Annotated in this window: 198 protein-coding genes, 1 tRNA gene, 2 pseudogenes and 1 riboswitch (2 of these 202 running past the window's edge); of the genes and pseudogenes, 67 read left to right on the top strand and 134 right to left on the bottom strand. The window is 70.3% G+C overall.

All coding sequences use genetic code 11. The features are described 5' to 3' along the window. The 5 genes from OHA21_RS48890 to pulA all read right to left on the bottom strand — a co-directional run. Positions 1-238: the start of a response regulator transcription factor gene (locus OHA21_RS48890; protein WP_328467395.1), read on the bottom strand. It extends 422 nt beyond the left edge of the window; only the first 238 of its 660 coding nucleotides appear in the window; the start codon lies at positions 236-238; the stop codon falls past the left edge of the window. Next, positions 235-1332, bottom strand: a complete 1098-nt coding sequence (locus OHA21_RS48885) for a sensor histidine kinase (protein ID WP_328467393.1) — start codon at positions 1330-1332, stop codon at positions 235-237. The genes OHA21_RS48890 and OHA21_RS48885 overlap by 4 nt, the downstream gene beginning before the upstream one ends. Before the next feature lie 5 nt (positions 1333-1337). Beyond that, positions 1338-3482 carry an MMPL family transporter gene (locus OHA21_RS48880; RefSeq protein ID WP_328467391.1) on the bottom strand — a complete coding sequence of 715 codons (2145 nt, stop codon included), beginning with the start codon at positions 3480-3482 and terminating at the stop codon, positions 1338-1340. Between the two features lie 81 nt (positions 3483-3563). Further along, positions 3564-4064 carry a hypothetical protein gene (locus OHA21_RS48875; RefSeq protein WP_328467389.1) on the bottom strand — a complete coding sequence of 167 codons (501 nt, stop codon included), beginning with the start codon at positions 4062-4064 and terminating at the stop codon, positions 3564-3566. A 74-nt stretch (positions 4065-4138) separates the two neighbouring features. Continuing rightward, the gene (gene pulA, locus OHA21_RS48870; protein WP_442875043.1) at positions 4139-7414 is read right to left on the bottom strand and encodes a pullulanase-type alpha-1,6-glucosidase; all 3276 of its coding nucleotides are present in this window, start codon (positions 7412-7414) and stop codon (positions 4139-4141) included. Between the two features lie 111 nt (positions 7415-7525). Here pulA and OHA21_RS48865 point away from each other — a divergent pair, with 111 nt between their 5' ends. Next, positions 7526-9364 carry a glycosyltransferase gene (locus OHA21_RS48865; RefSeq protein WP_328467387.1) on the top strand — a complete coding sequence of 613 codons (1839 nt, stop codon included), beginning with the start codon at positions 7526-7528 and terminating at the stop codon, positions 9362-9364. Here the strand turns inward: OHA21_RS48865 and OHA21_RS48860 are convergent. Further along, a complete protein-coding gene (locus OHA21_RS48860) occupies positions 9354-9743 on the bottom strand; it encodes a hypothetical protein (RefSeq protein ID WP_328479015.1) in 390 nt (129 codons plus the stop codon). The two genes, OHA21_RS48865 and OHA21_RS48860, sit on opposite strands and share 11 nt — an antisense overlap. A 186-nt stretch (positions 9744-9929) precedes the next feature. Between OHA21_RS48860 and acnA the strand changes: the two genes are divergently transcribed. Further along, entirely contained in the window at positions 9930-12707 is a 2778-nt protein-coding gene (gene acnA / locus OHA21_RS48855; protein WP_442875218.1) for an aconitate hydratase AcnA, read from the top strand. Positions 12708-12868: 161 nt separating this feature from the next. Here the strand turns inward: acnA and OHA21_RS48850 are convergent, their stop codons facing one another. Next, on the bottom strand, positions 12869-13459 hold the full coding sequence (locus OHA21_RS48850) for a sugar O-acetyltransferase (protein WP_328467383.1): 591 nt from the start codon (positions 13457-13459) through the stop codon (positions 12869-12871). A 51-nt stretch (positions 13460-13510) separates the two neighbouring features. Between OHA21_RS48850 and OHA21_RS48845 the strand changes: the two genes are divergently transcribed. Both OHA21_RS48845 and OHA21_RS48840 read left to right on the top strand, forming a co-directional pair. Beyond that, positions 13511-14221 carry a hypothetical protein gene (locus OHA21_RS48845; RefSeq protein WP_328467381.1) on the top strand — a complete coding sequence of 237 codons (711 nt, stop codon included), beginning with the start codon at positions 13511-13513 and terminating at the stop codon, positions 14219-14221. A 13-nt stretch (positions 14222-14234) separates the two neighbouring features. Beyond that, positions 14235-14480: a DUF2630 family protein gene (locus tag OHA21_RS48840; RefSeq protein WP_328467379.1), complete on the top strand. Its 246-nt coding sequence runs from the start codon at positions 14235-14237 to the stop codon at positions 14478-14480. Positions 14481-14535: 55 nt separating this feature from the next. On the opposite strand, the gene OHA21_RS48835 is transcribed toward OHA21_RS48840, so the two are convergent. Together OHA21_RS48835 and OHA21_RS48830 are read right to left on the bottom strand one after the other, a co-directional pair. Next, positions 14536-15441, bottom strand: coding sequence for a serine protein kinase RIO (locus OHA21_RS48835; RefSeq protein ID WP_442875042.1), 906 nt, complete (start codon positions 15439-15441; stop codon positions 14536-14538). A gap of 241 nt (positions 15442-15682) precedes the next feature. Further along, entirely contained in the window at positions 15683-16330 is a 648-nt protein-coding gene (locus tag OHA21_RS48830) for an HAD family hydrolase (RefSeq protein ID WP_328467377.1), read from the bottom strand. 163 nt (positions 16331-16493) lie between these two features. Here OHA21_RS48830 and OHA21_RS48825 point away from each other — a divergent pair, with 163 nt between their 5' ends. Further along, positions 16494-17072 (top strand): TetR/AcrR family transcriptional regulator, encoded by a 579-nt coding sequence (locus OHA21_RS48825; protein WP_328467375.1) that lies wholly within the window; start codon positions 16494-16496, stop codon positions 17070-17072. Between the two features lie 117 nt (positions 17073-17189). After that, entirely contained in the window at positions 17190-17927 is a 738-nt protein-coding gene (locus OHA21_RS48820) for an SDR family oxidoreductase (RefSeq protein ID WP_328467373.1), read from the top strand. Here the strand turns inward: OHA21_RS48820 and OHA21_RS48815 are convergent, their stop codons facing one another. After that, positions 17928-18284, bottom strand: coding sequence for a nuclear transport factor 2 family protein (locus OHA21_RS48815; RefSeq protein ID WP_328467371.1), 357 nt, complete (start codon positions 18282-18284; stop codon positions 17928-17930). It abuts the gene before it with no gap. Positions 18285-18370: 86 nt separating this feature from the next. On the opposite strand from OHA21_RS48815, the gene OHA21_RS48810 reads away from it, so the two are divergent. The 4 genes from OHA21_RS48810 to OHA21_RS48795 all read left to right on the top strand — a co-directional run bounded on the left by OHA21_RS48810 (position 18371) and on the right by OHA21_RS48795 (position 21885). Further along, complete coding sequence (locus OHA21_RS48810) at positions 18371-19150, top strand: helix-turn-helix domain-containing protein (RefSeq protein WP_328467369.1); 780 nt, start codon at positions 18371-18373, stop codon at positions 19148-19150. Then, complete coding sequence (locus OHA21_RS48805; RefSeq protein ID WP_328467367.1) at positions 19131-19892, top strand: SDR family oxidoreductase; 762 nt, start codon at positions 19131-19133, stop codon at positions 19890-19892. The genes OHA21_RS48810 and OHA21_RS48805 overlap by 20 nt, the downstream gene beginning before the upstream one ends. Further along, complete coding sequence (gene mug, locus OHA21_RS48800; RefSeq protein WP_328467365.1) at positions 19889-20491, top strand: G/U mismatch-specific DNA glycosylase; 603 nt, start codon at positions 19889-19891, stop codon at positions 20489-20491. Before OHA21_RS48805 ends, mug begins: the two co-directional genes overlap by 4 nt. Before the next feature lie 179 nt (positions 20492-20670). Further along, a complete protein-coding gene (locus OHA21_RS48795; RefSeq protein WP_328467363.1) occupies positions 20671-21885 on the top strand; it encodes a cation:proton antiporter in 1215 nt (404 codons plus the stop codon). On the opposite strand, the gene OHA21_RS48790 is transcribed toward OHA21_RS48795, so the two are convergent. The 5 genes from OHA21_RS48790 to OHA21_RS48770 form a co-directional block, all read right to left on the bottom strand. Next, entirely contained in the window at positions 21882-22106 is a 225-nt protein-coding gene (locus tag OHA21_RS48790; protein ID WP_328467362.1) for a hypothetical protein, read from the bottom strand. The genes OHA21_RS48795 and OHA21_RS48790 overlap by 4 nt on opposite strands. Next, positions 22103-24022 (bottom strand): ABC transporter ATP-binding protein, encoded by a 1920-nt coding sequence (locus tag OHA21_RS48785; RefSeq protein WP_328479011.1) that lies wholly within the window; start codon positions 24020-24022, stop codon positions 22103-22105. Before OHA21_RS48785 ends, OHA21_RS48790 begins: the two co-directional genes overlap by 4 nt. An 86-nt stretch (positions 24023-24108) precedes the next feature. Continuing rightward, complete coding sequence (locus tag OHA21_RS48780; RefSeq protein WP_328467360.1) at positions 24109-24900, bottom strand: enoyl-CoA hydratase/isomerase family protein; 792 nt, start codon at positions 24898-24900, stop codon at positions 24109-24111. Further along, complete coding sequence (locus OHA21_RS48775) at positions 24897-25124, bottom strand: helix-turn-helix domain-containing protein (protein WP_014441759.1); 228 nt, start codon at positions 25122-25124, stop codon at positions 24897-24899. Before OHA21_RS48775 ends, OHA21_RS48780 begins: the two co-directional genes overlap by 4 nt. 427 nt (positions 25125-25551) lie before the next feature. Next, positions 25552-27156, bottom strand: coding sequence for an ABC-F family ATP-binding cassette domain-containing protein (locus tag OHA21_RS48770; protein ID WP_328467358.1), 1605 nt, complete (start codon positions 27154-27156; stop codon positions 25552-25554). Positions 27157-27358: 202 nt separating this feature from the next. On the opposite strand from OHA21_RS48770, the gene ypfJ reads away from it, so the two are divergent. Further along, positions 27359-28258: a KPN_02809 family neutral zinc metallopeptidase gene (gene ypfJ / locus OHA21_RS48765; protein WP_328467356.1), complete on the top strand. Its 900-nt coding sequence runs from the start codon at positions 27359-27361 to the stop codon at positions 28256-28258. Here ypfJ and OHA21_RS48760 read toward each other — a convergent pair. Continuing rightward, complete coding sequence (locus OHA21_RS48760; protein ID WP_328467354.1) at positions 28255-28887, bottom strand: acVLRF1 family peptidyl-tRNA hydrolase; 633 nt, start codon at positions 28885-28887, stop codon at positions 28255-28257. The genes ypfJ and OHA21_RS48760 overlap by 4 nt on opposite strands. A 32-nt stretch (positions 28888-28919) precedes the next feature. On the opposite strand from OHA21_RS48760, the gene OHA21_RS48755 reads away from it, so the two are divergent. Next, entirely contained in the window at positions 28920-29600 is a 681-nt protein-coding gene (locus OHA21_RS48755; RefSeq protein WP_328467352.1) for a DNA alkylation repair protein, read from the top strand. On the opposite strand, the gene OHA21_RS48750 is transcribed toward OHA21_RS48755, so the two are convergent. Continuing rightward, positions 29595-30191 carry a LysE family transporter gene (locus tag OHA21_RS48750; protein WP_328467350.1) on the bottom strand — a complete coding sequence of 199 codons (597 nt, stop codon included), beginning with the start codon at positions 30189-30191 and terminating at the stop codon, positions 29595-29597. The two genes, OHA21_RS48755 and OHA21_RS48750, sit on opposite strands and share 6 nt — an antisense overlap. A 231-nt stretch (positions 30192-30422) precedes the next feature. Here OHA21_RS48750 and OHA21_RS48745 point away from each other — a divergent pair, with 231 nt between their 5' ends. Together OHA21_RS48745 and OHA21_RS48740 are read left to right on the top strand one after the other, a co-directional pair. Then, positions 30423-31112, top strand: coding sequence for a histidine phosphatase family protein (locus tag OHA21_RS48745; protein WP_328467348.1), 690 nt, complete (start codon positions 30423-30425; stop codon positions 31110-31112). A 6-nt stretch (positions 31113-31118) separates the two neighbouring features. Further along, positions 31119-32375, top strand: coding sequence for an MFS transporter (locus tag OHA21_RS48740; protein ID WP_328467346.1), 1257 nt, complete (start codon positions 31119-31121; stop codon positions 32373-32375). Between the two features lie 207 nt (positions 32376-32582). Here the strand turns inward: OHA21_RS48740 and OHA21_RS48735 are convergent, their stop codons facing one another. Continuing rightward, on the bottom strand, positions 32583-33293 hold the full coding sequence (locus OHA21_RS48735) for a VOC family protein (RefSeq protein WP_442875041.1): 711 nt from the start codon (positions 33291-33293) through the stop codon (positions 32583-32585). Positions 33294-33621: 328 nt separating this feature from the next. On the opposite strand from OHA21_RS48735, the gene OHA21_RS48730 reads away from it, so the two are divergent. Beyond that, complete coding sequence (locus OHA21_RS48730; protein ID WP_328467342.1) at positions 33622-34701, top strand: alpha/beta fold hydrolase; 1080 nt, start codon at positions 33622-33624, stop codon at positions 34699-34701. A 252-nt stretch (positions 34702-34953) separates the two neighbouring features. Here OHA21_RS48730 and OHA21_RS48725 read toward each other — a convergent pair whose 3' ends face one another. The 9 genes from OHA21_RS48725 to OHA21_RS48685 all read right to left on the bottom strand — a co-directional run bounded on the left by OHA21_RS48725 (position 34954) and on the right by OHA21_RS48685 (position 42545). After that, positions 34954-35709 carry a maleylpyruvate isomerase family mycothiol-dependent enzyme gene (locus OHA21_RS48725; RefSeq protein ID WP_328467340.1) on the bottom strand — a complete coding sequence of 252 codons (756 nt, stop codon included), beginning with the start codon at positions 35707-35709 and terminating at the stop codon, positions 34954-34956. Between the two features lie 71 nt (positions 35710-35780). Continuing rightward, positions 35781-36185, bottom strand: a complete 405-nt coding sequence (locus tag OHA21_RS48720; RefSeq protein WP_442875217.1) for a metal-sulfur cluster assembly factor — start codon at positions 36183-36185, stop codon at positions 35781-35783. A gap of 265 nt (positions 36186-36450) precedes the next feature. Beyond that, positions 36451-36906: a Fe-S cluster assembly sulfur transfer protein SufU gene (gene sufU / locus OHA21_RS48715; protein ID WP_328467338.1), complete on the bottom strand. Its 456-nt coding sequence runs from the start codon at positions 36904-36906 to the stop codon at positions 36451-36453. Beyond that, positions 36906-38135 (bottom strand): cysteine desulfurase, encoded by a 1230-nt coding sequence (locus tag OHA21_RS48710; RefSeq protein ID WP_328467336.1) that lies wholly within the window; start codon positions 38133-38135, stop codon positions 36906-36908. The genes sufU and OHA21_RS48710 overlap by 1 nt, the downstream gene beginning before the upstream one ends. A gap of 10 nt (positions 38136-38145) precedes the next feature. Further along, on the bottom strand, positions 38146-38904 hold the full coding sequence (gene sufC, locus OHA21_RS48705; protein ID WP_328467334.1) for a Fe-S cluster assembly ATPase SufC: 759 nt from the start codon (positions 38902-38904) through the stop codon (positions 38146-38148). Beyond that, the gene (locus tag OHA21_RS48700; protein WP_328467332.1) at positions 38901-39236 is read right to left on the bottom strand and encodes a Rieske (2Fe-2S) protein; all 336 of its coding nucleotides are present in this window, start codon (positions 39234-39236) and stop codon (positions 38901-38903) included. Before OHA21_RS48700 ends, sufC begins: the two co-directional genes overlap by 4 nt. Continuing rightward, positions 39233-40360: a Fe-S cluster assembly protein SufD gene (gene sufD / locus OHA21_RS48695; protein ID WP_328467330.1), complete on the bottom strand. Its 1128-nt coding sequence runs from the start codon at positions 40358-40360 to the stop codon at positions 39233-39235. Before sufD ends, OHA21_RS48700 begins: the two co-directional genes overlap by 4 nt. Before the next feature lie 41 nt (positions 40361-40401). After that, entirely contained in the window at positions 40402-41823 is a 1422-nt protein-coding gene (gene sufB / locus OHA21_RS48690; RefSeq protein WP_328467328.1) for a Fe-S cluster assembly protein SufB, read from the bottom strand. Next, complete coding sequence (locus tag OHA21_RS48685; RefSeq protein ID WP_328467326.1) at positions 41820-42545, bottom strand: helix-turn-helix transcriptional regulator; 726 nt, start codon at positions 42543-42545, stop codon at positions 41820-41822. Before OHA21_RS48685 ends, sufB begins: the two co-directional genes overlap by 4 nt. 151 nt (positions 42546-42696) lie before the next feature. Here OHA21_RS48685 and OHA21_RS48680 point away from each other — a divergent pair, with 151 nt between their 5' ends. Continuing rightward, on the top strand, positions 42697-43611 hold the full coding sequence (locus OHA21_RS48680; protein ID WP_328479007.1) for a COX15/CtaA family protein: 915 nt from the start codon (positions 42697-42699) through the stop codon (positions 43609-43611). A gap of 686 nt (positions 43612-44297) precedes the next feature. Here the strand turns inward: OHA21_RS48680 and OHA21_RS48675 are convergent. The 3 genes from OHA21_RS48675 to OHA21_RS48665 form a co-directional block, all read right to left on the bottom strand. Next, positions 44298-45176, bottom strand: a complete 879-nt coding sequence (locus tag OHA21_RS48675; protein WP_328467324.1) for an ATP-grasp domain-containing protein — start codon at positions 45174-45176, stop codon at positions 44298-44300. Beyond that, positions 45176-45469, bottom strand: coding sequence for a hypothetical protein (locus OHA21_RS48670; protein WP_328467322.1), 294 nt, complete (start codon positions 45467-45469; stop codon positions 45176-45178). The genes OHA21_RS48675 and OHA21_RS48670 overlap by 1 nt, the downstream gene beginning before the upstream one ends. A gap of 200 nt (positions 45470-45669) precedes the next feature. Then, positions 45670-46620 carry a heme o synthase gene (locus OHA21_RS48665; RefSeq protein WP_328467320.1) on the bottom strand — a complete coding sequence of 317 codons (951 nt, stop codon included), beginning with the start codon at positions 46618-46620 and terminating at the stop codon, positions 45670-45672. Positions 46621-46953: 333 nt separating this feature from the next. Between OHA21_RS48665 and tkt the strand changes: the two genes are divergently transcribed. From tkt to OHA21_RS48635, 6 genes are all read left to right on the top strand, one after another. Then, entirely contained in the window at positions 46954-48993 is a 2040-nt protein-coding gene (gene tkt, locus OHA21_RS48660; RefSeq protein WP_442875216.1) for a transketolase, read from the top strand. A gap of 11 nt (positions 48994-49004) precedes the next feature. Next, entirely contained in the window at positions 49005-50117 is a 1113-nt protein-coding gene (gene tal / locus OHA21_RS48655) for a transaldolase (RefSeq protein ID WP_328467316.1), read from the top strand. A gap of 77 nt (positions 50118-50194) precedes the next feature. Continuing rightward, a complete protein-coding gene (zwf, locus tag OHA21_RS48650) occupies positions 50195-51712 on the top strand; it encodes a glucose-6-phosphate dehydrogenase (RefSeq protein ID WP_328467314.1) in 1518 nt (505 codons plus the stop codon). Then, positions 51709-52695, top strand: a complete 987-nt coding sequence (locus OHA21_RS48645; RefSeq protein ID WP_328467312.1) for a glucose-6-phosphate dehydrogenase assembly protein OpcA — start codon at positions 51709-51711, stop codon at positions 52693-52695. Before zwf ends, OHA21_RS48645 begins: the two co-directional genes overlap by 4 nt. A gap of 69 nt (positions 52696-52764) precedes the next feature. After that, positions 52765-53493, top strand: coding sequence for a 6-phosphogluconolactonase (pgl, locus tag OHA21_RS48640; protein ID WP_328467310.1), 729 nt, complete (start codon positions 52765-52767; stop codon positions 53491-53493). 9 nt (positions 53494-53502) lie between these two features. Beyond that, entirely contained in the window at positions 53503-54105 is a 603-nt protein-coding gene (locus tag OHA21_RS48635; RefSeq protein WP_328467308.1) for a GNAT family N-acetyltransferase, read from the top strand. A 3-nt stretch (positions 54106-54108) separates the two neighbouring features. Here OHA21_RS48635 and OHA21_RS48630 read toward each other — a convergent pair whose 3' ends face one another. From OHA21_RS48630 to rsgA, 13 genes are all read right to left on the bottom strand, one after another. Beyond that, complete coding sequence (locus tag OHA21_RS48630; RefSeq protein ID WP_328467306.1) at positions 54109-54450, bottom strand: RNA polymerase-binding protein RbpA; 342 nt, start codon at positions 54448-54450, stop codon at positions 54109-54111. A 118-nt stretch (positions 54451-54568) separates the two neighbouring features. Beyond that, positions 54569-54823 (bottom strand): preprotein translocase subunit SecG, encoded by a 255-nt coding sequence (secG, locus tag OHA21_RS48625; RefSeq protein ID WP_328467304.1) that lies wholly within the window; start codon positions 54821-54823, stop codon positions 54569-54571. Positions 54824-54924: 101 nt separating this feature from the next. Continuing rightward, positions 54925-55710 carry a triose-phosphate isomerase gene (gene tpiA / locus OHA21_RS48620; protein WP_328467302.1) on the bottom strand — a complete coding sequence of 262 codons (786 nt, stop codon included), beginning with the start codon at positions 55708-55710 and terminating at the stop codon, positions 54925-54927. After that, the gene (locus OHA21_RS48615; protein ID WP_328467300.1) at positions 55710-56906 is read right to left on the bottom strand and encodes a phosphoglycerate kinase; all 1197 of its coding nucleotides are present in this window, start codon (positions 56904-56906) and stop codon (positions 55710-55712) included. The genes tpiA and OHA21_RS48615 overlap by 1 nt, the downstream gene beginning before the upstream one ends. Before the next feature lie 8 nt (positions 56907-56914). Further along, positions 56915-57916: a type I glyceraldehyde-3-phosphate dehydrogenase gene (gene gap / locus OHA21_RS48610; protein ID WP_328467298.1), complete on the bottom strand. Its 1002-nt coding sequence runs from the start codon at positions 57914-57916 to the stop codon at positions 56915-56917. Positions 57917-58275: 359 nt separating this feature from the next. Next, positions 58276-59256: a DNA-binding protein WhiA gene (whiA, locus tag OHA21_RS48605; RefSeq protein ID WP_328467296.1), complete on the bottom strand. Its 981-nt coding sequence runs from the start codon at positions 59254-59256 to the stop codon at positions 58276-58278. A gap of 52 nt (positions 59257-59308) precedes the next feature. Continuing rightward, positions 59309-60505, bottom strand: a complete 1197-nt coding sequence (locus tag OHA21_RS48600) for a gluconeogenesis factor YvcK family protein (protein WP_328467293.1) — start codon at positions 60503-60505, stop codon at positions 59309-59311. Then, positions 60502-61404: an RNase adapter RapZ gene (gene rapZ / locus OHA21_RS48595; RefSeq protein ID WP_328479005.1), complete on the bottom strand. Its 903-nt coding sequence runs from the start codon at positions 61402-61404 to the stop codon at positions 60502-60504. The genes OHA21_RS48600 and rapZ overlap by 4 nt, the downstream gene beginning before the upstream one ends. A 112-nt stretch (positions 61405-61516) precedes the next feature. Beyond that, entirely contained in the window at positions 61517-63634 is a 2118-nt protein-coding gene (gene uvrC / locus OHA21_RS48590) for an excinuclease ABC subunit UvrC (protein WP_328467291.1), read from the bottom strand. A 101-nt stretch (positions 63635-63735) separates the two neighbouring features. Further along, the gene (locus OHA21_RS48585) at positions 63736-64248 is read right to left on the bottom strand and encodes a Rieske (2Fe-2S) protein (protein ID WP_328467289.1); all 513 of its coding nucleotides are present in this window, start codon (positions 64246-64248) and stop codon (positions 63736-63738) included. A 243-nt stretch (positions 64249-64491) separates the two neighbouring features. Continuing rightward, positions 64492-67443 carry an excinuclease ABC subunit UvrA gene (gene uvrA, locus OHA21_RS48580; protein ID WP_328467287.1) on the bottom strand — a complete coding sequence of 984 codons (2952 nt, stop codon included), beginning with the start codon at positions 67441-67443 and terminating at the stop codon, positions 64492-64494. Positions 67444-67579: 136 nt separating this feature from the next. Further along, positions 67580-69370 (bottom strand): hypothetical protein, encoded by a 1791-nt coding sequence (locus OHA21_RS48575; protein WP_328467285.1) that lies wholly within the window; start codon positions 69368-69370, stop codon positions 67580-67582. Positions 69371-69546: 176 nt separating this feature from the next. Beyond that, complete coding sequence (rsgA, locus tag OHA21_RS48570) at positions 69547-70572, bottom strand: ribosome small subunit-dependent GTPase A (protein ID WP_328467283.1); 1026 nt, start codon at positions 70570-70572, stop codon at positions 69547-69549. A gap of 179 nt (positions 70573-70751) precedes the next feature. Here rsgA and OHA21_RS48565 point away from each other — a divergent pair, with 179 nt between their 5' ends. From OHA21_RS48565 to OHA21_RS48540, 6 genes are all read left to right on the top strand, one after another. Continuing rightward, entirely contained in the window at positions 70752-71453 is a 702-nt protein-coding gene (locus tag OHA21_RS48565; RefSeq protein ID WP_328467281.1) for a maleylpyruvate isomerase family mycothiol-dependent enzyme, read from the top strand. Further along, positions 71450-72103 carry an MBL fold metallo-hydrolase gene (locus OHA21_RS48560; protein ID WP_328467279.1) on the top strand — a complete coding sequence of 218 codons (654 nt, stop codon included), beginning with the start codon at positions 71450-71452 and terminating at the stop codon, positions 72101-72103. The genes OHA21_RS48565 and OHA21_RS48560 overlap by 4 nt, the downstream gene beginning before the upstream one ends. A gap of 41 nt (positions 72104-72144) precedes the next feature. After that, the gene (locus OHA21_RS48555; RefSeq protein ID WP_328467277.1) at positions 72145-72417 is read left to right on the top strand and encodes a hypothetical protein; all 273 of its coding nucleotides are present in this window, start codon (positions 72145-72147) and stop codon (positions 72415-72417) included. Next, positions 72417-73151, top strand: a complete 735-nt coding sequence (locus OHA21_RS48550; RefSeq protein ID WP_328467275.1) for a DUF2637 domain-containing protein — start codon at positions 72417-72419, stop codon at positions 73149-73151. Before OHA21_RS48555 ends, OHA21_RS48550 begins: the two co-directional genes overlap by 1 nt. Positions 73152-73532: 381 nt before the next feature. After that, entirely contained in the window at positions 73533-74681 is a 1149-nt protein-coding gene (locus OHA21_RS48545; RefSeq protein ID WP_328467273.1) for a DUF4238 domain-containing protein, read from the top strand. A 190-nt stretch (positions 74682-74871) separates the two neighbouring features. Beyond that, a complete protein-coding gene (locus tag OHA21_RS48540; protein WP_328467271.1) occupies positions 74872-76095 on the top strand; it encodes a hypothetical protein in 1224 nt (407 codons plus the stop codon). Positions 76096-76228: 133 nt separating this feature from the next. Here the strand turns inward: OHA21_RS48540 and OHA21_RS48535 are convergent, their stop codons facing one another. From OHA21_RS48535 to OHA21_RS48525, 3 genes are all read right to left on the bottom strand, one after another. Beyond that, the gene (locus tag OHA21_RS48535; protein ID WP_328467269.1) at positions 76229-77719 is read right to left on the bottom strand and encodes a hypothetical protein; all 1491 of its coding nucleotides are present in this window, start codon (positions 77717-77719) and stop codon (positions 76229-76231) included. A gap of 154 nt (positions 77720-77873) precedes the next feature. Beyond that, complete coding sequence (locus OHA21_RS48530) at positions 77874-78749, bottom strand: phosphotransferase (RefSeq protein WP_328467267.1); 876 nt, start codon at positions 78747-78749, stop codon at positions 77874-77876. Between the two features lie 8 nt (positions 78750-78757). Beyond that, complete coding sequence (locus OHA21_RS48525) at positions 78758-80062, bottom strand: hypothetical protein (RefSeq protein WP_328467265.1); 1305 nt, start codon at positions 80060-80062, stop codon at positions 78758-78760. A 575-nt stretch (positions 80063-80637) separates the two neighbouring features. Here OHA21_RS48525 and OHA21_RS48520 point away from each other — a divergent pair. The 3 genes from OHA21_RS48520 (at position 80638) to OHA21_RS48510 (ending at position 83148) form a co-directional block, all read left to right on the top strand. Further along, positions 80638-80817 (top strand): hypothetical protein, encoded by a 180-nt coding sequence (locus tag OHA21_RS48520; protein ID WP_328467263.1) that lies wholly within the window; start codon positions 80638-80640, stop codon positions 80815-80817. A gap of 481 nt (positions 80818-81298) precedes the next feature. Continuing rightward, a complete protein-coding gene (locus OHA21_RS48515; RefSeq protein ID WP_328467261.1) occupies positions 81299-82063 on the top strand; it encodes a hypothetical protein in 765 nt (254 codons plus the stop codon). A gap of 212 nt (positions 82064-82275) precedes the next feature. Then, positions 82276-83148 (top strand): replication-relaxation family protein, encoded by an 873-nt coding sequence (locus OHA21_RS48510; protein ID WP_328467259.1) that lies wholly within the window; start codon positions 82276-82278, stop codon positions 83146-83148. 335 nt (positions 83149-83483) lie between these two features. Here OHA21_RS48510 and OHA21_RS48505 read toward each other — a convergent pair whose 3' ends face one another. Further along, the gene (locus OHA21_RS48505) at positions 83484-85004 is read right to left on the bottom strand and encodes a recombinase family protein (protein ID WP_328467257.1); all 1521 of its coding nucleotides are present in this window, start codon (positions 85002-85004) and stop codon (positions 83484-83486) included. A 29-nt stretch (positions 85005-85033) separates the two neighbouring features. Here OHA21_RS48505 and OHA21_RS48500 point away from each other — a divergent pair. Then, a pseudogene (locus tag OHA21_RS48500) lies at positions 85034-85222 on the top strand (MBL fold metallo-hydrolase); the annotation flags it as partial. A gap of 52 nt (positions 85223-85274) precedes the next feature. On the opposite strand, the gene OHA21_RS48495 reads toward OHA21_RS48500, so the two are convergent. After that, on the bottom strand, positions 85275-85967 hold the full coding sequence (locus OHA21_RS48495) for a hypothetical protein (RefSeq protein ID WP_328467255.1): 693 nt from the start codon (positions 85965-85967) through the stop codon (positions 85275-85277). A 15-nt stretch (positions 85968-85982) separates the two neighbouring features. Further along, positions 85983-86492 carry a SigE family RNA polymerase sigma factor gene (locus OHA21_RS48490; RefSeq protein ID WP_328467253.1) on the bottom strand — a complete coding sequence of 170 codons (510 nt, stop codon included), beginning with the start codon at positions 86490-86492 and terminating at the stop codon, positions 85983-85985. Positions 86493-86612: 120 nt separating this feature from the next. Here OHA21_RS48490 and OHA21_RS48485 point away from each other — a divergent pair, with 120 nt between their 5' ends. Continuing rightward, entirely contained in the window at positions 86613-87251 is a 639-nt protein-coding gene (locus OHA21_RS48485; RefSeq protein WP_328467251.1) for an ATP-dependent Clp protease proteolytic subunit, read from the top strand. Positions 87252-87281: 30 nt separating this feature from the next. Here OHA21_RS48485 and OHA21_RS48480 read toward each other — a convergent pair whose 3' ends face one another. Together OHA21_RS48480 and OHA21_RS48475 are read right to left on the bottom strand one after the other, a co-directional pair. Then, a complete protein-coding gene (locus OHA21_RS48480) occupies positions 87282-87707 on the bottom strand; it encodes an uL11 family ribosomal protein (RefSeq protein ID WP_328467249.1) in 426 nt (141 codons plus the stop codon). 186 nt (positions 87708-87893) lie between these two features. Continuing rightward, a complete protein-coding gene (locus OHA21_RS48475) occupies positions 87894-88682 on the bottom strand; it encodes a lytic transglycosylase domain-containing protein (RefSeq protein ID WP_328467247.1) in 789 nt (262 codons plus the stop codon). A 130-nt stretch (positions 88683-88812) separates the two neighbouring features. Here OHA21_RS48475 and typA point away from each other — a divergent pair, with 130 nt between their 5' ends. Then, complete coding sequence (gene typA, locus OHA21_RS48470; protein ID WP_328467245.1) at positions 88813-90678, top strand: translational GTPase TypA; 1866 nt, start codon at positions 88813-88815, stop codon at positions 90676-90678. A 185-nt stretch (positions 90679-90863) separates the two neighbouring features. Here typA and OHA21_RS48465 read toward each other — a convergent pair whose 3' ends face one another. Beyond that, entirely contained in the window at positions 90864-91865 is a 1002-nt protein-coding gene (locus OHA21_RS48465) for a TerC family protein (RefSeq protein ID WP_328467243.1), read from the bottom strand. Positions 91866-92852: 987 nt separating this feature from the next. On the opposite strand from OHA21_RS48465, the gene OHA21_RS48460 reads away from it, so the two are divergent. Then, positions 92853-93179, top strand: coding sequence for an antibiotic biosynthesis monooxygenase family protein (locus tag OHA21_RS48460; protein ID WP_328467241.1), 327 nt, complete (start codon positions 92853-92855; stop codon positions 93177-93179). Between the two features lie 424 nt (positions 93180-93603). Here OHA21_RS48460 and OHA21_RS48455 read toward each other — a convergent pair whose 3' ends face one another. The 4 genes from OHA21_RS48455 to rpsA all read right to left on the bottom strand — a co-directional run bounded on the left by OHA21_RS48455 (position 93604) and on the right by rpsA (position 99729). Then, positions 93604-94320: a VOC family protein gene (locus OHA21_RS48455; protein ID WP_328467239.1), complete on the bottom strand. Its 717-nt coding sequence runs from the start codon at positions 94318-94320 to the stop codon at positions 93604-93606. A gap of 82 nt (positions 94321-94402) precedes the next feature. Beyond that, entirely contained in the window at positions 94403-96520 is a 2118-nt protein-coding gene (gene uvrB / locus OHA21_RS48450; RefSeq protein ID WP_328467237.1) for an excinuclease ABC subunit UvrB, read from the bottom strand. A gap of 268 nt (positions 96521-96788) precedes the next feature. After that, the gene (gene coaE / locus OHA21_RS48445; protein ID WP_328467235.1) at positions 96789-97970 is read right to left on the bottom strand and encodes a dephospho-CoA kinase; all 1182 of its coding nucleotides are present in this window, start codon (positions 97968-97970) and stop codon (positions 96789-96791) included. Positions 97971-98097: 127 nt separating this feature from the next. After that, positions 98098-99729 carry a 30S ribosomal protein S1 gene (gene rpsA / locus OHA21_RS48440; protein ID WP_442875215.1) on the bottom strand — a complete coding sequence of 544 codons (1632 nt, stop codon included), beginning with the start codon at positions 99727-99729 and terminating at the stop codon, positions 98098-98100. A 196-nt stretch (positions 99730-99925) separates the two neighbouring features. Between rpsA and OHA21_RS48435 the strand changes: the two genes are divergently transcribed. Genes OHA21_RS48435 through OHA21_RS48425 form a run of 3 tightly spaced genes read left to right on the top strand, consistent with a single transcriptional unit; the run spans position 99926 to position 101311 of the window. Further along, positions 99926-100780: a class I SAM-dependent methyltransferase gene (locus tag OHA21_RS48435; RefSeq protein ID WP_328467231.1), complete on the top strand. Its 855-nt coding sequence runs from the start codon at positions 99926-99928 to the stop codon at positions 100778-100780. Next, positions 100777-100995 (top strand): DUF2945 domain-containing protein, encoded by a 219-nt coding sequence (locus OHA21_RS48430; RefSeq protein ID WP_328467229.1) that lies wholly within the window; start codon positions 100777-100779, stop codon positions 100993-100995. The genes OHA21_RS48435 and OHA21_RS48430 overlap by 4 nt, the downstream gene beginning before the upstream one ends. Further along, positions 100988-101311: a DUF3140 domain-containing protein gene (locus OHA21_RS48425; protein ID WP_328467226.1), complete on the top strand. Its 324-nt coding sequence runs from the start codon at positions 100988-100990 to the stop codon at positions 101309-101311. The genes OHA21_RS48430 and OHA21_RS48425 overlap by 8 nt, the downstream gene beginning before the upstream one ends. 315 nt (positions 101312-101626) lie before the next feature. Here the strand turns inward: OHA21_RS48425 and OHA21_RS48420 are convergent, their stop codons facing one another. The 11 genes from OHA21_RS48420 to OHA21_RS48370 all read right to left on the bottom strand — a co-directional run bounded on the left by OHA21_RS48420 (position 101627) and on the right by OHA21_RS48370 (position 113796). Continuing rightward, positions 101627-101944, bottom strand: a complete 318-nt coding sequence (locus tag OHA21_RS48420) for an ArsR/SmtB family transcription factor (protein ID WP_328479003.1) — start codon at positions 101942-101944, stop codon at positions 101627-101629. A gap of 683 nt (positions 101945-102627) precedes the next feature. Beyond that, positions 102628-105321, bottom strand: a complete 2694-nt coding sequence (gene polA, locus OHA21_RS48415; protein ID WP_328467224.1) for a DNA polymerase I — start codon at positions 105319-105321, stop codon at positions 102628-102630. Between the two features lie 53 nt (positions 105322-105374). Further along, positions 105375-106145, bottom strand: a complete 771-nt coding sequence (locus tag OHA21_RS48410) for an amino acid ABC transporter ATP-binding protein (RefSeq protein ID WP_328467222.1) — start codon at positions 106143-106145, stop codon at positions 105375-105377. Continuing rightward, entirely contained in the window at positions 106142-107140 is a 999-nt protein-coding gene (locus tag OHA21_RS48405; protein WP_328467220.1) for an amino acid ABC transporter permease, read from the bottom strand. The genes OHA21_RS48410 and OHA21_RS48405 overlap by 4 nt, the downstream gene beginning before the upstream one ends. A gap of 10 nt (positions 107141-107150) precedes the next feature. Further along, positions 107151-108050: an ABC transporter substrate-binding protein gene (locus OHA21_RS48400; RefSeq protein ID WP_328467218.1), complete on the bottom strand. Its 900-nt coding sequence runs from the start codon at positions 108048-108050 to the stop codon at positions 107151-107153. A gap of 25 nt (positions 108051-108075) precedes the next feature. Continuing rightward, on the bottom strand, positions 108076-108786 hold the full coding sequence (locus OHA21_RS48395) for an ABC transporter ATP-binding protein (RefSeq protein WP_328467216.1): 711 nt from the start codon (positions 108784-108786) through the stop codon (positions 108076-108078). Beyond that, positions 108776-109672, bottom strand: coding sequence for an ABC transporter ATP-binding protein (locus OHA21_RS48390; protein WP_328467214.1), 897 nt, complete (start codon positions 109670-109672; stop codon positions 108776-108778). Before OHA21_RS48390 ends, OHA21_RS48395 begins: the two co-directional genes overlap by 11 nt. Then, a complete protein-coding gene (locus OHA21_RS48385) occupies positions 109669-110772 on the bottom strand; it encodes a branched-chain amino acid ABC transporter permease (RefSeq protein WP_328467212.1) in 1104 nt (367 codons plus the stop codon). The genes OHA21_RS48390 and OHA21_RS48385 overlap by 4 nt, the downstream gene beginning before the upstream one ends. Further along, positions 110769-111719, bottom strand: coding sequence for a branched-chain amino acid ABC transporter permease (locus OHA21_RS48380; RefSeq protein ID WP_328467210.1), 951 nt, complete (start codon positions 111717-111719; stop codon positions 110769-110771). Before OHA21_RS48380 ends, OHA21_RS48385 begins: the two co-directional genes overlap by 4 nt. An 82-nt stretch (positions 111720-111801) precedes the next feature. Continuing rightward, the gene (locus OHA21_RS48375) at positions 111802-112965 is read right to left on the bottom strand and encodes a branched-chain amino acid ABC transporter substrate-binding protein (protein WP_328467208.1); all 1164 of its coding nucleotides are present in this window, start codon (positions 112963-112965) and stop codon (positions 111802-111804) included. 216 nt (positions 112966-113181) lie between these two features. Next, entirely contained in the window at positions 113182-113796 is a 615-nt protein-coding gene (locus OHA21_RS48370; protein ID WP_328467206.1) for an ANTAR domain-containing response regulator, read from the bottom strand. 181 nt (positions 113797-113977) lie between these two features. Between OHA21_RS48370 and OHA21_RS48365 the strand changes: the two genes are divergently transcribed. Both OHA21_RS48365 and OHA21_RS48360 read left to right on the top strand, forming a co-directional pair. Beyond that, positions 113978-114054: transfer RNA gene (locus OHA21_RS48365), tRNA-Leu, on the top strand. Positions 114055-114403: 349 nt separating this feature from the next. Then, the gene (locus OHA21_RS48360) at positions 114404-115309 is read left to right on the top strand and encodes a DUF308 domain-containing protein (protein WP_328467204.1); all 906 of its coding nucleotides are present in this window, start codon (positions 114404-114406) and stop codon (positions 115307-115309) included. 87 nt (positions 115310-115396) lie between these two features. On the opposite strand, the gene OHA21_RS48355 is transcribed toward OHA21_RS48360, so the two are convergent. The 4 genes from OHA21_RS48355 to gltB all read right to left on the bottom strand — a co-directional run bounded on the left by OHA21_RS48355 (position 115397) and on the right by gltB (position 123958). Then, on the bottom strand, positions 115397-116275 hold the full coding sequence (locus tag OHA21_RS48355; RefSeq protein WP_328467202.1) for an acyl-CoA thioesterase: 879 nt from the start codon (positions 116273-116275) through the stop codon (positions 115397-115399). After that, on the bottom strand, positions 116272-117708 hold the full coding sequence (pyk, locus tag OHA21_RS48350; protein WP_328467200.1) for a pyruvate kinase: 1437 nt from the start codon (positions 117706-117708) through the stop codon (positions 116272-116274). Before pyk ends, OHA21_RS48355 begins: the two co-directional genes overlap by 4 nt. A gap of 258 nt (positions 117709-117966) precedes the next feature. Continuing rightward, a complete protein-coding gene (locus tag OHA21_RS48345) occupies positions 117967-119436 on the bottom strand; it encodes a glutamate synthase subunit beta (RefSeq protein WP_328467198.1) in 1470 nt (489 codons plus the stop codon). Beyond that, complete coding sequence (gene gltB, locus OHA21_RS48340; protein ID WP_328479001.1) at positions 119429-123958, bottom strand: glutamate synthase large subunit; 4530 nt, start codon at positions 123956-123958, stop codon at positions 119429-119431. The genes OHA21_RS48345 and gltB overlap by 8 nt, the downstream gene beginning before the upstream one ends. A gap of 204 nt (positions 123959-124162) precedes the next feature. Between gltB and OHA21_RS48335 the strand changes: the two genes are divergently transcribed. Continuing rightward, complete coding sequence (locus tag OHA21_RS48335) at positions 124163-125035, top strand: GNAT family N-acetyltransferase (protein WP_328467196.1); 873 nt, start codon at positions 124163-124165, stop codon at positions 125033-125035. A 1054-nt stretch (positions 125036-126089) separates the two neighbouring features. On the opposite strand, the gene OHA21_RS48330 is transcribed toward OHA21_RS48335, so the two are convergent. The 5 genes from OHA21_RS48330 to trpC form a co-directional block, all read right to left on the bottom strand. After that, positions 126090-127280 carry an FAD-dependent oxidoreductase gene (locus OHA21_RS48330; RefSeq protein ID WP_328467194.1) on the bottom strand — a complete coding sequence of 397 codons (1191 nt, stop codon included), beginning with the start codon at positions 127278-127280 and terminating at the stop codon, positions 126090-126092. A gap of 14 nt (positions 127281-127294) precedes the next feature. After that, entirely contained in the window at positions 127295-128380 is a 1086-nt protein-coding gene (lgt, locus tag OHA21_RS48325) for a prolipoprotein diacylglyceryl transferase (RefSeq protein ID WP_328467192.1), read from the bottom strand. Between the two features lie 84 nt (positions 128381-128464). Continuing rightward, on the bottom strand, positions 128465-129265 hold the full coding sequence (gene trpA / locus OHA21_RS48320; RefSeq protein ID WP_328467190.1) for a tryptophan synthase subunit alpha: 801 nt from the start codon (positions 129263-129265) through the stop codon (positions 128465-128467). Continuing rightward, entirely contained in the window at positions 129262-130503 is a 1242-nt protein-coding gene (trpB, locus tag OHA21_RS48315; RefSeq protein ID WP_328467188.1) for a tryptophan synthase subunit beta, read from the bottom strand. The genes trpA and trpB overlap by 4 nt, the downstream gene beginning before the upstream one ends. Beyond that, positions 130500-131357, bottom strand: coding sequence for an indole-3-glycerol phosphate synthase TrpC (gene trpC, locus OHA21_RS48310; RefSeq protein ID WP_328467186.1), 858 nt, complete (start codon positions 131355-131357; stop codon positions 130500-130502). The genes trpB and trpC overlap by 4 nt, the downstream gene beginning before the upstream one ends. Before the next feature lie 320 nt (positions 131358-131677). On the opposite strand from trpC, the gene OHA21_RS48305 reads away from it, so the two are divergent. After that, complete coding sequence (locus OHA21_RS48305; RefSeq protein WP_328467184.1) at positions 131678-131953, top strand: hypothetical protein; 276 nt, start codon at positions 131678-131680, stop codon at positions 131951-131953. 25 nt (positions 131954-131978) lie between these two features. Here OHA21_RS48305 and OHA21_RS48300 read toward each other — a convergent pair whose 3' ends face one another. The 3 genes from OHA21_RS48300 to hisI are packed head-to-tail and all read right to left on the bottom strand — an operon-like array spanning position 131979 to position 134451. After that, the gene (locus OHA21_RS48300; RefSeq protein ID WP_328467182.1) at positions 131979-132587 is read right to left on the bottom strand and encodes a Trp biosynthesis-associated membrane protein; all 609 of its coding nucleotides are present in this window, start codon (positions 132585-132587) and stop codon (positions 131979-131981) included. After that, positions 132584-134089: an anthranilate synthase component I gene (locus OHA21_RS48295; RefSeq protein WP_328467181.1), complete on the bottom strand. Its 1506-nt coding sequence runs from the start codon at positions 134087-134089 to the stop codon at positions 132584-132586. Before OHA21_RS48295 ends, OHA21_RS48300 begins: the two co-directional genes overlap by 4 nt. Next, a complete protein-coding gene (gene hisI, locus OHA21_RS48290) occupies positions 134086-134451 on the bottom strand; it encodes a phosphoribosyl-AMP cyclohydrolase (protein ID WP_328467179.1) in 366 nt (121 codons plus the stop codon). Before hisI ends, OHA21_RS48295 begins: the two co-directional genes overlap by 4 nt. Positions 134452-134675: 224 nt before the next feature. Here hisI and OHA21_RS48285 point away from each other — a divergent pair, with 224 nt between their 5' ends. Continuing rightward, positions 134676-136601 carry a hypothetical protein gene (locus OHA21_RS48285; RefSeq protein ID WP_328467177.1) on the top strand — a complete coding sequence of 642 codons (1926 nt, stop codon included), beginning with the start codon at positions 134676-134678 and terminating at the stop codon, positions 136599-136601. A gap of 114 nt (positions 136602-136715) precedes the next feature. Here OHA21_RS48285 and OHA21_RS48280 read toward each other — a convergent pair whose 3' ends face one another. Then, positions 136716-137459 (bottom strand): DUF2470 domain-containing protein, encoded by a 744-nt coding sequence (locus tag OHA21_RS48280; RefSeq protein ID WP_328467175.1) that lies wholly within the window; start codon positions 137457-137459, stop codon positions 136716-136718. Between the two features lie 70 nt (positions 137460-137529). Here OHA21_RS48280 and rpsD point away from each other — a divergent pair, with 70 nt between their 5' ends. After that, positions 137530-138138: a 30S ribosomal protein S4 gene (rpsD, locus tag OHA21_RS48275; RefSeq protein ID WP_328467173.1), complete on the top strand. Its 609-nt coding sequence runs from the start codon at positions 137530-137532 to the stop codon at positions 138136-138138. A gap of 103 nt (positions 138139-138241) precedes the next feature. Here the strand turns inward: rpsD and OHA21_RS48270 are convergent, their stop codons facing one another. Both OHA21_RS48270 and OHA21_RS48265 read right to left on the bottom strand, forming a co-directional pair. Further along, the gene (locus tag OHA21_RS48270) at positions 138242-140002 is read right to left on the bottom strand and encodes an ABC transporter ATP-binding protein (RefSeq protein ID WP_328467171.1); all 1761 of its coding nucleotides are present in this window, start codon (positions 140000-140002) and stop codon (positions 138242-138244) included. Further along, entirely contained in the window at positions 139999-141762 is a 1764-nt protein-coding gene (locus OHA21_RS48265) for an ABC transporter ATP-binding protein (RefSeq protein ID WP_442875037.1), read from the bottom strand. The genes OHA21_RS48270 and OHA21_RS48265 overlap by 4 nt, the downstream gene beginning before the upstream one ends. Before the next feature lie 123 nt (positions 141763-141885). Between OHA21_RS48265 and OHA21_RS48260 the strand changes: the two genes are divergently transcribed. Further along, entirely contained in the window at positions 141886-142512 is a 627-nt protein-coding gene (locus OHA21_RS48260) for a TIGR03085 family metal-binding protein (RefSeq protein WP_328467169.1), read from the top strand. Positions 142513-142697: 185 nt separating this feature from the next. Further along, positions 142698-143723 (top strand): annotated as a pseudogene (locus tag OHA21_RS48255) (APC family permease); the annotation flags it as partial. Positions 143724-143884: 161 nt separating this feature from the next. On the opposite strand, the gene pdxR reads toward OHA21_RS48255, so the two are convergent. Continuing rightward, the gene (gene pdxR, locus OHA21_RS48250) at positions 143885-145435 is read right to left on the bottom strand and encodes a MocR-like pyridoxine biosynthesis transcription factor PdxR (protein ID WP_328467167.1); all 1551 of its coding nucleotides are present in this window, start codon (positions 145433-145435) and stop codon (positions 143885-143887) included. 167 nt (positions 145436-145602) lie between these two features. On the opposite strand from pdxR, the gene OHA21_RS48245 reads away from it, so the two are divergent. Beyond that, positions 145603-147426 carry an AMP-dependent synthetase/ligase gene (locus OHA21_RS48245; RefSeq protein ID WP_328467165.1) on the top strand — a complete coding sequence of 608 codons (1824 nt, stop codon included), beginning with the start codon at positions 145603-145605 and terminating at the stop codon, positions 147424-147426. A gap of 1026 nt (positions 147427-148452) precedes the next feature. Here the strand turns inward: OHA21_RS48245 and yczR are convergent. Next, positions 148453-149907: a MocR-like transcription factor YczR gene (gene yczR, locus OHA21_RS48240; protein WP_328467163.1), complete on the bottom strand. Its 1455-nt coding sequence runs from the start codon at positions 149905-149907 to the stop codon at positions 148453-148455. Positions 149908-149965: 58 nt separating this feature from the next. Here yczR and yczE point away from each other — a divergent pair, with 58 nt between their 5' ends. Together yczE and OHA21_RS48230 are read left to right on the top strand one after the other, a co-directional pair. Next, positions 149966-150577: a membrane protein YczE gene (gene yczE, locus OHA21_RS48235; RefSeq protein ID WP_442875036.1), complete on the top strand. Its 612-nt coding sequence runs from the start codon at positions 149966-149968 to the stop codon at positions 150575-150577. Between the two features lie 53 nt (positions 150578-150630). Next, entirely contained in the window at positions 150631-151059 is a 429-nt protein-coding gene (locus OHA21_RS48230; protein WP_328467159.1) for a hypothetical protein, read from the top strand. Here the strand turns inward: OHA21_RS48230 and trpD are convergent. From trpD to OHA21_RS48215, 3 genes are all read right to left on the bottom strand, one after another. Continuing rightward, entirely contained in the window at positions 151042-152040 is a 999-nt protein-coding gene (trpD, locus tag OHA21_RS48225) for an anthranilate phosphoribosyltransferase (protein ID WP_328467157.1), read from the bottom strand. The two genes, OHA21_RS48230 and trpD, sit on opposite strands and share 18 nt — an antisense overlap. Before the next feature lie 121 nt (positions 152041-152161). Then, positions 152162-152923, bottom strand: a complete 762-nt coding sequence (gene hisF, locus OHA21_RS48220; protein ID WP_328467155.1) for an imidazole glycerol phosphate synthase subunit HisF — start codon at positions 152921-152923, stop codon at positions 152162-152164. Beyond that, positions 152920-153804 (bottom strand): EamA family transporter, encoded by an 885-nt coding sequence (locus OHA21_RS48215; protein WP_328467153.1) that lies wholly within the window; start codon positions 153802-153804, stop codon positions 152920-152922. The genes hisF and OHA21_RS48215 overlap by 4 nt, the downstream gene beginning before the upstream one ends. A gap of 72 nt (positions 153805-153876) precedes the next feature. Here OHA21_RS48215 and OHA21_RS48210 point away from each other — a divergent pair, with 72 nt between their 5' ends. Beyond that, entirely contained in the window at positions 153877-154800 is a 924-nt protein-coding gene (locus OHA21_RS48210; RefSeq protein WP_328467151.1) for a LysR family transcriptional regulator, read from the top strand. On the opposite strand, the gene priA is transcribed toward OHA21_RS48210, so the two are convergent. Genes priA through hisD form a run of 7 tightly spaced genes read right to left on the bottom strand, consistent with a single transcriptional unit; the run spans position 154749 to position 159576 of the window. Continuing rightward, positions 154749-155471, bottom strand: coding sequence for a bifunctional 1-(5-phosphoribosyl)-5-((5-phosphoribosylamino)methylideneamino)imidazole-4-carboxamide isomerase/phosphoribosylanthranilate isomerase PriA (gene priA / locus OHA21_RS48205; protein ID WP_328467149.1), 723 nt, complete (start codon positions 155469-155471; stop codon positions 154749-154751). The two genes, OHA21_RS48210 and priA, sit on opposite strands and share 52 nt — an antisense overlap. Before the next feature lie 21 nt (positions 155472-155492). Next, a complete protein-coding gene (locus OHA21_RS48200; protein WP_328467147.1) occupies positions 155493-155810 on the bottom strand; it encodes a hypothetical protein in 318 nt (105 codons plus the stop codon). Further along, positions 155807-156430, bottom strand: coding sequence for an imidazole glycerol phosphate synthase subunit HisH (gene hisH / locus OHA21_RS48195; protein WP_328478997.1), 624 nt, complete (start codon positions 156428-156430; stop codon positions 155807-155809). Before hisH ends, OHA21_RS48200 begins: the two co-directional genes overlap by 4 nt. Next, a complete protein-coding gene (locus tag OHA21_RS48190; protein WP_328467145.1) occupies positions 156427-156588 on the bottom strand; it encodes a hypothetical protein in 162 nt (53 codons plus the stop codon). Before OHA21_RS48190 ends, hisH begins: the two co-directional genes overlap by 4 nt. Beyond that, the gene (hisB, locus tag OHA21_RS48185; protein ID WP_328467143.1) at positions 156585-157196 is read right to left on the bottom strand and encodes an imidazoleglycerol-phosphate dehydratase HisB; all 612 of its coding nucleotides are present in this window, start codon (positions 157194-157196) and stop codon (positions 156585-156587) included. Before hisB ends, OHA21_RS48190 begins: the two co-directional genes overlap by 4 nt. Further along, positions 157193-158269 (bottom strand): histidinol-phosphate transaminase, encoded by a 1077-nt coding sequence (locus OHA21_RS48180; protein ID WP_328467141.1) that lies wholly within the window; start codon positions 158267-158269, stop codon positions 157193-157195. Before OHA21_RS48180 ends, hisB begins: the two co-directional genes overlap by 4 nt. Next, positions 158266-159576: a histidinol dehydrogenase gene (hisD, locus tag OHA21_RS48175; protein ID WP_328467139.1), complete on the bottom strand. Its 1311-nt coding sequence runs from the start codon at positions 159574-159576 to the stop codon at positions 158266-158268. The genes OHA21_RS48180 and hisD overlap by 4 nt, the downstream gene beginning before the upstream one ends. A 119-nt stretch (positions 159577-159695) precedes the next feature. Here hisD and OHA21_RS48170 point away from each other — a divergent pair, with 119 nt between their 5' ends. Next, entirely contained in the window at positions 159696-160403 is a 708-nt protein-coding gene (locus tag OHA21_RS48170) for an LON peptidase substrate-binding domain-containing protein (RefSeq protein WP_328467137.1), read from the top strand. A 97-nt stretch (positions 160404-160500) separates the two neighbouring features. Here the strand turns inward: OHA21_RS48170 and OHA21_RS48165 are convergent, their stop codons facing one another. The 26 genes from OHA21_RS48165 to OHA21_RS48040 all read right to left on the bottom strand — a co-directional run bounded on the left by OHA21_RS48165 (position 160501) and on the right by OHA21_RS48040 (position 192175). Further along, entirely contained in the window at positions 160501-161310 is an 810-nt protein-coding gene (locus tag OHA21_RS48165; RefSeq protein ID WP_328467135.1) for a hypothetical protein, read from the bottom strand. 30 nt (positions 161311-161340) lie between these two features. Then, positions 161341-164874, bottom strand: coding sequence for a DNA polymerase III subunit alpha (gene dnaE, locus OHA21_RS48160; protein ID WP_328467133.1), 3534 nt, complete (start codon positions 164872-164874; stop codon positions 161341-161343). Positions 164875-164932: 58 nt separating this feature from the next. After that, entirely contained in the window at positions 164933-166402 is a 1470-nt protein-coding gene (locus OHA21_RS48155; RefSeq protein ID WP_328467131.1) for a MinD/ParA family ATP-binding protein, read from the bottom strand. A 181-nt stretch (positions 166403-166583) separates the two neighbouring features. After that, entirely contained in the window at positions 166584-167552 is a 969-nt protein-coding gene (locus tag OHA21_RS48150; RefSeq protein WP_328467129.1) for a hypothetical protein, read from the bottom strand. A gap of 88 nt (positions 167553-167640) precedes the next feature. Next, positions 167641-168525, bottom strand: coding sequence for an RluA family pseudouridine synthase (locus tag OHA21_RS48145; protein WP_328478995.1), 885 nt, complete (start codon positions 168523-168525; stop codon positions 167641-167643). A gap of 41 nt (positions 168526-168566) precedes the next feature. Continuing rightward, positions 168567-169163, bottom strand: a complete 597-nt coding sequence (lspA, locus tag OHA21_RS48140; protein WP_328478993.1) for a signal peptidase II — start codon at positions 169161-169163, stop codon at positions 168567-168569. Next, complete coding sequence (locus OHA21_RS48135) at positions 169160-169582, bottom strand: TraR/DksA family transcriptional regulator (RefSeq protein WP_328467127.1); 423 nt, start codon at positions 169580-169582, stop codon at positions 169160-169162. Before OHA21_RS48135 ends, lspA begins: the two co-directional genes overlap by 4 nt. Before the next feature lie 316 nt (positions 169583-169898). Next, positions 169899-170210, bottom strand: a complete 312-nt coding sequence (locus tag OHA21_RS48130; RefSeq protein WP_328467125.1) for a DUF167 domain-containing protein — start codon at positions 170208-170210, stop codon at positions 169899-169901. Between the two features lie 2 nt (positions 170211-170212). Then, a complete protein-coding gene (locus tag OHA21_RS52885; RefSeq protein WP_442875232.1) occupies positions 170213-171142 on the bottom strand; it encodes a hypothetical protein in 930 nt (309 codons plus the stop codon). A 33-nt stretch (positions 171143-171175) separates the two neighbouring features. Next, on the bottom strand, positions 171176-171991 hold the full coding sequence (locus OHA21_RS48120) for a DivIVA domain-containing protein (RefSeq protein WP_328467123.1): 816 nt from the start codon (positions 171989-171991) through the stop codon (positions 171176-171178). 69 nt (positions 171992-172060) lie between these two features. Continuing rightward, positions 172061-172366 carry a YggT family protein gene (locus OHA21_RS48115; RefSeq protein WP_328467121.1) on the bottom strand — a complete coding sequence of 102 codons (306 nt, stop codon included), beginning with the start codon at positions 172364-172366 and terminating at the stop codon, positions 172061-172063. A gap of 67 nt (positions 172367-172433) precedes the next feature. Further along, positions 172434-173159: a cell division protein SepF gene (locus tag OHA21_RS48110; RefSeq protein ID WP_328467119.1), complete on the bottom strand. Its 726-nt coding sequence runs from the start codon at positions 173157-173159 to the stop codon at positions 172434-172436. A 230-nt stretch (positions 173160-173389) separates the two neighbouring features. Further along, on the bottom strand, positions 173390-174100 hold the full coding sequence (locus OHA21_RS48105) for a YggS family pyridoxal phosphate-dependent enzyme (RefSeq protein WP_328467117.1): 711 nt from the start codon (positions 174098-174100) through the stop codon (positions 173390-173392). A 9-nt stretch (positions 174101-174109) separates the two neighbouring features. Continuing rightward, positions 174110-175237, bottom strand: coding sequence for a cell division protein FtsZ (gene ftsZ, locus OHA21_RS48100; protein WP_328467115.1), 1128 nt, complete (start codon positions 175235-175237; stop codon positions 174110-174112). A 297-nt stretch (positions 175238-175534) separates the two neighbouring features. Further along, entirely contained in the window at positions 175535-176302 is a 768-nt protein-coding gene (locus OHA21_RS48095) for a cell division protein FtsQ/DivIB (protein WP_328467113.1), read from the bottom strand. A gap of 5 nt (positions 176303-176307) precedes the next feature. After that, a complete protein-coding gene (murC, locus tag OHA21_RS48090) occupies positions 176308-177744 on the bottom strand; it encodes a UDP-N-acetylmuramate--L-alanine ligase (protein ID WP_328467111.1) in 1437 nt (478 codons plus the stop codon). 41 nt (positions 177745-177785) lie between these two features. After that, positions 177786-178889, bottom strand: a complete 1104-nt coding sequence (murG, locus tag OHA21_RS48085) for an undecaprenyldiphospho-muramoylpentapeptide beta-N-acetylglucosaminyltransferase (protein ID WP_328467109.1) — start codon at positions 178887-178889, stop codon at positions 177786-177788. Next, positions 178889-180289, bottom strand: a complete 1401-nt coding sequence (locus OHA21_RS48080; RefSeq protein WP_328467107.1) for an FtsW/RodA/SpoVE family cell cycle protein — start codon at positions 180287-180289, stop codon at positions 178889-178891. The genes murG and OHA21_RS48080 overlap by 1 nt, the downstream gene beginning before the upstream one ends. 63 nt (positions 180290-180352) lie before the next feature. After that, positions 180353-181471, bottom strand: a complete 1119-nt coding sequence (gene mraY / locus OHA21_RS48075; RefSeq protein WP_328467105.1) for a phospho-N-acetylmuramoyl-pentapeptide-transferase — start codon at positions 181469-181471, stop codon at positions 180353-180355. After that, positions 181468-182856: a UDP-N-acetylmuramoyl-tripeptide--D-alanyl-D-alanine ligase gene (locus OHA21_RS48070; protein WP_328467103.1), complete on the bottom strand. Its 1389-nt coding sequence runs from the start codon at positions 182854-182856 to the stop codon at positions 181468-181470. Before OHA21_RS48070 ends, mraY begins: the two co-directional genes overlap by 4 nt. Beyond that, the gene (locus tag OHA21_RS48065) at positions 182853-184358 is read right to left on the bottom strand and encodes a UDP-N-acetylmuramoyl-L-alanyl-D-glutamate--2,6-diaminopimelate ligase (RefSeq protein ID WP_442875035.1); all 1506 of its coding nucleotides are present in this window, start codon (positions 184356-184358) and stop codon (positions 182853-182855) included. The genes OHA21_RS48070 and OHA21_RS48065 overlap by 4 nt, the downstream gene beginning before the upstream one ends. A gap of 57 nt (positions 184359-184415) precedes the next feature. Beyond that, entirely contained in the window at positions 184416-186653 is a 2238-nt protein-coding gene (locus tag OHA21_RS48060; protein ID WP_442875214.1) for a penicillin-binding transpeptidase domain-containing protein, read from the bottom strand. A gap of 129 nt (positions 186654-186782) precedes the next feature. Continuing rightward, positions 186783-187367 (bottom strand): hypothetical protein, encoded by a 585-nt coding sequence (locus tag OHA21_RS48055; RefSeq protein WP_328467099.1) that lies wholly within the window; start codon positions 187365-187367, stop codon positions 186783-186785. 554 nt (positions 187368-187921) lie between these two features. Beyond that, positions 187922-189040, bottom strand: coding sequence for a 16S rRNA (cytosine(1402)-N(4))-methyltransferase RsmH (gene rsmH, locus OHA21_RS48050; protein WP_328467097.1), 1119 nt, complete (start codon positions 189038-189040; stop codon positions 187922-187924). 254 nt (positions 189041-189294) lie between these two features. Beyond that, positions 189295-189726: a division/cell wall cluster transcriptional repressor MraZ gene (gene mraZ / locus OHA21_RS48045; protein ID WP_328467095.1), complete on the bottom strand. Its 432-nt coding sequence runs from the start codon at positions 189724-189726 to the stop codon at positions 189295-189297. Between the two features lie 1732 nt (positions 189727-191458). Then, positions 191459-192175 (bottom strand): C40 family peptidase, encoded by a 717-nt coding sequence (locus tag OHA21_RS48040; RefSeq protein ID WP_328467093.1) that lies wholly within the window; start codon positions 192173-192175, stop codon positions 191459-191461. A 102-nt stretch (positions 192176-192277) separates the two neighbouring features. Continuing rightward, positions 192278-192405: riboswitch (cyclic di-AMP (ydaO/yuaA leader) on the bottom strand. Positions 192406-192847: 442 nt separating this feature from the next. On the opposite strand from OHA21_RS48040, the gene OHA21_RS48035 reads away from it, so the two are divergent. Genes OHA21_RS48035 through OHA21_RS48025 form a run of 3 tightly spaced genes read left to right on the top strand, consistent with a single transcriptional unit; the run spans position 192848 to position 195539 of the window. Continuing rightward, entirely contained in the window at positions 192848-194068 is a 1221-nt protein-coding gene (locus OHA21_RS48035; protein WP_328478990.1) for a Mur ligase family protein, read from the top strand. Further along, the gene (locus tag OHA21_RS48030; protein ID WP_328467092.1) at positions 194058-194771 is read left to right on the top strand and encodes a type 1 glutamine amidotransferase; all 714 of its coding nucleotides are present in this window, start codon (positions 194058-194060) and stop codon (positions 194769-194771) included. Before OHA21_RS48035 ends, OHA21_RS48030 begins: the two co-directional genes overlap by 11 nt. Before the next feature lie 45 nt (positions 194772-194816). Then, entirely contained in the window at positions 194817-195539 is a 723-nt protein-coding gene (locus tag OHA21_RS48025) for a TVP38/TMEM64 family protein (RefSeq protein ID WP_328467090.1), read from the top strand. A 362-nt stretch (positions 195540-195901) separates the two neighbouring features. Here OHA21_RS48025 and OHA21_RS48020 read toward each other — a convergent pair whose 3' ends face one another. Genes OHA21_RS48020 through leuS form a run of 3 tightly spaced genes read right to left on the bottom strand, consistent with a single transcriptional unit; the run spans position 195902 to position 200611 of the window. Next, positions 195902-197011 carry a winged helix DNA-binding domain-containing protein gene (locus OHA21_RS48020; RefSeq protein WP_328467088.1) on the bottom strand — a complete coding sequence of 370 codons (1110 nt, stop codon included), beginning with the start codon at positions 197009-197011 and terminating at the stop codon, positions 195902-195904. Then, positions 197008-197766 (bottom strand): nucleotidyltransferase domain-containing protein, encoded by a 759-nt coding sequence (locus tag OHA21_RS48015; protein WP_328467086.1) that lies wholly within the window; start codon positions 197764-197766, stop codon positions 197008-197010. Before OHA21_RS48015 ends, OHA21_RS48020 begins: the two co-directional genes overlap by 4 nt. A 40-nt stretch (positions 197767-197806) precedes the next feature. Beyond that, entirely contained in the window at positions 197807-200611 is a 2805-nt protein-coding gene (leuS, locus tag OHA21_RS48010) for a leucine--tRNA ligase (RefSeq protein ID WP_328467084.1), read from the bottom strand. A gap of 350 nt (positions 200612-200961) precedes the next feature. Between leuS and OHA21_RS48005 the strand changes: the two genes are divergently transcribed. Genes OHA21_RS48005 through OHA21_RS47995 form a run of 3 tightly spaced genes read left to right on the top strand, consistent with a single transcriptional unit; the run spans position 200962 to position 205750 of the window. Further along, positions 200962-202002: an AAA family ATPase gene (locus OHA21_RS48005; protein WP_442875033.1), complete on the top strand. Its 1041-nt coding sequence runs from the start codon at positions 200962-200964 to the stop codon at positions 202000-202002. A 2-nt stretch (positions 202003-202004) separates the two neighbouring features. Beyond that, the gene (locus OHA21_RS48000; RefSeq protein WP_328478986.1) at positions 202005-203303 is read left to right on the top strand and encodes a DUF58 domain-containing protein; all 1299 of its coding nucleotides are present in this window, start codon (positions 202005-202007) and stop codon (positions 203301-203303) included. Continuing rightward, positions 203300-205750 (top strand): transglutaminase TgpA family protein, encoded by a 2451-nt coding sequence (locus OHA21_RS47995; RefSeq protein WP_328467082.1) that lies wholly within the window; start codon positions 203300-203302, stop codon positions 205748-205750. The genes OHA21_RS48000 and OHA21_RS47995 overlap by 4 nt, the downstream gene beginning before the upstream one ends. A gap of 979 nt (positions 205751-206729) precedes the next feature. Here the strand turns inward: OHA21_RS47995 and OHA21_RS47990 are convergent. The 8 genes from OHA21_RS47990 to OHA21_RS47955 all read right to left on the bottom strand — a co-directional run bounded on the left by OHA21_RS47990 (position 206730) and on the right by OHA21_RS47955 (position 218145). Then, the gene (locus tag OHA21_RS47990; protein ID WP_328467080.1) at positions 206730-207122 is read right to left on the bottom strand and encodes a DUF3040 domain-containing protein; all 393 of its coding nucleotides are present in this window, start codon (positions 207120-207122) and stop codon (positions 206730-206732) included. A gap of 243 nt (positions 207123-207365) precedes the next feature. Next, a complete protein-coding gene (locus tag OHA21_RS47985; protein WP_328467078.1) occupies positions 207366-208544 on the bottom strand; it encodes an alkaline phosphatase family protein in 1179 nt (392 codons plus the stop codon). Then, positions 208541-209281 carry a methyltransferase domain-containing protein gene (locus OHA21_RS47980; protein ID WP_328467076.1) on the bottom strand — a complete coding sequence of 247 codons (741 nt, stop codon included), beginning with the start codon at positions 209279-209281 and terminating at the stop codon, positions 208541-208543. The genes OHA21_RS47985 and OHA21_RS47980 overlap by 4 nt, the downstream gene beginning before the upstream one ends. Before the next feature lie 20 nt (positions 209282-209301). After that, entirely contained in the window at positions 209302-209649 is a 348-nt protein-coding gene (locus tag OHA21_RS47975) for an SSI family serine proteinase inhibitor (RefSeq protein WP_328467074.1), read from the bottom strand. 64 nt (positions 209650-209713) lie between these two features. Beyond that, positions 209714-213070 (bottom strand): error-prone DNA polymerase, encoded by a 3357-nt coding sequence (locus OHA21_RS47970; RefSeq protein WP_328467072.1) that lies wholly within the window; start codon positions 213068-213070, stop codon positions 209714-209716. Next, positions 213070-215127: a DNA polymerase Y family protein gene (locus OHA21_RS47965; RefSeq protein WP_328467070.1), complete on the bottom strand. Its 2058-nt coding sequence runs from the start codon at positions 215125-215127 to the stop codon at positions 213070-213072. The genes OHA21_RS47970 and OHA21_RS47965 overlap by 1 nt, the downstream gene beginning before the upstream one ends. Before the next feature lie 538 nt (positions 215128-215665). Next, the gene (locus tag OHA21_RS47960; RefSeq protein WP_328478984.1) at positions 215666-216067 is read right to left on the bottom strand and encodes an SAV_6107 family HEPN domain-containing protein; all 402 of its coding nucleotides are present in this window, start codon (positions 216065-216067) and stop codon (positions 215666-215668) included. A gap of 1109 nt (positions 216068-217176) precedes the next feature. Further along, the gene (locus tag OHA21_RS47955; RefSeq protein ID WP_328467068.1) at positions 217177-218145 is read right to left on the bottom strand and encodes an ArsR/SmtB family transcription factor; all 969 of its coding nucleotides are present in this window, start codon (positions 218143-218145) and stop codon (positions 217177-217179) included. Positions 218146-218365: 220 nt separating this feature from the next. On the opposite strand from OHA21_RS47955, the gene OHA21_RS47950 reads away from it, so the two are divergent. The 8 genes from OHA21_RS47950 to OHA21_RS47915 are packed head-to-tail and all read left to right on the top strand — an operon-like array spanning position 218366 to position 225345. Next, positions 218366-219646: an MFS transporter gene (locus OHA21_RS47950; protein ID WP_328467066.1), complete on the top strand. Its 1281-nt coding sequence runs from the start codon at positions 218366-218368 to the stop codon at positions 219644-219646. Beyond that, the gene (locus OHA21_RS47945; protein ID WP_328467064.1) at positions 219567-220373 is read left to right on the top strand and encodes an SDR family NAD(P)-dependent oxidoreductase; all 807 of its coding nucleotides are present in this window, start codon (positions 219567-219569) and stop codon (positions 220371-220373) included. Before OHA21_RS47950 ends, OHA21_RS47945 begins: the two co-directional genes overlap by 80 nt. Before the next feature lie 4 nt (positions 220374-220377). Continuing rightward, positions 220378-220848 carry a YbaK/EbsC family protein gene (locus OHA21_RS47940; protein ID WP_328467062.1) on the top strand — a complete coding sequence of 157 codons (471 nt, stop codon included), beginning with the start codon at positions 220378-220380 and terminating at the stop codon, positions 220846-220848. After that, positions 220845-221516 carry a monooxygenase gene (locus OHA21_RS47935; protein WP_328467060.1) on the top strand — a complete coding sequence of 224 codons (672 nt, stop codon included), beginning with the start codon at positions 220845-220847 and terminating at the stop codon, positions 221514-221516. Before OHA21_RS47940 ends, OHA21_RS47935 begins: the two co-directional genes overlap by 4 nt. After that, positions 221513-222091 carry a GNAT family N-acetyltransferase gene (locus OHA21_RS47930; RefSeq protein WP_328467058.1) on the top strand — a complete coding sequence of 193 codons (579 nt, stop codon included), beginning with the start codon at positions 221513-221515 and terminating at the stop codon, positions 222089-222091. Before OHA21_RS47935 ends, OHA21_RS47930 begins: the two co-directional genes overlap by 4 nt. 1 nt (position 222092) lies before the next feature. Then, entirely contained in the window at positions 222093-222833 is a 741-nt protein-coding gene (locus tag OHA21_RS47925; protein ID WP_328467056.1) for a carotenoid biosynthesis protein, read from the top strand. Then, on the top strand, positions 222833-223900 hold the full coding sequence (locus tag OHA21_RS47920) for a glycosyltransferase (RefSeq protein WP_328478982.1): 1068 nt from the start codon (positions 222833-222835) through the stop codon (positions 223898-223900). Before OHA21_RS47925 ends, OHA21_RS47920 begins: the two co-directional genes overlap by 1 nt. Then, positions 223897-225345, top strand: coding sequence for a phytoene desaturase family protein (locus OHA21_RS47915; RefSeq protein WP_328467054.1), 1449 nt, complete (start codon positions 223897-223899; stop codon positions 225343-225345). The genes OHA21_RS47920 and OHA21_RS47915 overlap by 4 nt, the downstream gene beginning before the upstream one ends. 85 nt (positions 225346-225430) lie before the next feature. Here the strand turns inward: OHA21_RS47915 and OHA21_RS47910 are convergent, their stop codons facing one another. The 3 genes from OHA21_RS47910 to OHA21_RS47900 form a co-directional block, all read right to left on the bottom strand. Then, complete coding sequence (locus OHA21_RS47910) at positions 225431-227149, bottom strand: substrate-binding domain-containing protein (protein WP_328467051.1); 1719 nt, start codon at positions 227147-227149, stop codon at positions 225431-225433. Between the two features lie 71 nt (positions 227150-227220). Beyond that, positions 227221-227976 carry a class I SAM-dependent methyltransferase gene (locus OHA21_RS47905; protein ID WP_328467049.1) on the bottom strand — a complete coding sequence of 252 codons (756 nt, stop codon included), beginning with the start codon at positions 227974-227976 and terminating at the stop codon, positions 227221-227223. 55 nt (positions 227977-228031) lie between these two features. Then, positions 228032-228955 (bottom strand): LysR family transcriptional regulator, encoded by a 924-nt coding sequence (locus tag OHA21_RS47900; RefSeq protein WP_328478980.1) that lies wholly within the window; start codon positions 228953-228955, stop codon positions 228032-228034. A 71-nt stretch (positions 228956-229026) separates the two neighbouring features. Here OHA21_RS47900 and OHA21_RS47895 point away from each other — a divergent pair, with 71 nt between their 5' ends. Together OHA21_RS47895 and OHA21_RS47890 are read left to right on the top strand one after the other, a co-directional pair. Then, positions 229027-229767, top strand: coding sequence for a succinate dehydrogenase cytochrome b subunit (locus OHA21_RS47895; RefSeq protein WP_442875032.1), 741 nt, complete (start codon positions 229027-229029; stop codon positions 229765-229767). A gap of 2 nt (positions 229768-229769) precedes the next feature. Further along, positions 229770-230686: the beginning of a fumarate reductase/succinate dehydrogenase flavoprotein subunit gene (locus OHA21_RS47890; protein WP_328467047.1), read on the top strand. It continues 1024 nt past the right edge of the window; only the first 917 of its 1941 coding nucleotides appear in the window; it begins with the start codon at positions 229770-229772; the stop codon falls past the right edge of the window.

Below are 230686 nucleotides of genomic sequence, written 5' to 3'. Positions count from 1 at the left end.
TACGCCCACCAGCGGCCACGATCTCAGCGGTGGCCTCCACCCCGTCCAGCACCGGCATGCGCAGGTCGAGCAGGGCGACGTCCGGAGCGAGCCGGTCGACCAGTTCGACGGCCTGCCGCCCGTTGCCGGCCTCGCCGATGATGTCGATCCCGGACTCGGGGGTCAGCAGGGCGACGACTCCCGCCCGCATCACGGTGTGATCGTCGGCCAGGATGATCCGGACCCGTTCCCCGCTCATGTCACCGCTCCGCTCGCCGGCAAGGTCGCCAGAATCCGGGTGCCGTCGCCGATCGAGCTGGTGACGGAGAGTTCGCCGCCGAGCTCGGCCATCCGCCGGCGCATGCCGTCCAGGCCGAAGCCCGGCGAATCCCCGACGGCGAAGCCCCGGCCGTCGTCGGTGATCTCCAGTTCGACCGTGTCCCCGTGGTCGGCCAGGACCACTCCGACGGTGGAGGCGGCGGCGTGTTTGCGTACGTTCGCCAGCGACTCCTGCAGGCACCGCAGCAGCGCGATCCGGGTTTGCTGGTCGCCGGTGAGGTCGGCGAGGTCCGCCTCGACGGCCACGCCGGTGTCCTCGGCGAACCGGTCGAGGACCCGGCGCAGCGCCTGCGTGATCGTGCCGGTGGCGTGCGGCGCGGAACCGACCAGAATCCGCGCCTCGGCGAGGTTCTCCCGGGCCGTCTGCTCGATCGACCGGAGCTGGCGTGCCGTCCGGTCCGGCGCGGTCGCCATCCCGGCCCGCGCCGCCTCGGCCAGGACCACGATCGACGCGAAGCCCTGAGCGAGGGTGTCGTGGATCTCCCGGGCCATGCGTTCCCGCTCCTCGGCCGCGCCCTGGCGCTGCAGCGCCAGGTCCAGCTCGGAGCGCAGCCGGGCGGTGTCCACGGCGTGCTCGCGGACCAGCCGCTGGAACAGCAGCCCCAGCAGAGTGCCCGCGACGTAGCCGATGACCGTGGCCAGGAAGTTGCCGGTGCGCATCCCGGCGGCCAGGCCGCCGCCGGCCAGGGTGGCCAGCGCGGCGAGCCCGCTGAACGTGACCGCCTGGCGCGGCCCGCGGGTGAACAGCCAGAACTGGGGCAGCGACACGACGAAGAACGCCGCGCCGCCGCCGAGCAGATAGGCGCTCCCGCCCAGCCCGGCGATCAGCAGACCGACGAACAGCGCCGGGGCGGTGCGGGCCGCCGCATAGCCGCCCGCGAGCACAGCCGCGATCACCAGCGATCCCAGTCGTGTCGCGGTGGGCTCGTCCGAGGTCGCGACCAGTGGCGGGCACAGGCCGAAGACGACCCACGTGGCCGCGTACCCCTGGTGAAGCAGCCTCTGACGATCCATCGCGGTCAGCGTACTTCCAGGAGGGGACGGTCGGTGTTCGCGTCCGGCCGGTCCCGGGGCCCGGGGCGGACCGGCCACCAGCTGCGCTCGCCGAGCAGCAGCATGAGCGCCGGCAGGATCATGATGCGGATGACCACCGCGTCCAAAACGACCGCCACGGCCAGGACGAAGCCCATCTGCTTCATCTCGATGATGTGCAGCCCGACGAAGCTGGCGAAGACGGTCACCATCACGAACGCGGCGCCGGTCACCACCCGCGCGGAGCTGCCGATGCCGTCGAGGACCGCCTGACGGGTCGGCACACCGCGCTGCACCGCCTCCCGGATCCGGCTGATCACGAACATCTGGTAGTCGGTGGACAGACCGAACAGGATCACCAGCAGGAACAACGGCACCCGCGAGCCGATCGAGCCGGTGGAGACGAAGTCGAGCAGGTTCTGCGCCCAGGTGTTCTGGAAGACCAGCACCAGTACGCCGAGCGAGGCGCCCACCGACAGCAGGTTCAGGAACACTCCCGCCACCGCGAGAGTCACCGACCGGAACGCCCACAAGGTGATCCCGAACGTCACGAGCAGCAGCGCCACGATGATCAGAGGAAGCCGCTGCTTCTGATGCTCCGGGTAGTCGGCATATCGGGCGACGTCACCGGTGACCGCCACCTCGACGCCGGACAGCACGCCGACGGTCGCCGGCACGTAGTCGCGGCGCAGGGTCTGCAGCGACGATTTCGCCTCGTCGGTGCTCACGTAGTGCGGCACGGCCAGTTCCAGCACGCTGATCCGGCCGTCCGCGGAGGTCCGCAACTCGGCCGTGCCGGCCAGCCGGTCGTCGGCCCCGGCACGCTGAGCCAGCTTCCGCAGCGCTGCGCCGACCTGGCCGGCCCGGTCGCCCCCGGCCCGGACGACCACCTGGTGCATGGCCTTGAGCTCGGGGAACGCCTGGTTCAGCCGGTCGTACGTCTGCATCGCGGGAACCTCGCGGGGGTGGGTCTCCCGGCCCATGTCGGTGAGGTTGAGGCCGAGCAGCGGGGCGGTCAGGGCCAGCATGGCCAGGACCGCGACGCTCAGGACGGCGGCGGGCCGGCGGCCGGTGAGACGCAGCAGGGCGCTGGTGATCCGGCCGGCACCCTTCTCCCGCCGGGTGCTCCGGGCGCCGAGCTTGGCCAGCAGCGCGGGCAGGACGGTCATCGAGCTGAGCACCGCGACCAGGGTGACGGTGATGGCGCCGGTCGCGGTCGAGGAGAAGATCACGTCGTCGGCCAGGAACATCGTGGCGCTGGAGACGATCACGGCGATGCCGGAGAGCAGCACGGTCCGTCCCGACGTGGCCGCGGCGATGTGCACGATCGCCTCCGAGCTGAGCCGGCCGCCGGCACGGGCCCGTTCCTCGCGTTCCCGCTTGAGGTAGAAGAGCGTGTAGTCGACGCCGACCGCCATCCCGATCAGCAGGATCACGTTGGTGCCGACCCCGGCGTCCGGGAACACGTGCGAGGCCAGCATGGACAGGCCGATCGCCGCGGCGATCGAGGACAGGGCGATCACCAGCGGCACGACGGCCAGCGCGAGCGATCCGAACACGACGAACAACGTGAGCAGGGTGACCGGCACCGCGATCATCTCGGTCCGGGCCAGGTCGTCGCTGCGCAGTTCGCCGATGCCCTTGCTGATCGACGGGCTGCCGGTCTCCTCGATCCGCAGGCCGGGGTGGGCGGCCTGCGCCTGGGCGGTCTGCTCACGCAGCGGGCCGACGTGCTTCTTGCCGTCGAGCTCCGGGCCGCGCAGGGTCACGTCGACGCGTACCGCCGTGCCGTCGGCCGACCAGACCGGCTCGCCGACCGACTCGACCTCGGCCAGCTTCCCCATCCGGCCGGCGACGTCGCGTGCCGCGCTCTCCGCCTCGGCCCGGTCGAAGCCGCCCGCGCCGGCGGTGATCAGGACCCGTTCGAGGGGCTTCTGCCCGAGCCCGCCCTCGGCCGCCATCGCCTCGGCCCGGCCGGCCTCGCCGATCCGGAAGTCCTCAGTGGTGGCCGCGTTACCGCCCGCCGCGATCCCGGCGCCGAGGCACAAAACGACGAACAGCAGCCAGCCGGCGATCGCTTGCCACGGGTGCCGGGCGCTCCAGCCGGCCATCCGCACAGGAAGGTTTCTCATGCCGTAAATGCTGGTCGCGGCGGGTCTCCGCGGACAGCATCGACAGATCCAACCTGTTGTCCACCGGTCGGTGGACGGGCCTTACGGCCGGTAGTCGGAGATGCTCCAGCACTGGGCGCCGTCCGGCGAGTCGGTCACGTTGATGGTGACCTTGACCGGGTGGCCGTCGGCCGTGTCGAACGTGGTCGCCACCTCGGCGCCGTCCTCGGTGGCGGTCCGCGCCATCTCGACCAGCTGGCCGAGCGTCGGCACGTCGATCTCCTCGCCCTCCTGCCCGGTCACCGGCCCGAGATCCACCTCACCGGAGGCCGACGGCACAGCTGCCGGGCCACCGACCCGCTCGGCCTTCGACACCGCGCCGTCCGCGACGGTCACCTGGTAACGGCCGAAGGGCGCGCCCTCCTCGCATCCGAACGCCAGCGCGTACGAGTAGGCGGCCGGCTCGCTCCACGCCGGCGGCGACGCGCTCGCGGCAGTGGTGGGCGCCGGATCCGTGACGGCCGGCTCGTCCTTGTCGCCCGACGTGCACCCGCCGGCCAGACCGACCAGAACCAACGCGCACAGGGCACGCTCGATCCGCACCACGACCTCCGCTCCGCGACCCCCGCCCGTCGACGGCCACCCGGCGAAATCTAGCGCAGCCCCGCACGCGCCGATCAGGTCAGGTCGCTGACGAAGACCGCGACCGAGCGCCCCGGAACAGTCAGCACCACCGCGTCCCCCTCGATCTCCGCGCTCGCCGTCCGCAGCACCGGGTCGGCCGACTCGGTCAGCTCCGGGTGCAGCCGCAACTCGGTCGCCGGGAGCCGCTGGGTGGTCGGCTCCTCGGTGGCGTTGAAGACGACCGTGAGGGACCGCCACCGCGAGTCGAGGCCGGTGCCGTCCAGGCACATCACGATCACACCGGGGGTCTCGTCCGGGCCGCCCAGCGGGAACGTCACCCGGCGCTGCACCTCCTCCGCGGTGGGCAGGCCGAAGACCGGCGAGGACCGGCGGATCCGGAGCAGCTCCCGGTACCGCTCGGCGGTCATCGTGATCGCGTCCGGCGGCGGGACCAGGGACGGATCGGCGAGCAGCGGCCGTGCGTACTCCCACTTGTCGCCGTTGTCGTCGTACGGCGGCAGGCCGACCCCGAAACCGTTGCCGAGCGCCGGGTCCCAGCGGATCTGGTTGAACCAGTCGCCGGAGTTGAACGAGTTGCGGTCCAGCGACTTGGACCGCAGCCGCTCGCTGCCGAGCGCCACGAAGCCGGCGCCCTGACTCAGCACCACCAGCGCGAGGGCGAGCACCTGCATCCGGGCCCGGTCCAGCGGCGCGGTGCCGACCGGCAGTTTGAACGCCATCGCGTCGAAGAGGATCTCGTTGTCGTGGGCGTCCACGTAGTTCACCGTCTCGCCGGGGGCGTGCGCGTACCCGCTCGGGGAGCCGTTGTAGTCGATCTGCCCGCCACTGCGCTCGGCGCCGGTGTGGGTGACGAACCGGTACGCCGCGAGCCCGCCCGCCAATCCCACCTTGATCTGGTCGTGCAGCCACAGCGGGGTCCGCGCCCCGAGCCCGGTGGCGAATCCCTGCACACCCGGATCGTCGCCGAACGACCCGCCGCCGCGAGCCGCGTCCCGCAGCCGGTCGTTGAACGTGCCGATCCCGGTACCGGCCATGTTGACCTGGGTGGCCTGGGTGAACCGGGCGTCGTACGCCACCTCGCCGAAATTCCACCCCTCGCCGTAGAGGCAGATGTCCGGCCCGTGGCCGCCGAGATGATCCAGCGCGATCCGGGCCTCCAGGATGTTGGCCCGCGGGTGGTGACCCATCAGGTCGAACCGGAAACCGTCGATCCGGTACTCCCGGGCCCAGGTGACCAGCGAGTCGATCACCAGCTTGCTCATCATCATGTGCTCGGTCGCCGTGTTCGGGCAGCAGGTCGACTCGGCGGTGCTGCCGTCGGCGAGCAGCCGGTGGTAATAGCCCGGCACGATCCGGTCCAGGACGCTGAAGCGGTCGAGCCCGTCGCCCATCGTGTGGTTGTAGACCACGTCGAGGACCACTCGCAGGCCGGCGCCGTTGAGCGCGGCGACCAGCGAGCGCATCTCGAGGATCCGGGCGGTGCCGGCCGGGTCGGTGGCGTAGCCGCCCTCCGGCGTCGTCCAGTGCCAGGGGTCGTAACCCCAGTTGTAGCCGTCCTCGTCGGCGACGGCCATCACCGCTTTCTGCTGCTCGGGCGAGTCGGGCGGGAACGACGCCAGGTCGCAGGCGGGCTGCGCCTGGTCGGCCCGGCGGTCCGGGACGGTGGCGAAGTCGTTGACCGGCAGCAGGTGCACGTGGGTCAGCCCGGACTCGGCGAGCGAGCGCAGGTGCCGCATCCCGTCCGAGCCGGGGTGGGTGAACGCCAGGTAGGTGCCGCGTTCGGCGGCCGGAACGGAACCGTCGAAAATCGAGAAGTCGCGGACCGAAACCTCGGCGATCTGCATCCGGGCGGGCGGCACGGCGGGTGGTTTGCCCAGCTCGTCCCACCCCGGTGGGCGCAGCGCCGGGTCGGCGAGGTCGACCAGCTGGCTGTGCGTGGAGTCGGTGGCCAGCGACACCGAATACGGATCGGTGACGCTGGTGGTGACCACCCGCTGGGCGGCCGGATGCCACACCTGAACCCGATACCGGTAGTAGCGGCCGAGCCACTTGCGCTTGGCGGCGACCGACCAGACACCGGTCACCGCGTCCCGCTCCATCGGCACCAGGCGCGGCTCGTCGCCGGGCGCCCGGAACAGCTCCAGCTGCACGTCGCGGGCGGTGGGCGCCCAGACCGCGAGCTGCGCGCGCTCGGCGTCGGCCAGCAGCGGGCCGAGCTCGGCGTCGGCGGCATCCGCAAACAGATCGTCGAGGACGCCGGCGGGCTGCACGCCGGTGAGCGCGACCACCCGGCCGTCGGCGTCCCGCCCGGCCACCAGGAGCTGGCCGCGCAGCAGCTCGCCCAGGACCGCGTCGCCCAGCTCGCGCACGGCGAACGCGCGGTAGGCCCGCAGGTGCGGAAAGCGCCGGCTCTGCGCCTGGAACAGCCCGCCGGGGCGGGGCACCAGGGCCAGCTCGTCGTCCTCACCGGTCAGGTCGGTGCCGTCGCGGCGCAGCCGGCCCTCGGCGGACGCGGCCAGCGTGAACGTCTCCGCCCGGGCGGCGAACCACTCGGGCAGCGCGATGGTGCCCCGGTCGAGGAAGACCGCCAGGGACCGGGCCGGGTCCAGCTCGGGGCCGAGGGTGCCCAGGTCGGGGCGGACCGGGGCGGCGACGCCCGCGAGCAGCCACACCTCGCGGCTGGCGGTCAGGTCGAGCCGCTGGTCGTCGGGCAGGTCCTTCTCCTCGCCGCGGTGCAGGACGTAGCGCAGGCCGATGGCGTCGGCGCGCACCGGCACCTCGAAAACCGCGCCGTACTCGTCGAAGCGGGCGGGTGCCTTAGGCGTACCCCACCGGGTCTTGTCCTGGCGCTCGACACCCTCCCAGCAGTGCAGGCCCCACCCGGAGTAATCACCGTCCGGCCGGCGGTAATGGATCACGGCGAAGCCGGGATCCGGCGCCGGGGCCGGCGCCGGCGGCTCGTGCACGACCCGCCGGTCGTTGGCCTTGAGCCAGATCTCGGTGGTCCGGCCGAGATCGACCCAGCGGTCCAGGTCGACGTCCTTGGCGCCGTAGCGGTGCACCACCAGGAAACCGACCTCACGCGCCTCCGGAGCGAGCCGCACCCAGGCGAACCGGCCGTAGGAGTCCTCACCGGCGAACGGGGTGCCCTCGGGATAGACCGTCTCCGATCCGGCCGCGACGTCGCCCCAGGCGTGCAGCGACCAGTCGGTGTAATCGCCGTCGGCGCGGTGATAGTGCACGATGAGCCATTGCGGACGGGGCCGGTGGTGCGGCGGGGCGGTCGCAGTGATCTCGATCGTCGTCACCGCACCATCGTCGCACCGGCCTGTGACGTTTTCAGGCCGGCCGGAAGTTTGTGGATACGTTCTAGCGTGTCGGATCTGTGCCCGCTCCCGTACCCCTCCGGTGGTTCGCCTGTGAAGATCCTTTTTCTGATCAACAACGCGTTCGGCGTCGGCGGCACCATCCAGACCACCTTCAACCTCGGTGGCGCGCTCGCCGAGCGGGGGCACGACGTGACGGTGCTGAGCACGGTCCGGGGCCGGGACCTGCCACAACTGCCGGCCGACCCGCGGATCGAGCTGATCTCGCTGGTGGAGGCGCGCAAGGCCCACCCGGACTACGTCAAGGACGCGCCGGGGCGCGGCGAACCGGCCCGGGTGTACCCGCGGGCCGATTTCCGGGCAGCCACCTACGACCGTTTCGTGGAGGACCGCTACCGCGGGTTCCTGCGCGGCAGCGACGCCGATGTGGTGATCGCCACCCGGCCCGGCCTGATCGCGTACGCCGCCCGGTTCGCCCCACGCCACATGATCCGGATCGGTCAGGAGCACCTGACCCGCGGCCGCCACCGCAAGGGCCTGCACCGGGTGATGCCCGCGCATCTGCGCCGGCTGGACGCCTTCGTCACGGTGAGCTCCCGCGACGCCGAGGACTACCGCGAGCATCTACGGCTCGGGCGCACCCGGCTGCTGCACATCCCGAACAGCGTGCCGGCGCCGCGGGTGCCGCCCTCCGACGGCCGGGCCAAGCTGGTGCTCGCGGCCGGCCGGCTGGTCCGCAGCAAGCGGTACGACGTGCTGCTCCAAGCCTTCGCCAGGGTGGTGGCCGAGCGCCCGGACTGGACGCTGCGGCTCTACGGCGACGGCGAGGAGTCGGGTGACCTGCGCGCCCTGGTGCTCGAGCTCGGCCTGCACAACCACGTGCGGATGATGGGCCGCTACGCGCCGATCGAGACGGAGTGGGCCAAGGGCTCGATCGCCGCGGTGTCGGCCGACAAGGAGCCGTTCGGGATGACCCTGGTCGAGGCGATGCGGGCCGGGCTCCCGGTGGTCAGCACCGACGCCCCGCACGGCCCCGGCGAGATCCTCGCCGACGGGGTCGACGGCCTGCTCACCCCGGTCGGCGATCCGGAGGCGCTGGCCGCCGCCCTGCTGCGGGTGATCAACGACGACGAGGGCCGGCGCGCGATGGCGGCTCGTGCGCTGGCCAATTCGCAGCGGTACGACCCGGGACCGATCGCCGGGCAGTACGAGCGCCTGTTCGAGGAGCTGGCGGCCGGCAAGTGGTGGCCGTGGCGGCGGCGCGGCAAACCGGTGCCGGTGCTGGGCCCGGCGCCGTCGCTGACCATGCCGGTCGCCGACTGCACGGTGACCGCCGACGGCACGCTGGTGCTGCACGGACCGGACGTCGCCGGGATGCGCTGGCGCCGGATCGGCACCGGCGAACCGGCCGAGATCCCGGCCGGCGACCCGGTGCCCGCGGGCTCCTGGCGGTTGCACCTGGCCGACGGCACCGCGGTGCTGGCCGGGTGGCGCGACACCCGGGCGCTGCTGGCACGGCCGGAGGCGACCCGCACCGAACTGCCGTACCGGCTTCCCGACGGCGGACTGGCTCTGCGGGTCGTGGACGCTCCGGTCCGGGCCGAGGTGGACGAGATCCAGGCCGACGAGCAGGGCGTACACCTGGCCGGGCGGCTGATCGGCGCCGGGCTCCGGGATGCGGTCCTGGTCGCCGGCGACCGCGAGTTTCCGGTGAGCGCCACCGGCCCCGGGTTCCGGGCGACCGTGTCTGATCTGCCGACGGGCGTACACCGCCTCTGGCTACGCCCGTCCCGCGGAGAGCAACCGGTGCCGCTCGGGAAGGTCGGTGACGACATCGTCGACAAGCGGACCGCCTACGTGTTGCCGGCGGCCGGTGGAATGCAACCGGAGTTCTCCGGAGCGAACGAGTTAGGGATCCGGATCAGCGGGTAGTGATGACTGCAGTGATACGCGGCCCGTCCGCATCGGTCCGGATCAGGTAGCGGTAGTGCTCGCCGGGCACCGCCTCGCCGGCCTCGTCGAGGTACTCCCACTCGACCGAGACCAGGGACAACGACGCGGACAAGCGCATCACGTCGAGCAGGTTCGCGTGTGCCGCCACGATCCGGGCCTCCCGGTACGCGGGCGCCGCGCCCAGGAACGACAGCGCCACCGCGGCCGGTGAGCTGAACGTGAAGCTGTACGAGTCGGACACGACGAGGCCCGGCAGCGTGTGGCTGCCGGCGATGGCGGCGACGTCGCCCGTGGTGAGGGCGGAGCCGTAACGCCCGAAGAAGTCGGCGAGCTGGTCGAGTTCGGCCGGGGCGGACATGGCGGGCTGTTTGCCCACCGATCGACTCACGCAAACCTACGATCGCAGGTGACCCCGCCTTGCGATGGCTAGCAAGACGGACGTACGGTTTACCAAGAGATGTGAACCGAGAGTTAGGCATACCTAACCCGAAGGTCGCCCTTTCGGTGCGAAAGACTTGACTTCCAGTCGCTGGGTGTGAAGGAGATGACGGTGGCCAGCCTCGACACCTTTGGTGCGAAGAGCGAGCTGCGCGTCGGAGACGCGAGCTACGAGATTTTCACGATCGACAAGGTGAAGGGGCACGAGCGTCTGCCCTACTCCTTGAAGATCCTCCTGGAGAACCTGCTGCGCACGGAGGACGGCGCGAACATCACCGCCGACCACATCAACGCGCTCGGCAGCTGGGACCAGAACGCCGACCCGAGTGTCGAGATTCAGTTCACCCCGGCACGGGTGCTGATGCAGGACTTCACCGGTGTCCCCTGCGTGGTCGACCTGGCCACCATGCGTGAGGCCGTCAAGGACCTGGGCGGCGACCCCACCAAGGTCAACCCCCTCGCCCCGGCCGAGCTGGTCATCGACCACTCGGTCATCGCCGACCTGTTCGGCCGCGAGGACGCCTTCCAGCGCAACGTGGAACTGGAGTACCAGCGCAACCGCGAGCGCTACCAGTTCCTGCGCTGGGGTCAGACCGCGTTCAACGAGTTCAAGGTCGTCCCGCCGGGCACCGGCATCGTGCACCAGGTGAACATCGAATACCTGGCCCGCACGATCATGGAGCGTAACGGCCAGGCGTACCCGGACACCGTCGTCGGCACCGACTCGCACACCACGATGGTCAACGGCCTGGGCGTGCTGGGCTGGGGCGTCGGCGGCATCGAGGCCGAGGCCGCCATGCTCGGCCAGCCGGTCAGCATGCTGATCCCGCGGGTCGTCGGCTTCAAGCTCTCCGGCGAGGCGCCGGCCGGCACCACCGCCACCGACCTGGTGCTCACCATCACCGAGATGCTGCGCAAGCACGGTGTGGTCAGCAAGTTCGTCGAGTTCTACGGCCCCGGCGTAAGCGCGGTGCCGCTGGCGAACCGGGCCACGATCGGCAACATGTCGCCGGAGTACGGCTCGACCGTCGCGATCTTCCCGATCGACGAGCAGACCATCGAGTACCTCAAGCTGACCGGCCGCACCGAGCAGCAGGTCGCCCTCGTCGAGGCGTACGCGAAGCGGCAGGGCCTCTGGCTCGACCCGAACGCCGAGCCGGACTACTCGGAGAAGCTCGAGCTGGACCTGTCGACGATCGTCCCGTCGCTGGCCGGCCCGAAGCGCCCGCAGGACCGCGTCCCGCTGAACGCCGCGAAGTCGATGTTCCGCGACGCCCTGCCGAACTACGCCGCCCCGCACGGCCACGCCGACGAGGCCAGCGAGGAGTCCTTCCCGGCCTCCGACTCGCCCGCCAACGGCGTCGACGACGAGGCGGACAAGCCGTTCGTCTACAGCGCCGCCCAGGGCGCCAACGGCCGCACCTCGAAGCCCACCCGGGTCAAGGGCGAGGACGGCGTCGAGTACGAGCTGGACCACGGCGCGGTCGTCATCGCCGCCATCACGTCCTGCACGAACACCTCGAACCCGCAGGTCATGATCGGTGCCGCCCTGCTCGCCAAGAAGGCGGTGGAGAAGGGCCTGACCCGCAAGCCGTGGGTCAAGACCACCCTGGCGCCGGGTTCGAAGGTCGTCTCCGACTACTACGACCGGGCCGGCCTCACGCCGTACCTGGACAAGATCGGCTTCAACCTGGTCGGCTACGGCTGCACCACCTGCATCGGCAACTCGGGCCCGCTGCCCGAGGAGGTCTCGGCCGCGATCAACGAGAACGACCTGACCGCGGTGAGCGTGCTCTCCGGCAACCGGAACTTCGAGGGCCGGATCAACCCGGACGTCAAGATGAACTACCTGGCGTCCCCGCCGCTCGTCGTGGCGTACGCCCTGGCCGGCTCGATGGACATCGACATCACCACCGAGCCGCTCGGCACCGGTTCGGACGGCAAGCCGGTCTTCCTGAACGACATCTGGCCGTCCGCCAAGGAGATCGACGACACCATCGCGCAGGCGATCGGCGCCGAGGGCTTCTCCACGGCGTACCAGGACGTCTTCGCCGGCGACGAGCAGTGGCAGTCGCTGCCCACCCCGACCGGTGACACGTTCGCCTGGGCCGAGGACTCCACCTACGTCCGGAAGCCCCCGTACTTCGAGGGCATGGCCGCCGACCCGTCGCCAGTCACCGACATCGACGGCGCCCGCGTCCTGGCCAAGCTCGGCGACTCGGTCACCACCGACCACATCTCGCCGGCCAGCTCGATCAAGCCGGACTCGCCCGCCGGCAAGTACCTCGCGGAGCACGGCGTCCCGCGCGCCGAGTTCAACAGCTACGGCTCGCGCCGCGGCAACCACGAGGTCATGATCCGGGGCACGTTCGCCAACATCCGGCTGCGCAACCAGCTGCTCAACGACGTCGAGGGTGGCTTCACGCTCAACCACCTGACCGGCGAGCAGACCACGATCTTCGACGCCAGCGTCGCCTACCAGGAGGCCGGCATCCCGCTGGTCATCCTCGCCGGCAAGGAGTACGGCTCGGGTTCGTCGCGTGACTGGGCCGCCAAGGGCACCATGCTGCTGGGCGTCCGCGCGGTCATCGCCGAGAGCTACGAGCGCATCCACCGCTCCAACCTGATCGGCATGGGCGTGCTTCCCCTGCAGTTCCCGCAGGGCCAGAACGCCGAATCGCTCGGCCTGACCGGCACCGAGACCTTCTCGTTCGCCGGCGTCACCGAGCTCAACAACGGCACCACGCCGCGCACGGTCAAGGTCACCACGGACACCGGCATCGAGTTCGACGCCGTCGTCCGCATCGACACGCCCGGCGAGGCGGACTACTACCGCAACGGCGGCATCCTGCAGTACGTCCTCCGCAAGATGCTGCGCGGCTGATCTTTCAGATCAACAGACGCCCTGCTTTCCGGTCACGGAAGGCAGGGCGTCTGCCTTTTTCGGGGTACGCCCGACGAAAAGTTCCCGGAGTGCAACGCGACCCGGGTGCCATTCCAGGCCTTCATGGCGACCGCCGGGCTTGAGCACGTGGTCGACGTACATCAGGGCCGCCATCCCGTCCGGTCCGCGTCGGTGATCTCGCGCAGCACCCGGGCCGGGTTGCCGACCGCGATCACCCCGGCCGGGATCGGCCTGGTCACGACGCTGCCGGACCCGATGATCGTGTCGTCGCCGATGCTCACGCCCTGGTTGATGGTGACGCCGCCACCGACCCACACCCGGTCGCCGATCGTGACCGGCTTGGCGTAGCACCCGCCGGCCACCCGCTCGCCCGCGTCGATGGCGTGGTTGGAGGTGTAGATGCCCACCTTCGGCCCGAACAGCACGTGGTCCCCGATGGTGATGCCGCCGCCGTCGAGCATCACGCAGTCGAAGTTGGCGTAGAAGTGGTCGCCGACCCGGATGTTGAACCCGAACTCGCACCGGAACGTCGGCTCGAAGTAGCACTCCTCCCCCACCGCGCCGAGCAGCCGCCGCAGGATCGCCTCCCGCGTCGCCGGCGACTGCCCGAAACTGTCGTTGTACTCCGTGGTCAGCAGGACAGTCCGTTGCCGCGCCTGCACCAGCTCCTCGGTGAGGTCGTTGTACATCCGGCCGGAGAGAATGTGCTCGCGCTGAGCTTCAAGCGTCACCGCGTGATCGTCACACACCGGACTGCGGCGCCGGCGGGTTAGGGTCGGCCGATGCCCACACCGGATCAGATGATCGTCGCCGCGGCCCAGGCGGAGCTGCGCCCCCTCGGACTGCGCCGCCACAAACGCACCCGGCTCTGGGTGGAGGACCGCGGCTGGTGGCTGCTCTTCGTCGACTTCGAGCGGGCCCGGTCGGACACCCGCCTGGGCGTCGGCGCCAAGTTTCTCTGGGGCCCCATGCCGGAGTTCTCCTACGACTACGGCGGCCACCTGTTCTGGCGCGAGGAGACCGGCGACTTCGCCACTGAACGCCCCGGCGACGGCCACGTGTGGGTCGAAAGCATCCGGCACATCCGCGACGACCAGTTCACCGCCGACCTGACCCAGATCACCGGCATCGCCCGGCAGCGGGTCCTCCAGCTGCGGCAGGAGGCCGGCACCCCGGCGGACGTCGCCCGGCTGCTCTCCGCGCCGCAGACCCGGGTCGGCGCGACGTCGTGGTGGCACGCGTACCACGCCGGGGCGGCCGCGGGCCTGAGCGGGGACGCCGAGCTGGCGCGCAAACACTTCGACCGGATCCGGCCGGACCGGCTGGCCGTCGGCTGGGAGCTCGAACTCGGCCGGCGCGCGGCAGCGCTGAGCACCCTGGCAGAGGATCCGCCGGCCCTGTTCCGGCGGCTGCGGGCGGACATCGGGGCGACCCGTACGAAGCTCGGACTGTCGGACACGCCACCTGATGCCCCGCCGGAACCCGTGTGGTGAATAGGCTTCGGGAATGGATGACAAGACTGTGCTGAGCCGCATCAGCGGCTTGGTCGATGAGGAGCACAAGCTGCGCCAGCAGCTGAGCCAGGGCCAGATCTCCTCGGACGAGGAGCACGCCCGGCTCCGGGAGCTCGAAGAGTCCCTGGACCAGTGCTGGGACCTGCTGCGCCGGCGCCGGGCGGCCCGCTCGGCCGGGCACGACCCGGACGCGGAGCAGGCCCACGGCGTCGGTGAGGTCGAGGGCTACCTCCAGTGAACCGGTCGCGGCCGCCGTGGACGCGGCGGCCGCGGGCCGGGCCGGGGTCGCGCCGTCAGCGCAGCCCCGCTTCGTAGTGCAGGCGTTCGATCAGCCCCTCCGCGTCCACGGCCAGACCGCGTGACCGGAACCAGTTCGCCACGTTGTTGACGTCGCGGGCGATGAACTCGCCACCGCGCGGGTTGGCGATCACGTCGATGATCTGCGGCAGGTCGATCAGGACGAGCCGGCCCTCGTGGACCATCGTGTTGTACGGCGACAGGTCACCGTGCGCCACCTGCGCCCGGGCCAGCACCGACAGCGCGTCAGTCATCTGCTGCCACAGATCGGCGAGCCCGTCCTCGTCGGCCCGCACCTGAGCGAGCCGGGGCGCGGCCTCACCGGTCTCCCAGTCGCCGATGAACTCCATCATCAACTCGGTGCCGATCAGCTGCACCGGGTAGGGCACCCGGACCAGCCCGCTCTCCGCACCGATCTCCCACAGCCGGCCCAGCGCGCCGAACTCGGCGGCCGCCCACTGCCCCGCGATCAGCTCCTTGCCGAACGAGGTGCGGTTGGTCATGGCCCGCATCTCGCGGGACCGGCGGACCCGGCGGCCCTCGAGGTAACCGGCGTCACGGTGGAACATCCGGTGCTCACCGTCGCGATACCGCTTCGCGGCCAGCATGCTGACCTGCCCTGTACCGGGCAATTCCCGCCGGACAAGGAAAACGTCGGCTTCCTTGCCGGTCTTGAGCATCCCCAACTCGCTGTCGACGGCACCGTGTTCGGTGCGCACCCAGTCGGGACGCGGATCGGGACCGTGCAGCGCACCATCCCAGGTGGACCAGCGGTCGCCCTCCTCGGGCAGGTCCGGGTCCTCCTGCAGAGCCGGCTCGAGCCGGCTGATCTTCAGAAAATCTGCCTCGTCGTCGTCGAACTTACGACGGCCGCGGCGCATGGTGGTCTCGTGCTCTCGCACTGGAGGGTCTCCTCAGAGAAAGAAGTAAACAGGGAAGGCCGGACAGCAGGCATCACAAAGACGGCCATGAGGTCCACCCCCTTCTCTCTCGTCGGGTCCTACGTGCGCGGTCGACTCTTTCGGATCTGCCGGATCCGCGCAACCGAATTAATCCAGCGGATCTGCTCAGCCCTGCTCAGCACATCAGCTCAGCGCGTCACACCTGCTCAGCGCGTGCACCTGCTCAGCGCGTCACACCTGCTCAGCGCGTCGCCATGATCGCGGACAGGCCCTGGATCACGTTGCCCACCACCCGCGTCGGGGCGAACCGGTTGTCCACCCAGTCCCGCCCACGATGCAGCCACACGCTGGGCAGGCCCATCGCGGCCGCGCCGCCGATGTCCGCCTCCGGGCTGTCACCGACCACCCAGGCGCCGGCCAGGCGCATCCGCACGCGCTGCGCGGCGAGCGCGAAGATCCGCGGATTGGGCTTGCTCACCCCGCACTGCTCCGAGATCACCCAGTCGGCGACATAGCGATCCAGCCCGGTACGCCGGATCCGCGCCTCCTGCTGCTCGGCCGGCCCGTTGGTGACCACCACCGGAACCAGGCCCGCGTCGGCGGCGATCTCCAGCGCGCAGCCGACCATCGGGTCCAGCCGCTCGAACGCCTGCGGCCCCTCCTTCAGCTCGTCGACCACGTCGATCGCCGGGATCCGCAGCTGGTAGCGGTCGCGGATCAGGTCCGCGAGATCCCAGCGCGAGGTCAGCCCGTCGGCGTCGACCGAGACCAGCCACTCCAGGTCCTCGTGCGGCGCGGCGATCTCGTCGAGGAAACCTTTCGCCCACAGCCGGAACGCACCGCTGCGATCGAGCAGGGTGTCGTCCAGAGCGAGGAAGACGAGAGGCACCCGGGCACTTTACGTGAGCGGTGACGGAAGCGAACAGTCCAGGAGTGTTAACAAAACCCTGACACGATGACGAAATTCGCATCATCCGATCGTGGGACGTCGGGTCTTAAAAAGCCGTACGTACGGATTGCAAGAGCGCGGCGGGCCGTGACACGATCAGCACGTGCCCCGGGTTAGTCAGGACCAGCTGGACGCGCGCCGCCACGAGATCCTCAGCGCGGCCCGCGCCTGTTTCGCACGGTTCGGCTACGAGGGCGCCACGGTCCGCCGCCTGGAGGAGGCCACGGGCATGTCCCGTGGTGCGATTTTCCACCATTTTCGCGACAAGGAATCGCTGTTCCTCGCGGTCGCCGAGGATGATGCCGCCACGATGGTCGAGACCGTCACCCGCAACGGCCTCGTTCAGGTGATGCGCGACCTGCTCGCCCGCGCCGGCAACAGCGAGGGCGACACCGCCGGCTGGCTCGGCACCCAGCTGGAGGTCTCGCACCGGCTGCGGACCGACCCGGCCTTCGCCAAACGCTGGGCGCAGCGCTCAGCCGCGATCGCCGACGCCACCCGCGAGCGCCTGCAGCGCCAGCACGACGCCGGCGTCCTGCGCAAGGACGTGCCGGTCGAGGTCCTCACCCAGTTCCTCGAGCTGGCCTACGACGGCCTGGTCCTGCACCTGGCCACCGGCCGCCCACCCGGCGAACTGATCCGGGTCCTCGACGTGGTCGAGGAAGCAGTCCGCCACCGCTGACCCCCACGGCCGCCGGCAGGCAGCCGGCACCGAGGGTGAGCCCGGCGGTCCCCCGGGGTGCGGGACCGCCTGCCTGATCGGCTCGTCACGGCGGGCGTCCTGTCAAACTCGTACCCCATGGGTGTTGCTTTGGTGACCGGAGCCTCGCGCGGGCTGGGTGCCCAGATCGCGCGCCGCCTCGCTGCCGACGGCTGGGCCGTCGCCGTCAACTATCTGCCGGATCGCGCGGATGCTGAGCGGGTGGTCGCCGGGATCGCGGAGGCCGGTGGCAGGGCGGAAGCGTTCCGCGCGGATGTCACCGATGAGGCGGCCGTGGCCGCGCTGGTCGCCCAGGTGGAGGGCCGGCTGGGCCCGATCGGCGTGCTGGTGCCGAACGCCACCGGGCCGCAGCCGGCGAAACCGGCGCTGGAAGTGGGCTGGCAGGACCACCTGGACCAGCTGCTGTTCTTCGTGAAGAGCCCGACGCTGCTGATGCGCGCGGTCGTGCCGGGGATGCGCCGCCTGGGCGGTGGGCGCATCGTCCAGATCGGATCGGAGATGCCGGAGCGGGCCGCGCCGGGCATGTCGGCGTACGCGGCGGCGAAAGCCGCCCAGATGTCGCTGACCCGCACCTGGGCCCGCGAGCTCGGCCCGCTCGGGGTGACGGTGAACCTGGTGGCGCCGGGCTGGATCCCGGTCGAACGGCACGCCGACGTGGCCGTGGAGCACATCGAGGCCTACCGGCGGGACGTGCCGCTCGGCCGGATGGGCACGCCCGCCGAGATCGCTGACGTGGTCGCCTTCCTGGCCTCGGCGGACAGCCGTTTCGTCACCGGCGAGCGGATCACCGTCAACGGCGGGTACACGATGGACTGATCACGCCTTGTCGAAGAAGCCGAGCACCAGCCGGATCCGGCCGGTTGCGTCTCGTTCGGCCACGTCGAAGCCGATGACCAGCGGCTCCTCGCCGGGGCGGCCGAGATGCCAGGTGAACCGGGCCTGGTCGTGGTGTGCGTCGAGCAGCCCGCCCGGGGTGAAGATCAGGCCGGCGAAGCGCTGGTGCACCTCGCCGATCAGCGCGTGCAGCGCGTCCCGGCCCTCGACCGTGGCGATCGGGTCGGAGTAGCGCACGTCCTCGGCGAAGACGTCGTCGATGCCGGCGCGGCGGGCCTGCGGGTCGGTCTCGTTCCAGATCGCCAGGTAGCGCTGGATCGTCGTGTCGAAATCACTCATGCCTCCACCCTGCGGGGCGCCGGTAAGCGCGTCGATTACCTCGGAGGTCATGGCGGGTGCGGGCGGGCGCTGCCTACAGTCCGGGCATGAGTGATGTGGGACGACTGCTGCGGACCTGGCGTGACGAGCGGCGGATGAGCCAGCTCGACCTGTCGGCGCGGTCCGGCGTCTCCACCCGGCACCTGTCTTTCGTCGAGACCGGGCGGTCCCGGCCGACCAGCGAGATGATCCTGCGACTCGCCGAGGAACTCGACGTGCCGCTGCGGGCGCGCAACGAGTTGCTGCTCGCCGGCGGGTACGCCCCCGCCTACTCGCAGTCCGAACTGGACGGCACCCCGCTGTCGACGGTCCTCACCGCGCTGCGCAACGTGCTCACCGGCCACGAACCCTGCCCCGCGGTGCTGGTGGACCGCCACTGGACCATGGTCGACGCGAACGCCGCGGTGGCCCGGTTCACCGCGGGGTGCGCGCCCCACCTGCTCGAACCGCCGGTCAACGTGCTGCGGCTCGCCCTGCACCCGGACGGCATGGCGCCGCGGATCGGCAATCTGGCGGAGTGGCGTACGCACATCCTGCACCGCCTCGACCGGCAGGCCGTCGCCACCGGCGATCCGGTGCTGCGGGAGCTGCGCGCCGAACTCGCCGCCTACCCCGGCGGCCTGGTCGCGGAACGCCCGGACGGCCTGGTCGTGCCGTTGCGCTTCGACGAGCTCAGCTTCTTCAGCATCACCTCGGTGCTCGGCACCCCGCGCGACGTCACCCTCTCCGAACTGGCGATCGAGGCGTTCCTCCCGGCCGACCCGGCCACCGCGGACGCCCTGCGGCTCGAGGTGGCAGGATCAATGCATGGATCTCGGGCTGGCTGATCGCGTCTACATCCTCACCGGGGCCTCACGCGGGCTCGGTTTCGCCACCGCACAGGCCCTGGTCGCCGACGGCGCCCGGGTGATCATCTCGTCCCGGTCCGCCGACCGGGTCGCCGAGGCGGTCGAGGACCTGGGCGGGGCGGACCACGCGGTGGGCGTGGCGGCCGACCTGAGCGATCCGCAGACGCCGCGCGAGCTGGTGGACACCGCTGTCGAACGGTTCGGCCGCCTCGACGGCGCCCTGGTCTCGGTCGGCGGTCCGACGCCCGGCACCGCCGCGAGCATGACCGACGACCAGTGGCGTGCCGCGTTCGACACGGTCTTCCTCGGCTCGGTCCGGGCCGCCCGGACCTTCGCGTCGGCGCTGCCCGAAGGCGGCGCGGTCGGGCTGGTGCTCTCCACCTCGGTGAAGACACCCCTGGCCGGGCTCGGCCTCTCCAACGGCCTGCGGCCAGGCCTGGCGATGGCCGCCAAAGACATGGCAGACGAGTACGCGCCGCGCGGCGTCCGCATCCTCAGCATCCTGCCCGGCCGGTTCATGACCGACCGGAACCGCGAGCTGTTCGCCTCGGCGGACGACCCGGCCACCGCAGCAGCCGAGGTGGCCGCGGCGATTCCGCTGCGCCGCATCGGCGAGCCGCCGGAGTTCGGCCGGGTGGCCGCGTTCCTGCTGTCCCCCGCGGCAAGCTACGTGACCGGCGTCGCGGTGGCGGTCGACGGCGGCGCCCTGCGAGCCCTGTGATTCCCGGGCCGCCCACCCACAACCCTGCCGGGCAGGCAGCCGGCGGCATCATCAAGCCGACCGCCGCCGATCTGCTCGCGGCGGCCGGCCGGACCATTCCCGATCTGATCGGCCCCGGCCTGCGGGTGCTGTTCTCCGGAATCAACCCGAGCCTCTACTCGGCCGCCACCGGGCACCATTTCGCCCGCCCCGGCAACCGCTTCTGGCCGGCGTTGCACGGCGGCGGCTTCACCGACCGCCTCCTGCACCCGTCCGAGCAGCACCTCCTGCCCGGCCTCGGCCTCGGCATCACCAACGTCGTGGCGCGGGCCACGGCCCGCGCCGACGAACTCAGCACGGACGAACTGGTCGCAGGCGGAGACCTTCTGACCGATCTGGTACGCCGAATCGCGCCCCGCCACATAGCAGTGCTGGGCGTGACCGCGTACCGAACCGCGTTCGCCCGCCCCAAGGCCCGGCTCGGCCCGCAGCCGGACACCATCGCCGGCGTACCGGTCTGGGTCCTCCCCAACCCGAGCGGCCTGAACGCCCACTTCCAGCTGCCCCAACTGGCCGAGGAGTTCGCCCGCCTGCGCACCGCGGTCTCCCCGCCCAGCTGACGCGGCGCCTCCCCGCGGCCCCGCGTGTTCCTCACCCACACGCCCACCCCGCATCGGCATGAGCGGAATATCGGCCTCGCGGACGCCATTCCCAACCCGCATGCCGTTCATCCGGCCGGGATGAACCGTGCAACCCGCCTGCCGCGGTCTCATTTCCCTCATCCGTCGATGAGGTGCACATGGAAGAGGCCGCGGTAGCCCTGGTCCTGCTGGCAGTCTTCGCCTGGGGCCTGTGGTCGTCCCGGCTCGGCCGGGCCGACCTCAGCGCACCCATCCTCTTCGTCACCACCGGACTGCTGCTCTCCACCTTTCTGCACGAGCCCGACATCTCGCCGGAGGGCGTCCGCCTGCTCGCCGAGATCACCCTGGTCTGGGTGCTCTTCGCCGACGCGTCCCGGGTGGGGCTGCCGGAGTTCCGCGCCGACCTCGGCCTCTACGCCCGCCTCCTCGGCCTCGGACTGCCCCTCACGATGGCGGCCGGGACGCTGCTGGCGGCGTGGATGTTCGACGGTATGGGCTGGTGGATCGCCCTGTTCGTCGGCGCGGCCCTGGCCCCGACCGATGCCGCCCTGGGCGCCGCGGTGATGACCGACCCGGCGGTGCCGGAGCGGGTCCGCCGGGTGCTCAATGTGGAGAGTGGCCTGAACGACGGCATCGCCACCCCGGTGGTGACGCTCGCGATCGCGGGTGCCGCAACCGCGCACGGCCTGGGAGAGGCCGCCACCCCGGGAGCGGCCCTGATCGACCTGGCGATCGGTATCGCGGTCGGCATCGCTGCCGGGCTGGCCGGCGGCCGGGCGATGCGAACCGCCCGGCATCGCGGCTGGGCGTCCGAGGATTTCGCCGGCCCCGGCGTGCTGGCACTGGCCCTCGCCGTGTACGCCGGAACCCTGTCCCTCGGCGGCAACGGTTTCGTGGCCGCGTTCGTCGCCGGCATCGCGTTCGGCCGGGCCGCCGGTCGGGGCGGTGTCCGGGAGGTCTTCTACGTCGAGCAGACCGCCGGACTGGTGTCGCTGCTGACCTGGCTGGTGTTCGGCGCAGTAGCGGTACCGGTCGTCTTCGGGCACATCAGCTGGCAGGTCGTCGTCTACGCAGTCCTCAGCCTCACCCTGGTACGGATGCTCCCGGTAGCACTGGTCCTGCTCGGCAGCGGCCTGCCCGCATCAACCGTGGGCTTCATCGGCTGGTTCGGTCCCCGCGGCCTGGCCTCGATCATCTTCGCCCTGCTCGCCGCCGAGTCCCTGGAGGAGCCCGCCGACCAGGCCGTCGCAGTGATCGGCATGACCGTCCTGATCAGCGTCTTCGCCCACGGCCTGAGCGCGAAGCCACTGGCCGGCCGATACGGCACAGCAGCAGACAGCGCCACCCCACTACCGGTCCGCGACCTCGGCTAGCTCATTTCGCGGTACCGGTCGTCGCCGGGACGGGGTGGCAGCACGCGCTGCTCATGCACGGCGGTCTCCCGGCGGAACCGGTCGGCCGACGGATGCCAGGCCTCGTCGATCGGCCCCATGATGCCCCCGCCGATGCCTTTGCGCCGGGCCCAGACCGCGAACCGCATCAACGCGGTCAGCAGCAGCGCCACCACCACGATCAGGACCAGGAACTCCATCACGGCTCCACGGTAGCCGGGGGCAGGGTGACGATCTCGACCTCGTCCTCGTACCGCGGGGGGCTCGCCGCGAACTGCGTCCGGTACAGCTCGCTGTAGAGACCGCCGGCCTCCACCAGGTCCTCGTGCCGGCCGCGCTCGACGATCCGGCCCTCGTCCAGCACCAGGATCAGGTCGGCGTCGCGGATCGTGGAGAGCCGGTGCGCGATCACCAGAGCGGTCCGGCCGCGCAGCGCCTCGGCCAGAGCCCGCTGCACCGCCGCCTCGGACTCGCTGTCCAGGTGGGCGGTGGCCTCGTCCAGGACCACGATCGACGGCTGTTTGAGCAGTAGCCGGGCGATCGCGATGCGCTGCTTCTCACCGCCGGAGAACCGGTAGCCACGCTCTCCCACCACCGTGTCCAGCCCGTCGGGCAGCGCCCGGACCAGCCCGGCGATACGCGCTTTGGCGAGGGCGTCCCACATCTGTTCCTCGGTGGCGCCTGGTCGTGCATACCGAAGGTTCTCGGCGATGCTCTCGTGGAACAGGTGGGAGTCCTGGGTAACGACGCCGACCGTGTCCCGTAGCGAGTCGAGAGTCGCGTCCCGCACGTCGACGCCGCCGATCAGCACCGCGCCGTCGGTCACGTCGTACACCCGGGAGACCAGCATCGAGGTGGTGGACTTGCCCGCGCCGGACGGGCCGACCAGGGCCACCATCTGACCGGGCTCGACGGCGAAGTCGAGCCCGTCGAGGACCGGTGGGTTCTCCCGCCGGTCCAGCGCGACGACGTCCTCCAGGGTGGCGAGCGAGACCTCGTCGGCGCTCGGATAGCGGAACCGGACGTCGCGGAACTCGACGCGGCCGGAGCCTGCCGGGATGGCGGTGGCGTCCGGTTTCTCGACGATCCCGGGTTTCAGGTCGAGCACCTCGAAGACCCGGTCGAAGGAGACCAGCGCACTCATCACGTCGACCCGCACGTTGCTCAGCGCGGTGAGCGGACCATACAGCCGGGTGAGCAGCAGGGCGAGGGTGACGACGGTGCCGGCCGAGACCTCGCCGCGGACGGCCAGCCAGCCGCCCAGACCGTAGGTCAGCGCCTGTGCGAGAGAGGCGACCAGCAGCATCGCCACGAAGAAGGTCCGCGAGTACATCGCCTGCTGGACGCCGATGTCGCGGACCCGGGCGGCGCGGTCACCGAACCGGCCGGCCTCCACGTCGGGTCGGCCGAAGAGCTTGACCAGCAGCGCGCCGGAGACGTTGAACCGCTCGGTCATGGTCGCGTTCATCTTCGCGTCCAAGTTGTACGACTCGCGGGTGATCTCCGCGAGCCGCTTGCCGACCCGGCGGGCCGGGATGATGAAGACCGGCAATAGCACCAGCGACAGCACGGTGATCGGCCAGGACAGGGTGAACATCACCACCGCGGTGAGCACCAGCTGGATGACGTTGCTCAGCACGCCGGACAGCGTCGAGGTGAAGGCCCGCTGTGCGCCGACCACGTCGTTGTTGAGCCGGCTCACCAGGGCGCCGGTCTGTGTCCGCGTGAAGAACTGCAACGGCATGCGCTGCACGTGGTCGTAGACCCGGGTGCGCAGGTCGAGGATGATCCCCTCGCCGATCCGCGCCGAATACCACCGCTGGGCGAGTGACAGCAGCGCGTCGGCGACGGCGAGACCGGCGATCAGCAGGGCGAGGCGCACCACCGTGCCACCCGCGTCCGGCCCACCGCCGGTGATCGCGTTGATCACCTGCCCGGCGAGCAACGGGGTGGCGACCCCGATGCCGGCCGCGATGACCACGGTCACCAGGAAGACCGCGATGTCACGCCGATAGGGCCGGGCGAACCTCGTGATCCGCCGGGCCGTGCCGCGCCGGACCTGGTGCTCCCGCACCCGATCAGCGTTCTGGATCGAGCGCAGCACGCTCCAGCTCGGCATGGACATGCGCCACCTCCCGGGACGTCGCCGACGGACAGCACAAAGTCTGCCTCGTGGGTACGACAACAACCCGGGAGGTCGGGACGCTACTCCCCGCTGCCCAGCAGATCGCTGAGCCGACGGGTCTGGGCCTCACGCTCGGCCCGGTCCTGCTCCGCGTACGACCGGGCGGGCGCACCGGTGAGCAGGGCCTTGATCTCGGCGACCGCGCCGGGGTCACCGGCGAGCACCGCCGCGGTCAGATCGGCGACCGCCGCGTCCAACTCGGCCCGCGGGACCACCGCGGTGGCGAGACCGATCCGGTCCGCCTCGTCCGCGGAGATCCGCCGGCCGGTCACGCAGATCTCCAGCGCCCGGGACGGGCCGACCAGCTCGGTGAGCCGTTTCGTCCCGCCCAGATCGGGCACCAGGCCGAGGGTCACCTCAGCCATCGAGAATCGCGCATCGTCGGCGAGAACACGCATGTCGCAGTTCAGCGCGAGTTGGAAGCCGGCGCCGATCGCGTGTCCTTGCACCGCGGCGATCGTCACAATGGACGGACTCCGCAACCAGGTGAACGCGGTCTGGAACACAGCAATCTGATCCGCACACTCAGCGGCAGACAACTGTGCCAGCCGGGACAGCGAAGAATCGCCGTCGCCACGCGCCACCGACAGATCCAGGCCGGCGGAAAACGCGCGCCCCTCGGCCCGGACAATGACGACGCGGACGTCACCCGCTAATTTCCGTGAAATGTTGCCGAGCTCCGTCCACATGGCCGGAGTCTGGGCATTGAGAACGTCGGGCCGGCACAACGTCACCGTCGCAACCGGCCCGTCCTGTTCGTAGCGAACGCCTACCTCGTCGGTGCTTACCGGTCCGGCGTCGGCGGCCGTCACGCCTTCTTGCGGCGGCGGGCGCCGCCACGCTGGCGCAACTGAACGCCCGATTCGGTGAGCACCCGGTGGACGAATCCGTAGGACCGTCCGGTGGAAGCGGCCAGCGCGCGGATGCTCTCGCCGGAGGTGTATCGCTTCACCAGGTCCTTGGCGAGCGACTGCCGCTCGCTACCGACGATTCGACGACCCTTCTCAGTACTGGTAGCTGTGCCAGTGGCTGCCATCTTGAATCCTCACGTCGCAGACAGTGCGGTCAGATACGGTCCCACCTATTACACCGTCTCGAACGATCATGCGCCAGGCATCCGGCACGCGTGAACGTGCCCATTTATTACTGTCAGGAACTTGACGGTTACCACGGGCATCAATGTCAGACAGTTTGTCGACAGCACACTGTGCGGCAATTCCCGCCCACCCGGTGTCGGGCACCCGCTCCGCCAAGACCATCGATCACCTGCGGAAACACTCGATCGAGGCAACCCGCAGGTGAAGACGATGACCGCTTCGGAGAGTGACGAGATCGCTCCGAGGGGTTAGCGGCCCGCTAGGGCAATCGCGCCCGACCTGCCCGCAAACGCCCGAACATCGCACTGTCTGTGTGGGCACCAGTTGACAACTGCCGATCCCGATGATCGGGCGTGTTGCGCAGGTTCAAGCGAGCTCGACAAGCTCCAGGAGGTCGTCGCTCCACGCGTCCTCGTCGCCGTCCGGCAGCAGGATCGCGCGGTCCGGCTTGAGCGCCTGCACGCAGCCGGCGTCGTGCGTGACCAGCACAATCGCGCCCGGGTAGTTGGCGATGGCGTCGAGCACCTGCTCGCGGCTCACCGGGTCCAGGTTGTTGGTCGGCTCGTCCAGCAGCAGCACGTTGGCACCCGAGCAGACCAGGGTGGCCAGGGCCAGCCGGGTCTTCTCGCCACCGGAGAGCACACCGGCCGGCTTGTCCACGTCGTCACCCGAGAAGAGGAACGCGCCCAGGATCTTCCGCAGCTCGGTGTCGGTCTGCTCCGACCCGGCGCTGCGCATGTGCTCCAGGATCGTGCGGTCCACGTCCAGCGTCTCGTGCTCCTGCGCGTAGTAGCCGATCCGCAGCCCGTGCCCCGGCCGCACCTCACCGGTGTCCGGCTCGAGCAGGCCGCCGAGCATGCGCAGCAGAGTCGTCTTGCCGGCGCCGTTCAGGCCGAGGATGGCCACCCGGGAACCGCGGTCCACCGCCACATCGACGTCGGTGAAGATCTCCAACGACCCGTACGACTTCGACAGGCCGCTCGCGGTCAGCGGGGTCTTGCCGCAGGGCGCCGGGCTGGGGAACCGGACCTTCGCCACCTTGTCCGAGGCGCGGGTCTCCTCCAGCCCACCGAGCAGCTTCTCGGCACGACGCGCCATGTTCTGCGCGGCGACCGTCTTGGTGGCCTTGGCGCGCATCTTGTCCGCCTGGGCCATCAGGGCGCCGGCCTTCTTCTCCGCGTTGGCGCGCTCGCGGCGGCGGCGGCGCTCGTCGGTCTCGCGCGCTTCGAGGTACGTCTTCCAGCCCATGTTGTACATGTCGACGACCGCGCGGTTCGCGTCCAGATACCAGACCTTGTTGACCGCGGCGTCGAGCAGCTCGACGTCGTGGCTGATCACGATGAGGCCGCCCTTGTGCTGCGCCATGTACCCGCGCAGCCAGGCGATCGAGTCCTGGTCCAGGTGGTTCGTCGGCTCGTCGAGCAGCAGGATGCCCTTGCCGTTCTGCCCGGAGTTGGCGAACAGGATGCGGGCCAGCTCGATCCGGCGGCGCTGACCGCCGGACAGGGTGCCGATGGTCTGGGCCAGGGCCCGGTCGGGCAGACCCAGGTTCGCGCAGATCCGGGCGGCCTCGGCCTCGGCGCCGTATCCGCCCAACGCGGAGAACTGGTCCTCCAGCTGGCCGTAGCGCCGGACCAGCTTCTCGTCGCTGCTCTCCTCGAGCTGCACCTCGAGTTTCTGCATCTCGGCGAGGATCGCGTCCAGCCCGCGGGCGGACAGCACCCGGTCGCGGCCGGTCACGTTCAAATCGCCGGTGCGCGGGTCCTGCGGGAGGTAGCCGATCTCGCTGGTCCGTTCGACAGTTCCCGCGTACGGAATCCCCTCGCCGGCCAGCACCTTCAACGTGGTGGTCTTGCCGGCGCCGTTGCGGCCGACCAGGCCGATCCGGTCGCCGGGCTGCACCCGCAGGGTGGTCGGGGAGATCAGGATGCGCGCGCCGGCGCGAAGTTCCAGTCCGGTGGCGGTGATCATGACGTTCTCGCTCTCGGTGATCGGGCTGACTCAGGGCGCAGTAAAGCGCCGGCCATCAGGCGGGATGGTCGGCGCCGGGGCAGGTCAGCCTTCGCAGAGCAGCACCCGGCCATCCTACCGGGCGGCCCCACCGAGCTCCCACTCGATTAATTCACAAGATCAACGGGTACACGGCGGGCAACCGTGGCGAAGGCAGGACGACATGGAACTGAACGAACGCGCCGACATCGACACCAGTCAGGTCAACGATCGCGGCCGCGGTGGCGGCGGCATCGGTGGCCTCCCGATTGGCGGCGGTGGCCTGGCCGGCCTCGTCGTCACCCTGGTGATCGCGCTGGTCGGCGGCTATTTCGGGATCAACACCATGGGCGGCGGCGGGGAGAGCAGCGCACCGAGCTCCCAGCTGGCCGAGTGTGAGCAGCCCAACGCTCTGCAGAACCTGAAATGCCGCAACGTTCTCTACGTCAACTCGATCCAGGCCTACTGGCGGGACCAGCTGCCGAAGTCCTTCGGTGAGCAGTACCAGCCGGCCGACACGAACCTCTTCGAGGGCGGCGTGAACACCGCCTGCGGCGCCGCCGACTCCGGTGTCGGACCGTTCTACTGCCCCGCCGACGACGCGGTGTACATCGACCTCTCCTTCTACGAGGTGCTCTCCAAGCAACTCGGCGCGCCGGGCGAGTTCGCCCAGCCCTACGTGCTCGCCCACGAGTACGGCCACCACGTGCAGGACGTCCTCGGCACCGAGGCGGAGATGCGCCGCCGCCAGCAGCGCGACCCGGACTCGGCGAACCAGGAGTCGGTCAAGCTCGAGCTGCAGGCCGACTGCTATGCCGGCGCGTGGGCCAACGCCGCGGCGAACACCACCGACCAGGACGGCGACAAGATCTTCAAGAGCCTCACCGACCAGGACATCCAGGAGGGCATCCAGGCCGCCGGCCAGATCGGCGACGACACCCTCCAGCAGCGCGGCGGCGGCAAGGTCGACCCCGAGCAGTTCACCCACGGCACGGCCGCCCAGCGGCAGCAGTGGTTCCGGGTCGGCTACGAGTCCGGCGACCCGAAGCAGTGCGACACCTTCAGGGCGGGCGCGGTTACCTAGGGCTCGCGGATCAGGATCGGGACCGCACGAGCCGCGGCCACCGCGGTGACCAGCACCGCATGCCGCGGCTCGGGCACGTCCAGCAGCCGCCCGGTACGCAACGCGGCCACCGCCGCCAGCTGAGGAGCCGCGAGGATGGCGTCGACGGCCGTACGATCACCGCCGGTGACAAGCGCGGCCATCGTGCGTACCTCGGGAAGCAACAGACGTCCCACGATGCCGGCGCCGTCCGCAGCGGCCGCTTTGGCCTGATTGTCCCGGCGGCGCGCGAAGCGCTGCTGCGACCAGCCACCCGCCGCCGTCCGTCCCTGCACGTAATGCGTGTCCACCTTGGACGAGATCAGTTTCTCGCCGTCGGCGACGCCGACCGCGACCGCGCCCTTGCGGGCCAGCAACAACCCCAGCCGGCGCGGCTTCCGGGCCTCGCTGATCAGCTCGGCCACCGTCGCGGCCGGACCGGCGCCGGGTGGCGCATGCAGCGTCGCCGACGCACCGTCCGCGGCGGTCAAGGTCAACCCCTCTTCGGTGTACGCCCCGTGCCGCGTCGCGAAGTTCTCCAGCCATCGGGGCAGCCGCTCAGGAGCGACATCCACCCACTTCCCGCCGCCGGCGGCCGCTCGTTCGCCCATTCTTGTCACACTACGGTGGCAGGATCCGTGCCATGAGCGACCTCACCGGGATCCTGATGGAGCGGCTCACCGCGGCCTTCGAGGGCGGGCGGGATCCGGTGCGTGCCGCGGGCGCGGCGGCGTACATGAGGGGTCAGTTCCCGTTTCTCGGCCTTGCCGCGCCGGCCCGGCGCTCGCTGGCCCGCACCGCGCTGGCCGGCCTGCCCAAGCCGGCCGAGGCCGACCTGCGCGAGGTCGCGGTCGCCTGCTGGGCCCGTGACGAGCGGGAGTTCCAGCACTTCGCGTGCGACTACCTGATCGCCCACGGCCGCATCGCCGGGCCCGGTTTCCTGTCCACCGTCGCCGAGCTGATCACCACGAAGTCCTGGTGGGACACTGTGGACCCGCTCGCCACCCGGGTGACCGGCGCCCTGGTGACCCGGCATCCCACCCTGCGGAGCCGGATGGACGAGTGGTCCCGCGAAGAAGATATGTGGCTGGTGCGGACGGCGATCCTGCACCAGCTGCACTACGGGAAGGACACCGACACCGACCGCCTGTTCGGATACTGCACCGCTCAGGCCGGCCACCCCGACTTCTTCGTCCGCAAGGCGATCGGCTGGGCTCTGCGGCACTATGCCCGGACCGATCCGGAGGCGGTCCGGGCATATCTCGCCGAGCAGGGTGGGCGGCTGTCACCGCTTTCCGTCCGGGAGGCCGCCAAGCACCTATAGGAGCATGACGACCGCGAGGACAGCGATCACGGCGCTGGAAACCAGTGCGGTGATCAGGCGACCGCGCTCGCCGGTGAGCAGGCGGCCGATCAGCGAGCCACCGCCGGCGATCAGCAGCTGCCAGCTCGCCGACGCGAGGAACGCGCCGACCACGAACCACACGCCACCACCGGCGCCCCCGTTGCCGAGGACCAGCGCGGCGAAATAGATCACGGTCGCCGGGTTGAGCAGCGTGAGGCCGAGGATCCCGGCGTAGGCGCGCAGCGGCGTGGTCGGCCGCTCGGACCGCTCGGTCACCGTGCGGTGGCGCAGCGCACCCCAGGTGGTCCAGCCGGCCAGGCCGAGCAGGACCACGGCGCCGACCCAGCGCAGCGGCTCGGCGATCGGTGCGATGGCGCCGGCGACGGCTGCCCCGCCGGCCACCGCGACCAGCGCGTAGAGCCCGTCTGCGGTGGCGGCGCCCAGCCCTGCGGCAGCGCCGACTCGCAGCGAGATGCGGGCGCTGAGCCCTGCGATCAGCACGGCGATGGCGCCGACGGGCACAGCGATGCCGTAGCCGGCGACCACGCCGGCCAGAAACGCCGCGTTCATGACCGCTGCTGTGGAACCGCCGTCCGGCAGGCGGCCGTCTGCTGTCGCGCGGCGGCCCGATCGGCCACAGCGACAGAGACAGCGGGGTACGGCTTCAGCTTGGTCACGCCGCCATCATGGTGTTCCGGTCGTTCTCCGGCTACTCAATATTCTGCCGGATATTGATCACATCGTGCTCCTTGTCGAACTCGAAGCGTGACCGACGGCGTCCCCTCTCGATAGGGTCCGATCATGGTCGCGGAACTGATTCTGGTCCGGCACGGGCAGAGCCTGGCCAACGTCGCCTTCCCTGCCGCGGACGCGGAGAACCTGCTGGAGGTGGAGGTCAGCGGCCGGGACGCGGAGGTGCCACTGACCGAGACCGGGGAGGAGCAGGCCAAGGCGCTCGGTACGTGGCTGGCTGCGCTGCCCGAGGAGCACCGCCCAGAAGTGGTGATCACCTCGCCGTACCTGCGGGCGCGCGAGACCTGGCGGATAGCGGCCGAGTCGTCGGGGTTGAGATGGCCGGAACCGCACACCGACGACCGGCTCGTGGACCGGCTGATGGGCGAGCTGGAACTGCTGACCCGGGCGGCGGTCCAGGCCAGGTTCCCGGACGAGGCGGGGCGGCGGGCCGATGCGGGCGAGTACAACTACGCGCCACCGGGCGGTGAGTCCTTCGCCGACATCGCGGTACGCCTGAAGTCCTTTCTGGACGACCTGCACCGCGACCACGCCGACCGTCGGGTGATCGTGGTGGCGCACGACGCGGTGGTGCTGATGATGCGGGCCGTCATCGAGCAGCTGGCCTGGGACGACGTGCTGGCGGTGGAGGCCGAGGCGGGCAGCGTGCGCAACGCGTCGATCAGCCGCTTCGACGGCTCGTCCGGCACCCTCGTGCTGGACCGGTACAACGTCATCGACCATCTACCCCCGGCCTGATCAGGGATGGTTCCCCCGAACCGCCAACTGGCCGCTCTGCTCACGGCCGAGGCCATCTCCATGCTCGGCAGCCGGATCACCTTCGTGGCACTCCCCTGGCTGGTGCTCACCACCACCGACTCCGCCCTGCACGCCGGGCTGGCCGGGTTCGCCGAGATGCTGCCGTACGTTCTGGCCGGTCTGCTCGGCGGGCCGATCGTCGACCGGGTCGGCCCGCGGCCCACCGCGATCGCCGCCGACACGGCGTCGGTGTTCGCCGTCGCCGGCATCCCCGTCCTCGCCTTCTGCCAGAACGTCTCGCTCGGGCTTCTACTGGCCCTGATCGCCCTGGTCGGCGCACTGCGCGGAATCGGCGACGCGGCGAAACGCGCGCTGCTGCCGCGCACCATCGCGGCCGCCGGCCTCTCCACCGAACGCGGCACCACGCTCTACGACGGCATGTCGCGCGCGTCGACGCTGATCGGCCTGCCGCTGGCCGGCGTCCTGATCGCGACCTTCGGCCCGGCGACCGTGCTGCTCTTCGACGCCGCGTCCTTCGGACTCTGCGCACTGCTGCTGGCCGGCCTGGTCCGGGCCGGTTCGGCCGGTGCGGCGGCCGGTCCGGAAGAAGAGCCGGGGTACGCGGCCGCGCTGCGAAACGGTTTCCGTTACGTCCGCGGGGACCGGTTGATCCTCGGCATCATGTCGATGCTGTTCATGACGAACATGTTCGACCAGGCGTTCGCCACGGTGTTCGTACCGGTCTGGGTCCGCGACGGCTCGCACGGGGCAGCCGCCTTGGGGGTGGTCGGAACGGCTTTCGGGCTGGGCGCGGTCGCCGGGAACATTCTTTACGCCATCCTGTCGCCACGCCTGCCCCGGCGCCGTACCTTCAGCATCTGCTTCTTCCTCGGCGGCCCGGCGCAACTGATCGCGCTGGCCCTGACCGACCAGGTCTGGATTGTGCTCGCCACCGCAGCACTCGCCGGCGCGCTGATGTCCACGGTCAACCCGATCCTGCTGGCCGCGGTCTACCGGCGCATCCCCGTGCACATGCAGGGCCGGGTGATGAGCGTCCTGATCGCCGTCTCCTGGGCCGGCATCCCGTTCGGCAGCGTCCTGGGCGGCTGGGCCACCGAGCGGCTCGGCCTGCACACGGCCGCCCTGCTGGCCGCGATCGGCTATCTGCTGGTCACCGTGGCGCCGTTCCTCTTCCCCGCGTGGCAGGCCTTGGACCGGCACAAGGCCGAGGTCACCCCGAGCAAGGCGGTCGTGCCTGTCTGACCGCCTTCAACGTCGGCTCCCTGCCAGTCCGGCGAATTCGCCGGCCTCCTGCTGGTCCGGCCCCAGTCGCCGGGCCCCTACCGGTCCGGCCCACTCGCCGGGCCCTACCGGTCCGGCCCACTCGCCGGGCTCCTGCCGGTCCGGCCCGCTTGCCGGGCCCCTACCGGTCCGGCCCACTCGCCGGGCTCCTGCCGGTCCGGCCCGCTGTCAGCGCAGGCCCGCCGCGAGTTCTTCGGCCTGGGCCAGCGCTTCGGCGGCTCGTTCCCGCTGGTCCGGGTCCAGCTCGACCTCGCCTGCCCGCTTCAGCACCGCCCGGGCCGTGTCCGGGTCGTCCAGGGTCACCGCGAGCTCAGCCCGGTAAGCCATCACCTCGACCAGCACCACCGGATCCTCGTCCGGCCCGGCCTTGCGCAGCGAGGCGTCCAGGATGCGAGCCGCCTGCTGGTGATCGCCCTTCGAATCGGCCAGCACCACCGCGTTCTCCATCGCGGAGGCCAACCGCCCACCCTGCTCCGGCGCCGCCACCGGCCGCAGCGCGCTGATCCGGATCCAGTTCCCACCCGGATCCACCACGCTGAACCCGGTCACACCCCCGTTGTTCTTCCTGGCCCGCGGCCGCGTCATCCGCGGAATCCCCGCCAACGGCACCCGCCCGAACCGCTCGCGCAATCCCTCCGCGAACGCCCGATGCAGACCCTCGATGTCTTTGACCAGCACCACACAGGTGCTGTAGGAATTCTCCGGCTCGAACTCCGGCATGCCGAAGAAGCCCAGATGCAGGTCTTCCCTCTGCATCGCGATATAGGGATTCGGCCGGGTCTGCCGGTAGGTGGTCCGAAAACCGAGCGCCGTGTAGAACTCGGCCATCACATCGATAGAAGCGCAGGGCAACTGCGGTACAGCAATCTCGTCGGCCATGCCCTCCATCTATCCAGGCTTCGCCAATCAGCGCCCATGGGTTGGCACATTGATGCACTGAGCTGCGCAAACTGTCCGCGAATAACGCAGCGGATGAACCGTCCACAGCGAGTCGGGCCGGATCGGGCTGGGTTTGGGCACCGAAGGCACGCCGGGCTCGGCCGGCTCGAGCTGCACTTCGGGCACGGATGCAATGCCGGGCTCGGCTGGCCGGGCCGGGTTCAGCTGGTCGGGCCGGGCTCGGCTGGTCGGGCCGGGCTCGGCTGGTCGGTCCGGGCCCGGCGAAAACTTGGTGCAGAGTCGCAGGCGGCTGGCTACGGTCGCCTCGATGACTCTTGCTTATGACGTATCCGGCCACGGGCCGGCCGTGCTTCTCCTGCACTCGACCGTTTGCGACCGGCACATGTGGGATCCGCAGATGCCCGCCCTGACCGGCGCCGGCTACCAGGTGGTCCGCTGCGACCTGAGCGGGTACGGCGATTCGCCGGTTCCCGACGGCCCCTTCGACAACGTGCAGGACGTCGCCGACCTGCTCGACTCGCTCGGCATCGAACGCCTGGCGGTGGTCGGCGCCTCCGGCGGCGGCCGGGTGGCGCTCGAGTTCGCCGCGCGGTGGCCGGCCCGAGTCAGCGCGCTGGCGTTGCTCTGCTCCGCGATGCGTGGGCACGAGCCGAGCGTCGAGCTGCGAAAGTTCGGTGCCCAGGAGGACGCCCTGCTGGAGGCCGGCGACGTTGCCGGTGCCACCGAACTCAACGTCAACCTCTGGCTCGGCCCGGAAGCAGACGAAGCAACCCGGTCCAAGGTCCGCATGATGCAGCGCCACGCCTTCGAGGTCCAGCTCGCCGTAGACGCAACGGCCGCACAGTCGGAGGTCGCGCAAGCCCAAGCAGAGGCAGAGTCTGCACAGGCGCAGGCACAGGCACAGGCAAAGGCACCGGCACCGGCACCGGCTCAGGGCGCGCAAGCACAAGCTGCAGAGGCAGAGGCAGCACAGGCACAGGCCGCGCATGCACAGGCCGTGCATGAACAGGCCGCGCATGCACAGGCCGCCACCACCGCTGAGCCGGCCGAGAAAGCTGAGCTGGCTCCGGCCCAATCCGCCACCGACCGGCAGCTCGCCGCGAATGCCGAGCTCGCCACTTCGCAGCCCACCGCGGAGGCGGAGGCCGACGCGCAGCAAGGCGCCACGGAGGACGGCGGGGTGGATCTCAGCTCGATCGTCGCGCCGGCGCTGGTCGTATCCGGGGCGCATGACCTGCCGGACTTCGAGGAGATCGCGGTTCATCTGGCCGGGGTGCTGCCACACGCCCGCCACCTGCATCTGGACTGGGCCGGCCACCTGCCCAGCCTGGAGCGTCCCGACCTCACCAACGCCTTGCTCGTCTCCTTCCTCGCAAACCCGAGCTGACAAGGGACAGCGCCACGAACCGAAGCTGACAACGGACAGCGCCACGAACCGGCGCTGACGAGCGCGCCGCCACCAACCCAAGCTGACCGGGCGCCACCAACCCAAGCTGACCGGGCGCCACTAACCCAAGATGACGAGGGCGCCGTGGCCAACGCTGACTCGGCAATGGGCAGCCCCCACCGACCGCGAGCTGGCAAAGGGCAGCGCCACCAACCGAGCTGGCAAGAGAGGCTCAGAAGCCCTGACGGGGGATCAATCCATCTTGCTCCACTCTCGGAGCTGCTCGGCGACGGCGCGGTCGCCGTCGATTCGCACCTCGTCCAGGGCAATGCGGCGGTACAGCACGAGCACCAGCTCGCTCGCTGTGCCCTGGATGCGGGTGACCGGTGCGCCGCTTGCGGCTGGGTCGGCGAGGGCGCCCGTGGGGGACAGGTCGACCGTCCATGACGGGCCCTCGATCGCCTGGAGCTGCACCCGGGCTGGGCGGTGTGGCCAGGCCCCGAGCGAGCCGAGACCGACGGACAGGAACTCGGCCACGCCGTCGACCGCGACGGCGGCCGGCAGCGGCTCCGGCTTGCCCAGCGCCTCCTGGGCGTCGAACGCGTGCACGGCCGCCTCCTGCACCTGGTGCCGGGCGACGGCCCCGGCGGTCAGCGGCGCGCCGGAGGCGCCCCACCAGGCCCAGCTCGGCGCGTCAGGGCCGGCCGCCCGCAGAGCGGTCACCAACAGCCGGGTGGACTCCTCGAACCACTCCAGCAGGTCACCGTGCGGGCTCTGGTCTGGCCGCTGCTCCACCGTGGGCGGTGCGGAGTCGTCGGCCAGGGAGACTGTCACGGCCCAGAAGCGCTGGACCGCGCCGAGGTGGGCGACCAGGTCGTGCAGCGACCAGTCTGGACAGCCGGGGACGCGCACGCTCCGGTCGGGGGCTGCGGCGGCGGCGTCGCGCAGGGCGGCCGAGCGGCCGACGATCAGCGACAACAACTCCGGGAAGGGCGGGATCGGGCTCATTCCCGGTTTCTACCACCGGGGTACGACAAAGGGCGGCGCGCTGAACCCGCACCGCCCTCTAGACGTACCGATCAGACGTTGAAACCCAGCGCGCGCAACTGCTCGCGCCCGTCGTCGGTGATCTTGTCCGGGCCCCACGGCGGCAGCCAGACCCAGTTGATCCGGAAGTCCTGGACCAGTCCGCCGCCGGGGCCGGTGGTCAGCGCCTGCCGGGTCTGGTCCTCGATCACGTCGGTCAGCGGGCAGGCCGCCGAGGTCAGCGTCATGTCCAGGGTGGCCACGTTGTCGTCGTCGATGTGGGTGCCGTAGACCAGGCCCAAATCGACCACGTTGATGCCGAGCTCGGGGTCGACGACGTCCTTCATCGCCTCTTCGACGTCGGCGACGGAGGCCTTCTTGGTGACCGCGGGCTTGTCGGCGGCCTCCGAGGAGGCGGCCGCCGAGATGGCGGCCTCCGAGACGGCAGCCGCCGACACGGCAGACTCCGAGACGGCAGCCTCTGAGACTGCGGCCGACGGAACCTCGACCGGCTCGCCACCCTCGGCGGCCTCGGCACGCTCGGCGGCGAGCCAGGCCGGAACCTCGTCGACGGAGGGGTCGGTGGCCGAGCCCGGGGCGGTCGCCACGGTCTGAGCGGTATCGGTCTTGTCAGTCATGCTGTGCCTCCTCGGGCATGCCGTCGCACTCGGTGCAGCTGCCTCAGCGCCGGCCGAGCATTGCCGGCCGTCGCTGACGCAGCGATCATGCCTTCACTTCCGGGCTCACGCCCACGTCCACGCCCGCACGCGCCGCCGCGTCCTTGAACGCCATCCACGGCAGCAGCGCGCACTTGACCCGGGCCGGGAATTTCGCGACCCCGGCGAACGCGATGCCGTCGCCGAGCACCGCCTCGTCCGGCTCGATCTGGCCGCGGCTCTGCATCAGCTCCACGAACGCGTGGTGGATCTCCGCGGCGGAAGCCGGGTCGCGCCCCTGCAACAGCTCGTGCAGGACCGACGCCGAGGCCTGGCTGATGGAACAACCCAGCCCATCGTACGAAATATCAGACAAGTCGGTGGAGACACGTACGGTGATCTCGTCCCCGCAAGTCGGGTTGACGTGGTGCGCCTCCCCGTCGAACGGGTCCCGCAGTCCCCGCCCGTGCGGATTCTTGTAGTGGTCGAGGATGATCTCCTGGTAGAGACCGTCGAGCATCATCAGCCGAACACCTTCCGCACCTGGTCGAGACCGCGCGCCAGGGCGTCGATCTCGTCCGTGGTCGTGTAGAGGTAGAACGAGGCCCGCGTCATCGCCGGCACGCTGAAGCGGGAGCAGACCGGCCGCGCGCAGTGGTGGCCGACCCGCACCTCGACTCCGAGCGCGTCGAGAATCTGGCCCACGTCGTGCGGATGTACCCCGTCGACGCCGAACGACACCGTGCCGCCGCGCCCTTCAACCGAGGAGGGCCCGAAGATCCGTACGCCGGGGACAGCGGTAAGGGTGCTCAGCGCGTACCGTGTGATGTCCTGTTCGTGCTGGTGGATCGCCTCCATGCCCAGCCCGCTGAGGTAATCGACGGCCGCGCCGAGGCCGATGGCCTCGGTGATCGGCGGAGTGCCGGCCTCGAACCGCGCCGGCGGCGCGGCGTAGGTGGTCCCGGTCATCGTGACCGTCTCGATCATCGAGCCGCCGGCCAGGAACGGCGGCAGCTGCGACAGCAGCTCGAAGCGGCCCCAGAGCACGCCGATCCCGGTCGGGCCGAGCATCTTGTGCCCGGTGAACGCGATCAGGTCGGCGCCGAGCGACGAAACATCGATCGGCAGGTGCGGCACGGATTGCGAGCAGTCGAGCATCACCAGCGCACCGACCTCGTGCGCGCGCTCCGAGATCCGGGACACGTCGTTGACCGTGCCGAGCACGTTGGACATGTGCACGACCGAAACGATCTTGGTCCGCGGCGTGATCAGCGAGTCCAGTGAAGACTCGTCGAGGCGGCCCTCGTCGGTGATGCCGAACCAGCGCAGCGTGGCGCCGGTCCGCTCACAGAGGAGCTGCCAGGGGACGATGTTCGAGTGATGCTCCATCTCGGAGATCACGATCTCGTCCCCCGGCCCGAGCCGGAGCAGCTGCCCGGCCGAGTGGGCGACCAGGTTGATCGCCTCGGTGGAGTTCTTGGTGAACACCACCTCGTCCGGGCTCGCCGCGCCGATGAAGGACGCGATCTTCGATCGGGCGCCTTCGTACGCCTCGGTCGACTCGGTCCCGAGTGTGTGCACCGAGCGGGACACGTTGCCGTTGTACCGCTCCTGGTGCGCGCGCATGACGTCGAGCACCTGCACCGGTTTCTGCGAGGTGTTGGCGCTGTCCAGGTAGACCAGCGGGTGGCCGTTGACCTCACGCTGGAAGATCGGGAAGTCCTTGCGGACCCGCTCGACGTCAAAGCTCATCGGAAACCCCTCAGGCCTTGGTCAGGAACTTCTCGTAACCCTCGGCCTCGAGCTGCTCGGCGAGCTCCGGGCCACCCTCCTGGACGATCTTGCCGCCCACGAAGACGTGCACGAAGTCCGGCTTGATGTAGCGCAGGATCCGGGTGTAGTGGGTGATCAGGAGGAAGCCGGTCGTCCCGGTCGCGCGAACCCGGTTCACACCCTCGCTGACCACGCGCAGGGCGTCGATGTCGAGGCCGGAGTCGGTCTCGTCGAGGATCGCGACCTTCGGCTTGAGCAGCTCGAGCTGCATGATCTCGTGCCGCTTCTTCTCACCGCCGGAGAAGCCCTCGTTCACGTTGCGCTGGGCGAACGCGGGGTCCATCTGCAGCTTCTCCATGGCGCCCCGCAGCTCGCCGGCCCAGGTACGCAGCTTGGGCGCCTCGCCGTCGATCGCGGTCTTCGCGGTCCGCAGGAAGTTCGCCACCGAGACGCCGGGGACCTCGACCGGGTACTGCATGGCGAGGAAGAGACCGGCCCGGGCGCGCTCGTCCACGCTCAGCTCGAGCACGTCCACCCCGTCGAGGTGCACCGTTCCGCCGGTGATCTCGTACTTCGGGTGGCCCGCGATCGAGTAGGCCAGGGTCGACTTGCCGGAGCCGTTCGGGCCCATGATGGCGTGGGTCTCGCCGGCCTTCACGGTCAGGTCGACACCGGACAGGATCGGCTTCAGCTCGCCCTCGGGCAGCTTCACCGAAACCTGCAGGTCGCGGATCTCCAGGGTGCTCACGGCTCTACTCCATTACTCGGTGTCGTCGAAACGTAGATGTCACCGTCGCGGATCTCGACGGCGAAGGTCGCCACCGGCGAGAAGGCCGGCGGTCCGGAAGGCTCACCGGTGCGCAGGTCGAAGCGGGAGCCGTGCAGCCAGCACTCCAGCGTGCACCCGTCCACCTCCCCCTCGGAGAGCGCCACGGAAGCGTGACTGCACTCGTCACGGACCGCGTAGAAGTTGTCGTCGTCGGCGTGCACGACCGCGACCTCGATGCCGCTGTCGAGCTCCACCTGGAGAGCGGTGCCCTTGGCCACGTCCGTCACCGGACCGACGTACTCGAAGGTCATGAGCCTGACGAGGCCAGCCGGGCCTCGACCGCGTCGCCCAGGCGCTCGCGGAGCTCCTCGACCGGGATCTTGTTGATCAGCTCGGCGAAGAAGCCGCGAACCACCAGCTTGCGGGCCTCCTCCTCGGGGATGCCGCGGGCCATCAGGTAGAACAGCTGCTCGTCGTCGAAACGGCCGGTCGCGCTCGCGTGGCCGGCGCCGGCGACCTCGCCGGTCTCGATCTCCAGGTTCGGCACCGAGTCGGCGCGCGCCCCGTCGGTCAGGACCAGGTTCCGGTTGATCTCGTACGTGTCGGTGCCGGTCGCCGCCGCCCGGATCAGCACGTCGCCGACCCAGACGGTGTGCGCCGACGCCCCCTGCAGCGCCCCGCGGTAACCCACGTAGCTGCGGCAGTCCGGAACGCTGTGGTCGACCAGCTGGCGGTGCTCGTGGTGCTGACCGGAGTCGGCGAAGTACAGACCCCAGAGCTCGGCGTCGCCGCCGCGTCCCGCGTACTCCACGCTGGTGAACTGCCGGACCAGGTCGCCGCCGAGAGTGACCTGCACGTGCTGGACCCGGGCATCCTTGCCGACCCGGAACTTGACGTGCTGCGCTTGGACGGCGTCGCGGTCCCACTCGGCGAGCGTCACGAAGGTCAGCTGGGCGCTGTCGCCGAGCACGACCTCGATGTTGTCCGCGAGGGTGACCGAGCCGGTCTGCTCCAGAACGATCGTCGCCTTGGCGAAGTTGCCCAGCTTCACGTAGGTGCGCGCGGCCGCCGCGTCGCCGCCCTTGCCGACCAGCCGGATGACAGCGGGCTCGGCGAGCTCGGCCTCGGCCGCCACCTCGATGAGGGTGACACCGGCGGCCGAGCCGTAGGCCAGGGCGCTGATCCGGTCGAACGGCGTGAGCACGTCCTGCACCGAAGCAGCGGAGGTCACCGTCACGCCGGCCGGCAGGTCGCCGTACTCGACGGACGGCGCGGCGCCGGTCAACGACGTGGCCTTGACCAGGTCACGCAGCCGCTTCAGCGGGGTGAAGCGCCACTCCTCCTCCAGCCCGTTCAGGGCCGGGAAGTCGGTGACGTCGAAGGAGCGCAGCACCTGCGACTTGGTGCTCGGCGGGGCGATGGCCTCGGTAGTCATTTCTTCCTTATGTCCGCTTTACCAACAGATGGCCGGGGTGATTAACCCACAGCCCCTTCCATCTGGAGCTCGATCAGGCGGTTCAGCTCGAGCGCGTACTCCATCGGGAGCTCCTTGGCGATCGGCTCGATGAAGCCACGCACGATCATCGCCATCGCCTCGTCCTCGGTCAGGCCGCGGCTCATCAGGTAGAAGAGCTGGTCCTCGCTGACCTTGGAGACGGTCGCCTCGTGACCCATGTTCACGTCGTCCTCGCGGATGTCGACGTACGGGTACGTGTCCGACCGGGAGATCGTGTCGACCAGGAGCGCGTCGCACTTGACCGTGCTCTTCGAGTTCGACGAGCCCTCGAGCACCTGCACCAGACCCCGGTACGACGTCCGGCCGCCACCCCGCGCGATCGACTTCGAGATGATCGTCGAGGAGGTGTGCGGCGCGGCATGCACCATCTTGGCGCCGGAGTCCTGGTGCTGGCCCTCGCCGGCCATGGCGATCGACAGAACCTCGCCCTTGGCGTGCGCGCCGGTCATGTAGACGGCCGGGTACTTCATCGTCACCTTGGAGCCGATGTTGCCGTCGACCCACTCCATGGTCGCGCCCTCTTCGCAGGTGGCGCGCTTGGTGACCAGGTTGTAGACGTTGTTCGACCAGTTCTGGATGGTCGTGTAACGCACCCGGGCGTTCTTCTTCACGACGATCTCGACGACCGCGGAGTGCAGCGAGTCGGACGAGTAGATCGGCGCGGTGCAGCCCTCGACGTAGTGCACGTACGAGCCCTCGTCGGCGATGATCAGGGTCCGCTCGAACTGGCCCATGTTCTCCGTGTTGATCCGGAAGTAGGCCTGCAGCGGGATGTCCACGTGCACGCCCTTCGGCACGTAGATGAACGACCCGCCGGACCACACGCTGGTGTTCAGCGCGGCGAACTTGTTGTCGCCGACCGGGATGACGGTGCCGAAGTACTCCTTGAAGAGCTCTTCGTGCTCCTTCAGCGCGGTGTCGGTGTCCAGGAACAGGACGCCCTGCGCCTCGAGGTCCTCACGGATCGCGTGGTAGACGACCTCCGACTCGTACTGCGCGGCGACACCGGCGACGAGGCGCTGCTTCTCCGCCTCGGGGATGCCGAGCTTGTCGTACGTCGCCTTGATGTCCTCGGGCAGGTCCTCCCAGGAAGCGGCCTGCTTCTCGGTGGAACGCACGAAGTACTTGATGTTCTGGAAGTCGATGCCGGTGAGGTCGGCGCCCCAGTTCGGCATGGGCTTGCGGTCGAACAGCCGCAGGCCCTTCAGGCGCAGGTCGAGCATCCACTGCGGCTCGCTCTTGAGCGCCGAGATGTTGCGCACCACCGCTTCGGACAGCCCGCGCTGGGCGGTCGCGCCCGCGTGGTCGGCGTCGGCCCAGCCGTATTCATACCGACCAAGAGCGGCGAGGTGCTCTTCCTGAGTGACGATCTGGTCAGTCATGTATCTGTCCTAACCGTGATTGCGGTGGGTGCGCCCGACGAGGCCGGGATGTGCGTGGTGCACACCCCGTCGCCGTGCGCGATGGTGGCGAGACGCTGCACGTGGGTGCCGATGAGCCGCGAGATGACTTCGGTCTCGGCGTCGCACAGCTGAGGAAACTCGGCAGCCACGTGAGCCACCGGACAGTGATGCTGGCACAGCTGCCCGCCGGACGCGATCGTGGTCGCACTGGCAGCGTAGCCTTCCGCGGTCAGCGCCTCAGCGAGCGCCTCCGCGCGGGCGATCGGATCGTGACCGGCCGACCGCAGCGCCGCCGCCAGCCGATCCCCGAGCGCCTGGACCTGGGCGGAGGCGAACGCGCTCACCGCCTCCGGACCGTGGTTGTCGGCGATCCAGCGCAGCGCGGCAGTGGCGATGCCGTCGTAGTGGTGCGGGTTCAGATCCTCGCGGCCGGCGGCGGTGAGCACGAACGCCTTCGCCGGGCGGCCGCGGCCGCGGGGCTTGTCGCTGCGCAGCTCGCGCGTCTCCACGAGGTCCTCGGCGAGCATGGCGTCGAGGTGCTTGCGGATGGCGGCCGGGCTCAGCCCCAGCTCGGCCCCGAGCTCGGCGGCGGTCGTGGCGCCACGCGTCAGGAGCAGCTGTGCGACCCGGTCACGGGTGCGCCCGTCCGACACGGTGGCGGACGCCACCGAGCCGATCTGGATCAGCACCTCGTTTTTCACTACGCCAACGTTACGTATTTCGCCAGGGCCCTGCAAACCGATCCCCGGTGATCCACCACACCGGTTACCGGAGCTCCGGAAATCGCCGGTCCGGGGCGCGCGTACGATTCGCCGCGTGAAGTCCTCCGCGTTGAGCCGTCTGGCCTCCGCCATGCGCCCGCTCGCCCTGGCGTCCCTGATCGCCAACGTCGGCCTGATCGTCACCGGCGCGGCCGTCCGGCTGACCAAATCCGGCCTCGGCTGTCCCACCTGGCCGCGATGCACCGAGGACTCGTACACGACCACACCCGAGATGGGCATCCACGGTGTGATCGAGTTCGGCAACCGCTTGCTGACGTTCGTGCTGGTCGCGCTCGCCTTCGCCTGCTTCGCGGCCGCGCTGGCGACCCGCCGCCGGGCGCTGATCGTGCTGTCGGTCGCGGTCGCGCTCGGCATCCCCGGCCAGGGCGTGGTGGGCGGGATCACGGTGCTCACCGACCTCAACCCGTGGGTGGTCGGCCTGCACTTCATCCTCTCCGTCGCGCTGATCGCCGGCTGCTACGCCCTGTGGCGCCGCGCCGGCGAGGGCGACGGCGAGCCGGTCCGGCTGGTGCCCGCCCCGATCCGCCACCTGGCGTGGATCACCACCACGGTCAGCTTCGCGGTCATCGCGGCCGGCGTCGTGGTCACCGGCAGCGGCCCGCACGCCGGCGACGCGAACGCCAAGCGCAACGGCCTCGACCCGGCAACCGTCTCGCAGATCCACGCCGACCTGGTGTTCCTGCTGATCGGCCTCAGCGTCGCGCTCTGGTTCGCCCTGCGCGCGGTCAACGCTCCCCCGACCGCGATCCGCGCCGCCGTCGTACTGATCGCCGTCGAGCTCGGCCAGGGCGTGATCGGCTTCGTCCAGTACTTCACCAACCTGCCGGTCCTCCTGGTCGCCGCACACATGCTCGGCTCCGGCCTGGTCTGGACCTCCACCCTCGCGGTCCTCTGGTCCCTGCGCGAACGCCCCGTCTTGCTGGCCACGCCGCCTACGGCGCCGCTCGACGATCTTCACCCGGCCGAGCCGGTCAGCGCGGCCTGAGCACAGCGAGACCTTCCTCAAGCGCTTTTCCGGTACGCGCGACGCCGCTCCGCCGAACTACACCGTCCCGCCGCACGACGCGATCACTTGCCCGCTCCAGGCCGCCCGGCGGCCGCCGGGCTGATGCAGGCGCCCACTCTCACAACCCCGGACCGCTCCTTGGCGACGCAAAGCAGCACTCGGCGTCAGCCGAGCAAACCAGCTGACCGCCAGCGTCGCCTCCGCCGGCGCGAAGCAGCACTCGGCGTCAGCCGAGCAAACCAGCTGACCGCCAATGTCGCCTCCCGCCGCGCGAAGCAGCACTCGGCGTCAGCCGAGCAAACCAGCTGACCGCCAATGTCGCCTCCGCCGGCGCGAAGCAGCACTCGGCGTCAGCCGAGCAAACCAGCTGACCGCCAGCGTCGCCTCCGGCGGCGCGAAGCAGCGCTCGGCGTCAGCCCTGCGTGGCGGCTGACGGCGAGCGCTGCCGAGAGAGCAGAAGCACTGCGCGACGGCCGGCCAAGGGCGGCCCGGCCGGCCACCTGCATGAGCCCGGCGGGCGCCGGGCGGCCTGGAGCGGGCTGGTGATCGCGTCGTGCGGCGGGACGGTGTAGGTCGGCGGAGCGGCGTCGCGCGTACCGGGGAGGGGGTGGAATTCAGGCCGACGCGCGACCGCGACGGCCGACGAGTTGTCTCGGGGTGGGGCGTCAGAGGCGGGTGAGGATGGCGTCGGCCAGGCGGGCGGCGGCGCCGGGCGCGGTGCGCAGGAAGAGCGAGGGCTCGGTGAGCTCGAGTTCGATGAGCAGCGGCGAGCCGTCCGGGCCCGGAATCATGTCGACGCGGGCGTAGAGGAGGCGCTTGGCACCGCCGGGGACCGCGGCCAGGACGCGTGCGGCGAGGTCCAGCTCGGCGGGTGACGGGGTGCGCGGGCTGATGTTCTCGTCGCCGGCGTCCTTGGCGCCCTCGCCGGGGGCGTTGAGCATGGCGCCCTTGCGGATGCCGTGGCTGAAGGTCAGCTCGCCGGCCGCGTCAGGGGTGCAGAGGACGGCGGTCTCGCCGGCCGTGTCGACCGCGGCAAGGTACGGCTGGATCATCGCGGTGCGGCCGGCGGTGGTGAGGCGCGCGACGTGGGCCTCGGCGAGAGCGCTCTGGGCCGGCAGCGTGTAGCGGCCGGTGTCCTGGCTGCCGGCGCTGATCGTCGGCTTGACCACCCACTCGCCCTCGGCCGGCGCCGTCCACGTCTCACCGGGGCCGATGAACTCGGTCGGGATGGCCGGGATGCCGGCCGCGGCGAGGTCGCTCAGATAACGCTTGTCGGTGTTCCACGCGATGATGTCGGCCGGGTTGGCCAGGCGTGGCACGCGGCGGGCCCAGTCGACGAAGGCGTCGCGGCGGGCCACATAGTCCCACGGGGAGCGGATGACCGTCAGGTCGTACCGGGACCAGTCCGCGTCGGCGTCGTCCCAGCGGACCGCCTCGACGATCACCCCGCGCTCGCGCAGCGCGTCACGCAAGGGGTGATCGTCGTCCCAGAGGTCGGGAAAGGTGGCGCAGGTAACCAGGGCCACCCGAAATTCGGAACTCACTAGCGGGCCATGCTCCGGCGAGCCATGGAACGCCACAGGTCGTTGCTGGGTCGCATCTGCTCGAGAAGCTCGCGCTCCCACTCGTTCTCCACCTCGACACCGGCGTGCTGGCAGGCCGTGCGGGCCTGGTTGGTGTCCTGGGCGAACTGGTCGGACCACTCGCCGTCCTCACCGACGAGGACGATGCGGGCGCCGCGCTTACCGACGTACTCCACCACCGCCTTCGCACCGCCGTGCTCGGCGGCGAAAGACTTGATGTCGGAGGTCAGTGTCGTAACGGAACCTTCTGCCATGGATCGAAGCCTAAGCAGTCAGCCCTGTGCTAGGGGGCCCTCCGTCGCCTTTTTGTGACTCCAATTACCTGCGCGTTTCAACGGATGACGCATTGTTATGCGCCGATAACGTCCGAATTGCGCTGCGCCCGACAATCAACCCTTCGAGTGACGGACAGTGACTGACACTGACCACAATCCGGGCATCCTGTGCGACGCCGTCAGACCAGAGCGTCAACCGCGACAGCCATGAAGACCACGGTGAGGTACGTGATCGACAGGTGGAACAGCCGCATCGGCATGATCGGGCGGCCCACCTTGGCCCGGTAGACCAGCCGGATCGCCTCGCCCAGGAAGACGCCGCCCATCACGAGTGCGGTGACGCCGTAGATCGGTCCGAGCCCGAGCGGCCAGGCCACCAGGGACACCGCCACGGTGAGCACCGTGTAGATCAGGATCTCGAAGTTCACCCGCTCCATGGAGCGCACGACGGGCAGCATCGGAATGCCGGCCCGCGCATAGTCGTCCTTGTACTTCACCGCGAGCGCATAGAAGTGCGGCATCTGCCAAAAGAAGACAACCGCAAAAAGCGCCCATCCCATCGGGGCGATGGTGCCGGTCACCGCGGCCCAGCCGATGATCACCGGCGCCGCGCCGCAGACGCCACCCCAGAAGGTGTTCGCCGGGGTTCGCCGCTTCAACCACATCGTGTAGACGACGTCGTAGTAGAAGATCGACGCCGCGGTGAGCGCGGTCGCCAGCCAGTTGGTGAACGCCGCCATCAACACGATCGAGATCACGGCGAGCGTGAGACCGAAGACGAGCACCGCCCGCGGGGTCATCTCGTGGGCCGGCAGCGGGCGCCGTTTCGTCCGCCGCATCAGCTGATCGATGTCGCGGTCGATGTAGCAGTTCAGCGCGCTCGCCGCGCCGCCCGCCAGGGCGCCACCCACCAGGACCACGAAGAACGTCAGCGGGTCCGGCCAGCCGCCGGCCGCGAGCATCATCGTCGGCACGGTGGTGACCAGCAGGAGCTCGACGATCGCCGGCTTCGTCAGAGCCAGATAGGCGCGGAACACCGCAGCCCGATTGCGTCGAGTTTCGACACGTGGCGCACGCTCCGCCACGCCGGGCGGCCGTCCGGGGACGGGACGCTCGGTGATCATGCTCACGGACAGCCACCTTCCGGCATCGGCTTCGACTCGCGGCCGTAACCAGGGATCCACCCGGCGGCCCGCCCGGACAGCGTACGCGCAGCCGTCTCCGCTGCTCGGCGCACCCAGCACGGGTGCAGACGGTCACACCGTCTGAACCGGCCTGTCCGCTCACAGCGTATGTGCCTAAGGCGTTCACTGCGCACGTGTTTAGCCCGACTGGATAGGGTCAAGCCGAAAAGGGTTCCATAATTTTGCCCGAGGAGCACAACCGACGTGGCTGCCACAGATCCCGCTCTCAACTGGTCCGACCTCGACCGCAAGGCGGTGGACACGACCCGGGTGCTGGCCATGGACGCCGTGGAGAAGGCCGGCAACGGCCACCCCGGTACGGCCATGAGCCTGGCCCCGGCCGCCTACCTGCTGTTCAACCGCGTGATGCGGCACGACCCGACGGATCCGGAGTGGGCGGGACGCGACCGCTTCGTGTTGTCCTGTGGTCACTCCAGCCTCACCCTCTACATTCAGTTGTTCCTCAATGGTTACAGCCTGTCGCTCGATGACCTCAAGTCACTGCGTCAGTGGGACTCCCTGACCCCGGGTCACCCGGAGTACGGGCACACCCCCGGCGTCGAGATCACCACCGGGCCGCTCGGCCAGGGCATCGGCAACGCGGTCGGCATGGCCATGTCGGCGCGTCGCCAGCGCGGCCTGTTCGACCCGGAGGCGGCGGCCGGTCAGTCGCCGTTCGACCACTACGTCTACTCGATCGCCTCGGACGGCGACATCGAGGAGGGCGTGAGCCACGAGTCGAGCGCGATCGCCGCGGTGCAGAAGCTCGGCAACCTCGTCGTGATCTACGACGACAACGAGATCTCCATCGAGGACGACACCCGGATCGCCAAGAACGAGGACGTCGGCGCGCGCTACGCGGCGTACGGCTGGCATGTCCAGACGGTGGCCTGGCGCGGCGAGGGTGAGTACGCGGAGGACGTCGAGGCGCTCTGGAACGCGATCCAGGCCGCCAAGGCGGTGACCGACAAGCCGTCGTTCATCGTCCTCAAGACGATCATCGGCTGGCCGGCGCCGAAGAAGCAGAACACCGGCAAGATCCACGGTTCTGCGCTGGGCGCCGACGAGATCACCGCCACCAAGAAGCTGCTCGGCTTCGCCGACGAGCCGTTCGCCATCGAGGACGAGGTCGTCAAGCACGCGCAGCAGGTCGTCGAGCGGGGCAAGGCGGCCCGCGCAGAGTGGCAGAAGGGCTTCGACGCCTGGGCCACCGGCAACACCGAGGCCAAGGCGCTCTTCGACCGGCTCTCCAGCAAGACCCTGCCGGACGGCTGGCACCAGGCGCTGCCCGAGTTCCCGGCCGACGAGAAGGGCCTGGCCACCCGGGCCGCGTCCGGCAAGATCCTGGAGGCGCTGGCCCCGGTCCTGCCCGAGCTGTGGGGTGGCTCCGCCGACCTGGCGGAGAGCAACAACACCACCATGAAGGGTGAGCCGTCGTTCATCCCGGCGGAGTACGCGACCAAGGAGTTCCCCGGCCACGAGTACGGCCGGACCCTGCACTTCGGTATCCGCGAGCACGGCATGGGCTCGATCCTCAACGGCATCGCGGCGGACGGGCGCACCCGTCCGTACGGTGGCACGTTCCTGGTCTTCAGCGACTACATGCGCGGCGCGGTACGCCTCTCCGCGCTGATGAAGCTGCCGGTCATCTTCGTGTGGACGCACGACTCGATCGGTCTCGGCGAGGACGGCCCGACGCACCAGCCGATCGAGACGCTGACCGCCCTGCGCGCCATCGTCGGCCTCGACGTCGTCCGCCCGGCCGACGCCAACGAGACCGCGTGGGCCTGGCGCGGCGCCCTCGAGCACACCGACCGGCCGACCGCGCTGGCGCTGTCCCGGCAGAACCTGCCGACGATCGACCGCTCGAAGTACGCGTCGGCCGAGGGCACCCTCCGGGGCGGTTACATCCTGTCCGAGGCGTCCAGCGGCACCCCGCAGGTCATCCTGATCGCCAGCGGCTCCGAGGTGTCGATCGCGCTGACCGCGCAGGAGCGCCTGGAGGCCCAGGGCACCCCGACCCGCGTCGTCTCGATGCCCTGCCAGGAGTGGTTCTTCCAGCAGGACACCGCGTACCAGCAGCAGGTCCTGCCGCACGGGGTGAAGGCCCGGGTCTCCGTCGAGGCCGGCATCCGGATGAGCTGGGACCGCATCCTCGGTGACGCCGGCGAGGCGGTCAGCATCGAGCACTACGGCGCCAGCGCCCCGGCGAAGATCCTGTTCGAGCAGTTCGGCTTCACCGCCGACAACGTCGTTGCGAAGGCCAATGCCAGCCTGGCCAAGGTTGGCGAGATCACCGGTCACAAGACCGGAAACTGAGGAGACAAACCATGACCGACAGGCTGGCCGAGCTCTCCGCCGCGGGCGTCGCGGTGTGGCTCGACGATCTCTCCCGGGTGCGCCTCACCAGCGGTTCGCTGGACAAGATGCGCACCGAGCAGCACGTGGTCGGGGTGACCACGAACCCGAGCATCTTCCAGAAGGCGCTGTCCGACGCGGACGCGTACGACGAGCAGGTCCGTGACCTGGCGGCGCAGAAGGTGACGGTCGAGGAGGCCGTCCGCCTGATGACCGCCAAGGACGTCCGCTGGGCGTGCGACGTCCAGCGGCCGGAGTACGACCGGTCCGGTGGCGTCGACGGCCGGGTCTCGATCGAGGTCGACCCGCGCAAGGCGCACGAGGCCGAGGCCACCGTCGCCGAGGCGAAGACGCTCTGGTGGCTGGTCGATCGGGAGAACCTGTACATCAAGATCCCGGCGACGATGGGCGGGCTGCCCGCCATCACCGCCACGCTCGCCGCGGGCATCAGCGTCAACGTCACGCTGATCTTCTCGCTCGAGCGCTACCGCGCGGTCATGGACGCGTTCCTGTCCGGTCTGGAGCAGGCGAAGGCGAACGGCCACGACCTGTCCAAGATCGGCTCGGTGGCGTCCTTCTTCGTCTCCCGCGTGGACACCGAGGTGGACAAGCGGCTCGACAAGATCGGTACGGACGAGGCGAAGGCGCTCAAGGGCAAGGCCGCGATCGCCAACGCCCGGCTGGCGTACGAGGCGTACGAGGAGGTCTTCGGCGGCGACCGCTGGAAGGCCCTGGCCTCGGCCGGCGCCCAGCCGCAGCGCCCGCTCTGGGCGTCCACGTCGACCAAGAGCCCGGAGTTCCGCGACACCATCTACGTCGAGGAGCTGATCGCGCCCGGCACGGTCAACACCATGCCGGAGTCGGTCATCGTGGCGTACGCGGACCACGGCGAGACCAAGGGCGACACCATCACCGGCAACTACGAGCACGCCCGCAAGGTCTTCGCGGACCTGGCCGCGGTCGGCGTCGACTTCGACGACGCGGTCAAGGTCCTCGAGGAGGAGGGCGTCGAGAAGTTCGAGGCCAGCTGGAAGGAGCTCCTCGACGGCGTAGGGAAGTCCCTGAAGGCCGGAACCGGCGTCTGACAAGAACCTGGTGCGGCCTGTCGCGGAACACTTCGCGACAGGCCGCTCGGTTCCGGAAAAACTGGCAGGATGACAACGTGGGTAATCCGCTGCGTACCGCACAGGACCGACGGCTACCGCGGATCCCGGAGCCCTGCGCTCTGGTGATCTTCGGGGTCACCGGTGACCTGTCCCGTAAGAAGCTCATCCCGGCCGTGTACGACCTGGCCAACCGTGGTCTGCTGCCGCCCGGTTTCGTGGTTGTCGGCTTCGCCCGTCAGGACTGGGGCGAGGGCGACTTCGAATCGCTCGCGTACGCCGCCGCCAAGAAGGGCGCCCGCACCCCGTGGCGCGAGGACGTCTGGCAGCGGCTGAACAGCCAGTTCCACTTCATTCCCGGCTCGTTCGACGACGACGCCGCCTTCGACAATCTCGCGGCCACGCTGGACGAGCTGAAAGAGCGCAACGGCATCTCCGGCCACGCTGCCTTCTACTTCTCCATCCCGCCCGCCGCGTTCCCGCTGGTGCTCAACCAGCTCAACCGCACCGGGATGGCCGACAGCACGAAGTCCGGCGGCTGGCGCCGGGTCGTGGTGGAGAAGCCGTTCGGCCACGACTACCAGAGCGCCGTGCAGCTCAACCAGCTGGTCGACGACGTCTTCACCCCGCAGGACGTCTTCCGGATCGACCACTACCTGGGCAAGGAGACGGTCCAGAACATTCTGGCCCTGCGCTTCGCGAACAGCCTGTTCGAGCCGGTGTGGAACTCGAAGTACGTGGACAGTGTCCAGATCACCATGGCCGAGGACGTCGGCATCGGCACCCGGGCCGCCTTCTACGACGCCTCCGGCGCCGCCCGCGACGTGCTGCAGAACCACCTGTTGCAGCTGCTCGCCCTGGTCGGGATGGAAGAGCCGACGAGCTTCGACCCGCAGGAGGTCCGCGCGGAGAAGCTCAAGGTGCTCAAGGCGATCAGCCTGCCGGCCGACATCTCTACCGGTTCCGTCCGCGGGCAGTATCTGCCTGGCTGGGTGGCCGGTGAGCGCGCTCCCGGCTATCTGGAGGAGGCCAACATCCCGGCCGACTCCACCACCGAGACGTACGCAGCGGTCCGCCTCGGCATCCAGAACCGGCGCTGGGCCGGCGTCCCGTTCTACGTGCGGGTCGGCAAGCGGATGCCGCGCCGGGTCACCGAGATCGCGATCCTCTTCAAGCAGGCACCGCACCTGCCGTTCGACCCGGCCGACGTGGAGATGCTCGGCCACAACCAGCTGGTCATCCGGGTGCAGCCGGACGAGGGCGTGGTGCTCAAGTTCGGCTCGAAGGTGCCGGGCACCTCGATGGAGGTCCGCGACATCGCGATGGACTTCCAGTACGGCGAGGCGTTCACCGAGTCCAGCCCGGAGGCGTACGAGCGGCTCGTGCTGGACGTCCTGATCGGCGACCGGACGCTGTTCCCGGACGCCGCCGAGGTGGAGCAGTCCTGGCGGGTCATCGACCCGCTGGAGGCCGCCTGGGCGGGCACCACCCCGGAGCCGTACCGGGCCGGTGAGTGGGGGCCGCGGGCCTCCGACGAGATGCTGGCGCGCGAGGGCCGTGCCTGGAGGCGAGCATGATCGGACTGTGGGACACCACCGGTAACGAGGTAGTGAAGGCGCTCGCCGCGGAACGGCGCAGTGCCGGTGGCGTGGCCTCCGGCCTGGCGCTCACGCTGGTCTCGGTGGTCGAGGAGAAGAAGGTCCGCGAGGCCGAGGCGGCGGCCACCATCGCCGCCGCCGCGCACCCCTGCCGGCTGCTCATCGTGGTCCGCTCCGATCTGGACGGCCGCAGCCGGCTGGACGCCGAGATCGTGGTGGGCGGGCGGCTCGGCCCGGCCGAGGCGGTCGTCATGCGGATGTACGGGCGGCTCGCCCTGCACGCCGAGTCGGTGGTGATGCCGCTGCTCGCGCCGGACGTCCCGGTCGTCACGTGGTGGCACGAGGAGCCGCCGAACATGATCGCCAACGACTTCCTGGGCGTCGTGGCGGACCGGCGGATCACCGACTCCGCGCAGGCCCCCGACCCGGTCGCGGCGCTGAAGCAGCGGGCGGTCGACTACGCCCCCGGCGACACCGACCTGACCTGGACCCGGATCACGCTGTGGCGGACCCTGGTCGCCGGCGCCTTCGACAGCGCCGAGGCGCAGGTCATCGGCGCCCGGATCGTCGCGCCGGAGAAGGACCCGACGGCCTGGCTGATGCTCGGCTGGCTCAAGTCCCGCCTCGGCATCGAGCCGGTGCTGGAGCACACCGACCGGGCGCCCCGGATGCACTCGGTGGAGCTGCAGTGCGCGAACGGCGACTGCGTCCGGGTCACCCGTGAGGAGGGCACGGCGCTGTTCAGCCGGACCGGCCAGGAGGACCGGTACATGCCGCTGCCGAAGCGGCCGGTCGGCGACGAGCTCGCCGAGGAGCTGCGCCGGCTGGACGCCGACCAGATCTACGCGGAGGCGCTCGGCGCCATGGCCGGGGTGCCCGATCTGGAGCACCGCGCGCCGATGCGCGTACACGTCTGGAAGGACCCGGCGCTGGCCGCCCGGGCCGCCAGTTCGGTCGCCTGATCCCCTGAGATGACGAAAGGGCCGCCCGCCGCACTGCGGCGGGCGGCCCTGCACTAAGGAGAGAACGCTGTGAGTGAGACCGTGGTCGTGGTGGTACCGGACGCCGACATCCTGGCGTCCACGGTGGCGGCTCGGCTGTCCATCAAGATCCTGGACGCCCAGGCGGTGCACGGTTCGGCGAGCGTGGTCCTGACCGGCGGCCGGGTCGCCGCGAAGGTGTTGCGCGCCGTCCGCGAACTGCCGGCCTCCGCCGCGATCGACTGGTCGCGAGTGGACCTGTGGTGGGGCGACGAGCGTTTCCTGCCGTCCGGCGACCCGGACCGCAACGAGACCCAGGCCCGCGAGGCCCTGCTGGACAAGCTGCCGCTGGACCCGGCTCGGGTGCACGCGATGCCGGCCTCCGACGGGCCGGACGGCGAGGACGCGGTGGCGGCCGCCGCCCGGTACGCGGACGAGCTGGGCACTCCGCTCCCCCGCTTCGATGTGCTGATGCTCGGCGTCGGCGAGGACGGTCATGTGGCGTCGCTCTTCCCGGAGCACCCGGTGCTGCAGGAGTCCGGTGCGACGGCCGCGGTGCACGACAGCCCGAAGCCGCCGCCGACCCGGGTCACGCTGACCCTGTCGACGATCCAGAGCGCCGAGGAGGTGTGGCTGATCGCGGCCGGGCCGGACAAGGCCGCCCCGATCGGCACCGTGCTGGCCGGTGGGTCGCTGCCGGCGAGGAACGCGACGGGCGTACGCAAAACGCTCTGGCTGCTGGACCGCGCGGCCGCGGCCGAGGTGCCCACCCAGCCCTAGAATCGCGCCGTGCAACCCATCATTCGCGCCTACCGGCCGGCCGATCTCGACGCCATCTACGACATCTGCGTGCGCACCGGCGCCGCGGGCGGTGACGCTCGCGGCGCGCACAGCTCGGACCGCCTGCTCGGCGACATCTGGGCGGTGCCCTACGTGACTCATGAGCCGCAGCACGCGCACGTTCTCGACGACGGCGCGGGCAACGCGGTCGGCTACATCCTCGGCACCGCGGACACGGCCGCGTTCGTGAAGTGGTACCGCGCCGAGTGGCTCCCGGCGACCGAGGGCCGCTACCCGGACGGCGATCCGCGTGACGAGGGGATGCTCGGCCTGCACCGGGACCCGGAGCGGATGCTGCTGCCCGAACTGGCCGACTACCCGGCGCACCTGCACATCGACCTGCTGCCGGAGTGGCAGGGCAGGGGGCAGGGCCGCGGCCTGATGGCCGCGTTCCTGGACGGTCTGCGCGCGGCCGGCGTACCCCGGGTGCATCTCGGGATGGCGCCGGACAACCACGGCGCCTACGCCTTCTACCAACGGCTCGGCTTCCGGGACCTGGCGGTCCCGGATGCCGGCGCGCTCTATCTGGGCCGGGACACCGGCCCGCTCTGAGGTCTACTCGCCGCGGCGCCGCCGCACTTTGGCCAGCGCCTCGGCCAGGATAGCCGCCGCGTCCGCCTCGGAGCGACGTTCTTTCACGTACGCGAGATGCGACTTGTACGGTTCGGTACGCAACCGCCCGGGCGGGTTGGACCGGTCGAGCCCGGCCGGCTGACCGCACCGGGGGCAATCCCAGTGATCCGGTGCCGCGGCCTCGGCCGCGAACCAGATCTGGCTGTCATGACCGGCCGCGCAGAAATACGTGATCTGCCGGCGCGGTGCGGGTTCGCTGCGCTCGTCGGGGCGCATCGGGCTGGACCCGACGCGACTGCCGCGGATAGCGCTGCCACTGGACACGGACGTCACTCCTGTCTCGAGGGGCCTCTCAGGAGCCGTCGAATCGGACGGCGGGAACAAAAAACCGCGCGGCCGGAAAAACCGGCCGCGCGGCAGATTGTACGACTACCGGTGGCTGTCAGGAACCCACCGCAAGTTTGAGCCAGAAGCCAAGCCCGACAATGCAGGCGAACCAGATGATGCCCACCAGAACGGTGTAGCGGTCCAGGTTCTTCTCCGCCACCGAGGAACCGGCCAGGCTGGAGGTCACGCCGCCGCCGAACATGCTGGACATGCCGCCGCCCTTACCCCGGTGCAGCAGGATCAGCAGCGTCAGCAGGATGCTGGTGATGATCAGCAACACGATCAACGTGTAAGCGAACTCGATCGGCATGGTCGGGTTCATTCCTCTCAGGGGACAGGCAGCCGTCCCACAATAGCCGGTGCCCGGCCGCACGGGGCGACCGGGCACACGGGGTGTTCATCCGAGCGAGCTCAGCGCGCGACGTGCTCCGGGAAGCGCACGATGGACGCGAACTCCTCGGCGTCCAGGCTCGCGCCGCCGACCAGGGCGCCGTCCACGTCCGGCTGGGACATGATCGAGGCGATGTTGGCCGCCTTGACCGAGCCGCCGTACTGGATCCGGACCGCCTCGGCCACCTCGGCGCCGAACTTCTCGGCGAGCCGGGCGCGGATCTCCCCGCAGACCTCCTGCGCGTCGTCCGGCGTCGCGGTCTTGCCGGTGCCGATCGCCCAGACCGGCTCGTACGCGATGACGATCTGCTTGATCTGGTCTTCCTTGAGCCCGTCGAGGCCCGCGTCGACCTGCGCGGTGCAGTGGCCGACGTGCGCCGACTCCTCGCGGACCGACAGGCCCTCGCCGACGCAGAAGATCGGGGTCAGGCCGGCCGCGAAGGCCGCCTTGATCTTCGCGTTGATCAGCTCGTCGCTCTCGTTGTGGTACTCGCGGCGCTCGGAGTGCCCGATCACCACGTAGGTGCAGCCCAGCTTGGCGAGCATGGCGCCGGAGATCTCCCCGGTGTACGCGCCGGACGCGTGCTGCGAGATGTCCTGCGCGCCGTACGCGATGGCCAGCTTGTCGCCGTCGACCGCGGTCTGCACGGTGCGCAGGTCGGTGAACGGCGGCAGGACGACCGTCTCCACGGCGTCCAGCTGCTCCGGGCTCAGGCTCGCCGCCAGCTTCTGGACCAGCAGATTGGCCTCGAAGTGGTTGAGGTTCATCTTCCAGTTGCCGGCAATGATCGGCTTACGGGTCGTCATCAATTCTCCAGTGCGGCGACGCCCGGCAGCGTCTTGCCTTCGAGGTACTCCAGGGACGCGCCCCCGCCGGTGGAGATGTGGCCGAACGCGGACTCGTCCAGGCCCAGGGTGCGGACCGCCGCGGCCGAGTCACCGCCGCCGACGACCGAGAAGCCGTCGATCTTGGTGATCGCCTCGGCGACGCCGCGGGTGCCCGCAGCGAACGGGGCGAGCTCGAAGACGCCCATCGGGCCGTTCCAGAACACGGTCTTCGCGCCGGCGATCGCGCCTGCGAAGAGCTCGACCGAACGCGGGCCGATGTCCAGACCCAGCCGATCAGCCGGAATATCCGAAATGTCGTAAATATCGTGATCGGCATCGGCGGAGAACTCCGTCGCCGCGACCACGTCCACCGGCAGGACGATCCGGCCGTCGGCCTGCGCGAGCAGGTCACGGCACGTGTCGATCATCTCGGCTTCGAGCAGCGACTTGCCGACCTCGTGCCCCTGAGCCTTGAGGAAGGTGAAGCACATCCCGCCACCGACCAGGAGCTTGTCGACCTTCGGCAGCAGCGCCTGGATGACGGCCAGCTTGTCGGAGACCTTCGAACCGCCGAGCACGACCACATAGGGCTGCTCCGGCGAGTCCGACACCCGCTTGAGGACCTCGACCTCCTTGAGGACGAGACCACCCGCGTAGTGCGGCAGACGGGCCGCCACGTCGTACACCGAGGCGTGCTTGCGGTGCACCGCGCCGAACGCGTCGTCCACGTAGAAGTCGGCGAAGGCCGCGAGCTGGTCCGCGAAAGCGCCGCGCTCGGCGTCGTCCTTCGAGGTCTCGCCCTTGTTGAAGCGCAGGTTCTCCAGGAGCAGCACCTGGCCGTCCTGCAGCTCGGCGACCGCCTGGGTGGCCTCCGGGCCCACCGTGTCGTCCGCGAAGACGACCGAGGAGCCCAGCAGCTCGGCCAGCCGGGTGGCGACCGGGCGCAGGGTGAACTTGGGGTCCGGCTCGCCCTTCGGGCGGCCGAGGTGCGACATCACGATGACGCGGGCGCCCGCGTCACGCAGCGCGATCAGGGTCGGCAGCACCGCGCGGGCACGGCCGTCGTCGCTGATCACACCCGGGTTCGCCTTGTCGAACGGGACGTTCAGGTCGGCGCGCACGAGCACGCGCCGACCCGAGACACCCTCGCCGAGCAGGTCGTCGAGAGTCTTCATGATGAGGCTCAGGCCCCGACCAGCTTGACCAGGTCGACGAGGCGGTTCGAGTAGCCCCACTCGTTGTCGTACCAGCCGACGACCTTGACCTGGTTGCCGCCGATGACCTTGGTCAGGCCGGCGTCGAAGATGCAGGACGCCGGGTCGGTGACGATGTCGGCCGACACGATGTCGTCCTCGGTGTAGACCAGGATGCCCTTGAGCGCGCCCTCGGCGGCCGCCTTGATCGCGGCGTTGACCTCCTCGACCGTGGTGTCACGGGCGGCGGTGAAGGTCAGGTCGGTGGCCGAGCCGGTGGGGATCGGCACCCGCAGCGCGAAGCCGTCCAGCTTGCCCTTGAGTTCCGGCAGCACCAGGCTGACGGCCTTCGCGGCGCCGGTCGAGGTCGGCACGATGTTCAGGGCGGCGGCGCGGGCGCGACGCAGGTCCTTGTGCGGGCCGTCCTGCAGGTTCTGGTCCTGGGTGTACGCGTGGATCGTGGTCATCAGACCCTTTTCGATCCCGATCGTGTCGTTCAGCACCTTGGCCATCGGAGCGAGGCAGTTGGTGGTGCAGGAAGCGTTCGAGATGATCGTGTGCTGCGCGGCGTCGTACAGGTTGTCGTTGACGCCCATCACGATGGTGATGTCTTCGTTCTTGGCCGGAGCCGAGATGATGACCTTCTTGGCGCCCTTGTCGATGTGCGCCTTGGCCTTGGAGGCGTCGGTGAAGAAGCCGGTCGACTCGATCACCACGTCCGCGCCCAGGTCGCCCCAGGGCAGGTTGTTCGGGTCGCGCTCGGCGAACGCCTTGAACGTCTTGCCACCGACGGTGATCTCGTCGGCGGTCGCCTTCACCTCGTGGCCCAGACGGCCCAGGATGCTGTCGTACTTCAGCAGGTGGGCGAGAGTGGCGTTGTCGGTCAGGTCGTTCACACCGACGATCTCGATGTCGGCGCCGGAGGCGAGAACCGCCCGGAAGAAGTTACGACCGATACGGCCGAAGCCGTTGATGCCAACCCGGATGGTCACAGGTGGTCTCCTCGTTTCGGTCCGCCGGATTCTGCGACCGGCGGAGGGGTCTGCATGCCGGCCATGTGATGGGCTGGCACAAGGGCGCCCGGCCGCCGCGCCCGAAGGAGCGAGAGCACCGCAGCAGGGAGCTGGCGGCGTCACAGCGGGGGTTCGGCCGAACTGCCGGCACCGTCGCCGTCACTGGTGACCCTATCCGAGGCCGCGCACCCGCGGAGCAGCGGGGCCGCGACCTGAACGTTATCTAAAGCGGATCACCCCGGCAGCGCCGTTGCCGCCTTCAGCGTTGTCGATCTGGTCCCGCCCGGCAAGAACCGAAGGTCACACCGAACGGGGTACGGCGACCTGCGGCAGGCCGGTCAGCAGGCCATCATCTCCGGGGTGACGGCCGCCTCGGTGTCCGGAATCCCGAGATCGCGGGCCCGCTTGTCGGCGAGCGCCAGCAGCCGCCGGATCCGGCCGGCGATGGCGTCCTTGGTCAGCGGCGGGTCGGCCAGCGCGCCCAGCTCCTCCAGGGAGGCCTGCCGGTGCTCCAGCCGCAGCCGGCCGGCCGAGGTCAGGTGGTTGGGCGCGTCGTCGGCGAGGATCTCCAGGGCGCGGGTGACCCGGGCCGCGGCCGCGACCGCCGCACGGGCCGAACGCCGCAGGTTGGCGTCGTCGAAGTTGGCCAGCCGGTTGGCGGTGGCCCGGACCTCACGGCGGACCCGGCGCTCCTCCCAGGCGAGCACGCTGGAGTGCGCCCCGACCCGGGTGAGCAGCGCCGCGATCGCGTCGCCGTCCTTGATCACGACGCGGTCGACTCCGCGTACCTCGCGGTCCTTCGCGGTGATCCCGATGCGGCGCGCGGCGCCGCGCAGGGCCAGCGCCGCTTCCGGGCCCGGGCAGGTGATCTCCAGGGCGCTGGAGCGGCCCGGCTCGGTGAGCGAGCCGTGTGCCATGAACGCGCCCCGCCAGGCCGCCACCGAGCAGCAGACGTTGCCGTTCACCACGTGCTGCGGCAGGCCCCGCACCGGGCGGCCACGCACGTCAAGCAGGCCGGTCTGCCGGGCCAGGACCTCGCCGTCCTTCACGATGCGAACGATGTAGTGGCTGCCCTTGCGCAGCCCGCCGGAGGCCAGGACGTGCACCTCGGAGGGGTAGCCGTAGACGTCGGCGATCTCACGCCGCAGCCGCCGGGCCACCGCGCCGGTGTCCAGCTCCGCCTCCACGACCACCCGGCCGGAAACGATGTGCAGCCCGCCCGCGAACCGCAGCAGCGCCGCCATCTCGGCCCTCCGGCAGCAGGGCTTGGGCACGTCGACCCGGCTCAGCTCGTCCTTGACCGCTGCCGTCATCGCCATTACGTCACCTCATGCGCCGGATCTTGAACAATGTGCCGTACTACGCCTGTGCCTAACGAGCGGCGCCCAATACTGGCACCAGTGCAACACCCAATGACTGAGGATCATGCCGTGGGCTGCCGTCCGCAACGGCGACGGGTGCCAGCACCAGCTGCGCGCCCAGCTCCCCGGCGGCGATCCGGACCGGCTCCGGCTCGCCTGCCCATTTCGCGTCGGCCAGCACCGTGTCGACCCGCAACTGCGGCAGATAACGCCGCAGCGTAGCCAGATGATCGGCGGCGGAGAGGCCGGCCGTCTCCTTGTCGGCACTGAGGTTCAGCGTCACCAGCCGGCGCGCCGGACTCGCCACGATCGCCGCGGCCAGGTCCGGGACCAGCAGGTGCGGGAGCACGCTGGTGAACCAGCTGCCCGGGCCGAAGATCAGCCAGTCGGCGGCGCGGACCGCCTCGATCGCCTCGGGGCAGGCCGGCGGGTTCTCCGGCACCAGGCGCAGCGCCTCCACCCGGCCGTCGGCCACCGCGACCGAGTGCTGTCCGCGTACCGTCTCCGGGCGGCCGTCGGCGGCCACCAGGTCCGCCTCGATCCCGACCGCGTGCAGGGCCATCGGCAGCACCCGGCCCTGGGCGCCGACCATCTCGGCAGCGTGGTCGAGGGCCAGCACCGGGTCGCCGAGCATCTCGATCAGGCCGAGCAGCAACAGGTTGCCGACCGCGTGCCCGGCCAGGGTGTCCTTGCTGCGGTCGGCCCGGCGCTCCAGCCGCGGGCCGCGGGTGAGCACCCGGTCCGGGGCGCCGCCCGCCGCATGCACGCCGTTCACCACCGGGCCGGGCCGGCCGGCGCCGGCCTGAGCCGCACCATCCTGAGCTGTACCGGACTGAGCTGCACCGGACTGAGCTGCACCGGACTGGGCTGCACCGGACTGGGCCGGGACCGGTGGGCGGGGCGCCTCCGGCTCCGGCATCGCGGCGAACCGGTGCTGCATCAGGCTGGCCGTGCGCCGGGAGGTCGGGTGATCGGCCGCCAGCGCGGCGAGCGCCTGCCGCAGGTCACCCGGGGGCAGCAGGGCGTCCCGCTCGACCCGCAGGCGGCCGCTCGATCCGCCGTCGTCACCGACCGTCACGATCGCGGTGATCTCCAGCTCCAGCTCGCCGGCGCAGTGCCGCAGGGCGCGCAGCGAGGCGCTCAGCCCGTGCCCGCCGCCGAACGCGACGACCCGGACCGGGCCGCCCCCGCGGCCGGCCGCCGTCACTCCCGCCCCAGGTCGCGGTGCGAGGCGTGCGCGGACAGGCGCATCCCGCTCAGCCGCGAGGTCAACTCCTCGGTGATGGCGACACTGCGGTGCTTGCCGCCGGTGCAACCGATGGCGACCGTCAGATACCGCTTGCCCTCGCGCTCGAAGCCGGGCGCGGTCGCCGCGATCAGCCCGGCGTAGGTGGCGACGAAGTCGGTCGCCCCCTCCTGGCCCAGCACATAGCTGCTCACGCCCTCCTCCAGGCCGGTGTGCTCGCGCAGCTCCGGCACCCAGAACGGGTTGGGCAGGAACCGGGCGTCCAGCACGTAGTCGGCGTCCGGCGGCAGGCCGTACTTGAAGCCGAAGGAGAGCACGGTGATCCGCAGCTTGCGGGAGTCCTCCCCGCCGAACAGCTCCTCGACCCGGCGGCGCAGCTGATTCACGTTCAGGTGACTGGTGTCGATGATCACATCGGACTGGTCACGGGCCTCCTCGAGCAGCTTGCGCTCCGCCGCGATGCCGTCGGCCAGCCGGCCGTCGCCCTGCAGCGGGTGCGAGCGGCGCACCGACTCGAACCGGCGGATCAGCACCTCGTCGTCGGCGTCCACGAAGACCACGCGCGGCGAGAAGCCGCGCTCCTTGAGCGCCCGCACGGCGCCGGCCAGGTCGGTCGAGAAAGCCCTGCTCCGTACGTCGAGCACCATCGCGGTCCGCCGGGCCGCACCCCCCGCGGCGAAGGCCAGCTCCGCCATCTCCAGCATGAGCGCCTGCGGCAGGTTGTCGACCACGTAGAAACCGACGTTCTCCAGGGCGCGGGCCACCGTGCTGCGCCCACCGCCGGAGAGACCGGTCACCACCACCAGATCGGTACCGGCCTCGTCCGGCTCCACCACTTCGTCGGATCCGAGGTCCGGCATCGCTTCCGTCACGCACGCCTCCCGCGTCGCTTCGCCCGCGTCGCGCGGGCGGACACAACATCCTAGGCCGTCAACATGCCCGCCGACCGCCGGACAGCCTGTCCGCTACCGGTCAGGGGCCGTCCGATCCAACGCCGGGATCACTCGCTTTGCTTCCCGGGCGGCCGCCGCGCTCACGACTGCGCGCGATGGCCCGGCCCGCCCCGCCGGCCGGCACCGCGGCGGGATCGGCGCCGGACGCCGTCCCGGGTGTGTCGGCGGCCGTCTGGTTCAGCGCGGCCAGCACCAGATCGGCTGTGCGCCGGCCGATGCCGGGCACCTCGGTGATCTCCTCCGGGGTGGCGGCCGCCAGCCGCTTGAGCGAACCGAAGTGCCGCAGCAGCGCCTTGCGCCGGACCTCGCCGAGGCCGGCGATGTCGTCCAGCGCGGAGGCGGTCATCCGCTTGGAGCGGCGCTGCCGGTGGAACGTGATGGCGAACCGGTGTGCCTCGTCGCGGACCCGCTGGAGCAGGTAGAGCGCTTCCGAGGTGCGCGGCAGGATGACCGGGAAGTCGTCGCCGGGCAGCCACACCTCCTCGAGGCGCTTGGCCAGGCCGCAGAGCGCCACGTCGGTGATGCCCAGGTCGGAGAGGACGGTGGCGACCGCGTTGACCTGCGGCTGGCCGCCGTCCACCACGACCAGCTGAGGCGGGTAGGCAAACCGCCGCGGTTTCCCGGTGAGCGGGTCGACCCCCGGCAGATCGGCGGTGGCGGGCTCGATGCCGTGCAGCTTGGCGTCGGCCACCTCGTCGGCGACGTCGGACTCGGGCTGGTCCCGCGGCCCGTCCGCTCCCGGCTGCGCCTTGAACCGGGCGAACCGCCGCCGCAGCACCTCGCTCATCGCAGAGAGATCGTCGGTCGCCTCGCCCCGGACGGCAAAACGTCGATACTCACTCTTGCGGGCCAGGCCGTCCTCGAAGACGACCATCGAGGCGACCACGTCGGTGCCCTGGATCTGCGACACGTCGAAGCACTCGATGCGCAGCGGCACGGTGTCCATCCCGAGCGCGTCGGCGATCTCCTCGAGCGCCTTGTTGCGGGTCGTCAGGTCACCGGCGCGGCGCAGCTTGTGCCGTTGCAGCGACTCGGCGGCGTTGCGGGCGACCGTCTCCATCAGCGACTTCTTGTCGCCGCGCTGCGGGATCCGCAGGCTGACCCGGCTGCCCCGGTGCTGGGTGAGCCAGTCGGCGAGCGCGTCGGCGTCCTCGGGCAGGGCCGGCACCAACAGCTCCCGGGGCACGTCGCCCTCGCCCTGTGACCCGCCATACATCTGGCTGCAGAAGTGGTGGACCAGGTCGCCGGTGCTCAGATCCTCCACCTTCTCCACCACCCAGCCGCGCTGACCGCGGACCCGGCCGTCGCGGACGTGGAAGACCTGCACGGCGGCCTCGAGCGGATCCTCGGCGAAGGCGACGACGTCGGCGTCGGTGCCGTCGCCGAGCACGACGGTCTGCTTCTCCATCGCCCGGCGCAGGGCGGCGATGTCGTCGCGCAGGCGGGCCGCCCGCTCGAACTCCAGGTCCTCGGAGGCCTGGAACATGTCCTTCTCGAGGCGCTTGACGAACGCGTCGGTGCGGCCGGCCATGAAGTCGCAGAAGTCGTCGACGATCGCCCGGTGCTGCTCGGCGCTGACCTGCCCGGTGCACGGCGCCGAGCACTTGCCGATGTAGCCCAGCAGGCAGGGCCGGCCGATCTGGCCGTGCCGTTTGAAGACGCCGGACGAGCAGGTGCGCGCCGGGAAGACGCGCAGCAGCAGGTCGAGCGTCTCGCGGATGGCCCAGGCGTGCGAATAGGGCCCGAAGTAGCGCACGCCCTTGCGCTTGGCGCCGCGCATCACCTGCAGACGGGGGAACTCCTCGTCGAGGGTGACGGCCAGAAACGGGTACGACTTGTCGTCCCGATATTTCACGTTGAAGCGCGGATCGAACTCCTTGATCCAGGAGAACTCCAGCTGGAGCGCCTCGACCTCGGTGCCCACTGTCACCCAGTCGACGCTGCCCGCGGTGGTGACCATCTGCTGGGTCCGCGCGTGCAGCGACCAGATGTCGGCGAAATAGGAGTTGAGCCGGTTGCGCAGACTCTTCGCCTTGCCGACGTAGATCACCCGGCCGGCCGGATCGCGGAAGCGGTAGACACCGGGAGCGTCCGGGATGGTACCGGGAGCGGGGCGATAGGTGGACGGGTCTGGCACAACTCCAACACTAGTGCCTGGGACTGACAGAATTGCCCGACCGGAGGTCCGGTGCCGCCGCCACGGCGCCGGATCTCCGGCCTCTGTTCACGGTCGGCCGGTCAGGCCGCGACCACGTTGTCCCCGTCCAGCGCGACCTTGGTCTCGGCCAGCGGCTGACTGGCCGGGCCGGCCGTCGGGGCACCGTCCTTGATGGAGAACGCGCTGTTGTGGCACTTGCACAGGATCGAACCGTCGTTGACCTCGGTGACGTCACACCCCTGGTGGGTGCACACCTTGCTGAACGCCTTGAAAGTGCCCTCCTCGGGCTGGGTGATCACCAGGTCACCCTTGATCACGCCGCCGCCGACGGTCACCTCGGAAGCCGCCACCAGCACCTTGCCCGCGTTGCCGCCGGCCGAGTCGGCCTGGGCGCCCGCGCTGCCGGCCGGGACCGGGTTGCTGTCGAAGTCGGTGCCGTTCGGGTTGGTGCCGGTGGCATCGGTGCCGCAGGCCGTCAGGACTGCACCGGCACCGAGCGCTCCTGCGCTCAGCAGGACGACGCGCCGTGTCGAGGTGGCGCCCGCCGGCTCCGGCTGAGTCTCGGCGTCGGTCCTCGTCTGCACGTCAGTCATATGTCGCCCCTCCAGATGGTTTCCGCTCAAAAGTCACGCGGAGTCGCCACTAAATACGCAGCCGCCGCCACGATCAGTTCAGGCACACCCCGGAATTCTCCGCCACAGAGGTTGCAGCTTCTCCCGATTGGTACGCCTTCGCCCGGTCGGCTCGGCCATGCCGGGCCGAACAGACAGGTGCCCGGTCGAGACTATGGCCCCGACCGGGCATCGTAGCTTTGAGTTACCTGAGACTCTCCTGAATCAAACCGTCGCCTTGGCCCGGGAGCGCGTCGCCCGTGCCCGTGTCCCGTTCACCCCGTTGGCCTTCGCCGCCCGGGACGTCGCCGCCGCAGCGCCCTTCGCCTCGCCGGAGAGGCTCAGGACGTGCCGCAGGAACTGGCCGGTGTGACTTTCCGGCACCTCGGCGAGCTCCTCGGGCGTGCCGGTGGCGAGCACCATGCCGCCCTTGCTGCCGCCCTCGGGACCCATGTCGATCAACCAGTCCGCCGTCTTGATGACGTCCAGGTTGTGCTCGATCGTGATCACCGTGTTGCCCTTGTCGACCAGGCCGTTGAGCACGATGAGCAGCTTGCGGATGTCCTCGAAGTGCAGGCCGGTGGTCGGCTCGTCGAGCACGTACACCGTCCGGCCGGTGGACCGCTTCTGCAGCTCGGAGGCGAGCTTGACGCGCTGCGCCTCACCGCCGGAGAGCGTGGTGGCCGGCTGGCCGAGCCGGACGTAGCCGAGGCCAACGTCGACCAGGGTCCGCAGGTGCCGGTGGATCGCCGGCAGCGCCGAGAAGAACTCCGCGGCCTCCTCGATCGGCATGTTCAGCACCTCGGAGATGGTCTTCCCCTTGTAGTGCACCTCCAGGGTCTCCCGGTTGTACCGGGCGCCCTTGCACACCTCGCACGGCACATACACATCCGGCAGGAAGTTCATCTCGATCTTGATGGTGCCGTCACCGGAGCAGTTCTCGCAGCGGCCGCCCTTGACGTTGAAGGAGAACCGGCCCGGGCCGTAGCCGCGCACCTTGGCCTCGCTGGTCTCGGCGAACAGCTTGCGGACGTGGTCGAAGACCCCGGTGTAGGTGGCCGGGTTGGACCGCGGCGTACGCCCGATCGGCGACTGATCCACCCCGACGACCTTGTCGACGTTCTCGATGCCGGTGACCCGGGTGTGCCGGCCGGGCACCATCCGGGCGCGGTTGATCTGGTTCGCCAGGACGGTGTGCAGGATGTCGTTGACCAGTGTCGACTTGCCGGACCCGGATACACCGGTGACCGCGATGAACTGGCCCAGCGGGAACGGCACGGTCAGGTTGCGCAGGTTGTGCTCGCGCGCACCCTGCACCACCACCTCGCGCCCCGGCGTCTGCGGCCGGCGGGTGGCCGGCACCGGGATCGACTTGCGACCGGACAGATAAGCCCCCGTGGGCGACTTCTCGTTGGCCAGCAGCCCGTCGACGGTGCCGCTGTGCACGATCTCCCCGCCGTGCTCGCCGGCGCCCGGGCCGATGTCGACGATCCAGTCCGCCGTGCGGATGGTGTCCTCGTCGTGCTCCACCACGATCAGCGTGTTGCCCAGGTTGCGCAGCCGGACCAGGGTCTCGATGAGCCGGTGGTTGTCCCGCTGGTGCAGGCCGATGGACGGCTCGTCCAGCACGTACAGCACGCCGACCAGGCCGGAGCCGATCTGGGTGGCGAGCCGGATGCGCTGCGCCTCACCGCCGGACAGGGTGCCCGCCCCGCGGTCCAGTGACAGGTAGTCGAGGCCGACGTCGACCAGGAACCGCAGCCGGGCGTTGATCTCCTTGAGCACCCGCTCGGCGATCATCTTCTGCCGGTCGTCGAGCTTCAGGCCGGCCAGCAGCTCGGCGCACTCGCCGACCGAGAGGTTGCACACCTCGGCGATGCTCTTGCCGGCCACGGTCACCGCGAGCACCTCGGGCTTGAGCCGCGCGCCGCCGCACACCTTGCAGGGGACGTCGCGCATGTACCCCTCGTACTTCTCGCGCGACCAGTCGCTCTCGGTGTCGTTGTGCCGCCGCTCGATCCACTGCACCACGCCCTCGAAGCCGGTGTAGTAGGAGCGCTCACGGCCGTACTTGTTCCGGTACCGCACGTGGACCTGGTCCTCCGCGCCGTACAGAATCGTCTTCTGCGCCCGGCTGGGCAGCTGCCGCCAGGGTGTGTCCAGGCTGAACTTCTCCGCCTCGGCGAGTGCCTCGAGAAGACGCAGGAAATACTCCTGGGTGGTGCCGCCGGCCCACGGCTGGATCGCGCCGGAGCGGAGGCTGGCCTCCTCGTCCGGGATGATCAGCTCGGGGTCGACCTCCTTCTTCGTCCCGAGGCCGGAGCACTCGGGACAGGCGCCGTACGGCGCGTTGAAGGAGAAGACCCGCGGCTCGAGGTCCTCGATGGCGAGCGGGTGGTCGTTCGGGCAGGCCAGGTGCTCGGAGAACCGGCGTTCCCGATCCGGGTCGTCCTCCGGCAGGTCGACGAAGTCGAGCAGCAGGACGCCGCCGGCCAGGCCGAGCGCCGCCTCCACCGAGTCGGTGAGCCGCTGCTTGCTGCTCGTCTTGACGCTGAGCCGGTCGACCACCACCTCGATGGTGTGCTTCTCCTGCTTCTTCAGCTTCGGCGGCTCGGTGAGCGGGTGCACCGTGCCGTCGACCCGGGCCCGGGCGTAGCCCTTGGCCTGGAGCTCGGCGAACAGGTCGACATACTCCCCCTTGCGGCCGCGGACCACCGGGGCGAGAACCATGAACCGGGTGCCCTCGGGCATCGCCAGGACCCGGTCGACGATCTGCTGCGGGGTCTGCTTGCTGATCCGCTCGCCGCAGACCGGGCAGTGCGGGGTGCCGGCACGGGCGAAGAGGAGTCGCAGGTAGTCGTAGACCTCGGTGATGGTCCCGACGGTCGAGCGTGGGTTGCGGTTCGTCGATTTCTGGTCGATCGAGACCGCTGGGGACAGGCCCTCGATGAAGTCGACATCGGGCTTGTCCATCTGGCCGAGGAACTGCCTCGCATACGACGAGAGCGACTCGACGTAGCGCCGCTGCCCCTCGGCGAAGATCGTGTCGAACGCGAGACTCGACTTGCCGGAACCGGACAACCCGGTGAAGACGATCATGGCGTCTCGGGGCAGGTCGAGATTGACGTCGCGCAGGTTGTGCTCGCGAGCGCCGCGAATGGTCAGTCGGTCGGCCACGGTCAGCCTCTCCGTACAGGTGTTTGAAAAAGACAGAGCCGCGGACACTCTAGCCACGGGGTACGACAATTTCTGTCGGCCTAGGTGCAGCGCCGTTCACATGCCGGACATTCCCGCAGTTCGGACGTCACGAACCTCACTCGAACGGGGGTACCCGCCAGATCTCGGCACCGCCGACGAGTTGCGGCTCACCCAGCGCGTCGACCAGCACGGCCCGCTGGGCGGCGACGTTGCGGCCCTCCGGAACCAGCAACACCACTGCTGTACGCCAGTACACCAGATCCTCGGTGATCTTCCGCCGGTCGGCCTCGGTGAGAACCGGGACGACGCCGTACTCGCGGACCCGCCAGAGCAGGTCGGAGGTGAACCGCGCCGGCGCGCTCCACGAGCCGGTCCGGTCCCGCGGCGCGTCCGCCGGGCCCATGAAGTAGCCGCGCGGGGTGGCGTAGTCGAAGTTGTTGAGCGTGGCCCAGCGCATCCCGGTCCGCCCGGTGGTCACCTCGGGCAGCGGCACGGTCACCAGGGTGCGGTCCTCCGGCACGTACTCCCGCCAAATCCCCTCGGAGAGGAACGCCGGCATCGGGTCGCCGGCCACCACCGGCAGCGGCTTCGGGATGAGCGGCACCAGGGCCAGCACCATGCCGGTCCAGAACCAGCGGCGGCGCCGCTGCGGGTAGTCCCGGATCCGGTCGGCGGCGAGCGCCAGCAGCACCCCGGCGACCGTGGCCGGCACCATCGCGAACCGGGTGACGCTCACCAGGTCGATCACCGGCACGTGGCTGATCAGGCCGAACGGCAACGGGATGCCGGTGTCGCGGCCGAACACCTGCAGCGTGGGGCCCATCGACATGAGCAGCAGCACCAGGCCCGCGATCCCCGCCGACCGGGCCGCCGCCGAGCGCCACAGCATCACCACGGCCACCACGATCATGACCAGGCCGGCCGGGCCGAAGAAGGTGTTGTCCTCGGTGGAGCTCACGCTCATCTGCCGGGTCAGCGCGGCGTAGCCGGCCAGCGACTGCCGGGCGAAGAAGCCCAGCGAGGCCAGGTCGGTGACGTAGTCCGACGGCGCGAACGGCTGGCCGTGATAGTTGCCCGGCCCGAAGAACTGGTACCACAACGGGTACGCCAGCGGCACGAACGCGGTCACCGCGGCCACCGCGAGCCCGGCGGTGAACCGGCGCCACACCGCCGCCACCTCACGCGGCCGCATCACCGCGTACGCCAGCACGAACACCCCGAGGGTCAGCGCGGTGAAGAGCAGCGTCTCCTCGTTGATGAAGCACTGCAGCACGATCAGCAGGCCGAGGATCACCCCGCCGCGCACCGCCCGGCCCGGCTCCCGCAGCCGCAGCACCTGCCAGACGATGAACGGCACCACGTACTGGTTGACGAAGTTCACATGCCCGTTGGCGTGCGACACCATGGTCGGCGCGAAGCCGCACCAGGCGCCGCCGATCCAGGCCGCGAGCCGGCTGTTCACCAGGTGCCGGGACAGCACCCAGTACCAGGCGAACGCGGTGCCGGCCAGACCCAGCGTGATCAGCAGCGCGACCGAGACGCCGGCGCCGAGGAAGTGGGTGACCGGGGCCAGCGGCAGGCTCAGCGCCAGGATCGACGTGTTCGCCATCATGTTCACGCCGACCGGCGCGTTCAGCCGGTCGTTGAAGAACGGGTTCGCCCCGTCGAAGATCACCCGTTCGGCGTGCGCCAGCACGGCGAGGAAGACCCCGTGGTCGTCGTCGTTGCCGGCCAGCACCCGCCCGTTCGGGTCGATCCAGAGCTGGATCGTCACCAGCACGGCGAGCGCCAGGAAGCCCAGCAGCACCCAGAGATCCAGCCACCGGCGCCAGCCGGAGACGGGTGTGACGGTGGTCTCCTCCGTGGTCGCCACCGGCTCCTCGATCATCTCTTCTGCCGCACGCACCGGCCGAATTCTGCCAGAGCCGCGACCACGTCCCGCACGGCCGCCTGCCGCGGCGCACCCTTCAGCGCCCGTCGAGAACCATTCCCGGTACGCGTGACGAAGGAGTTCCGCCGAGCCGCGCGAGCGGCTGCCCACTCACGGCCGCAACGCGACCGCCGGGCTGAAGCACGGGGAGATCATCTGCCGCGCCGTGCTCTCGCGAGGCGCTCGGAGCGACGCCCGCTCTCCACCTCGATCTCGTGGCGCAGCTTGCGCCAGCTGGCCAGCCGGCGCGCCGTCAGCGTGCCGTCGGCCAGGGCGGCCTGCACGGCACAGCCCGGTTCGGCCTCGTGCCCGCAGTCGTCGAAGCGGCATCGCGCGGCGAGCTCGGTCACGTCGGCGAAGGCGCGGGCCAGGCCGCTGCCGGTGTCCAGCAGGCCGACGCCACGGATGCCCGGCGTGTCCAGCACAGCGCCGCCGCCGGGCACAGTGATCAGATTTCGGTACGCCGTGGTGTGCCGGCCCTTGCCGTCGGCGTCCCGGATCGCCTGCACCGGCATCACCGCGGCGCCGGCCAGGGCGTTGGCCAGCGTCGACTTGCCCGCGCCGGAACGGCCGAGCAACGCACACGTGCGGCCGGGGGCGACATATCTGCGCAGCTGGTCCACCCCGGTGCCGCGCCGCACGCTGACCGGGAGCACCGGCACGCCCGGCGCGATCGCGGAGAGCTGCCGGGCGATCGCGCCCGGATCCTGACTGGTGTCACTCTTCGTGAGCACCAGGACTGGCTCGGCACCCGACTCGAAGGCCAGCGCGAGCAGCCGCTCGACCCGGGCCTCGTCGGGCTCGGGATGGATCGGCTCGACCACCGCGACGGTGTCCATATTCGCGGCCAGCACCTGGCCGGAGGCGTCCTTGTCGGCGGTGCGGCGGATCAGGACGGTCCGGCGCGGCAGGACGATCTCCAGGGTGGTACGCCGGTCGGGCCAGTGGCGCAGCACCACCCAGTCCCCGGCGCAGGGCAGCCCGGCCGGGTCGCGGGCACAGTCGAGCAGGACGCTGCCGCCGAGGCTGGCCCGGGTCACCCCGTCCGCGGTCAGCACGGTGCTGATGCCGCGGTCGGCCCGCAGCACCCGGCCCGCGACCGCGTCCGGGCGGTCGAACGGCCGATACGAGGATGCGAAGGTCTCGTCCCAGCCGAGCTGGGACAGGTCGTACGACATGGGGAACCCTTTACGGTCGAGGGAGCACTGCGCCGTCAGGCGACGGCCCCCTGGTGAAGGGACGCGGTGATCTCGAACAGCACGTTCCTCACCTCCCCGCGGGTTCGGTCGATCGCGTCTGGCACCGACGGTACGGTCACGCCCACCGGGACGAAAGCGAATTCCGCTAGGGTCGCCTTGTGACGATCGACCCGCTGGTCCTGATGACTGATGTCGAAGCGGCGACCGAGGCCCTGTTGCGTACGGCGGAGGGGCTGGACGACGCCGCGGTGGGCGAACCGTCCCTGCTCCCGGGCTGGACGGTCGGGCATGTGCTGACCCATGTGGCGCGCAACGCAGACGCGTACACGAACATGCTGACCTGGGCCCGCACCGGCGTGGAGACCCCGGCCTACGCCGGACCCGACGCCCGCCGGGCCGGTATCGAGGCCGGCGCCGGGCGACCGCTGTCCGAGCAGATCGCCGACATCCGCGAGGCGCACGAGCGGTTCGCCGACGCCGCCGCGGCGATGCCGGCCTCCGCCTGGGCCTTCCACCTGCCACCGCCGGTCGGCCAGTCCGCGGCCGGGGTGCCGTGGGGCCGGCTGCGCGAGGTCGAGGTACACCACGTCGACCTCGGTCGCGGCTACACCCCGGCGGACTGGACGGACGCGTTCGCCCTGCGACTGCTCCGCGAGATCGTCACCGGCGCCCACGACGACGCGCCCGCCATGACGCTGCGCCCGTTCGGCCTGGACCATCCCCTGACGATCGGCGACGACGGCCCGGTGGTCGGCGGGCCCACCAAGTCGATCGCCGCCTGGCTGGCCGGCCGCGCCGACGGCGCCGACCTGACCGTCTCGCCGGACGGCGAGCTGCCCACACCCGCGAGGTGGAAATGAGCGACGAGTACACCGGTGACGTCCGGGCGGGCGGCGAGCCCGCGGTCCGTGACCTGGGCGGCGGCCTGATCCTCACCAAGGTGTCGGTCGGCCCGATGGACAACAACGCCTACCTGTTGCGCGCCGGTTCCGAACAGCTGCTGATCGACGCGGCCAACGACGCCGCCACGCTGCTGGCGCTGATCGGCCCGGCCGGGCTGCGCACCGTGGTGACCACCCACCAGCACCGGGACCATTGGATCGCGCTGGAAGAGGTGGTGAAGGTCACCGGGGCAGCCTCCCTGGCACACGCCGCCGACGCCCCGGCGATCCCGGTGACCACCGGCACCCTGAGCGACGGTGACGTGGTCGAGGTCGGCGGCCACTCGCTGGAGGTGATCCACGTGGTGGGGCACACGCCGGGTTCGGTGGTGCTCGCCTACCAGCAGCCGGGCGGCCGCACCCACCTGTTCACCGGCGACAGCCTCTTCCCCGGGGGTCCTGGCCGGACAACAAATCCGCGGGATTTCAACTCGCTCATGACGGATCTGGAGACCAAGGTCTTCGACCGGTTCCCGGACGACACTTGGTTCTACCCAGGTCACGGGAAGGACAGCACGCTCGGAGCCGAGCGTGCGGCGATCCCGGAGTGGCGAGCCCGCGGTTGGTGATTCGGTAGGGACTTCCCGGGGTCGGCCCGAGGAGTCCCACCGTGAACAACCCAACTGTCCACCCGTCATGGTGCGATCGCACCCTTTGCACGGCCGACGAGCACCGGTCCGCGCCGATTCCGCTGAACCTCAACTCGGTCTTGTGGCTGCCGGCCCGCGAGGGCACCGCCTGGCTGACCGAGGCGCGCGCCCCATGGTCGTGTGAGCCCTACCTGCGGCTCGAGATTGGTGACGCGCATCTATCCATGCCCGCTGGCGACGCCCGGCGCGTGCTCGACGCCCTATCCACACTGCTCACCTCGGCGGCGGTCTGATGACGAGCCGTACCGATAGGGCCTTATTAATACTGACTGCGCTCTTCGTCGCCGGGCTGGCGTTCGTCGCAGGCACGATCAGCTTCGCGCACATGCGCGAGTTGGCCACGCATCACGGCCAACTCGGCTGGAAGTCGTATGCCTTTCCTATCAGCGTCGACGGCTTGGAGATCGTCGCCAGCCTGTACCTGGTCGTGCAACGTCGCGCCGGGCGGCCGACCGGGTGGCTCCCGTGGGTCGCGCTGATCGTCGGTACCGCGGCGAGTCTCGCAGCGAATGTCGCGGTCGGCGGCGCGGACCCGATCGCGAAGGCGCTCGCCGGGTGGCCAGCCGTCTCGATGCTCGTCTCGATCAAGCTGCTCTTCTCCATGATCAATCACACTGCGGTTGAGCGGCCGGACGGCCAAGACGATCAGCGGACGGTCCGAGACAGCCCGGACATCCGCGATACCGTCTTGGCGTCGTCCGCAATTAGCCCTGCCGGATCGGACCGCGCCGGCCGACGGACGCCGCCCGGCGACGACCTGGCGGACCTGATCCCGGCCGCACGGGCTGCCTGCACCACGCTGGCCATCAACGGCCGAACCCTGTCGCGAGACAACCTCGCGGACGCTCTGCGCGACGAGGGAAACAGCGTCTCCAACGAGCGCGTCTCACGTCTTCTCAGAATGCTCAAGGGGGAGCAGGGCGGGACGGCAACTGGCCCAGAAGAGCCGGAGTCGCGGTCCAAGTGATGGCGTAATCATCCTGACTCCGGACGCAGCGTCGGCGGCCATGGCGAGGTCGGCCGCCGGTCCCCTACGTGGGCTGCAGTAGCCCTCAGCACCAGATCGCAGTTCACTGAGCTACCGCATATGCCCAGCTAAAACGGTATCTACGGCTGAGACATCTCCCCTAACCTAACCTTCTCCTCCGTGACGGCGGGTCAACCACCCTGGCTGGCTCCCACCGCTTATCGGCCAGCGCAGCTGGCATCGTTGCTGACCGTAGGAGCCGGGGCTGATGCGCCTGGACCGTAAGCCAGATACCCGTTTGTATGTCGTGCATGAGGAAGAGACGATGGGACCCTTACGCGACTCAATGCCGCGTCAACACCAGCTCGATGGGCGAGAGGAATGACAGGGCACTCACGACGGCAACGCGACGACGAGGCACTTCGCCCGACTTGGATCGACGAGTTAGTCGCTGCGCATCCTGAAATAGATCGCGACGCTCAGCAGTGGTGGAAGTCAACCTCGCCAGAGCAGATGGTAGGCAGCCGCCACCACACGGTCCCTCGTTCGTATCTCGAGCGGTTCGCCCAGGACGGCCAACTGTGGGTACGCGACCGGGTCACTGGCGGCAGCCGATTGAGTCCTACTACGAAGACGGGGGTGATCAAGGACTTTTACACCTTCATCAACCTCGACGGCGAGAAGGACGGCCGGCTGGAACTGATTCTCGGCGTCATCGAAAGCGGCGCTAAGGAACTCTTCGATCGCATGCTGGACCCCTTTCGTCCTCCTCGACCGATCACCCCGTCGGAGTCCATGCACCTCGCGATATTCCTGGCGTTCCAACTGCAGCGCACGCCGCAGTACCGACGGATGACGGAGCTGCTCGGGGATTTTCTCGCGAAGACGCATAATTCGGACGTGCCGGGCATCGACCAAGTTCGGGTGGTACCCGAGCCCAACTTGCACCTTGAACACATGAGCAAGGCGGCACCACGGCTCAGCGAACTGTTCTTCGACCGGCCAGCGCTGATCGTGACGCTCGATCAGCCGCTATTCATCACTTGCGATGAACCCGTCGTCCTAGTCACTAACGGCTCGAGCCACGTCGAACACACGGCAGCCTGCTTCAAGACCAAGAACCAGCGCAGAAAGGCGGCGCGGAGGCCGAGCCGCGGCCGCATGCGCAACGCAGACATCGTGCACATCTACCCGACACGGCCGCCGGCTGGCGCCGCCGTCGAGGTCGCGCTCCCGCTGACTCCTCGGACATTGCTTGTCCTGGGCCCGAGGGGGACCATCGGACCCCTCGCGCACAGCTTGGCCGGGGCCGAAGCCGCAGCATACGCAGCCGATGTGAACAACCGTCTGGTGGAGCAGGCCTACGGCTGGGTCGCCGCGCACCCTGACCATCCGACATTTCGATCGCTCGTCTTCCCGCCTCCCGGACCGCTTGTGCGGGCATGCGACGGTGGCTCCAAATTCTCCCAGGACCTCGACAAAGCGCCGAGCCCACGCCGACCAGCATTGCTCGGCCGAGGCTGGAAGTAGGTGGTCCTCCTACGTCAAATTGGTGGCTTCCGGAATAATTCCGCAGCCCAACACCATCCCCTCAGATGGTCCCGCCCTTTAGCGGGACTTGTTCGCGATGCTGACAACTTCCCGGACGACGCCGACCCTGCAGATGCTCCTGCGCCACACTTCTCGGTTGCTTTTCGTACCAAAACCACGGGATGGGCACATGGCTGACCGACTTGTCTTATCTGCCGATCTGTTCCAGTACTGGGCCATTGACTTCGTGCGCAATGAGCTTCTAGTGGTTACAGCGGACGGACAACGCCATACGGAGGCGCTGTCGACGCCATCGTGGCCGAACAATCAGGTTGCCCAGTCAGTATTCGACTGGGAGCGATGGTGGATATTCAGCACCACGACGAGGGGCGACATGCTGATTTCGGAGGCATATAGCCCCATTACCACCGGCCCGCGGCGACCGACCGTCTACCTGGACCAAAATCATTGGAGCACGGTTGCATGGGCGATGGTTGATCCGAGTAAAGTGACGCGTAAGGACGAACTCGCCGCCGCACTTCGGATCATCGAACTTGCTACCGACGCCGGCATTGTCCTACCACTCTCATCGTCCCACTATATCGAGACCGGCCCACTCTACGGTGAGCGTCGCTACCACCTAGGCCTTGCAATGGCAAAGCTGTCTGGTGGATGGCAACTCCGCCACCCTACGGCAGTCTGGGACAACGAGGTAGCAGTGATACTCGCACGATACGCAGGCGCCCCATTACCCACCTTTTCGGAACTTCCCGTTATCACCACGGAGCCGCAGGCATTTCTTGCGAATGACGTCCGAGCCTACGAGATCGACAACGATTGGGAGCTCCTTCAACTCGTACTGTCCGAGCCTTCTATCACATTGTCGTGTCTGATCGACATAACTCCTGAGCCTAAGATCATTTCCCCGGCGTGGGCTCAGCGCAATCAAGAAATCACGGACTATTTCGCCGGAAAAGGTATTTCGAACAAGGAGCGGCGACTGCAAGCTGCCGGCTTCTTTTGGACGGACAATATCCAGGTAGTCGCGCGCGCTGCAACACGGGTCGGCATCGACGCAAGCCCGTTCCTGCAGGATCCCAGGGCGCTAGTCCAGCAGCTAGATTCGATGCCATTTTTGTCAAACCTGTCGGCGCTATTTCGACTGCGCCACCTCGATCGTAACACTCGATGGAAGGAGAACGACCTTATCGACATGATGGCCCTCTCGTGCGCGGCAGGCTACTGCGACTATGTCGCAGCTGAGCGTCACACTGGGACACAGTTGCGGCAAATCATGAGCGCGAGAGGAACACCTCCAAATACTTTCCTAACGCTGGCAGAACTGGTGGACGCCCTCGACCGAGACGGCGTGAAAACCGCGGTCGAGAGTGCGTCGAGCGCAGATGGCATGTGAGGAATGCTAAAGGCGCACTCTTCGGAGCGAGTCAGGTTTAGCGACAGTGGACCTCGGCCGCAGCTTGGCCGTAGGGCTGCGACTTGCGGGGCGTTGGTGGCGATCTTGGCACTGCCGTGGGCGCGTGGCGCAATCAGCCAAGCCAATCGGCAATTGCCATTGCTTCGGCCCAATCAGTCTCAATGGCGATGCCGTCCGCCAGAAGCCCGGACGAATCAGCAGGCAAACCCTGGAGGAACACTTGAAGATCCTCGCTAAGCCCGCGGATCTCACCACCTGCCGCTTGTTGCACACGTATATACACATCGGTGGACATCCGCACCGTCACGCCGAACGAGCCAAATCGGGACTCGACAATTAGGTCGTCACGCTCCGCTGCGTCACCAGCGTCGATGGCCACCACGAAAGGCGCATAGTATGCGAGCATGTAATCGTCGAGGCTGGCTGGAATCTCGATGGATTCCACCTCTTCCTCGATCGGGTCTACTGCATCGATTCGCATACCGACCGCGTCGATAGGGAATGATGCCACACAGCCGAGTGCCAACCATGGCCTAACTCCGCCGATTGCGGCAATACTCCGCTTCTGCGCTCGCAATTTAGCACTCAACCCAGTCTCCATCGAACGCGACCGGCCTTTCGCTTCTGCAACCACCCACCCGTTAGGCGAAATACCAAACAGGTCGGCGCGTTTTCTTGTAGCGCCAAAAGCTAGATTGTAATGACCGCCATACCTATCCACGTGCAACAGATGGGAGACTTGAAGTTTTTCACGGCAGAAGATTGCTGTCACAGCTTGGCCCAATGCATAGGAAAAGCCCACTAGCTCGGATCGATCAAGCTCTGTAGCTAGCCTTGACCGAACTAGCCGCCCACCTTTGTAATGGCGACGGACGTAGGCCGGGATCAGCGACGTACGATGCAGCCATTCCCAGAGCGACGCCGTCCCGTATTGAGCTCGATCGCCGGGCGCACGGCCCGTTACGAAAAGGGCGTGAGCAAGGTCGTCGGCACTGAATTGCAGAGTCCCCACTCCATCAATCACTCCGTCGGGAAAGGCAATCGCCCGATAAGGGGCACTAAAGGGAGTCGAGCAACTGTCCACGATTGACGAATTCGCGCGCACTGCCCATTCGCCTGCGGACAGATTCGGCGCCGCTGAGGGATTGGGCAACGCGCCTGCAGGCGAGCGGTCACCTGTTTCGGACCCTCGCAGCGCTGCGAGGGTCAGAACTCCCTGAAGGGCATCTCGAATCTTCTCCCCGTCGGCAGACGCCGAACCAGAAAGTTGCACTGCTGGGTCTCGGAGGCTGAACGGAAGGTCGTTCTCAGTCATTCCGGGAGAGATGACGGCGATGAACGGTTTGCTAAGCAAGCTAGCCATCCCCGCTACACGCGCCACCTTGGATACGGCAGTCTTGCGTGGGACTAGAACAACGGCGTCACACGACTCGAGCGCCTTAGTAATTCCCTCGATCCACGACACACCGGCCGGAATGTCGTCCGACGTAGAAGTTCTGAAACCCGAGGCTTCAAGAACGTCCGCTAGGGACGAACTATCCGCCGCAATCGAGGATGCAATGAATACCCGCATCAACCACCAAACACTCATGCCCTGGCTCACGATGGGCGCCGCGGCGACCCTTAAATACCTGACGCCACTTCGGCGTATTATCAGATTACGACATGGCACGCATTCGATGCCACATGGCAGTATGGCAGAACTCTCGCTGGATTGGTAAGCCATACTGGGCCGCACTCTTGTTTGCAAGTCGCGGCTACAGAATGCTCCAGGCGGTCAGCTCTTGCTGATCTTGCCGGAGGCCAGCGATGCGGCGGTGCACTTCGGCTGCAGCCGAGCTGCGAGGCGGGGACTTGCGGGCGTTGGTGGAGATCATCTGAAGTTCACGAAGTCTGCAGAGGTCTTCGAAGCGACCCCAGCCCCGTGGATCTTGTCCGTAGGCGTGTACAAAATTCGTAAAGTCATCGTCGTTGCTGAATCGGCGGCAGTGCACGGCGACTGTAGCTACGTCCCACATGCGCGGGCCGAAGCAGGCTCCGTCCCAATCTGCAAGGACCGCCGTGCCGTCGGGACGGCGCAGGGCGTTGCGGACCTGCGGGTCGGACTGAATCAAGCCCGAACCGAGCGGCATGGCCTCAGTCCACACGTCGGCCAGGTCGTCAAGGCAACGGGTAAGCAGGTCGCGATCAGCGGAAGTCAGGATCGGCGAGACGATGATTGAGTGGTGGATGCCGGAGATCGGGTCGAGCCTGGATAGCAGCATCGGCGGGACGGCGAGCGCGTGTAGGCGTTGCAGCAACTGCCCGAGCTCGCCGGTGGTGATTGGCTGGGTAATCGCGCTGTCGAGTCGCTGCCAGACGGTGACGGCGTGGCCATCGACCTGAAGCGGCTGCGGTGGGCCAGGAGCGAGCGCAACGGTCGGGAAGTCACGGGCGACCAGCCATTCGACAAGCTCCACGACCCGCTGGAGACGGCCTACCGGGATCGTCGGCGGCGCAATCTTGATGATGACGTCGTCGACGGCGTAGACCGCATTGGTGTGGTGACGCAGGAGGATCGCGTTATCCGCTGAGTGGCCGAGGATGCGGCAAACCTCGGCGAGTACGGGCCGGGTCCGCTCCTCGGCGAACATGGACGCTCCTACGGGTCGAGTCCGGCGTGACCTCCCGCAAGGGTACGAGCCTGCCTACGGCATTCGCGAATGTAGTCGTCGAACTCGGTGACCGGGCCGCTGCGCTGGTCGGCCGGCACCGCAGCGATTACGTCGTGTGCCCTGGTCAAGACAATCTCGGTGCGCTGTGCCTCTGGCAGCGCGGCGACGGCTTCGCGGGCCACCGAGGCGGCCTCGGCGGGGCGGTGATCCCGAGCCAAGCACATCGAGCGATCCATGAGGATGAGCGCGGGGTCGATCGACATCGCGGAACTGTCACGGTAGAGCTTGAGCGCGTCGTCCTGGAGTCGGTAGGCCGCAACAACGTCACCAGACCAGGCAGCAGCGCCGGAGAGGTAGAACAGCAGCCGCTTGATGGGGAACTCGAAGGCAGCGTCGCTGTCGACCACTTCGACCTCGTCGAACAGTTCCCGTGCCCGCCGGATCGCGGTCCGGGCGGCTTCGGCGGCGCCGGTGCGGGCGAGCGCGCGAGCGCAGCCGGCCGCTGCCAGGACGGTCGATGAGCAGGGTGTCGCAGAAAGCGCCACAGCTCTGCCGGTGAGGGCGATCGTCTGCTTCGGGTCGCCGAAGTAGTAGGGCAGCATGGCGGCTTGTGCCCGGACGAGGACGCCGAGCCGGGGTTGTGCACTGTCGTCGGCAGCGACAAGCGCGGTGCGGTACCACAGCCGGGCGTCGGTGGTCTCGCCAAGCCGCATCAGAGCGTCCGCGCACAACGTGGCGAGCAGTGCCGCCGCTCCGGACAGTCGGGCCTGAATCGATGCCGGCTGGCGACGCCGGGACAGGGTGAGAACCTCCGTGCAGTCGACGGCGATGCGATTCAGCGTCACCGACGGCGGGGTCGACGGGTGCGCGCGTACGTGCTCGTGGGTCGAGTCCTCGATCAGCTCCAACTGGCGGGCGGAAACCGTAGAAGCTGCCAGGGCCTCGTCCAGTTGCGTGCGCAGAACCGTCAGCGCCGAGGCGGGATGGTCCGGTTGTTGCCTGTCTGCCGCAGCGGGATCGCATCCGAGGCCCATGACAGCGCGCGGGATCTGCAGCCCGACAGCGATGCGTTCCAGGACTTCGTAGGCGGTCACTTGGCGGACGTTCTTGGCGATCTCAGCAGCCCGGTTCGGGGAGATGCCGACCAGCCCGCCGATAGCGCCGTACGAAATTCCGCGAGCGTGGAGGAAGCGGAAGATCGCGGTGACGTCGCGTCGCTCCAGAAAGTAGCGGATCGGGTGGCCGTCCCAGGTCCCCGACGCCCACCACCGCGGGTCGATTTCGACGCGCATTGGCACCCCCTGTCACCAGCGTGACCATGCGCGCCGCAACGTCGGCGGCATCGCATCGGACCAGCGTGGCATCGAAATCTGATGATCTCAACGCTGCCGAGCCGGATCACCCAGCGTGGGAGCCCACGGTGGGGTCGCGCTTCCGGGTGACAACGGCTCCGCCGGTCCCGTGGTGGGGTGCGCCGTGCCACCCCAGCGTGATCCTTCCCGGGCCTTCCGTCGGCGCGGGATTGTCGACGACACAGCGCCGCGATCGGCGGCACACCACGCTTCGGGAGGCGGAGATGGCGGGAAGCACCTACTACGCAGCCTCGGCCGCACAACAGTTGAGCGCCGCGCAGGGGACCCTGGACACCCACGTCACGTCGAGCGCGACAGGCCGCTGCCTGGCCTGCGGTGCTCCCGGGCCCTGCTGGCGCCGGGAGAGCGCGGTGGTGATCTTCTCGCGCAGCCTGCGACTGTCGGTGCGCCGAGCCCGTGCCAGCCAACCCGAATTGATCAATGCTCGGCAGGTCCAACCGGTTGGGCAGTGATCGACGATGATGCCCGTCCCTGGAGACAACGACGTTCTGCGGTTGACCGCTGAGCTGGTTGCCGACCGTTTGGCGGAGACCGGCTACGCCTTCGTTGAAGACGACCAGATTGAAAGGCTGACGGCCACGCTCCGGACCTTCGTGACAGCGGCCGGCATCGCGGTCAACGGCGCCGCAAATGAGACGCCAGGCACCGGCGGCGCTCCCTCGCCAAAGCCATGATGCAACGGCGGTAGCCCGCATCCGAGCGAACTTTACGGCGGAAGACACACCTCCGCTCGGCACGAGGTCCTCCGCCGGCTGGACCGACGCCGCAAATTCGGCGCCGACCCCAACGGTCACCACTGACTGGATCTTCGGTGACGGAAGGGCGATGGGAGACGGGACGCGCACAGTCGAGAAGCGCCAAACAGGCTGGTATGTCCTCGGCCATTCGGTGGAACACCTGAACACCGGACAGCAAGAGAGCGCTCTCCAGAGGCCTTGTGTATGCAGGGGTAAAAAGTAGAGCGACACACCGACGGCTGCCGGTGCCTGTCGAGAAACCATGGGTTTCCGAGCACCGTCCATCCCGGAGGAGGGAAGAAAGCTGAGCCGCAGGTATCAACCACGACCCGGGAAACCCGGGACACTGCATCCTGAACACCCACCCGACGACGTGGATCTCCATCGGGTGGGCCCGCGACATTGGACGCTGCTGGCGTTGCTCGCCGAGTACGCCACCCTGGACACCAACGAAGTGGCCAAGCTGATGTTCGGCAGTCGCCCCGCGGCGGCGCGGCACCTGAACGTTCTAGTCCGCGCCGGGCTGGTTTGGCGGTTCGTCTACGACACCGACTCCACCCACCGGGCCCATTACGAGGTCAGCACCACGGGGGTCCGGCTGCTGGCTGATCGGCTACACCGCGCGGGCGAGCCGGTCCCACCCAACCTGGCCAGCGCCCAACCGGACCAACTGATGGTCAACAACCTGGTGGTTGGTCTGACCCAAGCGGCCAAAGCCAGTCAGGGCCGATCATGGCTGTACGGGTGGCGCCGGGGCGTCGATGCCACCATATGGCTGCACAGCCGAGGTGTCACGGGCGTACAGCCGCGAGCGGCCGGGATCTGGCTACAAGACGGCCTGGCAGCACGGTTCCTGCTCCACATCGACGATGGCGTCTCAGCTCCGCGCCTCGCGCAGATGCTCGACGGCTACCGGCACAGCCGCGCGGGCGTACCTGCCGGCTGCATCCTGATGCTGACAATGACCGGGTCCCGCGAAACCGAGCTGCATGAGGACCTGCTCAACGCCCCGCTGCCAGTGCCGGTGGCCACGGCCACCTTCGACCGGCTCAACAAGGCCAGCGACGCGAGCGCGCCGATCTGGACGTTGACCGGGGACACAACGCGCTTGGTCCGGCTGATCGACACAGTCGGCAACTACCACCGCCCCACCGGCGCGGCCGACTTGAAGCCACCGCGCTGACGGTACGGATGACCGATTGGGTGTCCGCCGGGATACCGGTTCGGGGACCCGCTTCGATCCGGTCACCTAGACCGACCGTTCACGGAACCCAACAGCCCTGCTCAGCGCAGATGCGGGAGGAAGCGACCATGTCGCGACAGACCCTCTCTGGGGGTCTCCCGGTGGGGTTAAGCACGTATAGCTAAATCATCCTGATGGAAGGCAATTGGTGTATGGACGAACTGTTCCTACGGGTTCAAGCCCGGCTCACTGACCGTGATCACGTACTCCTCGGCTGGCTGGCTGACCACGGCGTGCTCACCTCGTTCCAGATCGCTCACGCTCTCTACAGCTCACTCGACTTCGCCCAGCGTCGACTTCTGAAACTGTGTCAGGCAGGGCTCCTCGACCGGTTCCGACCGTTCCGAGCAGAGGGCGGCACCCACCCGTACCACTACGTCCTTGGCCAGCTCGGCGTCGAAATCGTCGCCACGCATCGCGACGAAGAGCTGCCCCGTCGGGATCAGGCCCGACGGCGGCGCTGGCATCTGACGACCCGGGCCAATCTGCCCCACCTCCTGGGCGTCAACCAGTTCTTCATCGAACTGGCCGGCTATGCCCGTACCCATCCCGGCACGTCGTTGGATCGATGGTGGCCTGCCGCCCGTTTCGCTACCAGGTATGGCTTCCTCGAAGAAGGCGAGCCGTTCGGCCTGCTTGATCGCACCCCGAAGGTCCGCCCAGACGGGCACGGCGTTTTCACCGACGGCGGCCGGCGGGTGCCCTTCTTCCTTGAGCACGACACCGGCGCAGAACCTCTGCACATCCTTCTCGACAAGATCGGCGGCTACGACTACTTGGCCCGTGCGACCGGCCGTGCCTACCCGGTGTTGTTCTGGCTCCACTCAGCCGTCCGGGAGCATCACCTGCATCTGCGGCTCACCGAGGCCGGGATCCGCTATCCCATCGCAACTGCCGCCCGTGACTCAACGGCAGGGCTCAGCCCCGCGGATGCGGTATGGCGCCTTCACCGCCGCGCCGGTGCCTCGCTGCCGTTGGCCGAGTTGCCCTATACGAGCGCCCGTAAAAGCGGGACCGCCGCTTGAGACCCACGACCCAACCAGGAAGGAGAAGCGCATGTACACCACGATCATCTGTTTCCGTCATCCACATGACCGGCAAGGAGGACGATGGTTCGACGCCGTGATGACCAGCGGCTGAGCCGTGGTGCACCACGCGACCCATCGCCCACCGCCCGAGCAGGAACGGCGGGCGAGTCGGTTTCAGAAGACGACAAGCCGGAACGCCTCGCATCGTGCCCGCCCGAGTGGGAGGCCGCCATACGGGCGATCGTTGACGCTGCCCCTCCCGCCACTCCGGAGCAACGCGCCAAGCTCCTGTTCCTGATGCGGGGCCAGTCCCGCGACCGGAGAACCGCCGCCTAGCCGGAAACCACGGACGGCCGCTGGAACGACGTTTTCCATACGATCTCGATCGACTCCGGGTCGAACCCCGGTCCCCTCCGGTTGACCCGAAGAATCCGGACCCGTTCGACAAGCACACTGAGCACGGCGTGCCGCTGGGTCGTCGTCATGCCAGCCCACACCTCTTCGGCGCGCTCCCCCATCATGTCCAAGACCACCTTGAGGTGCGGGCTCACTTGATACGCCCGCGCCTCAGTCTCCGCCTGTGCGAGCGCGGGCTTGAGGCGAGCGGTGATCCGATGCAACTGTTCCGCGGTGATCTTCTCGTCGGCGTAGTCGTCGGCAGCATTGGCGAGGCGGGCCCGGATCCCCTCGGCCCGCTTCAGCGCTTCGGCTCCACCGCCGTCGTCCATGGTCAGGATGTCTGCGAGATCGGGCCGCTTCAACCGCTCCACCACGACGTGGCCGACGAAGAGATCGACCCTGGCCTCGTCCCGGCCGACACACCCCTTGCCCTCACATACGTACAGCGGCTTCTTCGTTCCATGCTTGGAGTTGCCTCTCACCGCCACGCGGACGTGGGCGCCACAGACACCGCACTCACCTATGCCCCACGACAGCAGGTGCACGCGCGCGCCAGGACGGCTCACACGGGCCGTCCAGCGGTCCGGCTGGGACACCAGCGCAACGACCGCGTCGTGGTCGTCCCGTTCGATCAGCGGCGGCCAGGCGGCCGTGACGAGCATCTCGTCCGGCCGTCCCCGGTGGTGTATCCGCAGCCCGATGTTGGCCGGTCTAGTAGCGATCTTCTTGACGCTGGTCTTGTTCCAACGGGCACCGTCGTCACTCTGGCCCTTGGCGCGATGCTGCCTCCGCTGTCCGGCACCCGGCGCTGGAACGCCGCGCGCGTTGAGGTCGTCCGTGATCGTCCGCAGCGCCTCACCGCCGAGCAGACGGCGGACGATCTCCCGGACGATCTCTGCCTCAACCGGGCTCTCCCGGTCCTCGAAGCCGGTCACCCGGTTCTGATCGTCGTGTCGATAGACCCGCGTCCACCCGTACAGAACTGCGCCGTTTGCGCGGCCCTCCTGGGCCCGCTGCAGGGCCGCGCGTGCGACGCGCTCGCCCTTGATCTCGCTCTCGGCCGTGTCGAACTCGCCTAAGATGCCGGCCATCATCCGACCGGAAGCCGTCGTGAGATCCAGCTCCGGTCCCTTGACCGCCAGCACCGACACACCGGCGGCGCGGAGGCGCTCGATGCCGTCGGCCCGCTCCTTGCGGTTACGCCACAGCCTGGAAGTGTGGACGACGATGATGCGGTCGATCTGCCCGGCAGCCACTGCGGCCATCAGCGCCTCGTACCCCGGGCGGTGAGCTCCCGTCAGGGCGGAGAGATCGTTGTCAGAGAACTCTGCGACGACCTGCCCGCCACGGGATTTGGACAAGCCACGGCCATCTTCGAGCTGCCGAAACACGCCCTTCTCGGTCCCGAGGTCATCCTCAGAGATCCGGGCGTACACCCCATCGCGCATCGCCATAATTCGATGTTACCCTGTAAGAACCCCCATTGTTCCCCGGCGGGGTCGGCAACACCCGGGGCAACAAGGACAACTTCGTGTCGCTGATCAACGACGTGGAGCACAAGCTCTTCGACCGGTTCGGCGACGACACCTGGTTCTACCCCGGCCACGGCAAGGACTCCACCCTCGGCGCCGAGCGGCCGCAGCTGCCCGAGTGGCGTGCGCGGGGCTGGTAGACATGCGGGCGGGGAGACCGGGGCACCTCAATTGCTCCGGTCTCCCCGCCGCTCAGCCGACGCTCTTCGTGGCGTTCTCGTTGACGTGGATGCCGGCGGCGAACTCGAGCACCTGCTGCTCGCCCCAGCCGAGGCCGTCCCACACCTGGATGACCAGGTGACCGCGGTCCGGCACCTGCAGGAACAGGGTGGAGCCGTCGGTCTGGTCGAGCATCTTGGTCAGCACGCCGGGGTTGCCGGCCACCTCGACCTGCTTGCCGCCGAGTTCGGCGGGCGCACTGGCGTCCTGCAGCATCACGGCGATCTTGCCGACGAAGCTGCGCGGATCGCTGTTGGCGGTGTCGGCCGGGCCGGACGACGGGTCGGCGAGCGGGCCCTCTGGCGCCAGGACCAGACCGCCCTCGTCGGAGCTCTGCAGCACCCAGCCCTCCGGCACCCGGTCGATTTCGAAGGCGTCCGGTTGTTCGCCCTGGTAGGCGACGAGCTTGGTGGCAACGGCCGCCGGCGCGGTGATGGCGGGCGCCTCGGCCAGGGGCGCGGTGGACGCCGGCCCGGCGGTGGCGAAGGCGACGGCCGCGGCGACGGCGGCAACCGCGAACGCCGAAGTCCCGCCGGCCTGGACGAGGCGGCGCCGGCGCAGGGCACGGCGTCCGCGGGCCAGATCGGCCTCGATCTGTGCGGGTGAGGGTGTGGATGTGGCGCCGGAACCGGCGATCCGCTCCAACCCGTCGTACAGGTTCATCATGGTCATTCTCCGTGGTCAGCGCAGTGCTAGGGACGGGTTCTCACCGATGACCGCACGCAGCCGGTCGAGGGCCCGCGCGGTCTGGCTCTTCACCGTTCCCTCGGAACAGCCGAGGGCGTCGGCGGTGTCGGCGACGTCGAGGTCGTAGAAGTAGCGGAACACCAGAGCGGCCCGCATCCGCGGCGGCAACTGCGTCAGGGCCGCGCGCAGCCCCTCCTCCAGGTCACCGGCCACGGCCTCGGTCGCGGCCCGGTCCGGGATCTCGGCCATCGGCCGTTCCCGGCGCCGCCACCACCGCCGCCGCTCGTCCGTCAGCGCGTTGACCAGCACCCGGCGCAGATAGCCGTCCGGGTTGTCGGCCCGCTGGAACGCCGGCCAGGCGACGTACAGCTTGGTCAGCGTGGACTGCACGAGATCCTCGGCCAGGTGGGCGTCGCCCGCCGTGAGCAGAGTCGCGGTCCGCACCAGCCCGGCACGCCGGGACACCACGAAATGATGGAATTGCTCATCACGCTCGTTCTTCACACGAGCCCCTCCTTCGCTCTCACGCCTCCCTGACGACCGTGACCTTGCTTCGGGTTGCACGGAGCCGGAGAGAATACTCGCGGTTACGCTGGCAGCGGCCCCCGAGCACTGGAGGTAGCGGTGAACCTGCGACACGACCCGTCCCGTTGGGGCTTTCCCCCGCCGAACCAGCCGCCCGAGTGGCAGTCACCGAATCTTCCCGGCGGCCCGGGGCTGCCCGGCTGGCTCGAGGAGCGGCTCTTCGACCAGCGGATCGTGATGCTCCGCGGCCAGCTCACCGGGGAGGCGTCCACCGGCATCGCGGCGGCGCTGCTCACTCTGGACTCGGCCGGCGCGGACCCGGTGCAGCTGCATGTGGCCAGCCCGGGCGGCGACCTGGCCGCGGCCCTGGCGATCATCGACGTGATCGACTCGCTGACCGCGCCGGTGCACGCCGTGGTGACCTCCGAGGCGGGTGGCGCGGTGCTGGCGGTTCTGGCCGCGGCGGATCGGCGGGCGGCGTACCGGCATGCCCGGTTCAAGCTGGCCGAACCGCGGGCCGCCGGGGTGACCGGCACGGCTGACGAGGTGGCCGCGGCGGCCGGTCAGCACCTGCGCGAGCTCGAGGAGGCGGTGCTGCGGCTGGCCGAGGTGACCGGGAAGCCGCGCAGCCGGATCGAGGACGACCTGTCCGCCGGGCGGACTCTCAGCGCGGCCGAGGCCCTGGAGTACGGCCTGATCGACGAGGTGGTGCCGCCCAAGAAGAACGGGCCCCGGTGATGATCACCGAGGCCCGTTCTCTCAGGTACTTCAGGAAGTGACCTTCACACCCATGGAACGGGCGGTGCCGGCGACGATCTGGATCGCGGCGTCGAGGTCGTTCGCGTTGAGGTCGGGCAGCTTGCGCTCCGCGATCTCCTTGACCTGGGCAGCGCTGAGCGTGCCGACGGTCGTGGTGAGCGGGTTGGCCGCACCGGACTGGATGCCGAGGCTCTTCTTGATGAGGAAGCTGGTCGGCGGCGTCTTGTAGGCCAGCGTGTGGCTGCGGTCCTCGTAGACCGACACGATGACCGGGATGATCTCGCCCCGGTTCTTCGAGGTTGCCTCGTCGTACTCCACCTTGACGGCGCGCATGTTGGCGCCGGTCGGGCCGAGCATCTTACCGAGGTCGACCATCGCGGCGTTACCCGCCTCAAGCGCGAGGGTTACCTCATGGGTCTTCTTCTTGGGAGGCATTGGGTAAGGCTCCTTAGGGTGAGCTGCGGGCCGAGACAACGCAGCTCGCCAGCATCAACGACACACGACAACCCCGAGACCTTACTACCGCCCTGACGAGAGGGTCAAAACGGCTTGAGTAAGCGGGGTCTCGGGTCCGCCGACAAGTGTAGCTCGCGGTCCCGGGCGGCCCGGGACCGCCCCGGATCAGTACTGGTCGCAGAAGCAGGAGCGCATGTTCGCCCGGATGTTGGCGACGTACTCCGGGTTGGCCAGCTCGCCGTTCGCGTACGCCTCGTCGACCGCGACGTGGCCCATGTTGTAGCCGGCGATCACCATGTTGAGCAGGCACAGCGAGGAGTCCGACTTGCACTTGGAGGTGCTCAGGTCGTACTTCTCCTTGAAGTGGTGCTCGCCGAACCATTTGGTCAGCCAGGCCAGGTAATTGGCGCCGAGGGTCGCGTTCTGCTTGTAGTCGCGGGAGTTGTACGCCTTCTCGAACCGGGTGTTGATGAAGTCCTCGGTGTCCGGCATGACCTGCATCAGGCCGAAACCGCCGTCACAGTTCACGATGTTCGACGTCCAGCCGCTCTCGTGCCACGCGACCGCCCGGACCAGGTCGGCCGGCACCTTCAGCTCCGGCGCCTTCTGCGGCCAGTAGGTCCTGCCCGCCGCCGTGTTCAGCGCTGCCTTCGCCTTGGCCTTCGAGACCTCTTTGCCCTCGTAGTCGGCGCAGGCCGGCGCCTGGAAGTTGTTCGTCGGCCCGGTCGGGCTCGGCTTAGGCTTCTTCGTCGCCTTCTTCTTCGACGGCGTGGGCGACGGTTCCTCGACCGGCTCCTCGGTCGGCTCCTCCAGGAGCTCGGTCGAGGTGGGCACGTCACTCGGGGTCGCGGCCACCGGCGCCGGAGCCGCCACGTCCTCGTCGCTGCCGCCGGCCAGACCACAGCCGGCCGCGACCATCAATGCGATCACCGCCGCAGCGAGACGAACTCTCATCGATGCGAACCTCCCCCGTCGAACATCGATGAGGAACGCTAACAGCAGTTGGCCGATCTTCGCTGGCCGCGGAACCGGACAGAAGCACCCCGCACCCCCGACGGCAACCTGAGCCAGGGACAATGGGTTTATGCAGACCCGCACCGACCTACGCAACGTCGCCATCATCGCTCACGTCGACCATGGCAAAACCACCCTGGTCGACGCCATGCTGCGCCAGGGCAGCCAGTCCCACGCGCGCGGCGAGATGGCCGACCGCGTCATGGACTCCATGGACCTGGAGCGGGAAAAGGGCATCACCATTCTCGCCAAGAACACGGCGATCAGCTACCAGCCCGCCGAGGGCGACCCGGTCACCATCAACATCATCGACACCCCCGGCCACGCCGACTTCGGCGGTGAGGTCGAGCGCGGCCTCACCATGGTCGACGGCGTCGCCCTCCTCGTGGACGCCTCCGAGGGCCCGCTGCCGCAGACCCGCTTCGTGCTCCGCAAGGCGCTCGCCGCCAAGCTGCCGATCATCCTGATCATCAACAAGGTGGACCGGCCGGACGCCCGGATCAAGGAGGTCGTCGACGAGACGTACGAGCTCTTCCTCGACCTCGACGCCGACGAGCACCAGATCGAGTTCCCGATCGTCTACGCCTGCGCCCGCGACGGCATCGCCTCGCTGACCCAGCCCAAGGACGGCACCGTCCCCGAGGACTCCACCGACCTCGAGGTGTTGTTCAGCACGATCCTGGAGACGATCCCGGCCCCGACCTACACCGAGGGCGCGCCGTTGCAGGCCCACGTGGTCAACCTCGACGCCTCGCCGTTCCTCGGCCGGCTCGCGCTCTGCCGCGTGCACGAGGGCACCATCCGCAAGGGCCAGACCGTCGCCTGGTGCAAGACCGACGGCACGATCAGCAACGTCCGCATCTCGGAACTGCTGGTCACCGAGGGCCTCGAGCGCAAGCCCGCCGAGAGTGCCGGCCCCGGCGACATCATCGCCCTCGCCGGCATCCCGGAGATCATGATCGGTGAGACCCTCGCCGACGCGGAGAACCCGGTCCCGCTGCCGCTGATCACCGTCGACGAGCCGGCCATCTCGATGGTCCTCGGCACCAACACGTCACCGCTGGTCGGCAAGGTCAAGGGCGCCAAGGTCACCGCGCGCATGGTCAAGGACCGCCTCGACAAGGAGCTGATCGGCAACGTCTCGCTGCGGATCCTCCCGACCGACCGCCCCGACGCCTGGGAGGTCCAGGGCCGTGGTGAGCTCGCCCTCGCCATCCTGGTCGAGCAGATGCGGCGCGAAGGCTACGAACTGACCGTCGGCAAGCCCCAGGTGGTCACCCGGACCGTCGACGGCAAGGTGCACGAGCCCGTCGAGCGGCTCACCATCGACGCCCCCGACGAGTACATGGGCGCCATCACCCAGCTGCTCTCCACCCGCAAGGGCCGCATGCAGGAGCTGATCAACCACGGCACCGGCTGGCTGCGGATGGAGTGGCTGGTCCCGGCGCGCGGCCTGATCGGCTTCCGCACCGAGTTCCTCACCGAGACCCGCGGCACCGGCATCATGCACCACCTCTACGAGGACCACGAGCCGTGGTTCGGCGAGCTCCGCACCCGCCAGAACGGTTCGCTCGTCGCCGACCGGGCCGGCGCGGTCACCGGCTTCGCGATGATCAACCTGCAGGAGCGCGGTCAGCTCTTCGTCGAGCCGGGCACCGAGGTCTACGAGGGCATGATCGTCGGCGAGAACTCGCGCGAGGACGACATGGACGTCAACATCACCAAGGAGAAGAAGCTCACCAACATGCGGGCCGCGAGCGCCGACAACACCGAGCGCCTGATCCCGCCGCGCAAGCTGTCGCTGGAGCAGGCCCTCGAGTTCTGCCGCGAGGACGAGTGCGTCGAGGTCACCCCGAACGCCGTCCGCATCCGCAAGGTCGAGCTCGACCAGACGGTCCGCGGCCGGGCCGCCGCCCGCCGCAAGCACCAGCAGTAACTCCCGCTTTTCAGGCCCGCCCGCTGTCATAGTGGGCGGGCCTTTTTCCACCCATTTCCGGTACGACACTGCCGCGGCCACGGCGCCGATCCGGGCCGTCCGGCGAGCGCCGGGCTTAAGCAACGGGAAAGCCCGGGCGACTTTCGTCGCCCGGGCTCGCTGCTTTGCGCGTACCCCCGCTGTTGTCAGCTCTTGGTGCTGATCAGCTCGCGCTTTCGATCGCGGGAGGATTTGACCAGGCTGGCGACGGTGGCGATAGCCAGCGTGCCCAGAATGACCAGCAGGGAGAGCCAGATCGGGATCTCCGGCGCCCAGTGGAAGCCGTGGCCGTTGTTGATGAACGACAGGCTGTTGGTGTGCAGAGCCTCGAGCACGAGCTTCACACCGATGAAGGCGAGCACCACGGCCAGGCCGATGTTGAGGTAGACCAGGCGCTGCAGCAGGCCACCGAGCAGGAAGAAGAGCTGGCGCAGGCCCATCAGCGCGAAGACGTTCGCGGTGAAGACCAGGTACGGCTCCTTCGTGATGCCGAAGATCGCCGGGATCGAGTCGAGCGCGAAGATCAGGTCGGTGGTGCCGATCGCGATCATCACGATCAGCATCGGCGTGAACATCCGCTTGCCGGTCTCGGTGACCACGCTGAAACGGCCGTCACCGAACGAGCTCGAAATCGGCAGGGCCCGCTTCGCCCAGCGGATGAGAATGTTCTCCTTGAAGTCGTCCTCGTCGTTCTCCCCGTCCTTGACCAGCGTGATCGCGGTGTAGACGAGGAACGCGCCGAAGATGTAGAACACCCAGGAGAACTGCGAGATCAGCGCGGCGCCGGCGGCGATGAACGCGCCGCGCATGATGAGCGCGAGCACGATGCCGATCAACAACACCTTCTGCTGCAGGTGTCGTGGCACCGCGAACCGGGCCATGATGATCACGAAGACGAAGAGGTTGTCGACGCTCAGCGAATACTCGGTGAGCCAGCCGGTGTAGAACTCACCGGCCGCCTGCCCTCCGGCCGTCACCCACACACCGATGCCGAAGACCACGGCGAGGCCGACGTAGAAGGCGACCCAACTGCCCGCCTCTTTCATGCTGGGTTCGTGCGGTCTACGCCCGATGATCAGTAGATCGACGGCGAGTACTGCGATCAGGGCCACCAAAGTGGCGCCCCAGACCCAGGCGGAAACGTTCAACGAGGACCTCCGGCAGACACGGTTCGTCGCTGCGCCCGCTCATGGATCATGCGAGAACAGCGACGTGCGACTGTCGGAGGTCTCTTCCGCCGCGGATCAGCTCCGCGACCACCGGCCCCGGGTCCGCCGCAGAGGCGTTCCGTGTTGACGAGACCGGAGCGGGGGAATACTCCCCTCCCACGTGAGCCATTGTTGCGCATCCCACCCGCAATCGGCACACCGGGAGCCCGGAAGTGGCGGGACTCGCGGTTCAAACCCGCCCATCCCTACCGCTACAAGACTTAAGCCATCGGCCCCCGCCGGTCCACCCGCCATCCTCCGAAATGACGCCGCGCCCTCAGCGTAGCCCCGACCCCCACCCCGCCGTTCGACTCTCGCCAATTCCGCCTCGTGCAAGCCCTCCGCCTTGGCCGCACCCGCCGCCGCCTACACCCGGCGTTGACCCCTCACCCGTCGCCGCGGCCCCACTCTCACCCTCACACGCCGAACTCTCCCCGCCGCCGGCCTGTCCCACGTTCGCGTCTCTCCCCAGCCAACGGCCGGCCAGCGACCACGCTCAGGGTGTGGGGTCCCCGACCCACCGCCGCGCTCACGGCCTCCCGCCCACCCGCGGTTGGCCAAGTGCCGCTCAGGGCCTCCCGCCCACCCGCGGTTGACCAACTGCCGCTCACGGCCTCCCGCCCACCCGCGATTGGCCAACTGCCGCCCAGGGCCTCCCGCCCACCCGCGGTTGACCAACTGCCGCTCACGGCCTCCCGCCCACCCGCGGTTAGCCAACTGCCACGATTGCAGTTTCAACCGGCCTGCCTTCCGGTTCCACCGCCGCGGCCAGCGCCCAGACCCTCACGTCTTCACGCCGCCAACCTGCGTCCCCGTGTTGCCACGCCCACATCGCTGTAACCGCCGCTTCCCGCGGCACGCCGGGCACACCCGCCTCAAAGCATCCTAGTAAGCTAGCCATCTGGTGCGTATGGGACGCTTGCTGACATGGTTCTCGAAGTCACGCTGATCGACGTACTTCCCGGCCGGGGAGACGACTTCGTCGCCGCCTATCAGCTGGCGCGCCCACTGATCTCAGGCGCCCCCGGCTGCCGCTCGGTCCGGCTCAAGCGCGGCGTCGAGTCAGCGACCCGGTTCGCGCTGTTCGTCGAATGGGACAGCGTGGAAGCCCACGAGCAGAACTTCCGCCGCACCGAACGCTTCGCTCAGTGGAAAGCGACGATCGGCGGCGCGCTGGCCCAGCCGCCGCTGGCCGAGTTCTTCACCGAGACGCCCGCCACAACCCGCACCGACTCCGACTTCTTCACCAGCTGATCCGCGGCCCCGGCCGCTCACCGCTGGCTGGCTATTCAGAGCTTCGAGCCCTAGCACTTACTGGTCGCCGCAGCCATCGACCCGCGCTACTCGCCGGAGCCAGCCCAGGCCGGAGGACCCCGTGCCGCTCGTTGACCACCCCAGGCCGCGACCCGGCGTCATGCGCCGGCAGCTCCGGGCGTCGACCCGCGCCGCTCGCCTGGCCACCCCGGACGTCGACCCTGCGCCACTCGCCTGGCCACGCCGGGCGTCGACCCCGCCACTCGCCTGGCCACCCCGGACGTCGACCCCGCGCCACCCGCCGGCCACCCCGGACGTCGACCCCCGCATCGCTCGCTGGCTACCCCCAAACGCGCGGCGAGCGACCCAGCCAAGGCATGCTGGCTGGTCAGGTACGCCGGCTCGCGCGGATTGGTCACCGGCCTCAATCAGTCGCCGGGTTGCCTCGGGTCAGGCAGTAGACGACGCCGGCGGGGTCGCGCATCGTCGTCCAGTGCGGCCACTCGCCGACGAAGGCGGCGCCCAAGGTCTCGTGCCAAGCGCGGGCCGCAGGGATGTCCGCCGACGAGATGTCCATGTGGGCCGAGGCCGGCCGTGGTTCGCCGAGCCGCTGGAGCAGGATCCGGATCGGGATCGGCGGCTCCGGGCACAACCGGGAGAAGACCGGCAGGCCGGTGGTGTCCAGCGCCCACCCGGTCAGCCTCGTCCAGAAGCCCAGCTCAGGGCCGAATTCCACAGGCGCGATGTCCAAGCAGACCTGATGCACCCGCGAGAGCGCCCCATCGGGACCACCGAACGGCCTCGTCCGGCGATGCTCGCCCTTCCACGGGAGGACGCAGAACGGCAAGCCCGCGGGAGACGTAAGGATCCGCTGGTCAGCGACCACCGACGCACCGGCCTCGACAGCCTGCTCGATGAACTCCGGCACGTCGTCGACGGAGAGATCCAGATGGACGCCGCCCGGACCGTCGAGGACCCCCTGTACCCGCAGGTAGTCGTCGCCGCGATCGCTGTGCAGGCCGACCAGACCGGCCGTGTCCGGTGGGCCGGCTGCCGAGCCGGACACCGCGGCCCAGAACTCGACCACGACGTCCAGCTTCCGTGCCGGCCGGTCGACGACCGCGGAGACCCAGCGGATCATCGGCGCCGCCGTCGGCCCGGAACCGGCTCCAGGGCAGTCCTCATGCCGTCAGCGTAAACAGCCGGCGACGGCGCCGCGTCCCCTACTTCACCCCCGCCATGTCCATGCCGCGCAGCTCCTTCTTCAGCTCGGAGATCTCGTCGCGAATCCGCGCCGCCAGCTCGAACTGCAGCTCCCGCGCCGCCCCGAGCATCTGCTCGTTCAGGTCCTGGATGAGCTGGGCCAGCTCGGCGCGGGCCATGCCGGCACGCGCTGTACCGCTGCCGGCCCGGGCCTTGGACCGGGTTTCCGGCACCGGGGCCTTGCCGCGCGACATCTGCCGGCCGCCACCACCGACCATCGGACCGGCGACCGCCGAGTCGGTGTCCTCGGCCTCGCGGTAGATGTCGTCGAGGATGTCGTGGATCTTCTTGCGGAGCGCCTGCGGTTTGATGCCGTTGGCCTCGTTGTGCGCGATCTGCTTGGCGCGACGGCGCTCGGTCTCGTCGATCGCGTCGCGCATCGACGGGGTGACCTTGTCCGCATACATGTGGACCTCGCCGGAGACGTTACGCGCGGCGCGGCCGATGGTCTGGATCAGCGACCGGCCGCTGCGCAGGAAGCCCTCCTTGTCGGCGTCGAGGATCGCCACCAGCGAGACCTCGGGCAGGTCGAGACCCTCCCGCAGCAGGTTGATGCCGACCAGCACGTCGTAGTCGCCCTTGCGCAGCTCCTTGAGCAGCTCGACCCGGCGCAGCGTGTCCACCTCGGAGTGGAGGTAACGCACGCGAATGCCGTTCTCCAGGAGGTAGTCGGTGAGGTCCTCGGCCATCTTCTTGGTGAGGGTGGTGACCAGGACCCGCTCGTCCCGCTCGGTGCGCAGTTTGATCTCGTGCATCAGATCGTCGATCTGGCCCTTGGTCGGCTTGACCACGACGTGCGGGTCGACCAGGCCGGTGGGGCGGATGATCTGCTCGACGAACTCGCCCTGGGCCTGCTGCATCTCCCACGGGCCGGGCGTCGCGGAGAGGAAGACCATCTGCCCGACCCGCTCGAGGAACTCGTCGAAGCGCAACGGCCGGTTGTCGGCAGCGCTGGGCAGCCGGAAGCCGTGCTCGATGAGGATCCGCTTCCTCGACGCATCGCCCTCGTACATCCCGCCGATCTGCGGGATCGTGACGTGCGACTCGTCGATCACGGTGATGAAGTCGTCGGGGAAGTAGTCGAGCAGTGTGTAGGACGGCTCACCGTACGTCCGGCCGTCCATGTGCATCGAGTAGTTCTCGATGCCGTTGCAGAAGCCGACCTGGCGCATCATCTCGAGGTCGTAGGTCGTCCGCATCCGCAGCCGCTGCGCCTCGAGCAGCTTGCCCTGCCGCTCCAGCTCGGCGAGCCGGTCGGCCAGCTCGGCCTCGATGTCGCGGATCGCCCGCTCCATCCGCTCCGGCCCGGCCACGTAGTGCGACGCCGGGAAGATGATCAGCTCGTCGACCTCCCGGATCACCTCGCCGGTGAGCGGGTGCAGGTAGTAGAGCTTCTCCACCTCGTCGCCGAAGAGCTCGACGCGGACGGCCAACTCCTCATACGCCGGGATGATCTCCAGCGTGTCGCCGCGGACCCGGAAGGTGCCCCGCTGGAAGGCCATGTCGTTACGCGTGTACTGAATGTCGACGAGCCGGCGCAGCAGCTTGTCCCGGTCGATCTCGCCGCCGACCTTCACCCGGACGGCACGCTCCACATACTCTGCGGGGGTGCCCAGGCCGTAGATGGCGCTGACCGTGGCGACCACGATGGTGTCGCGCCGGGTCAGCAGTGACATGGTGGCCGAGTGGCGCAGCCGTTCCACCTCCTCGTTGACCGAGGAGTCCTTCTCGATGTAGGTGTCGGTCTGAGCGATGTAGGCCTCAGGCTGGTAGTAGTCGTAGTAACTGACGAAATACTCCACCGCGTTGTTCGGCAGGAGCTCGCGGAACTCTTTCGCCAGCTGGGCGCAGAGCGTCTTGTTGGGTGCGAGCACCAGCGCCGGCCGCTGCAACCGCTCGATCAGCCAGGCGGTGGTGGCGCTCTTACCCGTACCGGTGGCGCCTAGCAGGACGGTGTTGCGGTCGCCGCGGCGCACCCGCCGCTCAAGATCGTTGATCGCGGCCGGCTGGTCACCGGCAGGCTGGTAGTCACTGATGACCTCGAACCGGCCGTCGAGTCGTGGGATGTCGAGCGCCATGCCCACCACCGTACGTCGAGGGTCTGACAAGTTTTCGAAGCCGCGTGCTGAGGGTGCACATTCGGCCCCGCGCATCGGCATTGTCCGGCCTTGAAACGGCCGCCTACCCTGGTCAGGTAGGCCGCTCGCGGCGGCCGCAGGCACCGGACGGATCGCCAGACGCTCCGCCGTGCCGCACCGAGGTCGATGCGCCCTGGACGCCCCGGCGAGCGCACCCACGGTGGGTCGCGCCCAGCGCCGACCGGCCGCCGCGAGGGCCCTCTACCTTTCAGACCGGCTGCCAGCCCGTGGCCTCCGCCCAGTCATCGGCAGCACGCGCCTCCGACTCGAACCAAGGTTCCTTCGCCTCGGCGTACCCCGCTCGGTCCCTGTGCTTCTCTGCCAGCTCGGCTTTCGCCGCGGCATAGGCCTCGCGCGCCTCCGGCACCGCGCGCAGGTGATCACGCATGAGCAGCGCAAACCGCCAGCCGGGCGAGCCGGCGACGCGCACATGCAGGTTCACCCGGTATCCGGGGTCGGCGCTGCCGTGCATCCGCTTCGGCCAGGTCCCGCCGGGAACGCCGTGCGCGTTGTCGCTCCACTCCCCCGGCCGCTGCGGGAAGCCCACCGCACCCAACCGGTCAGCGAACTCGTCCGCCTCGGTGAGTGTGCGCACGCTCACCATCAGGTCGAGGATGTCCTTGGCCGGCAGACCGGGCACCGCCGTCGAGCCGATGTGATGCACTCCGACCCGGTCGCCCAGCCCGTGCCGGATCCGGGCGGTCAGCCGGGCCGCCGCCCGCGGCCACTCCGGATCGGACGGGACCAGCTGCAGCTCAGGGCCCTTGGGAGCGGCACGGCGCAGCCGCAGATTGCGCTCGTACTCGACCAGGCGGCCCCACCACAACTGGTCCACCCGGGCGTGCAGCTCGTCCAGGCCCGCGTCGTTGACGAGGATCACATCACCGGCCCGCCGCCGGCTCTCGTCATCGGTCTGGGCATCGATCCGGGCGGCGGCTTCCGCCGCCGTCATGCCACGCAAGCCGGTCAGCCGCTCGATGCGCAGGTCACGGTCCGCCGCCACGACAATCACCAGATGGTACGAGGAAGCCAGCCCCGCCTCCACCAGAAGCGGCACGTCGTTGACCGCGATCGCGTCGGGCGCTGCCGCACGGGTCACCTCCGCGGTACGAGCCCGCACGCGGGGATGGATGATCCGCTCCAGGCTGCGCCGCGCCTCCTCGTCGCCGAAGACCTTCGCGCCCAGCGCCGGCCGGTCCAGCTCGCCGGCCGGAGTCAGTATCCCCGAACCGAACAGCGCGACGATCTCCGCGAGACCGTCGGTGCCCGGCTCGACCACCTCGCGGGCGAGCAGGTCGGCGTCGATGATCACCGCGCCGCGCTCGGCGAGCCGCCGGGCGACCGCGCTTTTCCCCGCACCGATCCCACCTGTCAGCCCGACCATCAACATGGGACCAGTATCCCGGTCGCGTTGATCAGCGCGCGCTCTCGGGCCACCGGTGTGCGGGGAAGACGAAAGGCCGCCCCGACCGGAGTCGGGACGGCCTTTCTGGGTATTACCGGCTGCTGCCGTCAGGTCAGCTCTTGCCGCCGGCCAGCTTCTCGCGCAGGGCGGCGAGAGCCTCGTCGGTGGCCAGCGTGCCCGCCGGCTCCTCGGTCGAGCGCGCCGGGGCCGACGAGCTCGTGGAGGTGGACGAGGACGAGGTGGTCACGCCACCGGCCGGAGCCGGGTTGAGCGCGGCCTCGGCGTCGGCCTCGCGGGACGCCTGCACCTGCTTGGTGTGGGCCTCCCAGCGCTCGCGGGCGTCCGCGTACTGCTTCTCCCACGTCTCGCGCTGCTTGTCGAAGCCCTCGAGCCACTCACCCGTCTCGGGGTCGAAGCCCTCCGGGTAGATGTAGTTGCCCTCGTTGTCGTACGTCGCGGCCATGCCGTAGAGGGTCGGGTCGAAGTGCTCCTCGCCCTCCACGAAGTTCTCGTTGGCCTGCTTGAGCGACAGCGAGATCCGGCGACGCTCGAGGTCGATGTCGATGACCTTGACGAGGACGTCCGAACCGACCTGGACGACCTGCTCGGGCAGCTCGACGTGACGCTCGGCCAGCTCGGAGATGTGCACCAGGCCCTCGATGCCGTCGTCGACGCGGACGAACGCGCCGAACGGGACGAGCTTGGTGACCTTACCCGGCACGATCTGGTTGATCGCGTGGGTCCGGGCGAACTGACGCCACGGGTCCTCCTGCGTCGCCTTCAGCGACAGCGAGACGCGCTCGCGGTCCAGGTCGACGTCGAGCACCTCGACCTCGACCTCCTGGCCGACCTCGACGACCTCGGAGGGGTGGTCGATGTGCTTCCAGGAGAGCTCCGAGACGTGCACCAGACCATCCACGCCACCCAGGTCCACGAAGGCACCGAAGTTGACGATCGAGGACACGACGCCCTTGCGGACCTGGCCCTTCTGGAGCTTGTTGAGGAACTCGGTGCGAACCTCGGACTGCGTCTGCTCGAGCCAGGCGCGGCGGGACAGAACCACGTTGTTGCGGTTCTTGTCCAGCTCGATGATCTTGGCCTCGAGCTCACGGCCGACATACGGCTGGAGGTCGCGGACACGACGCATCTCGACCAGCGAGGCCGGCAGGAAGCCACGGAGGCCGATGTCGAGGATGAGACCACCCTTGACGACCTCGATGACCGAGCCGCGGACGACGCCGTCGTCTTCCTTGATCTTCTCGATGGTGCCCCAGGCACGCTCGTACTGAGCGCGCTTCTTCGAGAGGATCAGCCGCCCTTCCTTGTCCTCCTTGGTGAGGACGAGGGCTTCGATGTGGTCACCGACCGACACCACTTCCGCGGGGTCCACGTCATGCTTGATCGACAACTCGCGCGAGGGGATGACACCCTCGGTCTTGTAGCCGATGTCGAGCAGGACCTCGTCCCGATCGACCTTGACGACGGTGCCTTCGACAATGTCGCCGTCGTTGAAGTACTTGATGGTCTCGTCGATGGCTGCGAGGAAAGCTTCCTCCGAGCCGAGGTCGTCGACGGTGACCTTGTTGGCGCTCGAGGTGGCCTCGATGCTGCTCGTCATGTGGACAGTTGCTCCGAACGGATGGTGTCGTGGTGTCTCTCGCGCTCGACGGAACTGCCGCCGGACGCGGCACGAGCGAAACGAGACGACCAACCCGAGAGCAGTCTGATCAACGCAGTCGATCATGCCGAGACCGACGACCACGGAGCCTGCTCCCTGCCGAGGCACACGATCCGCGAGCGCATCGACTAGCTTACCGTGCGCATTACCACAGGTTGCAAGCCCTCCTGAGGACCGCGGCACATTGTTCGCTGGGAACCCGTCAGCATGCCCGTTATAAGCCGAATCGGGACGGCTGACACGCCTGCCGTACCGTTGCCGGGTGACCGAGATCCCCACTGTCGAGACCTCCCGCCGACGCGTGACCGAGGCGGAGGCACGTCACGCGAACCGAGCCTGGTGGGATCTTGACGCCGACGACTACCAGTGCGAACACGGCAGTTTCCTGGGTGACGTCGATTTCGTCTGGTGCCCCGAACGCCTCCGGGAAGCCGACGTTCGCCTGCTCGGAGACGTACGCGGCAAAAAGATCTTGGAACTGGGCGCCGGCGCCGCGGCTGCCTCCCGGTGGTTGCGCCGCGAGGGCGCCCATCCGGTCGCCCTCGATCTCTCGGCAGGCATGCTGCGGCATGCGGGCGAGGCAGCAGAGCGCAGCGGGGTACGGGTACCGCTCGTCCAAGCCGACGCGATGGCCCTGCCGTTCGGGGCGGACTCGTTCGACATCGTCTGCACGGCCTTCGGGGCGATCCCGTTCGTCGCCGACTCGGCCGCCGCGATGCGCGAGGTGGCCCGCGTGCTGCGGCCCGGCGGAAGCTGGGTGTTCTCGGTGACCCACCCGATGCGCTGGGTCTTCTGGGACGAACCCGACGAGAGCGGCCTGGTGGTGCGGAACTCGTATTTCGACCGGTCGCCCTACGTCGAGCGCGACGACGACGGCCAGGTCACCTACCTGGAACAGCACCGGACGGTCGGCGACCGCGTGCGCGAGCTGGTGGCGGCCGGGTTCGTGCTGCGGGACCTGGTCGAGCCGGAGTGGCCCGACGGGCACGAGCAGGTGTGGGGGCAGTGGAGCCCGCTGCGCGGACGGCTCTTTCCCGGCACCGCGATCTTCGTCTGCCACCTGCCTGCAGTTTCGTCAGTTTCTTCGGGACCGGCCGGGGTATCGCCTTGGGTATGACCAGTGCCAAGAAAAGCCTGAAAAAGGGCGACAAGGTGACCTGGCGCAGCCATGGCGAGAGTGTCCATGGCACCGTCCAGCAGAAGATCACCAAGCGCACCGAGGCCGGCGGCCGGACAGTGGCCGCGTCGCCGGACGAGCCGCAGTACAAGGTCAAGAGCGACAAGACGGGGCGCGAGGCCGTGCACAAGCCGGGGGCGCTCCGCAATGACTGAGGTGTACGCCGAATTCCGCGACGCCGTCAACATGACCCCTGCCGAGCTGCGCAAATGGCTCGACACTGCGGAGTCGCAAGAGGTCGGCCAGAAGTCTTCCGCGGGCGGGGAGTCGGTCGGCCATGACTCCGGAAGGAAGATCATCGGGATTCTCGGGAAGAAGAAGGGTGATCTCACCGAGGCCGATGAGAAGCACATGCAGAAGGTGGTCGGCTACGTCCATCGGCACATGGCGCAGCGCCCGGACGGGGATGTGTCCGAGAGCCGGTGGCGGTACTCCCTGATGAACTGGGGCCACGACCCACTGAAGAAGTAGCCCGGCCCCGCATCGCAAAACGCTGTCGGCTGCGGCGGGTTGGGTCAGCGCGCCGCACAAGCCGCCGACCGCGGGCGGGTCCGATCAGGTCGCGCCGCAGCGGGCCTGCGGGCGGGTTAGGTCAGCGTGCGCCCGCACAAGCGGGCCGGTTGGTTCAGCGCGCGGCGTACAAGCGGCTTGGTTGGCTCAGCGTGCGCCCGCACAAGCGGGCAGGTTCGCTTAGCCCGCGCTGCGTAAGCGGGCAGGTTCGCTTAGCCCGCGCTGTGCAAGCGGGCAGGTTCGCTCAGCGCGCGCTGTGCAAGCGGGTGCGACAGGTCAGTGGGCGCGGGAAGTCCGGGATGCTGCTTGCCGGCGGCCGATGTCGAGCAGACCGGCGAGTCTGGCCAGGTTGGCCGGGACCGGTCGGTAGTAGACCCAGGTGCCGCGGCGAGCGCTGTCGACCAGGCCGGCCTCGCGCAGGATCCGCAGGTGATGCGAGATCGTCGGGCCGGTCAGCGGGAATGCTGCGCTGAGGTCGCAGACGCAGATCTCGCCCTCGGGAGCCGACGCGATCATCGAGAGCAGTCGCAGCCGGACGGGGTCGCCCAGGGCCTTGAAACCGCCCGCCAGCGCCCCGGCCTGTGGCACGTCCAGCGGACCGTCGGTGAGCGCGCCGACGCCCGGCGCCCCGCCGACGCCCGGCGCCCCGCCGGCGGCCGGCGCCGGGATGGTCGCCCCGGTCACGGTCGGCGCGACCGCAGCGACGGTTCCCACCGACGTAGATCCGCTAAGCATCGGACCAGAGTGGCAGACCGCCGCAAATCATGCGACAAAGGCCACGGAAGGGTTGCTGAAGCGGCACCGGCCCTCCCTGCCCACCTCACAGGGCGACGCCGGACCCGCACAGAAAGCACGGTGCCGGAGGAAAACAAGATCGCCTGGCGGGTACGAGACCGGGAGGGTGGACCACTCGGGCGATGCCGACGAGTCCGCCGGCGGCATGGTCATTAGCCGGAATGGCCGGGCGGCTGCTGCTGGAGGCGCCCGGCCGGTGGGATGGCTGGCCGCTACTGCGGGAGATGCCCTACCCGGCGGGATCGTCGGTGATCGGCAGGGCCTCCAGCATTGACTAGGCCGCGCCTGCCGCAGGGAACGGACCGCAAGCCTGCGAGGCAGTCGGCACCGGTGGAGGTAGCCGCTGGCGCGGTGGTCAAGGACCGGCACGGACACGGCGCCAGCTAGAGGAAGCCGCCGGCGGCTGGTGGAGGTAGCCGCCGGCGGGGTGTTTCAAGGACCGGGACGCGCGGGCAGATGGGGGGCGGCCGCCGGCCGGATGGTCAGTGGTCGGCGCCGTTCCAGTCTCGGCCTACGCCTACCGAGACTTCCAGCGGGACGGACAGCGGGTAAGCGCCGCCCATCTCGCGGCGGACCAAGGCCTCCAGCGGCTCGCGCTCGTCGGGGGCCAGTTCGAAGACCAGCTCGTCGTGGACCTGGAGGAGCATGCGGGAGGCCAGGCCGGAACTCTTCAGGGCCTCGTCGACGCGCAGCATCGCGATTTTGATGATGTCGGCGGCGGAGCCCTGGATGGGGGCGTTGAGCGCCATCCGTTCGGCCATTTCGCGGCGCTGGCGATTGTCGCTGATCAGGTCGGGAAGGTAGCGGCGGCGGCCGAGGATGGTGGCGGTGTAGCCGTCCTGGCCGGCCTTGCGGACCACGTCCTGCAAGTAGTCGCGGACGCCGCCGAAGCGCTCGAAATACTCCGTCATCAGGCCGCGCGCCTCCTCGGTGGAGATGCTCAGCTGGTTGGAGAGGCCGAAGGCGCTCAAACCGTACGCCAGGCCGTAGTTCATCGCCTTGATCTTGCGGCGCTGGTCGGGGGTGACCTCGGTGAGGCCGACGTGGAAGACCGACGAGGCAGTGGCGGCGTGGAAGTCGGCGCCGGAGTTGAAAGCGGCGATCAAAGCCTCGTCGCCGGAGAGGTGCGCCATGATTCGCATCTCGATCTGGCTGTAGTCGGCCGTCATCAGCTGGTCGAAACCGGGACCGACGATGAAGGCGCGACGGATCCGGCGGCCCTCCTCGGTGCGGATCGGGATGTTCTGCAGGTTGGGGTCGGTGGAGGACAGCCGGCCAGTCGCGGCGACGGTCTGGTTGAACGTGGTGTGGATGCGGCCGTCGTCGGAGACCGACTTGAGCAGGCCGTCGACCGTCGACTTCAGCTTGGCCACGTCGCGGTGGCGCAGCAGGTGCTCCAGGACCGGGTCGCCGGTCTGGGCGAAGAGGTTCTGCAGGGCGTCGGCGTCTGTTGTGTACCCCGACTTGATCTTCTTGGTCTTGGGCAGGCCGCGCTCGACGAAGAGGATCTCCTGGAGTTGCTTGGGCGAGCCGAGGTTGAACTCGCGGCCGACGACCTCGTGGGCCGCCTGCTGCGCCGCCTTCACCTCGGCGGCGAAGTGCGCCTCCAGCTCCGACAGATACTCCGTGTCGGCGGCGATGCCGCGCCGCTCCATCTCGGCGAGGACCACCGACAGCGGCTGCTCCACCTCGGCGAGCAGGCGCTGGGACTCGCCGCCGTCGCGGGAGAGCTCGGCGGTCAGCACGTCGGCCAGGTCGAGGGTGGCGCGAGCGCGGAGCATCACGCTCTCCTCGACGGCGCCCTGGTCGTCGCCGAGGCCGTCGAGGGTGAGCTGGCCGCTCTGCGGCTCCTCGACGCGCAGCTCGCGCTTCAGATAGCGCAGCGCCAGGTCGGTCAGGTCGTAGGCCCGCTGGTCAGGCTTGGCCAGGTAGGCCGCGAGCGCGGTGTCGGTGACGACACCGGCCAGCTGCCAGCCGTGCGCCTGGAAGGCGAGCCGGGCCGGCTTGCCGTCGTGGATCACCTTGGGTCGCTCCGGGTCGGCGAGCCAGTCGGAAACGGCACGCTCGTCGGCCTCGTCGAGGGCGGTCGGATCGAACCACGCGGCCGGACCGTCGCCGGTGGCGACGGCGATGCCGGTGAGTGTGCCGGTGCCGCGGCCGAACGTGCCGGTGACCGCGACGCCGACCGGGGCGAGGCGGGCGTGCTCACCCAGCCAGCCGGCCACAGCGCCGGAGCGCAGGACCTGCCCGTCGAGGTCGAAGCCGGACTCGGCCTCGGGCTCGACCGCCTCCAGATACGAATACAGCCGCTCGCGCAGCACCCGGAACTCCAGGGCGTCGAAGACGCTGTGCACGGCCTCGCGATCCCACCCCTGCCAGCGCACGTCCTCGGGGCGCAGCGGCAGCTCCAGGTCGCAGACCAGCGCGTTGATCTCGTAGTTGCGCAACACGTTGGCGAGGTGGGCGCGCAGGTTCTCCCCCGCCTTGCCCTTGATCTTGTCGACGTTGGCGACGATGCCGTCCAGCCCGCCGAACTCATTGATCCACTTGGCGGCGGTCTTGTCGCCCACACCGGGCACGCCGGGCAGGTTGTCGCTGGTCTCGCCGACCAGGGCGGCCTTGTCCCGGTAGCGGTGGGGTGGCACGAAGTATTTCGCCTCGATCGCCTCGGGCGTCATGCGCCAGACCTCGGAGACGCCGCGCACCGGGTAGAGGATCGTGACGTGCTCGGTGGCGAGCTGGAACGCGTCGCGGTCGCCGGTGGAGATGACGACCTCCATGCCGGCCTCGCGCGCCTGGGTGGCGAGAGTGCCGATCACGTCGTCGGCCTCGTAGCCCGGCTTCTCCACCACGGGGATGCGCAGTGCCTCCAGCACCTCCTTGATCAGGCTGACCTGACCCTGGAAAGGCTGTGGCGTCTCGGACCGGCCGGCCTTGTAGTCCGCGTATTTCTCGGTGCGGAAGGAGACCCGGGAGACGTCGAAGGCCACGACGATGTGTGTCGGCTTCTCGTCGCGCAGCATGTTGATGAGCATCGACGTGAAGCCGAACACCGCGTTGGTGTGCTGACCGGTCTGGGTGCTGAAGTTCTCCACCGGCAGCGCGAAATAGGCCCGGTAGGCCAGCGAGTGGCCGTCGAGCAGCAGCAGGCGGGGGGTCTGGGCGTCGTCGCTCACGTCGGGAACTCTAGTCCCGGGGTGTGACAAGTTCGCCGACCGCCCCGCCCGCTTTACAGCACCTTGCTCAGGAATGCCTTGGTGCGTTCCTGCTGCGGATTCTGGATGACCTCGTTCGGCGCACCCTGCTCCACCACGACCCCGCCGTCCATGAAGACGACCGAGTCGGCCACCTCGCGGGCGAAGCCGATCTCGTGGGTCACCACGATCATGGTCATACCCTCTCTGGCCAGGTCCTTCATGACGTCCAGGACCTCACCGACCAGCTCCGGGTCGAGCGCGCTGGTCGGCTCGTCGAAGAGCATCAGCTTGGGCCGCATCGCCAGCGCCCGGGCGATCGCCACCCGCTGCTGCTGGCCACCGGAGAGCTGGCCCGGATAGTTCTCGACCTTGGCGCCGAGCCCTACGCGTTCGAGAAGTGCGAGCGAGCGGTCGCGTACGTCGGACTTGCTCTCCCTCTTGACCCGGCACGGCGCCTCCATGACGTTCTGCAGGACCGTCATGTGCGGGAACAGGTTGAACCGCTGGAACACCATGCCGATCGACTGGCGCTGGCGGGCGATGTCCCGCTCCCCCATCTCGTGCAGCTTCCCGCCGCGTTCGCGGTAGCCGACGAGATCGCCGTCCACCTCGATCCGGCCGGCGTTGATCTTCTCGAGGTGGTTGATGCAGCGCAGGAACGTCGACTTGCCGGAGCCGGAGGGGCCCAGCACGCAGGCCACCTCACCGCTGTTGACGGTCAGGTCGACGCCCTTGAGCACCTCCAGCGAGCCGAAGGACTTGTGGACGTTGTCCGCGCGTACCATCACCGATTTTTCGGTCATGTCACACCTCCCGTGCCGACGCCACCCTGCTCGGCCTGGATGGTCTGCAACCGCAGGCGGGCCCTGCCCGCCGCGCCGTAGCCCTTGCTGAAGTGCCGCTCCAGGAAGTACTGGCCGATCATCAGGACGCTGCACATGATCAAATACCAGATCAGTGCGGCGATCAGGACCGGAAGCACCACGAAGGTACGCGCTGACACGGCTCTGAGCTGGAAGAAGAGCTCCGCGGTGACCGGCACGAAGGCGACCACCGAGGTGTCCTTCAACATCGCGATGACCTCGTTGCCGGTGGGCGGCACGATCACCCGCATGGCCTGCGGCAGCACGATCCGGCGCAGCACCTGACCGCGGGACATGCCGAGCGCCACCGCGGCCTCGGCCTGGCCCTCGTCGATCGACTGGATGCCGGCCCGGACGATCTCCGCCATGTACGCGGCCTCGGACAGGCCGAGCGCGAGCATCGCGGCGACGAAGCCGGCCAGCAGATCCTTGGACTCGATGCTGAAGAACTGGCCGTTGAAGTTGTCGATGCCGAACAGGTCACCGATCTGCTTGTCGAACGGCAGACCGAAGCCGACCCGGCTCCACAGAACGTTCAGGTTGCCGAAGACCACGGCGAGAACGAGGCGCGGCGCGGCCCGGAAGAACCAGGTGTAGATCCACGCCACCGACGAGAGGATCTTGTTCGGCGAGAGCCGCATGATCGCGACGACGACGCCGAGCACGACACCGATGAGCATCGAGAAGACCGTCAGCAGCAGGGTGCCGCGCAGCCCCTCGAGCACCGGGCCGGTGAACATCACACCGTTCTTGCCCTCTTCGTACGAGACGAAGATGAACGACCAGCGGAAGCCGTCGTTGGTGAGGAGCATGTGCAGGAACATCGCGGTGAGCACCGCGAGAACGACGATGGCGACCCATCGCCCGGGGTGCCGGACGGGCACGGCCTTGATCGGCTCAGGCCGTGCCCGTTCGGTTGTGTTCTGATCCGTCATGCCGGACGGCTCAGGCCTTCGGGTTCACCGCGGAGGTGGTGACCGAGCCGGCCTCGACGCCCCACTGGGAGAGGGCCGTCTTGTACGAGCCGTCGGCGATCACCGCGTTGACCGCCTCGGAGATCACGTTGGCGAACTCGGTCTTGTCCTTGCCGACCGCGTAGCCGTAGGGCGCCGAGTCGTAGATGTCGCCGAGCAGGGCCAGCTGACCGTTGGTCTGCTTCACCGCGTACGCCACGATCGGCGAGTCGGCGAGCATGGCCTCGTCCTTGCCGGTCACCACGGCGTTGGTGGCGTCCGACTGGGCCTGGTACTGGTCGATGGTGATCGCCGGCTTGCCGGCGTCGGTGCACTTCTTCGACCGGGCGGTCAGGTCGTCGACCTGCACCGTGGCGGTCTGCACCGCGATCTTCTTGCCGCAGGCGTCGTCCGGGTTGACGGTGGCGCCGGCCTTGGCCGCCCACTGGGTGCCGGCCGAGAAGTAGGAGACCATGTTGACCTCCTTCATCCGCTCCTCGTTGATCGTGAACGAGGAGACGCCGACGTCGTACTTCCCGCTGGTCACGCCAGGGATGATGCTGTCGAAGGTGGCGGTCTGCCACTCCGTCTTCAGACCGAGCTTGCCGGCGACCGCGTTGAACAGGTCGACGTCGAACCCGATGATCGTCTTGCCGTCGGCGTCGAGGAACTCGTTCGGCGCGTACGTCGAGTCACTGCCGATCACCAGGGTGCCCTTGGCCTTGATGTCGGCCGGGACCTTGTCGGCGAGCGACGTGTCGGCGGAGGTGGCCGGTGCCGGCGTGTCGGAGCCGGAACCCGACTCCTCGGCACAGGCGGACAGCGACACGGTCATCGCCGCCGCGACGGCCAGGCCGAGGATCGCCCGCCGGCCGGGGGTGGTGCGGAACATGGGGTACTCCTAGGGGTAAGCGAAGTCAGGCGACGCCGAGGTAGGCGTCCTTCACCGCGGGGTCGTGCAGCAGTTCCTGGCCGGAGCCTTCCTTGACGATCCGGCCGGTCTCCAGAACGTACGCGCGGTGGGCCCGGGAGAGGGCCTGCTGCGCGTTTTGTTCCACCAGCAGCACGGTCGTGCCCTGCTGGTTGATCTCGACGATGATGTCGAAGATCTGCTGGATCAGCATCGGGGCGAGACCCATCGACGGCTCGTCGAGCAGGAGCAGCTTCGGCCGGCTCATCAGCGCGCGGCCGACCGCGAGCATCTGCTGCTCACCGCCGGACAGCGTGCCGCCGACCTGCTTCTCCCGCTCCTTGAGCCGGGGGAAGAGGGTGAACGCCCGCTCCATGTCCTGGTTGATCTCCGAGCGGTTCTTCCGGGTGTACGCCCCCATCTCGAGGTTCTCCCGGACCGTCATGCCGGGGAAGACACCCCGGCCCTCGGGCGACTGGGAGACACCGCGGATCACCCGCAGATCGGCGCGCATCTTCGTGATGTCCTGGCCGTCGAAGCGGACGGTGCCCTTCGCGACCGGGCGCAGACCGGAGATCGCCTTCATGGTGGTCGTCTTGCCGGCGCCGTTGGCGCCGATCAGCGCCACGATCTCGCCCTCGGCCACGTTCAGGCTGATCCCGTGCAGGGCCTGGATCCGCCCGTAGAGCAGGGTGATGTCGCTCAGCTCAAGCAGCATCGGTGGGCACCCCCAGATAAGCGGCGATGACCGCCGGGTTGTCGCGCACCTCGGCGGGCGTGCCCTCCGCGATCTTCTTGCCGAACTCCAGCACCACGATCCGGTCGGTCACCCCCATCACGAGACGCATGTCGTGCTCGATCAGCAGGACCGTCACGCCCGTGTCGCGGATCCTCTTGATCAGGTTGAGGAGATCGACCTTCTCCGCCGGGTTGAAGCCGGCGGCCGGCTCGTCCAGGCAGAGCAGGGTCGGGTTCGTGGCCAGGGCCCGGGCGATCTCCAGACGGCGCTGTTCACCGTACGAGAGGTTCCGGCTGACCTCGCCGGCCCGGTGCTCGATGCCGACGAACCGGAGCAGCTCGAGCGAGCGGGCCCGGCCGGACCGCTCCTCGCGCCAGTGCCGCGGCAGCCGGAACAGCGCGCTGATCACGCTGGTCTTGTGGTGGGCGTCCGCACCCACCATCACGTTCTCCAGCGCGGTCATCTCCGGGAAGAGACGCACGTTCTGGAACGTACGCGCGATGCCGGACGTGGTGATCTGGTGCCGCTTCTTGCCGACGATCGACTGGCCCTGGAAGCGGATCCCGCCCCTGGTCGGCCGGTACACACCGGTGATGGCGTTGAAGCAGGTGGTCTTGCCGGCGCCGTTCGGCCCGATCAGACCGAAGATCTCGCCCTTGCGCAGCGTGAAGCTGACGCCGTTGAGCGCGATCACGCCGCCGAACTGCAGCGTCACGTCGTCGACCTCGAGCAGGGCGTCCGGGTCGGCCGGATGAGTGGGCTTCCACTCCTCCTTGCTCTCCGGACCGGTCGGAATCGGCAGGTCGGACCGGCGAGCGTTGGCCGCGTCCAACTCCTCCGGAGTCTCGATATGCGGCTCGCTCATTGCGGCGCCACCTCCTTCTCCCGGTCCTTCAGCTCCATCGCCCGCCGCTTGCTCGGTATCAGACCCTGCGGCCGCAGCACCATGATCAGAATGATGGCGAAGCCGAAGAGCGCGAACCGGTACTCGTACAGGTCGACGCCGTTCACCTCGATGCCGCGCAGCCGGTCCGGGATGTAGGAGATCAGGGCGCCGCCGAGGATCGCGCCGGCGATGTTGCCGGAACCACCCATGACCACACCCGCCAGCACCAGGATCGAGAACTGCAGCTGGAACGTCGCCGAGTTGATGAAGTTCTGGTTGCCGGCCCAGATCGTGCCACCCAGCGCACCGATGAAGGCGCCGATCGCGAACGCCCACAGCTTGTACTTGAAGGTGCGCACGCCCATGATCTCGGCGGCTTCCTCGTCCTCCCGGATCGCCAGCCAGGACCGGCCGACCCGGCTGCGGTCCAGGTTCCGCACACCCAGGATAACCAGGATGATCACGGTGAGACCGAGCCAGAAGTACGGCGTGGCGTCGGCCACACCGAAGATCGGCTTGCCGTCGGTGCCCTGGCCGGGCGGGTGCGGGATGCTGCTGAAGCCGCGCTCGCCCCGGAGGAAGTCGGTGCTCGTCGCCACGATCCGGATGATCTCGGCGAAGCCGAGCGTCACGATCGCCAGATAGTCACCGCGTAGTCGCAGCGTCGGCCAGCCCAGCACCACGCCCGCGACCATGGTGATGGCCAGCGCGATCGGGATCGAGTACAGCCACGCCCACTCGGTCTTCAGGACGCTGTCCGGAGAGGTCAGCAGCGCCGTGCAGTACGCACCGACGGCGAAGAAGCCGACGTATCCGAGGTCGAGCAGACCGGCGTAGCCGACCACCACGTTCAGGCCGAGAGCCAGCAGAACGTAGTACGACATGTTGAACAGCGCGCTGGACCAGTCGATGCCCTGCGTGACGATCTGCGGGCCGATCAGCGGGATGGATCCGACGTAGGGCAGCATGTACGCGCCCACGGCGACCAGCACCATGACGGCGATCCGGACGCCCACGGGCTGCCGGCCGAACAGGCCCCGCACCGCGCGGCCGTTCGTCTTCTCCTTGGCCGTGCTCATGCTCGTGCCCTCCCCAGCGACTCACCCAACAGGCCGGTCGGGCGGAACAGCAGGATCAGCACCAGGATGATGAACGACGCCGCCTTCAGCCACTCCGAGCCGAGCAGGCTCGCCGCGTAGACCTGCACCAGACCGAGCAGCAGGCCACCCAGCAGCGCACCGCGAAGGTTACCGATACCACCGAGGACGGCGGCCGTGAACGCATCGATGCCGAGGTGGAAGCCTACGTCGAACCGGGTGATACCGATCTTCAGGTCGAACATGATCGCGGCGATACCCGCCATCATGCCGCCGAGAAGGAAGACCAGCAGGATCACCCGGGACTTGTTGACGCCCATCAGGGCCGCGGCATCCGGGTTCTGCGCCACCGCACGGATACCCCGGCCGAGCCGGGACCGGTTGATGAACTGGTCCAGGACGAACATCATCACCAGCGCGGTGACGATGATCAGGATCTGCAGGTTGGTGATGTGCATGTTGCCGATGACCAGCACGTCCCTCGGCTGGATCAGGGGCGGCACACCCTTCTGCGCACGATGGGTGAGAACGCCGACGACCTCGGAGATGAACAGCGAGGCGCCGATCGCGGTGATCAGGAAGGCCAGCGGCGGCGCGTTACGCCGGCGCAGCGGCCGGTACGCCACCAGCTCCACACCGATCGCCGTGACGCCGGAGATCAGGATCGCGGCCACCACGCCGATCAGCAGGTAGCCGATCACGGCTCCGACGCCGGGCGTCGGCGAGTTCTGGTCGAGGCCGAAGAAGCCCCAGACGATCAGACATGCGTACGTGCCGACGAGGAAGACCTCGGAGTGGGCGAAGTTGATCAGCCGAAGAACGCCGTAGACGAGGGTGTAGCCCAAGGCGAACAGGGCGATGATTGCACCCTGCGTAAGGCCGGCGATCGTCAGCGGCCCGAAATCTTGAATCAGACCGGAAAAATTCACAAGAGGGCTCCAAAACGACGAGGTCGGTGTGGCCGGAGATCATCCGGCCACACCGGCCCTTCAAAGAGTTACCGCCGAACGGTCAGGAAACCTTGATCTCCACGTCCGCCTTGTCCACGCCCGCGTCGTCGAACTTGAACGCCCACACCTTGATCAGAGTGGGGTCGAGCTCACCCGTGGCGGTCCACTTGTACGTGTTGGCGATACCCTTGTAGTTGACGGTCGAGAGGTACTCGTTGAGCTTCTCAGTCGTCGTGTTGCCCGCCTCGATGCCCTGCAGGAAGACGTTCGCCGCGTCGTAGGCGACGTCGGAGTAGGTACCCGCCGGGACGCCCCACTTGGTCTTGAACGCGTTGTTGAACTCCTCGCCCGCGGCCTCGGCCGGCGAGCAGGGGCAGGTCACCACGGTGCCGGCGGCAGCGGCGTTACCGGCCGCCTTGGCCAGACCCGGGTCCTTCATGCCGTCGCCGCCCAGCAGGGTGCCCTTCCACCCGGCGGTGGTCAGCTGCTTGCGGATCAGACCCGCGTTGGCGTAGTAGCCGCCGTAGAACAGGGCGGTCGCGCCGCTGGACACGACCTTCTGCACCAGGGCGGAGAAGTCGGTCTGCTTGCCGTCACCCTCGGTCTTGTCACTGGCCACCACCGTGGCGCCCAGCTTCTGCTTGACGACGTCGGCGAGACCGGCGCCGTAGGCGGACTGGTCGTCGGCGACGAAGACCTTCTCGGCCTTCAGGGTGTCCTTGATGTACGCGGCCGCGGCCGGGCCCTGCGCGTCATCGTTCGCCACTGCGCGGTGGAAGGTCTTCCACCCCTTCGTAGACAGCGAGACGCGGGTCGCCGACGGGGAAATCGTCGGGATACCGGCCTCTTCGAAGATCGGGTCGGCCGCCTCGGACTCACCCGAGAACGCCGGGCCGACGATGCCGATGATCTTCTTGTCCGCCACCAGGCTACGGGCCACACCCGGAGCCACCTCGGCTGCGCCCTGCGAGTCGAACTTGACGACCTCGATACAGGTCGACCCCTTCTTCTCGTTGAACTGGGTGATCGCGAGCTCGAAGCCCTGCGAGATGTTGACACCCAGGTTGGCCGCCGGGCCAGTGAGCGCGCCGAAGAACGCAAGCTTGTAGCCGCAGTTCGAACCCGTCGCCGTATCGCTGCTCGTATCCTTATTACAAGCTGCCGAACCGGCCAGCAGCCCGATGATGGCCACTCCGCCGATCGCTCGTGCGAGAACCTGCCTCAAGGTTGGAACCCTCCTCCATACCGAACCCACCGAGCCACGAGGCGCTGATTGGCACTTGCGTACCGGCATCAGGCGCCCTCAGCCCGTCATGGGGCCGGACGCTATCCCAGGAGAGTCACAGGTAGGTAGAGTTCAAACGGGCTTTCACCGAACCGTTACGTGCCGTGACCGGACGCGCGGGAAGAGTGTTACAAGCCATCGACTGTCAAGGTCGACTCAGACCTGCGCGGGCCCCGGCTCCTGCCCCTCGGCGAGGATGCGATCCGCGACCTCACGCATCGTCATCCGGTGGTCCATCGCGGTGCGCTGGATCCACTTGAAGGCCTGCGGTTCAGTCATCGAGTACTTCGTCATCAGCTCGCCCTTGGCGCGCTCCACCGACTTGCGGGTCTCCAGGCGGTCGGTCAGCCCGGCCACCTCGGACTCCAGAGCGGCGATCTCCGAATACCTCGAGAGGGCGATCTCGATGGCCGGCACCAGGTCGGACTTCTGGAACGGCTTCACCAGGTACGCCATCGCGCCGGCCGCGCGGGCCCGCTCGACGAGATCACGCTGGCTGAACGCGGTCAGGATCACCACCGGCGCGATCCGGCCGCCGGCGATCCGCTCCGCGGCCGCCAGACCATCCATGATCGGCATCTTGATGTCCAGGATCACCAGGTCCGGCTTCAGGTCCTCGGCCAGGCGCACGGCGGTCTCGCCGTCGCCCGCCTCCCCGACGACGTCGTAGCCCTCCTCGACGAGCATCTCGGCGAGGTCCAGCCGGATCAGGGCCTCGTCCTCGGCGATGAGCACCCGCTTGCGCTCGGCACCAGCCTGCGTGTCGGCCACGGAAACCCCTACCCCCAGAACGTCGATGTCGCGACACCCCGGTATGTGGGTACCGCCTCCCTAAGCCTAGTGGGTAGGCTGTCGAGGACTCATCCTGGCAGGACCAACTCCGGCTCGCTGTTCCGGCAAACACAGCCCGGTTCGATATGCAGCGGCCAGGCATGCCAAGATGAGTGCGTCGGCCCCTGTATTCCAACCGGCAGAGAAGATGGTCTCAAACACCATACAGTGTGGGTTCGAATCCCACCGGGGGCACCACTGAAAACAATCCATTCGACAGTCATCAGTCGATTGATCTTGTGAATCCGCAGGTTTCGCCGCGCTCGAACCAGCCGCTGCACAGCCACGCCGGCCCGCGTCACCGCGCCGGGCGAAATAGATTCGGCGACGCTTTCCATTTCATTGTGGCGGCCGGCGCGTTACGGCCGTGACAACGAATTCCACCGGCGATTACGGCGACGATTCCGGGAAGCGAATAGCGGCCGCTGACCGCGGAATGTGATCTTGGCCAATCTCGGCGAACCCCGGGCCGGGACCTGCCCCGGATGCTGTCATGGCAGGGACAGCTGCTGCGGGAGGCGTCATGTTGTGGTCCGGTTCTTCGCCCTTGACCGTTGCACGCGGGAGCATGTGGGGCTTCCTGATGTTCGCGGGGGCGGCCTGGCTGGTGATCGCCTGGGTGGTGATGCGGCTGGAACCCACCGACGTCGCGAGCGTGGCCGGACCGATCATCCTGTTCGGCGCCGTCTGCGAGCTGCTGCGCACCCTCGCCGGAACCCGGACGTGGTGGCTGAACGCGATCCTGACCGCGCTGTTCACGGCTACCGGCGTGGTGATGCTGACCGCCCCGGACTCCACGTTCGCCACCCCGGCCTCGCTGATCGGCTGGTATCTGATGGTGCGCGGCGCGGTGGACGTCGCGGTCGGGATCATGACCCGTGGCTCGGACCGGGTGTGGAGCCTGCTGGTGACGATCGGGGTGCTCGAGACCGGACTCGGCTTCTTCTCGGCCAGCCCGTTCTCGCGTACCGGGGATCTGCTTCTGGTGACGCTCGGTGCGCTCGGCGCGCTGCGGGCGGTGGCCGACCTGGTGACCGCGCTGCGGCTGCGGGAGATCGCCGCGAAGGGTAGGGACGTGCTCGAGCTGCCGCCGGAGCGCGCGGCGGGCGTGGCCGGGTACTCGGCAGGCCTGACCGACTTCGAGGGCGCACCGGCACGCTCGCGGGCCCGGCACCGCGCCCGCAGCGGCGGCCCGACCGTGATCGCCGGTGAGGCCACACCCACCAGCCCGGCCACCATCACCGGGGAGACGACCGGCGACTCGTTCCACGAGCAGGTGGTACGCACGACGGCGGACCTGGACAACATGCTGGCACAGGCCGGCATCGGCGGGCCCCGGGTGAGCACCACGGTGCCGAAGGACCTGCCGCCGGTGCCGGACACCCCGGAAGGCGTCGAAGGCCTGCCCGCAGGGCGGCCCGGTGACACGGACCGGCCCGCGGGAACCCGGTGAGCAAGCCTGTCCCCGGCCCCGCCGGTGGTGGATCCGAATCGGTCAGTCGCCGGGCCGGGATCCACTCCCGGCGGGGTGCACCGCGGATCAGCCGCCGATGCGGCGCAGCAGACCCTCCTGGACGGCGCTGGCGATGTGCCGGCCGTCCCGGGTGAACATCCGCCCGCTGGCGAGGCCGCGGGAGCCGCTGGCCGACGGGCTGACGCTGTCGTAGAGGAACCACTCGTCGGCCCGGAACGGGCGGTGCAGCCAGAGCGCGTGGTCGAGGCTCGCGCCGATCACGCCGCCCGGGCCCCAGACCTCGCCGTGCGTGGAGAGGACCGCGTCGAGCAGGGAGAGGTCGGAGGCGTACGTCAGGGCGCAGGCGTGCAGCAGCGGATCGTCCGGCAGCTTGCCGTCGAAACGCATCCAGACCCGCTGCTGCGGCTGGACGCCACGGTCGCCGGGCGGGACCCAGCCGGGTACGCCCACGTAGCGCACGTCGACCGCCTGCGGCGCCGCCTTGAACAGCGCCATCCGGTCCGGGTACTTCTCCACCCAGTCCAGCATGGTGGGGACGTCCTCGGGCGCCGGCACGTCCTCGGGCGCCGGCGTGTGGTGGTCCAGCCCTTCCTCGGGGACCTGGAACGACGCCGACATGAAGAAGATCGTCTTGCCGTGCTGTTTCGCGGTGGACCGGCGTACCGAGAAGGACCGTCCGTCGCGGATGTGCTCCGTGTGGAAGGTGATCGGCACGGTCGGGTCGCCCGGCCGCACGAAGTAGCCGTGCAGCGAGTGCACCAGGCGACTGGGATCGACGGTGCGGCCCGCGGCGACCAGCGCCTGCCCGGCGACCTGGCCGCCGAACACGCGCTGGGCACCCGTCTGCGGGCTGTCGCCCTCGAAGGTGGCCGCGTCGATCTGCCGGAGGTCCAGCAGTTCCAGAAGCTGATCGACGGCGGCCTGTCCCCGGAGGCGCAAGGTCACACCGTCGCCGGGTCGACGAGCGAGCCGAGCTGGTGCACCCGCAGCGTGTTGGTGGAACCGGGCGCGTTCGGCGGGGAACCGGCCACCACGACGACGTAGTCGCCGGGCTTGGCCAGGCCCAGACCCAGCATCTTCGCGTCGACCTGACGGAACATGTCGTCGGTGTGCTCGACGAAGTCGGTCAGGAAGGTCTCCACGCCCCAGCTCAGGGCCAGGGTGTTGCGGACCTCGCTGACCGGGGTGAACGCGTACAGCGGGAGGTCGCAGTGCAGCCGGGCGAGGCGGCGCACAGTGTCACCGGTCTGCGAGAACGCGACCAGCGCCTTGGCGCCGATGTTGCGGGCGATCTGCGAGGCGGCGACGGTGAGAGCGCCACCGTGCGTACGCGGATCGTGCTGCAGCCGCGCCACGCCGAGCCCACCGGCCTCGGTGGTGGTGACGATCTTCGCCATCGTGCTGACGGTGAGCACCGGGTACTTGCCGACGCTGGTCTCGCCGGAGAGCATCACCGCGTCGGTGCCGTCGAGCACCGCGTTGGCGACGTCCGAGGCCTCGGCGCGGGTGGGGCGCGAGTTCTCGATCATCGAGTCGAGCATCTGGGTCGCGACGATGACCGGCTTCGCGTTCTCCCGGCACAGCTGCACGGCCCGCTTCTGCACCAGCGGGACCTGGTCCAGCGGCAGCTCGACGCCCAGGTCACCACGGGCGACCATGACGCCGTCGAAGGCGAGCACGATGGCCTCGAGGTGCTCGACCGCCTCCGGCTTCTCCACCTTGGCGATGACCGGGACGCGCCGGCCCTCCTCGTCCATGATCTTGTGGACCAGGTTGATGTCCTCCGGCGCGCGGACGAACGACAGCGCGACCAGGTCGACGCCGAGACCCAGGGCGAAGCGCAGGTCCTCCTCGTCCTTGTCGCTCAGCGCGGGGACGCTCACCGCGACGTTCGGCAGGGAGACGCCCTTGTTGTTGCTGACCGGGCCGCCCTCGACGACCAGGCACTGGATGTCCTCGCCCTCGACGCCGGTGACCTCGACCGCGACCTTGCCGTCGTCGATGAGGAGACGGTCACCCGTCTTGACCTCGTGCGGCAGCTTCGTATAGGTGCAGGAGACGCGCTCCTTGGTGCCGAGGATGTCCTCGCTGGTGATGACGACCCGGTCGCCGGTCTCCCAGCGGTGCGGGCCGTCGGCGAACTTGCCGAGCCGGATCTTCGGGCCCTGCAGGTCGGCGAGGATGGCGACGGGGCGGTCAGCCTGCTCCGCGGCCGCACGGACCAGCTCGTACATCTCCCTGTGGTTCTCGCGGGTGTCGTGGCTGAAATTCATCCGGGCCACGTTCATGCCCGCCTCCACAAGGCCGAGCATGCGCTCGGGCGACTTGGTGGCGGGGCCCATCGTGCAGACGATTTTTGCGCGGCGTGTCACGGCCATCAGGCTAGTCCTTCTTCTGGGGCGGCCCGGCGGCCGACCCCCGTCCTCGGCATGAACTGCGGGTGTCGACGGCGAGGTCAACCCGCGAGTTCCACGGGGTGCGCTGCGTCGTCCGCGGGCTTCAGCGACCGCCGGTTCAGCTTATCGGTCGCCTCAGTGCGACCGACGGCACATACCGCAAGCCCGCGCTGAGGCTGCTCTGAGCAGCGGAAAGCCCACCACCCGAATCCGGGTGGCGGGCTTTCGGGCGGACCGAAGTCAGACGGACAGCGGCTGCTGGTCCGAGCGCACCGGGGCAGGCAGCTCACCGGCTGCGCCCAGGTACTGGTGGATCGAGGCCGCGGCGGCCCGGCCCTCGGCGATCGCCCAGACGATCAGCGAGGCGCCCTTGTGCATGTCGCCCGCGACGAACACGCCCTCGGCCTCGGTCTGCCACGACCGGTCGGCGTCGAGCACCCCCCGGCGGTTGCGGCTGATCCCGAACTGGGCCAGCAGCGGCTGGTCCTCGGTGCCCTCGAAACCGATCGCCAGCAGCACCAGGTCGGCGCGCAGCTCGCGCTCCGAGCCCGGAGTGACGGTGACCGTACGCACACCGTCGATCCGCTGCACCTGAACCTCGGCGATCCGGATCGCGGTGAGGTTGCCGTTCCCGTCGCCGACGAACTCCTGGACGGCGACGCCGAAGACCCGGTCGCCACCCTCCTCGTGCGCGGCGTAGTTGCGCAGGATGATCGGCCAGGTCGGCCACGGGTCCTTGACGCCGGTGCGGACGTCGGGCGGCAACGGGTACTGGTCGAGCTGGGTGACCGAGGCCGCGCCCTGACGGTGGGCCACACCGAGGCAGTCCGCGCCGGTGTCGCCGCCACCGATGATGATGACGTGCTTGCCCTTGGCGTCGATCGGCGTGGTGTCCTGCAGGCCGGCGACGATGCGGTTGGCCGGGACCAGGTGCTCCATGGCCAGGTGCACACCGTTGAGGTCCCGTCCGGGCGTCTCCGGAGTGTCCCGGCCGGCCAGCGCGCCCGCGGCGAGGAGCACCGCGTCGTACCGGTCACGCAGGTCGTCGGCGGTGACGTCGACGCCCACCTCGACCCCGGTCTGGAAGACGACGCCCTCGGCCGCCATCTGGACCAGGCGGGCGTCGATCACATCCTTCTCGATCTTGAAGTCGGGAATGCCGTACCGGAGAAGACCGCCGATCCGGTCGTCGCGCTCGTAGACCGTGACCGCGTGGCCGGCTCGCGCCAGCTGCTGGGCGGCCGCCAGGCCGGCCGGACCGGAACCGACCACCGCGACCGACTTGCCGGACGCCACCGGCGCCGGCTGCGGCACCAGGCCCCGCCCGAAGGCGTGGTTGGCGATCTCCACCTCGACCTGCTTGATGGTCACCGGGTCGTCGCCGATGCCCAGCACGCACGCCGCCTCGCAGGGCGCGGGGCAGAGCCGCCCGGTGAACTCCGGGAAGTTGTTGGTGGCGTGCAGCGACTCGGCGGCCGCGTCCCACGCCCCGGTACGCACCAGGTCGTTCCAGTCCGGGATGCGGTTGCCCAGCGGGCAGCCGTCGTGACAGAACGGGATGCCGCAGTCCATGCAGCGGGTCGCCTGGTCCCGGATGAGCTCCTCACCCGCGGGCGGGTAGACCTCTTTCCAGTCCCGGATGCGCACCGGCACCGGGCGGCGCTTCGGCAGCTGCCGTTCGTACCGGAGGAAACCGTTCGGATCAGGCACTGGTAACCCCCATAACCGCCTCGTCCACATTGCGACCGGCGGCTTCGGCGGTCCGGATCAGTTCCATCACGCGCTTGTAGTCGCGCGGCACCACGGCGGTGAACTGCTCCACCGCGGTGTTCCAGTCCTTGAGCAGCTTGCCGGCGACCGCGGAGTCGGTCTCGGCATGGTGCTTCTCGACCAGCGAGCGCAGCGTGTCGCGCTCGTCGTCGGTGAGCGGCGCCAGGTCCACCAGCTCCGGGTTGACCAGGGACTGATCGAGGTCGAGCACGAACGCCTTGCCGCCGCTCATGCCGGCCGCGAAGTTGCGCCCGGTCGGGCCGAGCACCACCACGACCCCGCCGGTCATGTACTCGCAGCCGTGGTCGCCGACACCCTCGACAACCGTCGACGCGCCGGAGTTGCGAACCGCGAAACGTTCACCGACACGTCCGCGCAGGAACACCTCGCCGCCGGTGGCGCCGTACAGGATGGTGTTGCCGGCGATGGTGTTCTCCTCGGCGGTGAACGGCGCGTCCTCGGCGGGACGCACGATCACCCGGCCACCGGAGAGGCCCTTCGCGACGTAGTCGTTGGTGTCGCCGATCAACCGCAGGGTCACGCCGCGCGGCAGGAACGCGCCGAACGACTGGCCACCGGTGCCCCGCAGGGTGAACGCGATGGTGTCGTCGGGCAGGCCGTTGCCGCCGTACCGCCGGCTGACCTCGCCGCCCAGCATCGCGCCGACGCTGCGCTGGTCGTTGCGGGTGGGCAGCTCGGCGCGGACCGGGGTGCCCTCGGACAGCGCCGGCTGGGCCAGTGCGATCAGCTCGTTGTCCAGGGCCAGCTCCAGGCCGTGGTCCTGGGCGACGATGCCGCGCCGGGACGCGCCCTCGGGCAGTTCCGGCACGTAGAGCACCGGGCCCAGGTCCAGACCCTTGGCCTTCCAGTGGTCCACCGCGGGGGCCACGTTGAGCACCTCGGCGTGACCGATCGCCTCGTCGATGCTGCGGAAGCCGAGCTCGGCGAGCAGCTCACGGACCTCCTCGGCGAGGAACATGAAGAAGTTCTCCACGAACTCCGGCTTGCCGGTGTAGCGCTCGCGCAGCACCGGGTTCTGCGTGGCGATGCCGACCGGACAGGTGTCCAGGTGACAGACCCGCATCATGATGCAGCCGGAGACGATCAGCGGCGCGGTCGCGAAGCCGAACTCCTCGGCGCCCAGCAGGGCAGCGATGACGACGTCACGGCCGGTCTTGAGCTGACCGTCGACCTGCACGGTGACCCGGTCCCGCAGCTTGTTCAGCAGCAGCGTCTGCTGCGCCTCGGCCAGGCCGAGCTCCCACGGGGTGCCGGCGTGCTTCAGCGAGTTCAGCGGCGACGCGCCGGTGCCACCGTCGTGACCGGAGATCAGAATCACGTCGGCCTTCAGCTTGGCCACGCCGGCAGCGACGGTTCCGACACCGATCTCAGAAACCAGCTTCACGTGTACGCGCGAAGCGGGATTGACCATCTTGAGGTCGTGAACCAGCTGGGCCAGGTCCTCGATGGAGTAGATGTCGTGGTGCGGCGGCGGCGAGATGAGCCCGACGCCCGGGGTGGCGTGCCGGGTCTTGGCGATCCACGGCCACACCTTGTTACCGGGCAGCTGACCACCCTCGCCGGGCTTCGCACCCTGCGCCATCTTGATCTGCAGGTCGTCCGCGTTGACGAGGTATTCACTGGTCACGCCGAACCGGCCGGACGCGATCTGCTTGATCGCGGAGCGCCGCTGCGGATCGTAGAGCCGCTCGACGTCCTCGCCGCCCTCACCGGTGTTGGACTTGGCGCCCAGCCGGTTCATGGCGATGGCCAGGGTCTCGTGCGACTCGGCGGAGATCGAGCCGTAGCTCATCGCGCCGGTGGAGAACCGCTTGACGATCTCACTGGCCGGCTCGACCTCGTCGATCGGGACGGGCGTCCGGTTCGCGGCGAACGTGAAGAGACCCCGCAGGTGCCCCGCCTCCGCGGCCAGACCGTCCACTTTCTCGGTGTACTTACGGAAGACGTCGTACTGCTTGGAGCGCGTGGCGTGCTGCAGCAGGAAGACCGTCTCCGGGTTGAACAGGTGGACCTCGCCCTCGCGGCGCCACTGGTACTCGCCGCCGACCTCGAGGCGGCGGTGCGTCCGCTCGGCCTGGTTCGCCGGGTACGCCTTCGCGTGCCGCGCCTTGACCTCGGCGTGGATCCCGTCCAGACCCACCCCGCCGATCCGGCCGGAGGTGCCGACGAAGTACCGCTGGAGCAGCTTGCTGTTCAGGCCGACGGCCTCGAACACCTGCGCCCCGCAGTACGACGACACGGTCGAGATGCCCATCTTGGACATGATCTTCAGGACGCCCTTGCCGAGCGCCTTGACGTAGTTGCGGACCGCCTTGCTCGGGTCCAGCCCGGCCAGCGCGCCGGTGGCGATCAGGTCGTCCACGCTCTCGAACGCCAGGTACGGGTTCACCGCGGCCGCGCCGTAGCCGATCAGCACCGCGGCGTGGTGCACCTCGCGGCAGTCACCGGACTCGACGACCAGCGCCACCTGGGTACGCGTCTGCTCGCGGACCAGGTGCTGGTGCACCGCGGCGGTGAGCAGCAGCGACGGGATCGGCGCCAGGTCCGCGTTGGAGTCGCGGTCGGACAGCACGAGGATGCGTACGCCGTCCTCGATGGCCTCCGACACGTGCCGGCAGATCTGGGTGAGCCGCGCCTTGATGCCGGCCGCGCCGTCCCGCAACGGGTACAGCCCGGAGACCCGGACCGCCTTGAAACCGGGCAGGTCACCGTCCTCGTCGATCGACAGGATCTTGGCCAGCTCGTCGTTGTCGATGATCGGGTACGGCAACGCGATCTGCCGGCAGCTCGCCGGACCCGGGTTCAGCAGGTTGCCCTCCGGCCCGATGGTCCCCGCCAGGCTGGTGACCAGCTCCTCCCGGATCGCGTCCAGCGGCGGGTTGGTGACCTGCGCGAACAGCTGGTGGAAGTAGTCGAACAGCAGCCGCGGCCGGGTGGAGAGCGGCGAGATCGGGGTGTCCGTGCCCATCGAGCCGAGCGGCTCGGCACCGGTCCGCGCCATCGGCGCCACCAGGATCTTCAGCTCCTCCTCGGTGTAGCCGAAGACCTGCTGACGGCGGGTGACCGAGTCGTGCGTGTAGATCACGTGCTCGCGGGCGGGCAGGTCCTTCAGCTCGATGATCCCGGCGTGCAGCCAGTCCGCGTACGGCTCGGCGGCGGCCAGCTCGGCCTTGATCTCGGCGTCGTGGACGATGCGGCCGGCCTCGGTGTCGACGAGGAACATCTTGCCGGGCTGCAGACGGCCCTTGGCCACCACCGTGGCCGGGTCGAGGTCGATGACGCCGGCCTCGGAGCCGAGCACCACCAGGCCGTCGGCGGTGTGCCACCAGCGGCCGGGGCGCAGGCCGTTGCGGTCCAGCACCGCGCCGATGACCGTGCCGTCGGTGAACGCCACCGCGGCCGGGCCGTCCCACGGCTCCATCAGGCTGGCGTGGAAGCGGTAGAACGCGCGCCGCTTCGGCTCCATCTCCGGGTCGTTCTCCCAGGCCTCCGGGATCATCATCAGCACCGCGTGCGGCAGGCTGCGACCGGCCAGGTGGAGCAGCTCGAGCACCTCGTCGAAGCTCGCCGAGTCGGACGCTTCCGGCGAGTTGATCGGGAAGAGCCGCTTGATGTTGCCCGGGAGGTTCGGCGACGACAGCAACGCCTCGCGGGCGGCCATCCAGTTCTTGTTGCCGCGGATCGTGTTGATCTCACCGTTGTGGGCGATCAACCGGTACGGGTGCGCCAGCGGCCACGACGGGAACGTGTTGGTGGAGAACCGGGAGTGCACCAGGGCGATCGCGCTGGAGACCCGCTCGTCGGTCAGATCCGGGAAGAACGCCGGCAGCTGCTCCGGGGTGAGCATGCCCTTGTACGTGATGGTCCGCGAGGACAGCGACGGGAAATACGCCGCGACGCCGCGCTGCGAGGTCTCCCGCTCGGCCTGCTTGCGGATGCAGAACGCCACCCGGTCCAGCTCGATGCCGGACAGCTGCTCACCGGCCGGGCCGGCGGGCGAGTCGGTGAGCCGGTGCGCGGCCAGGAAGACCTGCCGGATGGTGGGGCGCGCGTCCTCGGCGCTGGCGCCCAGGTCGTCCGGGTCCACCGGGACGTCCCGCCAGCCGAGCACCTCGCCGCCCTCGACGAGCACGTACTTCTCGAAGACCTTGATCGCCCGGGCCGCATCGTCGGGGTCCGTGGGCAGGAAGGCCAGACCGGCGGCGTAGCTCCCGGCGGGCGGCAGGTCGAAACCGGTCACCGCGCGGTAGAACTCGTCCGGAACCTGGATCATGATGCCGGCGCCGTCACCGGTGTTCTGCTCAGCGCCGCGCGCGCCCCGGTGGTCCAGGCGAATAAGCGCGGAAAGGCCTTTGGCAACCACGTCGTGGGAGCGACGGCCGTGAATGTCGGCAACAAAGGCCACACCACAGGCGTCACGCTCGTACGCCGGGTCGTACATCCCCTGAGGGTGCGGATATGCCACCGGGCCTCCTGTCGTCTCTGGTGTTTCGTTTCGAGGTCGGGACGACGTCGGCCCTGCAAAGTCTCTTGAGTCTACGTTAAGAGACACTGATCTCCGCCAGATGCGGATTGATCACACCTCGCACCGATCTGCGGAGGAACTGAATAGCACAGCCGGTCCGCCGACCGGTAGTCTCGCGCGATGGCGCCAGTGGATTCCGGCCTCTTCGACCGACTCGAGCGGTTCTACGACGCTTTGCCTCGCCCCTGGGCGCGGATCGAGGAGATCGGCTCGTTGATTCTCTTCATACGCCAGGGAGAGGGCTGGCCCTACTATGCACGGCCGAGGCTCGGTTCGCACACCCCTTCCGCCGCGGACATCACCGCGACCCGGCAACGCCAGCGGGAACTGGGATTGCCCGAGGCGTTCGAGTGGGTCCACGAGACCACGCCCGACCTGCTGGCGATCGCCCGGTCCGCCGGGTTGGACGTGCTGCTGGCACCCCTGTTGACGCTGGATCCCGCGGCGCTCGTACCCGATCTCCCGGTCCGCAACGGCCGGATCCGCTACCTGGACGCCGCGGCGCCCAGCTTCGCCGCCGACCTGCGTGCGGCCCGGGCCGTGGCCCGGCTCGGCTTCGGCGCCCCGGCGCATCGCGCGCCCCTGGAAGTCGCCGAGAAAACGCTGGTCATCGACGGTGCGGGCCCGGCCGAACGGGACGCCGCGGCGCCGCTCAGCGAGGAGGCGGTGCAGCAGGCCCGGGAGTTGTTCGACAGCGGTGACTACCTGACCGCGGTGGTCGAGTCACCGACCGACGGCATCGTGGCGACCGCAACCAGCCAGCGGGTGGGCGACGTGGCCGAGATCGTCGGGGTGGCCACGCTCCCGTCGGCGCGCTCGCGGGGGTATGCGTCGCAGCTCACGGCCACTCTGGCCGGGCGGCTGCTGGCCACCGGCGTGCACCTCGTCTTCCTCTCCGCCGGGGACGACGATGTGGCGCGGCTCTACACCAAGGTCGGCTTCCGCCGGGTGGGCACGGCCTGCATCGGCGAGCCGGCGGCGGCGCCGCTCTGAGACCCGCAAACCCGCAGTCTGCCGCGGCCTCCGCGATTCCCTCACAGTTCCCAAGATTTGGTACGCCGTAAGCACCCGACTGCCTTCTGCTCCTTACCGATCCCGCGCGTCCCGCAGCCCGCCGCTGCTCCCCGCCCATAACAAACGACTGTGTCGAACGGGTGAATCGCCGTGTGAGACCTCCCCGCACAACCTGATCTTGCAAACCCCGCCCCTCGCAGACCCGGAAACAGCGCCCACGGTCAGCCCGAAACCTGCGGCTGACACCCACCGTCGCTTCCCGACCCCGGAAACAGCGCCCACGGTCAGCCCGACGGTTGCGGCTGACGCCCAGCGTCGCTTCCCGGCCCCGGAAACAGCGCCCACGGTCAGCCCGACGGTTGCGGCTGACGCCCAGCGTCGCTTCCCGGCCCCGGAAACAGCGCCCACGGTCAGCCCGACGGTTGCGGCTGACACCCAGCGTCGCCTCCCGACCCCGGAAACAGCGCCCACGGTCAGCCCGACGGTTGCGGCTGACACCCAGCGTCGCCTCCCGACCCCGGAAACAGCGCCCACGGTCAGCCCGACGGTTGCGGCTGACACCCAGCGTCGCCTCCCGGCCCCGGAAACAGCGCCCACGGTCAGCCCGACGGTTGCGGCTGACGCCCAGCGTCGCCTCCCGGCCCCGGAAACAGCGCCCACGGTCAGCCCGAAACCTGCGGCTGACACCCACCGTCGCTTCCCGACCCCGGAAACAGCGCCCACGGTCAGCCCGACGGTTGCGGCTGACGCCCAGCGTCGCTTCCCGGCCCGGAAACAGCCCCCACGGTCAGCCCGAGGGTTGCGGCTGACGCCCAGCGTCGCCTCCCGGCCCCGGAAGCAGCGCTCGCGGTCAGCCCGAGGGTTGCGGCTGACGCCCAGCGTTGCTTCGTGGGCTCGGAAGGAGCGTTCGGGGTCAGCTGGGGGCGTGCTTAAGCCCGGCGGGCGCGGTGGGGCCTTGCGTTGCAGGTGGCCGCGTGGAACCGGCGGGACGGTCAGGATTTCGGGGGCGGGGCATACCCGTACTGAAAAGGGGTTAGTCGGGTTGGGTCCAGTCGGGGACCGGGTCCAGGGCGCGGCCCAGGATGCGCGGGCGCATGTGGTTGAGTGCGGCGTCGCGGGCGCGTAGCGCGAGCCGGCCGCGGGCCTGGACCACGGCGGACATCCGGCGGTTCTGCCGGACCACGCTGGTGGTCCGCGGGCGCCGCATCCGGCTGTAGGCCTGCACGGCCGCGCGCAGATCCCGGCCGGGCGCCGCGTCGGCCATCAGGGTGCACAGCGTGGCCGCGTCCTCGAACGCCAGGCACGCGCCCTGGCCCAGATGGTGCGGCATGGCGTGGGCGGCGTCGCCGAGCAGCACGACGCCGCCGGGACCGGACTCGAAACCGTAGGCGCGGGGCAGCGGGCGCAGCTCGCGGACGCCCTGCGGGACCAGTTCCTCGGGGCGGGTGGCCTCGAGGAGTTCGCCGACCGGCTCGGGCCAGCCGGCGAACCAGCGCCGCAGCAGCGCGAGTTGGGTGGCGGGTGGCTCGGGGCGGGTCGCGCCGGCGGCGGTGGCGACCCAGTAGACGCCGCCCCGGCCGGCGGCGCGGGAGCCGAGCGGGATCGCGACGAAGCGGTAGCCAGCGCCGAGTATCTCGCCGCCGGGACAGCGGTCGTCGGAGAGGCGGGGCACCCGGTAGCCGGGGATGACGGCCTGCCAGGCGGCGAAGCCGGAGCCGAGCGCCACCGACTCGGGCACCAGCGCGGCACGGACCCGGCTGTCGATGCCGTCCGCGCCGACCAGCAGATCCGCCTCCAGGGTTGAGTGGCCGTCGCTGACCGCGGGCCGCTGCCGGGGCCCGGTGTGGATCGTGGTGGCGTCGAAGCCGGTCCGGATCTCGACGTGCTCGCCGAGACCCGCGACCAGCGCGTCGTAGACGTCCTCCAGGTGGGCGGCCGCCGGTGCGGGCCCGGCGCCGGCGCGGGCGCGGGGCGCGACCAGCCACTGGCCGTCCGGGCGGCGCACCCCGCCGTCGGGCAGCGGCGACGCGATCGCCGACCAGCCGCCGTCCGGGTCGAGGGCCTGCAGGGCACGCAGGCCGTTCGGCCAGAGCACCACCGCGGTCGGCGGGCCGGACACCCGCTCGCCGCGTTCCAGAAGGGTGACCCGCCAGCCGGTACGCGACAGCGCGCCGGCGGCGGCCAGCCCGGCCATCCCCGCGCCCACCACCACGGCTGTGCGCATGCCGGGCCCGGGAATCAGTTCTCGTCTGCGGGCCGGGGTTTGCCGGCCTCGTCCGTCTCGGAGGCGCCCACCGACGCGGAAACCGAGTCGTTGCTGCCGGCTGGTGGCAGGATGCCGGTCTCCTGATACGCCCGGAAGCGTTCGTAGCTGACCACCTGGTACGCCGTCGGCATCTTGCGCTCGGCGTCGGCGTCCCCGGCGACGTCGACCTGCGAGACGTCGCTCTCGGTGGACGGCTCGGGAGCGGTCTCCGGCGCGTCGATCGGCACCACGTACTCCCGGGGGCCGCGGACCGCGACGAAGTAGATGGCCGCGCCGGCGAAGACGACGAACGCGACGAAGACGTTCAGCCGTACGCCGAAGAAGGTGTTGGCCTCGTCGACCCGCAGCATCTCGATCCAGGCGCGGCCCGCCGTGTAGGCCATGATGTAGAGCGCGAACGCCCGGCCCCGGCCGAACTTGAACTTGCGGTCCAGCAGCCAGACCAGGCCGGCGACCCCGAGGTTCCAGACCGCCTCGTAGAGGAAGGTCGGATGGTAGAGCTCCGGCTTGGTCACCGGCTCGCCGTCGATCACCGTGGCGTGGCCGGGGTTGGCGGAGTCCATCTCGTGCACCTCGAGCCCCCACGGCAGGGTGGTGACCTTGCCGTACAGCTCGTTGTTGAACCAGTTGCCGAACCGGCCGATCGCCTGGGCCACCGGCAGCGCCGGGGCGAGCGCGTCGGCGAAGACGCTGAGCGGCAGGCCCATCTGGCGCGCCGCGATCCAGGCGCCGAGCGCGCCGCCGGCCACCGCGCCCCAGATGCCGAGGCCGCCCTCCCAGATGTAGAGGGCGCGGATCGGGTCACCGCCGGCGCCGAAGTAGTCCTGCGGCGAAGTGATCACGTGGTAGATCCGGGCGCCGATGATGCCGAACGGCACCGCCCACACCACCATGTCGAGCGAGGCCCATTTCGCCACCCCCCGGTGGCGCAGGCGCTGCTCCATCAGAAGCGCGGCGGCGACCATGCCGAGGATGATGCAGAGCGCGTACGCCCGGATCGGCAACGGGCCGAGATGCCACACCGACGTGGTGGGACTGGGGATGGCGGCGATGTTCACGGGTGCACACGCTACCGCCGCCGGGCTCTGTGGTGACGCCCGGGCGGCGGGCAATTTTTCCGATCAGGCGCGGGAGTTTTCCGATCAGGCGCGGGAGCGGACGCCTTCGGCCAGCTCGCTGCTGAGGGCACGCAGGCGGTCCAGGCCGGTGGCCCGGTCCGGGGCGTCCAGCACGCAGCGGATCAGCGCGCTGCCGACGATCACCCCGTCCGCGAACGCGGCGACCTCGGCGGCCTGCTTGCCGTTGCCGACACCCAGGCCGACGCCGACCGGCATGGCCGGGTCGGCCTTGCGCACCCGGGCCACCAGTTCCGGCGCCTGCGAGGACACCGAGGTACGCGCACCGGTGACACCCATCAGCGCGGTGGCGTAGACGAAGCCCCGGCAGTTCGCCACGGTCATCGCCAGCCGCTCGTCGGTGGAGCTGGGCGCGACCAGGAAGGTCCGGTCGATCCCGTGCTTGTCGGAGGCGGCGATCCACTCCTGCGCCTCGTCCGGGATCAGGTCCGGCGTGATCAGACCGGTGGCGCCGGCCGCGGCCAGATCCCGGGCGAACGCGTCGACACCGTACTTCTCGATCGGGTTCCAGTAGGTCATCAGCACGACCGTGGCGCCGGCGTTCGAGACCGCGTCGATGATCTTCAGGGTGTCCCGGGTGCGGACCCCGTTGGCCAGCGCGATGTCGCTCGCCTTCTGGATCACCGGGCCGTCCATCACCGGGTCCGAGTACGGCAGCTCGACCTCGATCACGTCACAGCCGGCCTCGTGCATCGCGATCATCTGCTCGATGCTGTCGTCGACCGTCGGGAAGCCGGCCGGCATGCAGCCGACCAGCACCGACCGGTTCTCCGACTTGGCCTTCGCGAAGGTTGCCGCAATACTCACGTGTTCTCCCCGGGGACGACCGTCTCGACCGGGTCGAGGATGCCGAAGTACGCGCCCGCGGTGTGCACGTCCTTGTCACCGCGCCCGGACAGGTTCACCACGATCGTCGGCGTCCGCCCGAGCTCCTCGCGCAGCCGCGGCGCGATCTTCGCGACGCCGGCCAGCGCGTGCGAGCTCTCGATCGCCGGGATGATCCCCTCGGTGCGGCAGAGCAGCTGGAACGCGGCCATCGCCTCGGCGTCGGTGACCGGCTCGTAGGTCGCCCGGCCGGTGTCGTGCAGCCAGGCGTGCTCCGGTCCGACACCCGGGTAGTCCAGGCCGGCCGAGATCGAGTGCGACTCGATCGTCTGCCCGTCGTCGTCCTGCAGCAGGTAGGTGCGGTTGCCGTGCAGCACCCCCACCGATCCACCGGTGATCGACGCCGCGTGCCGGCCGGTCTCCACGCCGTCGCCGCCGGCCTCGAAGCCATACAGCCGGACGCCCTCATCGGGGACGAAGGCGTGGAAGATGCCGATCGCGTTCGACCCGCCACCGACGCACGCCGCCACGGCGTCCGGCAGCCTGCCGAGCGTTTCCAGGCACTGTGCCCGGGCCTCCACCCCGATGCCGCCCACGAAGTCGCGGACCAGCTCCGGGAACGGGTGCGGCCCGGCCGCGGTCCCGAGCAGGTAGTGCGTGGTGTCGACGGTCGTCACCCAGTCGCGCAGCGCCTCGTTCAGCGCGTCCTTGAGCGTCCGGGAGCCGTTCGTCACCGGGACCACGGTGGCGCCGAGCATCCGCATCCGGGCCACGTTGAGCGCCTGCCGCTCGGTGTCCATCTCGCCCATGTAGACCGTGCACTCGAGGTCGAGCAGCGCGGCCGCGGTGGCGCTGGCGACACCGTGCTGGCCGGCGCCGGTCTCGGCGATCACCCGGGGCTTGCCCATCCGCTTGGCGAGCAGCGCCTGGCCCAGCACGTTGCGCACCTTGTGGGCGCCGGTGTGGTTCAGGTCCTCCCGCTTCAGCAGGATCTCCGCACCCAACGCGTCGGAAAGCCGCTTCGCCCGGTACAGCAGCGACGGCACGCCGGCGTAGTTCAGCAACAGGTCCTGGAACTCAGCCTGAAACGAAGGGTCCGTCTTCGCCGACCGGTACGCGGCGTCCAGCTCGTCCAGCGCCTTGATCAGCGCTTCCGGGACGAACCGGCCGCCGTATTTACCGAAGTGCCCGGCTAGATCCGGCAGGCTCGGCGCGGTCATCGCACCGGCCTGGGAGTTGCCGGGTGGTTGCCCGCGTTGACCAGCTCGGCCACCGCGTCGCGCGGCGACTTCTGGGTCACCAGGCCCTCGCCGACCAGCACGGCGTCCGCGCCGGCGGACGCGTACCGGATCAGGTCGTGCGGCCCGCGCACGCCGGACTCGGCGATCTTCACCACGTTGTTCGGCAGGCCCGGCGCGATCCGCTCGAAGACGGACCGGTCCACCTCGAGGGTGCGGAGGTCACGGGCGTTCACGCCGATCACCTTCGCGTTGGCCTCCAGTGCCCGGTCGGCCTCCTCCTCGTTGTGCACCTCGACGAGAGCCGTCATGCCCAGCGACTCGATCCGCTCCAGGAGGCCGACCAGCGCGTTCTGTTCCAACGCGGCGACGATCAGCAGCACCAGGTCGGCGCCGTGCGCCCGGGCCTCGTGCACCTGGTAGCTGGAGACGACGAAGTCCTTGCGCAGCACCGGGATCTTCACCGACTTGCGGACCGCCGTGAGGTCGTCCAGCGAGCCGCCGAACCACCGGCCCTCAGTGAGCACACTGATGCAGCGGGCGCCACCCGCCGCATACTCGCCGGCCAACTCGGCCGGGTCGGGGATGTCGGCGAGCGCGCCCTTGGACGGCGATGCCCGCTTCACCTCCGCGATCACCGCCACACCGGGCTTGCGCAATGCCGCGTACGCGTCGATCGCGGGCGGGGCCGCCGCCGCGAGCTCACGCACCTTCTCCAGCGGCGTACGCGCCTGACGTGCTGCTACGTCCTCACGCACCCCGGCAAGGATCTCTTCGAGAACGTTCTGCGGAGCGCCGGGACCGCCACTGCCCGTTTCCGCCTGATCGGATGTCACGTAATGACTCCCCTCTCCGGGTGTCTTCGGCCCGATGCTAGGAGGTGACAGGGTGTGACGGGGTGCCGGGGGTATGGCGTGCCTCACGGAATGGGCTGGGGCATAATGCCAGGCTGCTCGGCAAGGGATGTCACGTCCCTCACAGCTTATTGCCAGGCGCGACGCGCTGCGCTGCGGGACCTCCCCCATTCGGCCGATACCACCCCGCGTTGACGTGTCCGTCACCGTGCGGAAATAGGACTCCACCATCATGTGACTCGGGCAGACTTGTCCCGGCGCCTCGTGCGCTGCCAGCCGGACGATGATTGCGGAGTAGAACGATGGCCACTGCCTCACCTACCCAGCCGATCGGGTTCGCCACCCTCTCCCGGACTCTCGTGTCCCTCGCGGCCGACGTGGCCACCGGAGTGCAGCGGGTGGTGGTCGGCCCGGCGAACGTCCGTACTGCCCGGGACAACGCCTGGGACGCCATTCAGGCGGACCGCGCCCGGGCCCGCGCCCGCATCGAGACCAGCCGCGCCGTCGCCGCCATGATCGCCACCGGTTCGGAGGCCCGCCTCCGCCGCACGGCGTCCCTGGCGGGCGCCCGCCGCTGAGCTCGGCGTTAACCCGTTCGGGGGATCAACGAGTAGGGTCCTCGCCCCGGTCCAGAGCCTCCCAGAACGCCCGGTTGTCGGTGGGCTTGGAGATCTCCGGCGGGTCCGTCGCGGTCTCCCCGTGCTCTTTCCCGGCGGCCTCCTCGGGGCCGGGAGCGGCTGCGGCCGGGGCTGGTTGAGCGGGGACTGTCGTCCGCTCGTACCGGGAGGACATGGCCGACCACTGATGGCCGTGCCGCGCGGCGAGCACGCCGCCCGCTGCCACCGCCGCGCCGCCCAGCACGCAGGCCACCGGCCAGATCGTGGCCGCGGCGCCGGCCTCCCCGGCGTCGAGATCGATCCGGGCCAGGACGGCGCCGACCGCGATGCCGGCGCCCGCCAGGATCAACAGCACGCCGAGCACCCGGCGGACGATGCCGCGGGTGGCCAGCAGCGCGCCGGTGCCGGCGAGCGCGACCAGGGCCAGGCCGACCAGCCAGGGCTGTACGTCCGCGCCGGTCTGCTCGGTACGCAGGTCGGGCAGGCCGGTACGCCGTTCGACCTGGACTGACCAGGTGCGGGTGACCGCGTAGAGGGCGAGCCCGGCGCCGGCCACGCAGGCGACGACGGCCGTGAGATGCGTGCGGCGGGTCATCGGGCAGCGCGCAGCGTCTCGGCCGAGGCGATGGCGGCGAGGACGGCGGCGGCCTTGTTGCGGGTCTCCTGCTCTTCGGCGGCCGGGTCCGAGTCGGCGACGATGCCGGCGCCCGCGCCGACGTAGGCGACACCCTCCTTGATCAGGGCGGTCCGGATGGCGATCGCCATGTCCATGTCGCCGGCGAAGCCGAAGTAGCCGACCGTGCCGCCGTAGAGGCCGCGACGGGTCGGCTCGAGCTCCTCGATGATCTCCATGGCGCGGACCTTGGGCGCGCCGGAGAGCGTGCCGGCCGGGAAGGTCGCGGCGAGCGCGTCGAACGCGGACCGGTCGTCGCGCAGACGGCCGACCACGGTCGACACGATGTGCATGACGTGGCTGTACCGCTCGATCCGGGCGAATTCCGGCACTTCGACCGAACCGGGCTCGCAGACCCGGCCCAGGTCGTTGCGGCCCAGGTCGACGAGCATCACGTGCTCGGAGCGTTCCTTCGGGTCGGCGAGCAGCTCGGCGGCGAGCGCGGCGTCCTGCTCCGGCGTGGCACCCCGCCAGCGGGTCCCGGCGATCGGGTGCAGCAGCGCGGTCCGGTTGGCGCTGACCTTGAGGTGCGCCTCCGGCGAGGAGCCGACGATGTCGAAGTCGTCGAAGCGCAGCAGATACATGTACGGGCTCGGGTTGGTGGCCCGCAGCACCCGGTAGACGTCGAGCGCGTTGGCGTCGGTCGGCCGCTCGAACCGCTGCGCCACCACGATCTGGAAGCACTCGCCGGCCCGGATCGCCTCCTTGGCCGACTCCACCGCCTTCTGGTACTCCCCCGGCGCCGTCCGGCTGACCGGGTCACCGGCCGGCCGCCGGTCCACCGTGGAGACCATCGGCGGGGTGGGCCGGGACAGCGCGGTGGTCATCGCGTCGAGCCGGCCGACCGCCTGGTGATAGGCGGCCCGGCGAGCGGCGTCGTCGGCGTCCTCGGCGAGCACCGCGTTGGCCACCAGCAGCGCCGAACCCTCGTGGTGGTCGAGCACCACCAGATCGGTGGCGAGCATCATGCCCAGTTCCGGCAGCGGCACGTCGTCGGCCGCGGTGGCGGGCAGCCGCTCGAAGCGGCGCACCAGGTCGTAGCTGAGATAGCCGACCATGCCGCCGGTGAGCGGGGGAAGGTCGGGGGGTTGCGCTCCGCCGGTCAGCGCGGCCACCGTCTCGCGCAGGGCCGCGACCGGATCACCACCGAGGGGTACGCCCTCCGGAGGCGTACCCAGCCACTCCGCCTGACCGTCCCGCTCGACCAGCGTCGCGGCGCTCCGGACGCCGATGAAGGAGTAGCGCGACCAGGCCACGCCCTGCTCCGCCGACTCGAGAAGGAAGGTGCCCGGGCCGCCGGCGAGTTTGGTGTAGACACCGACCGGGGTCTCGCCGTCGGCCAGCAGTTTGCGGGTGACCGGGATGACCCGCCTTTTCGTCCCGACGAATCCCGCTTCGTCGGGGAAGGTTGCTCCGCTCGTCACTTCGCCTCCACGGGCAGCTCGTCGGTGAAGCAGGTGTGGGTGCCGGTGTGACAGGCCGCGCCGATCTGCTCGACGGTCACCAGCAGGGCGTCACCGTCACAGTCCAGCGAGACGTTCTTGACGTGCTGGAAGTGGCCGGAGGTGGCGCCCTTCACCCAGTACTCCCCGCGGCTGCGGGACCAGTACGTGGCCCGGCCGGTGGTGAGGGTGCGGCGCAGGGCCTCGTCGTCCATCCAGGCGAGCATCAGGACGTCGCCGGTGCCGTGCTCCTGCACGATCGCCGCGACCAGGCCGTCGGCGGTCCGCTTGAGCCGCGCTGCGATCGCCGGATCCAGGGAGTTCTCTACTTCGGGTACGGGCACGATGTGAATTCTCCCCCCAGCGGCCGACGGGGTCGTAACGACCCACAGGGGGCCCACGATCCGGTCACAGGGGATGTGCCGGACACTCCGGAGCGGTACCGTCGCCGAAGCGCGGAATGTGCCTGACTGCCCGGCGCCCCGCCGCCAGGTGCGTCTGCGCAGCTCTACCAGCAGGTCCAGACACCCGGCGGGCGCGCTTCGCGACGGGAGTGGGGAAAACCGAGATGGAGCCGACGTCCAGCCCCGACTACAACCGGTCCTCGCCCGGCCTCGCCCGGTTCTGGCAGGTCCGTCCCGAAGTGGACGGCGCCGCGGAGCCTCCGGCCGCCGACGAGCCGGAGATGGTCGCGCTCGGCTCCCGGCGTACGGCCGACGCGCTGGAAACCCCCGCGGACCTGCTCGTCGGCTCCCCGCTGATCGGCACGTTCGGCACGCCGGCCCCGCCGCTGCTGCCGGTCGCCTCGGCGGCCCGCCACCCCGGTGTCCCCGGTCACGGCGCGAACGGGGATCGACCGCCGGCTGACCCGTTCGGTCTGAATCGGGCGGCCGGACGGACCGGTTCCGGACCGTCGCGCAACCCCGGCGCGGGCCGCCCGTTCTCGGGCCCACCAGCACGATCACGGCACGGCGATACTGATCACTCAGTCCCAACGGAGGACGGGCCGGAGCCCGTTCAGGACGTAAAGTCCCAGGAGCCGGAGGGCGGTGACACTGGCCGCGAGAGCACTTTCGGTGGATTCGTCCTCGGTGGGCGCCGGGGCACCGGACGGTTCCTGTTCGGCAGCCGCAACGCCGCCGAGCCGGCGGACGACGACCGTCCGGACGAACCGGAAGCCGTGGCCGAGGCCGCGGAAGCCACCGAACCGGGCGAACCGGAAGCTGCTGAGACTGGTGACTCTCCAGTCGCCGACCAGCCGGCCGACGACTCGGCCGGTGCGACACCGGCGGACGCTCCTGCGGAGGAAACCCCGCCGGAGGCCGACCAGGACGCCGCCGAGATGGCGGGCCCTAGCGACGAGAACGGACGTGAAGACATGAACGGACGGGCAGGGGCGCCCGGTTACGCGACGACCGGCGAGGCGTCGGGCCCGGACGGCAAGCCCGTCCTGCCACCGCCCGGCCTCGTCGGGGAGGTGGGCGAGGAGTCACCGGCCACCCCGGCGGAGCCACCGCGGCCGGCCGCCGGCTGGGCCGCGGTGCCGGGGCTCACCCACCCGGTCGTGCCGGGTCCGGCCGGGCCGGCCACCGGCCCGGTCTCCGGCGCACCGGTGTCGCCCGGGTTCGCACCCGGCGCCTTCGGGCTGCCGGACTTCACGCCGGACCACGCGGCCGGAACGCTCGAGCCGGTCTCCGGCGCGCCGCAGCCGGCCGCCGAGCCCGCCGACCCGGCCGCCACCGCACCGGTGTCGCCCGCGCAGCCGCCGACCGTGCAGCCGCCCTCGGCGACGGTCCAGGCCGTGCAGATCCCCGCGACGCGGACGCCGCCGGACCTGTCGGTCGACCGGCCCACCGAGACGCCGGAGAACGGTGGGTACGCGGGTCTGCCGCCGTCGGCCGAGGGCGCCTTCGGGTTCAGCCCGGCCGGTTACAGCCTGGGCCGCTCCGGCGAGGCGTTCGGTGTCGCGTCGGTCACCCCGGCGGCCCCGCCGCCGCCCGAGTTCCAGGCGTTCCCGCCGGGCGTTGCGGACAGCATGGTCACCGGGCACGCGGTCGGTGGCACCGGCCGGCGTGGCCTGGAGGAGAGCGAGGAGCCGCAGCCGGCGCCGCGCCGCTCGGCCAGCCTGGAGGATGTCGAGCCGGTTCGCCGGGCGGGCCGCCGGTCCGGCCGCAACGACGAGGCCGCGCCGATCGCCGAGCTGTCCGCCGCGGCGGCGCCGGTGATCGGGCGCACCATCTGGGACGATGACGCGGCCCGGCACTTCCGGGCGGCGTGGCACGAGGTCAAGGCGGAGTTCGTCGACGACCCGGTCACCGCGCTGACCCGGGCGCACGACCTGCTCACCGACGCGGTGAACGAGCTCACCGAGGTGCTGCTGGCCGAGCGGGACGAGCTGGACCCGCTGCGCGGCACCGACACTCCGGACACCGAGAGCATGCGGATGGCCATGCGCGGCTACCGCGAGTTCCTCGACCGGATCTTGTCGCTGTAGGAAGAGTTGTGCCCTGCCGACCGCGGCACCGGTCGGCAGGGCACAGAAGCGGGATCCCGCGGCCAGACGGCGGCAGAAGGTGGCCGCCGGGATCCCGCCTCGTTCAAGGGCCGCTCAGGCGGCGGTCTCCTCGTGCGCCGTGCAGCGGCGGCAGAGGATCGGGTGCAGCAGGTGGGCCAGGTCGTGCCGGTCGGTGACCGGGCGCGGGAAGGCGAGCCGGGCGCTGCGCCCGCCCATCCGGACCAGGAAGCCGTACCGGTCCAGGCGGACCACCTTGGGCTCGTCGCCGGGACGGGCGGCCGGGCCGAGCTGCCGGCGCACGTAGTCGCTCATCTCGGTCATGTGGTGGTCGGCGAGGTCGGCGATCAGGTCGAACTCGACGGCCCGCAGCGGGTCCGGAGTCGCCTCGGCGTAGTCGTCGGGGTCGATCTCGACGAGACTTTCGTTACGTTCGTAGCGGACCTCGGCCACCTCCATCCGGTAGAGAGCCTGGCTCTCCCCGATGTCGAGCAGGTCTCCGCAGGCGTCGGTGTCGGCGTAATCCAGCGCCGCGACCCGGGCATCGTCGCCGGTCAGCTGGACTGCCCAGCCGGAGACCCAGACCCGGCCGAGCGACGGCGAAGTAGCCATCGGCGGCACGTCGCGGATATCGAGGACCAGCGCTGTGTCGTCGTTACCGTCCTGTGGCCGGAGTGCGGCAGCGAGGGTACCCTCGCTGGGCACGAGAAGCAGCACGCGTCCCTGACCGTCGGTGACGTGCCGGACCGGAACGGGTCCGGGACGGCAGGCGATGTGGGCGACGGCGGGCAGGTGACCGGCGGCGAGCGTGCGCGCGATCTCGGCGGGACTGGGTTGCATGACGAGCACCTCCGGGCACCGGTTAGGCTTACCTAAGTTAGGCAAGGCTTACCGTAACAGGAGATCGCAGTTGAACAACTCTCGACCCAAGGCGAAGCTCTCCCGAGCTCTCGGAATCCCGCTGACGCGTAAGTGCGTCAAGTACTTCGAGCGGCGCCCGTTCCCGCCCGGCGTGCACGGCCGGGGACGCCGCAAGAGCTCGGACTACCAGGTCCGGCTGCTGGAGAAGCAGCGGCTGCGCCACCAGTACAACATCAGCGAGGTCCAGATGCGGGCCGCGTACGACGCCGCGCACAAGGCGGAGGGCAAGACCGGCGAGACGATGGTCACGCTGCTCGAGCGCCGCCTCGACGCCACGGTGTTCCGTGCCGGTTTCACCCGGACCATCTACCAGGCCCGCCAGCTCGTCGTGCACGGTCACTTCACCGTGGACGGCAAGAAGGTGGACCGCCCCGGCTACAAGCTGAAGCCCGGCCAGGTTATCGAGGTCAAGGAGAGCAGCCGGCAGAAGCCGCCGTTCCAGATCGCGGCTACCGGTACGCACATCGACGGCCCGACCGCGCCGTACCTCTCCACCGTTCTGGAGGAGCTGCGCACCACCGTGATCCGGGCGCCGCAGCGTTCCGAGGTCCCGGTGCTCTGCGACGAGCAGCTCGTGGTCGAGTACTACGCCCGTTGATGACGGAGCTCGTGAATCGCTGAGATGGCGGGCCTCTCGCAGTGGTCGCGTCCGTGCGGCCACTGCGAGCGACGCGCTCATCTCACCGGGCTTTGAGCGCCGGTCAGCGCGTTTGTTCCAACCAGCTGGCGTAGAGCTTTGCGTAGATCGAACCCTCCTCGGCGACGAGGCGGGCGTGCGGGCCGCGTTGCACGACGCGGCCCGCATCCACGACGATCACCTCGTCAGCGGCCTCGGCCGTCGACAGCCGGTGCGCGATCGTCACCGTGGTCCGGCCCCGCGTCACGAGATCGAGTGCGTGCTGCAACCTCACCTCGGTGGCCGGGTCCACCGCGCTTGTCGCCTCGTCGAGCACCAGCAGGTCCGGGTCGGCCACATAGGCGCGGACCAGCGCCACGAGCTGCCGCTCCCCCACGCTGAGCGCCTCGCCGCGCTCCCCGACCGGGGTTTGCAGCCCCTCCGGCAGACCGGCCAGCCAGTCGCCGAGACCCAGCTCAGTGAAGGCGTCCCGGAGCTGGTCGTCAGTCATTTCGGGCTGGGCGAACAAAATGTTCTCGGCGACCGTGGCGTCGAAGAGGAAGCCGTCCTGCGGCACCATCACCACCCGCGAGCGCAGCGACGAGAACCGCACGCTGGTCAGCGGCACCCCGCCGAGCAGCACCGCCCCGGCAGCCGGGTCCATCAGCCGGGTGAGCAGCTTCGCGAACGTCGTCTTGCCGCTGCCGGTCTCGCCCACCACGGCCACCTTGGTCCGCGCCGGGATCTCCAGATCCACCCCGGACAGCACGGTTGGGCCGCCCGGGTAGTGGAACGACACGTCGGCGAAGCGCACCGACAGCGGCCCGGCCGGCAACTCCACGCCGTCGTCGTCCGGGTCGGCCACGTCCGGGTCCACGTCCAGCACGTCGAGGATCCGGCGCCAGCCGGCCACCGCGTTCTGCGCCTCGTTGAGCATGTCGGTGGCGATCTGCACCGGCTGGATGAAGAGCGTGACCAGGAACAGGAACGCGGTCAGCCGGCCCACGGTGAGCTCACCCTGCACGCCGAGCAGCGTCCCCACCACGACCACGCCGGCCAGCGCCAGACCGGCGCCGATCTCGCCGCTGGAGAAGCTGGTCACGCTGGTCCGCATGGCCCGCTGCTGCGCCTTGCGCAGGTCCACGATCGCGGTGTCCAGCCGGGCCTCGGTGCGGCCGGCCACACCGTACGCGCGGATCACGGTGGCACCGACCACGCTCTCCGCGATCACCCCGAGCATCACCCCGGTACGTTCGCGAACCGTCCGGTACACGGCGGCGAGCCGCTTCTGGAACAGCCGGATCACCAGCACCGCGGGCCCGAAGGCGAGCAGCACCACGACGGCGAGCTGCCAGGAGTAGACGAACATCACCACGGTCGACACGATCAGCTGGCCGCCGGCAAGCAGCAGCTGCACCCCGCCGGTCTGCAGGAACTGGGAGATCTGGTCGACGTCGCCGGTCACCCGGGACACCATCGAGCCGCGCCGCTCGGACTGCTGGTGCAGCATCGACAGGTCGTGGATGTGCCGGAAGGTCCGGGACCGCAGGCCGCCGAGCGCGGTCTCGCTGACCGTGAACAGCCGCCGGGTCATCAGATATCCGCAGAGCGTCGAGATCGCCAGCGCGACGAGGGTGAGCGCGACGATCACCAGGACGATCTGCACGTCGGGGCCGCCGGGCGCGCGGATGCCCCGGTCGATGCCCTGCTGGATGGCGATCGGCACAGCCACCCGGCCGGACATCTGCAGGATCGCCAGCACGACCGTGCCGGCCAGCCCGGTACGCAACTCGGGCGAGAGCGCCAGCCCACGCTTGACGGTCGCCAGGGTCCCGTCGCTGCTCATCGGTCCGCCTTCTCGTACGCGGTGACCAGCTCCCGGTAGCCCGGCTGCGCCGCCATCAGCTCGGTGTGCGTGCCGGTCGCCACCACCCGGCCCTGGTGCAGGTAGACCACCTCGTCGGCGAGCGCGATGGTGGCCCGCCGGTACGCGACCACCAGGATCGACGTCCCGGCGTGCCGGAGCGCGTCCAGGATCGCCGCCTCGACCCGCGGGTCCACCGCGCTGGTGGCGTCGTCGAGCACCAGCAGCCGGGGCCGGCCGGCCAGCGCGCGGGCCAGGGTGAGCCGCTGCCGCTGGCCGCCGGAGAGCGAGGTGCCCCGCTCGCCGACCGCGGTGTCCAGCTTCTCCGGCAGGCCGCCGACGAACCCGTCGGCCTGGGCGAGCCGCAGCGACTTCCACACCTCGTCGTCGCCGATCCCCGGGCGGTCCAGGGCGATGTTGCCGCGGACCGTGTCGTCGAACACGAACGGCACCTGCGGGACCAGGGCGGTCGCCCCGGCCAGCGCGGCGCCGGAGAGATCGGGCAGCTTCACCTCGTCGATCGCCACGTGGCCGGCCTCCGGGTCGACCAGCCGCACCGCCAGCGAGGCGATCGTCGACTTGCCCGAGCCGGTGGCGCCGACCAGGGCGACGGTCTTGCCGGCCGGCACGGTGAAGGTCACGTCCCGCAGGACCGGAGGACCGTCCGCGTACCGGAAGTCGACCTGCTCGAACCGCAGCTCGGCCGGACCGTCGTCGGTGAGGGCGCCGTCGCCGTACGCCATGTCGCCCTCGGCCGACAGCACCGCCTCGACCCGCTCCCAGCCGGCCACGCTGCGCGGCAGCTCGCCGACCACCCAGCCGATCGCGCGGACCGGGAAGGCCAGCACGGTGAACAGGAACGCGACGCTGACCAGTTCGGTCACGCTGATCGCGCCGGTCTGCAGGCGCCAGGTGCCGAGCAGCAGCACGGCTAGGGTGCCGACGCTGGGCAGGCTGTCCATCAGCGGGTCGAAGACGCCGCGCAGCCGGCCCACCGAGATCAGCGCGTCGCGCAGCTCGGTGACGAAGACGCCGAAGCGGCGCGACTCGTCGGCCTCGCGGCCCATCGTCTTGACCACCAGCGCGCCGTCGAAGCTCTCGTGCGCCACCTCGCTGACCTTGGCGCGCATCCGCTGGGAGTGGATCTGCCGGGGCGACATCCGCCGGGAGTAGAAGAAGTTCAGCGCGAACAGGGCCGGGAACAGCGCCACGCCGACCAGCGCGAGGACCCAGTCGGTGAAGAACAGCGAGATCACCGCGGCGAAGATCATCACGATGGTGCCGACCGCGAACGGCATCGGGGCGATCACCCCGAACGCCGCCTCGACGTCGGAGCTGGCGTTGGAGAGCAGTGTGCCGGTCGCGTGCCGCTGGTGCCAGGCGGGCGGCAGTTTCAGATAGCGCCGGGTGACCGCGCTGCGATACCGGGCCTGCAGGCGGAACTGCATGAACCCGGCGCCGAGGCGCCGCCCGAAGATGCTCGCCACCCGCAGGCCGCTGATCCCCAGCAGCACCGCGGCGATCAGCGCGAGCTGGCCGGTGGTCACGCTGCCGGCCGCGAAGGCGGGCACCACGACCTCGCCGACGATCGCACCCACGACGTACGAGTTGGCAATGATCAGCAGGCCGAAGAGGCTGCTGCCGAGCACGCTGACGGTGAAGAGCCGTGGTTCGGTACGGATCGCGTGGCCGAGCACCCGCAGACCCCGTACCAGCACGTCGTTGCTGGTTCTGCTGCTCAATTTCCTACCCGACTGGTAAGCATTGGCCGGGGTTTCCGGCCTTACGTTCCATCCTGCCCAACGAGCCGTCGAGGCCCCACCGGTTTACCTTGTGGCCACAATTACATCGCCTAATATCGACCGATGACCAACTACGCCCGCCGGGAGCGCGAGCTCCTCGCCGACCTGCTGCTCAGCACTGGTCCGGACGCGCCGACGCTCTGCACCGGGTGGACCACCCGGGACCTGGCGGCACACATCGTGGTCCGGGAACGCCGGCCGGACTCGGCCGCCGGCATCCTGATCAAACCCCTGGCGGCGTACGGCGAGCGGGTCCGCCTGGCCCGCGCCGCGCTGCCGTACCCGGAACTGGTCGACCAGCTGCGCAAACCACCCGCCTGGAGCCCGGTCAGCAACCCGCTCACCGACCCGCTGGTGAACACTCTGGAGTTCTTCATCCACCACGAGGACGTCCGCCGGGCCGGCCCGGAGTGGACGCCGCGGCCTCTCGATCAGGCCGAGCAGGCCGCTCTTTGGCGCACTGTGAAGCTCACCGCGCGGGCCGCCCTGCGCCGGCTCAAGATCGCGGCCGAGGTCACCGCGACCGGGTTCGACCCGATCCGGGTCGGTGAGCAGCCTCAGGTCCGGATCTCCGGAGACGCTGGTGAGCTGGCCCTCTTCTTCTCCGGACGGCAACGCTCCGCCCGCGTCGACATCGACGGCGATCCGGCTCTGGCCGAGCGACTGCGCACGGCGCGACTCGGCGTCTGACGGCCTGCCTCTTCCCGGCGGACGCGCTGAGGCCGCAAGGGCGCTGCTGATCGCGCGGGAGAGCGGGGACGGCGAAAATTCGGCGGAGCTGACACTCCCGTACCGGAAACGCCCTTGAATTGGCCCTTTTGATCCGGGCGGAATTGGCTCGCGACGGACGCCAATCGCCGCCTAGGTTCGACCGTATGAACGTTCGCACCGGCCTGTCCGTCTCCCAGGGAACCGCGCTCTCCGTCGGCGCCGTCCTGGGCACCGGGCTGATCTCCCTGCCCGCGCTCGCCGCCGAGGCGGCCGGGCCGGCCGCGCTGATCGCCTGGCTCGCCCTGATCCTGCTCTCCGCACCTCTGGCCTGGACGTTCGCCGCTCTCGGCGCCCGCTACCCGGACGGCGGCGGGGTCTCCACCTACGCCCGGATGGCGTTCGGGCCGCGGATCGCGGCCGCGGTCGGCTGGTGCTTCTACTTCGCGGTGCCGCTCGGCGCGCCGGTCGCCGCCGCCTTCACCGGGGGGTACGTGGCGGACGTCATCGGCGGCGGCCGGCCCACCGAGTTCGCGACGTTCCTGGTGCTGATCGGCATCGCGTTCGGGATGAACTGGTTCGGCCTGCGGATCTCCGGCCGGGTGCAGCTGGTGCTCTCTGCGGTCCTGGCGGTGCTGCTCGTGGTGACCGTCGTCGCCGCCCTGCCGCACGCCCGCTGGGACAACCTCACCCCGTTCGCGCCGCACGGCTGGGCCGGCGTCGGCGCCGCCGCGGCCATCCTGGTCTGGGGTTTCGCCGGCTGGGAGGCGCTCTCCTCGCTCTCCGCGGAGTACCGCAACCCGCGCCGCGACGTCCCGCGGGCCACGCTGATCGCGGTCGTCGTGGTCGGCGTGCTCTACCTCGCGGTCGCGGCGGTCAGCGTGCTGGCGCTCGGCCCCGCCCTGGCCGGCAGCCGCGCGCCGCTCTCCGACCTGCTCGCAATCGGGCTCGGCGGTCCGGTGCGCCTGCTGACCGCGGTCGTCGCGGTGGTCCTGACCCTGGGGGCGGTCAACGCCTACTACGCCGGGGCGAGCCGGCTCGGCGCGGCGCTGGCCACCGACGGCGCGCTGCCGACCCGGGTGTTCGGGAGCCAGCGCCGGTCGCTGACCTTCATCTTCGCCGGCAGCATCGTGGCGGCGCTGCTGCCGATCGACCTGCACACCGCCGCGCTGCTGGTCACCGGGTGTTTCACGCTGGTGTACGTGCTCGGCACCGCGGCCGCGCTGCGCCTGCTGCCGGCCGGGTGGTCCCGGGTGACCGCCGGGTTCGCGTTCGTGGCCGTGGTCGGGCTGCTGTGGCTGAACGGGTTGCCGGCGCTGTTCAGCGTCGTCGTGGCGGCCGGTGCGATCGGTTATCAGAGCTGGCGGCTGCGGCGGGCTCCGGTCCCGGCTCCCGCTTCGGCTCCCGCTTCGGCCTCGGCTCCCGCTTCGGCCTCGGCTCCCGCTTCGGGCTCGGGTTCGGCTTCGGCTGAGCCGCTCGCCTGCGAGGCCTGAGCCGGCAGGAGGCGGCCGAGGACGGCCAGCCCCTCCTCGATCAGCTCCGGATCCACCGCGCCGAAGCCGAACACCAGGCCCGGTGGATCCGCCGGGCCCTCGCCGGCATAGGCCGACAGGTCCTCCAAGGCCAGGCCGGCCCGGCGAGCCGCGGTCACGATCCGGGTGGTGTCGGCGCCGGGCGGCAGCAGGGCGGTCACGTGCAGCCCGGCCGAGGAGGGCACGACCGTCAGGCCGGGCATCCGCTCCAGCATGCCGACGATCCGGGTACGCCGGTCCTCGTACGCCCGTCCGGCCCGCCGCACGTGCCGGGCCAGCTGCCCCTCGTCGATGAACCGGGCCAGCGCCGCCTGCACCGCCACCTGCCCGTACGCGTCACTCAGCTGACGGGCCGCCAGGATCGCCGGGCGCAGTCCCGGCGGCACCAGCACGAACCCGGTCCGCATCGCCGGCAGCATGCTCTTCGAGAACGTCCCCACGTAGAGCACCCGGCCGTGCCGATCCAGCGCGCGCAACGGTTCGAGTGGCCGCGCGCAGAACCGGAACTCGCTGTCGTAGTCGTCCTCGACGATCGCCACCTGCCGTTGCCCGGCCCAGTCCAGCAACTCCCGCCGGCGGGCCAGGCTCATCACCCCGCCCAGCGGGAACTGGTGCGACGGAGTCAGGTACACCAGGCGGCACCGGTCCGGGAGAGCGGAGACCACCAGTCCCTGCTCGTCGACCGGCACGCCCACCACCCGGGCGCCCAGCGAGCCGAAGAGGCGGCGGGCCGGTGGGTAACCCGGCTCCTCGACCGCCGCCACGTCACCGGGGCGCAGCACGACCCGGGCGATCAGGTCCAGCGCGTGCTGGGTGCCGTTGGTGACCACCACCTCGTCGGCGGTGGTCGCGAGCGAACGGGCGTACCCGAGATAGCGGGCGACCGCGGACCGCAGCGCCGGGTGGCCGGCCGGGTCGGCGTACGTGCCCGGGTTGTTCGCCCGCAGCCGCAGCTCCGCACCGACCAGCCGCCGCCACGTGTCGAACGGGAAGAGCCGGGCGTCCGGGATGCCGGCGCGGAAGTCGTACCTCGGGGCGGGCTCTTGCCCGCTGGTCCGCTGCGGGGTGAGCGTCCAGCCGGAGCGCGGGCGCAGCGGATCCGGCGCCGGGCGCGGCGCACGGCGGCCGGCCGGCGTCCCGGCCACGAAGGTGCCGGCGCCGACCCGTGCCGTCAGATAACCCTCGGCCACCAGCCGCTCGTAGGCGCCGGCCACGCTGCCCCGGGAGACTCCCAGGTCAGCGGCGAGCACCCGGGTGGCCGGCAGCCGGTGGCCGGACGGCACCCGGCCGTCCACGATGGCCGCGCGCAGCGCCCGGTACACCGCGGCGGTCGTCTCGCCGGAGCCGGGCTCGATGTCGATGACCAGATCCACGCGTCCATTCTCGGCCGGTCGGTGGGCTGGCCCGAAGCTACGGGCTGACTAGGATTAAGGTGGGCGGTCAATTGATGTTGAGACCTAGCCGTGAGGCCGGACACACATTACTCTCCGGTAACACTGGCGTTACATAACTCCCCGTTCAGCTTTTAAGGCGGCGCGTGATGGCTCTCGAGGTTCCCTACCGGTCGATCCCGGACATGCTCTTTCAGCGCGTGGCGAAGACGCCGGATGCCAAGGCACTCGCCGCCCCCAACGCGACCGACACCGGGCCGGAGTGGCTGACCTGGCGCCAGGTCGGCGACCGGGTCAAGGCCATCGGCGCCGGCCTGCGTGAGCTGGGCGTCGGCCTGGAGGACCGGGTCGCGATCCTCTCCAACACGCGGCTCGAGTGGATCCTCGCCGACCTCGGCATCAACGTCGCCGGCGCCGCGGCCACCACCGTCTACCCGACCACCGAGCCCGAGGACACCACGTTCATCGTGTCCGACTCCGGGTCCAAGGTGCTGATCGCGGAGAACGCGAAGCAGGCGCTCAAGATCGCCGGCGCGGAGACCGCGGTGACCAAGGTGGTGCTGATCGAGGGCCCGGCCGACGCCGGCGCCACCCCGCCGCAGATCACCCTCGCCGACCTGGAGCAGCTCGGCGCCGACGCGCTCAAGCGCAACCCCACGCTGATCGACGACGTGGTGGCCCAGCTCGGCCCGGACAGCCTCGCCACCCTGATCTACACCTCCGGCACCACCGGCCGGCCCAAGGGCGTCGAGCTGCTGCACAAGGGCTGGACCTGGGAGGGTGTCGCCCAGGAGGACCTCGGCCTGTTCTCCCCGCAGGACCTGCACTACCTGTGGCTGCCGATGTCGCACGCGTTCGGCAAGACGCTGCTCTGCGGCATCCTGCACGTCGGCGTGCCGACCTACGTCGACGGCCGGGTCGACCGGCTGATCGACCTGCTCGCCGTGGTCAAGCCGACCCTGATGTGCGCCCCGCCGCGGATCTACGAGAAGGTCTACAACAAGACCGTCACCAGCGGCCTCGGCGGCACCGGCCTGAAGCCGAAGATCTTCAGCTGGGCGGTGGCCACCGGCAAGAAGCGGGTCGCCCTGCAGCAGGCCGGCAAGCCCGTACCCGCGGGCCTCGCGCTGCAGTACTCGATCGCCGAGAAGCTGGTCTTCTCCAAGCTGCAGGCCAAGCTCGGCGGCAACATCCAGGTGCTGGTCAGCGGTTCGGCCGCGCTCAGCCGGGACATCTCGGAGTTCTTCGCGGCGGCCAACCTGCCGATCCTCGAGGGCTACGGCATGACCGAGGCCTGCGCCGCCAACTTCGTGAACCGGCGCGGCAAGCTCAAGATCGGCTCCGTCGGCCAGCCGCTCGGCGACCTCGAGGTCCGCATCGACGCCGACGGCGAGGTGCTGCTGCGCGGCGCGCCCGTCATGCGCGGCTACCACAACCTGCCGGATGCCACCGCCGAGGCGTTCACCGAGGACGGCTTCCTGCGCACCGGCGACATCGGCGAGCTCGACGCCGACGGCTACCTGAAGATCACCGACCGGAAGAAGGACCTGGTCAAGACCTCCGGCGGCAAGTTCATCGCCCCGTCGGCGATCGAGGGTTCGTTCAAGGCCGTCTGCCCGTACACCTCGCAGGCCGTCGTCGTCGGGCAGAACCGCAACTTCGTCACGATGCTGATCGCCCTCGACGAGGAAGCGATCACGACGTGGGCAGCCTCCGGCCCGCTGGCCGGCAAGAGCTACGACGAGATCGTCGCGGCGAAGGAGACCCACGCGCTGGTCGAGGGCTACATCGCCGAACTCAACGCCAAGCTGAACCGCTGGGAGACCGTCAAGAAGTTCGCGATCCTCCCCCGCGACCTCAGCATCGAGGCCGGCGAGATCACCCCGTCCATGAAGATCAAGCGGCGCAGCGTCGAGGCCAACTTCGCCGAGCAGATCGACAAGATGTACGCGGGGTCGCTCGCCCAGATCTGACCGTCTCGACCTCGCTGTCCCAAGCCGGCGCGCCCTTTGCGGGTGCGCCGGCTTCATCTTTTCCGGTACGGGCGACGCCGCCCCGCCGCATTCACATCGTCCCGCCGAGCCGCGCGGCCATCAGCAACTCCGGGCCGAAACGCGGCCGCCGGGCTTAAGCACATCCCGGCCGGCCACGCCCCCGCCGACCGAACCCAACCAGCCGCCCACCAGACACGCAACCGCCCGCCGGTTCCACGGCTGAGCGGCGGCTCGCCCGCACGAGCGCCGCCGCTCAGGCACGCTACGAACCGGCCGTAAGGTGCCTCAGCGGCGGCCCGGCGGCGCCAGCCGCCACGCAGACACGCTACGAACCCGCCATAGGACGCCTCAACGGCGGCCCGGCAGCACCAGCCGCCGCCCAGACACGCTACGAACCCGCCATAGGACGCCTCAACGGCGGCCCGACGACGCCAGCCGCCGCGCAGACACCCTACGAACCGGCCGTAAGATGCCTCAGCGGCGGCCCGGCAGCGCCAGCCGCCGCGCAGACACCCTACGAACCCGCCAAAGGACGCCCCAACGGCGGCCCGGCGGCACCAGCCGCCGCCCAGACACGCTACGAACCCACCAAAGGACGCCCCAGCAGCGGTCCGGCGGCGCCAGCCGCCGCGCAGACTCCCTACGAACCCGCCATAGGACGCCTAAACGGCGGCCCGACGGCACCAGCCGCCGCCCAGACACGCTACGAACCCGCCATAGGACGCCTCAACGGCGGCCCGGCGACGCCAGCCGCCGCCCAGACACGCTACGAACCCGCCAAAGGACGCCCCAGCGGCGGCTCGCTGCCGGCGGCCGGCGGGTGGGTGAACGGCCCACCCGGCGGGTGGGCGAACGGCGGCCGGGTAAGCGAACGGCGGCCGGGTGGGTGAACGGCGGCCGGGTGGGCGAACGGCGGCCGGGTGGGCGGTGACAGCGACCGCTAGCGGGGCCGCCCGGCAGTTCGGTGTGGGGCGCCGTGAGGGTGTGGGCCGCAGGTGGGCCGGCTCAGGTGATCACCGCAGGGGTGCGCCAAGCGGGGCGGGCCGTGTGGTCGAGGTCGTGGCGTACGGAGGCGATGCGCTGGACGGCCTCGGTCAAGTCGTCGGCGGGCAGGGTGAAAGGCAGGCGGAGGAAACGCTCCAGCGTGCCGTCCAGGCCGAAGCGGGGGCCGGGGGCCAAGCGCACGCCGACGTCTTCGGCGGCGCGGGACAGGGCGCTGGAGATCGGGCCGTCGAGTTCGGCCCAGAGGGTTACGCCGCCGCCGGGGACGAAGAAGCGCCATTCCGGCAGCTGTTCGCGCAGGGCGCCGACCAGGGCGTCGCGGCGGAAGCGGAGCTGGGCGCGGCGGGCGGCGACGATTTCCGGGGCCATGCGCAGCATGTGGACGGCGACGAGTTGTTCCAGGACGGGGCTGCCCAGGTCGACGCCGACCCGGATCGCGGCCAGCCGCTGGACGAGGGGTGCGGAGGCGCGGACCCAGCCGATGCGCAGGCCACCCCAGTACGCCTTGCTCATCCCGCCGATCGACGTGACCCGGGAGTGCCGGTCGAAGACGGCGACCGGCGGCGGCATCGGCGTGCCGTCGAGCGGCAGGTCGACGAAGGATTCGTCGACGACCAGTTCGGCGCCGGTCGAGTGTGCCGTGGCGACGAGGCGTTCGCGCAGCTCGGTGGGCATCAGGTGGCCGGTCGGGTTGTGGAATTCGGGGATCACGTAGGTCAGCCGAGGCCGGGTCTGCCGCAGCGCGCCGAGCAGCATCTCGCCGTCCCAGCCGGTGGCGATGTCCATCCCGTGCGTACTGATCCGGGCGCGGCGGGCGGCGAGCGCGGCCAGCGCGTTGGGGTAGGTGGGGGTTTCCACCAGGACCGGCGCCCCGACCGGCACGGAGAGCCGCAGGACGAGGTCGAGCGCCTGCTGCGTACCGCTGGTGATCATGATTTGCTCGGCCGACGTCGGCACGCCTCGGGCGGTGTACGCCTCCGCGACCGCCGCCCGCAGCTCGGGCAGCCCGGTCGGGTGGTACCCGGCGCTGCCCAGGTAGCGCGGCAGGTCGTCGGCGGCCGCCCGGGCCGCCGGCACCAGCTCGACCGGCGCCGCGGAGGCCGCGCAGCCCAGGTCGATCATGTCGAGGTCGTCCTCCGGCGTCCACAGCCCGGAGGTGGCGACCCGGTGGCCGTGCGGCAGGGTGGTCCAGCTTCCGGCGCCGCGCCGGCTGTTCAGGTGGCCGGTCTCGCGCAACGCCCGGTACGCCGCGGACACCGTGGTCCGGCTCACTCCGAGGGCTTCGGCGAGTTCCCGTTCGGCGGGCAGCCGGACGCCCAGCGCGAGCCGCCCGTCCGACAGCAGACCGCGGACCGCCGCAGCCAGGGCCGCGTAGTCAGGGCTGCGCCGACGGCCCGGCAGCGAGTGCCACCGACCGAGCAGACGAGCCAATTGGTCCCCGCGCACCGACGTTGTCATAGCCACCTCCCGAGAATTGGCACTTTAGCACCGGCGGATTGGCATGAAGAGTGGCAGCATGAGCTTGCTCCGTCGCGTACCCCAACTCTTCGCCGGCCTGATCCTCTACGGCGTCAGCATGGCGCTGATGGTCGAGTCGAGCCTCGGCGGCAACTCGTGGGACGTCTTTCACCAGGGCGTTTCCATGGTCACCGGGATCAGCTTCGGTTGGGTTGTGCTGCTGACGGGCGTACCCGTCCTGTTGCTCTGGATCCCGCTGCGGCAGCGACCCGGCTTCGGGACAGTGGCCAATCTGGTGGTTGTCGGCTTTGCGGCTGATGCCGCGCTCGCGCTGTTGCCGGCGGGCGAGTCGATTCCGGTGCGGGTCGGCTATGTGGTCGGCGGGATCCTGTTGAACGGTTTCGCGACCGGTCTCTACATCGGCAGCCGGATGGGCCCGGGCCCGCGGGACGGTCTGATGACCGGGCTGGCCGCCCGCTTCCCGCGGCTGTCGCTCCGGATGATCCGCACCGGCATCGAGCTGACCGTGCTGGGCATCGGCTTCCTGCTGGGCGGCACGGTGGGCATCGGGACGATTGCGTACGCGCTGGCGATCGGCCCTCTCGTGCAGCTGTTCCTGCCGATGCTCACCGTGCCGGAGCGTAAGGAGCCGGTGCTCGTCGAGCAGTGATCATCCGGACACATTCGCTTCCGGGTGAGCCGACCACACGGCATCATTGCGGCATGGGGGTCGGAGGCTGGCACTGGAACGACGCTTGGATCTTCGTCTCCGCGGTGATCGCCGAGCGACTGGAACGGGATCGGGCGCTGCACGCTGCCCTGCCGGTGACCGGGGCGACCCTGGCCGACCTGCTGGCCGCGGCGGATTTCCTGCACCACAGCGTGCCCAGCCGCGACGAATTGGAGGAGGCGGTCCGCCGCCTCGCCGGGGCCGGGCTGATCACTGTCGACGACGATCTGATCGCGGTCGCCCCGGCCGGTGAGCAGCTCTGGCGGACCAGGCCGTTCAGTGGGCTCTCCTCCGCCGTGATGACGTTGCAGGCCCAGCTGAACCGGTCCGCCGAGCCCGGTTACTCCGACTGGTCGCTGGACGAGCAGACGTACAGCGCCGCGGTCCGTGAGTACAGCATGCGGCTAGCCGACGGCCGCTAGCTCGACCCAGCGTTTGAGGGTGGCGGCGGCCGCCCCGGAGTCGACCGCTTCCGCACATCGGGCCAGCGCCTCCGGGAGCGCTGTCCCGGTCGTGGTCAGCGCCGCCGCCGCGTTGAGCAGGACGGCGTCGCGGACAGGTCCCCGCTGACCGGCCAGCAGCTCGTGCATGACCCGGGCGTTGGCCGCGGCGTCCCCGCCCCGCAGTGCCCCGGGCGCCGGGCGGGCCAGTCCGAGGTCCCTGGGGTCGAGCACGGTGTGTGTCGCCACACCGTCCCGGACTGTCCACACCTGCGACGTCGTGCTGGTGCTGAGTTTGTCGAGACCGTCGTCACCGCGAACCACCAGGGCGTTCGACCCACGCCGGCGGAGCACTTCGACGATCACCGGGAGCATCCGGGCGTCGGCCACCCCGACCAGCCGGTACGCCGGCCGCGCCGGGTTGATCAAAGGACCGAGCAGGTTGAACACGGTCGGCACGCCCAGCTCGCGCCGCACCGGGGCCGCGTACCGCATGCCTGGATGCACTCGGGGCGCGAAGAGGAAGGTGATCCCGATCCCGGCGCTCCGCTCGGGCGGCAGGTCCAGCGGTACGCCCAGCGCCTCCACCAGGTCCGCCGAGCCGGCGCTGGTCGCCGAGGCGGCCCGGCCACCGTGTTTGACCACGGTGACTCCGGTAGCGGCGGCCACCACGGCGGCCATGGTCGAGATGTTGACGGCGTTGGTGCCGTCGCCGCCGGTGCCGGCGATGTCGAGGGTGTCGCCCGCGACGGACACCGGGGTGGCGGCGTGCAACAACGCGGTGACGAAGCCGTCGATCTCGGCCGCCGCCTCGCCCTTGGCGCGGAGCGCGACCAGGAAGGCCGCGAGCTGTGCGGGCCGCGCCTCACCCGCGATCACGCGCTCCATCGCCCAGGCGGCCGATTCCGCGGTCAGGTCCTCGTTCGCGAGCAGGCGGGTGACCAGTTCGGGCCAGGTGTTCATCGATGTTCTCCAGAAGGTTCAGGCCCCACCGAAGACACGGAAAAGGCCGCCTCGGAGAGGCGGCCTGGTACGGGGGTCCGCCGATCAGGCGGGCCACCAGAAAGTCATGCGGCAGACCATATCAGCGGACCGGGTTTCCGGCCGACCGCAGTGTGTCCTTCACCTCGCCGATGCTGAGGTCTCCGAAGTGGAACACGCTGGCCGCCAGCACCGCGTCGGCGCCGGCCTCGACCGCGGGCGGGAAGTGCTCGACCGCGCCCGCCCCGCCGCTGGCGATGACCGGGATGTCGACGACGGCCCGGACCGCGCGGATCAGCTCGAGGTCGAAGCCGGCCTTCGTCCCGTCGGCGTCCATCGAGTTCAGCAGGATCTCACCGGCGCCCAGGTCCGCCACCCGGGCGGCCCACTCGATCGCGTCGAGCCCGGCACTGCGCCGGCCGCCGTGGGTGGTGACCTCCCAGCCGCTCGGCTGCTCGGCCGACCGGCGCACGTCGAGCGAGAGGACCAGCACCTGGTTGCCGAACCGCTCGGCGATCTCGCGGATCAGATCGGGACGGGCGATCGCCGCGGTGTTGACGCCGACCTTGTCCGCGCCGGCGCGCAGGAGCACGTCCACGTTCTCCACCGAGCGCACGCCGCCGCCGACGGTCAGCGGGATGAAGACCGTCTCAGCGGTCCGCCGGACCACGTCGAGCATGGTGCCGCGGTCGTCGGAGGAGGCGGTCACGTCGAGGAAGGTCAGCTCGTCCGCACCGGCCGCGTCGTACGCCGAAGCCAGCGCCACCGGGTCACCGGCGTCCCGCAGGTCGACGAAGTTGACACCCTTCACCACCCGCCCGGCGTCCACGTCCAGGCAGGGGATCACTCGTACCGCGACCGTCATGCCCCAACCCTAACCAGTTCCTTCGTCGCCACCGGCCGGGCCCGGACCAGTCCCAAAAGCACGCCGCCGACGACGAGCACACCGCCGATCACGTCCACCCGGTAGATCGGCTCACCGAGCACGAGAGCGGCCGACGCGATGCCGAAGAACGGGACGAGCATGGAGAACGGCGCCACGGTCGCGGCGCCGTACCTGCGCATCAGGAAACCCCAGCCGGCGAAGCCGGCGAGCGTGGAGAGCAGAGCGATGTACAGCAGGGCCAGCACCGCCTCGGTGTCGATCGCGCGAAGCGCGGCGAGGTCGGTGGCCGGACCGTCGATGATCAGGGAGAGCACCAGAAGTGGGCCGGTGGCCAGAGCGCTGACCCAGACCATGAAGTTGAGCGTGTCCGGCGGGGACGCCTTGCGGGTGGCGATGTTGGACAGGCCCCAGGCTGCCGCCGCGCCGATCAGCAGCAGGAAGGCCGGCAGCTCGGCGGCCATCCGGGTGGCCACCACGACGACGCCGGCAACCGCGACGGCCAGGCCGGCGATCTGGATCGGCCGCGGCCGCTCGCGCAGGAACCAGACCGCGAAGAACATCGTGAAAACGGCCTGGCTCTGCAGCACCAGCGAGCTGAGGCCGGCCGGCATCCCGGCCGCCATCCCGGCGAAGAGCAGCGAGAACTTGATGACGCCGAGAACCAGCGCGACGATCACGATCCACCGCCACGGCACCTGCGGGCGGCCGACCAGCAGCACCGCGGGGAAGGCGGCCAGCCCGAACCGCAGCGCGGAGAAGAGCAGCGGCGGGAAATGGTCCAGCCCGGCGTCGATGGCGACGAAGTTGATGCCCCAGATCGCCGCCACGGCGACGGCGAGGGCGAGGTCACGCGGTCTCATACGGCTCAGCCTGGTTTCCCGAAACCTTAAGCACCAGCAAATTAACCTACACCCAGAATGTAGCATCGCTACATGATTGACCTCGGCAGGCTGCGCGCGCTGCACGCGGTGGCCAGCTACGGCACGGTCCTCGCGGCCGGTCAGGCCCTGCACTGTACGCCGTCCGCAGTCTCCCAGCAGATCTCGAAGCTGGAGCGGGAGACCGGCGCCACCCTGGTCGAGAAGGACGGCCGGCGACTGCGGCTCACCGAGGCCGGCCGGGTGCTCGCCGACCACGCGGAGCGGGTGCTGACCAGCATGGACGAGGCGGAGGCCGCGCTCGCCGCACACCGGGACACGGTCACCGGCCGGCTCACCGTGGCCGCCTTCGCGACCGCCTGCCGGGCCCTGATGCCGCACGCCCTGCGCTCTTTGAAGAGCCGGCATCCGCAGCTCACCACCGGCCTGATCGAGGTCAACCCGCACGAGGGCCTGGAGCTGCTGCGCCGCGGGCACGTCGACCTGGCCGTGCTGGACGACTGGCCCGAGGTGGGTCTGCGCTATCCGGACTGCGTCACCAAGGTGGAGATCGGCGCCGACCACGCGGATCTCATCGTGCCGGACGATCACCGGCTGCGCGGAACCGCCACCCTGGAGGAGGCCCGTGACGAGCACTGGATCGCGGTCCGGGCCGGCGACGTCTGCTATGAGTATCTGATCCGCAAGCTGCCCGGCGTGGTCCCGGACTTCCAGGTCGGCGAGTTCGAGACGCAGTTGACGTTGATCGCCGCCGGGCTGGGCGTCGGCCTGATCCCCCGGCTGGCCCGGCCGCCACTGCCGCGTGAAGTCCGAGTTGTCCGGATAAGTCCGACGCCTACCCGTCACGTCGTGGTCGCCTGGCGTGATTCGGCGGCGGCCCGGCCGGCAATCCGGGCCGCCGAACAAGCGTTACGCGAAGCCTGGGCTCAGGCCGCGAGCACGTCGAGCGCCTCACGCACGGTGAAAGCACCCGCGTAAAGCGCCTTACCAGCGATCACACCCTCGACCCCGACCGGCTCCAGGGTGGCCAGCGCCCGCAGGTCGTCCAGCTTGGAGACCCCACCGCTCGCGATGATCGGCTTGTCGGTGGCGGCGCACACCTCACGCAGCAGGTCCAGGTTCGGCCCGCGCATGGTGCCGTCCTTGGTGATGTCGGTGACGACGTAGCGGGACGCGCCCGCCTTGTCGAGCCGGGCCAGCACCTCGTACAGGTCGCCGCCGTCCCGGGTCCAGCCGCGGGCGGCAAGGGTGCGGCCGCGCACGTCCAGGCCGATCGCGACGCGGTCGCCGTACTCGCCGCAGATCCGGTCGCACCACTCCGGGTCCTCCAGCGCGGCGGTGCCGATGTTGACCCGCTGGGCGCCGGTGGACAGGGCCCGGGTCAGCGACTCGTCGTCCCGGATGCCGCCGGAGAGCTCCACCTTCACGTCGAGCCGGCGCACCACGTCGGCGAGCAGCTCGGCGTTCGAACCGCGGCCGAAAGCGGCGTCCAGGTCGACCAGATGGATCCACTCGGCGCCGTCGTTCTGCCAGGCCAGCGCGGCCTCGAGCGGGTCACCGTAGGCAGTCTCCGAGCCGGCGGCGCCCTGCACCAGGCGGACGGCTTGGCCGTCGGCGACGTCGACGGCGGGCAGCAGTTGGAGGGTCATTCTTCTCCCTAGAGAACGGGTTCAGGCGCGGCGGCCGAGCACCACGACGACGAGGGCCGGCACAGCCAGGACGAGCATGGCGGTCAGGATGATGCGAAGTGCGAGGTCCGGGATGAGCGTCCAGACCGCCGCGACGGCCAGCAGGGTGACGACCACGATGCCGATCCGTTGCCGCCGGCTGCGGTGATAGAGCCGGCCGTCCCGGCCGAACCGCGGTTTGAGGCGCCGCACGAGGGCCTGGCGCCGGCCGCGCCGGGCCACCTTCCGGGCGCGGACCGCCTTCTCCTTCTCCAGGACGGCGAGCCGCTCGGCCCGCCGTCGCGCGCGTTCCTTGCTCACCGCAGGGTCGCGACCCAGTTGCTGAGCAGCGCAAACCCGGCGTCCGCCGATTTCTCCGGGTGGAACTGGGCAGCGCTGAGCGCGCCGGCCTCCACCACGGCCGCGAACGGCAGGTCGTGGCTTGCGCTGGTCACCTCGGCGCCGGCCTGCGCCAAAAGGTCAAGATCTTGAGCGGCGTACGAGTGGACGAAGTAAAACCTCGTGTCAGCGGGCAGACCGGCCAGTAGCCGGGATCCCTCCGGCACCTGCACGGTGTTCCAGCCCATGTGCGGGATGCGCTGCGCGGCGAGTTTGGTGACCGAACCCGGCAGCAGGCCCAGCCCCTTGGTCTCCACCCCGTGCTCCACACCGGAGTCGAAGAGGATCTGCATGCCGACGCAGATGCCGAGCACCGGCTTGCCGGCCGCCACCCGGTCCGCGATCACCGGGCCGGCGCCGAGCTGCTCGATCCCGGCCATACACGCCGCGTACGCCCCGACACCGGGCACCACGAGACCGTCCGCGGCAGCCGCGGCCGCCAGATCGTCGGTCACCGTCACGTCCACACCGGTGCGGGCGACGGCCCGCTCCGCCGAGCGCAGGTTCCCCGAGCCGTAGTCCAGAATGACGACCTTCATCACGCCTCCCCCGACGGCCACCAGGCGAACCCGCCCGCGGTGGCCAGCAGCGCGAGCACCGCGGTGAGGCCGATGCTGAACTTCGTGGCATCCGACTTCACCAGCTGGATCACGCCGCCCAGCAGGATGCCGGCCAGCGCGAACAGGACCAGGGAGATCACAGCACCCCCTTGGTGGACGGCAGCGCCCCGGCGTTGCGCGGGTCGATCTCGACGGCCTCGCGCAGCGCCCGGGAGAACGCCTTGAACTGCGCCTCCACCACGTGGTGCGCGTCCGGGTGGCCGCCCGGCCGGCAGGCCCGCAGCACGTCCACGTGCAGGGTCACCTTGGCCGCGTGGCCGAACGCCTCGAAGATGTGCCGGGTCATGCTGGTCGCGTAGACCGGTCCGATGTACGGCGTGAGCAGCGGCTCGTCGTGCACCACATAGGGCCGGCCGGACAGGTCGACGGCGGCCCGGACCAGCACCTCGTCCATCGGGATGGTGGCCGACCCGTACCGCCGGATGCCCCGCTTGTCGCCGAGCGCGCGGGCGAAGGCCTCGCCCAGCGCGATCGCGGTGTCCTCCATGGTGTGGTGCGAGTCGATCTCCAGATCGCCCTCGCAGCGCACGGTCAGGTCGAATCCGCCGTGCTTGGCGAGCTGGTTGAGCATGTGGTCGTAGAAGCCGACCCCGGTGTTCAGGTCGCCCTTGCCGGTGCCGTCGAGGTCGATCTCGATCAGCACCTTGGTCTCGTTGGTCACGCGCTCGATGCGGGCGGTGCGGCTCACGAAAGGATCTCCTCAGCAGCGTTCAGGAAAGCAGTCGTCTCGGATTCGGTGCCGGCGGTGACCCGCAGCCAGCCGGCCAGGCCCACATCGCGGATCAGCACGCCCCGGTCGAGGAACGCCTGCCAGTCGGCCTTCTGGTCCGGGGAGACGGCGAACAGCACGAAGTTGGCGTCGCTGTCGGCGACCCGGACTCCGCGGGCCCGCAGGGTGGAGACGATCCGGTCACGCTGGACCTTGATCTGCTCGACGGTGGCCAGCAGCGCGGCGCTCTGCGAGACGGCGGCCCGCGCGGCGGCCTGGGTCAGCGCGCTCAAGTGGTACGGCAGGCGCACCAGCTGGACCGCGTCGATCACGGCCGGGTCGGCGGCGAAGTAGCCCAGCCGTCCACCGGCGAACCCGAACGCCTTGCTCATGGTCCGGGTCACCACCAGGCGCGGGTGCCCGGGAAGCAACTCGATCGCGCTGCGGGTGCCGGCCCGGGCGTACTCGAAGTAGGCCTCGTCGACCAGCACCATGCCGCGCGCCGCGCCGAGCACGGCGTCGATCACCGACGGGTCGAGCGCGGTGCCGGTCGGGTTGTTCGGCGAGCAGAGGAAGACCATGTCCGGGTCGTGCTTCTCGATCTCCGCGATCGCCGCCTCGGGACGCAGCCCGAAGTCGGGGTCACGCAGCGAACCGATCCAGCGGGTGCCGGTGCCGCCCGCGAGCAGCGGATGCATCGAGTACGACGGGCCGAAGCCGAGCGCGGTCCGCCCCGGGCCGCCGAACGCCTGGAGCAGCTGCTGCTGCACCTCGTTGGAGCCGTTGGCCGCCCACACGCTGCGGTAGGTGAGGCCGTGCCCCAGATAGTCAGCGAGGTCGGTGCGCAGCGCCACCGCGTCCCGGTCCGGGTAGCGGTTGAGGTCGGCCAGCTCGGCGTCGAGCATCTTGCGCATCGCCTCGACCACCGGCTGCGGGACCGCGAAGGCATGCTCGTTGGTGTTCAGCCGGACCGCGACGTCGAGCTGCGGCGCGCCGTAGGGCGACTTGCCGCGCAGATCATCCCGGATCGGCAGATCGTCGATCGTGGTCACTGGCCGAACCTCACTTTGACAGCATCTCCGTGCGCCGGCAGGTCCTCCGCGTTTGCCAGCGCCACCACGTGGCCGGCGACATCGCGCAGAGCCTCCTCGGTGTACTCCACGACGTGGATGCCCCGCAGGAACGACTGCACCGACAGGCCGGACGAATGCCGGGCGCAGCCGCCGGTGGGCAGCACGTGGTTGGACCCCGCCGCGTAGTCGCCGAGCGAGACCGGCGCCCAGGCGCCGACGAAGATCGCGCCGGCGTTGCGGACCCGCATGGCCCACTGCCGCGCGTCGCGCGTCTGGATCTCCAGGTGCTCCGCCGCGTACGCGTCGACGACCGCCAGCCCCTGCTCGAGGTCGTCGACCAGCACCACACCGGACTGCTCACCGGTCAGCGCGGTCCGCACCCGCTCGTCGTGCTTGGTGGCCGCGACCTGCTTGCCCAGCTCGACCTCGACCGCGTCGACGAGCGCCGTCGAGTCGGTGACCAGCACGCTCGCGGCGAGCGGGTCGTGCTCCGCCTGGCTGATCAGGTCGGCGGCGACGTGCCGCGGGTCGGCGGTCTCGTCGGCCAGGATGGCGATCTCGGTCGGGCCGGCCTCGGCGTCGATCCCGACGGTGCCACGCAGCATCCGCTTCGCCGCGGTCACCCAGATGTTGCCCGGCCCGGTGATGACGTCCACCGGCTCACACCGGTCGCCCTCGTCTGCGCCGTCCGACCCGTACCCCAGCATCGCGATCGCCTGGGCGCCACCGACCGCGTAGACCTCGTCGACGCCGAGCAGCGCGCAGGCGGCCAGCACCCGCGAGTCCGGCAGGCCGTTGTTGGCGGTCTGCGGCGGCGACGCCACGACCAGGCCCTCGACGCCGGCCTCCTGGGCGGGCACCACGTTCATCACCACGGTCGACGGGTAGACGGCCAGGCCGCCCGGGACGTAGAGCCCGACGCGGCGCACCGGCACCCAGCGCTCGGTGACCGTGCCACCGTCGACGACCTGCGTGGTCACGTCGGTGCGGCGCTGGTCGGCGTGCACCTTGCGGGCCCGCTTGATCGCCTCGAGCAGGGCGGCGCGCACCTCCGGGTCGAGGGTCTCGGCGGCAGCGGCGATCGCCTCGGCCGGCACCCGCAGGCGCTCCAGCCGGACGCCGTCGAACCGCTCGGTCGCCTCCCGGATCGCGCTGAACCCATGCTGATGCACCGCCTCGACGACCGGGCGGATCTTCTCGACCGCGACGGAGACGTCGAGTTGGGCACGGGGCAGCAGTCCGCGCGGGTCCCGGCGGGAGCCGCGCAGGTCGATCCGATTCAGCACACGCCCAGTCTAGGCGGCCCCGGAATCGAGTTACCGCCCGCGACCGGCAGGCCCAGGCGTTGAGACACCTCGCCTCTCGCCCGGGTTGACCAAGGTCGGTCGGAGACTAGGCTGAACGCGTGAGCGATCGGCTGCCGGTGTTCCCGCTGAGCACGGTGCTCTTCCCCGGTCTGGTCCTGCCCCTGCACATCTTCGAGGAGCGTTACCGCACGCTCGTCCGGGAGCTGGTGGCGCAGTCGGCGGAGACACCGCACGAGTTCGGCGTGGTCACCCTCCGGCACGGCAGCGAGGTGGCGCCGGATCCCGGCGACGGCGCGGCCACGGAGACACCCCCGATCAGCGCCGCCGATCTTTACGAGGTGGGCTGCACCGCCGAGCTGCGCCACGTCACCGAGCTGCCGGACGGCCGCTTCGACATCATGACCGTCGGCCGGCGCCGGTTCACCGTCCTCAGCATCGAGCAGGGCAGCGCGCCATACCTCACAGCGCAGGTCCGCTGGCTGCCCGAGGAGGACGCGGCCGACCAGACGGCCCACCTGCTCGCGCCGCGGGTGCTGACCGCCTTCCAGACCTACCTGGAGCTGCTGCGCCCCAACACCGAGGTGCTCGACCAGGTGCCCGACGACCCGACCGTGCTGTCCCACCTGGTCGCCGCCACCGCGCAGCTCACCGTCGAGGAGCGCCAGCTGCTGCTCGCCATGCCTGACACGGCGAGCCGGCTGCGCGCCGAGTTGCGCCTGCTCAACCGCGAGGCCGGTCTGCTGGCCCGGGTCCGCGCGGTCCCGGTCCCGCTCTCCGACCTCGCCCGCCCCGCCAGCCCGAACTGACCGCCGGAGCGCGACTCCAAGCCGGCCGGCGCAGCACCAAGCCGGTCGGCGCCTGCGCCAAGCCGGCCGGCCCAGCGCCAAGCGCGCCGGCGCAGCGTCAGGCGGGCCGATTCGGGTCCGGCGGAGCGGGCTCCGAACCGACGCCGGCCCCGTTCGTGCCGGGCGGCGGGACCGGCTGGTCGAAGGGCGGCTCGTAGACGCGGTGATCAGGGACGTCGTAGGCGCCCGGATAGCCGGGGTAGCCCGGCAGCATGCCCGGATGGTTGGGACCGTAGCCGGGCTGGGCGCCGGGATGGTCCAGATCCGGATCGTTCGACCAGCCGGCCAGCAGGGTCAGCACGATCGCCGCGGCGAACGCCGGCACCAGCGTGGGGCCGAGCGAGTGCACCTCCGGCGGCGCCAGGAAGGTGGCGCCGCGCGCCGCGGTGGCGCGCCACTGGTCGTAGTCGTCGCGGCCGATCAGCTCGCCGACGAACGGCGCCACCCAGTGGCCCGCGATCGACGTGCCGAGCACCACGCCGAGCAGGAGGAACGGGCCGCGGTCCCGGCGCAGGACGAGCCAGGCGGCCACCGCCACGAGAATCCCGAAGCCGAGGCCGAGCAGGGTGAACCAGCCGTCGGCCGCGATGTACTGCTCGGGTGAGGGGTCGTTCACCACCACGCCGTTGTCGCCGATGTCGACCACCGGCACACCGGGTGCCAGCCACGCCCAGAGCAGCCCGAGCGGCACGCCCAGAGCGCTGACCACCGCGGTGAGCACGACGGCGACCGTCAGCGTCCGGCGCCACGGCCGGCGGCTGCCGTACTCGATCCCCCACCGCTGAACCGACCACCGGCCGGGCTGTTCAGGCTGGTACGGCTGATCCGGACGGTACGGCGGCTCGGCCGGCTCCTCACTCGGGTGCACCCTGCGATCCTTCCAGATCGGCCGTCGCCGTCAGGCCACGGCCGACGGGCCGAGGATCATTTTGAGGTCGGCCCGCAGCGCCGGGGTCGCCGCGACCCGGACGCCACCGAGGCGCATCACCGTGGTCCGGCTGCCGTTCTGCAGGTGGACGTGCACCTCGGTGTCGCCCGGATGGCTCACCAGGATCTCCTTGAGCTCGTCCACCAGCGGCGGTGTGCACCGGGTGATCGGCATCGTGAGGGTGACCGGCTTGGTGTCCGGGTTGTGGGTGATGTCGGGGATGGACATGTCCATCGCCATGATCCGCGGGGTGTCGTCGCGCCGGTCGACCCGGCCCTTCACCACCACGATCGCGTCCTCGGCGATGTACTGCCCGACCAGCTCGTACGTGTTCGGGAAGAAGAGCGCCTCGACCCCGCCGGCCAGGTCCTCCAGGGTAGCTGAGGCCCACGCCCGGCCCTGCTTGGTGATCCGGCGCTGCACCCCGGTGAGGATGCCGGCGAGGGTCACCACCTGGCCGTCCGGCACTGAGCCCTCCTCGTTGAGCGCGGCGATGCTGGTGTCCGCCGAATTCTGCAGGAGCACCTCGAGACCGGCGAGCGGATGGTCGGAGACGTAGAGGCCGAGCATCTCCCGCTCGAAGGCCAGCTTGTCGCGCTTGTCCCACTCGCTGTCGCCGATCACCGGCATGGCGACCGTCGCCGACACCCCGGAGTCGGTGTCACCGAAGGCGCCGAAGAGGTCGAACTGCCCGGCTGCCTCGTTGCGCTTGACATCCGCGTACGCATCGATGGCCTCGGCGTGCACCGCCAGCAGACCCTTGCGGCTGTGCCCCATCGAGTCGAAGGCGCCCGCCTTGATCAAGGATTCGATGGTCCGCTTGTTGCAGGCCACTGCGTCGACCTTGGACAGGAAGTCGTAGAAGTCGGTGTACTCCGACTTCTCCTTGCGGCACCGGACGACCGCCTCGACGACGTTGCCACCGACGTTGCGGACCGCGCCGAGACCGAACCGGATGTCCTTGCCGACCGGGGTGAACGGGCCGGCCGACTGGTTCACGTCCGGCGGCAGCACCTGGATGCCCATGCGGCGGCACTCGGCCAGGTAGACCGCCATCTTGTCCTTGTCGTCACCGACGCTGGTGAGCAGACCGGCCATGTACTCGGCCGGGTAGTGCGCTTTCAGGTACGCCGTCCAGTAGGAGACCAGCCCGTACGCCGCGGAGTGCGCCTTGTTGAACGCGTAGCCGGCGAACGGGACCAGCACGTCCCACACCGCCTGGGTGGCCTCGTCGGAGTAGCCGTTCTCCCGGCAGCCGTCGCGGAACGGGACGAACTCCTTGTCGAGGATCTCCTTCTTCTTCTTACCCATCGCGCGGCGGAGCAGGTCGGCCTGGCCGAGGCTGTAACCGGCGAGGATCTGCGCGGCGCGCTGCACCTGCTCCTGATAGACGATCAGGCCGTAGGTCGGCTCCAGGATCTCGCGCAGCGGCTCCTCCAGCTCCGGGTGGATCGGGGTGATCTCCTGGAGCTTGTTCTTACGGAGCGCGTAGTTGGTGTGCGAGTCGACGCCCATCGGACCGGGACGGTAGAGCGCCAGGACGGCGGAGATGTCCTCGAAGTTGTCCGGCTTCATCAGGCGCAGCAGCGAGCGCATCGGGCCACCGTCGAGCTGGAACACGCCCAGGGTGTCGCCGCGAGCCAGCAGGTCGTACGCCGCCTGATCGTCCAGCGGGAGGGCCAGCAGATCCAGCGCCTTGCCGTGGTTGAGCTCGATGTTCTTGTTCGCGTCGTCGATGATCGTCAGGTTCCGCAGGCCCAGGAAGTCCATCTTCAGCAGGCCGAGCGTCTCGCAGGTCGGGTAGTCGAACTGCGTGATGATCACGCCGTCGGTGGCCCGGCGCATCAGCGGGATGTGGTCGATGATCGGCTCGGCGGACATGATCACGCCGGCCGCGTGCACACCGGTCTGCCGGATCAGGCCCTCGATGCCGCGCGCGGTGTCGATCACCTTCTTGACGTCCGGGTCCGTCTCGTAGAGCGAGCGGATCTCACCGGCCTCGTTGTACCGCTTGTCCTCTTTGTTGAAGATGCCGCCGAGGGTGATGCCCTTGCCCATCACGTCCGGCGGCATGGCCTTGGTGATCCGGTCGCCGACCGCGAACGGGTAGCCCAGCACCCGGGCCGAGTCTTTGATCGCAGCCTTCGCCTTGATCGTGCCGAACGTCGCGATCTGGGCGACCCGGTCGTCGCCCCACTTCTCCGTCACATACCGGATCACCTCGCCGCGCCGGCGCTCGTCGAAGTCGATGTCGACATCGGGCATCGAGACACGCTCGGGGTTGAGGAACCGCTCGAAGATCAGGCCGTGCGGCAGCGGGTCGAGGTCGGTGATGCCCATCGCGTACGCCACCAGCGAGCCCGCGGCCGAGCCACGACCCGGGCCGACGGCGATGCCGTTGTTCTTCGCCCACTGGATGAAGTCGGCGACGACCAGGAAGTACGCCGGGAAGCCCATCTGGATGATGACGCCCAACTCGTACTCCGCCTGCTTGACGTGCGTCTCCGGGATGCCGTCCGGGAAGCGCCGGCGCAGGCCCTCGAACGCCACATGCCGGAAGTACTCCTCCTCGGTGTAGCCGTCCGGGATGGGGAACCGGGGCATCAGGTTCTTGAAGGTGAACATCCCGTCGATGTCCACCTTCTCGGCCACCAGCAGCGTGTTGCGGCAGCCCTCCTGCCAGGCCTCGGACGAGTCCACCGCGCGCATCTGGTCGGCCGACTTCACGAAGTAGCCGTTGCCGTCGAACCGGAACCGGTTGGGGTCGGCCACGTTGCTGCCGGTCTGCACGCACAGCAGCACGTCGTGCGCCTCGGCCTGCGCTTCGTACGTGTAGTGCGAGTCGTTGGTCACCAGCGGCTTGATGCCGAGCTTCTGCCCGATCTCGAGCAGGCCGTCCCGGACCCGCTTCTCGATGGAGAGGCCGTGGTCCATGATCTCGAGGAAGTAGTTGTCCTTGCCGAGGGCTTCCTGGTACATCGCGGCGGACTTGAGCGCCTCGTCGAACTGGCCGAGCCGCAGCCGGGTCTGCACCGCGCCGGACGGGCAGCCGGTGGTGCCCATGATGCCCTCGGCGTGCTCCGCGATGATGTCGAAGTCCATCCGCGGGTACTTACCGAGCTGGCCCTCGATGGACGCCCGCGAGTTGAGCCGGAACAGGTTCTTCAAACCGACCGCGTTGCGCGCCCACATGGTCATGTGCGTGTACGCACCGTTACCGGAGACGTCGTCCGATTTCTGCTCCGGACGGCCCCACTTGACCCGGCTCTTGGTCAGCCGCGAATCGGGCGCGAGATAGGCCTCGACGCCGATCACCGGGATGATGCCGGCGTCTTTGGCCTGCCTGTACATCTCGTAGGCGCCGTGCATGTTGCCGTGGTCGGTGATCGCGGCGGCCGGCATGCCGAGCCGTTTCGCCTCACCGAGGAGTTCCTTGATCCGGGCCGCCCCGTCGAGCATTGAATACTCGGTGTGCACATGAAGGTGCACGAACGAGTCAGACACCCGGAACCCCCTCTTCCTTGACGGCGCCGAGAAGCCTAGCCCGGACGTACGACGAAACCTACTCCGCGAACGGCTCCAGCATCGTCGACGCGGCCCGCAGCCAGGCCTGGCGTGTCTCGTTCTGCAGATCGCCGTACTCGATCGACGAACCGACCTCGAGCGCCGGGTCGTAGGGCACCACGGCGACCGCACGCGTACGCGTGGCGAAGTGCTTCTTGAAGTCCTCGAGCAGCGGCAGGTGACCCGGCGACGGGCAGGAGATCAACGTCACGGCGTTGGACACCATGTCGCCCATCCCGCTCTCCTCGAGCACGTCGAGCATCCAGTCGGCGGTGAACGCGGCGTCCTCGCGGGGCACCGTGGTGATCACCAGCTGGTCGGCGGTGCGCATCACCGTCTGCCAGTTCACGCTCTCCACGTTGTTGCCGGTGTCCACACAGATCACGTCATGGGTACGCCGCAGCAGATCCATCACCCGGCGCACAGTGCTCTGGTCGAGCCGCTGGGCGAACCGCGGGTTCTCCTCACCGGCGAGCACGTCGTACGACCCGTCCGAGGCGTGCCGCAGATAGGCGTCGAGCTCCTGCAGCAGCGCGTCGCCGTGCAGGTTCTCGATCCGCATCAGGTCGGCGAGCAGGTGCTTGATCGTCCGGGCGTGGCGGGCGCTGCCGGCCCGCAGACCGAGCGTGCCGCGCAGCTCGTTGTCGTCCCAGGCGAGCACCCCCCGGCCGCGCACGCTGCCGATGGTGGCCGCGGCGAGCACGGTGGCGGTGGTCTTGTGCACCCCGCCCTTCGGGTTGGCGAACGCCAGCACGCGCGGCTTGCCGAGCTTGCGGCGCATCACCCCGACAGCCCGGTCCATCCCGTCGTCGGCGCGGGTCTGCCGCCACTCGATCCGGGCCGCCGCCGGGGCGGGCGAGGTCGGCGCGGGCTGCACAGCGGGCGTGCGCGGGGCAGCCGGAGCAGGAGGGGCCTGGGGGTACGCCGGAGCCGGCGCTGCCTGCGCGGGGGGATAGGCCGGCGGCGAGTAGCCGTTCGGCGGTTGCGGGTAGCCGGTGCCGGGCGCGTACCCGTTCGGCGGATACTCCCGGGGCGGGGCGGCGTAACCGGCGCCCGCGCCGTACTCCCGGGCGGGCGGCTGCGCCGGGGCCGGCGGCTGCGCGGGAGGCTGGCCGGACCGCGGCGCCGGCTCGAAGAAGCTGTTCTGCTGCTCGGCGTCGCGGCGGGACTGCCAGCGCGGGTCGAGCGGGTTGATCGGCCGCTGCGGCATCGGGCGCTGCTCGGCCGGCGGCTCGGCGGGCCGGCGCTCGGCCGCCCGCGGGTCCAGCGGATTGAACGGCCGGCGTTCCACCGGGGCCGCGCCACGGCCGGCCGGCGGCTGCTGACCTCGCTGTTGCTGCTGCTGGGCGTCCTGCTGAGCCTCGTCCGGCTCCTCGCTGCGGTTACCATGCCGGGCACGGTCGAGCAGCGCCCGCCAGCGCGGGGCTGGTTCCGCAGGCCGGCCCCAGCCGGTCTCGGTCCCGTCCACGGCTCGTCCTTTCTGCGCCTACCCGATTTGGTCCTCGGCGACGTTCTCGCCCCCGACAGGCTACGGACGAGAACCCTATTCGGGCCACCGGCCGACCGCCCATCCTCCGGTCGTTCTTGATCACATAGCGGCACGCTGGTCGTGCACGTGCATCCACCCGAACGTTTCGCAGACGGAAAACCTAACGGCCGGATCCGCCACCGGATGCTCCCGCGGACGGACCTGACCTTTCCCGAACAGGACTCGTGTCCGGTGCAGAGGGTACGGCAATGCCTTGCTCGGAAGGCAATACGGCCGGGAGCGACTCCCCGCCCGAATTCTCCGGTGAGGCGGATGTCACAGGAGTCCCGATCGACGACGGTATCCGCGTCGGCAGGGCCGGGGCAACGGGCGCCGACGGCTTCGGCACAGCCGGCGAGGCCGCCGCACCGGACGGCACCACGCCGGTCGTGGGATCCGGATCGGCCGTGCCGGTGTCCTCGGGAAGCGGCGGCCGGAACTCGGTGCGGTCCAGCTGGTGCACCTCCGGTGCGGGGTCCACCGACCGCACCCCGGAACGGGCGGACAGGCCGTCCAGCACCGTCGGGCCGGCCCGGACCACCGCGGCGAAGACGCACGCGCACCCGGCCCGGTACGCGGCGGCCTCCTCGGCGGCGGTACGGGCCGCGGACTCGTACGCCGCCCGCAGCCTGGTCTCGTTGCGCCCGGAACCGGTCAGCGCGCGGCTCAGCCGCATGTACTCGGCCTGCTCCTGGTCCCGGCTCAGCGCGGCGTTCAGCATGCCGGAGGCCACGTCGCCGGGCATCACGTACACCGGGATCCGGCTCACCTGCGTCCGGGTGGCCGGAAGCGGCACCCGCGCGTACACCTGCGCCACCGTGACGCCGGACATCAGCTCGGCCACCCGGGCCGGCGCGGCGTAGTCGCGGAGGCTGACCAGCGCCCAGGTGTCCCCGGCGGCCGGCGCCGAGGGGTCGGTGAGCTTCGCCAGCTCCTCCTGCGACGCCTGTAGATAGCCGGAGACCGACTGCCCCTCGACCACGCCGACCCGGACCACGTCGCCGGGCGCCTCCCCGGACGGCAGCTCACGGTCCGCCCAGACGACCAGGAGCACCAGTGTGACGGTAGCCGCCAGCGCCACTCCGGTCATGATCTGCAACCGGAGGGAGCCGCCCCCGAAACGGACGAGGACTGCCCGCATTCGGTGCGCGGGGCCCAAGGCTTACTCCCGACAAAGGTCAGCCGGCGTCCTCCAGGACGTCCAGCGCGTATTTCAGGTCGTCAGGGTAGTCGCTGACGAACCGAACCTCCTCGTACGTCCGGGGGTGCTGGAACGCCAACTCGCGGGCGTGCAGCCACTGCCGGTCGAGCTTGAGCCGGGCGGCCAGGGTGGGATCCGCGCCGTAGGTCAGGTCGCCGGCGCAGGGGTGCCGCATCGCCGAGAAGTGCACCCGGATCTGGTGGGTCCGCCCGGTCTCCAGCCGCACGTCGACCAGGCTGGCCGAGCGGAACGCCTCGAGGGTGTCGTAGTGGGTGACGCTCGGCTTGCCGCCGGACATCACCGCGAACTTCCAGTCCGCGGTCGGGTGCCGGTCGATCGGGGCGTCGATGGTGCCGCGCAGCGGGTCGAGGTGGCCCTGGACCACGGCGTGATAGCGCTTCTCCACCTCGCGCTCCTTGAAAGCGCGTTTCAAGAAGCTGTACGCCGACTCGCTCTTGGCCACCACCATCAGGCCGGTGGTGCCCACGTCGAGGCGGTGCACCACGCCCTGCCGCTCGGCGGCGCCGCTGGTCGCCACGTTCTGCCCCATCGCGGCCAGGCCGCCGACGACGGTCGGGCCGGTCCAGCCGGGGCTGGGGTGCGCCGCGACCCCGACCGGCTTGTCCACCACCACGATGTCGTCGTCGCTGTAGATGATGCCGAGGCCGTGCACCGGCGCGGCCACGACGACCGGCGCGGCCGCCGGGGCGGGCAGGGTGACCTCCAGCCAGGAGCCGGCGCTGACCTTCTCCGACTTGGTCCGGGCCACCCCGTCGACCAGGGCGTCACCGGACTCGACCAGGGTCGCGGCCGCGGTCCGGGAGAGCCCGAAGAGCCGGGACACCGCCTGGTCCAGCCGCATCCCGTCCAGCCCGTCCGGCACCGGCAGAGAACGCTGTCCGCTCACGCGCGCTCCTCCGTCCCGGTGGCCGGCTTGGTCTGCGGCGCGTTCTTCTTGCTGGGCAGGCGGCTGCCGTCACGCTGGCGGCCGGTCAGCTCGAGCAGCACGGCGAGCACCACACCGACGCTCAGGCAGCTGTCGGCGATGTTGAAGACGGCGAAATACTCCCCGTACGGCCCGAAGACGCTGATCATGTCGACCACGTGGCCGTGCAGGAAGCCGGGCGCCCGGAACAGCCGGTCGGTCAGGTTGCCGAGCGCGCCACCGAGCACCAGGCCCAGCGCGATCGCCCAGGGCACCGAGCGCAGCCGGCTCGCCATGAACCCGATCCACCCGACCACCACCAGGGTGATGAGCGGAAAGACCCAGGTGTACGAGCTACCGAAGCTGAACGCCGCGCCACTGTTGCGCAGCAGCGAGAGATGGACCAGCCCGCCGAGGATCCGGACCGGCTCGCCCGGCTCCAGATTCTCGGTGGAGAGGTGCTTGGTCCACTGGTCGACCGCCACGGCGATCACTGCGGTGGCGGCCAGCACGGCCACGGCGCGGGGCGCGAACCGCGGAGACTTCTCCGCGGCCGCTGGCTCGTCGGCGTTCAGCGTCGTTCCTCCAACTGCTTACAAGAGACACAGAGCGTGGCGGACGGGAACGCGGCCAGTCTCTCGACCGGGATCTGGTTACCGCACCGCTCACACCAACCGTAGTTGCCCGAACCGAGTCGTTCGATGGCGCGTTCCACCTGTGTGATCCGCTCGAGCAGGTTGTTCGCCAGCGTGATCTCCTGTTCCCGCTCGAACGTCTTGGTGCCGGTGTCGGCCTGGTCGTCCCCGGCCGAGTCGGCGAACCGCTCGCGCTGCAACTCGGTGATCTCGCTGAGCGCCTGATCGTACTCGGCCTGCAGCTCGTGCAGCCGCTCGACCAGCGCCTGCCGGATCTGTTCGATCTCCTCGGTGGTGCGGCTGCGCTCCGCGGCGGACCCACCGGTCGAACCGGGCCGGGTGTCGGTTGCCTTGGCCATCGTCGCTCCCTCGGCCGCGCTCGGCGCGCGGCGATCAGCGGTCTCCGGGATCGCGGGCGGCCGGTGCCGATGCCACCCGTCCCCTGTCATAACCCCGTGTCGTCTTCAGCGGTTGCCGCCGTAGATCTTCCCCCACGTGCAGAAATGGCGCGGCTGGAAAGCGGCCGCGCACTCGGAGGAGGTCGCAAGGATACGGAAGGTGAGCTACCTCGACAACCTGTCATCCCACCCCGGATCCGACAAAACATCATGAACAGGTCATGATGCCGTCGGATAACCGACGATACACCTCACGTGAGGAATCCTTCACATCCCGTCACCGCGTGCCGTCACGGAGCTCGGCGAGCCGGCCGGTCCACTGATCGGGCGGCGCCGACACGGTGAAGACCTTGTCCCGGCTGGTCACCCCGATCCGGAGAGCCACGTGCGCCGGGCGCACGCCCAGAGCGTCGGCCAGGGCCCGGCGGACCGCCTCGGTCGCCTTGCCGTCCACCGCCGGGGCCCCGACCGCGACGATCAGCGCCGGACCGTGCGGGCCGTCGTACCGGCCACCCACCCGGGTGCGGCCGGCGCCCGGCCGAACCCGTACCGGCACCGAGCCGGGGGCCGGCGGGCGATGATCATTCACGGTCAGCGGTGCGCCACCGTGGCGACCAGCCGATCGACCGGGCGGCACAGCCCGCACGGGCTGAACCCCAGTTCCACCGCCTCGTTCACCGGCAGCGCCTCGGTCAGCCGGCCGACCAGGTGCGGGCAGTCCGCCATGTGATAGCGCGGCCGCCCGTCGACCACCAGCACCTCGAGGTCCAGCCGGGCGATCAGCACGGCGTCGGCGGGCCGCACCGACTGCGGCAGCGGCTCGTCGTCCGGATCGTCGTCGTCGGGCTCACCGAACTCGTCGACCGTGGGGTCGGGCGTCTCGGCAGCCGCCTCGGCGGGCCGGCGCCAGGACCGGTCCTCCGGCTCGGCACTGCGGGCGGCGTCGATGGTGGACGACGCGCGCTGGTAGTCCTCGGCGGTCGCGGGAGGGGCGAATTGCGACGTGGAGTCAGATTGAGCAGAGTCTGCGGCAGCGGACGGAACGGCGTCCCTGGAGTCGCCCAGATGGGTCGCGGTATCGCGTGCGCCGGCCGCCCGGGCCCGCTCCACCTCGTCGTCGTCCACCGTGACGGCCGGCGCCGCTCCCGCTTGATCGGCGAGGATGGTGTCGTCGTCGTAGCTCACCGAATCGCCTGCGGTGGCCACCGTCACGGGGGCAGAATCTTCGGCGGGGGCAGCGGCGGCTTCGGCGTACCGCTCCTCGGTGTCCCAGGCTTCGGCCTCGCTGTCCGGCCGGCCCTCTCGGGTGGGTGCCTCCGGCATCGGCACGGCGCGCTTGGGACCGCTCTGAGCGGCGAGCCGGCGGGACGCGGCGGCCTGCCGGGCGCCGATCACCAGGGCGACCGCGGCCATCAGGCTGACCACGATCGAAGCTATGAGAAGACTGCTCGAACCGTTGATCAGACCGAGCGCGAGAAACAGCACCGCGACGGGGATGAGCAGGAGACTAGCAACGATCATGGCTCATCCTCGTCGCGGTGCGGGGTGCTGCGGTCAGCGACCCGACTCGATGGAGTTGGTGCGGCCACCGCCGTACGACCCGGCCAGGCCGGCAGCGGCGAGACCGCCGGAACCACCGACGGAACGGCTCGCGTCCGCGCGTGACAGCTCAGCCTCGAGGCCCTGACCCCGGCCGTCCAGGTCACGCAGCTGACTCTCGAGGTACGCCTTGAGCCGCGTGCGGTACTCCCGCTCGAACTGCTTGAGCTCCTCGATGTGCTTCTGCAGCGCGGTCCGCTTGGCGTCCAGGCCGCCCATGGCCTCCTGGTGCCGCTGACGCGCGTCGCGCTCGAGGGCGTCGGCCTTGGCCCGGGCCTCGCGGGTGACCTCCTCGGCCTTCGAGCGGGCGTCGGAGAGAAGCTTGTCGGCCTCGCGCCGGGCGTCCGACACGTGGTCGTCGGCGGTGCGCTGGGCCATCATCAGCACGCGCAGGGCCTGCTGCTCGCCGTCGGCGCCGCCGGTGGCCGCACCGGGGCCGGGGCCCTGGGCACGAACCTGCTCGAGCTCGGCCTGCATCTGGCGGGCGGCCTGCTCGGCCGCCGACTTGTCCCGCTGCACCCGGTCGAGCTGGGCCTTGAGGTCGTTGAGCTCGGCAGCCATGCGGGGGTCGGCACTCGGGCCGGCTGGTGCGCCACCCCGACCGCCGCGCTCCACCTGGGCGCGCAGCTCGTTGTTCTCCTCGATCAGACGGGCGAGCTCGCGCTCCACCTCGTCAAGGAAGGCGTCGACCTCCTCCTCGTCATACCCCCGCTTGCCGATCGGGGGCTTCTTGAAGGCGACGTTGTGCACGTCGGCCGGGGTCAGCGGCATCGAAACTCCTCGGGTCAGTCGCGGCCGCGGTTGGGGCGGGGCTGCTGTCTAGCTGTAAGTACGAACTGTCTAGCTATACGTACGAATCAGTGGGGCCAGCACGAAGTTCATGAGCACGAACAGGATAACCAGCAGCACGATGGAAGCCAGGTCCAAACTCACGTTACCAATGCGCAGCGGTGGGATCACACGCCTCAACGCCTTGAGGGGCGGATCCGTGACGCTCCACACCGATTCGAGTCCGGCGGAGGCGCCCCGGCTCGGCTGCCATCGCCGTCCGTACTGGAGCACCGCGCCCAGCACGAACCTGGCCAGCAGCACTATGAAGAAGAGGTACAGCAGCACGTAGAGACTCTGGAACACGATCGACAGCACGTCAGGCGGATCCCTCGTTCGGGTCAACTCGCAGGTGTTGCACTCAGGGTTGAATCAACTCAGTGAATCAGCTCTGGGTGAAGAAGCCGCCCTCAGCGATCTTGGCCTTGTCCTCCGCGGTGACCTGGACATTTGCCGGTGAGAGCAGGAAAACCCGGTTGGTCACGCGCTCGATCGTACCCCGCAGACCGAAAGCCAGCCCGGCGGCGAAGTCCACCAGACGGCGGGCATCCGATTCATCCATCTCGGTGAGATTGATGATCACCGGAACGCCGTCCCGGAAGTGCTCGCCGATGGTGCGCGCCTCCCGGTAGGTGGTCGGGTGCAGGGTGGTGATCTGGTACCGCTGCTCCTCCTCGACCGGGCGCTGGTGCACCGGCTGCTGGTGGACCAGCGGCTGCGGCTTCAGCGCCAGGTTCTCCCTGGTCGAATAGGCGAGCTCGTCGGGCTGCTGCGGGGCGACGGTGCGGGGGGCGATGGAGCGCACGCTCGCCCGATCGAGGCGCTCGCTCTCCTCCCGCTCCAGGTCGGCCCGGACGGACGCCCGCTCACTGAGGCGGCTGTGACCGGTGGACTCCCGCCGCGTGCGCGGCGCCGGGCGCTCCTCCTCGATCTCGTCCTCGTCGGCGAACTCGTCGGCGTACGAGTGGTCGCGCGAATACCGCTCCCGGTCCCGCTCCCGCTCGCGGCCACGGTAGGAGCTCTCCCGGTAGTTGCGGTCGTCATAACCGCGGTCGTCGTCCTCCTCGACCAGGCCGAGCCAGACGCCCGCCTTGCGAAACGCCCCGCTCATGCCGCCCCTCCCTGGGAAGAGTCCATGCCCCCACCTCCGTCAGCCCGTGCGGCCCGCGCCCCCTTGGCGTGCCGCGTCCCCCCTCGTGCGGGTCGAGGAAACGGATCCGATTCGGACCCACGACCCGCCGCGACGCTGCGTCGTCGGACGCTCCGGCCGCCGTGGGTGTGCGAAGCCCAGTGGCACGTCGCGCAAAACAACACCTGTGTAGTTTGCTGCCCGCCGCAAGGCTACCGCAGCGAGTTTCGCATCCCGAGTAAAGAAGTACCGATCCGTACGTGTGTCGCCCCGTGCCGGATCGCCGCCTCGAGATCGCCGCTCATGCCCGCGGAGAGCGTCGTGGCACCCGGATGCCGCTCGGCCAACCGTCCAGCCAGGACGGCGAGCTGTGCGAACGCCCGGTCCGGATCCCAGCCGAGCGGCGCGACCGCCATCACGCCGGCGAGGCGGAGACCGTCCGATGAGGCCACTGAGTCGGATACCCGCCAAAGATCATTTTCAATCACGCCGCCGCGCTCGGGGTCGCCGTCGATGCTCACCTGGATCAGCACGTCGAGCGGGACCGCCCGGTCTGCGGTGGCCCGGGCCAGGGCGGTGACCAGGCGCTCCGAGTCCACCGATTCGACCACGTCGGCGTACGTCACCACTGATCTGGCCTTGTTGCGCTGCAACTGGCCGACGAAGTGCCAGCGCAGGCCGGCGCCGGCGGCACGGACCTCGGCCGCCTTGGCGGAGGCCTCCTGGTCCCGGTTCTCCGCGACGTCGGTGATGCCGAGCCCGGCGAGCAACAGCACGTCGCTCGCCGGGTAGGTCTTCGTCACGGCGGTCAGGATCACCGACCCCGGTGGCCGTCCCGCCGCCTCGCAGGCCCGCGCGATCCGCTCCCGCACCTGCTGAAGATTGGCGGCGAGCTCGGCCCGCCGCCGGTCGTCATAAACCATTGAAGGAGATTACGAGCCGTTCTTGAGGAAGTCCGGCACGTCCACGTCGTCGAACAGCATCCGCCGCGGGGCCGGCGTGGTGGTCGCGGGCGGCGGGGTCACCGGCACCGGCGGCGTCGCGGCCGGCGCCGGAGCGCTGGTGGCGGGCGCCGGGACCTTGCGGACCGACTCGACCGGCTTGTACGAGGGCGTGCCCCCGTCGAAGCCCGCCGCGATCACCGTGACCCGCACCTCGTCGCCGAGCGCGTCGTCGATGACCGCGCCGAAGATGATGTTCGCGTCCGGGTGCGCCGCGTCGGTGACCAGCTGGGCCGCGTCGTTGATCTCGAACAGACCGAGGTCCGAACCACCGGCGATGGAGAGCAGCACGCCGCGGGCGCCGTCCATGCTCTGCTCCAGCAGCGGGCTGGAGATCGCCTTCTCGGCCGCCTCGACCGCCCGGTTGTCCCCGCGCGCCGAGCCGATGCCCATCAGGGCGCTGCCGGCCTCCTTCATGACGCTCTTCACGTCGGCGAAGTCGAGGTTGATCAGACCCGGCGTGGTGATCAGGTCGGTGATGCCCTGCACACCGGAGAGCAGCACCTGGTCGGCCTGGCGGAACGCGTCCATCATGCTGATCCCGCGGTCGCCGAGGGCGAGCAGCCGGTCGTTCGGGATGACGATGAGCGTGTCGCACTGGTTGCGCAGCTCGTCGATGCCGGCCTCGGCCTGCACCTGGCGGCGCTTGCCCTCGAACGAGAACGGCCGGGTGACCACGCCGATGGTCAGCGCGCCCAGCTTGCGGGCGATGTTCGCCACCACCGGCGCGCCGCCGGTGCCGGTGCCGCCGCCCTCGCCACAGGTCACGAAGACCATGTCGGCGCCCTTGAGCACTTCTTCGATCTCGTCGCGGTGGTCCTCGGCGGCGCTCTTGCCGACCTCGGGCTGAGCGCCGGCGCCCAGTCCACGGGTCAGCTCCCGGCCGACGTCCAGCTTCACGTCGGCGTCGCTCATCAGCAGCGCCTGGGCATCGGTGTTGATCGCGATGAACTCGACGCCTTTGAGCCCTACCTCGATCATGCGGTTCACGGCATTCACGCCGCCGCCGCCGATGCCGACGACCTTGATGACCGCAAGGTAGTTGTGCGGAGGTGTCATCGGGCTCAGCCTTCCCTTCGGGGTTGGCGGACGTCGACGGCCCCTGCGGTCCGGGGAGGGACCGCACTTTCGACATCCGCTGCCGTACAAGGGAGGGCGAGGAAACCCTCACCCTCTACTAGAGGTTCAGAGTTATGTCAACCACACGAACCTCTCGACGCAACGTATGCGGACATGACGCCGCAGCCAAAGACCCGGAGCGGCGTGTCGCGTCCGCTTACGAGGTGAGTATCCGACTGACCCGTAACCTCGGACGCAATATTCCGTTCGTGACGTATTGTCCGTTTGGCCGCATGGCTACCGAATGGTCACCACCGACGGGGCGCTCACGTCGATCTCGTCGCCCTTCTGCCGCAGCAGCGCCGTGGCGACCTTGCTCTTCTCGTCGCTCTTGGTGTCGTCACCCCAGATGACCACCCGGCCCTTGCGCAGCTCCAGCCGGATCTCCACGGGCGACGCCACGGCCACCGCCACCAGCTGCTCGCGCAACTCGTCGCTGAGGGCGCCGAGCACGGTCAGCGCCGACTCGGTGTTCGCGTCCGCCGGGCCGGGCGTGGCCAGCCGGGCCAGCGGCAGGTTGCGGGGCTGCTTTCCCGTGGTCCGGAACGGGACGCCGTCGTCGTCGATCAGCAGGAACTGCTCGCGCATCGGCACCGCGGCCACCGCGCTGCGCTCCACCACCTCGACCACCACGGTCGACGGCCAGCTGCGGCTCACCACCACCCGGTCCACCGGGGGCAGGCCGCGTACCCGGGCGCCGACCTCGTCCAGGTCGACCCGGGCCAGCGGCAACTCGGCCGGGACCGCAGCGGCCTCGCGGACCTGATCCGTGGTGAGCAGCTCGGCGCCGACCACCCGGACCTGGCGCACGCCCAGCACCGCGGTGCCGTACACCAACCAGCCCAGCGCGCCGGCGACCAGCAGCACACCGGCGCCGGCCAGCCAGGGCAGCGCGGCCCGCAGGCGCCGCTGCCGGGCCCGGGCCATGAACCGGCGCGCCGACGGCGGTACGGCGTCCGTGTCGGCCCGGACCAGCCGCCAGTTGCGCGTGCCCCCGCCGGCCATCCGGACTACCTCGCCAGGTCCGGCTGCTGGTCCGCCTCGGCCAGCGCGGCCAGCAGCTCGTCGCCCATCAGCGAGATCGGCGGCGCGCCCATGGTCACCACCACGTCGCCCGGACGGCTGCGCCGGACCACCTCGCCGGGCACGTCCTCCCAGTCCGGCACGAAGACCTTCTGCTCGGCCGGCAGCTCGATCGCCGCGGTCAGCGCCCGGCCACCCTCGCCCGGTCCGCGGGTCTCCCCCGGCCCGAACACCTCCATGCAGATCACCTCGTCGGCCACTTGCAGCGCGTCGGCGAGCTCGGCCTGCAGGTCGCGGGTGCGGTACACCCGGTACGGCTGGAAGACCACCAGCAGCCGCCCGTCCCCCGCCACCTCGCGCAGGGTGCGCAGCGCCGCCTTCACCGAGGTCGGGTGGTACGCGTACTCGTCGTAGACCCGCACACCGGCGGCGATGCCCTTGCGCTCGAACCGGCGGCGGACCCCCGGGAACGACTCCAGGGCCTCGACCACCTTGTCCAGCGGCAGACCCAGTTTCAGGGCGGTCAGCACGGTCGCCGCGCTGTTCAGGCCCATGTGCTTGCCGGGCAGCGCCAGCTTGAGCTCGCCGAGCGGCTTGCCGTCCAGCTCGGCCTGGTACCGCACACCGCTCACGGTGGAGACGATCTCACTGATCCGAAGGTCCGCGGCGGCCGATTCCCCGTACGTGTAAACGGTCTTGCCCGCCGCGCGCAGCCCGGCGATCAGCTCCTCGGTACCCGGACCGTCCGCGCAGGTCACCACGAAACCGTCGGCGAGCGAGCCGAACTCGAGGAAACCGGCCTTCAGCGAGTCCAGGTCGCCCCAGTTGTTGAGGTGATCGCCCTCGATGTTCGTGATGATCGCGACGTGCGGCCGGTAGATCAGGAACGACTTGTCGCTCTCGTCGGCCTCGACCACGAAGTGCGGGCCGCTGCCGTGGTGCCCCGCGGCGCCCGCCTCGGAGATCTCGCCACCGATGACGAACGACGGATCGTGCCCGGCGTGCTGCAGGATCACCGTCATGATCGAGGTGGTGGTCGTCTTGCCGTGGGTCCCGGCGATCGCGATGCTCTGCCGGTTGGTCATGGCGGCCTTGAGCGCCTCGGAGCGGTGCAGCACTCGCAGGCCGCGGCGGCGCGCCTCGGCCAGCTCGATGTGGTCCTGCGGGATGGCGGTCGAGTAGACCACCGTGTCCACGCCGTCGAGGTTGGACTCCACGTGCGACATGTGGACGGTGCCGCCCAGCGCGCGCAGCGCCACGAGGGCCGGCCACTCGCGCAGCTCGCTGCCGGAGACCGGCACGCCGCGGGTCAGCAGGAGCCGGGCCAGGCCGGCCATGCCGACCCCGCCGATCCCGATCAGGTGCACGCTGCCCAGGTCCTCGGCGGTCGTCTCGCCGGCCGGCGTCAGCTCCGCCGTGTTCACAGATCCACTCCCTCGGTCTTCGTGCCGGTCGTCATCAGGCATCAGCTCACCGCTTCGAGAACGAAGCGCAGCAGCTGCTCGTCACCGTCGCGGCGCCCGTAGCCCGCCGCGGCGTGGCCCATCCCGGCCAGCCGCTGCCGGTCCCGCGCCAGCGGGATGATGTTGCGTTCGATCCAGTCCGGCGTCAGCTCGCTGTTGTCGACGAGCAGGCCGCCACCCGCCTCCACCACCGGCAGGGCGTTGCGCCGCTGCTCCTGGTTGCTGAACGGATAGGGCACGTAGATCGCCGGCATGCCGAGCGCGGTCGTCTCGGCCACCGTGATCGCACCGCCCCGGCAGAGCATCAGGTCGGCGGCAGCGTATCCGAGCTGCATGTCCGACAGGTAGGGCACGACGACATAGGGCACCGGCAGGTCTTTCGGCACGTCGAACGGGTCGTTGCGCCCACCCTGCACGTGCAGCACCTGGATGCCGGCGTGGGCGAGCCGCTTGGCCGCCCCGGCGACCGCCAGGTTGATCGTCCGGGCGCCGGACGAGCCGCCGGAGACGAAGAGCACCGGCAGGTCCGGCCGCAGCCCGAAGTGGTAGAGCGCCTGCGGGCGCAGGGCGGGCCGGTCCATGTGTGTGATACCGGTCCGCAGCGGCACGCCGACCAGCCGGGCGTTGCGCAGCGACTCGGCCTGCTCCAGCTGGTGCGGGAACCCGACGGCGACCCGCTTGGTGAATTTCATGCCCATCCGATTGGCGACGCCCGGCGGCACGTTCACCTCGTGGATCACGATCGGCAGCTCACGCCGCCACGCCGCCAGGTAGGCCGGCACCGAGACGTAACCACCGAACCCGACCACGACCTCGGCCTGCACCTCGTCGATGATCTCGCCGGCCGCGGCGGCCGACCGGTACATCCGGTCCGGCGTGCGCAGCAGGTCCAGGTTCAGCGACCGGGGCAGCTGGAACGCCGGGATGACCCGCAGGTCGTAGCCGGCCGCCGGGATGAGCTCGTTCTCCATGCCCTTCGGGCTGCCCAGCGTGGTGATCCGGATGTCCGGGAAATGGCGCCGCAGAGCGTCGGCGAAGGCGAGCAGCGGGTAGATGTGACCGCCGGTGCCTCCTCCGGCGAGGACGACCGACCGCAGCGATCCCATCACTGCCTCCTCTCGCCCCCCGAGCGTGCGGGTGTCCGGGTACCCGCCGTCTTCTGGGCCGGCGGGCGTGGCTTTCCCGGCCGCCGCGGTGGGGGGACCGGCGGCAGCGGGGCCCAGAGTAGCCGCACCCATCGCGGGGTCGGACGGGCGTTCAGGGCTCGCGCCGCGTCCGGCTCCGCCCGGGCGAACGAGGCCAGCATGCCGATCGCCGCCAACGTCACGATCAGGGCACTGCCACCTGCGGAGATGAACGGCAGCGGGAGACCGGTGATGGGCAGCAGCCCGACCACGCCACCCATGTTGATCACGGCCTGCGCGACCAGCCAGGTGGTGATCGCGGTCGCGGCGAGGCGGCGGAACGGGTCGTGCACCCGGCGCGCGATGCGGAAACCCGTGTACGCGAGCACCGAGAGCAACGCCAGCACCACGGCACACCCGACCACGCCCAGCTCCTCCGCGACGATCGCGAAGATGAAGTCGTTGTCGGCCTCCGGGACCCAGCCCCACTTCAGCGCGCCCTTGCCGAGGCCCACGCCGAACCAGCCGCCCTCGAAGATCGCCGACCGGCCCTGGACGATCTGGTAGCAGGCGTCACTCAGGTCGCACTTGTCGAGCGGGGTGAGGAAGGTGGTCAGCCGCTGCAGCCGGTAGTTGGGCTCACCCTCGGCGCCCGACCCGGCGCCCCGGGAGGCCGCGGCGATCAGCAGGCCGATGCCGGCCAGACCGAGCACGCCGAGAGCGCCGAAGACCCGCAGGCGTACGCCGGCCGCCCAGAGCAGGCCGACGATCAGCGCCAGCAGCACGAGCATGGTGCCCAGGTCGTTGTAGCCGACCAGGACGAAGAGCAGGCCGACCACCGGGAACAGCGGCATCGCCAGCTCCCGCCAGTGCCCCAGCGCGGCGCCCTTGCGGGCGATCACGTCGGCGCCCCACAGCACCATGGCGAGCTTGGCCAGCTCGCCCGGCTGGATGCTGACCGGGCCGATGATCAGCCAGTTCAGGTTGGTCTTGATCGGGCCCAGCTGCTTGACCACCTCGGCCGACTTCAGCGCGTTGAGCGCGGCAAGCAGCAGGAGCAGGACGACCGCGACGCCGAGGATGTACTTGCCGAGCGTGCGCAGGGTCAGCGCGGGCAGGCGCTGGCAGACCCAGAAGGCGACCAGGCCGAGCAGCGCGTACACCGCCTGGCTGCTGAGCGCGGAGAAGGCGTCACCGCTCTTCGCGTACGCCGTCACGCTGGTCGCCGAGAAGACCATCGTGAGCCCGATCAGCAGCAGCAGACCCGAGCTCGCGATCAGCAGGTAGTACGACGACAGGGGCCGGGCCAGCAGCCCGTGCACAGCGGGCAGCAGCTGCCGGCTCAGTGACGGGCGGGCACTTTGAGTACGGTCGTCCGCCATGGCCCCATCATCGTCCGATGTCCACACCTTCCCCGGTCACGTCGATGGCGTGTCGCGGGAGATCTATCCCATGACCGCCAGGTGGTCGCTGTAGAACAGGCCCAGACCGATCGCGGCGCAGATGCCCGCGATGATCCAGAACCGGACCACGATGTTGACCTCGCTCCAGCCGGCCAGCTCGAAGTGGTGCTGCAGCGGCGACATCCGGAACACCCGTTTACCGGTGGTCTTGAACGAGATGATCTGGATGACCACGGACATCGTGATGATCACGAAGAGGCCGCCGATGATGACCGACAGCAGCGTGGTCCGGGTGGCCACCGCGAGACCGCCGATCAGGCCGCCCAGCGCGAGCGCGCCGGTGTCACCCATGAAGATCCGGGCCGGGTTGGTGTTCCACCAGAGGAACCCGACGCACGCCGCGGCTGCCGCGGCCGCGATCATCGCGATCTCGAGTGGATCGCGGACCTCGTAACAGTGCTGGGCGGTGAGCGAGCCCGGCGCGCCCCGGTAGCCGTCGTCGCCGCACCAGTGCCGGTACTGCCAGAACCCGATCAGCGAGTAGGCGCCGAGGACCAGGATCGAGGCGCCGGTGGCCAGGCCGTCCAGGCCGTCGGTGAGGTTCACGCCGTTGGACATCGCCATGATCACGAAGACGAAGACCATGACCGAGCCGACCTTGCCGACGTTCAGCCAGTCCACGTCCCGGATGAACGAGATGTTCTCGCTGGCCACGGTCTGGCCGTTGGTGCTCGGGAAGTAGAGCGCGGCGATGCCGAAGCCGGTGCCGATGATCAGCTGGCCGAGCAGCTTGCCCTTGGCGCTGAGACCGTCGGAGTTGCGCTTGCGGACCTTCAGGAAGTCGTCCAGGAAGCCGACCGCGCCGCAGAAGACGAAGACACCGAGCAGGACCAGGGCGGTCATGGTCGGCTTCTCCTGGGCGATCTGCCGGTCCGGCAGCGTGGTCAGGGCCAGGTGCCCGGCGACGTACGCGAAGACGGTGGCGATGATGAACGCCACCCCGCCCATCGTCGGGGTGCCCTTCTTGCCCATGTGGGTGGCGGGGCCGATGGAACGGATCGGCTGTCCGGCCTTGAGCGCCGAGAAGACCCGGATCGCGATCGGGGTGCCGAACAGTGAGATGAGAAAGGCGACCGCGGCCGCGACGATGACTGCCCTCACGTGGGCTGAACCTCCTCGGAACGCCGCAGCCAGTCGGCGACGTCCCATGTGCGGTACCGGGAACCCTTGACCAGCACGACGTCGTCGGCGCGCAGGTCCTTCTGCAGAATCTCGATCGCGGCCTCCTGGTCGGCTGCGAAGTACGCCGTGCCCGGCCACCCCGTGAGGCCGGCGGCGCCGTCCAGGATCGGCCGGGCGTTCCCGGCCACCGCGATCAGCCGGTCCACCCCGAGCTCGGCGGCGAGCCGCCCCACCTCGGCGTGCCCGGAGATCTCGTGCTCGCCGAGCTCGGCCATGTAGCCCAGCACAGCGGTGGTACGCCGTCCTTCGCCCATCGCGGCCAGCGCGTGCAGAGCGGCCGCGGTGGACGACGGATTGGCGTTGTACGAGTCGTCGATGACCGTCACCCCGTCCGGCCGGTCGAAGACGTCCATCCGGCGGCCGGAGACGATGCCGACCTCGCCGAGCGCGGTGACCAGCTCGTCGAGGTCCATCCCCGCAGCCAGGGCCACCGCCGCGGCGGCCAGCGTGTTCGGCACCTGATGCCGCCCGGCAACCGCAAGCCGGACGTTCCCGGATCTGCCGGAAGCGTGCAGGGTGTAGGCGGCTCGGCCGGACGCGTCGACCACGACATCGGTGGCGCGGACGTCAGCCGCCGACTCACCGGTGCGGACCACCCGGGCGGAAGTCCGCGAGGCCATCGCGGCCACCAGCGGATCGTCCGCGTTCAGGATCGCGACACCGGACGACTGCAGCGACTCGACCAGCTCACCCTTCGCGAGCGCGGTGCCCTCGACCGACCCGAACTCGCCGATGTGCGCCGCGCCGACGTTGAGCACCACGCCGATCTGCGGGCGGGCGATGCCGGTCAGGTAGCGGATGTGCCCGATCCCCCGGGCGCCCATCTCCAGCACCAGGAACCGGGTCTCGGTGGTCGCCTGCAACACCGTGTACGGAAACCCGAGCTCGTTGTTGAGCGATCCGGCCGGCGCCACGGTCGGACCGAGCCGGGCGAGCAGCTGGCCGATGTAATCCTTCGTCGTCGTCTTGCCCGACGAGCCGGTCAGCCCGACCACGGTCAGCTTGTCCAGCCGGGACACGACCACCCGGGCCAGCGCGGCCAGCGCGGCGAGGGGATCCTCGACCACTACCCCGGGCTCACCGGTGTCCCGGGTGCCGAGCACCCCGGCCGCACCGGCGGCGACCACCGTGGCGGCGAAGTCGTGCCCGTCCACCTTCTCGCCGGCGAACGCGACGAACAGGCCGCCCGGGCCGACCTTGCGGGAGTCGTACTCGACGGCCCCGGTCACGGTCACCGAGTCGGAGGCGTTGACCAGGCGGCCGCCGGTGATCCCGGCGATCTCGGCCAGCGTCATGGGGATCATGGTCGGCCCTCCAGCGCGGCGGCCAGCTCGATGCGGTCGTCGAACGGCAGCACCTCGCCGTTCACCTCCTGGCCCTGCTCGTTGCCCTTGCCCAGCACCGCGATCACGTCGCCGGGCGCGGCCATCCGGACCGCCTCGTCGATCGCGGACCGGCGGCCGGCCACCTCGACGACCTTGGCAGCCGTGGCCGCCTCCTCGGCGCCGGTGCGCACGGCAGCGCGTACGGATGCCGGATCTTCGGTCCTGGGGTTGTCATCGGTGATGATCACCAAGTCGGCGCCCTGGGCCGCGGCCTCGCCCATCAGCGGCCTTTTGCCCTTGTCCCGGTCGCCGCCGGCGCCGATCACGCAGATCAGCCGCCCGCCGCGCGCGGTGGCCAGCTCGCGGAGCGCGGCCAGCGCGGCCACGATCGCGTTGGGCTTGTGCGCGTAGTCGACGACGCCGAGGATCTCGCTCGCGGCCGGGACCTGCTCGAGCCGGCCGGGAACGCCCCGGCAGGCGGCGATGCCCTCTCCCGCGCCCGCTGGATCGACGCCCACCGAGACCAGCAACGCCAGCGCGAGCAGGGCATTCGCCACGTTGTGCAGGCCGGGCAGAGCGACACCGGTCTCGATCACCAGACCATCCGGGCCGTGAGCGACGAACCGCTGGCCGAACGCGGAGGGCGAGATCTCCGAAGCCCACCAGGTCGCGGAGGCGTCCCCGGCGGCGGAATAAGTAATAGTGTCCGGTTTGCGAAGCGACTGAAGCGCCGCGTCGTCGTGGTTGAGGACCTCCACTGCGGACCGGCCGTCGAAGAGCCGCGCCTTGGCCGCGAAGTACTCCTCCGAGGTCGGGTGGAAGTCCAGGTGGTCCTGGCCGAAGTTGGTGTAGCCACCGGCGGCGAACCGGATCCCGTCGGCCCGGCCCATCACCAGCGCATGGCTGGAGACCTCCATGACCACGGCCTGCACCCCGCGCTCCACGCCCGCGGCGAGCACCGCCTGCAGGTCGGTGGCCTCCGGGGTGGTGCGGACGCTCTTCACCACCAGGTCGCCGATCCGGGTCTCCACCGTGCCGACCAGCCCGGTCACCCGCCCGGCGGCCCGCAACCCGGCCTCCACCAGGTAGGACGTCGAGGTCTTGCCGGCCGTGCCGGTGATCCCGATCATCGTGAGCCGCCGCGACGGCTCGCCGTAGATCGCCGCCGCGGCCGCGCCGAGCACCGCCCGCGGATCGTCGGCCACCAGCACCGGGAGCCCGGCGGCGAGCGCGCGGTCGCGCCCGTCCGGGTTCGTCAGCACGGCGACCGCGCCGGACCGGGCGGCGTCGGCGATGAACTCCGCGCCGTGCCGGTTGGCACCGGGCAGCGCGGCGTACAGATCGCCGGGACGGACCGAGCCACTACTGTGCGTGACCCCGGTGACCTCGATGTCACCACCGTTCAGCGTCGCGGGCAGCAGCTCGGCAAGCTGCTGCAACCGGTACGGCAAGACGGTCTCGGGTCGGGAAATGCCGGACACGGCGTCAGACCCTACCCCGTGCCGTACGAGTTCCTGTCAACGCCATGCGCCCGACACTCATGGATGGATCTTGAAGGTGGGTGGCTTGGTACCGGACGGTGGCACACGGTAGTGGAGCAGCGCGTAGGACATCATCTGGCTGAACGCCGGGGCGGCCACGTCGCCGCCACCGCCGGACGAGACGTCCATCGACACCGCGATCACATACCGCGGGTCCTCGGCCGGGGCCATCCCGACGAACGAGCTGGCGTTGTGGCTGGTGTACTGCCCGTCGATGAGCATCTTGCCGGTGCCGGTCTTGCCGGCCACCCGGAAACCGGTCACCGCCGCGGCCTTGCCGGTGCCGCCCTTCACGTCCACCACGGCTTCCATCATCGTCCGCAACTCGGCGGCGACGTCCGGATCCAGCACCTTGCGGGTCTCCGGCGCGGCGGCCGGGGTGACCTTCTCGTCGGCCGAGATGGTCGCCTTGATCAGGTGCGGCTGGATCCAGGTGCCGTTGTTGGCGATCGCGCCGTACCCCGCCGCCATCTGGATCAGGGTGGCCGAGACGCTGTGGCCGATCGGCACCGACCCGGGCGCTGAACCGCTCCAGTCGGCCGGTTTCAGCAGCTGCCCCTCGGCCTCGCCCGGCATGCCCTCACCGGTGGCCTTGCCGAGCCCGAACTTCTGCTGGTACTCGTAGATCTTCTCCTTGCCGAGCTTCTCCCCGATCAGGATCGTGCCGACATTGGAGGAATACGCCAGCAGACCGGGCATGGTCATCTCGGTGCCCTTGTCCATCGGGTGCGTGTCCTCGAACCGCTCACCGCCACGCTCGACGGCCGGGCCGATCTTCATGATCGTCTCGGGCGTGATCAGGCCCTCCTGCAGCGCCGCCCCGAAGATGAACGCCTTGTGCGTCGATCCCGGGTCGGTGACGATGCTGGACGGCACGTCGATCCGTTCCTCCGGCTTGACCTTCTGCGGCTCGGCCGCGCTGTACGGCGGGTAACTGGCCTGGGCCAGCACCTCACCCGTCTTCGCGTCCAGCACGACCGCGCCGGCAACCTTCGCGTTGCGCTGCTCGGCCTCCGCGTCGAGGATCTGCTGCACCCGGAACTGCAGATCGCGGTCGATCGTGAGCTGCAGCGACTTGCCCGGCTTCGCGGCGGTGTACTGCTCGTACCCGCCCGGGATCTGCTTGTTCAGATTGCCCTTGCCGATCTCGAAGATCCGCCGGCCGTCGGTGCCGTGCAGCAGATCGTCGTACCGCGCCTCCAGGCCCTCGAGCCCGTGGTGATCGTCGCCGGTGAACCCGATCAGGTTGGCAGCGAGATCCCGGCCGGGCACGTCCCGCCGCTCGTCGCTGTGCGTGTAGATGCCGGCCAGCTTCATCGCGTCGATCCTGTCGGCGATCGCCACGTCCACACCGCGGGCCAGGAAGCGGAACTGCGTCCACTTGCCGTCCGGCAGCTGCTTGCGCTGCATGTCCGCCATCAACTTCGAGCGGGACACGGCGAGCAGCGGCGAGAGCCGGGCGGCGATCGCCGGGATGTTCTTCTGGAGCTTGGCGTTCTCCGGGTCGGCGTAGACGTACCGGGCCTCGACACTGTGCGCCAGCACGTTGCCGTCGCGGTCCAGAATGCTGCCGCGCGGCGCCGGCAGCTCCACCGTGGTCAGCCGGTCGGCGCGCAGATCCAGCAGTTCCTTCGCCTCGGCCGGCGAGGTCGCCACCTGCAGCACCACCAGCCGCACGCCGATCGCGACGAACAGGGAAAGCGCCAGCACGGTCCCCAGCCTCAGGCGGCGGGTGCTGTTGGCCAGCTTCGGCGGTTCCGCCGGCACCGGCCGGGGCCGGCGCGGCGGTGGGTTGCGGCGGTCCTTCTCGGTCCGGCTCCGCTCCCTTTCAGACCGCTTTTCGGTACGCCCGAAGCCCTTTTCCGTACGACCGGAGGCGCTTTCGCCACGGCCCGCGCCCCTTTCCGCACGGCCCGCGCCCTTTTCCGCACGGCCCGCGCCGGTGCCGCTGCGGTCGGCGGTGCGCCGATCGTGGGCCGGCGTGGTGGAGCGGCCGCGTTCCGGCTGTGCCTCCCGCGGCTTGGCCTCCTGGCGCCGGGCCTGCGGCGTCTCCGCCTGCTCCGGCGGCTCCTCGGGGGCACGGCCGGTGCGCCCGCGGGCCCGCTGGCCCGTCTCGCCGCCGTCGAGAACCTGCAGCGCCGGCCGGAACGGGTCGGTGGTGCGGCCAGACCGCGGCAGGCGGCCGCGCTCGGCGACGGTCCGCCCGCGCGGGGTGTAGGCCCGCGCGTCACCGATGCTGGAACGGCCCCGCCGCCCCGTGCTGTCCTCGCGCTCGTCCTGGGCGGGAACGTCACGCGACGAACCGCGCCGGGGTTGTGTACCCCGGCGCGGTTCCTCGTCGTCGGCTCGCGGTGCCACGGAGGCCTACCGCCCGGCGCCCGAGGTCGGCGTACCGGTGTTCTCCTGCGGCACGTAGGTCAGCGATGTCGGGCCCTCACCGGGCTTCGGCGGGTTGATCACCTTGCCGTCCGGCAGCCGGATCATGGCCGGCGCGTCAGCCGGCACCAGGCCCAGCCGGCGCGCCGCGGCGTGCAGGTTGCCCGGGTTGGAAGCCTGGATGAGCTGCTGCTCCAGCCCCTGCTGCTGCTTGTCGAGGGCGGCCTGCTCTTTGCGCAGCGTGTCGAGGCGGAAGGACTGCTCCATCGTCTTCGTGTTGATCAGCAGGATGCCGAGCACGCCGACCAGCACCACAGCGATCACCGCGGCGGCGAACGTGGCCCGCGGCGCCCGGATCGGCACCGGCGGCGCCAGCCACAGCCGGGGTCGTCCGGCCGGCTGCGGTGCAGCGGTCACCTCGGGGTCGCTGACATCGAGCGCCAGCGCGGCGGTACCCGACACCGGGCCGCCCTTGGCGCCCCGCATCGCCTTCGCGTCCGGCGCGCCGCCGCTCCGGCTCCCCCGCCCGCCCAGCATCGCGTTCCCGCCCGGCAGAGCCCGCTCGGCGCGCACCTTTCCGCCCCGCGCGTCGGCCCCGTTGCGCGCACCGCTGCCGGTCCGCGTCTCGAGCTCGGCGCGCGCGCCCCTTCCGGACCGCGTCCCGGCCTCGGCCCGCGCACCCCTTCCGGACCGCGTCCCGGCCTCAGCCCGCGCACCCCTTCCGGACTGCGTCCCGGCCTCAGCCCGTGCGCCCCTTCCGGACCGCGTCTCGAGCTCGGCGCGCGTACCCCGGCTGGTCCTTGCCTCGGCCTCGGCGCGCGTGGTCTTGCCGGCACGGGCGTCGAGCTCGTTGCGCGTACCCCGGCTGGTCTTTGATCCGCTGCCGTCGCGGGTTGCGCTCTCGGCGCGCGCCGACCTGCCTGCTCGCGTCACTTCGCCGGCCTCCGGCGCCTGGCCGGACTGCATCCCGGACCGGCGCGTGTCGGGCCGGCCCGGGAACTGGCGCACCCCCCGGACGCCAGTTCCCCGGGTCGCTGCATCGCGGCTGTCCTCGTGACCACGCCGCCCCGTCGTGGCACGCGACTGCGCCGACCGGCCCCCCGACCGCGGCGCGTCGTCCCGCTCGCTCATGCTCGTCCCTCCCCCTCCTCGTTCGCCCCCGGGCGTAACCGCCCTCGTCCCCCGCGCGTTGTCTCCCCGGGCTGCTCCGGTTTCGCGCCGCGGGCAGACCCGGCCATCCGGGGCCGTTCGCGGCCGGTCCCCGGTGCCCGGTTGTACGTACGCCCCTGCTCCTGCTCGTCGATCCGTTCCACCGCGCGCAACTTCACCGAGGCCGCCCTCGGGTTCTCCGCCACCTCTTCCTCGGTGGGCGGCTCGGATCCCCGGGTCAGCAACCGCAGCGTCGGACCGGTCCCGGGAAGCTCGACCGGCAGGTCGATCGGCCCGGTGCTGCGCGCCCTCGAGGTGAGAGCGCGCTTGACGATCCTGTCCTCCAGTGATTGATAACTCATCACCACAAGACGCCCCTTGGGCGCCAACGCGTCCAAAGCGTGCGGAACCGCGGACTCGAGGACCTCGAGTTCGCCGTTCACCTCAATACGTAATGCCTGAAAGGTTCGTTTTGCGGGATTTCCACCCGTTCGGCGCGCGGCGGCTGGTATGGCGTCCTTCACCAACTCGGCGAGCCGGGCCGTCGAGGTGATCCGGGACTTCGCCCGCTCCCGCACGATCGCCGAGACGATCCGCGGCGCGAACTTCTCCTCGCCGTACTGCCGGAGGACCCGCACGAGCGCACCCGGCTCGTACGTGTTGACGATCTCCTCGGCGGTCACCCCGGTGGACTGGTCCATCCGCATGTCCAGTGGGGCGTCCTGCGCGTACGCAAACCCGCGATCCGCCTCGTCCAACTGCAGCGAGGAGACCCCGAGATCGAACAGTCCGCTGTGGATCGCCGGGATCCCGAGCTCGTCCAGGACCCTGGGAAGTTCGTGGTAGACGGCGTGGACCAGATGGATCCGGCCGGCGAAGCGCTCCAGCCGGTGCCGGGCGTGAGCGAGTGCCTCGGTGTCGCGGTCGAGTCCGATCAGGATCACGGCCGGGTGGCGCTCCAGAACCGCCTCGGCGTGCCCACCGAGACCCAGCGTGAAATCGACGTGGACGGCGCCCGGGAGGCTCAGCGCGGGAGCCAGCAACTCGAGGCAACGCTCGAGCAGCACCGGAACGTGCGCGCCCCGCGGCTCCCCCATGTCGACCCCCATTGCCTTACCCGCTCGCGTGCCACCCGGTTGTGCAGTTGCTGCTTCGGCCCGATCGCCCATCCGTACCGCCAGATCCCCATCCGCTCGTGTCCTGTGCCGGTGTCACCCGGCCCCGGACACGCGCCTGGCGCCGGGGAAGAGGCGCCAGGAGCGGGAGCGGCTGGAGATCTCGCAGTACGGCGGCAGTGGCGTCCGGGCCGTTTGCCGGCAACTCTCGCCGGCGGCCCACCGAGTGCCACGCCCTACAGTCCGCCGGGCAGCACCCCCTCCTCGATGTCGGCGAACTCTTCCTCGCTCGCCGAGAGGTAGTCGTCCCAGGACTGCTTGTCCCAGATCTCGACCCGTGTGCTGGCACCGATCACCACGAGGTCCCGGCCGAGACTCGCATAATCCCGAAGGTGAGCCGGGATCGTCACCCGGCCCTGCTTGTCAGGCACCTCGTCGTGCGCGCTGGCGAAGAACACCCGGCCGTAAGCCCGGGCCGCCTTGTTCGTCACCGGCGCCTCGCGCAGCTGACCCGCGATGCGCTGGAACTCAGGCATGGGGAACACGTAAAGACAGCGCTCCTGCCCCTTCGTGATCACGACACCTCCCGCCAGCTCATCACGGAACTTCGCCGGAAGAATCAGCCGGCCCTTCTCGTCCAGGCGAGGGGTGTGCGTGCCGAGAAACATCGGCCCATCCCCCCTTGCCGTGGCGTCCACTCCTTCGCGGTGGAGTCGGTCCGCCTGTCAACTCGGGCCGGCAGGCTTCGGGTCGAAGATCCTCGGTCCTGCCACTGAGCTCCACTCTACTCCACTTCCCTCCACCTGCAACCCGAACGGGGACGCTCGCGAGCCGTTTTCGCGGACGAAACCCCAGTTCACAGAGGGTGGGGTGAAGTGGAGGGCTGGAGCATGATCGACGTCGTCCGGTTTCCGACATCGGGCGCAGTGGGGGCTAAAACCCTGCCTGGAGAGGGCTCTCGTGGCCGTGTTGGCCGCGGCGTGGAGGAAAGTGGGGCTCCTCGGGGGAGGAAGGTGGGGTGCCTCGGGGGAGGAAGGTGGAGAACTCCAGGGAAGGCGGGGTGCTCCGGGGTGGAAGGCGCCCTACCTCGGGGAAGGACGGCGGGCGGGCGGTGGCCGGGGCCACCAGCCACCCCACTCAAGCCGCAGGCCGCACCTCTTTTTCGGCGGCGGTCTCAACGCTCTCCCGCCGACGGCCTGGGCGACGGTTTCGGTGAGCAGGCCGCACGGCGGCCCTTGGCGCTTTACCCACCGTGGCCCCTGCTCTCTCGCGCGGTGAACCCCCACAACGAGCCGCGCCCGACCACCGCCCAGCCCTAGCCGAATGGTGCCTTAACGCCAGCCCGAGCGCGGCACCGAGATCTCGGGCTTTCCCGCCCCGCCTCGCGTGTGGGCCACCAACGCGACCGGCAGGCTGCTGCGCGACTTCGCCCGCCGCCCACTCGCCGGCTGCCCGCTCGCCGGCCGCCCGCTCGCCGGCCGCTCGCCGGCCGCCGGCCGCGAGCCGCGAGCCGCGAGCCGCGAGCCGCGAGCCGCGAGCCGCGAGCCGCGAGCCGCGAGCCGCGAGCCGCGACGAACGATAGATCTTGAGCGATCGACCACATCCGGGTGTGGGTTTCGGCCCAAGATCCGTTCCGGGCGACCGCTGCTGCGAGATCTTGGGCGCCTCACCCACTCGCATGTGGTCCATGGCCCAAGATCCCTAACCGGAAGCAGTGCCCGCGCCGATCTTGGTTCCTCGGCCACACGCCGCGCGACCCGTCGCCCAAGATCCGTGACGGGTAGCAGGAGCCGCGCCAGTCCGGGGCGCTCGACCACACAGGACCGCGGAGCTCGAATCCAAGATTGGCGCGGGAGTGGGGGCCGAAGGTCGATGCGGAGTGCAAGCTAAAGGTCGAGACGGGAGTGGGAGCCGGAGATCGGCACAGGACAGCGGGCCGAAGGTCGGCACAGGACAGCGGGCCGAAGGTCGGCAGGGAGCGCGGGCCGAAGGTCGGCACGGAGCGCGGGCCGAAGGTCGGCACGGAGCGCGGGCCGAAGGTCGGCACGGAGCGCGGGCGGAGGATCGGCACGGGAGGCAGGTATCGGCGCCGGCACGGGACGAGGGTTCGAAGATCGGCGCCGGAACGTGGGCTCCTGGGACCAAGGCGGGATCCTGGCCACCCGGCCGAGGGGCGGGAACGTAGGCGCCCGAGATCGGCGCGGGGATTGTGGGCGCCGGGACAGGGCGCAGCAGATCGATTCGGGCGCTTGGGGCCGTACAAGGATCGGAACGCCTGTGGGGCGTGACCCGAACCGGGTCACGCCCCACAGGCGTAGTTCTATTCCTTACTTACTACGGCCGCTGTGGGCCGAGCCCGCCAACGGTGCCACCACACCGTCGTACGGAGGGAAGCAGCCGTCAGGCGACCAGGCGCCGCACGACGTAGTTGCTGTTCCAGATCTTGTGCTTGCCGACCCGGGCACCGCTGTGCGGCGAGTCGTAGATGTAGCCGTTGCCGGCGTAGATGCCGGCGTGGTAACCGTACGAGCCCTTGCGGAACACGATCAGGTCACCGATCTTCTTGCTGCCCTTGGAGACCGACTTGCCGTACTTCTGCTGCGAGTGCGCCTTGTGCGGCAGCGACTTGCCGGCCGACTTCTTGTAGACGTACTTGGTGAAGCCGGAGCAGTCGAACCGCTTGGGACCACTGGCCCCGAAAAGGTACAGCGCGCCCTTGTGCCGCTTGGCCTCGGCGAGGACCTTGGCGCCGCTGGCCCGGACGGTGATCCGGAGCTTGCTGGTCGACCGGGTGTTGTAGCCGGCCCCGGAGAAGATCGTCCGGGTGTACGCGGTGGCGCTGGGCTTTCCGGAAAGTGTGACCGAACCGGTCGTCACCTTCTTGATGTCCCAGGTCTTCCACTTCTTGCCGGTCCAGCCCTGGAGCCGGATGGTGCCCCGGGCGACCTTGCCGGTCTTCGGGTTGATCACCTTGGCGGTGACCTTGAGTCTGGAGCCCCACGGCAGGCTCCGGGTGCTGGCCTTGATGGTCAGCTTGGGTGTGACCTTCGCGGCCGCCGAGGCGGCGGTGACCGGGGCGGTGGTGGTGGCCGACGCCGCGGCGGGCGAGGCGGTCACCAGCTGACCGGCGCAGAGGCTGAGACCCAGTGACAGTGCGACAGTGCCGGTACCGACGGACGTGCGACGGCCCCGGCGCGAACTGTGTTCGTGCACGGTAGAGAATTCCCTCCGGCACGCCTGCGAGGTTAGCTGTCGGGTTCGGGCGGGAAGGTTGCCCGGCCGCCGAAGCGGCTTCACCCCGAGGTTGTCCCGGATGCACCGCCTGACTGCTGCGGCGCGGGACGGACCGGTTATGGGTCCCCCGTCCCTGCCCCCTGATGCCTTCTTGGTGTTCCGATGCTGCATGTGGTCGCGTCGTCCGGCTCGGGGCAGGGCTCGGCGTGAACCGGCTCGGCGCGACCGGCGAGCGGTTGCTGCCGGCGGAACCTTGCTACCTGAATTCCGGCTTGATCGTCAGAGTGGCCACCATCACCCTGAGTAATTGGCACATTAGCTACTGTCCAGTTTGTTACCACCGCGAGACATATGCCATGACGCGGCGCGATCAAGCAAATACGAAGCGTAGAAGGTTACGGGTGAACCAGAACACAGAAAAAGTCGAGTGACGACCCGGAACTTCGCCCGAAACGCCCGGACCGGGGATAATGCCTGCGAACGATGATCTTGACGGTCTGGCAACGCGACGTAACAATTTCGTCCGGTACCCTCGCTGGCGTGACGGACGGGAAGATGCCTCTCATCGCCAAGGTCGCGACCACCGCGTCGAAGACCGCGGCGGCGCTCTCGAGGGCCGCGGGACGCGGCGACGGTTCAGTGATCGGCGGCTGGATCGGCCTCAAGATCGACCCTGACCTACTGGCGCACCTCGCGTCCGGCCGTGCCGTGGCGCTGGTTTCCGGCACGAACGGCAAGACCACCACCACCCGGCTCACCGCCGCCGCCGTCGGCGTGCTCGGCCGGGTCGCCACCAACTCGTTCGGCGCGAACATGCCGACCGGCCACACCTCGGCGCTGGCGAAGGAGGGGCATACCCCGTTCGCCGTGCTCGAGGTGGACGAGCACTACCTGGCCCAGGTGATCGACTCCACCCGGCCCAAGGTGGTGGCGCTGCTCAACCTCTCCCGCGACCAGCTGGACCGGGCGAAGGAGGTGGCGATGATGGCCCAGCTGTGGAAGACCGCGCTGGCCGGCCACCCCGAGATCCGGGTGGTGGCCAACGCCGACGACCCGATGGTGGTCTGGGCGGCGAGCAGCAGCCCGCAGGTGACCTGGTTCAGCGCCGGCCAGCGGTGGCACGACGACTCGTTCGTCTGCCCGGAGAGCGGCCACCCGATCGAGCGGTCCGGCGGCGAGTGGTGGTGCACCGGTTGCCCGCTGCGCCGCCCGCGACCGAGCTGGACGGTCGAGGACGAGGGCGTGATCGACCCGCGCGGCGACTGGCACCTGGTCAAGCTGCAGCTTCCGGGCCGGGTCAACATCGGTAACGCGGCCACCGCGCTGGCGGTCGCCGCCGAGTTCGGAGTACGCCCGATCGAGGCGCTCCCCCGCCTCTCCCGGGTGACGTCGATCGCCGGCCGGTACGCCCAGGTCGACCGGGACGGCCGCAACATCCGGCTGCTGCTCGCGAAGAACCCGGCCAGCTGGCTCGAGGCGTTCGACATGGCTGATCAAGCCCCTACGCTGCTCTCCATCAACGCGCGGGACCCGGACGGCCTGGACACCTCGTGGCTGTGGGACGTCGATTTCTCGCCGCTGCGCACCCGGCCGATTCTGATCACCGGCGACCGGGCCTACGACCTGGCCGTCCGGCTCCAGGTGAACCAGGTGCCGTTCCGGCACGTACTCAGTTTCGACGAGGCGCTGCGGGCCGTGCCGCCCGGCCGCCTCGAAGTGATCGCCAACTACACGGCGTTCCAGGACATCCGAGCGGAGTTGGACCGTGTCAACTGAGGCCCTGCGGATCGTGTGGATCTACCCCGATCTGCTCTCGACCTACGGCGACCGGGGCAACCTGCTGATCCTGGCGCACCGGGCGGCCGCCCGCGGCATCCCGGTGGAGACCTACGAGGTGCGCTCCGACCAGCGGATGCCCGCGACCGCCGACATCTATCTGATCGGCGGCGGCGAGGACGGCCCGCAGGCCCTCGCCGCACAACGGCTGATCACCGACGGCGGTCTGCACCGCGCGGTCAACCAGGGCTCCTCGGTTCTGGCCATCTGCGCCGGTTACCAGCTCTTCGGTCACTCGTTCTTCGCCAAGGGAGCGAAGTGCGCCGGGCTGGGGCTGCTCGACATCACCTCGGACCGGGGCACGAGCCGCGCGGTCGGCGAACTGCGCGGCGACATCGACCCGCGGCTCGGTCTGCCGCCGCTGACCGGTTTCGAGAACCACGGCGGGCGTACGCATCTCGGTGCTCACGCCGCGCCACTGGCAAGGGTGACCGCCGGCATCGGCAACGACGGCCAGACTGAGGGGGCGTGGGCAGGGAAGATCCTCGGCACGTACTCGCACGGCCCGGCGCTCGCCCGCAACCCAGCTCTAGCCGATCTGCTACTCCGTTGGTCCACCGGCGCGGATAGGCTTGCGCCCCTGGATGACACCTGGGCCGACCGGCTGCGGGGAGAACGGCTGGCCGCGGCCAGCCCAGCGTGACCGGCACGACATAGTCCCGAACCGACGACAGTTGGGTATGCCTGCATGACCGACATCCTGATCGCCCCGCGGGGCGTGGAACACCTCGCGGACCCTCAGGCCGTTGCACAGGCTGCCCCTGGTTGGAAGCGCCGCCTCGTCCGGTTCGGCATGCTCGCCGCGGTGGTGGGCGCCCTCGCCCTCGCGGCCACCACGCTCCCGCTGCAGGAGATCGGCGCCAGCGTCGACGATCTCGGCCCGGGTGCTCCGGCCGCGGTCGCGGTGGTCGGCGGACTGCTGCTCTCGGTGCTCGTACCCCGTACCGCAATCACGCTCCTCTGCGGTCTCCTCCTCGGCGCCGCAACCGGTGCGCTCGCCGCGCTGGCCGCCGCGATCATCGCGGCGACCGCGACCTACTACGCCGGCCGCTGGGCCGGCCGTGGCGCCCTGCAGGCCCGCGCCGGCAGCCGCCTGGCCCGCCTGGACGGCTGGCTGAACCGGCGCGGCCTGGCCGCGGTGCTGCTGGTCCGGTTCCTGCCGCTGGCCCCGTTCGGCCTGGTCGGCTACGCCTACGGCACCACCAGCGTCTGCCGCAAGCGCTACCTGCTGGGCACCACGATCGCCGCCATCCCGTCCACGGTCACCTACGCGGTGATCGGCGCGGCCGTGGCCGCCCCCGGCGAGATGAACGCCGCCACGCTGGCTCCCGCGGCGATCGGCTTCGCCCTCTCCACCGCGATCGTCCTGCGCTGGCGCTACACCGCCCGTCGCGACGCGGCCACTGCCTGACAAACCCGCACAATGCCGGCGGCCGCTTTCGGCCGCCGGCTTTCCTCTTTCTATAAACCCTTCCTTTGTACGCCCGTCGCAGTCCCGCCGAATCGACCCCGTCCCGCCTGCTCCGCGCGATGCCGCCGGTGGTCCGGGCCCCACCGCGCCCGCCGGGCTCATGCACACATCACCCACGCAGCCCCTCCCAGCTGACCGCCACCGCTGCCTCCCACGCCGCGAAGCAGCACTCACCGTCAGCTGAACCACGCCGGCTGACCGCCAGCGCGGTTTCTCGTGCTGCGAAGCAGCACTCACGGTCAGCTGGACCAGCCCGGCTGACCGCCAGCGCTGCCTTCCGCGCTGTGAAGCAGCGCTCGGCGTCAGCTGGGGAGCAGGCGGGTTTGGGCGGCGGGGAGCGGTTTTGCCCACCAGTGGGCGTAGCGGGCGTAGACGAGCGGGTCGCGCGAGGCGAGGAAAGCGGACAGGGCGGCGGCTTCGGCGGCCAGGGCGTCCCAGGTCGCGGCGGGGAGCGGGTGGAAGGCGGTTGCCTCGATGCCGTTGGGGACGGCGCGCCACACCCCCGCCACGTAGCCGTCGACCAGGACGGCCGGGAGCACGTCGCCGTTCATGCGGATCACTGCCTTGCGGTATTCGGGCGGGATCAGGCGGGCGCGGTCGGCGTAGGCGAGGAGGACGTTGTCCCACATGGGCAGCAGGCGGGGCGGGGCCGGCACGTCCTCCGGGGGCAGCGGGGCGCCGGGTAGGTCGTACATCTGTGGGGTTGGCTGGGCGAGCTCCAACGTGCGCACCGCCTCGCGCAGAGTCGTGCGCGGCAGCAGCGTGAACTGGGACATGTCGGCGATGGTCGCCGGGCCGAAGGCGGCCAGGTAGCGCCGCACCAGCGTCCGGACAGACTCGTCGCGCGAAGCGAGCGTCAGACCGGCCGGGGCCGCGATGAACGAACGCTCGCCGAACGACCACGGTCCGCCGGTCGGCACGTGGTGCAGCGGCGCGACGGTCCGCAGCGCCCACCACAGGCCGGGACGATCACCGCCGAACCGTTCCGCGAGCAGCTGGGAGATCTCCGGCACCGTCCGGGGCCGGTCCGCGAACGCGAGCAGCTCCGGCAGGAACGCGTCGACCTCGGCGATCGACACCCCGCTGCGGATAAACCGGGCATCACCCAGCCGTGCCGCGCGCAGCACCCGCAGCACGGCGTTGTGCAGCATCGGATGATCATCGCGGTGCACCGCGTGCAGGGTGATCCGCATCAGGGTGGCTTTCACGACCATGCCGGTGGCGAAGGCTTCGTCGAACGCCGCCGGCTCGAAGTTCAAGATCCGGTTCCAGAGCGCGAGGTACGGCGAACCCGGCGCCTGAGCCTGCAGTCCGACCAGGCGGCGCACCGCGTCCTCGACCGGCGCCGGTTCCCGCTCGAGGAGCATCTGCCGGGCCAGGGTCGCCCGGTTCAGAGCACGTGCGGAGATCATCGGAGCAGCTCGGCGTCCGGCGGGCCGTCCGGGTCCAGCGCGTACTCGAGGTAGGCCAGCAGATCGCCCCGGCGCCGGACCGGATTGCGGTAGCGGGCCGGGCCACCACCGCGGATCCGCAGCGCCTCGCCGATGATCCGCTCCCAGCCGGGATAGCTGCGCAGCGCGTACTCGCCGGCCGCGGTCTTGCTGGTCACCCGCCCGGTGACCAGGGTGTGCCGGAGCCGGGAGACGCCGAGGACACCCCAGGACACCGCCCACGAGCCGAGGCTCATCGGGTGGAAGCGGAGCCCGCGCGCCCACGGCCGCCAGTACGACTCGAGGTTGTCGCGGGTCGCGGCGGCCAGCGCCGGCCAGTCGGTGAAGATCTCGGGCCGTTCGGGGCCGCGCAGGGTGACGCCGCCCTGCGCGAGGACGTGCCAGGTCACCAGGTTGCGTTCGAAGCGGGAGGACGGCAGCACCCGGTTCTCGTGGACGGCCGGGCCGGGCGGCCGGGTTGCCGGGTCGGCGCGCAGGTTGTCCCAGGTGACGTAGAGGCCGTCGAAGCACGGCCGGCGGGGCATGCCGCGGTGGATCTCCCGGATCAGCTCCGGGGGCGCCGGGTCCGCGGTCACCGCGACGAAGTCGATGTCGCTGACCCCGTGCCGGTAGTCGCCGAGTGCGATCGATCCCTGCAGGTAGAGGCCCTCCACCAGGCCGGGGGCGAGGAGGTCGGCGCGGACCAGGAACTCGGTCGCGATCAGATCGAAGGACACGGCCCGCCACGTTTCCACATGGCGGGCCGTGCGCGCGACCTCAGATGACGACGCTGACCAGACGGCCCGGTACGACGATGACCTTCTTCGGCTCGCGACCGCCCAGCGCCTCGGCGACGGCGGTCAGCGCTGCCGCGCGTACCTCCGCCTCGGGAGTGTCCGGGGCGACCTCGACCCGGCCGCGGACCTTGCCGTTGACCTGCACCGGGTAGGTGATCGCGTCGGCGACCAGCTGGGCCGGGTCGGCGACCGGGAACTCCGCGTACGCCAGCGTGCCCTCGTGCCCCAGCTTGCCCCACAGCTCCTCGGCCAGGTGCGGAGCGAACGGCGACATCATCAGCACCAGCGGCTCGACCGCCTCACGGGACACCGACGGCAGCGGGGTCAGCGTGTTCGTCAGCTCGATCAGCTTGGCGATCGCGGTGTTGAAGCGCAGCTCGTCCATGTCCTCACGGACCCCGGCGATGATCCGGTGCAGCGTCTTGCGGGTCTTCGGGTCCAGCGGCTCGTCGGTGACCCGGACCGAGCCGTTGTCCTCGTCGACCACCAGGCGCCAGGCCCGCTGCAGGAAGCGCTGCGAGCCGACGACCGCGCGGGTCTCCCAGGGGCGGGACACGTCCAGTGGGCCCATCGCCATCTCGTACACCCGGAACGTGTCGGCGCCGTACTGGTCGCACATCTCGTCGGGGGTGACGATGTTCTTCAGCGACTTGCCCATCTTGCCGTAGCTGCGGGTCACCTGCTGGTCGCCGTAGAAGTACTGGCCGTCGCGCTCGACGACCTCCTCGGCGGGCACGTAGAAGCCACGCTCGTCCTGGTACGCGTACGCCTGGATGTAGCCCTGGTTGAACAGCTTCCGGAACGGCTCGAACGACGAGACGTGACCCAGGTCGAACAGCACCTTGTGCCAGAAGCGGGCGTACAGCAGGTGCAGGACGGCGTGCTCGACACCGCCGACGTACAGGTCGACGCCGCCCGGGTCGCCCTCCGACCGGGGGCCCATCCAGTAGGCCTCGTTCTCCGGGTCGACCAGCACCTTGTCGTTGTGCGGGTCCAGATAACGCAGCTCGTACCAGCAGGAGCCGGCCCACTGCGGCATGGTGTTGGTCTCGCGGGTGTACGTCTTCAGCCCGTCGCCCAGGTCCAGCTCGACCTGCACCCAGTCCTTCTTGCGGGACAGCGGGGTCTCCGGCTCGGTGTCCGCGTCGTCCGGGTCGAAGGTGCGCGGCGAGAAGTCGTCGACGTCCGGCAGCTCGACCGGCAGCATCGACTCGGGCAGCGCGATCGGCAGGCCGGTCTCGTCGTAGACGATCGGGAACGGCTCACCCCAGTACCGCTGGCGGCTGAACAGCCAGTCCCGCAGCCGGTAGGTGGTGGCGCCGGAGCCCTTGTCGTTCTCCTCCAGCCAGGTGATCATCGCGGCCTTGGCCTCGGCGACACCCTTGCCGTCCAGCCAGTCGCTGTTGATCGCCGGACCCTCACCCGTGAAGGCGCCCTCGAAATCTTCGGGCGCTTCGACCGTACGGATGATCGGCAGTTGGAAGACCTCGGCGAAGGCCCAGTCGCGCTCGTCCTGCCCGGGCACCGCCATGATCGCGCCGGTGCCGTAGCCGGCCAGCACGTAGTCGGCGATGAAGACCGGGATCTGTACGCCGTTGACCGGGTTCTCCGCGAAGGCGCCGGTGAAGACGCCGGTCTTGACCTTGCCGTCGGCGGTCCGCTCCTCCTCGGTCTTCGCCGCGGCGGTCGCGCGGTAGGCGGCCACGGCCTCGGCCGGGGTCGCGTGCCCGCCGGTCCAGACGTCCTTCGTGCCCTCCGGCCAGGACGCCGGAATGACCCGCTCGACCAGCTCGTGCTCGGGCGCCAGCACCATGTAAGTGGCACCGAACAGAGTGTCCGGACGGGTGGTGAAGACGCGGATGTGCTCGTTGGCGCCGACCGGGAAGTCGACGTGGGCGCCACGGGACCGGCCGATCCAGTTGCGCTGCATCAGCTTGACCGGCTCCGGCCAGTCCAGCGCGTCCAGGTCGTCGATCAGGCGGTCACCGTACGCAGTGATCCGCATCATCCACTGCTTCAGGCTCCGCTGGAACACCGGGAAGTTGCCGCGCTCGCTGCGCCCGTCCGGCGTGACCTCCTCGTTGGCCAGCACCGTGCCCAGGCCGGGGCACCAGTTGACCGGGGCCTCGGAGACGTACGCCAGCCGGTGGTCGTCGATCAGCTTGCGCTTCTGGATGGGTGACAGGTCCTTCCACGGCGTTCCCGGCGCCGGGCGGATCCCGGTTTCGAACTCCGTGACCAGCTCTTCGATCGGGCGGGCCTTCTGCAGCGAAGGGTCGAACCAGGAGTTGAAGACCTGCAGGAAGATCCACTGGGTCCAGCGGTAGTACTCCGGGTCGGTGGTCGAGAAGGAGCGGCGCTCGTCGTACGCCAGGCCCAGCCGGCGCAGCTGCTGCCGGTACCGCTCGACGTTCGCCTCGGTGGTGGTCGCCGGGTGGGTGCCGGTCTGCACCGCGTACTGCTCGGCGGGCAGGCCGAAGGCGTCGAAGCCCATCGGGTGCAGCACGTTGAAGCCGGCCATCCGCTGGTAGCGGGTGTAGCAGTCGGTGCCGATGTAGCCCAGCGGGTGCCCGACGTGCAGGCCCGCACCCGACGGGTACGGAAACATGTCCTGGACGTGCAGCTTGGGGGCGCCGGCCCGGGGGTGCGTGGGGTCGGCCAGCTCGCCGACCGGGTTGGGCGCGTGGAACGTACCGTTCTCGGCCCAGTAGGCCTGCCAGCGCAGCTCGATCTCACCGGCCAGGGCAGCGGTGTAACGGAACGGCGGGGTCTCGGTCTCGCTCATCTTTCACCATCTCGTCGGTCGCTTCGGGCATAAAAAAGCCCCTCACGCAGGAGGGGGCGCCGTGCTTGGTCCGCTTAACGGATCAGCACGGCCGGCTAAGGAGCAGAACAGACCGAGCCATGGCAAGCATGATACCCGCATACCCGCTGTACGCGGCGACCGGTATATCCGCGCGGAGTCGGATCTTCGTCGATCCGGGCCTTTCGGCGATCGTTGCGTCCGGGGATAACCTGTGGGGACGGGCGGCGAGCGCCGGAGGCCCACGGCCGCTGGGCGCCCGCAACCTTCGATGCCCTCGCACGGGGGGTGGGGATCACCCCACGGGGGCATACACGACTTGGAGGAGGCCCGTGACAACGCCGACCTGGGGCGAGCCGGCAGGCCCGCTGACGAGCGCCGAGTTCGGTGCCGCGACGCAAGCCATCATGGCCAACATCGAGCAGGTCATCGAGGGCAAGAGCGCTACGGTACGACTGGCGCTCGCGGTGCTGCTTGCCGAAGGGCACCTGCTCATCGAGGACGTGCCGGGTGTCGGCAAGACCAAGCTGGCCAAGGCGCTCGCCCGCTCCATCGACTGCTCGGTCCGCCGGATCCAGTTCACGCCCGACCTGCTGCCCAGCGATGTGACCGGGGTCAGCGTCTACAACCAGGAGACGCGCGACTTCGAGTTCAAACCGGGCGCCGTCTTCGCCAACCTGGTGGTCGGCGACGAGATCAACCGGGCGTCGCCGAAGACGCAGTCCGCCCTGCTGGAGTGCATGGAGGAGCGGCAGGTAACCGTCGACGGCACGACGTACGAGTTGCAGGCGCCGTTCATGGTGGTCGCCACGCAGAACCCGATCGAGATGGAGGGGACCTACCCGCTGCCCGAGGCGCAGCGCGACCGGTTCACCGCCCGGATCGCCATGGGCTACCCGGACCCGCGCGCCGAGCTGGCGATGCTCGGGGCGCACGGCGACCACGACCCGCTGAACGATCTGCGGGCCGTCGCCGACGCCGCGCTGGTCCGGCGGCTGATCGAGACGGTCCGGCACGTGCACGCCGCCGACGCCGTCCAGCAGTACGCGATCGCTCTGGTCACCGCGACCCGCGAGGCGCCGGAGATCCGTCTCGGCGCGTCCCCGCGGTCCACCCTCCAGCTGATCCGGACAGCCAAGGCGGTGGCCGCGCTCGAGGGCCGCGACTACGTGCTCCCCGACGACTTGCAGGCGCTGGCCGTGCCGGTCCTCGCGCACCGGATCATCCCGACCGCGGACGCCCAGCTCAACCGGCGGACCACGGACACGATCGTCTCGGAGATCGTGCACCGGCTGCCGTTGCCGCACGACCGGTCCCGCAACCCGTACGACACCCGGGACGGCCGCAGCTCGTACGAGTCGCGGGGGCGTTGACGATGCGAGAGGCGCTGCGGGGTCTCACCACGCGCGGCCGCTCGTTCCTGGCCGCTGGCATCGCCGCCGCGGTCTCGGCGCTCATCCTGGGCGAACGCGACCTGCTCCGGGTCGCGGTCCTGCTCGGCGCGCTGCCGCTGCTGGCCGCGTGGTACGTCGGACGCAGCCGGTACAAACTGGCCTGCACCCGGTCGTTGGAGCCGGCCCGCACCCCGGTCGGCTCGAGCGCCCGGGTGATCCTGCGCCTGCAGAACCTGTCCCGGCTGCCCACCGGCACCATGCTGCTGGAGGACCGCCTGCCGTACGCGCTGGGCAGCCGGCCCCGGGTGGTGCTGGAACGCCTCGGCGCGCACCAGGCCAGCTCGGTGGCGTACACCGTGCGTGCCGACGTGCGCGGCCGGTACCCGATCGGCCCGCTCATGGTGCGGCTGACCGACCCGTTCGGGCTCTGCGAACTCACCCGGTCCTTCCCCAGTGTGGACCGGCTCACCGTGATTCCGCAGGTGGTTGCGCTGCCCCGGGTCCGGCTGGCCGGCGAGTACGCGGGCACCGGCGAGAGCCGGGCCCGTTCGGTCGCGGTGCACGGCGAGGACGACGCGGCGACCCGGGAGTACCGGCGCGGCGACGACCTGCGCCGGGTGCACTGGCGGTCGACCGCGCGTACCGGTGAGCTGATGGTCCGCCGCGAGGAACAGCCCTGGGAGAGCCGGGCCACCGTGGTGCTCGACACCCGGCTGAACGCACATCGGGGCGAAGGCCCGACGGCCAGCTTCGAGTGGGCCGTCTCGGCGACCGCCAGCATCGCGGTCCACCTGCGGCAGGCCGGGTACAAGCTGCGGCTGGTCACCGGCACCGGCGTGGACATCGACGCCTCCGAGGCGGGCAACGAGGGCCTGATCCTGGACACCCTCGCGGACGTGAAACTCACCGCGAACGGCGACCTCTCGGTGCTGGTCGAACAGGTTCGGCGCCGGTCCGACGGCGGACTGGTGATCGGCCTGTTCGGCGAGCTCACCGTGGCCGAGGCGGAGCTGCTCAGCGGCCTGCGCGGCAACGGGGCGAGCTGCATCGGGTTCGCCATCGACAGCTCGTCCTGGCTGCCGCTGACCGACGGCGACCGTCAGGACGCGGACCGGGAGAACAGTGCCGCGTCGCTCGCGCTGGTCCGCAGCGGCTGGCGTTCGGTCCCGGTCACGCACGGGGCGACACTGCCCGCGCTCTGGCCGTCGGTGGGCCGCGGGTCGCAGGGCTTCGCGTACCGGGCGGCGATGGCCGAGACCGTCAGCGGGGTGACCCGATGACCGGCCGGCGTCGTCTCGGACTCGTCGCGGCGGCTGCGACACTGCTCGCCGCCGCCCCGCTCTCGGCGATCTTCGACTCCTGGACCTGGCTGCTGCAGAGCCTGCTCACGGTGCTGCTGATCGCCGGGGCGGCGGTCGGTGCGCGTACCCTCCGGTTCCCCACCTGGGCGCAGACCCTGTGCATGGTGGTGGCGCTCGCACTTGCCCTGACCTGGATCTTCCCGAGCGGCAAAGAGATCCTGATCCCGCAGCCGGCCACGTTCGCGCACTTCGCGGACCTGATCCAGCAGGCCGGTGAGGACACCCGGTCGTACGGTGTGCCGGTGCCGGACCGCGACGGCCTGCACTTCGTCACCGTCCTCGGCATCGGCGCGGTCGCCATCCTGGTGGACCTGCTGACCGCGGTGTTCCGCAAGCCCGCCCTGGCCGGGTTGCCGATGCTCGCGATCTACTCCATCCCGGTCGCCGTCTACCTGGACAGCGTTCCGGTGGTGCCGTTCATCATCGGCGCGGCCGGCTACATGTGGCTGCTGGTGGCGGACAACGTCGACCGGGTACGCAGGTTCGGCCGCCGCTTCACCGGCGACGGCCGGGACGTCGACGTCTGGGAGCCGTCCCCGCTCGCCGCGGCCGGCCGCCGGATCGGCGTGATCGGCGTGCTCGTCGCGGTGCTGCTGCCCCTGGCGGTGCCGACGGTCAGCGGTGGCCTGCTCTCCCGGCTCACCCAGAGCGGCACCGGCGTGGGCCCCGGCATCGGCGGCCCCGGCGGTGGACGGATCAACCTGTTCGCGGCGCTCAGCGGCCAGCTCAACCAGTCCGCCACGGTCAACGTCATCAAGGTGACGACCAACGAGCCGGAGCCGTTCTACCTGCGGTTCGCGGTCGCCGACGTGCTGACCACCGACGGCTTCGGCAACGAGGCCCCGAAGGGACAGTCGCTCGCACAGGGACTGCCCGATCCGCGCGAGGCGGCCTCCCGGGCAGCGCTGGCCCAGTTCCGCGCCGAGGTGGAGGTCAGCGACGCGCTGCAGCAGAGCATGGCGCCGCTCTACACCTATCCGACCGAGGTCAGTGACCTCAACGGCAACTGGTCGTACGACCGGAACCAGCAGGTGCTCTTCTCCGGGCGTACGACGACCGGAGAGCAGAAGTATACGTTCACCTACCAGCGGCCCCGGTACAGCCGGGCGGACCTGCGGACCGCGCAGCCGCTGGAGCCGGGCAACCCGCTGCTCCGCTACACCGAGTCGCCGGACGATCCGGCGGTGGAGCGCCTGGTCAAGGGCCTGATCGCGGACCAGGAGACGGAGTACGACAGGGTCCGGGCGATCTACGAGCACTTCTCCCAGAAGAACGGCTTCCGGTACGCCATGGTCGCCGAGTCGGCCGGCAACACCACCGACATCTCCGCCTTCCTGAAGAACAAGTCCGGCTTCTGCCAGCAGTACGCGGCGGCGATGGCATGGATGGTCCGGGTCGCCGGGATCCCGGCACGGGTGGCGTTCGGCTTCACCCGGGGCACCTCGCTCGGCAACGGGGCGTACCAGATCTCGAACAAGAACGCGCATGCGTGGACCGAGGTCTACCTGGACGGCTTCGGGTGGGTGCCGTTCGACGCCACGCCCGCGGGCGGGGTGGTCGGGTCGACGCGTACGCCGTGGGCGCGCAACGTCGACGAGCCCGAGCCGACGGCCTCCGCCTCGGCGGGCGCCACCGACCCGGAGACCGAGTCCTCGGCGGCGCCGAACACGCCCAACCGCCCCGACCAGGGCAACGACGGCGGCAGTTCGGTGATCGACGACGGCATCGTTCCGGACGACGGCTCGTGGACCGGCGCGATGATCGCCGGCGGCGTGGCGCTCGCCATCGCCCTGTTGCTGATCCCGGCGATGCGCCGGGCCCTGCTGCGCCGACGACGACACTCGGTCACCGTGGGCGCGACCGCCACCGCGGTCCCGGCAGGCGGATCCGGGCCGGCCGGCTCGATCACCGACATCGTCGTGACCAGCGATTCGGTACGCGCCCGCGCCGACGCCCATGCGGCCTGGGACGAACTGATCGACACGATGATCGATTTCCGGGTTCCGGTCGATCCGACGGAGACGCCGCGGCACACCGCGCAGCGGTTGATCCGGGAGACCGAGCTGGCCGGCGACGCGGCCGAGGCCGCAACGTTGTTGGGCACGGCCGAAGAACGAGCCCGGTACGCGCGACAGCCGCTCCAGGGTGCGGAACTCACCGCGGCGCTCGGCCGGATCCGGACCGGCGTGGCCGGCTCGGCCACGTTCCGGACCAGGATGCGGGCCCTCCTGCTGCCGCCGTCGGTGGTGCTGAGCTGGCGCCTCGCAGTCGCCGAGTGGTCCACCCGGGCCGCGGAGGCGATGACCCGCATGCGGGACTCGTTGAGCCGCTTCAGCCCACGCCGGCTGCTGAGCCGGGCCCGCTGAAAGATTCCCGAGCCCGCTGAACACACCTGAACAGCACTGAGCGCCAGCCACGCCCCACCGGCTGGCGCTCGGTGCTGCCCAGACCGCCCGCAACCAGCCCTGACCACCAGCCCGCCCCCCAGACGCCAGCCCCGTATCCCGGGCTGACGCCCAGCGCTGCTTAAAGGGCTGGGAAGCAACCGTCACCGTCAGCCGACCCGCCCAGCTGACACCCAACGCTGCCTCAAACGCCCCGAAGCAACCGCCACCGTCAGCCAACCCGCCCAGCTGACACCCAACGCTGCCTCAAACGCCCCGAAGCAACCGCCAGCGTCAGCCGACCCGCCCGGCTGACACCCAACGCTGCCTCAAACGCCCCGAAGCAACCGCCACCGTCAGCCAACCCACCCAGCTGACACCCAACGCTGCCTCAAACACCCCGAAGCAACCGCCACCGTCAGCCAACCCACCCAGCTGACACCCAACGCTGCCTCAAACACCCCGAAGCAACCGCCACCGTCAGCCAACCCACCCAGCTGACACCCAACGCTGCCTCAAACGCCGCGAAACAACCGCCACCGTCAGCCAGCGCAGCCGAGCTGGCACTCAGGGCTGTTTGGGAGGTTGCGGAGCAGCCAGCGCAGCCGAGCTGGCACTCAGGGCTGTTTGGGAGGTTGCGGAGCAGCCAGCGCAGCCGAGCTGGCACTCAGGGCTGTTTGGGAGGTTGCGGAGCAGCCGACCGACAGCATCAGCCCGGCGGCGGACCGCATGCGGGAGAGGCTGCGGAGCAGCTGGGCGGCAGCATCAGCCCGGCGGCGGAGTGGCGTGCGCGAGTGGCTACGGCCCAGGGGCCGCGAGCGGCAGGACGCGTAGGCGTACCACGAAAAAGCCGGCAGCGAATCACCCCGGCCGGATGAAGCGGGTTTCGCGTGACGACACGACGAAGGCGGCCGTAGGCCGGCCGCCTCGTCAGGAGCCGGCCTGGCGCCGGCTCAGCGGGTCAGCGATGTCCCTCCGGGCGCTGCCGCCACCGGTCCTCGAGCCTGTCGATGAGGCCGCCCTTACGGCCGCCTCCCTGCCGTGTGCGCCGTGATGCGGTGCCGCCGACCGATTTCAGGTCGGGGGCCTGGCTGCGGCGCCGCGACTGCATCGCGAAGGCCGCTGAGCCCAGCATGACGACGAAGCCGGCCACGCCGAGCGGCGTGTTCTGGCTCACGGTCCCGTAGACGACGAGAGCGAGTCCAAGGACGATCACGAACGCGGCGATGAGGAGCCGGCGCCGTGCATGGAAACGCGGGTCGCTGGCCCGCACAGCCGAGGCGAACTTGGGGTCCTCGGCAAGCGACCGCTCGATCTGATCGAACAGCCGCTGCTCGTGCTCCGAGAGCGGCACGGCATTCCTCCCCGGGCGCATGTCCGGCCCCGTGGTGGGGTCGGGGTGGTGCAGGTGTGGTGAAACGGGGCAGCCCTCGGCTGCCTTATCACGCAAGTCTACGAGCGGGTTGGCGGGTCGGAAAGCCGGACGACGGCCGAGTGCGGGTGATTTTCCGTGCCCGGAAGATCGGTTCGTCGCAAAAGACCGGATGGCGGAGCGGTCCGGTGCTCCAACACACGTGCTCAGGGCGGGTACGACGGGTCAGCGCACGATCAACAACGGAACGGTCATCTCGGCTGCGGTGACCGACCCGTGATAGGCCACGAGGCGTCCTGCTTTGTCCGGCTCCCAGCCGGAAGCGACCGACACGGCCCGTCCCTGACAGATCACCACGACGTCGCCGATCCGGTTCGCATGGGCCGGCGGCACCGGGCCGAACCAGCCCTCGCTGATCGCCTCGTCCCGGGCCAGCACGCGCGCGTCGCGGCCGAACACGCCGCGCCAGTTCGCCAGGACGGTGTCCAGGGCGCCGTCGGCGGCGTACAGGTAGCGGACCCGGGGTTCGCCGGCCACCCCGATCACGCCGTCGCTCAGGGCCGGGATGTCGGCCATGTCGTAGCGGCCGCCCTCCGGGATGTTGAGCTGGCCGTGGTCGGCGACCACCAGCAGGGCGGCGCCCGGCGGCAGGTCGTGGACCAGTTGGTCGAGGAGGTCGTTCACGCCGCGGGCCGCGCGGCGCCAGTTCTCCGAGCCGACGCCGTCCTCGTGGCCGAAGTGGTCGAGGTCCGGGTGGTAGCCGTAGACCAGGGCCGGGCCGGGGCCCGCGCTCAGCGCCGCGATCATCCCGGCGGCGACGGCCGGGCCGTCACCGGCGCCGTGGTAGACGCCGCCGCGGTTGGCCGCCAGGCTGAGGCCGCTGCCCTCGAACGCCGGCCGGCTGACCACGGTGACCCGCACCCCGGCGGCCACGGCGGTCTCCATCCAGGTGGGCACCGGCTGCCACTGCCGCGGGTCGGGGTCGTCGCCCCAGAAGATGTGGGTGAGCACGCCGCCGTCCGGGCGGCGCACGGTGAACCCGAGGATGCCGTGCGACCCGGGCGGCACGCCGGTGCCGAGCGTGACCAGGCTGACCGGCGTGGTGGAGGGGAAGCCGGCGGTCAGCGTGCCGGCGTGACCGCGGCCGCCGGCGGCGAGGTCGGCGAGGACCGGCGCGTGCGGGGCGGCCAGCGGCAGCTGATAGGCGCCGAGGCCGTCGACCAGCAGCACGCCGATCTTGTCGATGCCGTCCAGGCGGGCGGCGAGGCCGAGGACGTCCACCGCGCCGGGCACGCCGAGCACGGCACAGGCGCTGGGCAGCAGGTCGGCCAGGCTTCCTGATCCGTACGCCGGGGACAGCGTCCGCAACGCGTCGGGGTGCAGGCCGTCCTCGGGCGTGCTCATGCGGTGCGACGAGCGAAGAGGTGCAGTTGGGAGGCGATGTCCCGGAACGGCGGGCGCGAGCTCAGCGCCAGCTCCAGCTCCAGGACGGCCTGCGGGTCCTCCTCGAGCACCGCGGCCGGCAGCAGGTCGGCGACCACACGTACCCCATGGGTCTCCTCCACCTGCAGACCCGCGGCCTGCAGGAGGGCGGTGGCGCTGTCCGCGTCGTACCTGCGCAGCAGGGTGTCGCGCGGCCCGGCGCGCCCGGCCGGGTCGGTGACCAGGGCGGCCGCCGCGTGCAGATGGCCGTTGACGGCCCGGCCGAGGATCGCGGCGGCCCGGCTGGCCACCAGCAGGCTGACCGCGCCGCCGGGACGCAGCGCGGCGGCGATCGCCGACACCACCCGGGTGGGTTCGTCGACCACCTCGAGCACCGAGTGGCACAGGATCAGGTCGGCGCTGCCGGGCGCGACCAGGCCGGCCAGCGCGTCGCCGTCGCCCTGCACGGCACGGACCCGGTCGGCGACGCCCGCATCGGCGGCGCGCCGGGTCAGGGCGGCGAGCGCGTCCGGGCTCGCGTCGATCACCGTGACGGTGTGGCCGGCCTCGGCGAGCGGCACGGCGAACCCGCCGGTCCCGCCGCCGACGTCCAGCACGGTCAGCTCCCGGCCGGCGTGCCGGTCCAACTCCCGGCGGAGAACCGCCCAGACCGCCGCGGTGCGGGCCGGCCTGCCGGTACGCGCAGATGCAGTTTCCACCAGGGCAGACTAGCCCTGACCTAGAAGTCGAAGAGGACACCCGTCGCGCGGTTCATCTCGCAGGTGTTGCCGTAGGTCTGCGTCCATTGCACGGACCGCCCCCGCCACGTCCCCTTGAGCTCGGCTTTCACCGGCTGGTAGAGCAGCACACACATGGAGTCGCCCGGCTCCAGCTTGCCCGGGTCCGCACCGGCCTTCCGCAGCATGGTGCAGGCCTGGGCGGGTTTGGGGTGACCGCCTCCGACCGGATCGCAGGTCAGTTTGACGGCCGCCGCGAAGCCGGCGTCGGCCTCGTAGGTCAGGGTGAGGTCGGCACGGGGCGCGGGACCGCCCACCAGCCCGGCAGACATCGCGACAAGGCCGATCATCGTATGAATCATGGTGCACCCCCGGATCGTTTCGGAGTGCACCCTATACCGCGAAAGGTGCAATTCACCGGAAATCGCGAGACGCGGGGGTCACCGGTGGTGTCACCTCCTCGAGCCGGTCGGCCACCAGGTTCAGCACTCCCTCGGCCTTCTCCAGCCGGCCCCGGACCAGCAGGGCGGTGCTGCTGCGAGCCACCCGCCGATAGCGCTGCCAGAGCCCCGGCGAGCAGGTCACGTTGAGCATCCCGGTCTCGTCCTCCAGGTTCACGAACGTCACCCCGCCCGCGGTGGCCGGCCGCTGCCGGTGGGTGACGATCCCGCCGACCCGGATCCGGGTGCCCGCCTCCACCTCCGGCAGCCGGTCGATCGGCAGCGCGCCGGCCTGCTCCAACTCGGTCCGGATGAACCGCGCCGGATGCGTGTCCGGCGACAACCCGGTCGCCCAGACGTCCGCGACCAGCTCGTCCACCTCGCTCATACCGGGCAGCATCGGCGCGTCCGTGCCGGTCACCGTGCCGGGCAGACGGTCCGGTTTGTCCAGGGCGGCCGCACCCGCGGCCCAGAGCGCCTCACGGCGCGAAAGACCGAAACCCGCAAAAGCATCGGCGGTCGCGAGGGCCTCCAGGTGGGCAGTCGAGCATCCGGTACGCCGAGCGAGATCCGTCATCGACTTGTACATCCCGTTCGCCTTGCGTTCCTCCTCGATCCGCTCGGCGAGCTCGGCCCCGATCGTGCGGACACTGGACAGCCCCTGCCGGACGGCCGGACCACCGAGTCCCCAGGCGTGCGGCGGTTCCCCCGGCTCGCTCTTGCGGCGGGTCTGCGGCGTGGTCTCCAGGGTGGCCGCCGCGTCGCTCAGGTTGATGTCCGGCCGGCGCACCTCGACACCGTGCCGGCGGGCGTCGTCGACCAGCGTCTGCGGCGAGTAGAAACCCATCGGCTGGGCGTTGAGAAGGGCCGCGCAGAACGCCGCCGGGTGGTACCGCTTCAGCCAGGCGCTCGCGTAGACCAGGTAGGCGAAGCTCATCGCGTGGCTCTCCGGGAAGCCGTAACTGGCGAAGGCGGAGAGCTTCAGGAACAGGTCGTCGGCGAGTTCGCCGTTGATCCCGTTCGCGGCCATCCCGTCGTACAGTCGCTTCTTGATCTTCTCCATCTTGGTGATGGAGCGCTTCGCGCCCATCGCGCGCCGCAGCTGGTCGGCCTCGGCCGCGTCGAAGCCGGCCACATCGATCGCCAGCTGCATCAGCTGCTCCTGGAAGAGCGGCACGCCGAGGGTCTTGGCCAGCGCGTTCTCCATCAGGTGGTGCGGCACGAGGGGCGGCTCGAGGCCGTTCTTGCGGCGGATGTACGGGTGGACCGAGCCGCCCTGAATCGGACCGGGACGGATCAGCGCCACCTCGATGACCAGGTCGTAGAACTTGTCCGGCTTGAGGCGGGGCAGCGTGGCCATCTGGGCGCGGCTCTCCACCTGGAAGACCCCGACCGAGTCGGCCCGGCAGAGCATCGCGTAGACCTCTTCGTCGTCGAGCGGCATCGTGCTGATGTCCAGCTCGTCCTCGATCATGTCGTAGGCGTAGTGCAGCGCCGACAGCATCCCGAGCCCGAGCAGGTCGAACTTGACCAGGTCGACGGCGGCACAGTCGTCCTTGTCCCACTGCAGGACCGTGCGGCCCGGCATCCGCCCCCACTCCACCGGACAGACCTCGATGATCGGCCGGTCGCAGATCACCATGCCGCCGGAGTGGATGCCGAGATGCCGCGGGAAGGTCTGCACCTCGTTGGCAAAGTCGATCACCTGCTGCGGGATGTCCTCGTCGGCTGCCGCCACGTCACCCCAGCGGTCGATCTGCTTGCTCCAGGCGTCCTGCTGGCCGGGTGAGAAACCGAACGCCCGGGCGATGTCGCGCACCGCCGACCGCGGCCGGTACGAGATCACGTTCGCCACCTGCGCGGTGTGCTCCCGGCCGTACTTCCCGTAGACGTGCTGGATGACCTCCTCGCGCCGGTCCGACTCGATGTCCACGTCGATGTCGGGTGGGCCGTCGCGTTCCGGGGCGAGGAAGCGCTCGAAGAGCAGGCCGTACTTCACCGAGTCGACGTTGGTAATCCACAGCGCGTAGCAGACCGCGGAGTTGGCCGCTGATCCGCGCCCCTGGCAGTAGATGTTGTTTTCCCGGCAAAATCGGACTATGTCGTAAACGACGAGGAAATAGCCGGGGAAGCCGAGTTCCTCGATCATGCGCAGTTCCTTCTCGATCTGCGCATAGGCCTTCGGGTGATGCTCGCCGTACCGTTTCCGGGCGCCGTCCATGGTCAGCTCCCGCAGCCAGCTCATCTCGGTGTGCCCGCTCGGCACCGGGTAGTCCGGCAGCCTCGGCGCGACCAGATCCAGGTTGAAGGCGAGACCCTCACCGAACATCGCGGCGTTCGCCACCGCTTTCGGGTAGGCGGCGAACCGGCGGGCCATCTCGTCCCCGCTGCGCAGATGGGCGGCGCCGGCCCCGGGCAGCCAGCCGTCCATGTCGTCCAGGCTGCGCCGGGCCCGGACCGCGGCCAGAGCGGTCGCCAGCCGGCGCCGGGACGGGGTCGCGTAGTGCACGTTGTTGGTGGCGACCACCTCCAGCCCGCGGCTGCCGGCCAGGTCGAACAGGACGTCGTTGCGATCGTCGTCGTACGGGTCACCGTGAGCGGTCAGCTCCACCGCCACGTTCGGAGCGCCGAACAGGTCGACGAGGCGGTCCAACTCGTACGCCGCTTTCTCGATGCCGCCGGTGGCCAGCGCCTGCGGAACCGTGCCCTTGCGGCAGCCGGTCAGCACCAGCACATGGTCCTTGAGCACCTCGGCCACCTGCTCCACGTCGCCGTAGTCGGGTTTCCCCTTCTCCCCGCCCCGCAACTGGGCCTGCGAGATCACCCGGGCCAGCCGGGAGTAGCCCTCGTGTCCGTGCGCCAGAGCCAGCAGATGTACGCCCTCCGGGTCCGGCTCCCCGTTCTGCGGCCGGGACAGCCCCAGCGACAACTCGGCGCCGAAGATCGTCGGCAGGCCCAGCTCCCGGGCCGCCTGGGAAAACCGGACCACACCGTAGAAACCGTCATGATCGGTGACCGCCAGACCCCGCAGACCCAGCCGGGCCGCCTCCTCGGCGAGTTCCTCGGGGTGGCTGGCGCCGTCCAGGAAGCTGAAGTTGGTGTGGCAGTGCAATTCCGCGTACGCCGTGGTGCTCTCGGACCGCACCAGGCCGGGCGTGGCCTGGTAGGGCTGGCGTTTCCGGCTCCAGGCCGGTGAGTCGCCGCCGTCCCCGTCGATCGCGAGCGGATCCACCACCGGCTGGTCGTCGTTGACCGCCCACAGGTCCCTTTTCCGGCCGGACAGCGCGCCCTCCAGCTGTGACCAGGGGACATCCGGATTGTTGAAGCCCATCAGTCGTACACCGCTTCCACCAGCCAATGGCCGCTGGCCAGCGACAACAGCATCGCCCGCCCGCCGGCCAGCATCACCTGGAACCTGGCCTGCCGCCGTGCCTCCCCGGCCGCCCACCAGCGCTCGTCCACCGGCCACGGTCCGGCCCAGCCGACGATCTCGGCCGGGGCGCCGCGCTCCACAGTGACGGTCACCGGCGGCCCGCTCAGCTCGAGCCGGGCGCTCACCCCGACCGGCCGGCCGGCCGCATCGAGCACCACAGCCGGCGCCGGCCGGGCCGGAACCATCGCCGGCGCCGGCCGCGGCAAACGGCCCGGCCAGGGCGGCAACGCAATCTGCCGGGCGGCTTTCCGGCCGGGCCGCTTCGCCGGGCCGGGCACGGGCCACTCACCCTTTCCTGCTGCTTCCTCCCGGCCTTGCGGACCTTTCCCCAGCGCCGTCCGGCTGTGGCCGGACCGCCCACCGCGAGCCTCGGCCAGGCTGACCGCTTCACCGCCGGCCCGCGCACCGCCGGATTCCCTCAGCCCGCCGCCGGCCCGCGCACCGTCGGGCTCAGGCTCGCCCGGCCCGCCGCCGGGCTGCACTGGCCCGCTGTTAATGGGATCGGCCGAAATATCCGGGACCGATCGCAGGCGTGATCCCGGCGCTGCCCGCCCCGGCCGGAGCTGCACCACGGCAGCCAATTCCTCGCCTGCCTCATCCCCCGCCGCCTCGCCCTCGACCGCGTCCCGCCTGACCACTTTGTCCTCGGCCATCGACCTGACCAGGCGCAGAAGCGGCGCTGCGGGTCGCTCCGCGGCCACCGCGACGCGGGGAATCGGGTCGGCGTGGACGGCACCGGGCCGGGACGGCTCGCGCTCGTCCCCCCACGGCACCAACCGAATCTGATCATCCGCCGATCGCCCGCCACCGAGCACCGGAGTCACTACCGCGTTCGGACCGAGCAGACCCTGCACCCGGCTGAAGACCCGGTGCGCCCGGTCCCGCTCCGCACCGGTGTCACCCCAGAGGCCGGGCTGTAGTCCGAGATGGACCAGAACCCCGTCCGGCACCAGCCGCAACCGGACCAGCCCGGCGGTGGGCCGGTCCAGGACACCGCGCCGCGCCCCGGTGAGCCAGCCGTCCAACTGCCAGCGCACCCGGTCGGCGATGGCCGTGGCGGTGAGGGTGCCGTCGTGCCGCCACATCCGGAACAGCTCCTGGCCGTCCACAGTGACCGCCTCCACCCCGAGCCGGGTGCAGGCCAGCCCGTGCGCGGCGAGCCCCTCGTGCAGACGCTCGGCCAGCACCCGGCCGGCGAACGCGGCCACATCCACCCGCTCCAGCGGTTCGTCGTAGGTCTCCTCGACCGCCAGATCGAGCGGCGGCTTCCGTACCGCGAGCGGCCGGTGATCGGCCCCGCACGCCAGCCGGTGCGCCAGCGCACCATCAAATCCGAACCTGGTCAGCACATCCCCCGCAGGCAACGCGGCGAACTCACCGAGCGTCTTCACCCCCAGCCGTTGCAGCAGGTCAGTCAGGTCCGGCCTTTCCAGAGCCTCAACGGGTACGCCCGACAGAAAGCCCCGCGTCTCCCCCACCGGAACGATCCGCCCCGTCCGAGCCGCGATCCCGGCCGCGAAGACACCCTCCGCGATCCCGACCTGGCACTCCACCGCGCACGCCTGCGCGACCTGCTCGACGATCCGCTCGGCCGCCACTTCCTCACCGCCGAAATACCGGGCCGGCCCACGCACCGCAACCGCACACGCCCCCGCCCGGATCACCTCGACCCCGGCCACGACCTCCTCGATCGCCGCCACCACCGGCTCGAAGGCCCGGGCGTCCCGCCCCGGATCGTGCTCCACCACGGTCAGCCACGGACACCGGCTCTGCGCCTCCCGCCGCCGCAGCCCCCGCCGCACCCCTTCCCGCCGCGCCGCCTCCGAACAGGCCAGCACCCGGTTGTTCGACATCACCACGACCGCTTCTCCGGCCGCCACCCCATCCACAATCTCGGCAGCGACGATCGGCCAGTCCGGACACCAGACCAGCAACGTACGCACGCCCGCCTCCACTACGCCTCCACCAGCAGACCGCGCCCGCGCAACAAAACGTTGCGGCCCAGCGGGAGGCCGCGGCCTGACGGGAGGGCACGGCCTAGCAGGAGAGCACGGTCCAGCGGGAGGCCGTGGGCCGGGGTAAGGCGGGAGGGGTCCACCAATCGGAGGTGCTCAGGAAGAGAGGGAAGCGAGCCGACAGCAACCCGAACTCGGCACACCGGCTCCCAGCCCGGCACGCCGCTATCGGGGGCGGACTCCACTGCCAACCCGCTGTACCGAGATCCGCCCACGGTCAACCACCCGCAGAATGCAGAGCTAGCACCACATCGACCTCCTGCGATGCCGGAGAACGGCGGCAGCACTCGGGACAGCGGCCGCGATGCGGCGCGTGATCCCCCACGACATCGGCCGGGAAGCCCCGACGGCAGCCGAGAGCAGCGCGACCACGACGGCAACAGCCGAGAGCAGCGTGAATCCGCGATAACGGTCAAGAGCAACGCGGCCACCATGACAACGGACCCGGAAGCGGCGCGATCACGCCGGACGGTGGGCGTCAGGCGGCCAGGGGTGGCTGGTAGGACAGACCGAGGGAGGCCTCGGCCACGGTGACGAACTGCTCGGCTGCGCGCAGCAGGTCGTCGGCCTCGCGGGCGCTCACCACGCGGGGGATGCCGGCCTCGGCGGCGGCGCGCTTGCCTGCGCCGAGGGCGAAGTAGCCGGCCCAGTCGCTGAACTCGGGGGCCACCAGGACCAGCAGGGACCAGACGCTGGTCGCCCTGGTGCGGCGGCCGGGCGCGGACGGGCGGGCGCGGGCGGCCAGCAGAGCAGCGGCCGCGCGCAGGGCAGCCAGGTGGGCGGCCGCATATCGCAGGCCGTCTGGGGTGGTGTGCGCCGCCTCGTCCAGCCCCTGGCGGGCGATCGTCAGCAGCTGGGCCGGTGAACGGTGTGGCAGCATGTGCGCCGGAACTGTGGGCGCCTCCGCCCTGGTGGCGGCCGTGCCGATACGAGCCGGACCGGGAGCCGGCTCGAGGCCCGGGGCAGTGGTGCTCGCCATGGTTGTTTCTCCTCGCCTGTTCCGCATCCGACGTGAGGGGCCGAACCAGCCCGCGAACGGGCCGGCCGGGGCCGGAACGGGGCTCCAGCGGGCAGAGCCGGAGCCCCGTCGGGCAAACCGTGAAGCCTGCCCCGGCGGCGAGCCGACCGGGTGTGAAGCTTCCCCACACCACACCCGGCCGGCACCGCCCGGCGGGTCCGCCGCTCGCCACCGGGGGTCGGGGGTGGCGAGCGACGGCCTGCCTTGTACGGATTCGGGCCCGCGAATGCCCGAACCACGCGCGCGGCACTTCGCGGGTGCCGCCTCGGGAGTCGCGCCGCGAAACACGCTCCCGATCAGAACGTCGCCGTCTGGACGATGTCGCCCTTTCGAACATCCGTTCTAACTACCGCAGAGACTAACACCCCCCTACGACAAAAACGCAACCTTCACGGCCCCGCGGCGGGCATCTTTTCGAACGGGTGATCGACAAGACGCGGGACGCCTCGGCCGGCGCTCAGCGCTGTCGCGAGGGCGCCAAACGGCACTGAGCGCCAGCCGGGCGGCCACAGCCGATGGCCCGCCACGGCTAGCGCCACGCGGTACGGCGGCGGTAGGCGCGATGAGCAGCCCCAAGCCCGGCGGGGCGCAGGTAGGCGGGCTCGACGAACAGCTCCAGCCCGGCGGGGCGCAGGTAGGCGGGCTCGACGAACAGCTCCAGCCCGGCGGGCACCGGCAGGCGAGCACGACAACAGCTCCAGCCCGGCGGGTGGCCGAGCGGCTGCCGGGTGGGGTACGCGCAACAGGCGTGGGGATACGAGCAACATGCTCTGCCAGCCTTGGCCGGGGCGAGGACCGCGGTGACAGCCCACGGAAGCGCGAACAGCGGGGGCCGGCCGGTGGAAGAGAGCAAGCGCCAACGGACAAGCGTCAGCCGCACAAAGGCCGAAGAGCGCCAGGCAGGACCACGGCAGAGCGCATGCCACGCGCGGGCGGGCGGGGCTGGCTGGCTGGCTGGGAAGAAACGCCGCCTAGCTGGGCGAGGGAGGGGTTGCGGCGGCATGGACCAGTGTGTCGCCCGCCGGGGTACGCGTATACAGCACATTTCGCCCAGCTCGGCGCCGAGCGACCAACCCCGCCTCCAGCAGGATCTTCAGGTGGCGGCCGATCGAGCCGAGCGCCTGCCCGGTCAGCGCCACCAGTTGGCTGGTGGTTCGCGGCTGTTCCAGCTCGATCAGGACCCGCGCTCGCACCGGGCCCAGCAGCCGGCCCAGCGCTCCGGGTTCCGGCGCCGGGCGGCCGGCGTCGGCGAGCAGCCCGGCGCACTGGTAGATCACCGCGTACCGGCGGGGCTCCTGTTCGTGCCAGGCCACGCAGCCCAGGGACAGGGTGACCGGTACGAAGTACAGCCGGCTGCCGGAGATGTCGCGGGGCGGGTTGTCGTACCCGTTGATCTGCAACCGCCCGCCGCCGAGCCACCGGACCCCGCCGCGCATCCGGTCCAGGGCCGCTGCCCAGCCGCCGATGCTGAGTTGCCGGGTGCGCGCCAGGACGTCCGCCTCGAGCAGTCGCCGTCGTCGTGGCCACTCCGGTTCCACGGTTTGCCGCCACACCCAGGTCAGCAGGTCGGCGGCCCGGTCGGCGAGGTCGTCACGGTCCAGTCCGGCCGGCAGCCGGCCGTCGTGGGTCAGCTGTTCCCGGGCGAGCGGGGGCGGGGTGGCCCGCAGTTCCGCCAGTTCGTCGGCGAACGACCGCTCGGCGGCCTGGGGCGGCCGGGCCACCAGGTCGCTGATCCAGCGGGGGCGCACCAGCGCTTCGGCGAGGGCCGCCGTGACCGGATCGGTCGTGAGGTGCGCGGCATAGGCCGGGTGGTGGGCTCGCAGCCAGTCCCGCTCGGCGGGCTGCCCCGCCATGTCCCAGCGCAGCCGGGAGAGCGCCGCCGTGGTCTCGGCCAGCGGTGACAGGACGAACCGGCTGCCGGCGAGGGTGTCAGCGTCCACCTGCCACCAGCCCACCGAGACCACCGCCTTTCAGCACAAGAAGTAACGGAAGCGAGGAAACAGGAAGCAAGGAAGCAGGAAGGGAGGAGGCAGGAAGCAGGAAGGGACCCGAAAGCTAGGAGGAGGAAGCGCGGAGAGGCAGACAGGAAGCAGGAGAGAATCTTTCGCCGGTGTGCGAAAGATTAGCGGGTCTGCGGCCGCCGCCGAAGACTGCTGCACCATGCGCTCCTACCGGGAACTCTTCCGCGCCCCCGAGTTCACGCCCCTCTTCCTCACTTCCTGCCTGCAGAGCGCCGCCCTGACCATCGGCGGCCTCGCCCTGGCCACCGCCGTCTACGCGCGCACCGGCTCACCCTTCTTCACGGCGCTGAGCATGTTCGGCCCGTCGATCGCGCAGATGCTCGGCGCCACGCTGCTGCTCTCGGCGGCGGACCGGCTGCCGCCGAGGGCCGCGACCGCCGGGGCAGCCCTCTGCTCGGCCGCGCTGATGGCCCTTCTGGCTGTGCCGGCGTTCCCGGTCTGGGCCGTCTTCCTGGTCCTGCTCGGGATGGGCCTGGTCAGTTCGGTGGCCGGCGGCATCCGCGGCGGGCTGCTCACCGATGTGGTGCCCGAGCACGCCTACCTGCTGGGGCGGTCCGCGCTGAACATCGCGAACGGGACGATGCAGATCTGCGGGTTCGCCGCCGGCGGCGTGCTGGTGGCCGTGCTGTCCCCGGCCGAGACGCAGCTGATCGGCGCCGGGCTCTTCCTGACCGCCGGCCTGGTGGCCCGGTTCGGACTGTCGAGCCGGCCCGCTCGGGCGGCGGGACGGCCCTCCCCCGCGGCGACCTGGCGGGTCAACCGGCAGCTCTGGTCGGTGCCCGCGGTCCGGCCCGTCTACCTGGCGCTGTGGGTGCCGAACGGCCTGATCGTCGGGTGCGAGGCGCTCTTCGTCCCCTACGCGCCGTCGGGTGCCGGTCTGCTGCTGGCCGCCTCGGCGGTGGGCATGCTCGCCGGCGACGTCGTCGCGGGACGTTTTCTCTCGCCGGGGCTGCGCCGCCGCCTCGGGCCGTATCTGCGCCTGCTGCTCGCCGTACCCTATCTGCTCTTTGCCCTGAATCTGCCGATGCCGATCGCAGCGCTCGCCGTCGCGGTGGCCGCGGTCGGCTATTCCTCCACGCTGCTGTTGCAGGAGCGGCTGATCGAGCTCACCCCGCCGCAGGTCCGTGGCCAGGCGTTGGGGTTGCACGGTTCGGGGATGCAGACGATGCAGGCGGCGGGCGCCGCGCTGGCCGGTGGGACCGCCGAGTTTCTCGGGGCAGGGCCGGCGATCGTCGTGATGGCGGTCGCCTCGATCCTGGTGACCCTGGCGCTGGCCCCCGCGCTGAAAACCCGGCAGGGTGCCAGGATGCACGGGGTAGACAGACAGCAGGAGGCGGCAGATGGCATCGACGATCGTGGTGACCGGCGGCAGTTCGGGCGTGGGCCTGGCGGCCGCGAAGCAGTTCGCCGCCCGCGGTGACGAGGTGGTGCTGGTGGGCCGCAATCCGCAGCGGCTCGCCGAGGCGGTCGATCAGGTACGCCAGGCCGGTGGGCGGGAGCCGGCCAGTTTCCGGGCCGATTTCGAGTCGTTCGCCGAGGTGCGCGCCCTGGCCGATCAGTTGCTCGCCGGATACCAGCGGATCGACGTGCTGGCGAACAACGCCGGTGGCATGGTCGGTGAGTACCGGCGGACAACCGACGGCTACGAGGCCACCGTCCAGGGCAATCACCTCGCTCCGTTCCTGCTCACGAAGCTGCTGCTGCCCCGGCTGGACGGCGCCCGGGTGGTCAACACCGCGTCCCGCGCGCACATGCAGGGCCGGCCCGACCCGGCCGACCTGGCCGGTGAGCAGCGCAAGTACAACTCCTGGCAGGCGTACGGGGCGAGCAAGGCGGCGAACATCCTGTTCACCGCCGAGGCGGCCCGCCGCTGGCCGCAGGTGACCAGCGTGTCGTTCCACCCGGGTGTGGTGCGCACCAACTTCGGCACCGGACGGCTCACCCGGTTCTTCTACAAGTACGCGCCCTTCCTGGTCACCCCGGAGAAGGCCGGCGAGCTGCTGGTCTGGCTCGCCACCGCGCCCGCCGCGGAGCTGGAGAACGGCGGCTACTACGTCGGGCACCAGCTCACCCGCCCGGCGCCGCACGCCCGTGACCCGCAGCTGGCGGCCCAGCTGTGGGAGGCCAGCGAGAAGGCGGCAGGATGAGGGGATGCACAACCATCCCAACGTGACCGCGGTGCGGGACGCCCTGGAGAGCGCCGGGGTGACGGCCGAGATCGTCATCCTGGACGAGGCGGTGCACACCGCGGCGGCCGCGGCGGCCGCGCTGGACATCGAGGTCGGCCAGATCGCCAACTCGCTGATCTTCGATGCGGACGGTGAGCCGCTGCTCGTGCTGACCTCCGGGGCGCACCGGGTGGACACCGCGAAGGTGGCGGCCGCGCTCGGCGTCGCGAAGCTGCGCCGGGCCACCCCCGAGTTCGTCCGGCAGCACACCGGTCAGGCGATCGGCGGGGTGGCCCCGCTCGGCCACCCGAAACCGGTCCGGACCCTGGTCGACGTGGACCTCGGGCAGTTCCCGGTGGTGTGGGCGGCCGGCGGCGTGCCGCAGTCGGTCTTTCCGATCACCTACGCCGAGTTGGTCCGGGTCACGGACGGCGCCCCCGCCGAGGTCGCATGACGGAACGAGTCAGCCTGCACGTCTGGCGGGTGCCCCGGCACGCTGTCGCGCAGGCCATGCTGCGGATGGGCTTCGCACGCCGGTACCGGCCAGGGGTGCGGTTCGCCAAATTCCTGGGCACCAGCCACGGCTTCGGGCCCGGCGACGCCGACCTCACCCGGTACGCGGCGATCACGGTGAGCGACCGGCCGGTCAGCTTCCCGTCCTGGGACCGGATCGCCGCCCACCGCGCCCGCCTCGACCTGGAGCCGTTGGTCAGTCGCGGCGAGTGGTCGGGGCGCAGCCCGTTCCAGCCGACCGGCCGGCGGGCCGACGGGATGGTGCTGGCGCTCACCCGGGCCCGGTTGCGGCCCACCCGGGCGGTCCGGTTCTGGCGGGCGATCCCGGCGGTGGAGCGGGAGGTGGCCGGGGCGCCCGGGCTGCTGGCCCGGTTCGGGGTGGGTGAGGCGCCGATCGGCTGGCAGGGCACGGTGAGCGTGTGGCGCAGCACGACGGATCTCACGGCTTTCGCGTACCGTCAGCCGCAGCATCGCGCGGCGATCGCCCGGACTCCGGCCGACCGCTGGTACGCGGAGGAGCTTTTCGCCCGTTTCGCGGTGCAGGACATCAGCGGCGACCGGTCCGTGCTGGGCTGGACGGCTGACGAGAAGGAGCGGACGGAGCGATGAGGCTCGTTGCTTGGCAGCCGGACGACCTGCTGCGCCGGCTCGACGACGTGGTCGCCGTCTACGGCGAGGCGATGGGCTACCGGCAGGAGCTGCTGCAGACCCGGCGCGGCTACATCGGTTCGCACGTGCGCCGCCCCGGTTTCCGCGCGGTCGCCACCACCACCCCGGACGGCCGGGTCGCCGGCTTCGGGTACGGCTACACCTCCGCCCCCGGCCAGTGGTGGCACGACCAGGTGCGCTCCGCGCTGGACGAGCCGTCCCGCCGGTTCTGGCTGGCCCGCTGCTTCGAGGTGGTCGAGTTGCACGTCCGCCCGGTCGCCCAGGGTCACGGGGTGGGCGCCCGGCAGTTGCGCGCGCTGCTCGCGATGGCCGAGGGCCAGACCGTGCTGCTGTCCACTCCGGAGGCTGACGAGCAGGCGTCCCGCGCCTGGCGGCTGTACCGGCGGTTCGGCTTCACCGACGTGCTGCGCAACTTCATGTTCCCCGGCGACGAGCGGGCCTTCGCGATCCTCGGGCGCGAGCTGCCGATCGTGGACCGGGCGGTCGAGGACAACTCGGGCCTGGTCGGCGGCTGACTTGCGTCGAGTTCCCTGGGCGCTGCTCGGCGTCCTGATCCTGGCCCAGATCTGCTATCCGCTCACTTCCGGCGACGTCCGGGCCGGGCTGACCGTGGCGACCGTCCTGATCGGGGTGGCGCTCTCGGTGTCGCACGCCGCGCTGAGCCGGGGCCGGAGGGCCGCGGCCGCGCTGGTCGGCACGGCGATGCTGGGCGGGTTCGCGGTGGAGGCGATCGGGGTGGCGACCGGCTTCCCGTTCGGCACCTACGACTATTCCGGGGAGCTCGGTCCGAAGCTGCTCGGCGTACCCCTGATCATTCCCCTGGCCTGGACCTGGATGGCGTGGCCGGCGTGGCTGGCCGCGGTCCGCGTGGTGCGGGGCCGCCTGGCGCGCATCGCGCTCGCGGCTGCCGGGCTGGCCGCCTGGGATCTCTTCCTGGATCCGCAGATGGTCGCCGAGGGTTACTGGCGCTGGCAGGATGCGGTGCCCGCTCTGCCCGGATTGCCGGGCATCCCGATCAGCAACTACCTGGGCTGGCTGGGCTTCGCCCTGCTGCTGATGACGGCTTTGTCCACGGTGAGCACGACAAATCCGCAGAAAGATGACGGGCCGATGTACGCCCTCTGGCTGTGGACGTACTTCTCCTCGGTCCTGGCCCACGCGGTCTTCCTCGACCTGCCCGCCTCGGCCGTCTGGGGCGGCGTCATCATGGGCGCCGCGGTCCTCCCGCTCCTGCTGCGGCTCCGGGCGCCGGCGTGATCAGCTGGCTCCTGCTGGTGCCGTTGCTGCTGCTCACCGCGCACACCGCGGTGAACGCGCTGCTGCTGCGCCGCCCCCGGCGTGACGCGTCCACCACCGAGCGGGTCGCCGTGCTGCTGCCGCTGCGCGACGAGGCCGCGCGGGTCACCCCCTGCCTGGAGTCGCTGCTGGCCCAGCGGGGCGTGCCGAACCTGACGATCCACGTCCTCGACGACGGCTCCACCGACGGCACGGCGGACGTGGTCCGCGCGGTGGCCGGCGACCGGGTGCGGCTGCACACCGGCACGCCACCGCCGGACGGCTGGCTCGGCAAACCGAACGCCTGCGCCCGGCTCGCCGAGGTGGCGGGCGACGTGGACGTGCTGGTCTTCGTGGACGCCGACGTGGTTCTGGAGCCGGACGCGGTCGCCGGGGCGGTCGACCTGCTGCGGAGTGCCGGGGTTGCGCTGCTTTCGCCGTACCCCAAAATCGTTGGCGCCGGCCGGCTCGTGCAACCCCTGCTGCAGTGGTCCTGGCTCACCTTCCTGCCGCTGCGCGGCATGGAACGCTCCTCGCGCCCGTCGCTCGCCGCCGCGGGAGGGCAGTGGCTGGTGGTGGACCGGGCCGGCTATCGGCAGGCCGGCGGCCATGCCGCCGTGCGCGGCGACATCCTGGAGGACATCGGCCTGGCGCGCGCGGTGAAACGCGCCGGCGGGCGCATCGCGCTCGCCGACGGCTCCCGGCTGGCCACCTGCCGGATGTACAACTCCTGGTCCGAACTGGCGGACGGTTACGGCAAGTCGCTGTGGGCGTCGTTCGGCTCGGCAGCCGGCGCGGCCACCGTGGTGGTCCTGCTTCTTCTTCTGTACGCGCTACCGCTCGCCCTGCTCCCCATCGCACCGGCCGCCTACCTGCTCGGGGTGACCGGCCGGATGATCAGCGCGATCGCCACCGGCGGGCGGGCGTTCCCGGACGCGTTCGCGCACCCGGTGTCGATCGTGTTGTTCGCGTGGCTGATCGCCCGCTCCTTCCACCTGCGGCGCCGAGGTCGCCTGATCTGGCGCGGCCGGGGCATCATTCCGGGATGAGCCAGATCGTGATCATCGGGGCCGGCGTCGGCGGACTGACCGCTGCCGTCCGCCTGGCGCAGGCCGGCCACCGCGTGGTGGTGCACGAGCGGTCCGGCACGGTCGGCGGCAAGCTGGCGGTGTACGAGCGGGACGGCTACCGCTTCGACACCGGCCCGAGCCTGTTCACCCTGCCGCAGGTCTTCGACGGCCTCGGCCTCGAGCTGCGTCCGGAGCCGCTGGATCCGGTGGTCCGGCACGTCTTCCCGGACGGCACTGTCCTCGACTCGTCCTCGTCGCACGAGGTCTTCCTGGACCGGATCGGCACCGCGCTGGGCGCCGGGGCGGCCGCCGACTGGGACCGCTTCTGGCGCCGGGCCGCGCGGATCTGGCGGGCCTCCTACTCCTCGGTGCTGCGCCGCCCGGTGACCGCGGCGTCGCTGGCCCGGCTCTCCTGGCGGCTCGGCGACCTGGCGGCGATCGCGCCGGGCCGGTCGTTGCGCGCGCTGGGCCGGCACTACCTGCGCGATCCGCGGTTGCGCATGCTGCTGGACCGGTACGCGACCTACACCGGCACCGATCCGCGCCGCGCGCCGGCGGCGCTCGCGGCGATCCCTTACGCCGAGCTCGCCTTCGGCGGTTGGTATCTGCCGGGCGGGCTGGGCACGCTGGCGGCGGCTCTGCACGATCGATGTCAGGCCTTGGGCGTACGGGTAGAGCTCGATTCTCCCGTCACGACGATCGAGGCGGACGCGTCAGTGCGCGGGGTGCACCTGGAGTCCGGCAGGTTCGAGCCGGCGGACGTGGTCGTCTCCAATGTGGATGCCGTGACGCTCTACCGTGACCTGCTGCCCACTCCGGGCCGGCTGGCCGGGCTGGCCGACCGCAGCCTCGGCGGGTTCGTGCTGCTGCTCGGGGTGCGCGGCCACACCCCGGAGCTGGCACACCACACGGTGTTCTTCCCGCGCAACTACGACGCCGAGTTCGACGCGATCTTCGGGTCGGCGGCGCGGCGGGCCCGGCCGGTCGACGACCCGGCGATCTTCGTGACCCGGGCCGACGATCCGGCGGTGCGGCCGGACGGGTGCGAGGCGTGGTTCGTGCTGGTGAACGCGCCGCAGCACGGCACCGGCTGGTCCGCTGTGGACTGGCGGCGGGCCAGGCTCGCTGCGGAGTACGGGCGACATGTGCTGGACGTGCTGGCCGGGCGGGGGCTGGACGTGCGGGGACGGCTGGAGTTCGTGGAGACGCGTACGCCCGCGGATCTCGCCGAGGCCACCGCCGCGCCCGGCGGCGCCATCTACGGCACCGCGGGCGGGCTGCTGCGGCCGGCGAACCGCGGACCGGTCGACGGCCTGTACCTGGTCGGCGGGTCCGCCCACCCGGGCGGCGGCCTGCCGATGGTCACCCTCTCCGCCGGCATCGTCGCCGACCGGATCGGGCCCGGTCCGTGCCCATCGGCCTGATCCGCAACCATCACGCATCGCGCACGCCGGTGCCCTCGACACCGGGGGTAGAGGGCGCGATGCCCGCGAGCCGGAGGCGACGCAATCAGGCACTGTGCGCGGCGAGGAAGGCCTTCGCCATCGCGGAGGCCAGGTCCGCCGGGTTGCGGGCGGCGATCGACTGGCCGCCGGTGGCCTTCGCCATGCCCTGCAGCGCGGCCATGTTCGCGTCCGGGCCGTACCCGACTGCGATGACCGGCACCGGCTTCGCCCGGTCCTGGCCGGCGGCGAGCCGCTTCAGGAACTCCGCATTGGACATCGCGAACCGCGAGCCGCCGTCCGCACCGTCGGTGAGCACCACCACGACGGTGGCCGCGCCCGGCGTGACCCTCCCCCGCATCTGCGCGACCCCGTCGAGCACCGCCTGGTAGAGCGGGGTGCCGGCGCCCGCCGCCGGTTTGTACGAGCTGATCGTGTCGGCCAGCGCCTGCCGGCGGCTCTTGCCCCCGACGCCGCTGGTGATCGGCCCGAACGGGACCTGTTCGGTGAACGCCGGCCCGTTGCGGGCGGCGCTGCCGAAATACCACATCCCGATCGTGGTCTCGTCGTCGAACAGGTCGGCGGCGATCGTCCCGGACTCGCGCAGCAGCGCGGCCTTCGTGGTGGTCCGGCCGCCCCGGGCGGTGATCGGCTCGTTCATCGACCCGGACGAGTCGATCAGCAGCAGCACCTGGAAGGCCAGCTTCCGGTACTGCGACCACTGGCGGGCCGGGCCGAGCAGCCGGGGCGCGGTGTCCGGCAGACGCAGCACCGCGGCGGTCGGTTCGGCGCGGAAGCCGGCCGCGGTGACCGCCGCCTTGCTGATCGCCGCCCGCAGCCGCTCGGCCAGGGCCTGGTCGGCGCCCTTGCGGACGGCGAACGGATAGTCCGCCTCGACCCGCACGTCGACCGGTGGCGCCCCGGTGAGCCGCACGCCCTGTTCGGCCTTCTGGTACGCCTTGAGCTGCTGCTCGGTCACCGGGAAGACGCCGACGTCGTACACCGCGGTGGTGCTGTCCTGCTGGGCCGACATCTGCTTGAGCAGCGTGGCCGGGTCCACGCTGGACTCCTGGATCCGGCTGCGCAGGGTGAGCGCCTTGAGCTGAGCGATTCCGCTGTCCTTGGTGGTACGAGCGGTCGCGGTATGCACAGCGTGCACGGAGAGTAGGCCTGCCGTGCTCGTCAACGGATCCGGCATGGTGACGCTCGGTATCCGGCCCTGAGTCAGGCTCTGGATCAGTCCGACCCAGGACGTCTCGCCGCTCTCGGCGTACAGGCGGCCGATGCCTTCCGGGCCGGCGAGCAGGATCGGCGAGTAGGCCAGCGGTTTGCCCGCCGGCGCGTAGGTGGCGCCGTCCGCGGCGATGCGCAGCCAGGCGCTGCTGGACGGCACCCAGACGTCCGGCTTGACCTGCTCCTTCAGGGTGGCGGCGGGCTCCTGCGCCTGCACGGTGATCGGGGCGCACCGCTGGCCGGCCGGGTTCAGCGTGGCGGCCGCCTCGCGGATCACCGGCTCGATCTCGGGGGCCGTGACCACCCGCAACTCCGGATCGGGGCAGGGGGTCACGCTGGGTTGCGTGGCCGACGGCGCGGGCGCCGCGCTGGACGCCGCGGTCGGCTGCCCGGACCGGTTCTGCATCAGCTGCCAGGCGACACCGCCGGCCACCAGCAGGACCACGAGCACCAGGGCTGTGGAGACGACTATCCGGCGTGGACCGTGCTCCGGCTCGGCCCACTCACCGTGGCCGCCCGGAGGCAGCTCCCTTGGCCACTCGTTGTCGGACATGGCTGCGGATAGTAGTCCGGGATCCATCCTTCGCAATGGGTTCAAACCGGTTCTGGCACATTGCCCCAAGATCACAGATTCGGAGGGGATTCGGCGACCGCGATTACGATAAGTTCACCGTCCCCGCTGAGGCCGACCGGTTCGCGCCCCCACCCTCCGTAAACCCGGTCCACCCGGAACCCGGCCACGCTCAGTTGCTCCCGCAACTCCTCCTCGGTGCGGAAGCGCATGCGCGCCGTACTGGTCGCCTGCCGCCCGCCGGGGAAGCGGTAGTGCTGCGTGAACGACACGACACCGTCCTCGACCGAGGTGACCTCGCTCCAGGCGGTGACCGCAGCACCGTCGTCGAGCACGATGGAGCGCCGTGAGTCCTCCGGGTTCCACTCCTTCCAGTGCCGGGCGGCCGGATCCCGGCTGTCGAAGACCAGCCGCCCGCCGGTGACCAGGGCGCGGCGCAGCGCGTGCAGCGCACCGGCCCACTCGTCGTCACCGACGATGAACTGGGACACGTGACTGGTCAGGAACGCGGCGTCGAACGATTTCGCCGGCAGCACCTCGACCGAACCCTCGATCCACCGCACCCGAGCCGCGCCGGGCTTGCGGCGGGCGGCGTCGAGCGAGGCGTGGGCCGGGTCCACCCCGGTGACGTCGTGACCGGCGGCGGCCATCGCGATCGCCAGCCGGCCGGTGCCGCAGCCCAGGTCGAGGACCCGGGGCGCGGAGTGCTCGGCGAGGACCGCCATGAAGAAGTCGTCGTCCCAGCCCCACGGGCATTCGGCGTCGTAGACCTCGACCAGCCGGGGATCGCGGAACTCGCCATGCCACACGCTCGGATGCTAGAACGCCGAGGACCCGGATGACTACCCGATGTGGACGGGAGGACTACAGTGCGCGTACGCCGATGGGCAGTTCACCCGCGGCGATGTGCTCCAGCAACCCTTCCCGCAGCGCGGCGGCCGCGTGCGGCAGCACCGCGCCCCGCCGCTGCGCCAGCGCGATGGTCCGGCGCATGCCGGGCGGCGCCAGCGGCGTCGCCCGCAGCAGCGGCCGGTTGGCCAGCACCATGCTGGGCACCAGCGCCACCCCCAGACCGGCCTCGACGAAGGCCAGCACCGCGTCCATCTCACCGCCCTCGACCGCGAACTTCGGGGTGAATCCGGCCCGCTCGCAGGCCTGCAGGGTGACGTCGCGGATGTCGTAGCCGGCCCGGAACATCACCATCGGCGTGTGCCGCAGCTCGATCAGGTCGAGCTGGCGGGCCACAGTGGGCGGCGGCCGGTCGACGACCGACGCCACGACCAGGCTCTCCCGCAGCACCTCGGTGGTCTCCAGGGCCGGGTCCACACCGTGCTCGGGCTGCACGATCAAGGCCAAGTCGAGGGAGTGCGCGAGCAGGTCGGCGATGAGGTCCTGCGAGCTGCCCTCACTGATGTACAACTGGATGCCGGGGTGATCGGCCCGATATGTCCGCAGCACCGCCGGGACCAGGGAGGAGCAGAGACTCGGGGTGGCGCCCAGCCGCACCTCGCCGCGCCGGAGCCCGACGATGTCCTGCACCGCGTCCCGGGCCGCGTCGGCGTCCGCCACGATCCGCCGGGCCAGCGGCAGCAGGGCCTCCCCGGCCACCGTGAGACTCACATCGCCACGAATCCGCTCAAAAAGCGGCGCGCCGAGAGAGGCTTCGAGGGTGTGAATCTGCTTACTCAAGGTGGGTTGCGCGACGCCCAGATTGTCCGCCGCATGGGTGAAATGTCGGGTCTCGGCCACCGCTACGAAGTACCGGAGTTGTTGCAGCTGCACGCTAATAGCCTATCGCTATGGAGAGCTGCCCCATCATGCATTAGACGAATGGCTAGGGTCTTTCTACCTTTCAGGTTGTGGCGGTAGACACTCCTATTCCGAAAACGACGAACGCCGCGGGTGCAACGGCACGCCCCGCGCCGCGCAAGTCGGTACGACCCTCGTCGGTCGTTCTTAAGTTGATCATGGCGCTCAGCGGCGTGCTGCTGGTGCTCTTCCTCTTCGCGCATGCGGCCGGCAACCTCAAGATCTTCGTGGGCGCCGAGGACTTCGACCACTACGCGCACTGGCTGCGGGAGCTCGGCACGCCCCTGCTGCCGGACACCTGGTTCCTCTGGATCCAGCGGGTCGGCCTGCTCGTGGCGATCTTCGCGCACATCTGGGCGGCCACCGTGCTGACCCGGCGCGCGGCGAAGGCCCGCCCGGTCAAGTACGCGCACCGGCCCAAGGTCCAGGGCAGCTACGCCGCCCGCACGATGCGCTGGGGTGGCGTGATCATCCTGCTCTTCGTGATCTACCACATCCTCGACCTGACCACCGGGCACCTGAACCCGGAGGGCGGCGACTCGAACCCGTCCGCCCGGGTCATCGCGGACTTCGCGCCGGACCGCTGGTACGTGACCCTCTTCTACACCGTCGCCGTCGTGGCCGTCGGTTTCCACCTGCGTCACGGCATCTGGAGTGCGGCCCGCACGCTGGGCCAGCAGACCAAGAAGAACCAGCGCCGCGCCCAGGCGATCGCCCTGGTCCTCGCGGTGGTCCTGGTCGCGATGTACCTCTCGGTGCCGTTCGCGGTGCTGACCGGATTGGTGGAGTGAGCATGAACGACTTCTGGAACGACGGCGAGCCGGTCGTCGACAAGGCCGCTCCGGACGGACCGGTCGAGACCCGCTGGGAGCGCCGCAAGTTCGCCGCCAAGCTGGTCAACCCGGCGAACCGCCGGAAGCTGACGGTCATCGTGGTGGGCACCGGCCTGGCCGGCGGCTCGGCCGCGGCGACCCTGGCCGAGGCCGGGTACCGGGTCAAGTCGTACTGCTACCAGGACAGCCCGCGGCGGGCGCACTCGATCGCCGCGCAGGGTGGCATCAACGCGGCGAAGAACTACCGCAACGACGGCGACTCCGTCTACCGCCTCTTCTACGACACCGTGAAGGGCGGCGACTTCCGCGCCCGCGAGTCCAACGTGTACCGGCTCGCCCAGGTCTCGGTGAACATCATCGACCAGTGCGTGGCGCAGGGCGTCCCGTTCGCCCGCGAGTACGGCGGTCTGCTCGACAACCGCTCGTTCGGCGGCACCCAGGTGTCCCGGACCTTCTACGCCCGGGGCCAGACGGGTCAGCAGCTGCTGCTCGGCGCGTACCAGGCGATGGAGCGGCAGATCGGCCTCGGCAACATCGAGATGAACGCCCGGCACGAGATGCTCGAGCTGATCATCGTCGACGGCAAGGCGCGCGGCATCGTCGTACGCGACATGGTCACCGGCGAGATCACCACCGAGTTCGCGGACGCCGTGGTGCTCGCCTCCGGTGGCTACGGCAACGTCTTCTTCCTGTCGACCAACGCCAAGGGCTGCAACGTCACGGCGTCGTGGCGGGCGCACCGCAAGGGCGCGCTCTTCGCGAACCCCTGCTACACGCAGATCCACCCGACCTGCATCCCGGAGTCCGGCTCGCACCAGTCGAAGCTGACCCTGATGTCGGAGTCGCTGCGCAACGACGGCCGGGTCTGGGTGCCGAA

Origin of the sequence: Actinoplanes sp. NBC_00393, assembly GCF_036053395.1 — a bacterium.
In the GTDB taxonomy this organism is placed as follows: Bacteria; Actinomycetota; Actinomycetes; order Mycobacteriales; family Micromonosporaceae; genus Actinoplanes.
Note: the sequence above shows the minus strand (reverse complement) of the source record. Positions and strands in the feature narration are given on the sequence as shown.

Bases quoted from the DNA above. Each gene is read 5' to 3' on its own strand.
- uvrB (WP_328467237.1), bottom strand. From the start codon at position 96,520: ATGGCGCTCGACATCCCACGACTCGACGGCCGGTTCGAGGTCATCAGT.
- tpiA (WP_328467302.1), bottom strand. From the start codon at position 55,710: ATGACGACCCGTAAGCCGATCATTGCCGGCAACTGGAAGATGAACCTC.
- OHA21_RS48480 (WP_328467249.1), bottom strand. From the start codon at position 87,707: ATGCCTCCCAAGAAGAAGACCCATGAGGTAACCCTCGCGCTTGAGGCG.
- OHA21_RS48730 (WP_328467342.1), top strand. From the start codon at position 33,622: ATGACTCTTGCTTATGACGTATCCGGCCACGGGCCGGCCGTGCTTCTC.
- tal (WP_328467316.1), top strand. From the start codon at position 49,005: ATGACCGACAGGCTGGCCGAGCTCTCCGCCGCGGGCGTCGCGGTGTGG.
- OHA21_RS48330 (WP_328467194.1), bottom strand. From the start codon at position 127,280: ATGCGCACAGCCGTGGTGGTGGGCGCGGGGATGGCCGGGCTGGCCGCC.
- rapZ (WP_328479005.1), bottom strand. From the start codon at position 61,404: ATGCCGGACCTCGGATCCGACGAAGTGGTGGAGCCGGACGAGGCCGGT.
- ftsZ (WP_328467115.1), bottom strand. From the start codon at position 175,237: ATGACACCTCCGCACAACTACCTTGCGGTCATCAAGGTCGTCGGCATC.
- OHA21_RS47910 (WP_328467051.1), bottom strand. From the start codon at position 227,149: ATGTCCGACAACGAGTGGCCAAGGGAGCTGCCTCCGGGCGGCCACGGT.
- OHA21_RS47930 (WP_328467058.1), top strand. From the start codon at position 221,513: ATGAGGCTCGTTGCTTGGCAGCCGGACGACCTGCTGCGCCGGCTCGAC.
- mraZ (WP_328467095.1), bottom strand. From the start codon at position 189,726: ATGTTTCTCGGCACGCACACCCCTCGCCTGGACGAGAAGGGCCGGCTG.
- OHA21_RS48285 (WP_328467177.1), top strand. From the start codon at position 134,676: ATGGAGCCGACGTCCAGCCCCGACTACAACCGGTCCTCGCCCGGCCTC.
- OHA21_RS48820 (WP_328467373.1), top strand. From the start codon at position 17,190: ATGGGTGTTGCTTTGGTGACCGGAGCCTCGCGCGGGCTGGGTGCCCAG.
- OHA21_RS48710 (WP_328467336.1), bottom strand. From the start codon at position 38,135: ATGAGCTTTGACGTCGAGCGGGTCCGCAAGGACTTCCCGATCTTCCAG.
- OHA21_RS48110 (WP_328467119.1), bottom strand. From the start codon at position 173,159: ATGAGCGGGGCGTTTCGCAAGGCGGGCGTCTGGCTCGGCCTGGTCGAG.
- OHA21_RS48560 (WP_328467279.1), top strand. From the start codon at position 71,450: ATGAGCGACGAGTACACCGGTGACGTCCGGGCGGGCGGCGAGCCCGCG.
- OHA21_RS48385 (WP_328467212.1), bottom strand. From the start codon at position 110,772: ATGAGCACGGCCAAGGAGAAGACGAACGGCCGCGCGGTGCGGGGCCTG.
- OHA21_RS48335 (WP_328467196.1), top strand. From the start codon at position 124,163: ATGGCGCCAGTGGATTCCGGCCTCTTCGACCGACTCGAGCGGTTCTAC.
- OHA21_RS48740 (WP_328467346.1), top strand. From the start codon at position 31,119: ATGGTTCCCCCGAACCGCCAACTGGCCGCTCTGCTCACGGCCGAGGCC.
- OHA21_RS48280 (WP_328467175.1), bottom strand. From the start codon at position 137,459: ATGCAACCCAGTCCCGCCGAGATCGCGCGCACGCTCGCCGCCGGTCAC.
- OHA21_RS48860 (WP_328479015.1), bottom strand. From the start codon at position 9,743: ATGTCCGCCCCGGCCGAACTCGACCAGCTCGCCGACTTCTTCGGGCGT.
- sufD (WP_328467330.1), bottom strand. From the start codon at position 40,360: ATGACTACCGAGGCCATCGCCCCGCCGAGCACCAAGTCGCAGGTGCTG.
- OHA21_RS48815 (WP_328467371.1), bottom strand. From the start codon at position 18,284: ATGAGTGATTTCGACACGACGATCCAGCGCTACCTGGCGATCTGGAAC.
- OHA21_RS48530 (WP_328467267.1), bottom strand. From the start codon at position 78,749: ATGTTCGCCGAGGAGCGGACCCGGCCCGTACTCGCCGAGGTTTGCCGC.
- OHA21_RS48770 (WP_328467358.1), bottom strand. From the start codon at position 27,156: ATGATCACCGCCACCGGACTGGAACTTCGCGCCGGCGCGCGCATCCTG.
- OHA21_RS48025 (WP_328467090.1), top strand. From the start codon at position 194,817: ATGACCGACATCCTGATCGCCCCGCGGGGCGTGGAACACCTCGCGGAC.
- OHA21_RS48425 (WP_328467226.1), top strand. From the start codon at position 100,988: ATGACTGAGGTGTACGCCGAATTCCGCGACGCCGTCAACATGACCCCT.
- OHA21_RS48880 (WP_328467391.1), bottom strand. From the start codon at position 3,482: ATGAGAAACCTTCCTGTGCGGATGGCCGGCTGGAGCGCCCGGCACCCG.
- OHA21_RS48020 (WP_328467088.1), bottom strand. From the start codon at position 197,011: ATGATCTCCGCACGTGCTCTGAACCGGGCGACCCTGGCCCGGCAGATG.
- OHA21_RS47985 (WP_328467078.1), bottom strand. From the start codon at position 208,544: ATGAGCACGCCCGAGGACGGCCTGCACCCCGACGCGTTGCGGACGCTG.
- OHA21_RS48680 (WP_328479007.1), top strand. From the start codon at position 42,697: ATGCGCCCGCTCGCCCTGGCGTCCCTGATCGCCAACGTCGGCCTGATC.
- OHA21_RS48390 (WP_328467214.1), bottom strand. From the start codon at position 109,672: ATGAGCGAGCCGCATATCGAGACTCCGGAGGAGTTGGACGCGGCCAAC.
- OHA21_RS48760 (WP_328467354.1), bottom strand. From the start codon at position 28,887: ATGGGCGAACGAGCGGCCGCCGGCGGCGGGAAGTGGGTGGATGTCGCT.
- coaE (WP_328467235.1), bottom strand. From the start codon at position 97,970: ATGTTGATGGTCGGGCTGACAGGTGGGATCGGTGCGGGGAAAAGCGCG.
- OHA21_RS47975 (WP_328467074.1), bottom strand. From the start codon at position 209,649: ATGATCGGCCTTGTCGCGATGTCTGCCGGGCTGGTGGGCGGTCCCGCG.
- OHA21_RS48545 (WP_328467273.1), top strand. From the start codon at position 73,533: ATGACAGGGCACTCACGACGGCAACGCGACGACGAGGCACTTCGCCCG.
- OHA21_RS48755 (WP_328467352.1), top strand. From the start codon at position 28,920: ATGAGCGACCTCACCGGGATCCTGATGGAGCGGCTCACCGCGGCCTTC.
- OHA21_RS47960 (WP_328478984.1), bottom strand. From the start codon at position 216,067: ATGCTGCCACACCGTTCACCGGCCCAGCTGCTGACGATCGCCCGCCAG.
- OHA21_RS48460 (WP_328467241.1), top strand. From the start codon at position 92,853: ATGGTTCTCGAAGTCACGCTGATCGACGTACTTCCCGGCCGGGGAGAC.
- OHA21_RS48135 (WP_328467127.1), bottom strand. From the start codon at position 169,582: ATGGCCAAGGCAACCGACACCCGGCCCGGTTCGACCGGTGGGTCCGCC.
- sufU (WP_328467338.1), bottom strand. From the start codon at position 36,906: ATGATGCTCGACGGTCTCTACCAGGAGATCATCCTCGACCACTACAAG.
- ypfJ (WP_328467356.1), top strand. From the start codon at position 27,359: ATGGAACTGAACGAACGCGCCGACATCGACACCAGTCAGGTCAACGAT.
- OHA21_RS52885 (WP_442875232.1), bottom strand. From the start codon at position 171,142: ATGATCGTTGCTAGTCTCCTGCTCATCCCCGTCGCGGTGCTGTTTCTC.
- OHA21_RS48810 (WP_328467369.1), top strand. From the start codon at position 18,371: ATGAGTGATGTGGGACGACTGCTGCGGACCTGGCGTGACGAGCGGCGG.
- OHA21_RS48750 (WP_328467350.1), bottom strand. From the start codon at position 30,191: ATGAACGCGGCGTTTCTGGCCGGCGTGGTCGCCGGCTACGGCATCGCT.
- OHA21_RS48080 (WP_328467107.1), bottom strand. From the start codon at position 180,289: ATGGCGGACGACCGTACTCAAAGTGCCCGCCCGTCACTGAGCCGGCAG.
- OHA21_RS48245 (WP_328467165.1), top strand. From the start codon at position 145,603: ATGGCTCTCGAGGTTCCCTACCGGTCGATCCCGGACATGCTCTTTCAG.
- OHA21_RS48035 (WP_328478990.1), top strand. From the start codon at position 192,848: ATGCCTCTCATCGCCAAGGTCGCGACCACCGCGTCGAAGACCGCGGCG.
- sufB (WP_328467328.1), bottom strand. From the start codon at position 41,823: ATGACTGACCAGATCGTCACTCAGGAAGAGCACCTCGCCGCTCTTGGT.
- OHA21_RS48150 (WP_328467129.1), bottom strand. From the start codon at position 167,552: ATGACCGGAGTGGCGCTGGCGGCTACCGTCACACTGGTGCTCCTGGTC.
- OHA21_RS48300 (WP_328467182.1), bottom strand. From the start codon at position 132,587: ATGACCCGCCGCACGCATCTCACGGCCGTCGTCGCCTGCGTGGCCGGC.
- yczR (WP_328467163.1), bottom strand. From the start codon at position 149,907: ATGACAACGTCGGTGCGCGGGGACCAATTGGCTCGTCTGCTCGGTCGG.
- OHA21_RS48105 (WP_328467117.1), bottom strand. From the start codon at position 174,100: ATGGTTTATGACGACCGGCGGCGGGCCGAGCTCGCCGCCAATCTTCAG.
- secG (WP_328467304.1), bottom strand. From the start codon at position 54,823: ATGCCGATCGAGTTCGCTTACACGTTGATCGTGTTGCTGATCATCACC.
- gltB (WP_328479001.1), bottom strand. From the start codon at position 123,958: ATGTACGACCCGGCGTACGAGCGTGACGCCTGTGGTGTGGCCTTTGTT.
- OHA21_RS48585 (WP_328467289.1), bottom strand. From the start codon at position 64,248: ATGACTGACGTGCAGACGAGGACCGACGCCGAGACTCAGCCGGAGCCG.
- OHA21_RS48495 (WP_328467255.1), bottom strand. From the start codon at position 85,967: ATGATGAACCTGTACGACGGGTTGGAGCGGATCGCCGGTTCCGGCGCC.
- OHA21_RS48845 (WP_328467381.1), top strand. From the start codon at position 13,511: ATGCCCACACCGGATCAGATGATCGTCGCCGCGGCCCAGGCGGAGCTG.
- rpsA (WP_442875215.1), bottom strand. From the start codon at position 99,729: ATGATCGACTGCGTTGATCAGACTGCTCTCGGGTTGGTCGTCTCGTTT.
- OHA21_RS47970 (WP_328467072.1), bottom strand. From the start codon at position 213,070: ATGGGCTTCAACAATCCGGATGTCCCCTGGTCACAGCTGGAGGGCGCG.
- tkt (WP_442875216.1), top strand. From the start codon at position 46,954: ATGGACGCCGTGGAGAAGGCCGGCAACGGCCACCCCGGTACGGCCATG.
- OHA21_RS48395 (WP_328467216.1), bottom strand. From the start codon at position 108,786: ATGCTGCTTGAGCTGAGCGACATCACCCTGCTCTACGGGCGGATCCAG.
- OHA21_RS48745 (WP_328467348.1), top strand. From the start codon at position 30,423: ATGGTCGCGGAACTGATTCTGGTCCGGCACGGGCAGAGCCTGGCCAAC.
- OHA21_RS48000 (WP_328478986.1), top strand. From the start codon at position 202,005: ATGCGAGAGGCGCTGCGGGGTCTCACCACGCGCGGCCGCTCGTTCCTG.
- OHA21_RS48795 (WP_328467363.1), top strand. From the start codon at position 20,671: ATGGAAGAGGCCGCGGTAGCCCTGGTCCTGCTGGCAGTCTTCGCCTGG.
- OHA21_RS48775 (WP_014441759.1), bottom strand. From the start codon at position 25,124: ATGGCAGCCACTGGCACAGCTACCAGTACTGAGAAGGGTCGTCGAATC.
- OHA21_RS47915 (WP_328467054.1), top strand. From the start codon at position 223,897: ATGAGCCAGATCGTGATCATCGGGGCCGGCGTCGGCGGACTGACCGCT.
- OHA21_RS48455 (WP_328467239.1), bottom strand. From the start codon at position 94,320: ATGATCCGCTGGGTCTCCGCGGTCGTCGACCGGCCGGCACGGAAGCTG.
- OHA21_RS48215 (WP_328467153.1), bottom strand. From the start codon at position 153,804: ATGAGACCGCGTGACCTCGCCCTCGCCGTCGCCGTGGCGGCGATCTGG.
- OHA21_RS48550 (WP_328467275.1), top strand. From the start codon at position 72,417: ATGACGAGCCGTACCGATAGGGCCTTATTAATACTGACTGCGCTCTTC.
- murG (WP_328467109.1), bottom strand. From the start codon at position 178,889: ATGGGATCGCTGCGGTCGGTCGTCCTCGCCGGAGGAGGCACCGGCGGT.
- typA (WP_328467245.1), top strand. From the start codon at position 88,813: ATGCAGACCCGCACCGACCTACGCAACGTCGCCATCATCGCTCACGTC.
- OHA21_RS48405 (WP_328467220.1), bottom strand. From the start codon at position 107,140: ATGACGGATCAGAACACAACCGAACGGGCACGGCCTGAGCCGATCAAG.
- OHA21_RS48475 (WP_328467247.1), bottom strand. From the start codon at position 88,682: ATGAGAGTTCGTCTCGCTGCGGCGGTGATCGCATTGATGGTCGCGGCC.
- OHA21_RS47945 (WP_328467064.1), top strand. From the start codon at position 219,567: ATGGCATCGACGATCGTGGTGACCGGCGGCAGTTCGGGCGTGGGCCTG.
- acnA (WP_442875218.1), top strand. From the start codon at position 9,930: ATGACGGTGGCCAGCCTCGACACCTTTGGTGCGAAGAGCGAGCTGCGC.
- priA (WP_328467149.1), bottom strand. From the start codon at position 155,471: ATGACCCTCCAACTGCTGCCCGCCGTCGACGTCGCCGACGGCCAAGCC.
- OHA21_RS48645 (WP_328467312.1), top strand. From the start codon at position 51,709: ATGATCGGACTGTGGGACACCACCGGTAACGAGGTAGTGAAGGCGCTC.
- OHA21_RS48230 (WP_328467159.1), top strand. From the start codon at position 150,631: ATGGGGGTCGGAGGCTGGCACTGGAACGACGCTTGGATCTTCGTCTCC.
- OHA21_RS48700 (WP_328467332.1), bottom strand. From the start codon at position 39,236: ATGACCTTCGAGTACGTCGGTCCGGTGACGGACGTGGCCAAGGGCACC.
- OHA21_RS48145 (WP_328478995.1), bottom strand. From the start codon at position 168,525: ATGCGGCTGGACCAGGCGGTGTCCCGGCTCTTCGGGCTCTCCCGGACC.
- OHA21_RS47995 (WP_328467082.1), top strand. From the start codon at position 203,300: ATGACCGGCCGGCGTCGTCTCGGACTCGTCGCGGCGGCTGCGACACTG.
- OHA21_RS47935 (WP_328467060.1), top strand. From the start codon at position 220,845: ATGACGGAACGAGTCAGCCTGCACGTCTGGCGGGTGCCCCGGCACGCT.
- whiA (WP_328467296.1), bottom strand. From the start codon at position 59,256: ATGGCGATGACGGCAGCGGTCAAGGACGAGCTGAGCCGGGTCGACGTG.
- OHA21_RS48120 (WP_328467123.1), bottom strand. From the start codon at position 171,991: ATGCCGCTGACCCCGGCCGACGTGCACAACGTCGCCTTCAAGAAGCCC.
- OHA21_RS48805 (WP_328467367.1), top strand. From the start codon at position 19,131: ATGGATCTCGGGCTGGCTGATCGCGTCTACATCCTCACCGGGGCCTCA.
- OHA21_RS48840 (WP_328467379.1), top strand. From the start codon at position 14,235: ATGGATGACAAGACTGTGCTGAGCCGCATCAGCGGCTTGGTCGATGAG.
- OHA21_RS48400 (WP_328467218.1), bottom strand. From the start codon at position 108,050: ATGTTCCGCACCACCCCCGGCCGGCGGGCGATCCTCGGCCTGGCCGTC.
- hisF (WP_328467155.1), bottom strand. From the start codon at position 152,923: ATGACGGTCGCGGTACGAGTGATCCCCTGCCTGGACGTGGACGCCGGG.
- OHA21_RS48885 (WP_328467393.1), bottom strand. From the start codon at position 1,332: ATGGATCGTCAGAGGCTGCTTCACCAGGGGTACGCGGCCACGTGGGTC.
- OHA21_RS48270 (WP_328467171.1), bottom strand. From the start codon at position 140,002: ATGAGCAGCGACGGGACCCTGGCGACCGTCAAGCGTGGGCTGGCGCTC.
- trpD (WP_328467157.1), bottom strand. From the start codon at position 152,040: ATGAACACCTGGCCCGAACTGGTCACCCGCCTGCTCGCGAACGAGGAC.
- OHA21_RS48260 (WP_328467169.1), top strand. From the start codon at position 141,886: ATGACCAACTACGCCCGCCGGGAGCGCGAGCTCCTCGCCGACCTGCTG.
- rsmH (WP_328467097.1), bottom strand. From the start codon at position 189,040: ATGGGGGAGCCGCGGGGCGCGCACGTTCCGGTGCTGCTCGAGCGTTGC.
- OHA21_RS48095 (WP_328467113.1), bottom strand. From the start codon at position 176,302: ATGGCCGGCGGGGGCACGCGCAACTGGCGGCTGGTCCGGGCCGACACG.
- OHA21_RS48735 (WP_442875041.1), bottom strand. From the start codon at position 33,293: ATGGCCGACGAGATTGCTGTACCGCAGTTGCCCTGCGCTTCTATCGAT.
- OHA21_RS48210 (WP_328467151.1), top strand. From the start codon at position 153,877: ATGATTGACCTCGGCAGGCTGCGCGCGCTGCACGCGGTGGCCAGCTAC.
- OHA21_RS47940 (WP_328467062.1), top strand. From the start codon at position 220,378: ATGCACAACCATCCCAACGTGACCGCGGTGCGGGACGCCCTGGAGAGC.
- OHA21_RS48785 (WP_328479011.1), bottom strand. From the start codon at position 24,022: ATGCCGAGCTGGAGCGTGCTGCGCTCGATCCAGAACGCTGATCGGGTG.
- OHA21_RS48430 (WP_328467229.1), top strand. From the start codon at position 100,777: ATGACCAGTGCCAAGAAAAGCCTGAAAAAGGGCGACAAGGTGACCTGG.
- OHA21_RS48510 (WP_328467259.1), top strand. From the start codon at position 82,276: ATGGACGAACTGTTCCTACGGGTTCAAGCCCGGCTCACTGACCGTGAT.
- trpB (WP_328467188.1), bottom strand. From the start codon at position 130,503: ATGACCGCGCCGAGCCTGCCGGATCTAGCCGGGCACTTCGGTAAATAC.
- rsgA (WP_328467283.1), bottom strand. From the start codon at position 70,572: ATGTCGTACGACCTGTCCCAGCTCGGCTGGGACGAGACCTTCGCATCC.
- OHA21_RS48410 (WP_328467222.1), bottom strand. From the start codon at position 106,145: ATGACCGAAAAATCGGTGATGGTACGCGCGGACAACGTCCACAAGTCC.
- OHA21_RS48305 (WP_328467184.1), top strand. From the start codon at position 131,678: ATGGCCACTGCCTCACCTACCCAGCCGATCGGGTTCGCCACCCTCTCC.
- OHA21_RS48670 (WP_328467322.1), bottom strand. From the start codon at position 45,469: ATGGCAGAAGGTTCCGTTACGACACTGACCTCCGACATCAAGTCTTTC.
- yczE (WP_442875036.1), top strand. From the start codon at position 149,966: ATGAGCTTGCTCCGTCGCGTACCCCAACTCTTCGCCGGCCTGATCCTC.
- OHA21_RS48725 (WP_328467340.1), bottom strand. From the start codon at position 35,709: ATGAGCCCGATCCCGCCCTTCCCGGAGTTGTTGTCGCTGATCGTCGGC.
- OHA21_RS47950 (WP_328467066.1), top strand. From the start codon at position 218,366: ATGCGCTCCTACCGGGAACTCTTCCGCGCCCCCGAGTTCACGCCCCTC.
- pyk (WP_328467200.1), bottom strand. From the start codon at position 117,708: ATGGCCGTGACACGCCGCGCAAAAATCGTCTGCACGATGGGCCCCGCC.
- OHA21_RS48525 (WP_328467265.1), bottom strand. From the start codon at position 80,062: ATGCGCGTCGAAATCGACCCGCGGTGGTGGGCGTCGGGGACCTGGGAC.
- OHA21_RS48070 (WP_328467103.1), bottom strand. From the start codon at position 182,856: ATGATCCCCATGACGCTGGCCGAGATCGCCGGGATCACCGGCGGCCGC.
- OHA21_RS48615 (WP_328467300.1), bottom strand. From the start codon at position 56,906: ATGAAGACTCTCGACGACCTGCTCGGCGAGGGTGTCTCGGGTCGGCGC.
- leuS (WP_328467084.1), bottom strand. From the start codon at position 200,611: ATGAGCGAGACCGAGACCCCGCCGTTCCGTTACACCGCTGCCCTGGCC.
- OHA21_RS48540 (WP_328467271.1), top strand. From the start codon at position 74,872: ATGGCTGACCGACTTGTCTTATCTGCCGATCTGTTCCAGTACTGGGCC.
- OHA21_RS48505 (WP_328467257.1), bottom strand. From the start codon at position 85,004: ATGGCGATGCGCGATGGGGTGTACGCCCGGATCTCTGAGGATGACCTC.